206 protein-coding genes, 1 tRNA gene and 6 pseudogenes (2 of these 213 cut by a window edge) are annotated in these 226,850 nt (G+C 59.8%); 99 read left to right on the top strand and 114 right to left on the bottom strand.

Translation table 11 applies throughout. The annotated features are described in order from the left end of the window. The 6 genes from ACK83U_RS15645 to ACK83U_RS15620 all read left to right on the top strand — a co-directional run. A protein-coding gene (locus tag ACK83U_RS15645) for a lysine-2,3-aminomutase-like protein (RefSeq protein WP_112606734.1) crosses the window boundary here: on the top strand, positions 1–988 show its 3' portion. 65 nt of this gene lie to the left of the window's left edge; 988 of the gene's 1,053 nt are visible here — the last part of the coding sequence; the start codon falls outside the window, past its left edge; its stop codon occupies positions 986–988. Positions 989–1,351: 363 nt separating this feature from the next. After that, the gene (locus ACK83U_RS15640) at positions 1,352–1,603 is read left to right on the top strand and encodes an acyl carrier protein (protein WP_112606732.1); all 252 of its coding nucleotides are present in this window, start codon (positions 1,352–1,354) and stop codon (positions 1,601–1,603) included. Next, a complete protein-coding gene (locus ACK83U_RS15635; RefSeq protein WP_112606730.1) occupies positions 1,603–2,796 on the top strand; it encodes an acyl-CoA dehydrogenase family protein in 1,194 nt (397 codons plus the stop codon). The genes ACK83U_RS15640 and ACK83U_RS15635 overlap by 1 nt, the downstream gene beginning before the upstream one ends. A 5-nt stretch (positions 2,797–2,801) precedes the next feature. After that, complete coding sequence (locus ACK83U_RS15630) at positions 2,802–3,710, top strand: amino acid--[acyl-carrier-protein] ligase (protein WP_112606728.1); 909 nt, start codon at positions 2,802–2,804, stop codon at positions 3,708–3,710. Between the two features lie 8 nt (positions 3,711–3,718). Continuing rightward, the gene (locus ACK83U_RS15625; RefSeq protein WP_112607038.1) at positions 3,719–4,678 is read left to right on the top strand and encodes a DUF1839 family protein; all 960 of its coding nucleotides are present in this window, start codon (positions 3,719–3,721) and stop codon (positions 4,676–4,678) included. Between the two features lie 77 nt (positions 4,679–4,755). Then, positions 4,756–7,224: a glycoside hydrolase family 2 protein gene (locus ACK83U_RS15620; protein WP_112606726.1), complete on the top strand. Its 2,469-nt coding sequence runs from the start codon at positions 4,756–4,758 to the stop codon at positions 7,222–7,224. A 54-nt stretch (positions 7,225–7,278) separates the two neighbouring features. On the opposite strand, the gene ACK83U_RS15615 is transcribed toward ACK83U_RS15620, so the two are convergent. The 6 genes from ACK83U_RS15615 to ACK83U_RS15590 form a co-directional block, all read right to left on the bottom strand. Further along, complete coding sequence (locus tag ACK83U_RS15615) at positions 7,279–8,358, bottom strand: ABC transporter ATP-binding protein (protein ID WP_112607036.1); 1,080 nt, start codon at positions 8,356–8,358, stop codon at positions 7,279–7,281. A gap of 44 nt (positions 8,359–8,402) precedes the next feature. Further along, the gene (locus tag ACK83U_RS15610; RefSeq protein WP_112606724.1) at positions 8,403–9,473 is read right to left on the bottom strand and encodes a Gfo/Idh/MocA family protein; all 1,071 of its coding nucleotides are present in this window, start codon (positions 9,471–9,473) and stop codon (positions 8,403–8,405) included. A 7-nt stretch (positions 9,474–9,480) separates the two neighbouring features. Continuing rightward, positions 9,481–10,506 carry a Gfo/Idh/MocA family protein gene (locus ACK83U_RS15605; RefSeq protein ID WP_112606722.1) on the bottom strand — a complete coding sequence of 342 codons (1,026 nt, stop codon included), beginning with the start codon at positions 10,504–10,506 and terminating at the stop codon, positions 9,481–9,483. 73 nt (positions 10,507–10,579) lie between these two features. Further along, positions 10,580–11,464 (bottom strand): carbohydrate ABC transporter permease, encoded by an 885-nt coding sequence (locus tag ACK83U_RS15600; protein ID WP_112606720.1) that lies wholly within the window; start codon positions 11,462–11,464, stop codon positions 10,580–10,582. After that, complete coding sequence (locus ACK83U_RS15595) at positions 11,457–12,392, bottom strand: carbohydrate ABC transporter permease (RefSeq protein WP_412474859.1); 936 nt, start codon at positions 12,390–12,392, stop codon at positions 11,457–11,459. The genes ACK83U_RS15600 and ACK83U_RS15595 overlap by 8 nt, the downstream gene beginning before the upstream one ends. A 37-nt stretch (positions 12,393–12,429) precedes the next feature. Next, complete coding sequence (locus ACK83U_RS15590) at positions 12,430–13,716, bottom strand: ABC transporter substrate-binding protein (RefSeq protein WP_112606716.1); 1,287 nt, start codon at positions 13,714–13,716, stop codon at positions 12,430–12,432. 180 nt (positions 13,717–13,896) lie between these two features. Here ACK83U_RS15590 and ACK83U_RS15585 point away from each other — a divergent pair, with 180 nt between their 5' ends. From ACK83U_RS15585 to ACK83U_RS15575, 3 genes and pseudogenes are all read left to right on the top strand, one after another. After that, on the top strand, positions 13,897–14,592 hold the full coding sequence (locus ACK83U_RS15585) for a TetR/AcrR family transcriptional regulator (RefSeq protein WP_112606714.1): 696 nt from the start codon (positions 13,897–13,899) through the stop codon (positions 14,590–14,592). 431 nt (positions 14,593–15,023) lie between these two features. After that, positions 15,024–16,448, top strand: coding sequence for a mandelate racemase (locus ACK83U_RS15580; RefSeq protein WP_112606712.1), 1,425 nt, complete (start codon positions 15,024–15,026; stop codon positions 16,446–16,448). A gap of 73 nt (positions 16,449–16,521) precedes the next feature. Continuing rightward, positions 16,522–17,783, top strand: a pseudogene (locus ACK83U_RS15575) (Gfo/Idh/MocA family protein). 36 nt (positions 17,784–17,819) lie between these two features. Here the strand turns inward: ACK83U_RS15575 and ACK83U_RS15570 are convergent. From ACK83U_RS15570 to ACK83U_RS15555, 4 genes are all read right to left on the bottom strand, one after another. After that, positions 17,820–18,407, bottom strand: a complete 588-nt coding sequence (locus ACK83U_RS15570) for a transglycosylase SLT domain-containing protein (RefSeq protein WP_112400785.1) — start codon at positions 18,405–18,407, stop codon at positions 17,820–17,822. A gap of 217 nt (positions 18,408–18,624) precedes the next feature. Further along, on the bottom strand, positions 18,625–19,650 hold the full coding sequence (locus ACK83U_RS15565; protein WP_112606709.1) for a hydroxyacid dehydrogenase: 1,026 nt from the start codon (positions 19,648–19,650) through the stop codon (positions 18,625–18,627). Next, a complete protein-coding gene (locus ACK83U_RS15560) occupies positions 19,647–21,503 on the bottom strand; it encodes a DUF2264 domain-containing protein (RefSeq protein ID WP_112606707.1) in 1,857 nt (618 codons plus the stop codon). The genes ACK83U_RS15565 and ACK83U_RS15560 overlap by 4 nt, the downstream gene beginning before the upstream one ends. Positions 21,504–21,543: 40 nt before the next feature. Further along, complete coding sequence (locus tag ACK83U_RS15555) at positions 21,544–22,566, bottom strand: LacI family DNA-binding transcriptional regulator (protein WP_112606704.1); 1,023 nt, start codon at positions 22,564–22,566, stop codon at positions 21,544–21,546. Positions 22,567–22,716: 150 nt separating this feature from the next. Between ACK83U_RS15555 and ACK83U_RS15550 the strand changes: the two genes are divergently transcribed. Continuing rightward, entirely contained in the window at positions 22,717–24,012 is a 1,296-nt protein-coding gene (locus ACK83U_RS15550) for an ABC transporter substrate-binding protein (protein WP_112606702.1), read from the top strand. Positions 24,013–24,283: 271 nt separating this feature from the next. Here the strand turns inward: ACK83U_RS15550 and ACK83U_RS15545 are convergent, their stop codons facing one another. The 12 genes from ACK83U_RS15545 to ACK83U_RS15490 all read right to left on the bottom strand — a co-directional run bounded on the left by ACK83U_RS15545 (position 24,284) and on the right by ACK83U_RS15490 (position 36,505). After that, positions 24,284–25,144 carry an HAD family acid phosphatase gene (locus ACK83U_RS15545; RefSeq protein WP_112606700.1) on the bottom strand — a complete coding sequence of 287 codons (861 nt, stop codon included), beginning with the start codon at positions 25,142–25,144 and terminating at the stop codon, positions 24,284–24,286. A gap of 211 nt (positions 25,145–25,355) precedes the next feature. Further along, positions 25,356–27,086 (bottom strand): ABC transporter substrate-binding protein, encoded by a 1,731-nt coding sequence (locus ACK83U_RS15540; RefSeq protein WP_112336220.1) that lies wholly within the window; start codon positions 27,084–27,086, stop codon positions 25,356–25,358. A gap of 126 nt (positions 27,087–27,212) precedes the next feature. Further along, entirely contained in the window at positions 27,213–27,500 is a 288-nt protein-coding gene (locus ACK83U_RS15535; protein ID WP_112336221.1) for a DUF2160 domain-containing protein, read from the bottom strand. Between the two features lie 12 nt (positions 27,501–27,512). Further along, complete coding sequence (locus ACK83U_RS15530) at positions 27,513–28,385, bottom strand: carbohydrate ABC transporter permease (protein ID WP_412474858.1); 873 nt, start codon at positions 28,383–28,385, stop codon at positions 27,513–27,515. 47 nt (positions 28,386–28,432) lie between these two features. Continuing rightward, on the bottom strand, positions 28,433–29,305 hold the full coding sequence (locus ACK83U_RS15525) for a carbohydrate ABC transporter permease (RefSeq protein WP_112606698.1): 873 nt from the start codon (positions 29,303–29,305) through the stop codon (positions 28,433–28,435). Between the two features lie 2 nt (positions 29,306–29,307). Beyond that, a complete protein-coding gene (locus ACK83U_RS15520) occupies positions 29,308–30,378 on the bottom strand; it encodes an ABC transporter ATP-binding protein (RefSeq protein WP_112336224.1) in 1,071 nt (356 codons plus the stop codon). A gap of 9 nt (positions 30,379–30,387) precedes the next feature. After that, the gene (locus tag ACK83U_RS15515) at positions 30,388–31,470 is read right to left on the bottom strand and encodes an ABC transporter ATP-binding protein (protein WP_112606696.1); all 1,083 of its coding nucleotides are present in this window, start codon (positions 31,468–31,470) and stop codon (positions 30,388–30,390) included. A 92-nt stretch (positions 31,471–31,562) separates the two neighbouring features. Further along, positions 31,563–31,835, bottom strand: a complete 273-nt coding sequence (locus ACK83U_RS15510; protein WP_112606694.1) for a hypothetical protein — start codon at positions 31,833–31,835, stop codon at positions 31,563–31,565. Positions 31,836–32,182: 347 nt separating this feature from the next. Then, entirely contained in the window at positions 32,183–33,229 is a 1,047-nt protein-coding gene (locus ACK83U_RS15505; RefSeq protein ID WP_112336227.1) for a zinc transporter ZntB, read from the bottom strand. Between the two features lie 263 nt (positions 33,230–33,492). After that, a complete protein-coding gene (locus ACK83U_RS15500; protein WP_112606692.1) occupies positions 33,493–34,134 on the bottom strand; it encodes a ThuA domain-containing protein in 642 nt (213 codons plus the stop codon). 24 nt (positions 34,135–34,158) lie between these two features. Beyond that, the gene (locus ACK83U_RS15495) at positions 34,159–35,259 is read right to left on the bottom strand and encodes a Gfo/Idh/MocA family protein (protein ID WP_112606690.1); all 1,101 of its coding nucleotides are present in this window, start codon (positions 35,257–35,259) and stop codon (positions 34,159–34,161) included. Positions 35,260–35,299: 40 nt separating this feature from the next. Then, positions 35,300–36,505: an ROK family transcriptional regulator gene (locus ACK83U_RS15490; RefSeq protein WP_112606688.1), complete on the bottom strand. Its 1,206-nt coding sequence runs from the start codon at positions 36,503–36,505 to the stop codon at positions 35,300–35,302. Positions 36,506–36,725: 220 nt separating this feature from the next. Between ACK83U_RS15490 and ACK83U_RS15485 the strand changes: the two genes are divergently transcribed. From ACK83U_RS15485 to ACK83U_RS15470, 4 genes are all read left to right on the top strand, one after another. Continuing rightward, on the top strand, positions 36,726–38,027 hold the full coding sequence (locus tag ACK83U_RS15485) for an ABC transporter substrate-binding protein (protein WP_112606686.1): 1,302 nt from the start codon (positions 36,726–36,728) through the stop codon (positions 38,025–38,027). A gap of 99 nt (positions 38,028–38,126) precedes the next feature. Continuing rightward, the gene (locus ACK83U_RS15480) at positions 38,127–39,038 is read left to right on the top strand and encodes a carbohydrate ABC transporter permease (protein ID WP_412474857.1); all 912 of its coding nucleotides are present in this window, start codon (positions 38,127–38,129) and stop codon (positions 39,036–39,038) included. Beyond that, positions 39,031–39,879 carry a carbohydrate ABC transporter permease gene (locus tag ACK83U_RS15475; RefSeq protein WP_015341575.1) on the top strand — a complete coding sequence of 283 codons (849 nt, stop codon included), beginning with the start codon at positions 39,031–39,033 and terminating at the stop codon, positions 39,877–39,879. Before ACK83U_RS15480 ends, ACK83U_RS15475 begins: the two co-directional genes overlap by 8 nt. Before the next feature lie 20 nt (positions 39,880–39,899). Further along, positions 39,900–40,970: an ABC transporter ATP-binding protein gene (locus ACK83U_RS15470; RefSeq protein ID WP_112606682.1), complete on the top strand. Its 1,071-nt coding sequence runs from the start codon at positions 39,900–39,902 to the stop codon at positions 40,968–40,970. On the opposite strand, the gene ACK83U_RS15465 is transcribed toward ACK83U_RS15470, so the two are convergent. The 5 genes from ACK83U_RS15465 to ACK83U_RS15445 form a co-directional block, all read right to left on the bottom strand. Continuing rightward, complete coding sequence (locus ACK83U_RS15465; RefSeq protein ID WP_112606680.1) at positions 40,967–41,344, bottom strand: DUF427 domain-containing protein; 378 nt, start codon at positions 41,342–41,344, stop codon at positions 40,967–40,969. The two genes, ACK83U_RS15470 and ACK83U_RS15465, sit on opposite strands and share 4 nt — an antisense overlap. Before the next feature lie 128 nt (positions 41,345–41,472). Next, positions 41,473–42,129 carry a TetR/AcrR family transcriptional regulator gene (locus ACK83U_RS15460; RefSeq protein ID WP_112606678.1) on the bottom strand — a complete coding sequence of 219 codons (657 nt, stop codon included), beginning with the start codon at positions 42,127–42,129 and terminating at the stop codon, positions 41,473–41,475. Positions 42,130–42,280: 151 nt separating this feature from the next. Continuing rightward, a complete protein-coding gene (locus ACK83U_RS15455) occupies positions 42,281–44,134 on the bottom strand; it encodes a M23 family metallopeptidase (protein WP_112606676.1) in 1,854 nt (617 codons plus the stop codon). A gap of 132 nt (positions 44,135–44,266) precedes the next feature. Further along, positions 44,267–45,625: an Nramp family divalent metal transporter gene (locus tag ACK83U_RS15450; protein WP_112606674.1), complete on the bottom strand. Its 1,359-nt coding sequence runs from the start codon at positions 45,623–45,625 to the stop codon at positions 44,267–44,269. A gap of 514 nt (positions 45,626–46,139) precedes the next feature. Further along, positions 46,140–46,754, bottom strand: coding sequence for a hypothetical protein (locus ACK83U_RS15445; RefSeq protein ID WP_112606670.1), 615 nt, complete (start codon positions 46,752–46,754; stop codon positions 46,140–46,142). Between the two features lie 312 nt (positions 46,755–47,066). Here ACK83U_RS15445 and ACK83U_RS15440 point away from each other — a divergent pair, with 312 nt between their 5' ends. Continuing rightward, positions 47,067–47,219, top strand: coding sequence for a hypothetical protein (locus ACK83U_RS15440; RefSeq protein WP_165915281.1), 153 nt, complete (start codon positions 47,067–47,069; stop codon positions 47,217–47,219). Positions 47,220–47,235: 16 nt separating this feature from the next. On the opposite strand, the gene hutC is transcribed toward ACK83U_RS15440, so the two are convergent. Then, on the bottom strand, positions 47,236–47,955 hold the full coding sequence (gene hutC, locus ACK83U_RS15435) for a histidine utilization repressor (protein WP_112336494.1): 720 nt from the start codon (positions 47,953–47,955) through the stop codon (positions 47,236–47,238). Between the two features lie 79 nt (positions 47,956–48,034). Beyond that, positions 48,035–49,378: a formimidoylglutamate deiminase gene (locus tag ACK83U_RS15430; RefSeq protein WP_112606668.1), complete on the bottom strand. Its 1,344-nt coding sequence runs from the start codon at positions 49,376–49,378 to the stop codon at positions 48,035–48,037. 101 nt (positions 49,379–49,479) lie between these two features. Between ACK83U_RS15430 and hutI the strand changes: the two are divergent. The 3 genes and pseudogenes from hutI (at position 49,480) to hutU (ending at position 53,954) form a co-directional block, all read left to right on the top strand. Then, positions 49,480–50,735: pseudogene (gene hutI, locus ACK83U_RS15425) on the top strand (imidazolonepropionase). Next, positions 50,732–52,267: a histidine ammonia-lyase gene (gene hutH, locus ACK83U_RS15420; RefSeq protein ID WP_112606665.1), complete on the top strand. Its 1,536-nt coding sequence runs from the start codon at positions 50,732–50,734 to the stop codon at positions 52,265–52,267. The pseudogene hutI and the gene hutH overlap by 4 nt, the downstream one beginning before the upstream one ends. Position 52,268: 1 nt before the next feature. Continuing rightward, the gene (gene hutU, locus ACK83U_RS15415) at positions 52,269–53,954 is read left to right on the top strand and encodes a urocanate hydratase (RefSeq protein WP_112606663.1); all 1,686 of its coding nucleotides are present in this window, start codon (positions 52,269–52,271) and stop codon (positions 53,952–53,954) included. Positions 53,955–53,971: 17 nt separating this feature from the next. On the opposite strand, the gene ACK83U_RS15410 is transcribed toward hutU, so the two are convergent. Together ACK83U_RS15410 and ACK83U_RS15405 are read right to left on the bottom strand one after the other, a co-directional pair. Continuing rightward, complete coding sequence (locus tag ACK83U_RS15410; protein ID WP_112606661.1) at positions 53,972–54,358, bottom strand: type II toxin-antitoxin system VapC family toxin; 387 nt, start codon at positions 54,356–54,358, stop codon at positions 53,972–53,974. Then, the gene (locus ACK83U_RS15405; protein WP_112606659.1) at positions 54,355–54,618 is read right to left on the bottom strand and encodes a type II toxin-antitoxin system Phd/YefM family antitoxin; all 264 of its coding nucleotides are present in this window, start codon (positions 54,616–54,618) and stop codon (positions 54,355–54,357) included. Before ACK83U_RS15405 ends, ACK83U_RS15410 begins: the two co-directional genes overlap by 4 nt. Positions 54,619–54,693: 75 nt before the next feature. Between ACK83U_RS15405 and ACK83U_RS15400 the strand changes: the two genes are divergently transcribed. The 4 genes from ACK83U_RS15400 (at position 54,694) to ACK83U_RS15385 (ending at position 58,061) form a co-directional block, all read left to right on the top strand. Beyond that, positions 54,694–55,272 (top strand): HutD family protein, encoded by a 579-nt coding sequence (locus tag ACK83U_RS15400; RefSeq protein WP_412474675.1) that lies wholly within the window; start codon positions 54,694–54,696, stop codon positions 55,270–55,272. A gap of 81 nt (positions 55,273–55,353) precedes the next feature. Continuing rightward, positions 55,354–56,016, top strand: coding sequence for a sulfite oxidase-like oxidoreductase (locus tag ACK83U_RS15395; RefSeq protein WP_112606657.1), 663 nt, complete (start codon positions 55,354–55,356; stop codon positions 56,014–56,016). A gap of 196 nt (positions 56,017–56,212) precedes the next feature. Then, positions 56,213–57,652, top strand: a complete 1,440-nt coding sequence (locus ACK83U_RS15390; RefSeq protein ID WP_112606655.1) for an MFS transporter — start codon at positions 56,213–56,215, stop codon at positions 57,650–57,652. A gap of 103 nt (positions 57,653–57,755) precedes the next feature. Further along, positions 57,756–58,061 carry a hypothetical protein gene (locus ACK83U_RS15385; RefSeq protein WP_112606653.1) on the top strand — a complete coding sequence of 102 codons (306 nt, stop codon included), beginning with the start codon at positions 57,756–57,758 and terminating at the stop codon, positions 58,059–58,061. 125 nt (positions 58,062–58,186) lie between these two features. Here the strand turns inward: ACK83U_RS15385 and ACK83U_RS15380 are convergent, their stop codons facing one another. Both ACK83U_RS15380 and ACK83U_RS15375 read right to left on the bottom strand, forming a co-directional pair. Further along, positions 58,187–58,582 (bottom strand): type II toxin-antitoxin system VapC family toxin, encoded by a 396-nt coding sequence (locus ACK83U_RS15380; RefSeq protein ID WP_112606651.1) that lies wholly within the window; start codon positions 58,580–58,582, stop codon positions 58,187–58,189. Then, positions 58,582–58,809: a type II toxin-antitoxin system VapB family antitoxin gene (locus ACK83U_RS15375; RefSeq protein ID WP_112606649.1), complete on the bottom strand. Its 228-nt coding sequence runs from the start codon at positions 58,807–58,809 to the stop codon at positions 58,582–58,584. Before ACK83U_RS15375 ends, ACK83U_RS15380 begins: the two co-directional genes overlap by 1 nt. Positions 58,810–58,974: 165 nt before the next feature. Between ACK83U_RS15375 and ACK83U_RS15370 the strand changes: the two genes are divergently transcribed. Both ACK83U_RS15370 and ACK83U_RS15365 read left to right on the top strand, forming a co-directional pair. Further along, positions 58,975–60,165 (top strand): acetyl-CoA C-acyltransferase, encoded by a 1,191-nt coding sequence (locus tag ACK83U_RS15370; protein WP_112606648.1) that lies wholly within the window; start codon positions 58,975–58,977, stop codon positions 60,163–60,165. Positions 60,166–60,232: 67 nt separating this feature from the next. Then, on the top strand, positions 60,233–60,670 hold the full coding sequence (locus ACK83U_RS15365) for a hypothetical protein (protein ID WP_112606646.1): 438 nt from the start codon (positions 60,233–60,235) through the stop codon (positions 60,668–60,670). A gap of 39 nt (positions 60,671–60,709) precedes the next feature. Here the strand turns inward: ACK83U_RS15365 and ACK83U_RS15360 are convergent, their stop codons facing one another. Further along, positions 60,710–63,208 carry a heavy metal translocating P-type ATPase gene (locus tag ACK83U_RS15360; RefSeq protein WP_112606644.1) on the bottom strand — a complete coding sequence of 833 codons (2,499 nt, stop codon included), beginning with the start codon at positions 63,206–63,208 and terminating at the stop codon, positions 60,710–60,712. A 171-nt stretch (positions 63,209–63,379) separates the two neighbouring features. On the opposite strand from ACK83U_RS15360, the gene ACK83U_RS15355 reads away from it, so the two are divergent. From ACK83U_RS15355 to ACK83U_RS15340, 4 genes are all read left to right on the top strand, one after another. After that, positions 63,380–64,489: an RHE_PE00001 family protein gene (locus ACK83U_RS15355; protein WP_112606642.1), complete on the top strand. Its 1,110-nt coding sequence runs from the start codon at positions 63,380–63,382 to the stop codon at positions 64,487–64,489. Between the two features lie 212 nt (positions 64,490–64,701). Then, on the top strand, positions 64,702–66,213 hold the full coding sequence (locus ACK83U_RS15350; protein ID WP_112606640.1) for an efflux RND transporter periplasmic adaptor subunit: 1,512 nt from the start codon (positions 64,702–64,704) through the stop codon (positions 66,211–66,213). Continuing rightward, complete coding sequence (locus ACK83U_RS15345; RefSeq protein WP_112606638.1) at positions 66,210–69,329, top strand: efflux RND transporter permease subunit; 3,120 nt, start codon at positions 66,210–66,212, stop codon at positions 69,327–69,329. The genes ACK83U_RS15350 and ACK83U_RS15345 overlap by 4 nt, the downstream gene beginning before the upstream one ends. Further along, positions 69,326–72,442, top strand: a complete 3,117-nt coding sequence (locus ACK83U_RS15340) for an efflux RND transporter permease subunit (protein ID WP_112606636.1) — start codon at positions 69,326–69,328, stop codon at positions 72,440–72,442. The genes ACK83U_RS15345 and ACK83U_RS15340 overlap by 4 nt, the downstream gene beginning before the upstream one ends. Before the next feature lie 21 nt (positions 72,443–72,463). Here the strand turns inward: ACK83U_RS15340 and ACK83U_RS15335 are convergent, their stop codons facing one another. The 4 genes from ACK83U_RS15335 to ACK83U_RS15320 form a co-directional block, all read right to left on the bottom strand. Next, entirely contained in the window at positions 72,464–72,889 is a 426-nt protein-coding gene (locus ACK83U_RS15335; RefSeq protein WP_112606634.1) for a type II toxin-antitoxin system VapC family toxin, read from the bottom strand. After that, positions 72,886–73,131 (bottom strand): FitA-like ribbon-helix-helix domain-containing protein, encoded by a 246-nt coding sequence (locus ACK83U_RS15330; protein WP_112606632.1) that lies wholly within the window; start codon positions 73,129–73,131, stop codon positions 72,886–72,888. Before ACK83U_RS15330 ends, ACK83U_RS15335 begins: the two co-directional genes overlap by 4 nt. Positions 73,132–73,262: 131 nt before the next feature. Beyond that, a complete protein-coding gene (locus ACK83U_RS15325; protein WP_112606630.1) occupies positions 73,263–76,406 on the bottom strand; it encodes an efflux RND transporter permease subunit in 3,144 nt (1,047 codons plus the stop codon). Positions 76,407–76,415: 9 nt separating this feature from the next. Further along, a complete protein-coding gene (locus ACK83U_RS15320; protein WP_112606628.1) occupies positions 76,416–77,720 on the bottom strand; it encodes an efflux RND transporter periplasmic adaptor subunit in 1,305 nt (434 codons plus the stop codon). A gap of 101 nt (positions 77,721–77,821) precedes the next feature. Here ACK83U_RS15320 and ACK83U_RS15315 point away from each other — a divergent pair, with 101 nt between their 5' ends. Continuing rightward, complete coding sequence (locus tag ACK83U_RS15315; RefSeq protein WP_112607032.1) at positions 77,822–78,499, top strand: TetR family transcriptional regulator; 678 nt, start codon at positions 77,822–77,824, stop codon at positions 78,497–78,499. Positions 78,500–78,738: 239 nt separating this feature from the next. Here ACK83U_RS15315 and ACK83U_RS15310 read toward each other — a convergent pair whose 3' ends face one another. The 3 genes from ACK83U_RS15310 to ACK83U_RS15300 form a co-directional block, all read right to left on the bottom strand. Then, positions 78,739–78,978, bottom strand: coding sequence for a hypothetical protein (locus tag ACK83U_RS15310; RefSeq protein WP_112336496.1), 240 nt, complete (start codon positions 78,976–78,978; stop codon positions 78,739–78,741). A gap of 321 nt (positions 78,979–79,299) precedes the next feature. After that, positions 79,300–79,758 carry a helix-turn-helix domain-containing protein gene (locus ACK83U_RS15305; protein ID WP_015341544.1) on the bottom strand — a complete coding sequence of 153 codons (459 nt, stop codon included), beginning with the start codon at positions 79,756–79,758 and terminating at the stop codon, positions 79,300–79,302. A 183-nt stretch (positions 79,759–79,941) separates the two neighbouring features. Next, a complete protein-coding gene (locus ACK83U_RS15300) occupies positions 79,942–80,250 on the bottom strand; it encodes a hypothetical protein (RefSeq protein WP_112606626.1) in 309 nt (102 codons plus the stop codon). Between the two features lie 268 nt (positions 80,251–80,518). On the opposite strand from ACK83U_RS15300, the gene ACK83U_RS15295 reads away from it, so the two are divergent. Next, positions 80,519–81,532, top strand: coding sequence for an ABC transporter substrate-binding protein (locus tag ACK83U_RS15295; protein WP_112606624.1), 1,014 nt, complete (start codon positions 80,519–80,521; stop codon positions 81,530–81,532). A 196-nt stretch (positions 81,533–81,728) separates the two neighbouring features. After that, positions 81,729–82,742, top strand: a complete 1,014-nt coding sequence (locus ACK83U_RS15290) for an ABC transporter substrate-binding protein (RefSeq protein ID WP_015341541.1) — start codon at positions 81,729–81,731, stop codon at positions 82,740–82,742. 4 nt (positions 82,743–82,746) lie between these two features. On the opposite strand, the gene ACK83U_RS15285 is transcribed toward ACK83U_RS15290, so the two are convergent. Then, entirely contained in the window at positions 82,747–83,040 is a 294-nt protein-coding gene (locus tag ACK83U_RS15285; RefSeq protein WP_412474881.1) for a hypothetical protein, read from the bottom strand. On the opposite strand from ACK83U_RS15285, the pseudogene ACK83U_RS15280 reads away from it, so the two are divergent. Together ACK83U_RS15280 and ACK83U_RS15275 are read left to right on the top strand one after the other, a co-directional pair. After that, a pseudogene (locus tag ACK83U_RS15280) lies at positions 82,970–83,682 on the top strand (ABC transporter ATP-binding protein). The gene ACK83U_RS15285 and the pseudogene ACK83U_RS15280 sit on opposite strands and share 71 nt — an antisense overlap. A gap of 13 nt (positions 83,683–83,695) precedes the next feature. Beyond that, positions 83,696–84,577: an ABC transporter permease gene (locus ACK83U_RS15275; RefSeq protein WP_112606622.1), complete on the top strand. Its 882-nt coding sequence runs from the start codon at positions 83,696–83,698 to the stop codon at positions 84,575–84,577. A gap of 275 nt (positions 84,578–84,852) precedes the next feature. Here ACK83U_RS15275 and ACK83U_RS15270 read toward each other — a convergent pair whose 3' ends face one another. The 4 genes from ACK83U_RS15270 to ACK83U_RS15255 form a co-directional block, all read right to left on the bottom strand. After that, a complete protein-coding gene (locus tag ACK83U_RS15270; protein ID WP_112606620.1) occupies positions 84,853–86,268 on the bottom strand; it encodes a sensor histidine kinase in 1,416 nt (471 codons plus the stop codon). Beyond that, positions 86,258–86,926: a response regulator gene (locus ACK83U_RS15265; protein WP_015341537.1), complete on the bottom strand. Its 669-nt coding sequence runs from the start codon at positions 86,924–86,926 to the stop codon at positions 86,258–86,260. Before ACK83U_RS15265 ends, ACK83U_RS15270 begins: the two co-directional genes overlap by 11 nt. A gap of 63 nt (positions 86,927–86,989) precedes the next feature. Then, positions 86,990–88,780: an alpha/beta fold hydrolase gene (locus ACK83U_RS15260; protein ID WP_112606618.1), complete on the bottom strand. Its 1,791-nt coding sequence runs from the start codon at positions 88,778–88,780 to the stop codon at positions 86,990–86,992. 10 nt (positions 88,781–88,790) lie between these two features. Beyond that, the gene (locus ACK83U_RS15255; RefSeq protein WP_112606616.1) at positions 88,791–90,305 is read right to left on the bottom strand and encodes a polysaccharide biosynthesis C-terminal domain-containing protein; all 1,515 of its coding nucleotides are present in this window, start codon (positions 90,303–90,305) and stop codon (positions 88,791–88,793) included. A gap of 187 nt (positions 90,306–90,492) precedes the next feature. Here ACK83U_RS15255 and ACK83U_RS15250 point away from each other — a divergent pair, with 187 nt between their 5' ends. Beyond that, the gene (locus ACK83U_RS15250; protein ID WP_112606614.1) at positions 90,493–91,347 is read left to right on the top strand and encodes a glycosyltransferase family A protein; all 855 of its coding nucleotides are present in this window, start codon (positions 90,493–90,495) and stop codon (positions 91,345–91,347) included. Here the strand turns inward: ACK83U_RS15250 and ACK83U_RS15245 are convergent. Both ACK83U_RS15245 and ACK83U_RS15240 read right to left on the bottom strand, forming a co-directional pair. Beyond that, a complete protein-coding gene (locus tag ACK83U_RS15245; protein WP_112606612.1) occupies positions 91,314–92,516 on the bottom strand; it encodes a glycosyltransferase family 4 protein in 1,203 nt (400 codons plus the stop codon). The genes ACK83U_RS15250 and ACK83U_RS15245 overlap by 34 nt on opposite strands. A gap of 408 nt (positions 92,517–92,924) precedes the next feature. Next, positions 92,925–93,161, bottom strand: a complete 237-nt coding sequence (locus ACK83U_RS15240; RefSeq protein ID WP_015341532.1) for an Lrp/AsnC ligand binding domain-containing protein — start codon at positions 93,159–93,161, stop codon at positions 92,925–92,927. Between the two features lie 207 nt (positions 93,162–93,368). Between ACK83U_RS15240 and ACK83U_RS15235 the strand changes: the two genes are divergently transcribed. From ACK83U_RS15235 to ACK83U_RS15225, 3 genes are all read left to right on the top strand, one after another. Next, the gene (locus ACK83U_RS15235) at positions 93,369–94,652 is read left to right on the top strand and encodes an NAD(P)/FAD-dependent oxidoreductase (RefSeq protein ID WP_112606610.1); all 1,284 of its coding nucleotides are present in this window, start codon (positions 93,369–93,371) and stop codon (positions 94,650–94,652) included. 40 nt (positions 94,653–94,692) lie between these two features. Beyond that, positions 94,693–96,228: an aldehyde dehydrogenase family protein gene (locus ACK83U_RS15230; RefSeq protein WP_112606608.1), complete on the top strand. Its 1,536-nt coding sequence runs from the start codon at positions 94,693–94,695 to the stop codon at positions 96,226–96,228. Between the two features lie 80 nt (positions 96,229–96,308). Further along, a complete protein-coding gene (locus ACK83U_RS15225) occupies positions 96,309–97,298 on the top strand; it encodes an Ldh family oxidoreductase (RefSeq protein ID WP_112606606.1) in 990 nt (329 codons plus the stop codon). A 163-nt stretch (positions 97,299–97,461) separates the two neighbouring features. On the opposite strand, the gene ACK83U_RS15220 is transcribed toward ACK83U_RS15225, so the two are convergent. The 4 genes from ACK83U_RS15220 to ACK83U_RS15205 all read right to left on the bottom strand — a co-directional run bounded on the left by ACK83U_RS15220 (position 97,462) and on the right by ACK83U_RS15205 (position 101,043). After that, entirely contained in the window at positions 97,462–98,787 is a 1,326-nt protein-coding gene (locus ACK83U_RS15220) for a glucoamylase family protein (protein ID WP_112606604.1), read from the bottom strand. 279 nt (positions 98,788–99,066) lie between these two features. Then, positions 99,067–99,630, bottom strand: coding sequence for a TetR/AcrR family transcriptional regulator (locus ACK83U_RS15215; RefSeq protein ID WP_112336272.1), 564 nt, complete (start codon positions 99,628–99,630; stop codon positions 99,067–99,069). A 1-nt stretch (position 99,631) separates the two neighbouring features. Further along, complete coding sequence (locus tag ACK83U_RS15210; RefSeq protein ID WP_112606602.1) at positions 99,632–100,096, bottom strand: nuclear transport factor 2 family protein; 465 nt, start codon at positions 100,094–100,096, stop codon at positions 99,632–99,634. An 83-nt stretch (positions 100,097–100,179) separates the two neighbouring features. Further along, positions 100,180–101,043 carry a DMT family transporter gene (locus ACK83U_RS15205; protein ID WP_112606600.1) on the bottom strand — a complete coding sequence of 288 codons (864 nt, stop codon included), beginning with the start codon at positions 101,041–101,043 and terminating at the stop codon, positions 100,180–100,182. Between the two features lie 88 nt (positions 101,044–101,131). Here ACK83U_RS15205 and ACK83U_RS15200 point away from each other — a divergent pair, with 88 nt between their 5' ends. Next, complete coding sequence (locus ACK83U_RS15200) at positions 101,132–102,634, top strand: PLP-dependent aminotransferase family protein (protein WP_412474674.1); 1,503 nt, start codon at positions 101,132–101,134, stop codon at positions 102,632–102,634. A 46-nt stretch (positions 102,635–102,680) separates the two neighbouring features. Here the strand turns inward: ACK83U_RS15200 and ACK83U_RS15195 are convergent, their stop codons facing one another. Then, complete coding sequence (locus ACK83U_RS15195) at positions 102,681–103,109, bottom strand: VOC family protein (protein WP_112606598.1); 429 nt, start codon at positions 103,107–103,109, stop codon at positions 102,681–102,683. 103 nt (positions 103,110–103,212) lie between these two features. Here ACK83U_RS15195 and ACK83U_RS15190 point away from each other — a divergent pair, with 103 nt between their 5' ends. The 12 genes from ACK83U_RS15190 to ACK83U_RS15135 all read left to right on the top strand — a co-directional run bounded on the left by ACK83U_RS15190 (position 103,213) and on the right by ACK83U_RS15135 (position 114,364). After that, positions 103,213–104,070 (top strand): LysR family transcriptional regulator, encoded by an 858-nt coding sequence (locus ACK83U_RS15190; protein ID WP_112606596.1) that lies wholly within the window; start codon positions 103,213–103,215, stop codon positions 104,068–104,070. Positions 104,071–104,232: 162 nt separating this feature from the next. Beyond that, on the top strand, positions 104,233–104,889 hold the full coding sequence (locus ACK83U_RS15185) for a response regulator transcription factor (protein WP_041678005.1): 657 nt from the start codon (positions 104,233–104,235) through the stop codon (positions 104,887–104,889). Then, positions 104,886–106,262: a sensor histidine kinase gene (locus ACK83U_RS15180; RefSeq protein ID WP_112399517.1), complete on the top strand. Its 1,377-nt coding sequence runs from the start codon at positions 104,886–104,888 to the stop codon at positions 106,260–106,262. Before ACK83U_RS15185 ends, ACK83U_RS15180 begins: the two co-directional genes overlap by 4 nt. Before the next feature lie 103 nt (positions 106,263–106,365). Beyond that, positions 106,366–107,049: an MtnX-like HAD-IB family phosphatase gene (locus ACK83U_RS15175; RefSeq protein ID WP_112606594.1), complete on the top strand. Its 684-nt coding sequence runs from the start codon at positions 106,366–106,368 to the stop codon at positions 107,047–107,049. Positions 107,050–107,069: 20 nt separating this feature from the next. Next, positions 107,070–108,488, top strand: a complete 1,419-nt coding sequence (locus ACK83U_RS15170) for an aspartate aminotransferase family protein (protein WP_015341518.1) — start codon at positions 107,070–107,072, stop codon at positions 108,486–108,488. 4 nt (positions 108,489–108,492) lie between these two features. Beyond that, a complete protein-coding gene (locus ACK83U_RS15165) occupies positions 108,493–109,446 on the top strand; it encodes an arginase (protein WP_112399514.1) in 954 nt (317 codons plus the stop codon). After that, positions 109,443–109,796: an EamA family transporter gene (locus tag ACK83U_RS15160; protein ID WP_015341516.1), complete on the top strand. Its 354-nt coding sequence runs from the start codon at positions 109,443–109,445 to the stop codon at positions 109,794–109,796. The genes ACK83U_RS15165 and ACK83U_RS15160 overlap by 4 nt, the downstream gene beginning before the upstream one ends. Beyond that, the gene (locus tag ACK83U_RS15155) at positions 109,793–110,665 is read left to right on the top strand and encodes a fatty acid desaturase family protein (RefSeq protein WP_112606592.1); all 873 of its coding nucleotides are present in this window, start codon (positions 109,793–109,795) and stop codon (positions 110,663–110,665) included. The genes ACK83U_RS15160 and ACK83U_RS15155 overlap by 4 nt, the downstream gene beginning before the upstream one ends. Next, the gene (locus ACK83U_RS15150; protein ID WP_112336280.1) at positions 110,655–111,470 is read left to right on the top strand and encodes an alpha/beta hydrolase; all 816 of its coding nucleotides are present in this window, start codon (positions 110,655–110,657) and stop codon (positions 111,468–111,470) included. Before ACK83U_RS15155 ends, ACK83U_RS15150 begins: the two co-directional genes overlap by 11 nt. Then, complete coding sequence (locus ACK83U_RS15145) at positions 111,451–112,599, top strand: GNAT family N-acetyltransferase (RefSeq protein WP_112606590.1); 1,149 nt, start codon at positions 111,451–111,453, stop codon at positions 112,597–112,599. Before ACK83U_RS15150 ends, ACK83U_RS15145 begins: the two co-directional genes overlap by 20 nt. After that, positions 112,599–113,027 carry an EamA family transporter gene (locus ACK83U_RS15140; protein WP_181476203.1) on the top strand — a complete coding sequence of 143 codons (429 nt, stop codon included), beginning with the start codon at positions 112,599–112,601 and terminating at the stop codon, positions 113,025–113,027. The genes ACK83U_RS15145 and ACK83U_RS15140 overlap by 1 nt, the downstream gene beginning before the upstream one ends. Positions 113,028–113,275: 248 nt before the next feature. Beyond that, the gene (locus ACK83U_RS15135; RefSeq protein WP_412474856.1) at positions 113,276–114,364 is read left to right on the top strand and encodes a class I SAM-dependent methyltransferase; all 1,089 of its coding nucleotides are present in this window, start codon (positions 113,276–113,278) and stop codon (positions 114,362–114,364) included. On the opposite strand, the gene ACK83U_RS15130 is transcribed toward ACK83U_RS15135, so the two are convergent. Continuing rightward, complete coding sequence (locus ACK83U_RS15130) at positions 114,305–115,072, bottom strand: MipA/OmpV family protein (RefSeq protein ID WP_412474673.1); 768 nt, start codon at positions 115,070–115,072, stop codon at positions 114,305–114,307. The two genes, ACK83U_RS15135 and ACK83U_RS15130, sit on opposite strands and share 60 nt — an antisense overlap. A 456-nt stretch (positions 115,073–115,528) precedes the next feature. Between ACK83U_RS15130 and ACK83U_RS15125 the strand changes: the two are divergent. Continuing rightward, positions 115,529–116,274 (top strand): annotated as a pseudogene (locus tag ACK83U_RS15125) (phosphatase PAP2 family protein). Between the two features lie 20 nt (positions 116,275–116,294). Here ACK83U_RS15125 and ACK83U_RS15120 read toward each other — a convergent pair. Further along, complete coding sequence (locus ACK83U_RS15120; protein ID WP_112412987.1) at positions 116,295–116,936, bottom strand: DUF1007 family protein; 642 nt, start codon at positions 116,934–116,936, stop codon at positions 116,295–116,297. Between the two features lie 408 nt (positions 116,937–117,344). Between ACK83U_RS15120 and ACK83U_RS15115 the strand changes: the two genes are divergently transcribed. Further along, the gene (locus ACK83U_RS15115; protein ID WP_112606582.1) at positions 117,345–118,802 is read left to right on the top strand and encodes a tyrosine-type recombinase/integrase; all 1,458 of its coding nucleotides are present in this window, start codon (positions 117,345–117,347) and stop codon (positions 118,800–118,802) included. 141 nt (positions 118,803–118,943) lie between these two features. Here the strand turns inward: ACK83U_RS15115 and adhP are convergent, their stop codons facing one another. Beyond that, positions 118,944–120,026 (bottom strand): alcohol dehydrogenase AdhP, encoded by a 1,083-nt coding sequence (gene adhP / locus ACK83U_RS15110; protein ID WP_112606580.1) that lies wholly within the window; start codon positions 120,024–120,026, stop codon positions 118,944–118,946. A gap of 174 nt (positions 120,027–120,200) precedes the next feature. Between adhP and ACK83U_RS15105 the strand changes: the two are divergent. Further along, positions 120,201–120,377 (top strand): annotated as a pseudogene (locus ACK83U_RS15105) (aldehyde dehydrogenase family protein); the annotation flags it as partial. Between the two features lie 439 nt (positions 120,378–120,816). Here ACK83U_RS15105 and ACK83U_RS15100 read toward each other — a convergent pair. Together ACK83U_RS15100 and ACK83U_RS15095 are read right to left on the bottom strand one after the other, a co-directional pair. Continuing rightward, the gene (locus ACK83U_RS15100) at positions 120,817–123,231 is read right to left on the bottom strand and encodes a phosphoketolase family protein (protein WP_112606574.1); all 2,415 of its coding nucleotides are present in this window, start codon (positions 123,229–123,231) and stop codon (positions 120,817–120,819) included. Positions 123,232–123,301: 70 nt separating this feature from the next. Beyond that, on the bottom strand, positions 123,302–124,486 hold the full coding sequence (locus tag ACK83U_RS15095) for an acetate/propionate family kinase (RefSeq protein ID WP_112606572.1): 1,185 nt from the start codon (positions 124,484–124,486) through the stop codon (positions 123,302–123,304). A 193-nt stretch (positions 124,487–124,679) separates the two neighbouring features. Between ACK83U_RS15095 and ACK83U_RS15090 the strand changes: the two genes are divergently transcribed. Further along, positions 124,680–125,594, top strand: coding sequence for a universal stress protein (locus ACK83U_RS15090; RefSeq protein ID WP_348648143.1), 915 nt, complete (start codon positions 124,680–124,682; stop codon positions 125,592–125,594). A gap of 72 nt (positions 125,595–125,666) precedes the next feature. Continuing rightward, positions 125,667–126,107 (top strand): hypothetical protein, encoded by a 441-nt coding sequence (locus ACK83U_RS15085; protein ID WP_112606568.1) that lies wholly within the window; start codon positions 125,667–125,669, stop codon positions 126,105–126,107. A gap of 27 nt (positions 126,108–126,134) precedes the next feature. Here the strand turns inward: ACK83U_RS15085 and ACK83U_RS15080 are convergent, their stop codons facing one another. Further along, complete coding sequence (locus ACK83U_RS15080) at positions 126,135–126,860, bottom strand: response regulator (protein WP_112606566.1); 726 nt, start codon at positions 126,858–126,860, stop codon at positions 126,135–126,137. Positions 126,861–127,002: 142 nt separating this feature from the next. On the opposite strand from ACK83U_RS15080, the gene ACK83U_RS15075 reads away from it, so the two are divergent. Together ACK83U_RS15075 and ACK83U_RS15070 are read left to right on the top strand one after the other, a co-directional pair. Beyond that, positions 127,003–127,761 carry a helix-turn-helix domain-containing protein gene (locus ACK83U_RS15075; protein ID WP_112606564.1) on the top strand — a complete coding sequence of 253 codons (759 nt, stop codon included), beginning with the start codon at positions 127,003–127,005 and terminating at the stop codon, positions 127,759–127,761. A gap of 21 nt (positions 127,762–127,782) precedes the next feature. Continuing rightward, the gene (locus tag ACK83U_RS15070; RefSeq protein WP_112606562.1) at positions 127,783–129,702 is read left to right on the top strand and encodes a PAS domain-containing sensor histidine kinase; all 1,920 of its coding nucleotides are present in this window, start codon (positions 127,783–127,785) and stop codon (positions 129,700–129,702) included. A gap of 19 nt (positions 129,703–129,721) precedes the next feature. Here ACK83U_RS15070 and hemN read toward each other — a convergent pair whose 3' ends face one another. From hemN to ACK83U_RS15005, 13 genes are all read right to left on the bottom strand, one after another. After that, a complete protein-coding gene (gene hemN / locus ACK83U_RS15065; protein WP_412474672.1) occupies positions 129,722–131,068 on the bottom strand; it encodes an oxygen-independent coproporphyrinogen III oxidase in 1,347 nt (448 codons plus the stop codon). 79 nt (positions 131,069–131,147) lie between these two features. Next, on the bottom strand, positions 131,148–131,261 hold the full coding sequence (cydX, locus tag ACK83U_RS15060; RefSeq protein ID WP_112338802.1) for a cytochrome bd-I oxidase subunit CydX: 114 nt from the start codon (positions 131,259–131,261) through the stop codon (positions 131,148–131,150). A gap of 22 nt (positions 131,262–131,283) precedes the next feature. Then, on the bottom strand, positions 131,284–132,438 hold the full coding sequence (gene cydB, locus ACK83U_RS15055) for a cytochrome d ubiquinol oxidase subunit II (RefSeq protein ID WP_112606558.1): 1,155 nt from the start codon (positions 132,436–132,438) through the stop codon (positions 131,284–131,286). 5 nt (positions 132,439–132,443) lie between these two features. Continuing rightward, positions 132,444–134,039 carry a cytochrome ubiquinol oxidase subunit I gene (locus ACK83U_RS15050; RefSeq protein WP_112606556.1) on the bottom strand — a complete coding sequence of 532 codons (1,596 nt, stop codon included), beginning with the start codon at positions 134,037–134,039 and terminating at the stop codon, positions 132,444–132,446. Between the two features lie 81 nt (positions 134,040–134,120). After that, positions 134,121–135,809 carry a thiol reductant ABC exporter subunit CydC gene (gene cydC / locus ACK83U_RS15045; protein ID WP_112606554.1) on the bottom strand — a complete coding sequence of 563 codons (1,689 nt, stop codon included), beginning with the start codon at positions 135,807–135,809 and terminating at the stop codon, positions 134,121–134,123. Then, on the bottom strand, positions 135,806–137,566 hold the full coding sequence (cydD, locus tag ACK83U_RS15040) for a thiol reductant ABC exporter subunit CydD (RefSeq protein ID WP_112606552.1): 1,761 nt from the start codon (positions 137,564–137,566) through the stop codon (positions 135,806–135,808). The genes cydC and cydD overlap by 4 nt, the downstream gene beginning before the upstream one ends. Positions 137,567–138,051: 485 nt before the next feature. Further along, positions 138,052–138,765: a CBS domain-containing protein gene (locus tag ACK83U_RS15035; RefSeq protein WP_112606550.1), complete on the bottom strand. Its 714-nt coding sequence runs from the start codon at positions 138,763–138,765 to the stop codon at positions 138,052–138,054. Positions 138,766–138,989: 224 nt separating this feature from the next. Further along, positions 138,990–140,303, bottom strand: coding sequence for an NRAMP family divalent metal transporter (locus tag ACK83U_RS15030; protein ID WP_412474671.1), 1,314 nt, complete (start codon positions 140,301–140,303; stop codon positions 138,990–138,992). Then, on the bottom strand, positions 140,300–141,004 hold the full coding sequence (locus ACK83U_RS15025) for a CBS domain-containing protein (RefSeq protein WP_112606548.1): 705 nt from the start codon (positions 141,002–141,004) through the stop codon (positions 140,300–140,302). Before ACK83U_RS15025 ends, ACK83U_RS15030 begins: the two co-directional genes overlap by 4 nt. A gap of 92 nt (positions 141,005–141,096) precedes the next feature. Then, entirely contained in the window at positions 141,097–141,408 is a 312-nt protein-coding gene (locus ACK83U_RS15020) for a hypothetical protein (RefSeq protein WP_112606546.1), read from the bottom strand. A gap of 141 nt (positions 141,409–141,549) precedes the next feature. Further along, on the bottom strand, positions 141,550–143,484 hold the full coding sequence (locus tag ACK83U_RS15015; RefSeq protein WP_112606544.1) for a heavy metal translocating P-type ATPase: 1,935 nt from the start codon (positions 143,482–143,484) through the stop codon (positions 141,550–141,552). A gap of 184 nt (positions 143,485–143,668) precedes the next feature. Then, a complete protein-coding gene (locus ACK83U_RS15010) occupies positions 143,669–144,424 on the bottom strand; it encodes a glycosyltransferase family 25 protein (protein ID WP_112606542.1) in 756 nt (251 codons plus the stop codon). A 3-nt stretch (positions 144,425–144,427) separates the two neighbouring features. Beyond that, on the bottom strand, positions 144,428–145,282 hold the full coding sequence (locus ACK83U_RS15005; RefSeq protein WP_112606540.1) for a glycosyltransferase family 25 protein: 855 nt from the start codon (positions 145,280–145,282) through the stop codon (positions 144,428–144,430). Between the two features lie 362 nt (positions 145,283–145,644). On the opposite strand from ACK83U_RS15005, the gene ACK83U_RS15000 reads away from it, so the two are divergent. The 3 genes from ACK83U_RS15000 (at position 145,645) to ACK83U_RS14990 (ending at position 148,510) form a co-directional block, all read left to right on the top strand. Continuing rightward, entirely contained in the window at positions 145,645–146,322 is a 678-nt protein-coding gene (locus tag ACK83U_RS15000; RefSeq protein WP_112338813.1) for a response regulator transcription factor, read from the top strand. Beyond that, positions 146,319–147,656, top strand: coding sequence for an ATP-binding protein (locus ACK83U_RS14995; RefSeq protein ID WP_112606538.1), 1,338 nt, complete (start codon positions 146,319–146,321; stop codon positions 147,654–147,656). Before ACK83U_RS15000 ends, ACK83U_RS14995 begins: the two co-directional genes overlap by 4 nt. A 206-nt stretch (positions 147,657–147,862) precedes the next feature. After that, positions 147,863–148,510, top strand: coding sequence for a BON domain-containing protein (locus ACK83U_RS14990; protein ID WP_112606536.1), 648 nt, complete (start codon positions 147,863–147,865; stop codon positions 148,508–148,510). On the opposite strand, the gene ACK83U_RS14985 is transcribed toward ACK83U_RS14990, so the two are convergent. After that, positions 148,503–148,916, bottom strand: a complete 414-nt coding sequence (locus tag ACK83U_RS14985; protein ID WP_412474670.1) for a hypothetical protein — start codon at positions 148,914–148,916, stop codon at positions 148,503–148,505. The two genes, ACK83U_RS14990 and ACK83U_RS14985, sit on opposite strands and share 8 nt — an antisense overlap. Here ACK83U_RS14985 and ACK83U_RS14980 point away from each other — a divergent pair. The 3 genes from ACK83U_RS14980 to ACK83U_RS14970 all read left to right on the top strand — a co-directional run bounded on the left by ACK83U_RS14980 (position 148,911) and on the right by ACK83U_RS14970 (position 150,818). After that, positions 148,911–149,279, top strand: coding sequence for a universal stress protein (locus ACK83U_RS14980; RefSeq protein ID WP_412474669.1), 369 nt, complete (start codon positions 148,911–148,913; stop codon positions 149,277–149,279). The two genes, ACK83U_RS14985 and ACK83U_RS14980, sit on opposite strands and share 6 nt — an antisense overlap. Positions 149,280–149,621: 342 nt before the next feature. Further along, on the top strand, positions 149,622–150,017 hold the full coding sequence (locus ACK83U_RS14975; RefSeq protein ID WP_162708036.1) for a cytochrome c: 396 nt from the start codon (positions 149,622–149,624) through the stop codon (positions 150,015–150,017). Between the two features lie 33 nt (positions 150,018–150,050). Next, a complete protein-coding gene (locus ACK83U_RS14970; RefSeq protein ID WP_112606532.1) occupies positions 150,051–150,818 on the top strand; it encodes a cytochrome b/b6 domain-containing protein in 768 nt (255 codons plus the stop codon). Here ACK83U_RS14970 and ACK83U_RS14965 read toward each other — a convergent pair. Further along, positions 150,815–152,158, bottom strand: a complete 1,344-nt coding sequence (locus ACK83U_RS14965) for a sensor histidine kinase (RefSeq protein WP_112606530.1) — start codon at positions 152,156–152,158, stop codon at positions 150,815–150,817. The two genes, ACK83U_RS14970 and ACK83U_RS14965, sit on opposite strands and share 4 nt — an antisense overlap. Continuing rightward, positions 152,151–152,834 (bottom strand): response regulator transcription factor, encoded by a 684-nt coding sequence (locus tag ACK83U_RS14960; protein ID WP_112606528.1) that lies wholly within the window; start codon positions 152,832–152,834, stop codon positions 152,151–152,153. The genes ACK83U_RS14965 and ACK83U_RS14960 overlap by 8 nt, the downstream gene beginning before the upstream one ends. A gap of 815 nt (positions 152,835–153,649) precedes the next feature. Between ACK83U_RS14960 and ACK83U_RS14955 the strand changes: the two genes are divergently transcribed. Together ACK83U_RS14955 and ACK83U_RS14950 are read left to right on the top strand one after the other, a co-directional pair. Then, positions 153,650–153,913, top strand: a complete 264-nt coding sequence (locus tag ACK83U_RS14955; protein WP_112606526.1) for a DUF982 domain-containing protein — start codon at positions 153,650–153,652, stop codon at positions 153,911–153,913. Positions 153,914–154,073: 160 nt separating this feature from the next. Continuing rightward, complete coding sequence (locus ACK83U_RS14950; protein WP_112606524.1) at positions 154,074–154,265, top strand: hypothetical protein; 192 nt, start codon at positions 154,074–154,076, stop codon at positions 154,263–154,265. A 626-nt stretch (positions 154,266–154,891) separates the two neighbouring features. On the opposite strand, the gene ACK83U_RS14945 is transcribed toward ACK83U_RS14950, so the two are convergent. Continuing rightward, on the bottom strand, positions 154,892–155,932 hold the full coding sequence (locus ACK83U_RS14945; protein ID WP_112606520.1) for an ABC transporter transmembrane domain-containing protein: 1,041 nt from the start codon (positions 155,930–155,932) through the stop codon (positions 154,892–154,894). Then, positions 155,929–156,051 carry a hypothetical protein gene (locus ACK83U_RS14940; protein ID WP_281409872.1) on the bottom strand — a complete coding sequence of 41 codons (123 nt, stop codon included), beginning with the start codon at positions 156,049–156,051 and terminating at the stop codon, positions 155,929–155,931. The genes ACK83U_RS14945 and ACK83U_RS14940 overlap by 4 nt, the downstream gene beginning before the upstream one ends. 251 nt (positions 156,052–156,302) lie before the next feature. Here ACK83U_RS14940 and ACK83U_RS14935 point away from each other — a divergent pair, with 251 nt between their 5' ends. Further along, entirely contained in the window at positions 156,303–157,295 is a 993-nt protein-coding gene (locus ACK83U_RS14935) for a zinc-dependent alcohol dehydrogenase family protein (RefSeq protein ID WP_112398048.1), read from the top strand. A gap of 39 nt (positions 157,296–157,334) precedes the next feature. On the opposite strand, the gene mgtA is transcribed toward ACK83U_RS14935, so the two are convergent. Further along, positions 157,335–159,860 (bottom strand): magnesium-translocating P-type ATPase, encoded by a 2,526-nt coding sequence (mgtA, locus tag ACK83U_RS14930; RefSeq protein WP_412474668.1) that lies wholly within the window; start codon positions 159,858–159,860, stop codon positions 157,335–157,337. Positions 159,861–160,182: 322 nt separating this feature from the next. Further along, positions 160,183–161,004, bottom strand: a complete 822-nt coding sequence (locus tag ACK83U_RS14925; RefSeq protein WP_112398093.1) for a universal stress protein — start codon at positions 161,002–161,004, stop codon at positions 160,183–160,185. 286 nt (positions 161,005–161,290) lie between these two features. Between ACK83U_RS14925 and ACK83U_RS14920 the strand changes: the two genes are divergently transcribed. Then, positions 161,291–161,797: an Hsp20/alpha crystallin family protein gene (locus ACK83U_RS14920; RefSeq protein WP_112398046.1), complete on the top strand. Its 507-nt coding sequence runs from the start codon at positions 161,291–161,293 to the stop codon at positions 161,795–161,797. Between the two features lie 97 nt (positions 161,798–161,894). Here the strand turns inward: ACK83U_RS14920 and ACK83U_RS14915 are convergent, their stop codons facing one another. Together ACK83U_RS14915 and ACK83U_RS14910 are read right to left on the bottom strand one after the other, a co-directional pair. Beyond that, positions 161,895–162,542, bottom strand: coding sequence for a BON domain-containing protein (locus ACK83U_RS14915; protein WP_112338829.1), 648 nt, complete (start codon positions 162,540–162,542; stop codon positions 161,895–161,897). A 324-nt stretch (positions 162,543–162,866) separates the two neighbouring features. After that, on the bottom strand, positions 162,867–163,700 hold the full coding sequence (locus ACK83U_RS14910) for a universal stress protein (RefSeq protein ID WP_112606516.1): 834 nt from the start codon (positions 163,698–163,700) through the stop codon (positions 162,867–162,869). A gap of 126 nt (positions 163,701–163,826) precedes the next feature. Between ACK83U_RS14910 and ACK83U_RS14905 the strand changes: the two genes are divergently transcribed. Both ACK83U_RS14905 and ACK83U_RS14900 read left to right on the top strand, forming a co-directional pair. Continuing rightward, positions 163,827–165,428 (top strand): MBL fold metallo-hydrolase, encoded by a 1,602-nt coding sequence (locus ACK83U_RS14905; RefSeq protein WP_112606514.1) that lies wholly within the window; start codon positions 163,827–163,829, stop codon positions 165,426–165,428. Between the two features lie 18 nt (positions 165,429–165,446). After that, positions 165,447–165,614, top strand: coding sequence for a hypothetical protein (locus tag ACK83U_RS14900; RefSeq protein WP_412474667.1), 168 nt, complete (start codon positions 165,447–165,449; stop codon positions 165,612–165,614). Between the two features lie 284 nt (positions 165,615–165,898). On the opposite strand, the gene ACK83U_RS14895 is transcribed toward ACK83U_RS14900, so the two are convergent. Then, positions 165,899–166,348, bottom strand: coding sequence for a DUF2267 domain-containing protein (locus tag ACK83U_RS14895; protein WP_112606512.1), 450 nt, complete (start codon positions 166,346–166,348; stop codon positions 165,899–165,901). Between the two features lie 313 nt (positions 166,349–166,661). Here ACK83U_RS14895 and ACK83U_RS14890 point away from each other — a divergent pair, with 313 nt between their 5' ends. From ACK83U_RS14890 to ACK83U_RS14870, 5 genes are all read left to right on the top strand, one after another. Beyond that, positions 166,662–167,696: an HlyD family secretion protein gene (locus tag ACK83U_RS14890; protein ID WP_246699081.1), complete on the top strand. Its 1,035-nt coding sequence runs from the start codon at positions 166,662–166,664 to the stop codon at positions 167,694–167,696. Continuing rightward, on the top strand, positions 167,693–170,410 hold the full coding sequence (gene rbbA / locus ACK83U_RS14885; RefSeq protein ID WP_112606508.1) for a ribosome-associated ATPase/putative transporter RbbA: 2,718 nt from the start codon (positions 167,693–167,695) through the stop codon (positions 170,408–170,410). The genes ACK83U_RS14890 and rbbA overlap by 4 nt, the downstream gene beginning before the upstream one ends. A gap of 1 nt (position 170,411) precedes the next feature. Continuing rightward, a complete protein-coding gene (locus tag ACK83U_RS14880; protein WP_112606506.1) occupies positions 170,412–171,533 on the top strand; it encodes an ABC transporter permease in 1,122 nt (373 codons plus the stop codon). A gap of 66 nt (positions 171,534–171,599) precedes the next feature. Next, the gene (locus ACK83U_RS14875; protein ID WP_112606504.1) at positions 171,600–172,865 is read left to right on the top strand and encodes an MgtC/SapB family protein; all 1,266 of its coding nucleotides are present in this window, start codon (positions 171,600–171,602) and stop codon (positions 172,863–172,865) included. Positions 172,866–173,063: 198 nt separating this feature from the next. Next, a complete protein-coding gene (locus ACK83U_RS14870) occupies positions 173,064–174,554 on the top strand; it encodes an acetyl-CoA hydrolase/transferase family protein (protein ID WP_112606502.1) in 1,491 nt (496 codons plus the stop codon). Positions 174,555–174,770: 216 nt separating this feature from the next. Here ACK83U_RS14870 and arcC read toward each other — a convergent pair whose 3' ends face one another. The 9 genes from arcC to ACK83U_RS14825 all read right to left on the bottom strand — a co-directional run bounded on the left by arcC (position 174,771) and on the right by ACK83U_RS14825 (position 183,097). Next, positions 174,771–175,709, bottom strand: a complete 939-nt coding sequence (gene arcC / locus ACK83U_RS14865) for a carbamate kinase (RefSeq protein WP_412474666.1) — start codon at positions 175,707–175,709, stop codon at positions 174,771–174,773. A gap of 1 nt (position 175,710) precedes the next feature. Beyond that, the gene (gene argF / locus ACK83U_RS14860; RefSeq protein WP_412474665.1) at positions 175,711–176,712 is read right to left on the bottom strand and encodes an ornithine carbamoyltransferase; all 1,002 of its coding nucleotides are present in this window, start codon (positions 176,710–176,712) and stop codon (positions 175,711–175,713) included. 17 nt (positions 176,713–176,729) lie between these two features. Further along, entirely contained in the window at positions 176,730–177,947 is a 1,218-nt protein-coding gene (locus ACK83U_RS14855) for an arginine deiminase (RefSeq protein ID WP_112607947.1), read from the bottom strand. A gap of 14 nt (positions 177,948–177,961) precedes the next feature. Continuing rightward, positions 177,962–179,428: an arginine-ornithine antiporter gene (arcD, locus tag ACK83U_RS14850; protein ID WP_412474664.1), complete on the bottom strand. Its 1,467-nt coding sequence runs from the start codon at positions 179,426–179,428 to the stop codon at positions 177,962–177,964. 164 nt (positions 179,429–179,592) lie between these two features. After that, positions 179,593–180,087 (bottom strand): NUDIX domain-containing protein, encoded by a 495-nt coding sequence (locus ACK83U_RS14845; RefSeq protein ID WP_112607945.1) that lies wholly within the window; start codon positions 180,085–180,087, stop codon positions 179,593–179,595. Between the two features lie 291 nt (positions 180,088–180,378). After that, a complete protein-coding gene (locus ACK83U_RS14840; protein WP_112338843.1) occupies positions 180,379–180,897 on the bottom strand; it encodes a GNAT family N-acetyltransferase in 519 nt (172 codons plus the stop codon). Positions 180,898–181,598: 701 nt separating this feature from the next. After that, positions 181,599–181,751 (bottom strand): hypothetical protein, encoded by a 153-nt coding sequence (locus ACK83U_RS14835; RefSeq protein ID WP_412474663.1) that lies wholly within the window; start codon positions 181,749–181,751, stop codon positions 181,599–181,601. Then, on the bottom strand, positions 181,735–182,526 hold the full coding sequence (locus ACK83U_RS14830; RefSeq protein WP_412474662.1) for a nucleotidyl transferase AbiEii/AbiGii toxin family protein: 792 nt from the start codon (positions 182,524–182,526) through the stop codon (positions 181,735–181,737). The genes ACK83U_RS14835 and ACK83U_RS14830 overlap by 17 nt, the downstream gene beginning before the upstream one ends. Further along, on the bottom strand, positions 182,513–183,097 hold the full coding sequence (locus tag ACK83U_RS14825) for a type IV toxin-antitoxin system AbiEi family antitoxin domain-containing protein (RefSeq protein ID WP_412474661.1): 585 nt from the start codon (positions 183,095–183,097) through the stop codon (positions 182,513–182,515). Before ACK83U_RS14825 ends, ACK83U_RS14830 begins: the two co-directional genes overlap by 14 nt. A 54-nt stretch (positions 183,098–183,151) precedes the next feature. Between ACK83U_RS14825 and ACK83U_RS14820 the strand changes: the two genes are divergently transcribed. Continuing rightward, positions 183,152–183,442 (top strand): hypothetical protein, encoded by a 291-nt coding sequence (locus ACK83U_RS14820; protein ID WP_162708048.1) that lies wholly within the window; start codon positions 183,152–183,154, stop codon positions 183,440–183,442. Between the two features lie 347 nt (positions 183,443–183,789). On the opposite strand, the gene ACK83U_RS14815 is transcribed toward ACK83U_RS14820, so the two are convergent. Then, positions 183,790–183,864 (bottom strand) — tRNA-Gly (locus ACK83U_RS14815). A 244-nt stretch (positions 183,865–184,108) separates the two neighbouring features. Between ACK83U_RS14815 and ACK83U_RS14810 the strand changes: the two genes are divergently transcribed. From ACK83U_RS14810 to ACK83U_RS14795, 4 genes are all read left to right on the top strand, one after another. After that, the gene (locus tag ACK83U_RS14810; RefSeq protein WP_112607941.1) at positions 184,109–184,618 is read left to right on the top strand and encodes a prolyl-tRNA synthetase associated domain-containing protein; all 510 of its coding nucleotides are present in this window, start codon (positions 184,109–184,111) and stop codon (positions 184,616–184,618) included. Positions 184,619–184,776: 158 nt separating this feature from the next. Beyond that, positions 184,777–185,751, top strand: a complete 975-nt coding sequence (gene trxA / locus ACK83U_RS14805; protein WP_112607939.1) for a thioredoxin — start codon at positions 184,777–184,779, stop codon at positions 185,749–185,751. 227 nt (positions 185,752–185,978) lie between these two features. Beyond that, a complete protein-coding gene (locus ACK83U_RS14800; RefSeq protein ID WP_112607937.1) occupies positions 185,979–186,638 on the top strand; it encodes an LON peptidase substrate-binding domain-containing protein in 660 nt (219 codons plus the stop codon). 10 nt (positions 186,639–186,648) lie between these two features. Next, the gene (locus ACK83U_RS14795; RefSeq protein WP_015341504.1) at positions 186,649–186,837 is read left to right on the top strand and encodes a Trm112 family protein; all 189 of its coding nucleotides are present in this window, start codon (positions 186,649–186,651) and stop codon (positions 186,835–186,837) included. Positions 186,838–186,844: 7 nt separating this feature from the next. Here the strand turns inward: ACK83U_RS14795 and ACK83U_RS14790 are convergent, their stop codons facing one another. Next, positions 186,845–188,095 carry an MFS transporter gene (locus ACK83U_RS14790; RefSeq protein ID WP_412474660.1) on the bottom strand — a complete coding sequence of 417 codons (1,251 nt, stop codon included), beginning with the start codon at positions 188,093–188,095 and terminating at the stop codon, positions 186,845–186,847. Positions 188,096–188,336: 241 nt separating this feature from the next. On the opposite strand from ACK83U_RS14790, the gene ACK83U_RS14785 reads away from it, so the two are divergent. Further along, a complete protein-coding gene (locus ACK83U_RS14785; protein WP_112607933.1) occupies positions 188,337–189,215 on the top strand; it encodes a LysR substrate-binding domain-containing protein in 879 nt (292 codons plus the stop codon). Between the two features lie 41 nt (positions 189,216–189,256). On the opposite strand, the gene ACK83U_RS14780 is transcribed toward ACK83U_RS14785, so the two are convergent. Then, positions 189,257–190,471: a ubiquinone biosynthesis hydroxylase gene (locus tag ACK83U_RS14780; RefSeq protein ID WP_412474659.1), complete on the bottom strand. Its 1,215-nt coding sequence runs from the start codon at positions 190,469–190,471 to the stop codon at positions 189,257–189,259. An 83-nt stretch (positions 190,472–190,554) separates the two neighbouring features. Between ACK83U_RS14780 and tesB the strand changes: the two genes are divergently transcribed. The 6 genes from tesB (at position 190,555) to ACK83U_RS14750 (ending at position 198,154) form a co-directional block, all read left to right on the top strand. Further along, positions 190,555–191,439 carry an acyl-CoA thioesterase II gene (gene tesB, locus ACK83U_RS14775; RefSeq protein ID WP_112607929.1) on the top strand — a complete coding sequence of 295 codons (885 nt, stop codon included), beginning with the start codon at positions 190,555–190,557 and terminating at the stop codon, positions 191,437–191,439. A 225-nt stretch (positions 191,440–191,664) separates the two neighbouring features. Next, positions 191,665–192,003 (top strand): P-II family nitrogen regulator, encoded by a 339-nt coding sequence (locus tag ACK83U_RS14770; protein WP_112607927.1) that lies wholly within the window; start codon positions 191,665–191,667, stop codon positions 192,001–192,003. Between the two features lie 27 nt (positions 192,004–192,030). Then, entirely contained in the window at positions 192,031–193,398 is a 1,368-nt protein-coding gene (locus tag ACK83U_RS14765) for an ammonium transporter (protein WP_112399502.1), read from the top strand. 274 nt (positions 193,399–193,672) lie between these two features. Further along, on the top strand, positions 193,673–196,345 hold the full coding sequence (locus ACK83U_RS14760) for a DNA translocase FtsK (RefSeq protein WP_112607925.1): 2,673 nt from the start codon (positions 193,673–193,675) through the stop codon (positions 196,343–196,345). A gap of 136 nt (positions 196,346–196,481) precedes the next feature. Beyond that, complete coding sequence (locus ACK83U_RS14755) at positions 196,482–197,150, top strand: outer-membrane lipoprotein carrier protein LolA (RefSeq protein WP_112336295.1); 669 nt, start codon at positions 196,482–196,484, stop codon at positions 197,148–197,150. A gap of 200 nt (positions 197,151–197,350) precedes the next feature. Next, positions 197,351–198,154: an exodeoxyribonuclease III gene (locus ACK83U_RS14750; protein WP_112336296.1), complete on the top strand. Its 804-nt coding sequence runs from the start codon at positions 197,351–197,353 to the stop codon at positions 198,152–198,154. 17 nt (positions 198,155–198,171) lie between these two features. Here the strand turns inward: ACK83U_RS14750 and ACK83U_RS14745 are convergent, their stop codons facing one another. Both ACK83U_RS14745 and ACK83U_RS14740 read right to left on the bottom strand, forming a co-directional pair. After that, the gene (locus ACK83U_RS14745) at positions 198,172–198,627 is read right to left on the bottom strand and encodes a cyclic nucleotide-binding domain-containing protein (RefSeq protein WP_015341494.1); all 456 of its coding nucleotides are present in this window, start codon (positions 198,625–198,627) and stop codon (positions 198,172–198,174) included. A gap of 7 nt (positions 198,628–198,634) precedes the next feature. Beyond that, positions 198,635–199,318 (bottom strand): response regulator transcription factor, encoded by a 684-nt coding sequence (locus tag ACK83U_RS14740; RefSeq protein WP_069614787.1) that lies wholly within the window; start codon positions 199,316–199,318, stop codon positions 198,635–198,637. A gap of 148 nt (positions 199,319–199,466) precedes the next feature. On the opposite strand from ACK83U_RS14740, the gene ACK83U_RS14735 reads away from it, so the two are divergent. Both ACK83U_RS14735 and ACK83U_RS14730 read left to right on the top strand, forming a co-directional pair. Beyond that, positions 199,467–200,015, top strand: coding sequence for a L,D-transpeptidase family protein (locus ACK83U_RS14735; RefSeq protein WP_112607923.1), 549 nt, complete (start codon positions 199,467–199,469; stop codon positions 200,013–200,015). 145 nt (positions 200,016–200,160) lie between these two features. Then, positions 200,161–200,991, top strand: coding sequence for an aldo/keto reductase (locus ACK83U_RS14730; protein ID WP_112607921.1), 831 nt, complete (start codon positions 200,161–200,163; stop codon positions 200,989–200,991). A gap of 83 nt (positions 200,992–201,074) precedes the next feature. Here ACK83U_RS14730 and ACK83U_RS14725 read toward each other — a convergent pair whose 3' ends face one another. After that, the gene (locus ACK83U_RS14725; RefSeq protein WP_412474658.1) at positions 201,075–201,701 is read right to left on the bottom strand and encodes an NADPH-dependent F420 reductase; all 627 of its coding nucleotides are present in this window, start codon (positions 201,699–201,701) and stop codon (positions 201,075–201,077) included. Between the two features lie 99 nt (positions 201,702–201,800). Here ACK83U_RS14725 and ACK83U_RS14720 point away from each other — a divergent pair, with 99 nt between their 5' ends. Next, positions 201,801–202,697 (top strand): LysR family transcriptional regulator, encoded by an 897-nt coding sequence (locus ACK83U_RS14720; protein ID WP_112607917.1) that lies wholly within the window; start codon positions 201,801–201,803, stop codon positions 202,695–202,697. Positions 202,698–202,739: 42 nt separating this feature from the next. On the opposite strand, the gene ACK83U_RS14715 is transcribed toward ACK83U_RS14720, so the two are convergent. Beyond that, positions 202,740–204,191: an MFS transporter gene (locus ACK83U_RS14715; protein ID WP_412474657.1), complete on the bottom strand. Its 1,452-nt coding sequence runs from the start codon at positions 204,189–204,191 to the stop codon at positions 202,740–202,742. A gap of 140 nt (positions 204,192–204,331) precedes the next feature. Here ACK83U_RS14715 and ACK83U_RS14710 point away from each other — a divergent pair, with 140 nt between their 5' ends. Next, complete coding sequence (locus ACK83U_RS14710) at positions 204,332–205,258, top strand: LysR family transcriptional regulator (protein WP_412474656.1); 927 nt, start codon at positions 204,332–204,334, stop codon at positions 205,256–205,258. Here ACK83U_RS14710 and ACK83U_RS14705 read toward each other — a convergent pair. Further along, complete coding sequence (locus tag ACK83U_RS14705; RefSeq protein ID WP_412474655.1) at positions 205,235–205,723, bottom strand: MarR family winged helix-turn-helix transcriptional regulator; 489 nt, start codon at positions 205,721–205,723, stop codon at positions 205,235–205,237. The genes ACK83U_RS14710 and ACK83U_RS14705 overlap by 24 nt on opposite strands. Before the next feature lie 82 nt (positions 205,724–205,805). On the opposite strand from ACK83U_RS14705, the gene ACK83U_RS14700 reads away from it, so the two are divergent. After that, positions 205,806–206,708, top strand: coding sequence for an EamA family transporter (locus ACK83U_RS14700; RefSeq protein WP_412474654.1), 903 nt, complete (start codon positions 205,806–205,808; stop codon positions 206,706–206,708). Between the two features lie 79 nt (positions 206,709–206,787). Here the strand turns inward: ACK83U_RS14700 and leuC are convergent, their stop codons facing one another. Both leuC and ACK83U_RS14690 read right to left on the bottom strand, forming a co-directional pair. Beyond that, entirely contained in the window at positions 206,788–208,197 is a 1,410-nt protein-coding gene (leuC, locus tag ACK83U_RS14695) for a 3-isopropylmalate dehydratase large subunit (protein ID WP_112607907.1), read from the bottom strand. A gap of 68 nt (positions 208,198–208,265) precedes the next feature. After that, entirely contained in the window at positions 208,266–208,400 is a 135-nt protein-coding gene (locus tag ACK83U_RS14690) for a hypothetical protein (RefSeq protein ID WP_015341484.1), read from the bottom strand. A 354-nt stretch (positions 208,401–208,754) separates the two neighbouring features. On the opposite strand from ACK83U_RS14690, the gene ACK83U_RS14685 reads away from it, so the two are divergent. Further along, entirely contained in the window at positions 208,755–209,645 is an 891-nt protein-coding gene (locus ACK83U_RS14685) for a tetratricopeptide repeat protein (RefSeq protein WP_412474653.1), read from the top strand. A gap of 34 nt (positions 209,646–209,679) precedes the next feature. On the opposite strand, the gene ACK83U_RS14680 is transcribed toward ACK83U_RS14685, so the two are convergent. The 8 genes and pseudogenes from ACK83U_RS14680 to ffh form a co-directional block, all read right to left on the bottom strand. After that, entirely contained in the window at positions 209,680–210,558 is an 879-nt protein-coding gene (locus ACK83U_RS14680) for an amino acid ABC transporter permease (protein WP_112607903.1), read from the bottom strand. Between the two features lie 34 nt (positions 210,559–210,592). Then, a complete protein-coding gene (locus tag ACK83U_RS14675; RefSeq protein ID WP_015341482.1) occupies positions 210,593–211,390 on the bottom strand; it encodes a basic amino acid ABC transporter substrate-binding protein in 798 nt (265 codons plus the stop codon). Between the two features lie 212 nt (positions 211,391–211,602). Continuing rightward, positions 211,603–212,145 carry a 50S ribosomal protein L19 gene (gene rplS, locus ACK83U_RS14670; protein ID WP_015341481.1) on the bottom strand — a complete coding sequence of 181 codons (543 nt, stop codon included), beginning with the start codon at positions 212,143–212,145 and terminating at the stop codon, positions 211,603–211,605. Positions 212,146–212,414: 269 nt separating this feature from the next. Further along, positions 212,415–213,107: a tRNA (guanosine(37)-N1)-methyltransferase TrmD gene (gene trmD, locus ACK83U_RS14665; protein ID WP_112607901.1), complete on the bottom strand. Its 693-nt coding sequence runs from the start codon at positions 213,105–213,107 to the stop codon at positions 212,415–212,417. A 24-nt stretch (positions 213,108–213,131) separates the two neighbouring features. Continuing rightward, a complete protein-coding gene (rimM, locus tag ACK83U_RS14660) occupies positions 213,132–213,725 on the bottom strand; it encodes a ribosome maturation factor RimM (protein WP_112607899.1) in 594 nt (197 codons plus the stop codon). Between the two features lie 175 nt (positions 213,726–213,900). Continuing rightward, positions 213,901–214,259, bottom strand: a pseudogene (gene rpsP, locus ACK83U_RS14655) (30S ribosomal protein S16). Positions 214,260–214,384: 125 nt separating this feature from the next. Beyond that, positions 214,385–214,687, bottom strand: a complete 303-nt coding sequence (locus ACK83U_RS14650; protein ID WP_069614775.1) for a chorismate mutase — start codon at positions 214,685–214,687, stop codon at positions 214,385–214,387. 18 nt (positions 214,688–214,705) lie between these two features. After that, a complete protein-coding gene (gene ffh, locus ACK83U_RS14645; protein WP_112412904.1) occupies positions 214,706–216,298 on the bottom strand; it encodes a signal recognition particle protein in 1,593 nt (530 codons plus the stop codon). A gap of 375 nt (positions 216,299–216,673) precedes the next feature. On the opposite strand from ffh, the gene ACK83U_RS14640 reads away from it, so the two are divergent. Together ACK83U_RS14640 and ACK83U_RS14635 are read left to right on the top strand one after the other, a co-directional pair. After that, positions 216,674–217,663 carry a hypothetical protein gene (locus tag ACK83U_RS14640; RefSeq protein WP_112607897.1) on the top strand — a complete coding sequence of 330 codons (990 nt, stop codon included), beginning with the start codon at positions 216,674–216,676 and terminating at the stop codon, positions 217,661–217,663. After that, on the top strand, positions 217,660–218,676 hold the full coding sequence (locus ACK83U_RS14635; RefSeq protein WP_112607895.1) for an MBL fold metallo-hydrolase: 1,017 nt from the start codon (positions 217,660–217,662) through the stop codon (positions 218,674–218,676). The genes ACK83U_RS14640 and ACK83U_RS14635 overlap by 4 nt, the downstream gene beginning before the upstream one ends. A gap of 77 nt (positions 218,677–218,753) precedes the next feature. Here ACK83U_RS14635 and ACK83U_RS14630 read toward each other — a convergent pair whose 3' ends face one another. Continuing rightward, the gene (locus ACK83U_RS14630; RefSeq protein WP_162708046.1) at positions 218,754–219,197 is read right to left on the bottom strand and encodes an SRPBCC family protein; all 444 of its coding nucleotides are present in this window, start codon (positions 219,195–219,197) and stop codon (positions 218,754–218,756) included. A gap of 368 nt (positions 219,198–219,565) precedes the next feature. On the opposite strand from ACK83U_RS14630, the gene dapF reads away from it, so the two are divergent. From dapF to ACK83U_RS14605, 5 genes are read left to right on the top strand one after another with little or no spacing between them, the layout of a single operon-like run. After that, positions 219,566–220,471, top strand: coding sequence for a diaminopimelate epimerase (gene dapF / locus ACK83U_RS14625; RefSeq protein WP_112607893.1), 906 nt, complete (start codon positions 219,566–219,568; stop codon positions 220,469–220,471). Further along, on the top strand, positions 220,468–221,742 hold the full coding sequence (gene mtaB / locus ACK83U_RS14620; protein ID WP_112607891.1) for a tRNA (N(6)-L-threonylcarbamoyladenosine(37)-C(2))-methylthiotransferase MtaB: 1,275 nt from the start codon (positions 220,468–220,470) through the stop codon (positions 221,740–221,742). The genes dapF and mtaB overlap by 4 nt, the downstream gene beginning before the upstream one ends. 18 nt (positions 221,743–221,760) lie before the next feature. Next, complete coding sequence (gene ftsY, locus ACK83U_RS14615) at positions 221,761–223,299, top strand: signal recognition particle-docking protein FtsY (protein WP_112607889.1); 1,539 nt, start codon at positions 221,761–221,763, stop codon at positions 223,297–223,299. 50 nt (positions 223,300–223,349) lie between these two features. Beyond that, positions 223,350–224,027, top strand: coding sequence for a septation protein A (locus ACK83U_RS14610; protein ID WP_412474652.1), 678 nt, complete (start codon positions 223,350–223,352; stop codon positions 224,025–224,027). Continuing rightward, on the top strand, positions 224,024–224,614 hold the full coding sequence (locus ACK83U_RS14605) for a DUF2585 domain-containing protein (protein WP_112399477.1): 591 nt from the start codon (positions 224,024–224,026) through the stop codon (positions 224,612–224,614). The genes ACK83U_RS14610 and ACK83U_RS14605 overlap by 4 nt, the downstream gene beginning before the upstream one ends. A gap of 4 nt (positions 224,615–224,618) precedes the next feature. Here the strand turns inward: ACK83U_RS14605 and ACK83U_RS14600 are convergent, their stop codons facing one another. From ACK83U_RS14600 to ccmB, 4 genes are all read right to left on the bottom strand, one after another. Further along, on the bottom strand, positions 224,619–225,224 hold the full coding sequence (locus tag ACK83U_RS14600) for a DsbE family thiol:disulfide interchange protein (protein ID WP_112607885.1): 606 nt from the start codon (positions 225,222–225,224) through the stop codon (positions 224,619–224,621). Next, complete coding sequence (gene ccmD, locus ACK83U_RS14595; protein WP_112607883.1) at positions 225,221–225,394, bottom strand: heme exporter protein CcmD; 174 nt, start codon at positions 225,392–225,394, stop codon at positions 225,221–225,223. Before ccmD ends, ACK83U_RS14600 begins: the two co-directional genes overlap by 4 nt. Before the next feature lies 1 nt (position 225,395). Next, positions 225,396–226,154, bottom strand: a complete 759-nt coding sequence (locus ACK83U_RS14590; RefSeq protein WP_112607881.1) for a heme ABC transporter permease — start codon at positions 226,152–226,154, stop codon at positions 225,396–225,398. A 180-nt stretch (positions 226,155–226,334) separates the two neighbouring features. Next, on the bottom strand, positions 226,335–226,850 hold the 3' portion of the coding sequence (gene ccmB, locus ACK83U_RS14585) for a heme exporter protein CcmB (protein ID WP_112607879.1). It continues 144 nt past the right edge of the window; the window shows 516 of its 660 coding nt (coding positions 145–660); its start codon lies beyond the right edge, outside the window; its stop codon occupies positions 226,335–226,337.

Below are 226,850 nucleotides of genomic sequence, written 5' to 3'. Positions count from 1 at the left end.
CCAGGCAGTGGCGCTCGAAGCCGTGGCGGAGCGCTACGCCGTCGCCTTGACGCCGACCGTGACGCGACTGATCGACGCCGAAAACCCCGCCGATCCTATTGCCCGGCAGTTCGTGCCTGATCTGGCGGAACTCGTTGTCACGCCCGAGGAGCGCACCGATCCGATCGGCGATCACGCGCATAGCCCCGTCGAGGGTATCGTTCATCGCTATCCCGATCGCGTGCTTCTGAAGGCCGTGCATGTCTGCCCGGTCTATTGCCGCTTTTGCTTCCGTCGCGAGATGGTCGGACCGCAGGGGCTCGGCATGCTCGATGGCGAGGCGCTTAACGGCGCCTTTGCCTATATCCGCGAGCACAAGGAGATCTGGGAGGTCATTCTGACCGGCGGCGATCCGCTGGTGCTTTCACCGCGGCGCCTGGAAGAGATTCTCGGGCAGCTTGCCGAGATCGACCATGTGAGGATCGTCCGCTTCCACACCCGCATCCCAGTCGTAGATCCTTTGCGGGTCGATGCGGCGCTGATTGCGGCACTGAAGGCGAGCGGCAAGACCATCTATGTAGCGCTTCATGCCAATCATCCGCGGGAGATGACGGATGAGGCGCGTGCTGCCTGCGCCCGGCTGGTCGATGCGGGAATCGTGCTTATCAGCCAGTCGGTTCTGTTGAAGGGCGTCAATGACGATCCGGAGGTTCTGGCGGCGCTGATGAGGGCTTTCGTCGAAACCCGGGTGAAACCCTATTATCTGCATCATCCGGACCTTGCGCCCGGCACCAGCCACTTCCGCCTTACGATCGCCGAAGGGCAGGCAATCGTAGCAAGCCTGCGCGGCCGTATTTCCGGCCTTTGCCAACCGACCTACATTCTCGATATTCCCGGTGGCTACGGCAAGGCCGACATCGGTCGAAGCGCGGTTCGCAATCTGGGCGAGGGCTGCTATTCGATTTCGGACTATCGCGGCGGCGGCCATATCTATCCGCCGGAAGGCTAGGGGCGGCCTTTGTCCTGCAGGCCTATACTTTTACTGACGCTCTGATTGTTATGACGTTTTTTGAATGAAACGTGGTGGCGAATTTTGGTACGTTAACCTTCTTTCACCTCTCGACATTCCAAAAATCGTCATTCCTTAATATTAGAGATTTTCGATATTTGTGCTTGAGCCGCGTGTTAGATGGCTTACGCTTGGTAAATTTCAATCAGGTAAGTATCGAATATAGCAATTTTACACGAAGCATAAGTTGGTTGTATTTACCACGTCGCTTAGCGGAATGTTCTATTTTGCCTGTTACTTCTCGGCGAAGAATAAGACTGCGTAACTGCGGTTATGCTTGCCATTGCCAGAAGGGACTAGACTATGAACAAGACGATTCGCGATTTGCTGGCCAAGTTCGGCGCGCTTCCCGTTGCTATCGATCAGATCGAAGACGATGCTGATCTTTATGCGGCGGGGCTGTCTTCCTTCGCTTCCGTACAGCTGATGCTCGGCATCGAGGAAGCCTTCGACATCGAATTCCCGGACAACCTGCTGAACCGCAAGTCTTTCGCCAGCATCGCCGCAATCGAAAGAACCGTCGGCATGATCCTGGACAGCAGAAAGGTCGCCTGATGACTGCGGCGGTCGCTCTACTCGAGGTTGGGACGGGCGAGGGAGCGGCGGTGCGCGCCGCCCGCGTCGCAGCGATCGCCAGCCAACACGCCGATGCCGTCGATGCCGAGGGCCGGTTCCCACGCGAAGCAGTCGACGCGATGCGCGCCGAAAAGCTGCTCTCCATCCAGATCCCCGCCGATCTCGGCGGCGAAGGCGCGTCGATGACCGAAATCGCCGAGCTTTGCTCGATCCTCGGTCAGGCTTGCGCCGCCAGCGCCATGGTCTTCGCCATGCATCAGATCAAGCTTTCGAGCCTGGTCGAGCACGGCGTCGACAGCGATTGGCATCGTGATTTCATGCGCCGTATCGCCAGGGAACAGCTGCTGCTTGCCTCTGCGACGACCGAGGGCGGGATCGGCGGCAACCTGCGCAACAGTATCTGCGCCATCAATGTCGAAGGCGATACCTGCACCCTCGAAAAGGATGCGACCGTCATTTCCTATGGCGCTCATGCCGACGCCATTCTGATCACCTCGCGCAGCCATGCCGAGGCGGCGTCCTCCGATCAGGTACTGACCTGCTTCCTGAAAGATCAATACGACATCAAGCGCACCGTCGAGTGGAACACGCTCGGCATGCGTGGCACCTGTTCCGACGGCTTCCTGTTTAAGGGAAAGGCTCCGGCCAAGCAGATCCTGCCGAAGCCCTTTGCCGAGATCGCCGCACAGTCGATGCTCGCAAGCTCGCATCTGCTCTGGAGCGGTGTGTGGTACGGCATTGCCGCCGATGCGGTTTCCCGCGCGCAGGCTTTCGTGCGGGCTGCTGCCCGCAAGTCTCCCGGCGCGCCGCCGCCCGGCGCGCTACGTCTGGCTGAAGCATCCAGCATGCTGCAGATGGTGAAATCCAATGTGGTCGCGGGGCTCAAGGCCTATGAAGAGGCGAAGCTCGACGCGGACCGCCTGTCGTCGATGGCCTTTGCCGTGGCGATGAACAACGTCAAGATCGCATCATCGGAGATGATCCTGCCGATCATCAACCATGCGATGCTGATCTGCGGCATCATGGGCTACAAGAACGGTACGCCCTACAGCCTCGGCCGCCACCTGCGCGACGCGCATTCGGCACAATTGATGATCTCGAACGACCGCATTCTCGGCAATACGTCGACCATGCTGCTCGTCCACAAACAAGATACCAGCCTGTTGGGGTAACCGTCATGGATATGCAAACATCGTTTCTCGACCGTCTTTTCGATTCCGGTCTCCTGATCGACACCGGCGTCGATGGTCTCTACGGCCGCAGCGGCCAGTTCGAAGACGTGATTTCCGCTTTCGAGCGCTTGATCGACACGTTCGGCGGCGCCGATGGCGCCGAAGCCATCCGCTTTCCGCCCGGCATGAACCGCGCCTTCTTTGAGACGAGCGGCTACATGAAGAGCTTCCCGCAGCTTGCCGGCACGGTGCACAGCTTCTGCGGCAACGAGCTCGGCCATATGAGCCTGCTGAAATGCATGGAAGTGGGCGACGACTGGACGAAAGACCAGCAGGCGACCGATATCGTGCTGACGCCGGCTGCCTGCTATCCGCTCTATCCGACGGTCGCCAAGCGCGGCGCCATTCCGGAAGATGGAGCGCTCTATGATCTGCAATCCTATTGCTTCCGCCACGAGCCCTCCAAGGACCCGGCCCGCCAGCAGCTCTTCCGTATGCGCGAATATGTCTGCATGGGCAGCGAAAAGCACGTGACGGATTTCCGCCAGAGCTGGATGGACCGCGGTGTCGAGATGATGAGGGCCGTTGGTCTCGATGTAACCATCGATGTCGCCAACGACCCGTTCTTCGGCCGCGCCGGCAAGATGCTCGCCAACAATCAGCGCGACCAGAACCTGAAGTTCGAGCTGTTGATCCCGATCACCTCAGTCGCCAAGCCGACCGCCTGCATGAGCTTCAACTACCACCAGGATGCCTTTGGCACGAAGTGGGGCCTGAACTTTGCCGATGGCCGCGTCGTGCATACCGCCTGCGTCGGCTTTGGCCTGGAGCGCATCGCGCTGGCGCTGTTCCACACTCATGGTCTCGACACCAAGGAATGGCCCGAGAGCGTGCGCAAGGCGCTGTGGGGCTGATCGCGCCCATGGCTTCCGTGTTTCAGGGGCTGGATCCCGCCGCCTACAAGCCACATGCACTGCACGACAGCGAGCGCATGTGGCCCGAGACCAACTGCTATATCGATCTCTGGATCGAGGTTCTTTCGAGCCTGAAGCTGCCGCCGGAAGCCATGCTCGGCTTTACGCTGACACAGGATTTCGAGGGCGACCAGTTCACCTTCTTCAAGGTGCCGCTCGAGGATCTGGAAGCGCTCTATGGCGTGCGCTGCACCGAGCTTGCGATCTACGACAAGGTGCAGAACCATGTCGCCGAGCAGATCGGCCGCGGCAGGCTCTGCCTGGTGGAGATGGATTCTTTCTTCATGCCGGATACTCAAGGGGTCGGCTATCGCCGCGAACACGGCAAGACGACGGTCGCGATCAACCGGCTCGACATGCAGGGCCGCACGCTCGACTACTTCCACAATGGCGGATTCTTCCAGCTGTCGAGCGAGGACTTCGACGGGCTCTTCCAGCTGCATCTGACGAATGAGGATCTGCCCTTCCTGCCCTATACGGAATTTGCGAAATTTCCGGAGAAGGCACCGGGTGAGGCTGCGATCCGTCAGACGGCGCGGCAGCTTTTGTCTTTCCATTTCCGCCGTCGTCCGCTGGCCAATCCGATCCGCGCCTTCGCGGAGGTCTTCCCGGCGCAGGTGGAAGCGGTCGCCGAACGGCCTTTCGGCTTCTTCCATAAATATGCCTTCAACACGTTGCGTCAGCTCGGCGCCAATTTCGAGCTTGCGGGCAGCCATTTCGACTGGCTTTCGACCGATCTGTCTGAAGCGGTGGCCGAGGCGCGGAAAATTTCCGAGACGGCGAAGTCGGTGCAGTTCCAGCTGGCTCGGGCCATTACGCGCAAGAAATTCGAGCCGCTGCGGACGGCGCTTGATCCGGCTGCCGATGCGTGGGATTCCATGATGAGCGAACTCGAACGGAAGCTTTGACCGACTTCCGTTCGATCGCGATACGGCTGGGTTATTTCTGAACATATTGGGGCGGGGGCAATCCCTCGAAAAATATCATGGGCGGGCGCTTGGCGGATCTCGGCGATGGAATGCGGCTGAGCGAGGGTTGGAATCTGGTATTGACGGAGGCGGGCACCTGCCTCTCGCCCTCCGATGTGCCGCTGACATCTGGCTTTATCCCGGCGCCCGTGCCCGGCACGGTGGCGGAAGCCCTGGAAAGGACCGGACGCTTCGACCGGACGAAGCCGCAGCCTCTTCACGACCACGATGCCTGGTACATCTGCCGTCTGGTGGATGCTGACGCCGGTGAGGCGGTCTTGCGGCTGGAAGGGTTGGCGACGCTTTGCGAAGTCTTCCTCAACGGCCAGCAAATCCTTGTGTCCGAAAGCATGTTCGAGGCTCACGACGTCGATGTCACCTTGCTTGGTGGCGACGAGCTGGCGCTCTGTTTCCGCGCGCTGGAGCCGAAGCTTTTGGAACCCGGCCCACGCGCCCGTTGGCGGCCGCAGATGATCACGCCACAGGGCTTGCGGATGGTGCGCACGACGCTGCTCGGCCATATGCCCGGCTGGTGTCCGGAGGTTCAGGCCGTCGGTCCTTGGCGGCCGATTTCGCTGCTGCGGCCGAATGCGCCTGTTATTCGTGATCTCTCCTTGCGGCCGGACCTGCTCGAGAATGGTGAGGGCAGGCTCTACGCCTCGCTCTCGATCGAGGGCGATGTTGAAGAGCTCCTTTTGCGCTGCGGAGAGACGGAACAGGCGTTCGAGAAGGACGGTCCCGGCCGCTATACGGCAATCCTGAAAATCCGCGATGTGGTGCCATGGTGGCCGCATACGCATGGCGTGCCGCAGCTCCATGATGTCACGCTCGTCGTCGATGGCGTGGAGCATGCGCTCGGACAGACCGGGTTTCGCCGGCTGTCGGTCGATCGCGGCGTCGATGGGCAGGATTTCGCTGTCATCGTCAATGGCAAGCGGATTTTCTGCCGAGGTGCTGTCTGGACTACGGCGGATATCGTGCGCCTCCCCGGCGACCGCGGTGATTACGAGGGCTGGCTGCGGCTGGCGGCGGAAGCCGGCATGAACATGATCCGCATCGGCGGCACCATGGCCTATGAGACGCCGGAATTCTTCCGTCTCTGTGACGAACTCGGCCTGCTCGTCTGGCAGGATTTCATGTTCGCCAATTTCGACTATCCGAAGAACGACAAGGCGTTCAACGCCCATGTCGAAACGGAGGTTTCGCAGTTTTTGGGTCGGACGCGCCTCTCGCCTTGCCTGGCTATCCTTTGCGGTGGCAGCGAAATCCATCAGCAGGCGGCGATGATGGGCCTGCCGGAGCAGTTCTGGAAGAGCCCCGTTGTCGAGGAGATCATCCCACCACTGGTGCAATCGCTGCGGCCGGATGTGCCCTATGTCGTTAATTCGCCGTCCGGCGGGGCAATGCCGTTTTTTTCAAATGTTGGCGTCACGCATTATTACGGCGTCGGCGCCTATATGCGGCCGCTTGCCGATGCCCGCCGCGCCGATGTTCGCTTCGCCGCCGAGAGCCTGGCTTTCGCGCACGTGCCGCAAGCCCGCATGCTCGGCCAGCACCTGCCGGTTCCGGCAGTCCATAGCCCGCTATGGAAAGAGCGCGTGCCGCGCGATCGCGGCGCGTCCTGGGATTTCGAGGATGTGCGTGATCATTATCTTCAGGAGCTTTACGGCTTCGAGCCAAACCGGCTACGGCGGGAAGACCCGGATCTCTATCTCAACCTCTCCCGTGCGGTAACCGGCGAGGTGGCCGAGGAGACCTATGCCGAGTGGCGCCGCCAAGGTTCCGGCTGCAACGGCGCCCTCGTCTGGACGCTGCAGGATCTGCTTCCCGGCGCCGGTTGGGGCGTGATCGATTCGACCGGGGAGCCGAAGCCGGTCTGGTACGCATTGCGTCGTGCCTTCCAGCCGATACAGGTGCTGCTGATGGATGAAGGCACCAATGGTCTCGACGTGCACGTCATCAACGAGAGCGATGTGGCGCTCGATCTGACCGTCGAGGTATCCTGCCTGCGCGACGGCCGTCAGATCGTCGTCGGTGGCGGGCGCGATCTGGTGCTCGATGCCCGAAGCAAGCAAAAGATAGCCTGCACTGATCTTTTCGGCGCCTTCTTCGATACGACCTATGCGTTCCGTTTCGGACCGCCATCGCATGATGTGACAGTGGCGCGGCTGACAGCTCCTGCGACCGGTACTGCGATCGCCCAGGCCTTTTACTTCCCGCTCGGGCGCACAAAGGCGTTCCACGATGCGGAGATCACGGCGTCGGCAGTGCAGGAGGGTGAAGACTGGTTCCTCGAGTTGAGCAGCGATCGGTTGGCGCAATCGGTGCAAATCGACCTGGAAGCTTATCGCGCCGAGGATGACTGGTTCCATCTTGCACCAGGCAGCCGGCGACTTCGGCTGTACCGACGGGAGGGCGTTCCGGCCGATGTCATTCCATCCGGCCAGATCCGCACGGTCGGCAGCCGGCGGATCGTCGAGGTTTGAGCGCCTATCTCGCCAGCCAGGGGCGGGATAACTCCGTGCCCGCCGCCAGCTCCATCACAAAGTCATGCCATCCGGGCCGAACAGATGGCAGCGCTCGGGATCGATATGGATGCTGACCGTTTCGCCGGCGCGGATGCTCTGTTGATCTTCCAGCGCGACCGTCAGTGCCTGGCCGCCATGCAGCGTGACGTAGAGGATGGTCTGGCCGCCGAGGTGCTCGACGAGATCGACGCGTGCGCTACCGAGCCCTACGCCGCGATCGCCGACGTTCAAATGTTCCGGGCGCGCGCCAAGCGTCACGGGCTGTCCGGGCTGGAGACCACCGAGCCGGCGCGGCAGGCGCACGGTTTGGCCGGCGAGATCGATGACGGCGGAGCCGTCGTCAGAGGCGACGATCTTCGCATCGAGGAAGTTCATCTTCGGCGAGCCGATGAAGCCGGCGACGAACTTGTTCTTCGGCCTGTTGTAGAGGTCAAGGGGAGCGCCGACCTGCTCGATCTTGCCGCCATTGAGCACGACGATCTTGTCGGCCATGGTCATGGCTTCCGTCTGGTCGTGGGTGACATAGATCATGGTGTTGCCGAGCCGCTGGTGCAGGCGGGCAATCTCGACGCGCATCTGCACACGCAGTTCGGCATCGAGATTCGAGAGCGGCTCGTCGAAGAGGAAGATGTTGGGCTCGCGCACGATGGCGCGGCCGATGGCGACGCGCTGGCGCTGGCCACCGGAAAGCTGCTTCGGCTTGCGCTGCAGCAGCTGCTTGATCTGCAGGATCTCGGCCGCCTTTTCGACGCGGGGCTGGATTTCCTGCTTCTTCATGCCGGCAGTTTCGAGGCCAAAGGCCAGGTTCTTGTAGACGGTCATATGCGGATAGAGCGCATAGGACTGGAAGACCATGGCGATGCCGCGCTTGGAAGCGGGGACATCGTTCATGCGGCTACCGTCGAGATAGAGGCCGCCGCCCGAAATCGGCTCCAGCCCGGCGATCATGCGCAGGAGCGTGGACTTGCCGCAGCCGGATGGGCCGACGAAAACGGTGAACTCTCCCGGTTCGATTTCCAGATCGATCCCGTGAACCACCTGAAGCTCGCCATAGCGCTTGATAACTTTCTGCAGCGATACGCTTGTCGCCATGGGTGCTTCCTCCTTCTTGGTTCCGATGGCTCGCGGAGCAATGTTCATGCCGGCCTCCAGCTCTTGTATTTCTTGGCTTCCGGCCCGACGGGGAAGCGGACTTCCGTGCGGGTTTCCGACGATTCGTAGAATGCCGTAACCAGCTCCAGCGCCTGGCGGGCATCGGCTGTCGTCACCGGCAACGGGCCGCCAGACACCAGCGCTTCGTGGAACAGCCTCATCTGCGTATTGAAACGGTTCGGGATCGGCGACCAGTTGGCGAGCAGCGCATCGATCTTCGCGCCGATCTCGTCATTGGCCGGAACAATCTTCCATGGATCCTGGCCGGGGCTGTAGGGCTCGTGGTTGCTTTCGATCAGGACGTTTTCGAAGGCGAGCCGCAGGCGGCTGATCTGCTCCTGCGAGCCGAGCGTGGCGCTGATGGTGGCGAGTGCGCCGTTTTCCATCAGCAGGCTGGCGCTGGCGCAATCCTCGACCTCGATATCGTTGACCCGGGTGGCGACGCGGCCGAAGAGGCCTGCGATCGGTCCCATCAGATAGGTCAGCATATCGTGCAGATGGATGGAGTGCGTCATCAGAACGCCGCCGAGTTCGGTATCCCACTTGCCGCGCCAGGGGACCGCATAATAGTCGGCGCCGCGCACCCAATGTGTCTCTGACGTCGCTACATAGGGTTTGCCGGCGATGCCTGAAGCGATGATGCGCTTGGCCTTCTGGATGCCGTCGCCATAGCGATATTGGAAGATCGGCATCAGCCGGCCCTTGGCCGTCTTTTCGGCCGCGATAACCGCGTCGACATCGGCGAGCGAGCCGACGAGCGGCTTTTCGCAGACCACATGCTTGCCGGCCGATAGCGCCTGCATAATCAGTTGGAAATGCGAGCCGGGCGGCGTGCAGATGTCGATGATGTCGATATCGGGCATGTTGAGGACTTCGGAGAAATCCCTGAGGCGTCTCGCGATGCCGAATTCATCGCCGACCGCGTTCAGGCGTTCCTCGTTGAGATCGCAGAGAACGGCGACCTCGAAACGATCCGAATGCGGCAGATAACCTTCGACGATGTGGGAGCGGCCGATGCCGAGGCCGATGATCGCGACTTTCTTGATGTCGGACATATCGCAATTACCTTTGAATGTTCTTGAGCGATGTAGCCTCGGCAAGCGCCTGCGCCTTCAGCGCCAGCTCCATGGCCTTGAAGCAATGTTCCTGGCCCATGGCCGTTTCGGTGCGATCTCTTATGTCGGCGACAAGCTGGCGGCCATAGGGCAACTCCACTCCGCTGCAATCGATATGCTGCATGCCCTTGCGGTCGGTCAGGAAGAGGTGATCGGTGCCGGGCCGGCCGGCAACGTCGATATATTTGCGCAGCTCGATCGTGCCTTCTGTGCCCAGAATGAAGAGGCGACCGTCGCCCCAGGTGGAAAGACCGTCCGGCGTGAACCAGTCGACGCGGACATAGCCGGTGACATCAGGCGTCCTCACATGGAAATCGCCATAGTCCTGCAGGCCCGGCGTTTCTGGATTGGCGCGATTGGACACCGTTGCCGACAGCACTTCGGCTTCAAGGGAATCGGCAAAGAACAAGAACTGCTCGCACTGATGCGAGGCGATGTCGGCGATGATGCCGCCATAGCGCTTGCGGTCGAAGAACCAGTCCGGGCGGGTCGGCTTGCGCAGACGGTGCGGACCGAGGCCCGTGGTGTGGATGACCTTGCCGATGGCGCCCGCCTTCACCAGTTCGCCGGCCTTGACTGTCGAGGCCGTCTCGAAATGCTCGGAGTAGAGGATGGAGACGATGCGCTTGGTCTCGGCCTGTACCTTTTTGACGTCTGCCAGCTGATCCAGCGTCACCATGCCGGGCTTGTCGAGCATCACGTCCTTGCCGTGACGCATGGCCTCGATGGCAAGGCCGGCGCGCTCGCTGGAAATCGCGGCGCTGACGATCAGCGCGATGGAGCTATCCTCGAGGATTTCCCTTTTGTCGACAACGCGTCGTGCCTGCGGAAAGCGCTCGGCGAAGGTGGCGGCGAGATCGTCCTCCACCGCATGGAAGGCGACGAGTTCGGCGCCGGCCCGCAGCATGACGTTGACCTGGCCGTAGATGTGATCGTGATTGAGGCCGATGGCGGCGAAGCGCAGCGCGCTCATGCGACATTTCCTTTCGTGGGTTTGTGGGTTCGCGGCCCCAAATCTTGGGTATTCGGGACCACGGGCTTCGTAATCAGCGTTTGAGACCGGCGGTCGCGATGCCGTCGATCAGCAGCCTCTGGAAGAAGAGGAAGATCAGGAAGACCGGGATCAGCGACAGGCTCGACATGGCAAACAGGCTGCTCCAGTCGGAACTTCCGGTGGAGTCGACGAAGGAGCGCAGGCCGAGCTGCACCGTGTAGGTGTTGATATCCGATAGATAAATCAGCGGCCCGAAGAAATCGTCCCAGGTCCAGATGAACGAGAAGATGGCGGCCGTTGCCAGAACGGGAAGCGACAGGGGCAGCATGATGCGCCAGTAGATGCGCCAAGGGCTGCAGCCGTCCATCATCGCGGCCTCATCCAGCTCGCGCGGAATGCCGCGGAAGAACTGCACCATCAGGAAGATGAAGAAGGCGTCGACCGCCAGGAATTTCGGCACGACGAGCGGCAGCATGGTCTTCACCCAGCCGAGCTTCAGGAAGAGGATATATTGCGGGATCAGCGTGACGTGATAGGGCAGCATCAGCGTGCCCAGCATCAGGGCGAACCAGAAATTCTTGCCCCAGAAATTCAGCCGCGCGAAGGCGTAGGCCGCCAGCGAGCAGGAAATGACATTGCCGATGACCGACAGCACGGCGATGACAGCCGAATTCCAGACGAATTTGCCGAAGGTGACCTGGCCGCCGAACCAGCCGCGGGCGTAGGAGCTGAAATCGAAATGTGACGGGATCAGCGATGCTGTGCCGAAGATCTCGTTCTGGTCCTTGATCGAGCCTGAGAGCATCCACAGCAGCGGATAGAGCATCACGATCGACGCGGCGACGAGGGCGACGTGGATGAGGACGGAGAGGAACCACGGGCGCTCGCGCGGCGGCTTCATGTCCTCGGCAAAATGGGTGAGCTTCGCGTCAGTCATCGTAGTGGACCCAATAACGAGCGGAGAGGAAGGAGAAGGTGGTGAAGATCGCGATGATGATCACCAGGATCCAGGCCAGCGCCGAGGCATAGCCCATGCGGAAATAGCCGAAGGCTTCCTGGTAGAGATAGAGCGTATAGAACAGCGTCGAATCGATCGGCCCGCCGGTGCCGGAGGAAATGACGTAGGCCGGCGTGAAGGCCTTGAAGGCGTCGATCGTCTGGACCACGGCGTTGAAGAAGATCACGGGCGTCAAAAGCGGCAGGGTGATCTTGAAGAAGATCCGCGCCTTGGAGGCGCCGTCCAGGCTGGCGGCCTCGTAGAGATCCGTCGGGATCTGGCGCAGTCCTGCGAGGAAGATGATCATCGGCGAACCGAACTGCCAGATGGCCAGGATGATGAGCGTATAGAGCGAATAGTCGGGATTGGAGATCCAGCTCGGCCCGTTGATGCCGAAGGCGTACCAAAGCAGGGTATTGACGATGCCGTCGGCATCGAAGATCTGACGCCAGAGCACCGCAATCGCGACGCTGGAGCCGAGCAGCGACGGCAGGTAGAAGATGGCGCGGTAGACCGGCAGGCCCTTGATGCCGCGGTTGAGCAGCAGCGCCACCAGCAGCGCGAAGGCGAGCTTCAGCGGCACCGAACAGACGACATAGAACAGCGTCACCTTCATCGACGACAGGAACTTGTCGTCGGCCGTTGCGATCCGCACGTAGTTCTCGATGCCGACGAGGTTAGGCGACTGCAGCAGATTGTAGTCGGTGAAGGAGAGATAGAGCGAGGCAATCGCCGGGCCGAGGGTCAGTCCGAAGAAGCCAATGAACCACGGCAAAAGGAAGAGATAGCCGGGTGCGTTGCGCGCGAATGCGCTCGGCGCCTTATAGGCGGTTTCCACGCGCAACGGCGCGCGCGCGCCGACGGCCAAGCCGCCGGCAACGCTCTTGCTGTTTGTACCCACGGTGTCAGCCTCGCGTAATGTTTGCTGCTGCCTGTTCGGTGAACTTCGTGCCAGCGTCCTGTGCGCTGGTTTTGCCGAAGGCCACCTCCTCGGCGATCTTCTTCAGCAGGAATGCATTCTCGCCGGCGCCGTTCGGCGGAGATGGTGGCAGCGCTCCGACATGTGGTGTCAGCCGGCCGATATAATCGACCACCTGTTTACTGACGGGATCCAGATCCGGCGTCAGGAGATCGCGGATCTTTTTTGAAGGCGGAACGCCGCGCTCGACTCCGAGTGCCTTGGTGCCTTCCGGGTCTTCGACTAGGTAGTTGACGAAGGCGACGGCGGCATCCTTGTTCTGGGATGTGGCCGAGACCGACATGAGCATGGAGGGCTTCAGATACTGGCCGGGTTTGCTGTCTGCACTCGCGACCGGATAGGAGACGATATCGAGCTTTTCCTTGTTCAGGCCTTGAATGGCCACGAACTGGTTGGAATGGGCGAAGCTCATCGCTGCCTTTTTGGTGACAAGCATATCGGTTTCGAGTGTCTGCTGATCGAGCGCCTGCACGTCGGCCGGAACGCAGGCGCCGATCTTGCGCATATGGCCCCACAGATCGAACCATTCGGTAGCGTCCTTGGCTTCGAAGGCGAGCTTGCCGTCCGTCGTATAGAGCGCCTTGCCGCGCTGGCGTAGCCAGCATTCTAGCGCCGGCTCCCCGCCGCTCGCGTCGGCCGTGCCATAGAAACCGCGACGCTTCTTGGCGGCGGTTACCTTGGCGCAGGCATCGCCGACCTGTTCCCACGTCATGGCGTCATGTGGCGGTTCGACACCAGCTTCGGCCCAGGCGGCCGTGTTGAGGACGACCATGAAGGAATTCACGCCGAGGCTGACGCCGTAGATCTTGTTGTCGACCTTGCCGGAATCGATGTTGGCGGGGCCGAAATCCTCGATCTTCAGGCTCTTGCCTAGATAAGGCGTCATGTCGAGCAGCGCGCCGCGGCGGGCATATTCGAAGATGTAGCGATAGTCCATCTGGATGAGGTCGGGCGCATTGCCGCCCCCGGTCTGCGTGGCGAGGCGCGTCCAATAGCTGTCCCAGCCGAAGGATTCGCCGGCGACGGTGATATCCGGGTTCTTGGCCTGATAGGCCTTTACCGCTGCAAATGTCCGGTCGCTGCGCTCCTTCGATCCCCACCAAAGAAGGCGCATCGCGGTTGCCGCATTGGCGCGGGAAAGTCCGATACTGCTGAAAGCAAGTGTGGCTGCCATGCCGGCAAGCAACTGCCGGCGGTCGATCGTCAACGTCATCCTGGTCTCCTCCCCAGCGAACCGATGATTTACGAACTGCTTTGCATGATATAACTATTTGGTTACAAGTTGGATAGAAACGCGACCGCTGTCAAGCGCCAATCGTGCGGCAATCAAAACGATGCATGGCAGAACCGGCCGCATCCGTCGCTAATGCTACCGTTCGGAAGGAGATCGTCCATGGCGGTCAGGGCGAGACAAGAGACTGAAAATAAAGCACAAGCGGATGCCTGCAAGACCATGGACAAGCGGTCAACGAAGGCCTCACGCAATCCGCAGCGCACCCAGGAAACGATCCTGGACGCGGCGACGGAAGAATTTGCCGCGCATGGTTTCGGCGGCGCCCGGGTGGATGCGATCGCAGCGCGGGCACAGACCAACAAGCGGATGCTCTATCACTATTTCGGCGATAAGGAGGGGCTCTATCTCGCCGTGCTAGAGGCGAGCTATGCGACGATCCGCAATGCCGAAAAGCAGCTGGATCTGGCGCATCGTCATCCGGAGGAGGGGATGCGGGAGCTGGCCTTGTTCACCTGGCGGCATTTCCTAGCGCATCCTGAGTTTTTGAGCCTGCTTGCCACCGAAAACCTGCATCACGCGCATTATCTGCAGCGCTCCGATAGAATCTCGGCCATGCATTCGCATCTGATCGACGAGCTTTCCGATGTGCTGCGTCGCGGGGAGGCACTCGGCATTTTCCGGCCGGCAGTCGATCCGATATCCGTTTATCTCACGATCGCGGCGCTCGGTTTCTTCTATCTGTCGAACCGCCATACGCTGTCGACGATTTTTGCACGGAAGCTGATGGCGCCGGATGCGCTCAATGCCTGGGGTGAGCATATCGTTGCCGTCACGCTTGCTTCGATCCGGGTGTAATGCCGTGCAGCGCAGCGGTTTCGAGAAATTTTCAAAAGGTAATTGACAAGGCCGGAGGTAACGCGCGATCTTGTAACTATATGGTTACATTGCTTGGAGGACCAAGCATTTGCTTTTCCTGATTCTGGAGGGAATCGGCGTGGAGGAAAATCATGAAGTCTGTCGTGCCGACACGATCTATCTCCTGCCATAGGGCGATGCGATTGGCTGACGGTAAACTGCTTCTGCAATGAACTGAATAGCCCGCACCCCAGCCCTCTCCCGTTGAAACGGGGAGAGGGGGCGACAGAGCAAACCAACTCGCTATATCAATTTCGGGCTGGAAGACTCCCTCTCCCCGCAGGCGGGGAGAGGGTTGGGGTGAGGGGCCACGCATATTGGTGCCCTATGAAAATAGACTTGCCTGACCATAACAGGAGCCGACCAGCATCATGACCGATCCATTGAACATCAGGCTTGTCGAGGCCGAGACATTCGAGCGCCCGGTCAAGTTGCGGCTTCCCTTCCGTTTCGGGGCGGCGACTTTGCGGGAGGCGCGACAGATTTTTCTGCGGGTACGCATCGAGGATGCGCAGAGACGGTCGGCGGAGGGCATGGCAGCCGAGCTGATGGTGCCGAAATGGTTCGACAAATCGCCCGACCTTTCCAATGCCGACAATGAAAACCAGCTGCGCCGGTCGCTGGCTCTGGCGCTCGATTCCCTAAGAGATGCGGGTGCGGGAACAGCTTTTGGCCTGCATGCGGCGGTCGAGCCCTCGCATCACGCCCGCGCGGCGGCTGAGAAGCTGAACGGGCTTGTCGCATCCTTCGGTTTGGCGCTTGCAAACCGGGCTATTCTCGACGCGCTCTGCCGGCTGGAAGGGCTGACGGTCGCGAGAGCAATCAAGGCGAACCGCCCCGGCATCGATGCTTCCACCGCGCGCGATCTCTCGGGCTTCGATCTCTCCGGTTTCCTCTCGACCTTGCAGCCATCCACAAGCCTTGCTGCCCGCCATACTGTCGGCCTGGTCGATGCCATCGTATCAGGCGATATTCCGGCAAGCGAGCGGCTGAACGACGGCCTGCCGGAGAGTTTCGAAGAGGCGATCGACGCCTATGGCCTGACCTTTTTCAAGGTCAAGGTTTCCGGCGCCCCGGATGCTGATATCGACCGCCTTTGCCGCGTCGCTGCCGTCATCGATGCCAAGGTGCCCAATTACTCGGTGACGCTCGACGGCAACGAGCAATTTTCATCCGCCGAGGCGGTCGCCGATCTGCTTGGCCGCGTGAAGGAGGAGCCGAGGCTTGCGCGTTTCGCTTCTTCGATCCTGTTTGTCGAGCAGCCGATCGCCCGCGCCCATGCCTTCGAGAAGCCGGTGAAGGCGCTCGCCGCCTTCAAACCGGTGGAGATTGACGAATCCGATGCCGATATCGATGCCTTCGTTACGGCGAGGGCGCTTGGCTATACCGGCATATCCTCGAAATCCTGCAAGGGTTTCTATCGCTCGCTATTGAACCGCGCCCGCGTCGCCAAATGGAGCGCCGAGGGCGGTATTCCCTATTTCATGTCGGCGGAGGATCTGACGACACAGGGCGGCCTTGCCGTGCAGCAGGATCTGGCGCTCGCTTCCCTCATCGGCATGACGCATATCGAGCGCAACGGTCACCACTATGTCGACGGCATGGCCGGTGCGCCGGAGGCGGAGCAGGCCGCTTTCGCCGAGGCCCATTCCGATCTCTACCGCGTCAGCAATGGCCGCACGCGGCTGCGGATCGAGGCGGGGCAGCTTGCGATCCGCTCCGTTATCGGTGCTATCGGTCTCGGTTCGTCGGTCGCGCCGGACTGGACGGCGATGGAGAGGTCGCTGACAGCGTAGATTCTCTGCATGCCGAAGTAAATGAAGGTCGCCGAGGCCTCATCATCGCTGTTTGCAGAGTCTGGAGGAGCAGATGCAGTCATCGAGGAAACGTTACGTTCTGGTCGGCACGGGAAACCGTGGCGCGACCATGTGGGGCAAGGATCTTGTGGAGCGCTGGAGCAATGAGGTCGAGCTCGTCGCAGTGTGTGATCTCAACGCCATGCGGGCAAAGCGGGCGCTCGACTATATCGGCGCATCGGTGCCCATCTATACCGACTTCGACGAATTGCTGCAGGTGGAAAAGCCGGATCTCGTTATCGTCTGCACCCGCGATTCCACCCATGACGATCTCATCGTCAAGGCGATGGAAGCCGGCGCCGATGTTATCAGCGAGAAGCCGATGACGACGACTGTCGATAAGATCAAGCGCATCCTCAATGCCGAGGCGCGCACCGGCAAACGGCTGGATATCTCCTTCAACTACCGTTTCGCACCCACGGCGGCGAAGATCAAGGAGCTGATCAATTCGGGCGTCATCGGCGATGTCACCTCTGTCGACTTCCATTGGTATCTCGACACCAGCCATGGTGCTGATTACTTCCGCCGCTGGCATGCTTACGTCGAAAATTCCGGCAGCCTCTTCGTTCATAAGGCGACTCATCATTTCGACCTTTTGAACTGGTATCTGGATTCCGATCCGGAAACGGTCGCCGCCTTTGCCGATCTCAAGCATTACGGCCGCAAGGGTCCGTTCCGCGGTGAGCGCTGTCGAAGCTGTCGGTACAAGGACGAGTGCGACTATTATCTCGACATCAGCGAGACGCCGCTGCTCGAAAGCCTCTATGAGGATCCGTCGACCGTCGATGGCTATGTGCGCGATGCCTGCGTCTTCCGCGAGGATATCGACATCCCCGATACGATGGTTGCCTCCATCCGCTATCGCAACGGCATCAACGTCTCTTATTCCCTGAATACCTATATGCCGATCGAAGGGCATCACATTGCCTTCAACGGTCACAAGGGGCGTATCGAGCTCCGGCAATATGAGAAGCAGAACTGGACGACACCGCCGGCGGACGAGATCGTCGTCATGAAGAATTTCGGCGATGTCGAGCGGATATGGGTGCCGCATTCATCCGGGGGCACTATGGCGGCGACGACCGGCTGCGTAACATGCTCCTACGCTCCGGTCCGAACGACGAGCTCAAGCAGCGCGCTGGCTCGCGGGCAGGAGCGATGTCGGTCCTCTGTGGCATTGCCGCGCTGCAGAGCAGTCGCACAGGCCAGCAGGTATCGGTTGCCGATATCTGGGGCGAGGATGGCGGTCTCAATCTGCTGGAGCCGCGGCCTTAGGGTTGCGGCTTACAGTTGATGGAAACCACGCTGCGATCAGCTGCAGCTAGGGAGCTGCTGCGCGTAAAGTCTCGTCATGCCGTTGAAGCGCCTGGCTCCGGCGAGGGCTGTCGAATTGCCGCGCCACGATCCCTGCAGGTAGCCCTTGGGACCTGAGTAATAAGCGAGGTAGAGATCGTAGGAATTGTTCAGGGCGATGCCGGTCTGCAGATGCGTCTGGTAGTGATACCAGCCGACAAAGTCGATTGCGTCGGCGAAATTGGTGCGGCTCGCCGTCCAGTTGCCGGTTTCGCGCTTGTATTTATCCCAGGTGCCGTCGAGCGCTTGCGAGTAGCCGTAGGCCGTCGTCGGGCGCTTCCAGGGAATGAAGCCGAGCAAATAGCGCCGCGGCGGACGGGCGCGAGGCCGGAAGCCGGATTCGGTATAGATCGTCGCCATCAGGATCGGCACCGGCACGCCATATTTGCGTTCCGTGCGTTCGGCAGCTCGCTGCCAGTTGTTGAACCAGCCATCGCGCTGGTCGAAGATCGCGCAGATGTTGCGGGTGCGCGACGGTGCGGTGGCACAGCCTGCCAGCACGCTAAGCAGCATTACGGCCAGAATGGAAAGGACGCGGGTACGCATTACTAGAACCTCTTCATTGCTGCGCCGTGCGTCTTTCAGTGGCACGAGATACGCAGCAACAACCTGCCGGCGCATGATCCTTTCCAAAAGTTCGAGACCGAGCTTTTGGCGGACCCATGCTTATGAGATTGCTAGCGCGGAATGATTAAAAACGGGTTGTTTGCCTGTGTCGAAATGGGGCGATTTCAGGGTGTTTTCATGATTTTGCTGCGCCGTGTCAGGCCATGCGCACCATATCCTCGCGGCGGATTTCATAGAGCAGCGGCTTGCCCTCGATAAAGCGGATGGCTTCGTCCACCGCCATCTCACCGAGGCGGGTCCGTTCCAGCCCGACGGCACCGGCAATATGCGGCGTCAGGAAGACGTTCGGCAGTTCATAAAACGCCGACGTCGCCTCCGGAATTTCCGGATCGGTGACGTCGATAATTGCGTCGATCCGCCCGGTTTTCAGCACAACGATCAGGGCGGCTTCGTCGACCAGCGCGCCGCGTGCCGTATTGATGAACGTCGCCCCCTTCTTCATCAGCGACAATCGTCGGGCGTCGATCATATGGCGTGTGGCGGGCAGCGAGGGTGCATGCAGCGAGACGATGTCGGCCGATGCCATCAGCGCGTCCAGCTCGGCCTTTTCGACGCCGAGACGTGCCGCTTCGGCCGTATCGACCATCGGGTCATAGAGCAGGATACGGTAGTCGAAGGGAGCAAGCAGCTCGATCACCCGCCGGCCGATCCGCGAGGCGCCTATAATGCCGATGGTGCGGCCGTAGTTGCCGATGGCCTCGGCATGCATTGGTATCGTTCGATTGCGGTTGCGATCGGCAGTATAGAGATCACGAAACTGAAAGACTTTCTTGCCGGCAAAGATGATGGCGGCCAGCGTGAATTCGGCGACCGGCAGGGCATTGGCCTGGGCGGCGTGGCTGACCAGGATACCGCGATCGAAGAGGCTGTCGCCGAGCAGGCCCTTCACCGTGCCGGCGGCGTGGACCACCAGCTTCAGATGCGGCGCCTGCGCCAGTACCGCAGCATCGATCGTCGGTGAGCCCCAGCCGGTGATGAGGATTTCGGCTTCCGCGAGCAGCTTGGCCGCGCGCTCGTCATCGAAGCGCTGCATCGGGGCTGCATCGAGCACGCGGCCGATGGTATCGAGACGCCGGATGAGTGCTTCCGGCAGAACATGCTGCGTGCGCGACGGCTGCATGGCAAAGGCGATGGCCGGGTGGCTGGAGAGGGATTGCGTCATGGCAGGCGACCCGGTGCCTTGATGGCGCTGACCGTGATCCCCTTGTCTTTGACGAAGGCGCGCAAGGCGTCGATATCGGGCTTCGCTGGCGGCTTCGCCCAGGCATGATCGACGGCAGCGGGGTTCTTCTCCGCAAGCACGGCAGAGACGAGAATGGTCTCGCCCGCGGGGATCGTGCCCCGCAGCTGCGGCACCAGGGTCTTTGCGACGATGAGGTTGGTGTTCGGCGGCGCCTTCTGTGCGATGCCTTCGCGTGGGATCGTCGAGCCGAGGTCGAGAATGCCGCTGAAATCCTCTTCACCTATGGCATAGGCGGCACCGATCACGGAGGCGAGCGTGTCGGCCTCAAAATCCCGCCGTGCGATGGCAAAGCCGCCTTCGGCCGTCTGCAGCGGCCGTGGCGTGGTGATCCTGTGCAGGCGGATGTGCCAGGGCGAGGCCGGCATCAGCCAGGTCTCCACCGTCACATCCGGATAGGGAGACCATTTGGCATAGAGCGTATCGCCGGCAAGTTTCGCCTCTTCATTTGTTTCGCGCACGCGGTAGTGCAGACCGTCATCGCTGAAGGCGAGCATGCTGTCGAAGGCGCCGCCGGCAAAGATGCGCTCGTCGCTTTCGACGCTGAAGCCGTAGCGCGCGGAATAGGCAAATTTCGAGTATTTCTCGGCGCCGAAGCGCATCTGCTGGTTTTCCTGGCCGGAGGAGAGTGCCACGACATCATCCCTACTGCACAGCAAGACCATGCCGGGATGCTTTTGCGGGATGATAGCCGGCTCATTCTCCGGCGGCTTTTCTTCGGCGGTCCAGAATGGATGCGTTTCAGGCAGCGCCAGTGGCAGGAAGGCCTTGAAGGCCCAATAGGGCGAGCCGGCGGAGTTATAGTTCTCCGACATCAGCAGATTGGGATAGGCAAAGCCGATCGGCAGGGTGCCGTCGCGATGGGCGATCGGCTTGTCGGCCCACCAGCGCAGGTGCCGGAGGCACAGGCCCTTGATTTCACCCCATGGCAGCGCCTCGACATCGGCAAAGGCGAGTGCTGACCAGAAGCCGGCGCAGGCGAAGCGATAGGTCAGGCTGCGGCCGAAGGGGATGGTGGCGCCATCGGGCGCGAACCAATGGCGGAAATCCCTGGCGAAGAGCGCTGCACGCTCGCGGTAGCGCTCGGCGCGATCATCATCCACCAGCTTGGAATAGATCAGCCCGTAAAAATGCATGGCGAAGGGAATGTAGTGATCGATACGGCGGACATTGCCGTCGCGATACCAGCCGTCAGCGATATAAAAGCCGTCCAGCTCGTTCAGATAGGTTTCGGTCAGGCTGCGATCGAAGGCGGCGCCGAGCCGGTCGAGTGCGATATCCACGAAGATGCGGAAGAATTTCCAGTTGTTGTCGGCATAATCGAAGGTGCGGGCGTGCTTGAGATAGCTGATCAGATTGTCACGCGCGCGCTGATCGAGCGGCTCCCAGATCTTTTCGGGTACGAGCGCAAGCGCGAAGCCGAGAGCGGCCAACTCGACCATGCGCTGGTCGCGGCCGTTGACCGTGCCCCAATATTCCGGATGTTGCGGATCGACGCCACTGGCGAGGCCCTCAGCATAGCGTTCCCAATGGCGGAAATCGCCGCCGCCGGCCCCGAGCGGCGCGAGGCCCCAGAGCGGGCGGGCGAAACCCTCGAGATCGGCGGCGGCGCGGTCGAAATGGGCGCCTGCGCCATCGATGCGGACGCGGGCATTGCCCTCGGAAAAGTAGGGTAGCAGCGGATCGAACAGATCGGCGAGCGCGCGGCGCATGTCCGGGAGGGTCTTCAGCGGGTTGCCGGCAAGCGGATTGGAGCTGGCGGGGTCATAGATCATCGGTTCGGCTTTCTCGATCGTTTCCGCGGTGGATTGAATTTCAGGTTTCGGGTGGCAACGTGCCGCCGGCGATCGGCTGGACGCCGTGGCAGATGTGGCGGGCCGGCGCATCGCGGTCGCGGAAGCGTGCGATCATCAGGCCGATCGCTTCGCGACCGAGAGCTGCGCGGTCGACGCGCATGGTTGCCAGCCGAGGATTGGTCATCAGGGCGCAGGGAAGGTCGTCGAAGCCGACGATAGCGAAATCCTCTGGCACCCGCAGGCCTGCTTCAATGACGGCGTCGAGCACGCCGACAGCGATGAAATCGTTCATGCAGAAGGCGGCGGTATAGCCTTTGTCTGCCGCAAGGATCTCGGCGGTCTTGTCGTGGGCTTCCTGGCTGGAGCTACCCCTGAAATTCATCGGCACGATGCGGCCTTCAGCGCCTTCCACCGAAGCGATCGCCGCCTCGAAGCCGCGGATGCGCTCGCGGATCGTCTGCCGATGCGAGCCGGTCAGGTGCAGAATGCGGCGGTGGCCGGCGTCAAGCAGACGTCGGGTCGCGTTATAAGCACCGAAGAAATTCGAGGGTGAAACGCCGTCGAAGCGCAGCTTCGGATCGGTGCCGTTGACGAGCACGGTCGGCGTGCCGCTTGCTGCAAGCCAGCGACATAGGTCTTCCGATGGGTCGATGCCGACGAGAAAGAGGCCCTCGGCGCCGGCGGTCTGCAGATATTCCCTCACCAGTTCCGGTTCCGTCCTTGCCTCGCGGATGAGGCGGATATCGAAGCGCATGCCGCGCTCGGCAGCGCCTGCGCGAAGGCCCTCCAGAATGCCTTCATAGAAGACGCTCAAACCGCCGGTGACGCTGTCACTGGCGATCAATGCCAGGCCGCCGGCTGCCGTCTCGGCTGCGGTCTTCAGCGGATAGCCGAGATCACTCGCCACCTTGAAGATGTGCTGGCGGATCGTCTCGCTGATGCCGGGTTCATTGGTGAGGACCCGCGACACCGTCGAGACGGAGACGCCGGCGGCAGCGGCGATGTCGGCCTGCCTGATGCGTTTGGAGCGATTATCGTTCATGTCGCAAACGCTATGCAAAATTATGCAAATTTGCAATAGAAAGATTTTTTATTGCACGGTGCAATGAAGTTGCATATCGTCACGCTACTTGTCCGCTGAAGGCGTCGGGGAGATCGCCGCGGATGGCAACGCAAGAGAAGGAGGAATCTCATGCGCATGAATCGTCGTTCTTTCATGATCGGAGCCACTGGGACCGCGGCCGGCATTGCCTTCGGGGGAGGCGCAATGCCCGCCTTTGCCGATGCGACGCAGCTCCGGGCGATGTGGTGGGGCTCGCCCGATCGCGGCAAGCGTACCGTCGCGGTTGCCGAACTGTTTCACAGCAAGAATCCTGATTTGTCCGTCATCGGCGAGAGCATCAGCGGCGACGGCTACTGGGCCAAGCTCGCCACGGGAATGGCCAGCCAGAACATTGCCGATGTCTTCCAGCTCGAGCCGAGCACGATCTCGGATTATTCGAAACGCGGCGCCTGCATGCCGCTCGACCAGTTTGTGCCCTCGACGCTGAATATCGACAGCTTCGGCAAGGACGTGTTGAAGCTGACCACGGTCGACAACAAGCTTTATGGCGTTGGTCTCGGACTGAATTCTTTCGCAATGTTCTATGACGAGGACATGTTCAAGAAGACCGGCCTGACGCCGCCCGGTCCGACGACGACATGGGCCGAATATGCCGATCTCGCGGTGGAAATGACCAAGGCTGCCGGTAAGCGTGGATATTGGGGTGGGCCGTATGGAGCGCGCTACAATTACGTGCTCGATGTCTGGCTGCGCCAGCGCGGCAAAAGCCTCTTCACCGAAGAGGGTGGACTCGGCTTCGGCGTCGACGACGCCAAGGAATGGTACAACTACTGGGAAGAGCTGCGCAAACGCGGCGGCACGGTCTCAGCCGATGTGCAGACGCTCGACCAGAACGTCATCGAAAGCAACTGCCTGGCGCTCGGCAAATCTGCGATCGGCATGGCCTATTCCAATCAGCTCGTCGGTTACCAACTTGTCGTCAAGAGCAAGCTCGCCGTCACCATGCTGCCGCGCGAGAAGAAGGATGGCCCGTCCGGCCATTATTATCGTCCGGCGCTGATCTGGAGCGTCGGTGCCACCAGCAAGAATGGCGAAGCGGCGGCAAAATTCATCAATTTCTTCGTCAATGATCTCGATGCCGGCAAGATCCTCGGTGTCGAGCGCGGCGTGCCGATGTCGCCTGCCGTTCGGGCCGCCATCCTGCCAACGCTCAATCCGGTGGAACAGCAGACGGTGCACTATATCGAGCTGTTGAAGGATCAGGTGGGCACCTATCCCGTGCCGGCGCCGCTCGGCTCCCAGGAATTCGACGTGAACGTCGCCCGCCCCGTCGCCGACCAACTCGCCTTCGGCAAGATCACGGTCGCCGAGGCGGCGAAGCGGCTGGTGGAGGAAGGTGCCACGAAATTGAAGCGGAAGGGTTGATTGGTGGCTGGCTATGGGGGGACGGTCAGGCCGGTTCAATCTGTCAGGGTCAGCCCGGTCCGTACCGTCCGCGGCCCCTCACCCTAACCCTCTCCCCGCTAGCGGGGAGAGGGGACGACAGAGCAAGCAATTGGCCTTTCCGCTGAATTGAAGCAGCGTTCGGACATGGTTGCTCCCTCTCCCCGCATGGCGGGGAGAGGGTTGGGGTGAGGGGCCAGGCACAGAGTTGCCACAGCCACGAATTCACCTGACAGGTTTCTATCGACGAAGGTCACTTCCCATCCCAGGGCTTCAGTACATCCTGCTTCATCCGGCGCTGTTCTTCCGGCGGCAGCTTGTAATCGCCCTTGTAGGGCGCACTCTCGAACGAGCCGTAGGTCGGATTGGCGATGGCGATCCAGTCGTGGCCGAAATGCGCCTTGTTGGCTTCGAAGACTTTCTGGCGCTCCTCGACGGTCCCCTTGTACTCGTCGGTAAAGTCGCCGAAATTGTCGCCGAACATCAGGAGAATGCGATAGTTCTTGGCGATGAAGGCGCGGCGCGTGCCCTTGGCCGAACCCCAGTCCGGCTGCTCTTTGGCGCTCAGGAACGTGTCGACATTGTCGCCCATTGGAAAACCGAAGCGTTTCATTTCTTCAACGGTCGGACCTTCCTCATCGGCGGTGCGGTTGGTGACGTAGAAGACCTTCACGCCCTTCGAAGCCGCGTATTGGGTAAATTCCACTGCGCCGGGAATAGGCTTGTCCTGCTGAGCATTCACATATTGCGTCCAGGTATCCGGCTTGAAGCTGGTGCCTGCTGTGATGTTACGCGCCTGATAGGGCGAGGTGTTAAGAATGGTGTCATCGACATCGAGGATGATGGCGGGTGGAAAGTCCTGGAAATTGCCTGTTTGCTCGACCGGAGCTGCGGTCCAGTTCTTGTCGGTCAGCGCTTCGTCGAGCCTGATACGGCCGAGCGCATAGGCACCAAGCGCGTTGGCCTGCGCCTCGACCGATGTCTGGTCCCAAAGAACGGCATTGAGATTGTCGTCTGGCGATGGTGCCGGCAGATCGGCACTGAGAGCCGGCAGGGCGGCGGCAAGGCCAATGGCGGTGATGAGCGTCCTGCGCCCAGAATATCCGTTTCTCACGCTGTTCTCCTTATGCAGAAATCCATGAAATATATCAATGGGTTCTGATGTGCGTCGACATCATGATCCGGATAAGGATAGTTCGTGCTCGCGGGAAATGTGTCAAGTCTGTGACAGTCATCGCAGCATTATTTTTGCGAAACTTTCGTCCCGACGAAAAATGCCGGAGCTCTTTCGAGCCCCGGCACCCATTTCGCGTCATGTACCCGACTTATTTCTTCGCGTCGGCCCAACTCTTGACCAGCTCGTCGTAATTGACGGTGACCGGCTTTTCCTTTTCGCTGGCGACCTTCAGCTGTGGAGCGAGATGACCGTTCTTCACGGCATCGGCGTTCCAATAGGCAAGATCGTGTTCTTCGGCGAGCTTCGGGCCGATATCGCCCTGAACGCCTGCGCGTTCGATGCGCTGCATCACCTTTTCCTGATCGGCGCAGAGCGCATCCATAGCTCCTTGAGCATCCTTGGCACCCGATGCGGCATCGCCGATCGCCTGCCACCAGAGCTGTGCGAGCTTCGGATAGTCAGGGACGTTGGTGCCGGTCGGCGACCACTGCACGCGGGCGGGCGAGCGATAGAACTCGATCAGGCCGCCGAGTTCCGGCGCACGCTTGGTGAAGCTCTTGTCGCGGATGGTGGATTCGCGGATGAAGGTAAGGCCGACATGGCTCTTCTTCACGTCCACCGTCTTCGAGGTGACGAACTGCGCATAGAGCCATGCGGCCTTGGCGCGATCGACAGGAGTCGATTTCATCAGCGTCCAGGAGCCGACGTCCTGGTAGCCGAGCTTCATGCCGTCCTTCCAGTAGACGCCATGCGGAGACGGTGCCATGCGCCACTTCGGCGTGCCATCCGAATTCATGACCGGCAGGCCGGGCTTGACCATATCGGCGGTGAAGGCCGTGTACCAGAAGATCTGCTGGGCGATATTGCCCTGCGACGGAACCGGGCCGGATTCCGAGAAGGTCATGCCCTGCGCTTCCGCCGGAGCATAGGCCTTCAACCAATCGAGATATTTCTGGATCGAATAGACGGCGGCCGGTCCGTTGGTGTCGCCGCCACGCGCGACGCAGGAGCCGACAGGACGGGAGTTGGCATCGACCTTGATGCCCCATTCATCGACCGGCAGGCCGTTCGGCAGGCCCTTGTCGCCGTTGCCGGCCATGGAAAGCCAGGCGTCGGTGAAGCGCCAGCCGAGCGACGGGTCCTTCTTGCCATAGTCCATATGGCCGAAGACCTTCTTGCCATCGACATCGCGACCGGTGAAGAACTGGGCGATATCTTCATAGGCCGACCAGTTGACCGGCACGCCGAGCTCGTAGCCGTACTTGGCCTTGAAATCGGCCTTGTTTTTCGGGTCGTTGAACCAGTCGTAACGGAACCAGTAGAGGTTGGCGAACTGCTGGTCGGGAAGCTGATAAAGCTTCTTGTCCGGAGCAGTCGTAAAGCTGGTGCCGATGAAATCGGCGATATCGAGGCCCGGATTGGTGACGTCCTTGCCCTCGCCAGCCATCCAGTCCGTCAGGTTGCGCACCTGCTTGTAGCGCCAATGCGTGCCGATCAGGTCGGAATCGTTGACCCAGCCGTCATAGAGGTTCTGGCCGGTCTGCATCTGCGTCTGGATCTTCTCGACAACGTCGCCTTCCTGGATGACGTCGTGGGTGACCTTGATGCCTGTTATGGCAGTGAAGGCCGGCGCGAGAACCTGCGATTCATACTGGTGGGTCGTCAGTGTTTCGGACACGACCTTGATTTCCATGCCCTGGAAAGGCTTTGCCGCATCGATGAACCATTGCATTTCCTTTTCCTGGTCGGCGCGCGAGAGCGTCGAGAGATCGCCGATCTCCTTGTCCAGGAATGTCTTGGCTTCGTTCATGCCGGCGTTGGCTGTGCCGGCCAGGGCCAGCAAGGCAACTGCCGTTGTCGTCAAGAGATGCCGTCGCATATATTCCTCCCTACAGGTTGCGAGTGCATTGTCAGCCAGCCGGATTTCCGGCCATCTGTATCGATTTGCCTTACTGCTCCGTATGACCGGATGGGCAACGGGGCGGTAACGGGTTGAATTTCCGCGTCAGACCAGACGGAAGACACCGACGGCGTAGACGACGGAAAGAGCAAGAGCCCACCACAGGCTGGGGCCTCCCAGGCCCAGCCAGGCGAGATGGATGAAGGCGGCGCCGAGCAGCGAAATGAACAGCCGGTCGCCGCGCGTCGTTTCGAAGCGCAGAATGCCGAGGCGCGGATTGCCGCCGGGCGAAAAATATTCCCAGACCGCCATGCCGATCAGCAGAAGCAGGATCGTCGCGAAGAACAGCGCCGTCGGCAGGGTCCAGGCCATCCAGGAAAAGTCTGTGTTCATGGTGGTTTTCCTTTAGACGCGGCCGAGCGCGAAGCCCTTGGCGATGTAGTTGCGGACGAAATAGATGACGAGCGCGCCGGGGATCAGCGTCAGCACGCCGGCGGCGGCAAGCAGGCCCCAATCCATGCCGGCGGCGGAGACCGTGCGCGTCATGATAGCGGCGATCGGCTTGGCGTCGGTTGTCGTCAACGTGCGGGCGATCAGCAGTTCCACCCAAGAGAACATGAAGCAGAAGAAGGCGGCGACGCCGATGCCACTTGCGATCAGGGGAATGAAGATCTTGATGAAGAAGCGCGGGAATGAATAGCCGTCGATATAAGCGGTTTCGTCGATTTCCTTCGGCACGCCGGACATGAAGCCTTCAAGAATCCAGACCGCCAGCGGCACGTTGAACAGGCAATGCGCCAGAGCCACGGCAATGTGGGTATCGATCAGGCCGAAGGCCGAATAAAGCTGAAAGAAGGGCAGGGCGAAAACCGCTGGCGGCGCCATTCGATTGGTCAGCAGCCAGAAGAACACGTGCTTGTCGCCGAGGAAGCGGTAGCGCGAGAAGGCGTAAGCGGCGGGAAGGGCGCAGGCAACCGAGATCACCATGTTCATGACGACATAGGTGATGGAGTTGATATAGCCCTTGTACCAGGACGGATCCGTGAAGATGATCGCATAATTGCGCAGCGTCGGCTGATGCGGATAGAGGGTCAGGCCGCCAATGATTTCCTCATTGGTCTTGAAGCTCATATTGACGAGCCAATAGATCGGCAGCAGCAGGAAGACGATGTAGAGCGTCGGCACAAGCCAGGACCACCGGCCTTTTTCGCCGGGACGGCGGACAACCTGCGCGCCCGTCGCGGTGACGGTATTTGCGGCGGCATCCGACGCTGCCATCTTGTGCATCGCGGCGTCATCGGCCGTGGTGGAGAAGGGTTTGCCGCTCATCGGCTTTCTCCCGCATCGTAATTGGTCATGACGGTGTAGAAGACCCAAGACAGCAGCAGCACGATCAGGAAGTAGATCAGCGACATGGCTGCTGCCGGGCCGAGGTCGAACTGGCCGAGCGCCACCTTCACGAGATCGATCGACAGGAAGGTCGTGGAGTTGCCGGGCCCGCCGCCTGTCACGACGAAGGGTTCGGTATAGATCATGAAACTATCCATGAAGCGCAGCAGCACGGCGATCAGCAGGACGCGGTTCATCTTCGGCAGCTGGATGTAGCGGAAGACGGACCAGCGCGAGGCGCCGTCGATCTTGGCGGCCTGGTAGAAGGCGTCGGGAATGGAGGCGAGGCCGGCATAGCAGAGCAGCACGACGAGGCTCGTCCAATGCCAGACGTCCATGATGACGATCGTCGCCCAGGCGTCTGCCGGATCGGAGACATAGTTGTAGTCGATACCGAGATTGACCAGCACATAGCCCATCAAGCCAATATCGCTGCGGCCGAAGACCTGCCAGATCGTGCCGACGACGTTCCAGGGGATCAGCAGCGGCAAGGCCATCAGCACGAGGCAGACGGGAACGCCGATGCCCTTCTTCGGCATGTTAAGCGCGATGAAGATGCCGAGCGGCACCTCGATCGCCAGGATGACGAAGGAGAAGATCAGGTTGCGGATCATCGAATCCCAGAAACGCCCGGAATGGAGGATCTCTTCAAACCATTGCGTGCCCGCCCAGAAGAAGACGTTGTTGCCGAACGTGTCCTGCACCGAATAGTTCACCACCGTCATCAGCGGGATGACGGCGGAAAAGCCGACCAGCAGCAGAACCGGAATGAGCATGAACCAGGCTTTGTTGTTCCAGGTCTTGTCCATCGTCAGGCTCCCATCTCGACGCGCCAGGAGTCGGCGTAAATATTGATGCCGGCCGGATCGAAGGCGATATGCGGCTCGGCCGGCACCGTCTGGTCCTCGCCGATGACGGCGACGATATCCTGGCCGTCGAGCTTGGCGCGGACCACCTTGCGGCGGCCGAGATCCTCGACCTTGGTGACGGTGGCGGGCATGCCGTCGCGGCCGATGCGGACGAATTCGGGGCGGATGCCGAGCTCGGAACGGCCGAACCGCTTCTCTTTAGGCGCGCCGGGCAGTGTGATCGTGCGGTTGCCGATGCGCGCGCTGCTGCCTTCGATTTCGACGGGCATGACATTCATGCCGGGCGAGCCGATGAAATAGCCGACGAAGGTGTGGCGCGGACGCTCGAAAAGGTCGTTCGGCGTGCCGATCTGCACCACTTCGCCATTGTACATGACCACGACCTTGTCGGCGAAGGTCAGCGCTTCCGTCTGGTCGTGGGTGACATAGACCATGGTGAAGCCAAAGCGGCGGTGCAGCTGCTTCAGCTGCGAACGCAGCACCCATTTCATGTGCGGGTCGATGACGGTCAACGGTTCGTCGAACAGGATGGCGTTGACGTCGGAGCGCACGAGACCGCGGCCGAGCGAGATCTTCTGCTTGGCGTCGGCGGTCAGACCCCGCGCCTTGCGGTGGGCGCTGTCGGAAAGGCCGATCATCTCGATGATCTCATCGACCTTGCGCTTCACTTCGGCCTCCGGAATATGCCGGTTGCGCAGTGGGAAGGCGAGATTGTCGTAGACGGTCATTGTGTCGTAGACGACCGGGAACTGGAAAACCTGCGCTATGTTGCGCTCCTGGGTCGACAGCCGGGTCACGTCCTTGCCGTCGAAGAGGATGCGGCCTTCGGAAGCCTGCACCAGACCGGAAACGATGTTGAGAAGCGTGGTCTTGCCGCAGCCCGAGGGGCCCAGCAGAGCGTAGGCGCTGCCGTCTTCCCAGCTGTGATTGACTTCCTTCAGCGCATAGTCGGCGTCGGATTTGGGGTGGTCGTTATAGGCGTGCCGGATGTGGTCGAGATCGATGCGGGCCATAGTCCCTCCTCAGGCGGCTTGTTGCAGGGCGGGAGTGACGGCGGCGCCATCGGTGTCGAAGACCATGATGTGGCGCGGGTCGATATAGACGTCGATCGCATCGTCGACATCTATATCCTGCACGCCCTGGGTCAGCATCACCCAGCGATGCCCGGCAAAGTCGATATGAATGAAGCTCTCGGAGCCGGTAATCTCCGTCACCATGACCCTTGCCGGAGCGGCAACGGCCTCCGGCGTCTGAGGCGATAGAGCGAGGTGGTGCGGCTGAAATGCGATCGTGTAGCGGCCATCCGGCCGGTCTTCCAAACCCCTCGGTACAGGCAGGCGGATGTTGCTGTCGAGTACGAATTCCCGACCGCGCTTGTCGAGCGTCATCGTGTTCAGCGGTGGATCGGCAAAAGTGGTCGCGGTAATCAAGTCATGAGGATTGCGGAAGACATCGATCGTCGATCCGAATTGCGTGATGCGGCCTTCTGCCAGGGTCGCGGTGTTACCTCCCAGAAGCAGCGCTTCGGAAGGTTCGGTGGTCGCATAGACGAAAATCGCGCCGGATTCAGCGAAGATCTTCGGCAATTCGGCGCGCAGTTCCTCGCGCAGCTTGTAGTCGAGATTGGCGAGCGGCTCGTCGAGCAGCACGAGGCCAGCATTCTTGACGATGGCGCGGGCAAGGGCCGTACGCTGTTGCTGGCCGCCGGAAAGGCTCAAGGGGAGGCGATCAAGGAAGGGACCAAGCCGCAAAAGATCGGCTGCCTTTTTTACTTCCTTGTCGATGGACGCCGCGCTCTTGCCGCTCAGCCGCATCGGCGAGGCGATATTGTCGTAGACGGTCATCGCGGGATAGTTGATGAATTGCTGGTAGACCATGGCAACGTTGCGCCGCTGCACCGGCAGCCCGGTGACATCCTTCCCATCGACGTGGATTGTGCCCGTGGTCGGCTTGTCGAGCCCGGCCATCAGCCGCATCAGCGAGGTCTTGCCCGAAAGCGTCGGTCCGAGCAGCACATTCAGCGTGCCGCGCTGCAGCGTCAGGTTCGTTTCCGCGATATGCGTTTCGCCACTGACCGACTTCGACACGTTTCTGAGTTCAAGCACGATAGGCTCCTTCTACACGTCGCATGCCGGAGCCGCGACGGACTGCTGGCCGCAAGGCCTGTTTTTTGCCCACTGAATAGCGATCGGCAGCATCACGGAGCGATGCCTTCGGCCAAGATCGGCATAGGGGCAGAATGCCATGCGTTTTCAACAAATTGATAAGAATTAAATAGCCGCACAGACGCGAATTGCCGCGAGCTGTATGCGAGCGATTCACGCCGCAGGCGATCATCGTCGATAGGCTTCGCACCATGCGAAACGGAAGGCCCGATTCGTCCTGTAAGGACACGGCAAGCCTGCTTGACAGGATTGCGGCCTGCGGCGCAATCGATGCCGTCTATCCTGTCGTTTTGAGCTTTGGACAATGATATCTCCCCCTGTTTCGGTTTCTACTCCTCAAGCTAAAACCGAAACTATAATGACGATAAATGAAGCTAAAGGAATGTCAAACGAAAATTCGGCGAATCCCGATTGCCCGCTGAAAGCCGGGTCTGAGGACGATTTTCCCGCCAACGGGGGTAAAATCGGTAAGCGATTGATCGGGATTGGAAATGCCCGAAATCCTTGCGTCGATCGCGAAAAATAAACCGATGGTTCCGGGCCTTTTTCGCCGCCTTACCCGCATGACGGTCAGGCGAATTGCCGGCGGGAGCGGCGTTTCCACCATTCGAAAGGGTCGTCTTTACGCCGCGCGTGGCCGAAATTACTGGCTCTAAAGCCAGTTGATACGTTTGAGCACCCAGAGCGTCGCAATCGAGGTAATCGTGACGAAGGCGACGATGATGATGAAAGCCCAGGTGTCATTGACGCCGGGAATGCCGCCGACATTCATGCCGAAGAGCCCGGCCACCACGCTCGGCGGCAGGAGCAGGGCGGCAAGGGCGGCGAGGCGGTTGGAGTTGCGGGCGATGCGCTCGCTGATGACGGTCGAGAGGTCGTCATGCAGGATGCTGGTGCGGTCGCGGATGGCGTCGAGATATTCGATGTAACGCATCAGCTTGTCGATGACCTCGCGCATGCGCAGCTTATCGCGTTCGGCAAGCCAGGGCGCATCGTCATGCTCGATACGGTTCAGCGCGTCGCGCTGCGGGGCGAGGTAGCGGCGAAGCTGCACGGCGCGCCGGCGCAGCAGCTTCAGCCGTTCGCGCACCTGGCCGGCTTCGCCGTGAAAGATGAGCTCGTCGAGCTCGTCCACCTCTTCGTCCATGGCGTCGAGCACCGGTTCGAGATCGCGCACCAGCTTGTCGCCGATCAGGGCGAGCAGGTCGCCGGAGCGCTGCGGCCCTTTCTTCTTCTCCAACGACAGGCGGATATCGCGTAGTGCCGTGATGTAGTGGCCGCTGTCGCGCAGCGATATGATGCGGTTCGCGTCGATCCAAAGATGCAGGGGCACGAGGTCTATATCCGCGGGTTTCTGCGTCGCGCCGTCAGGCGAGGTCGCGCAGACGCCGCGCAGGATGATCAGCAGTCCGTCGCCCACCGGCTCGACGCGCGGGCGGGATTCTTCCTCCAGCAGAGCTTCGATGACAAAAGGATCGAGACCGCTCTTGTGGGCGATCCAGTCGGCGGTTGCCGGATGGTCGCGTTCGAGGTGCAGCCAGATGACGCCCTCCGCCGGCTTCCAGGCGCAGACCTGATCCATATTGAGCTGCTGCCTGCAGCCGCCATGGCCGTCGAGCAGGGAAGCGAAGCGCAACCCTGGTTCGATGCCGTAGCTGACGGTCGAGGTGTTCGTTGCTTCCATGGCGCCTTGATCCATCCATCCTCCATGGCAGCAAAAAAGCGCAAGCAGCACAAGAGCTTGTGGCGTGCCGGCAATATTCTACCAGTTCGGTTCAGAGTGGCAAGGTGGGGATGGATAGTGCGTCGAAATCCTCATCCGACCCGCCGGGCCACCTTCTCCCGAGAGGAGAAGGTGCTTACGGCGCTGGCGGGCCTCATATGCAATTGCCCTGCCGCTTGCGGGGAGAGAGTTAGGGTTAGGGGCAATCCTTGCTCATAAATCAGAAAAAGGCAGGTGCCTTAGCGTGCCGCCCAGTTGGCGCCGCGGCGGAAGATAGTTTTCATCTGCGGCACCGCGAATTCCTTGGCCTGGTGGCCCAGCGAGGAATAGAAGACGCGGCCCTTGCCGTATTTGCGCTTCCAGGCGACCGGCATGACGACGCCGTCGATCCAGTAGGCATGGTCGCCGGTGAAGGTCGTGGTCGCCAGCACCTCGTTCGATGGGTCGACATGCATGTAATATTGCTCCGACGTGTAGGGGAAATCGTTAATCCCCTCCATGATCGGATCATCGGGCCGCGTGATATTGACCGTGTAATCGATGATATTGCCGGGATGGGCAACCCATTGGCCGCCGATGATGAACTGATATTCGACGCTTTCGCGGAAACTATCGCCGGCGCCGCCGTGATAGCCGGCTATGCCGACGCCGCTTTCGATTGCGGCGGCAAGGTTCTTCACCTCCTCCTTCTCGATCTTCGACATGGTGACGATCGGCACGATCAGGCTGAGATCGTGGATCGAGGGATCGGCGAATGCCTCGGTGCTGTTTTCGAGATAGACCTTGAAGCCGTCCTCCTCCAGCATGTCGCGGATGATATGGGCGCATTCGTGCGGTTCGTGGCCGCTCCAGCCGCCCCAGACGATAAGTGCTTCACGCATGATAATCCTCCTGAAATTACTTGGTTAGCGGCCGATCTGCCCATCCACCAGGGATTCGGACAGAGGGGCCGGACGCTCCGTTTGCGTCGTGATGGTGACCGTGCGACCCGTATCGGAGGCCGTCTGGAAGGCTTCCATGACTTCGAGCACATGCAGCGCGAGGCTGCCATTGGCGCGGTGCGGACGGTTCCAGCGGATGGCGTGCGCCATGTCTGCGACGCCGAGCGAGCGGTAATTGCCGTCCGCATAGGGCGCGGTGATCTCGCGCTCGGCAAATTCACCGCCCTTCTTCAGGAACTCCACCGGTCCGCCGAAACGGTTGGGGTCGGGCACGATCAGCGTGCCTTCGGTGCCATAGACTTCGAGCGGCACATGCTTGTGGCCGGCGACATCGAAGCTCATGCCGATCTGGACGACCGCGCCGCTGGCAAAGGCCATGACGCCGGCAACATGTGTCGGCACATGCACGGGGATGTGCTCGCCATTGCGCGGTTCGCTGGTGATGATGCGTTCCTTGCGCGGCGTGACGGCAAAGCCGGCAACCTGCGAGACAGGGCCGAGCAGGTTGACGAGATCGGTGATGTAATAGGGTCCCATATCAAGCATCGGGCCGCCGCCGACTTCGTAATAGAAAGCCGGATTCGGATGCCAGCGCTCATGACCGGGGCACATGAAGGTAGCGGTGCCGCCGACCGGGATACCGATCGCGCCCTCGTCGATGATGGCACGCGCCGTCTGGTGACCGCCGCCGAGGAAGGTATCGGGGGCTGCGCCGATGCGTAGGCCCTTGGCGGCCGCGGCATCCGCAAGCGTCTTGCCCTCGGCGAAATTGATGCCGAGCGGCTTTTCCGAATAGGTATGCTTGCCGGCGTTCAGCGCCTGCAGACCGACGGCGACATGCGCCTTCGGAATGGTCAGGTTGACGATGATCTCGATCGAAGGGTCGGCCAGAAGGGTGGCGATATCGACCGCCTTCAGGCCGAATTCGGCAGCCTTTGCCTCCGCGAGCTCGCGATTGAGGTCGGCCACACCTTTGATGTCGAGAATGGGAAAGGATTTCATGGCAGTGAGATAGGCGCCGGAAATGTTCCCGCAGCCGATGATGCCGATGCCGACCTTGTTCATAAAATTCCTCCAGATGAATTGTCTTTGCTGTCCCGCGAAATCAGAGAGCCGGTGCCGGCCCTGTCGTTCCCCAGGGCGATTCGTAGAGTTCGCGCAGTGCGACGACCGCGGCGCCCTGCGCCCAGGTCTCGTCGGTCGACTGGTCGAAAACGAGTTCGGTCACGCCCTTGATCGATGGCGGAATGGCCAGCGAATAGGTCTCCTGCAGGCTGTCGAGGAAGGGCTGGCCGAGCGCCAGGCTTGATCCCACAAGAATGACGCGCGGCGGAGCAAACAGCGTGACGATGTTGGCGAGCGCCATGCCGCAGGCTTCGCCGGCGCGGATGGCAGCATTGATCAGCGAGACGTCTTCAGCATCGATCAGCGTCTTGGCGTGCGCCATTCCACGGCCGAGGCGGATGGCTTCGGCGAAGCGGCCGCCGCCTGGCTGATCACCGAGAATGGCGCTTTCGCCGGCAAGGCTCGCCAATCTGACGGTGCCTTGTGAGCCTATGCCAAGCACGAGGTCGCCAAGATTATGGCTGAGGCCGCCTGCGCCGCGAAACAGCTGACCGCCATGCAGCACGCCAAGCCCCAGCGTTTGTTCCAAGGACACCAGCACCATGTCGTCCAGGTCTCTGGCCTTGCCGAACCAGTGATGGGCAAGCGTGATGGCATGCGCATCGCTTTCGACGATGGTGGTCACGCCCAGCCGCTCCGACATTTCCTTGGCGAAATCGACGCCCGTCTCGCGGAAGATCGGGCTGGTGCGGATATGGCCGGTGCGGTGCTCGACGACGCCGGGTAGGCCGAGGCAGACGGAATCGATTTCGTCGAGCGCCAGATTGGCATCGACGACGCAGCGGCGCACCCCATCCTCAATGAGATCGGCGATGACGCCGATCGGCTGCCGGTCGACGCGCAGCGCAAGCGTCAATGTCGAAAGAACCTCGCCGCAAAAGTCCGTCACGACGAAGACCATGCGATTGGCGGCAATTTTCGCGCCGACGACGCGCGCGGCATCGGGATTGAGCTCCAGCATGACGCGGGGTCGGCCGCGGCTGGCCGCCTCGCGCAAGTCGCCTTCCGTGCGGGCCAGAATCAACCCGTCATCCAGCAGCGAGGCCGTGATCGCCGAGACTGTCGTAGTCGAAAGCTGGGTGCGATCGCTGATTTCGATACGCGCGATGGAGCCCGCCCGCCGGATCGTATCCAGCACATTGAAGCGGTTTATCGCCCGCATAAGCTCGGGGTCTGCTGTTTTCATGAGATTGACGCCGAATGACGGACCCGCTCGGCTGCGGCCTGGTATTTTTAACGGAATGCGAATTAAATAACCTATGGCCATTGCCCAATGTCAAGCCATTTCGCGGCTAATCTGCCGAAAATTTAACGAAGGCGGTTGACATTTTAGCAAAGCTCCGTTGAATTATTCCGCATAAGGGAAAAAATAGTGAGGCTCTTGGTTCCCTTGGGAGGAGAAAATCATGATCCATCTACGTGGGGCCAAAGCCCTTCGCATTGCCGCTGTTGCCGCTACGACCGGACTGGCGATTCTCGCCGGCGCGACGGGCGCTGCCGCCGACACCGTCGTCAAATGGCTGCATCTGGAAACCGATCCGAACTATGTCGCGGTCTGGCGCAAGATCGCGGATCAATATGAGGCCAAGCATCCCGGCACGAAGATCGAGATGCAGTTCCTGGCCAATGAAGCCTTCAAGGCGAAGCTGCCGACGCTCCTGCAATCGAAGGATGCTCCCGATTTCTTCTTCAGCTGGGGCGGCGGGGTGCTCAAGCAGCAACAGGCGACGGGCACGCTGCTGGACCTGACCGCGGCGATGAACGCCAAGGATGGCGCCTGGCTGAAGAGCTACAATCAGGCAGCCATCAAGGGCCTGACCTTCGATAACAAGATCAGCGCCGTACCCTACAAGCTCGGCACGGTTTCCTTCTTCTATAACAAGGCCTTGTTCGCCAAGGCGGGCGTCGATGCCGGCGCTATCAAGACTTGGGACGATTATCTGGCCGCGGTCAAGAAGATCAAGGCTGCTGGCATTGCGCCGATCGCCGGCGGTGGCGGCGAGAAATGGCCGATCCATTTCTACTGGAGCTATCTGGTGATGCGCGACGGTGGTCAGCAGGTCTTCAACGACGCCAAGAATGGCAAGGGCAACGGTTTCAACGATCCGGCGATCATCAAGGCCGGCGAGCAGCTTGCCGAGCTTGGCAAGCTCGAACCCTTCCAGCCCGGCTATCTCGGCACCACCTGGCCGCAGGCGCTCGGTGTCTTCGGCGATGGCAAGGCTGCGATGATCCTCGGCTTCGAAAATACGGTCGCCAACCAGCGCACCAATTCCGGCGACGGCAAGGGACTGGCGGCTGACAATATCGGCCGCTTCGCCTTCCCGGCCGTGACCGGCGGGGCAGGTCTTGCCACGGATACACTCGGGGGCCTGAATGGCTGGGCCGTCACCAAGAAGGCTCCGCCCGAAGCGCTTGATTTCCTCGCTTATCTCACCAATGCCGAAAACGAGCGCGCCATGGCGCAGGCCGGCATGATCATCCCGGTCGCCGTCGGCGCTGAGGACGGCGTCAAGGGTCCGTTGATGCACGAGGCCGCCGACCAGCTGGCGCATTCGACGTGGCATCAGAACTTCTTCGACCAGGATCTCGGCCCCTCCGTCGGACGCGTCGTCAACGATGTGGCCGTCGGCATCGTCTCCGGCCAGATCACGCCGAAGGACGGCGCGCAGCAGGTCCAGGATGCTTTCGAGCAGGACCAGCTCTAGCGCCATCCGGCGCCGGCCTCTCCCTTGTGCCGGCGCCGGTTCTTCTTTGAACTGCAACTGTCGAGACTGTTCATGATCGATGTCAGCGCCACGACCGCCATGCCCTCCGTCGCAAGAGCGAGACCCGCAACGAAGCGAAAATCGCCGGCTGCGCGTGGCCGCCTCCCCGTCATTCTGCTGTTTCTGCCGCCGGCGCTGCTGCTTTTCACCATCTTCGTCATCCTGCCGATGGGGGAAGCGGCTTGGTACAGCCTCTATCGCTGGAATGGCTATGGTCCGCCGACCGAGTTTGTGGGACTGCGCAATTTCCAGGTGCTGTTCAAGAACGGCGCCTTCCTGACGTCGCTCAAGAACAATGCACTTATCATTGTCGTATCGATCGCGGTCCAGGTGCCGCTTGCCATCTGGCTGGCGACGATGCTGGCGCATCGCATTCGCGGCGTCGTGCTCTTCCGGCTGATCTTCTTCCTGCCCTATGTGCTGGCCGAAGTGGCCGCCGGCCTGATCTGGCGCTTCGTCTATGACGGCGATTACGGCCTGTTTGCCGCGATCGCGCATTTCCTCGGCACGCCCACACCCTATGTGCTCGCTGACAAGGATCTGGCGATGTACGCCGTGCTCGGCGTCATCGTGTGGAAATATTTCGGCTTTCACATGATGCTGTTCATCGCCGGCATGCAATCCCTGGACAAGAGCGTGCTGGAGGCGGCCGAAATCGATGGTGCCACCGGCTGGCAGAAGTTCCGCTACGTGACGCTGCCGCTGCTCGGCTCGACGCTGCGTCTCTCCGTCTTCTTCGCCGTGGTGGGATCGCTGCAGCTCTTCGACATGATCATGCCGCTCACCGGCGGCGGCCCGTTCAACTCGACCCAGACGATGGTGACCTTCCTCTACAATTTCGGCGTCACCCGCATGCAGGTCGGCCTCGGCAGCGCCGTCGGCGTCGTGCTGTTTGTGATCTGCGTCACCCTCGCCTTCGGCTACAAACGGATATTTATGCGCAATGACTGATCTGGCCTCATCCGTTCGACTGACCACCGGCACGAAGATCTATCTCTATGTATCGCTGACCATCATTGCCGCGATCGTGCTGATCCCGCTGCTGACGACCGCGCTCGGCGGCTTCAAGACCCTCGGCGATCTCCGCACCAATCCCTTCGGCCTGCCGGCCGAGTGGCATTTCGAGAACTACACTGGCATCCTCTTCGGCGACCGCTACTGGCGGCAAATGATGAATTCCTTGATCATCGCCGTGCTGACAGTGTTCCTGACGCTGTCCGTCTCGGCGATGGCTGCCTTCGCCTTCGCCCATGTGAAATTCTTCGGCTCGAACTTCCTGCTGAACTATTTCCTGATAGGCCTGATGTTCCCGGCGGCGACCGCCATCCTGCCGCTCTTCATCCGAATCCGCGATCTCGGCCTGCTTAATACCTATTGGGGCGTCGTGCTGCCGCAGGTGGCTTTCGGCCTCGGCATGAGCATCCTGCTCTTCCGGAATTATTTTCGAAACCTCCCGGAAGAATTGTTCCAGGCGGCCTTTGTCGATGGCTGCGGCTATATCCGCTTCTTCTGGCATATCTCGCTGCCGCTTTCGCGGCCGATCATCGCGACCGTCAGCATCATCTCCTTCGTCGGCAGCTGGAACAGCTACATTCTGCCGCTGATCATGCTGAACTCGGATTCGATCTATCCCTGGCCGCTCGGCATGATGGTCTATAGCGGCGAATTCGGCACGGAATGGGAGCTGGTGCTCGCCTTCATCACGTTGACCATCCTGCCGACCGTCATCGTCTTCTTCCTGGCGCAGAAGCACATCATTGCCGGCCTCACCGCCGGCGCGGTGAAATCCTGAGCCTTACTGGAGCAAACAACATGGCATCCGTCGAACTGCACAACATCCATAAGGCCTATGGGGCGCTCACCGTCATCCACGACATCTCGCTTTCGATCGAGGATGGCGAGTTCATCGCGCTCGTCGGCCCCTCCGGCTGCGGCAAGTCCACGCTGCTGCGGATGATCGCCGGGTTGGAAGAAATTACCGACGGCGACGTGTCGATCGGTGGGCAGGTGGTCAACTCGATGACGCCGCGCGAGCGCAACATCGCCATGGTCTTCCAGTCCTACGCGCTCTATCCGCACATGACGGTTGCCGAGAACATGGGCTTCAACCTCAAACTCTCGGGTGAGACCAAGCAGGTGATAGAGCAGCGTGTCAATGAAGCGGCTCGCATGCTCGATCTCACCAAGCTGCTCGATCGCAAGCCGGCGCAGCTTTCCGGCGGCCAGCGCCAGCGCGTCGCCATGGGCCGGGCCATTGTGCGCAACCCGGCCGTCTTCCTGTTCGACGAGCCGCTCTCCAACCTCGATGCGAAGTTGCGCGTGCAAATGCGTTCGGAAATCAAGGCGCTGCATCAGAAGGTGCAGACCACCTCGATCTATGTCACACACGATCAGATCGAAGCGATGACGCTGGCCGACCGCATCGTCGTGTTGAACCAGGGCCGCATCGAGCAGCAGGGCACGCCGATCGAGCTTTACCGCAAGCCGGCCAATCTCTTCGTCGCCGGCTTCATCGGCTCGCCGGCCATGAATTTCCTCGACGGCGTGGTCGAGGGCGTCGAGGGCTCGCCAGCCGTGCGGCTGAAGGACAGCACGCCGATCCGCATTGCCGGGGAACGCAAGGTGAAGGCGGGCCAGAGCGTGAAGATTGGTCTGAGGCCCGAGCATCTGAGCCTTGCGAGCGGCGGTTCGCCGCTCACGGGGCAGACGCTACTCGTCGAGCCCACCGGCGCGCAGACGCATGTGCTCTTCGACCTCGCCGGTGAGCAGGTGACGGCCGTCGTCGATGGCGAGGCGCCGGTGCGCTATGGGCAACCGCTGAATGTTTCGGTGAGCCCGGAGCAGGTCTATGTCTTCGATGCCGCGAGCGGTCTTGCTCTTTAAGTCCTCACATCGATCGAATCGACGCGATCCGGATAGAAGGCCATGTAGTTCTTGATCCGGCTGACGGATGCATAGGGATTTTCGTAAGTCCAGATGGCATTCGCCGAGCGCTCGCCGCCGGCCGGGATGCTGTAATAGGAGCATTCCCCCTTGTAGGGGCAATAGGTTTCGTGGCTGGTCCTTTCCAGCAACGACATATCGACATCCTTGCGCGGGATATAGATCACGGCCGGATAGGATGCTTCCTTGAGCGACAACGCCTCATGCGTGTCGGCGATAACCTTGCCGGCGACGGAGACGATGACATGGGCCTGCTTGTCTTCAATCGTGATCGGATGATCCGGACCGGGGATCTTGACTGGTCTTTCGGACATTCCTGCTCTCCTCAGCTTTGATGACAGTCAGCAGAGTTTAATTCTGCCGCGGCTTATGTGGCTGCGGCAGAACCAGATTCACCTGACGCTCTCAGTTCAAATGCATATAGGAAGCATCCTGCCGATTGTCAGGTCTTTTGTGACACTCGTATTTTCGGGGCACCCCAGCGCAGGCCATCCATCAGCAGACGCACGAGGCGGCGGGACCGGTCGTACCATTCCGGTGAATTGGGCATGGAATAGGTGCCGGACAATGCCTGCAGCACATCGGTGCTGTCGACATCGGTACGGATCGTACCGGCGGCGACCGCGCGATCAATCAGGCCCGAGAGCACGACCGGCACCTGACCGTAGCTGTCGGCAAAGAGCTTGGAATTGCTGCTGAGAAGGATGCGCAGGCTATCGGCCATCCCCCTTTTCGTGGCGATATAATCGACGAAGCGGTTCATCCACTCTTCCAGAGCTTCATCCGGTGCGCGCTCGCGCGAGAGCTCTTCCGCGGCATCGCACAGCGCTTCGACCTCGTGACGATAAACCGCTTCGACCAGATGTTCCCGGCTCGGAAAATGGCGATAGAGCGTACCGATCCCGACATCCGCGCGGCGAGCTATGTCTTCCAGGGAGGCGGCGGTGCCGTGGCTGGCGAAGGCTTGTGCTGCTACTTCGATCAGCTTGTCATAGTTGCGTCGCGCATCGGCGCGCAGACGCCTGCTTTCGCTTGGCGCGATATTCTTCGGTTCCGGCAATGGCTTGCGCGCCAATGTCTGCTCCCTACGGATTGCCATGTGACGATATCCTGCCCTGGGGTAAGAATAGTGCGCGGCAGCGTCTTCTCCATGGCGAAGTACCGGACGATTGTTACCGTATTCGGCATCAAGGCGCTATTGCCGAGCGACGGAATCGGAAGGAGTCGTCTGCGCCGGCTTTTTAGCCTATTTAAGGAGAGGGTGCGCCGAAATGGTTCGGTCCGAAGCTTGGCCCCAGGTTTGGCCCTGAATTCGGCCCGAAGCTCGGGCCTTGCTCGAAGTTGGCGAAGGCGGTGGGCGCATTGCCGTGGGCGGGCGGAACGTCGAGATAGCTCATGATGTTCTCGACATGATTGACCTGAGAGCGCAGGCTGTCGAGCGACTTGCCCGTCAGATTGGTGCCAGCAGGCAATTGCGCAGTCAGCGGGTTTTCGTAACGGCCGTTGACGCGTAGCTCGTAATAGAGATGCGGGCCGGTGGAGTAGCCCGTCGAGCCGACATAGGCGATGGTCTGGCCTTGGGTGACGCGCTGGCCGACGCGCAGATCCGGCGGCGTTGCCGAAATATGGGCATAGGTGGTTTCGTAACCGCCATCGTGGCGGATGCGGACATATTTGCCGTAGCCGGTTTCCCAGGAAATCTTCTCGACGACACCGTCGCCGCCGGCCTGGATGGGGCTGCCCATCGGTGCGCGGAAATCGACTCCATTGTGGAATTTCTTCACACCCAGGATCGGGTGGATTCGCCAGGCAAAGCCATCGCCGAGCGTACCGTTCGGCACGGGCCGATGCACGAGCACTTTGGCAATCGAACGGCCGCGCTCGTCGTAGAATTCCGAAGGGCCTTCGCCGCCGTTTTTGTGCAGATAGAAGCGATGCGTGTCGCCATCGGCGTGGAATTCGATGAACATCAGCTCGCTGCGGCCGTCGTCCGCCTTGCGGAAGAGTAGATCGATGCTGTCGGGAGCGTTGTCGATGCTGGTGAGAGAAATGCCCTTGGCCTTGGCAAGCTTGATGAGCTGCGAGGCATATTCCTTGGTGAGGCCGGCTCTTTCGAGCTTGTCGCTGACTGCCCGCTCATCGCTTTCGTCGACACCTTTCAGATCGACCGCGGCAACCTCCGTCGAAGACGGAGCGTCGGCCTGGCTTTCGCTGTAGAGGGTGGAAAAGAGCCTGTCATTGGCCATCGGAACGAAGCCGTTGGCATCGTCACGGGCAACGACGCGCTCCGGCGTCTTGTCGCCGCTGAGGCGCGCCATGATCAGCTTCGGGCGGGCATTAGGTCCTTTTTTCTCAAGCAGCAGTTCCAGGCTGTCGCCAGGGGAGACCGTATCGGTTTCCAGCGCACGCTGCAGCTCGTCGCCGGCGTCGCTGCCGAGGCCCGCAGACGCCAGGATATCCTGAAGATCCTGCTTGTCCTTCGGCATGGAGACGAGCCTGTGGAACTCGCGCCCGGTTTCGCCGGTCGTCGCGCGCGATACGCTGACGTTCAGCGGCACGCCGCGAACCGGAAAACGAGAGCGGCGCACGGCATCATAACGTGTTGTCTGCGGATAGATGCCATGGCGGATATCCGAAAGCGACGGGGGCGAAAATAGCTCGCTGTCGGCACGCTCTGCGCCATAGGAGGCATTGATGGCGCTTGCGCGCGCCAGGGCAGCTTCGTCGGATTTGAAGACCAGCGTCGTGCGATGATAGGTGAAGATGCGGGTTTCGCCGCTGGATAGTTTTTCCGCCACCTGCGCAAAACGGGCGCCATCGAAACGCTGTTTTGCGGCCAGCCGGCCGGCTTTGCGCATGGCTGGTTGAGAACGCGCGAGCTGAGCATTGCGCACCGGCGTTGCGCGCTCGATCGTGCTACGGGCCAGCAAGGGATAGAGCACAGTTGCGAGCAGGCCGAAGGATGCGGTGCCGGCGAGGCCGATGACGATCAGATGGCGAAGATGCGCGGAGCGCGGCAGGAATGGAATGTGGAAATCATGATGCGGCCGCGCCTGGATGGCGGCTTCTGCAGGAAATTGAACGCGCAATGGACTTTCGGCCATGAAGTGAGGAACCCTGCAGATTGCGGTGGGCCCAAACTAGGGCAAATCATGGCGAAATCTAGGCAAATATTACGAGGCAGTTAATTGCCGTGATCGTCCACAGGGCGAGATTTGCGCGTTCAAGATGATTCGTCAACCGAAGATGGTGTCGTAGAGCAGTTTGAAGTTCAGCGCCAGGATGATCGCCGCGACCGTCCAAGATAGAATGGCGATGCTTCTGGAGATGACGAAACTGCCCATTTTCTCGCGATTCGTCACGAATTGGACCAAAGGAATGACGGCAAAGGGCAGTTGCATGGAGAGAACGACCTGGCTGAGCACAAGCAGGTTCGCTGTGCCTTTTTCACCATAGATAGCGGTCACGAATACAACCGGAATAATTGCGAGGCCGCGCGTCAAAAGCCGTCTTGCCCAATGCGGAATCCTCAGCCTGAGAAAGCCTTCCATCACGATCTGGCCGGCAAGCGTCGCGGTGACGGTGGAGTTGAGACCGGAGGCGAGCAGCGCCACGGCAAATAACGTGGAAGCGATGCCGAGGCCGAGTAGCGGCGACAGCAGCTCGTAGGCCTGGCCGATTTCGGCCACATCGGAATGGCCGCTGGTGTGGAAGGCAGCGGCTGCGACGATCAGGATCGCGGCATTGACGAAGAGCGCCAGCATGAGGGCGACCGTGCTATCGATCGTCGCCCATTTGATCGCATCGCGGCGGCCCCCTTCGGTGCGCTTGTAGGCGCGGGTCTGCACGATGGAGGAGTGCAGATAGAGATTGTGCGGCATGACCGTCGCCCCGATAATGCCCATGGCGATATAGAGCATCTCGTGATTGGTGACGATTTCCGGCGAGGGAATGAAACCCTGGAGGATCGCTGCGACCGGCGGTGCGGCCGCGACGATCTGAATGGCGAAACAGGTGGCAATGACGATCAGCAGCGCGATGACGAAAGCTTCGAGATAGCGGAAACCCTTGCTCATCAGCAGCAGCAATAGAAAGGCATCTAGCGCGGTGATGAGCGCGCCGCCGATCAGCGGAATTCCGAAGAGCAGCTGCAATGCAATCGCCGTGCCGATAACCTCGGCCAGGTCGCAAGCAATGATGGCGAGCTCGCAGGCAAACCAAAGCGCCAGATTGACCGGCCGCGGATAGTGATCGCGACAGGCCTGTGCGAGATCGCGGCCGGTGACGATGCCGAGCCTTGCTGAAAGCGCCTGTAAAAGGATCGCCATCAGGTTCGACAACATAATGACCGTCAGAAGCGTATAGCCGAACTGTGCGCCGCCGGCGAGATCGGTCGCCCAGTTTCCGGGGTCCATATAGCCGACCGAAATCATATAACCTGGACCGACGAAAGCGATCAGGCGCCGCACCCAACTGCCGCCATGGGGAACCCTGACGGTGGCATTGACTTCGGGAAGGCTCGGACGATCGTCTTCGTCGCGGCTGGCAAACTGCCACGCGCGCCGTTGGGCATCAGCTTCTTGAACTTGCGTCATGCGGGGCTCCGGGAGGGTCGTGCTAAGATTTCACCAAACAAATACGACTGATGTAAGAATTATGCAATAGGCTATATTTCAGTGACTATTGCATTTTCTTGCCGCGCGTTGCCCGCTCTTCGGCCATTGCCCTTGCACCCAAGGAGCGAAAAACCCTGGGCGGCAGGCGTTCATCGATGTTAAAGAAGGGAAAGGATTCGCCTTGTCATAGCGATATTGGCTCGCCGGCCGTCCATCGAACACTCAATGGAGTGGGCGGCGTCAGCCGTCCACAATGCCAGTGAGCATGCTGCTTATCCGCCGTTCCAGGCAGTTTCCATCAATGCCGAACGTTTCGGAGTTGGTGGCGATGATCTGTTGGCCGTGCCGGACGTGCGCCTGGTTAATTCGCTGCCAAGACGCATGATCGCCAGGACGCGCTACCGATGTTCTTCCTCAGTCAGGATCTGCGGAATTCGGATCGTGCCTTGCTCGATCGGCTGAGAGGGTCGTTATCTACCCCGCCGCCAATCCATCACATCGGCGGCACGGTGCCGTTGAGGCCTACGGCAACCCTGTCGGCGGAGACTGCGGTCTCGCCGGTTTGCTCGCCTGTGATGAAGACGCCGGCGCCGGGCTTCACATCGGCTTTCGTTGCTGACGTCAGCGTCACGACGGGCGTGCCATCCGGGATATTGATCTTGCGTTCGCCGCCCTTGTAGGTGAGCGTCAATGTCGGGCCGTTGACCGAGGTCACGGCATTGGCGACCGTGGCGTTGGTCATCGAGCTGTTCGGCGCTGAATCCCAAGGGCGGTCGCCTTCGCCCGTTCCCTTCATCGAGGCCGGGAAGATGACGACTTCGATCGCGCCATTGATGCCACTGTCAGTCGGCTGCGAGGCGATGCCGACGAAATCGCCGGGCTTGATGTCGCTGACTGCAGCCTTGATGACGCCACCGACGTTCCAGCCGGATTTCAGTGTAACAGTAATGTCCTTGCCGTCGCGGGACTTAACCTTGAGCGTGTCGCCATCGAGGCTTTCCACGGTGCCGCGCACCCTTACCCGCTCGGCGGCCCCGGCGCTTTGAAACGCGGCAAGGGCGGCGACGGAGAGCGTCAGCGCAGCCGCGATCAGACGTTTGCGATTCATAAGTGGAATCTCCCTTGAGATATCGGCCGAGCGATGCGCCGGTCGTGCTTGATAAGAAGGTCGGAATTGATCGACGGAAGCCGCGGAACGGCTTCGAAGCCATCTACATCGCGATCCTATGCGCCGCTTCCATCACTCACCATTCAAACAAGCGTGAGATTGGGGTCTCGTCCGGCGTGGGCAGAAATTCCGGGAAAAGGCCCATTTTTTCGCAGAACATCAAGCATTGCTTAACGTTTACCGTTAGACTGCGTTGGTTATCTCGAATTCCCTATCGCGCTTGGCGCTGGGCTGGGGAGATTGGAGAACGAAATGACCGCGATTCGCCCGCTTCTGATCGGAATCCTCCTGATTCTGGCACTCGTTCTGATTGCGCTCAGTATCCTGCTGGTCGATCCCGCTCCGCCTGTCCGTCAATCCGACAGCCTCATTCCGCCGCCGACAGAGTCGCCGCAGCGTCCTTAATCGGGGCGGGCAACTGTCAGCTTGCCGGTGTAAAGCGCGCCACAAGGCTATGGCGATCACCGGGATAGGTGAGGCGAACGTGGGTGATCGGGCCGGCGGCGCTCCAGGTGCGCCGTTCGACGACGAGGCATGCCGTCCCTTTTTGGATATCGAGGTTGGCGGCCGCGTCGCCTTCGGCCGATATGGCGCGGATCTGATGTTCGGCGGTACTCCACGGCACCTGGTTGAGCAGCCAGGGGCCTGGCGGCAATGTCTCGAAGTCTGCCTTCGCCGCTTCCGGCACCGCGTCGAGATTGATGACGCGATTTTCCAGGCAGAAGGGGCGCGGACCGGCATAGTGGATGCAGGTGATCTCCATCACCGGTATGGAGCCGACGAACTGCAGCCTGCGCGCGTCCTCCGGCCGTCCGCGTCGTTCGGCAAGCTTTATCAGCCGGTGCGAATAGGGCAGATTGAGTGATAGGACCTCGGACTTGATGTCGTGAATCTCAAGCACGGCGGATTGCGCCTGTGGATGGGTGACGAAGCTGCCCGAGCGCTTTCGCCGCTCTATCAGGCCGGCGCGAGCAAGTTGGGTCAGCACCTTGTTTACCGTCATGCGCGAGCAGTCATAGTGCTCTGCGAGGTCCATCTCGAATGGTATGCGATGCCCCGGAGGCCAGGCGCCGGAGACGATCCGGCCCTCGATATCGCTGAGAATGCGCTGATGGAGGGTCGCCTCTTTGCCTGTGGTCATACCGTCCGTCTGTTCCGTGTGAGACATGGGATCTTCCGCAGGTTATTTAGGGGCCAATCTAGGGGAGGAAAAGCGGTTTTTAAGCGATCAGTTCGGCCATAGCCTGGCGGAATTGCGCCGAAATTTCCTCTCTCTTTCGATGGCGGCCGCCTTCGACCTGCTTGCGGCCCAGCGCCCAGACGCCATCGACCTTGACGCCGCCGGCAAAAGTCCAGTGATCGAGAATACGGTCGCCGGAGAGATAAGGCACGGCACTCACATCGAGCGAAACGATATCGGCATGGTTACCAACGGCAAGGCCTGCCGGTGCCTTAAGAGCTGCGCCGCCGCCCGCCAGCGCGCCATCGAACAGCATGCGGGCGGTCGAGCCGCCGGTCGTGGCGATGACGTTGCGGGCGCGCAGCGCCAGACGCTGCGAATATTCGAGCTGCCGCAACTCCTCGGGCACCGAAATCAGGATGTTGGAATCCGAGCCGACGCCGTAGCGGCCGCCTTCTTCGAGGAAGAGCGGTGCAGCGAAAACGCCGTCGCCGAGATTGGCCTCGGTGATGGGGCAAAGGCCGGCGACCGCGCCGCTTCTAGCCATGCGCCGGGTCTCATCCTCGGTCATATGCGTGGCGTGGATCAGGCACCAGCGCTCATTCATAGGAGTGTTGTCGAGCAGCCATTGCACCGGGCGGGCACCCGACCAGGCGATGCAGTCTTCGACTTCTTTCACCTGCTCGGCGACGTGGATATGGATCGGTCCGTCGCCGGCGATCGGCACGAGTTTGGCCAGCTCTTCCGGTGTCACGGCGCGCAGGCTATGTGGCGCAATACCGAGTTCGGCGCCGGGCAGGCGGCCGGTGACCGCGCGGCAGCCGGCCATCAGCGCTTCGAAGCTCTCGATCGAATTGATGAAGCGGCGCTGGCCCTCGATGGGAGCGGCGCCGCCGAAGCCGGAATGGGCATAGAAGACGGGTAGAAGAGTCAGCGCGATGCCGGTCTCGGTGCTGGCGGCGCCGATGCGCTCGGCCAGTTCGGCGATATTGGCATAATGGCTGCCGTCCTTGTCGTGATGCAGGTAGTGGAATTCGCCGACGCGAGAGAAGCCGGCTTCCAGCATTTCCATATAGAGCTGCGCGGCAACGGCCTCGACATGATCCGGGGTCATCGACAGAGCGAATTTGTACATGACGGTGCGCCAGCTCCAGAAGCTGTCGTTGGCCGGGCCGCGGACTTCGGCAAGGCCGGCCATGGCGCGCTGGAAGGCGTGGCTGTGCAGGTTCGGCATCGCCGGAACCAGAACATTCTGCCTGTCATCACCGTCTTCGGGAGCGACATCGGTCGCGATCTCGGCGATGCGGCCGTCTTCGAGGGTCAATCGCACATTCTCGTGCCATCCGTCAGCAAGCAAAGCCGTGCGTGCATGAAGTCTCGTCATGATCTCACCCTTTCCTTTTGGACGCCGAGTCCAAAATCCCTCTTGTCAGCCTTTCGATTATGTATATACATTATGAGCCAACGTGGAAAGGCGTAAAGCTGATGGGTGGGAACAATTTTTCCGAAGATGGCGAGAAAAACGACGCCGCAGGCTGCGTCTGGCGTAATGCTCGCCTTGCGACCTTGAAAGAGGGCGAAGCCCGGCTCGGCACGATCGAGAAGGGCGCGATCCTGACCAAGGGCGGCCGTATCGTCTTTGCCGGTCATGAAGCCGATCTGCCCGATACGTCAGGCGCTGAAATCATCGATCTCGAGCGACGCTGGGTGACCCCCGGCCTTGTGGATTGCCATACACATATCGTCTATGGCGGCAATCGCGCCCGCGAATTCGAGATGCGGCTCGAAGGTGCGAGCTACGAAGAAATCGCCCGTGCCGGCGGCGGCATCGTTTCCTCCGTCAACGCGACGCGCGCGCTATCGGTGGACGAGCTAGTTGCTGCTGCCTTGCCGCGCCTCGACACGCTGCTGTCCGAAGGCGTGACGACGATCGAGGTGAAATCGGGCTACGGCCTCAACATTGAATCCGAATTGAAGATGCTGCGAGCCGCACGCAAGCTGGAGACAGTCCGCCCGGTTCGCGTCGTCACCTCCTATCTCGGCGCGCACGCGACCCCGGTGGAGTACAAGGGCCGCAACGGCGACTATATTACTGATGTCGTGCTGCCCGGCTTGAAACAGGCGCATGCCGAAGGTCTTGTCGACGCTGTTGATGGCTTCTGCGAAGGTATAGCCTTTTCGACGGCGGAAATCGCCCGCGTCTTCGATCTTGCCAAGTCGCTCGGTATTCCGGTGAAGCTGCATGCGGAGCAGCTTTCCAATTTGGGCGGCGCCAAGCTTGCTGCCTCCTATGGTGCTTTGTCAGCCGATCATGTCGAATATCTCGATGAGGATACGTCAAGGCGATGGCTGCGGCTGGCACGGTTGCGGTGCTGCTGCCAGGTGCCTTCTATGCCATCAACGAGAAGCAGAAGCCGCCGGTTCAAGCCCTGCGTGATGCGGGCGTCTCGATCGCCATCGCTACGGACTCCAATCCCGGCACTTCGCCGCTCACCTCGCTGCTGCTGACCATGAATATGGCGGCCACCCTTTTCCGCCTGACGGTCGAGGAATGCATCGCCGGCGCCACCCGCGAAGGGGCGCGTGCCCTTGGGGTGCTCCCCGAAACGGGTACGCTCGAAACCGGCAAGTCGGCCGATTTTGCCATCTGGGATGTCGAAAGCCTCGCGGAGCTTGTCTACCGCATCGGCTTCAATCCCCTCCATGCACATGTTTTCAAGGGAAAGAGGTTCAACCGATGACTGTCGTTCTCCATCCGGGTTCCGTCTCGCTGCAACAGCTGGCGACGATCTATTGGAGCGGTGAGCCGGCTAAACTCGATGCGTCCTTCGATGCCGGCGTCGCCAAGGCCGCGGCCCGCATCGCGGAGATCGCCGCCGGCAACGCGCCGGTCTATGGTATCAATACCGGCTTCGGCAAACTGGCGTCGATCAAGATCGACAGCGCCGATGTCGCGACTCTTCAGCGCAATCTCATCCTCTCGCATTGCTGCGGCGTCGGCCAACCGCTCCCCGAGAATGTCGTTCGCCTCATCATGTCGCTGAAGCTCATTTCGCTCGGCCGCGGCGCCTCCGGCGTGCGGCTGGAGCTGGTACGGCTGATCGAAGGCATGCTCGAAAAGGGCGTCGTGCCCGTCATCCCCGAAAAGGGCTCGGTTGGCGCTTCCGGCGATCTGGCGCCGCTCGCGCATATGACCGCTGTCATGATGGGTCATGGCGAGGCCTTCTATGCCGGTGAGCAGCTCTCCGGCGCGGCAGCGCTCGAAAAGGCTGGCCTTAAGCCGGTCGTACTCGCCGCCAAGGAAGGACTTGCGCTGATCAACGGCACGCAGGTGTCGACCGCGCTTGCGCTTGCCGGCCTCTTCCGCGCCCATCGTGCCGCCCAGGCTGCCCTCATCACCGGCGCCATGTCGACGGATGCGGCCATGGGTTCTTCCGCCCCGTTCCATCCCGATATCCATACGCTGCGCGGCCATAAGGGCCAGATCGATACCGCTGCTGCCCTTCGCGGCCTGCTGGCAGGCTCAGTGATCCGCGAAAGCCATATCGAGGGCGACGAGCGTGTGCAGGACCCTTATTGCATCCGCTGCCAGCCGCAGGTGGATGGCGCCTGCCTCGATCTTCTGCGTTCGGTCGGCCGCACGCTCGAAGTCGAAGCCAATGCCGTGACAGACAATCCGCTGGTGCTTTCGGACAATTCCGTTGTTTCCGGCGGCAATTTCCACGCCGAGCCTGTCGCTTTTGCGGCCGACCAGATCGCCATTGCCGTCTGTGAAATCGGCGCGATTGCACAGCGCCGCATCGCGCTGCTCGTCGACCCCGCGCTCAGCTACGGTCTGCCGGCATTCCTCGCCAAAAAGCCGGGCCTGAACTCCGGCCTGATGATTGCCGAAGTGACCTCGGCGGCGCTGATGTCGGAAAACAAGCAGATGTCGCATCCGGCGTCGGTCGACTCGACGCCAACCTCGGCCAACCAGGAAGACCATGTGTCCATGGCCTGCCATGGTGCCCGTCGCCTGCTCCAGATGACCGAAAACCTCTTTGCCATCATCGGTATCGAAGCGCTGACCGCTGCCCAGGGCGTCGAGCTGCGCGCGCCGCTGACGACCAGCCCGGAACTGACTCTTGCCATTGCTTCGATCCGCGCCGCTGTGCCCTCGCTGGAAGAGGACCGCTATATGGCGAACGACCTGAAGGCTGCCAGCGACCTTATTGCCTCCGGCGCACTCAATGCCTCGATTTCAACCGACATCCTGCCCTCCTTGGAGATGTGACATGACCAACCCACGCCATAATATCCGCGAAGTCCGCGCGCCCCGTGGTCCGGAGCTCAATGCCAAGAGCTGGCTGACCGAAGCGCCGCTGCGCATGCTGATGAACAATCTCGATCCCGACGTTGCGGAGAACCCGAACGAGCTGGTCGTCTATGGCGGCATCGGCCGTGCCGCCCGCACGTGGGACGATTTCGACCGTATCGCCGCGACGCTGAAGACGCTCAACGAAGACGAGACGCTGCTGGTGCAGTCCGGCAAGCCGGTCGCCGTGTTCCGCACCCACAAGGATGCGCCGCGCGTGCTCATCGCAAACTCCAACCTCGTGCCGCATTGGGCGACCTGGGATCACTTCAACGAGCTGGATAAGAAGGGCCTTGCCATGTACGGCCAGATGACGGCCGGCTCGTGGATCTACATCGGCACGCAGGGCATCGTGCAGGGCACCTATGAGACCTTCGTTGAGGCCGGCCGCCAGCACTATAACGGCAACCTCAAGGGCAAGTGGATCCTGACCGGCGGTCTCGGCGGCATGGGCGGCGCACAGCCGCTGGCGGCCGTCATGGCTGGCGCCTGCTGCCTTGCCGTCGAGTCGGACGAAACTCGCATCGATTTCCGCCTGCGTACCCGTTATGTCGACGAGAAGGCAAAGACGCTGGATGAAGCACTTGCCCTGATCGACAAGTGGACGAAGGCCGGCGAAGCCAAGTCCGTCGGCCTGCTCGGTAATGCCGCCGAAATCTTCCCGGAACTCGTAAAGCGCATGAAGGCCGGCGGTCCGCGCCCGGATATCGTCACCGACCAGACTTCTGCGCACGACCCGCTGAACGGCTACCTGCCGGCAGGCTGGACGGTCGCTGAACACCGGGCCAAGCGTGAGAGCGATCCGAAGGCCGTTGAAGCTGCCGCCCGCGCCTCGATGAAGGTGCATGTCGAAGCCATGGTCGATTTCTGGAACGCCAGCGTGCCGACGCTCGACTACGGCAACAATATCCGTCAGGTCGCCAAGGACGAAGGTTTTGAAAACGCCTTCGCCTTCCCGGGCTTCGTACCGGCCTATATCCGTCCGCTGTTCTGCCGCGGCATCGGTCCGTTCCGTTGGGCTGCTCTCTCGGGCGATCCGGAAGATATCTACAAGACCGACGCCAAGGTGAAGGAGTTGCTGCCCGACAACAAGCACCTGCACAACTGGCTCGACATGGCGCGCGAGCGCATCGCCTTCCAGGGCCTGCCGGCGCGCATTTGCTGGGTCGGCCTCGGCGATCGCCACCGCCTCGGTCTCGCCTTCAACGAAATGGTCAGGAATGGCGAGTTGAAGGCGCCTGTCGTCATCGGTCGCGACCATCTCGATAGCGGCTCCGTCGCTTCGCCGAACCGCGAGACGGAAGCCATGAAGGACGGCTCGGATGCCGTTTCCGACTGGCCGCTCCTGAACGCTCTGCTCAACACCGCATCGGGTGCCACCTGGGTATCGCTGCATCATGGCGGCGGCGTCGGCATGGGCTTTTCCCAGCACTCCGGCATGGTCATCTGCGCCGACGGCACGGATGACGCGGCCAAGCGCCTGGAGCGGGTTCTCTGGAACGACCCGGCAACCGGCGTCATGCGCCACGCCGATGCCGGCTACGACATCGCACTCGACTGGGCTAAACAGCAGGGCCTGCGCCTGCCGGCCATCCTGGGGAATTGATGAGACGCTTCCCGGCCTCAATATTTTCGATTGAGGCCGGGATAACGCAAGATGATTTCGTCGACGGTGATCAATGGAATGCCTTCGACAATGGCCTGAGCGATCAAAATGCGATCGAATGGATCTTTGTGAAGAGGTGGAAGCCCGGCAATTGCGATCGTGTGTTCGCTGATGATCGGCAGCTCTTTGTAGCCAGCCTCCATTAGCTTATATCGCAACCGAAATGGGTCGGTATGAAAATCGCTTCGCCCCGAACCATGTTTGATCGCGACTTCCCAAATACTCGCAGGGCTAAAGAGGAGCTCGTTTTCGTCGTTATCGATGAGCGCTCTCACCTCCTGCGAGAGTAGTGCGATATCACCCGCCGCCCATATGAGGATATGCGTATCAAGGAGAAATCTCATTTGTTGGCGATGTCGTCTCGATTGCCGTAGAACATCTCCTCGATTTCATCAGCCATCATGGTGTCGAAATCGTCTGGAACCACGATTTCGCCTTTCATGAAACCGATGCGCCGCTTCTTTGGCGCCTCCTTCTCTTCGATCGGGACGACCTTCACCATCGGCTTGCCCGCCTTGGCGATGATGAAAGCTTCGCCCTTGGCGGCTTTTTCGATCAGCCGCGATAAATGCGTTTTCGCCTCATGAATGTTGACGGTTTCCATAGCAGACTCCGAATGGACTTAGTCCACTAAACTTAGTTTACTCTGAATCGAATTGCAATGATGGGACAGGAACAGATGGCAATGCCGAAAATCACGCTTCTCCGCAGCGATAGTCATCGTCGCATGCCCTGGAAAAACGGTGGCGGCGAAACGGTGGAGATCGCCGTTTCGCCCGAGGGCGTCGGGCTTGCCGACTTCGACTGGCGCGTCAGCATGGCAACCGTTGCGACGGACGGGCCGTTTTCGGTTTTTCCGGGTATCGATCGTACGCTATCTATCCTTGATGGCGAGGGCATGACCCTCTTCATCGAGGGGCGTGCGCCCGAGCGCTTGACGCTCGCGAGCGAACCGCTGCCCTTTGCCGCCGACGCGCCGACTTCGGCGACGCTGATCGATGGCACGATTACGGATCTCAATGTGATGACGCGGCGGGGGCGTTTCACGCATTCGGTGAGGCGCGTTTCGGTCGACGGAAATAGCAAAGTCGCCCTCGAGGCTGGGACGACCCTTGTCCTTTGCCATCGCGGCAATGCTGAAATCGATGGCACGGCGCTTAACGCAGGCGATTGCCTGCTTGTCTCGGAGAGTGACGTCGCAGAGCGGTCCATTTCGGGCAAGGCGCAGCTGTTCTGGATTACCATTAGGGCAATATAGCCGGCTATGAGATGTTCTTCGGCTTGACATGAACCCGTACCGATTATCCTATTTCTACTCAGCAGAGAGAGGATAGCCGGCATGAGCGACGACCAGATCCCCGCCGATAGCAAGCTCACGACTTCTAAGCGCCGCTGGGCGGCGGAGGGCAAGTTTCTGACGGGGCGTATCAGCCGGCCGGAGACCGAGCGGCTGCCGCCGGGGCAGCATCTCGTCAAGAACTGGCCGGTGCTGGATCTCGGCGTACAGCCGCAGATTTCGCTATCCAGCTGGCGGCTCGATGTGATTGGCTTCGTGGAAACGCGGCTCAGCTTGGATTGGGCGGCTTTTCAGGCGATCGAGCAGAGCGCCCGCGTCAGCGATATCCATTGCGTCACAACTTGGTCGCGCTACGACAATCGCTGGGAAGGGGTTTCGACGCGCGATCTGCTTGATCTCGCCATGCCGACGGCGGAGGCGCAGCATGTGTTGCTGACGAGCTATGACGGCTATACCACCAACCTGCCGCTTGCGGATTTCGCGGCCGAAGATGCCATTCTCGCTACTGCCTGGGAGGGGCAGCCGCTGACCGGCGAACATGGCGGGCCGATGCGCCTCGTCGTGCCGCATCTCTATTTCTGGAAGAGTGCCAAGTGGTTGAACCGCATCGAACTCATCGGCGCCGACCGGGCCGGCTTCTGGGAGAAGAACGGCTATCACATGTATGGCGATCCCTGGCGGGAGCAGCGCTACGCGGACGATTGACGCTCCCGGAGCGCTGCGGGTGAGGGGGCTTTGGATTGGCTGTCTCGAACCGTAGTTCTTATGTCACCGTGTCAATTTTTCGCGGCGCCAGCCGGGTTGGTGGCTTTGCAAGCCGCCATCATGGGCGTATTCAATGATCATATGATTGCTGCCGAAGCACCGGCTCCCTTGAACGCCATTCAGTGAAATTCATCTCATGACCGTTGCCCGGACTATAGAAGAGCCTTCCGAAGCAAGTTTCGGCCGGCAGTCCCGCATCATCGCCTTTGTCGTCGCCGTTTCCTTTTTCATGCAGTTTCTGGACGGGACGATCATCACCACCTCGTTGCCGCAGATGGCGGTAAGTTTCGGCGTCGATCCGGTCTCGATGAGCATCGGCATCACGGTCTATCTGCTCACCATGGCGGCTTTCGTGCCGCTCGCAGGCTGGGCTGGCGATCGCTATGGCGCCCGGCGGGTGTTTTTGGCATCCATTGCCATCTTCACTATGGCGTCGCTGTTCTGCGGCCTCTCGGGCAATTTGACCGAGTTCATCATTGCCCGCGCCGTTCAGGGTATCGGCAGCGCGCTGATGACGCCCGTGGGACGCATCATCGTGCTGAAGAATGCTCGCAAATCCGATCTGGTGCATGCGATGTCGATGATCACCTGGCCGGCGCTGACCGCTCCGGTCATCGGCCCGGTGCTCGGCAGCTTCATCACCACCTATCTCAGCTGGCATTGGAACTTCCTGATCAATATCCCGATCGGCATCATCGGGCTCGGCCTCGTTCTGCGCTTCGTGCCGGATCAGCGGGAGGAAAAGGTCGCGCGGCTCGATTTCATCGGCTTTCTGCAATCGGCGGCGGGGCTGACCTTCCTGCTTGCCGGCCTCGAATTCGTGGTGCAGGGGACGACGGGGCTGGCGGCCAGCATTGCGTTGATCGCCGCAGGTGCGGGTTTTTCCATCATTGCCACCCGGCATTTCATGAAGGTCGATGCGCCCTTGCTCGATCTCTCCGCCTTCAAGGTGCAGACCTTCGCCATGTCGACACTTTCGGCGGGTACGGCGAGCCGTGTGGCGATCAACGCTACGCCTTTCCTGATCCCGCTGCTTTTCCAAGTTGGCTTCGGCCGCTCGGCGATCGACGCGGGCTCCTATCTGCTGTTCTATTTCGCGGGCAATCTCGGCATGAAGGCGATCACGACGCAGATGTTGAGAATCTTTGGTTTCCGCAACGTGCTCGTCGTCAACGGGCTGATCTCGTCCGCCAGCATTGCCGGATGCGCGCTTCTGTCTCCCTCGACACCAGACCCGTTGATATATTGCCTGCTATTCATCGCCGGCCTGTCGCGTTCGATGAACTTCACGGCGCTGAATACGCTGGGGTTTGCCGATATCCATGCCGCGCAGCGCAGCTCCGCTTCCACATTGTCGAGCATGCTGCAGCAGGTTTCGCTGCTACTGGGCGTCGCCGTCGCTGCCGCCGTTCTCAATCTCTCGCGCACGATTCATGGTGGGGAAATGCTCTCGCTCATCGATTTTCGCTGGGCTTTCCTCATCATTGGCCTTATCGGTGGCATCTCCGCATTGCGTTTTATCAGCCTGCCGCACGATGCCGGCGCAGAGGTATCCCGCCACAAAGTGAAGACCTGATCAAAACCTTCAAATTCTTAATGATATTGACAGGCAAGCCGCTGTAAAATGGCCTGCCGGTTCCCATATGAAACTTGCGTCAACTCCTACAGGAGGCAGTCCCATGCTGCTCAGAACCCTCGCTATCTCCGCTCTCGTCGTCGGCGTATCCAGTGCCGCCATGGCCGAGCAGATGCTCAAGCATCACCCCAAGCGCGTCAATGTCGAGGCGTTCCAGGCCGATGTCGGCAGCGTCGACCATTCGAAGGATGCAATCCTTCCGGACGGCACGATCAACACCGATCCGTCGGTGACCGGTCCGATTCGTGCCGGCGACTCCATTTCCCGCCTGCAATGCGCCGCTGCCCCTAACTCCGTCGGTGCTCGTTCGAGCACCTATAGTGCAGGCTCCGCTTCGCTTTGCCCGTAACGCTTGATGGCTCAAGCTGGCCTAAAGCGCGTCGCGATCTTTCAGATTCGCTTCTCACGCTTTAGGTCTTTGATTTTGCGCATGTCGTCGTCGCAAAACCGCTGCACACTTTTACGCGACATGCTCTAAGCCAGCTCGATATCCGTCTGCTTGAGGCGGTCGCTATTCGACAATAGCGGCTGGCGATAATAGCGAGCGCAGGCATAGGTCATGCAATCGTCAAGGCTGAGGCGCGCCGGATGGCCGCCTAGGCCATAGCGTTCGTAAGCTTCGGTCGCGAGAACTGCGGCACGAGGCGGCACGGCGAGCAGCTGAATATTCATGAGCTGCAGAAACGTGCGGACAGCTTCGCCTGCCTCCGTCGGCGACAATCCCAAAGCATCAGAGACCAGGATCGCGGCATTCGCTGCGACAAGCGGCGAGGTCATGCGTGCCGTTGCTGGCTGAATGCGGATAGCGAAGGCGCGTGCCGCCTCCTCGTCGGTCATCATTGCCACCAAAACCGAAGTGTCGATGAACATTAGGCTTCTCCGGTCGCGCCAGTGCCGGCGCCCTTGGCGGCCGCCTTCTGCTTGAGATTGCGGCAGAATGCGACGGCGACATCGGCAAGGGCCGGTTTGGTCAGCTCCTCATCGAGCGCCTTCTGCAGGGCAAGCCGAACGGCTTCCGTCTTGGTAGTGGCCTTGGTCAACGCCTGATAGCGGCGCGCCAATCGGTCTATGGCGTCGTCCTTGATGTAAAGCGGCATGAGATATCCTTTGAATCTTTACGGATATCCTTAGAGCCTGTCTGGTTTGAGGGCAATCGCATCTGTTGCCTGCTTGTGTTCCGTGTGCATCGATATTTAGATGACGAACATCATTTAACATGCTAGCAATGCATCAAGCTGTTTGCTTGACCGTGAGGAGATGTCATGCCCGCTATCGATCCCGTTGTCATCGTTTCCGCCACGCGCACGCCGCTCGGCCGCTTCCAGGGAGATCTTTCGCCCCTGCAGGCGCCCGAGCTCGGTGCGCATGTCATCCGTGCTGCGCTGGAGCGCGCGGGACTTTCTGCCGAGAGAGTGGACGAGGTTCTGTTCGGCTGCGTCCTGCCTGCGGGGCAAGGGCAGGCGCCGGCCCGGCAAGCTGCGCGCGGGGCTGGCCTCCCGGATGCCGTCGGCGCCACCACCATCAACAAGGTCTGCGGTTCGGGCATGAAGGCGACCATGCTGGCACATGACCTGCTTCTCGCCGGCTCGGCCTCCATCGCGGTCGCCGGCGGCATGGAATCCATGTCAAATGCGCCTTATCTGCTCGCCAAGGCGCGCGGCGGCTATCGCATGGGCCATGACCGCATCTTCGATCACATGATGCTGGACGGGCTGGAAGATGCCTATGAGAAGGGTCGCTCCATGGGCGATTTCGGCGAGATGGCGGTCGAGGCCTATCAGTTCAGCCGCGACGATCAGGATGCTTACGCGGTCGAAACCCTGTCGCGCGCCCGCAAGGCGCTCGAGACCGGCGCTTTCGAAGCGGAAATCACGCCGATCTCGGTGAGTGGCAAGGGTGGTCCGGTCACAATCGCCAAGGATGAGCATCCGCAAAAGGTTTCGCCTGAAAAGATCCCGACACTCAAGCCGGCCTTCCGCAAGGATGGCACGATTACGGCTGCCAGTGCCTCGGCCAATGCCGACGGTGCGGCAGCGTTGATCCTGACGCGCCGTTCGCTCGCCGAGCGCGAGGGCTTGCCGATCCTTGCCGAAATCAAGGCGCATGCGACGCATTCTCAGGAGCCTGCCTGGTATACGACCGCGCCGATCCCGGCGATCCGCAAGGTGCTCGACAAGAGCGGCTGGAAGATCGGCGATGTCGAGCTTTTCGAGATCAACGAGGCCTTCGCCGTCGTCGCCATGGCGGCCGCAAAGGAACTCGGCATTGCCCGTGACCGTCTCAATGTCAACGGCGGCGCCTGCGCACTCGGTCACCCCATCGGCGCTACTGGCGCGCGGCTGATCGTGACGCTGCTGCATGCGCTGGAGCGCCAAGGTGCAAGGAAGGGCGTCGCGGCCCTTTGCATCGGGGGCGGCGAGGCTACGGCGATTGCGGTAGAGAGGGTCGGGTGAAGGTATCACTCAATCGATGATTCATAGGGACCTTGACCAAACATGAAGGTAACCCGATGATGGCATTATGAGCGAAGGGTCCATCTGGACGTTTATTCACTGGCTGAGCCTTTTGGCTTTAGCGGTACTAGCTGTTTGCGTCCGGCTTGTTTATCTGGCCAAAACGCACGGTCGGGTTGAGATTGGCGGAACGGTCGTGGACGTACGCTCCGTTCTAGTAGGGGAATTTCCAACTCCGTTCATTGATTTTGAGTATGAGTTCGAGGCCAAACGCCTTACTGCCTTTGACCTTAATACACATGACGGCGATTTCGATAATTACTTGCCGGGCCGGATTGTTACACTGCTTGTTGATCCAGAAGATCCGGCCAACTGTCGCGTGAAAATGCCCGCGACGTTTGTTGACGGGATATTACAAAATTTCGTCACCGGCCGACTTATGAGGCATAACATCCAGAGCCCCTCAGGGAACAATCTGGACATTGTTCCTTCTGATCAGAAATAGTCAAACTTCATTTCTGATGCATATTCATATGAGCTCTCCTCATTTCGCCAATCTCAGCCTCAGTGCATTGCCGATAACCGAGACTGACGACAGGCTCATCGCCGCTGCCGCAATCATCGGCGACAGCAGCAGGCCGAACACCGGATAGAGCACGCCGGCTGCCAGCGGCACGCCGAGCGCATTGTAGCCGAAGGCGAAGGCAAGGTTTTGCTTGATGTTGCTGATCGTCGCTTCCGAGAGATGGCGGGCGCGGACGATGCCGTTGAGATCGCCCTTTACCAGCGTGATCCCGGCGCTTTCCATGGCGACATCGGCGCCCGTGCCCATGGCGATGCCGACATCGGCAGAGGCAAGCGCGGGAGCATCGTTGACGCCGTCGCCCGCCATGGCAACGATGCAGCCCTTGGCCCGCAGCTCGTCGATCAGCGCTTTCTTGCCTTCCGGCAGCATGTCCGCGCGCACTTCGTCGATGCCAAGCTCTCTGGCGACGGCAGCGGCGGTCTTGCCGTTGTCGCCGGTCGCCATGACGATCGTCAGGCCGCTTTCATGCAGCGCCTTGATGGCGGCTGCCGTGGTCGGCTTGATCCGGTCGGCAACAGCGATGAGGCCGGCCAGCTTCTGGTCGATGGCGACGAACATGACGGTCTTGCCCTCGCTGCGCAGGCGTTCCGTCTCTGCTTTCAATGCGTCGGTTGCAACGCCGAGATCGGACATCATCGCGGCATTGCCGAGGGCGATCGCGGTTTCGCCGGCGCGGCCCTCCACCCCCTTGCCGGTCACCGCAGAGAAGCCGGAGATCTCGACGAAGCGCGCACCGCGTTCCTCGGCGCCGGCAACGATGGCTTCGGCCAGTGGGTGTTCTGAACCGCGCTCAAGGCTGGCGGCGAGGGAGAGGAGGTGTGCCTCATCTATGTCCGCCGCAGCGACGATGTCGGTCAGGTTCGGTTTGCCTTCCGTCAGCGTGCCGGTCTTGTCGACGATCAATGTGTCCACCTTGGCGAAGCGTTCCAGCGCCTCGGCATCGCGCACCAGCACGCCCTCCTGCGCGCCGCGGCCGGTGGCGATCATGATGGACATGGGCGTTGCCAGGCCCAGCGCACAGGGGCAGGCGATGATGAGCACCGCGACGGCGGCAAGCAGCGCATGCGCCAGCCTCGGCTCCGGCCCGACGAAGGCCCAGACGGCAAAGGCGATGATGGCGGCTGCGACGACCGCGGGCACAAAGACGGCCGAGACGCGGTCGACCATCGTCTGGATGGGGGCGCGTGAGCGCTGCGCCTTGGCGACAAGCTCGACGATGCGCGAGAGCGTGGTTTCGGCGCCGACTTTCTCGGCCTGCATGATGAGTGCGCCGTTCCTGTTGATCGTGCCGCCGGTCAAGGCGTCACCCTTGGCCTTCTCGACCGGCAAGGGCTCGCCCGTAATCATCGATTCATCGATGGTCGATTGTCCCTCGACAACGGAGCCATCCACAGGGACGCGCTCGCCGGGGCGCACGCGCAGCCGATCGCCGGCCTGGATCTCGTCGACGGGCACATCGGTTTCGCTACCATTGGCGCCGATGCGTCGTGCCGTTTTCGGCGCGAGATCGAGAAGGGCGCGAATGGCCGAGCCGGTGCGTTCGCGGGCTTTCAATTCCAGTACCTGGCCGACGAAGACCAAGGCGACGATCACGGACGCTGCTTCGAAATAGACGGGCACGCTCTCGCCATGCCCTCGGAAGCTCATCGGAAACAGGCCGGGGGCAAGCGTCGCAATCACGCTGTAAAGATAGGCGGTGCCGACGCCGAGACCGATCAGCGTCCACATATTGGGGCTGCGGTTGACGAGCGAGTTCCAGGCGCGGCGGAAGAAGGGAAGAGCCGCCCAAAGCACGACCGGCGTTGCAAGAACAAGCTCGACCCAGGTGGCGATCGGCTCGCCGATCCAGTCGTGAATGGGAAGGCCGATCATCGGCCCCATGCTGATGGCAAGCAGCGGCAGCGACAGGACGGCGCTGATCCAGAGCCGGCGCGTGAAATCAACAAGCTCGGGGTTCGGGCCTTCATCGGCGGCCGGGACACCCGTCGGCTCCAGCGCCATGCCGCATTTCGGGCAGTCGCCAGGATGGTCGCTGATCACCTCGGGATGCATCGGGCAGGTATAGAGCGTGCCCTTCGGCATCGGCTTTGGCGTCGGCCTGTTGCCATCGAGATAAGCTGACGGGTCCGCTTCGAACTTCGCCTTGCAGCCGGCCGAGCAGAAATAGAATTTCTCGCCCTCGTGCTTCGTGAAATGGCGGGCAGTGGCGCGATCGACCGTCATGCCGCAGACGGGATCCTTGGCCGTGAGGTAGTTTTCCGGCGCAGCTTCGAATTTTGTACGGCAGCCATTGCTGCAAAAGTGGAAAGTGCGGCCGCGATATTGCAGCGACGGCTTGCCGGCATCGGGGTCGACGGTCATGCCGCAGACGGGATCGCGGATCACTTCATCCTGCGTGTGGGTGTCATGGTGATCGTGACCATGATGGCTGTGATCGTGCTCGTCATGCGGTGCCATGTCATACTCCTTTGCCCGAAGGGGCTTCGGACAGGTCTATGGACCTTCCCATCGCTGGAAGGTCAAGCCAGAAAATAGTGATTGCCATCCACAGTTCACAGAGCCGCCTTCCTATCTCGCTGCGGATGGCGATGATAAGTTCCGTAAGATCGATGCAATGATGTGATTCCAATGCGATATGATCCGACCACGCTGCCGCTTGCCGCGCTTCTGCCTGCCGTCGTCAAGGCGGAAGATATGCTGGCCCGTCTGGATGAGCGCGTGCTGAGGCATGCGGTAGCGAATGGCTTTCGCGAGCGTGGGCACTTTTTCGATGCTGCCGGTGCGCTCTGGGTGGGAGGCGAACTCGTGCATGTCGAGGATCTCGTCCTGCACGATGCGCGCATGGATACGCGCACCCCGACTCATGAATTGACCATTGCCCATTCGGTGCTGCGCAGCCGTCGCCGTCTATGGGCCGCCGATCCGTCCTGGGGCCTGGAGCCGGCTGGCCTTGCCGTGCTGCGCGGTGAGGTCGGCGAGACCAACGAGGGTAGCACGCCGCGTTCGACCTCTGCCCGGTCCATCGAGCCTGACGAGCCGGAGGAGGGGGAGGATGATTTCGGCGTCGATTTCGCCGAGATCGACGCGATCCTCGCCCGATCCGACAAGATCCTGAATGGCGGCGTTCCGGAACCCAGGCAGCCGATTATCGATGCCCAGGATCCCCTGGCACTCATCCGAGACGAAGATTGGGATGAGGATGAGCGGCTGGACAGCTGGCGCGCCGTCATGCGCGAGGCGGATCTGCTGCCGGCTACCCTGGGTGCCGCGGTGCTTTTCGATGCCTGGGAAAGGATCGAGCCGCTGCGGCGGCAGCATTGGCTCGGCGGCTTGCTGGCCAGCGCTTATCTGCGCAGCCGGGGCAAGGTGACATCGCACCTCTTCTGCCTGAATGTCGGCCTGAAGGCCGTTCGCCATGACCGCCGGCGAGCGCCGGACCGCACCACGCGGCTGACGGCGTTTCTGGAGGCCATGGCACTTTCGGCCGATTCAGGCCTCAAGGAGCTTGATCGGCTTTCGCTTGCCAAGCTGCAGATGGAAGTGCGGCTCAAGGACAGGCGGTCCAACAGCAGTCTGCCTGAGGTCATCGACATCGTGCTATCGCGGCCGATCGTCTCGGCAAAAATGATTGCGCGCCATGTCGGCATTACCTCAAGGGGCGCGCTCAATCTCGTGACCGAACTCGGCCTGCGCGAAATGACCGGGCGCGGGCGCTATCGAGGCTGGGGCGTACTTTGATGTGCTGCAACGGCTGGTGTGGGTAGGGCCGCCGTCCCTCGCAACCACAACCCTGGTTTTCGTCCAATGTTACAGTTTGTTACGCTAAGTGGCGCTAAAATGGACAAAATTTAATGCCCATACCAAATTCCTAAGCGGCACGATGCAAGCTAAGGTCGCGCCATGAATAGCGGGAGATCGTCGATCACCCCGGGATTTGAAGAGGTGGGTGAATGGCTCGGACGTTTCGGGTCGTCGTTTGGTTGGCAGTGATCGGCGCCGTCGGGTATGGCGCCTATGTGACTCGCGATCGTTGGCTTGGGCCCGCGGAGAAGCTGCTTGGCTACCAAAATGCCGCAGCACCGGGAGAGCAAGCCCAGGACGGACGCCGTGGTGGCCAAAGGCAGGGTGGCAGCGGTGGCGGACGGCGCAGCATGTCGCAGTTCAATGGACCGGTTCCGGTGCTCGCCGCGGATGCGACGACGGCCGATGTCCCTGTCTACATCAACGGCGTAGGCTCGGTGAAGGCCCTGAATGCCGTGACGGTGCGCGCGCAGGTCAGCGGACGAATCGTCGAAATCAATTTCGTCGAGGGCCAGGACATCAAGAAGGGCGATATCATCGCCCGCATCGACGATTCCGTCTATAAGGCGCAGCTCGACCAGGCGATCGCCAAGAAGGCGCAGGACGAAGCTTTGCTTGCAGGCGCCCAGCGCGATCTCGCCCGCTATCAGATGATGGTGAAGAGCGCGTCCGGCACGCAGCAGCAGGTCGACACGCAGACCTCGTTGGTGGCGCAATATACCGCGCAGGTCCAGGTGGATGTGGCGGCGATCGAAAGTGCGCAGGCGACGCTCGATTATACGACGATCAGGGCGGCCTTCGATGGGCGCACCGGCATCCGTAACGTCGATATCGGCAATCTCGTCAGCTCCGGCGATACGACCGGTATCGTCACGCTTTCGCAGATCAAGCCGATCTCCGTGCTGTTTTCCATTCCGCAGCAACAGCTTGCCCGCGTTAACGCGGCAAGCGCGGCCGGAACGCTTTCCGTCCAGGCTTTGGGCAACGACGGCGAGACGGTGGTCGACAATGGTTCGCTTGGTGTGGTCGACAATCAGGTTGACCCCACCACTGGCACTGTCAGGCTGAAGGCGAATTTCCCGAACGACAGGCTGGCGCTCTGGCCCGGCGCCTTCGTCAATGCCCGATTGCTCGTGGAGACGCTGAAGGGCGTCACCGTCATCCCGAGCGGCGCCGTCCAGCGCGGGCCGAACGGCACCTTTGTCTACCTCATCAGTCAGGATCAGACCGTCGCGATGAAGCCGGTGAAGGTGCGCCAGCAGGACGATACGCTCGCCGTCATCGCCGATGGCGTGGCGCCCGGCGACAAGGTGGTGACGACAGGTTTCGCCCGGCTGCAGAATGGGTCGAAAGTGCAGATTTCGGCCAATCCGGCTCAGGCGTCCCCGGATACTCCGACGTCCGACAATAGCGGGCAGCCGGTCGCGGAGAACGATTCGCAGAACGGCGGTGCCGGCACAGCGAATGCGAGCGAGCGCCCGCATCGTCGGCACAACGGCCAAGGTGGAACCGGTGGCCAGGGCGGGCAGGGCAGTGCCGGCGGGCATAATGGCCATCGCGGCCAGGATGGTCAGCCTGGCGCCGGCGGCGAGCAGGGTGCGGATGCGGGCAGCGGCTCGGCTTCCAACAATTCCTCCGCTACGCCGACGCAGCAACAATGAACGTCTCGTCGCTCTTCATCTCCCGGCCGATCGCCACCTCGCTTCTCGGGGTGGCGGTGCTGTTGGGCGGCATTCTCGGCTTTCTCTTCCTGCCGGTCGCGCCGCTGCCACAGGTGGATTTTCCGACGATCCAGGTGACGACGCAGCTTCCGGGTGCCGATCCCGATACGATGGCGGCGCTGGTGACGGCACCTCTGGAGCGGCCACTCGGTCAGATTCCGTCGCTGGCGTCGATGACCTCATCGAGCGCCTTCGGCATCAGCCAGATTACCCTCCAGTTCGATCTCGGCCGCGATATCGATGGCGCCGCGCAGGACGTTCAGGCAGCAATCAACGCTGCCGGATCGACCTTGCCGCGCACGCTTCCCTATCCGCCGACCTACTCGAAGGTGAACCCGGCCGATACGCCGATCGTGACGCTGGCGCTGCGCTCCAACAGCTATTCGATCCGCGAACTCAGCGACTTTGCCGATACCATGATGGCGCAGCGCCTGAGCGAAGTCTCCGGTGTTGGCGACGTCAACATCCAGGGCGGCGTCAAACCCGCCATCCGCATCCAGGTGGACCTGCCGCGTCTCGCTTCCTATGGTCTCGCCCTTGAGGACATCCGCACCGCCATCACCAATGCCAGCGTTGCCGGCGCGAAGGGTTCGCTCGACGGCACGCAACAGAGCTTCACGCTTGCCGCCAACGACCAGATCGTCGATCCGAACGTCTATAAATCGGTCATCGTCGCCTACCGCAACAGCGCGCCGGTGCAATTGAAAGACGTCGCAACGGTCGTCGAGGGGCTGGAGAATAATCGTGTCGGCGCCTGGTATCAGGGCCAGCCCGCCGTCATTCTCGATATCATGCGCCAGCCGGGCGCCAACGTCATCCAGACGGTCGAGAACGTCCTGAAGCAGATCCCGAAGCTGAAGCAGGCGATGCCGGCCGGTATTTCGCTTGATATCGTCAATGACCGCACCGAGACGATCCGCGCCTCGATCCATGACGTGCAGTGGACGCTGGTCATCAGCATCGGCCTCGTCATCCTGGTCGTCCTGCTTTTCCTGCGGACGATGACGGCGACCTTTATTGCCGGCGTCGCCCTGCCGCTGTCGCTGATTGCGACCTTCGGGGTGATGTGGTTCGCCGGCTTCAGCCTCGACAATCTCTCGCTCATGGCGCTCACCATAGGCACCGGCTTCGTCGTCGACGACGCCATCGTGATGATCGAGAATATTGCCCGCCATATCGAAGAGGGCGAAAACCCGATGCAGGCGGCGCTGAAGGGCGCCGGCGAAATCGGCTTCACGATCATTTCGCTCACCGTCTCGCTGGTCGCCGTCTTCATTCCGCTGCTGTTCATGACCGGCATTGTCGGCCGTATGTTCCGGGAATTCGCACTGACGCTCACCATTGCCGTCGTCGTGTCGGCCGTCGTCTCGCTGACGCTCACGCCGATGATGTGCGCGCGTATCCTGCGCAAGCCGAAAGAGCATCAGGGCGGCTTTCTGGCCGGGGCCGACCGTTTCACCGACTGGATGGTCGAGGGCTATCGGCGCAGCCTTGTCTGGGCCGTGGATCGCAGCCGTCTCATGCTGCTGGTGACGGTGGTGACGCTGGCTGCGACGATCGCCCTTTATGTCGTCATTCCCAAGGGCTTCCTGCCGGCGCAGGATACGGGTCTCATCACCGCCGTCATCGAGGCCGAGCCGACGACCTCCTTCGAGACCATGAAGCAGATCCAGGCTGATGTGACCGACCGGCTGCGCAAGGACCCGGATGTCGCCGGCGTCGTTGCCGTCATAGGCGCCAGCGCCAGCAACCTGACGCTGAACACCGGCAACCTCAGTCTCGTGCTGAAGCCGCGGAACGGGCGTAATGCCTCCGCCGATCAGATCATCGACAGGATGCGCGGCGAGGTGACGGGCTTACCCGGCATCCACGTCACCTTCCAGAGCGTTCGCGATATTTCGATCAGCACCAGGGCCAGCCGTGCGCCCTATCAATATACGCTAACGGGCACGGACACGAACACGGTGGTCGACTGGTCGCAGAAGCTCGCCCAGCGCCTTCAGGAAAGCCCGAAGCTCATCGATGTCTCTTCCGAGGTCGAGATGGGCGGCGGGCGCATCTTCGTCGATGTCAATCGCGAGACCGCCTCTCGGCTCGGCGTATCGATGCAGGCCGTCAGCGATACTTTGAATGATGCCTTCGGCCAGCGGCAGATCGCGACGATCTATGGCCAGGCCAACCAGTATCGCGTCATCCTGGAGGCTGCGCCGCAATATCAGTCCGACCCGAAATCGCTCGACAGGCTCTATGTCGCCGGTGCAAGCGATACCCAGGTGCCGCTCAATGCCTTCACGACGGCGAGTTTCACCACCGCGCCGCTGGTCATCAGCCATGACGAGCAGTTTCCGGCCGTGACGCTCAGCTTCGACCTAGCCAAGGGCGCGTCGCTCAGCGATGCCGTCGCCGAGATCAAGGCGGCGGAACGGGATATCGAGATGCCCGACAATATCCAGCGCAAATATTCCGGCGATGCCGAGGAATTTGCCTCGTCGCTGGCGGGCGAGCCCTGGCTGATCCTCGCGGCAATCGTGACGATCTACATCGTGCTCGGCCTGCTCTATGAAAGCGCCGTGCATCCGGTGACGATTCTTTCGACGCTGCCTTCGGCTGGCGTCGGCGCGCTGCTGGCGCTGATGCTGTTCGGGCAGGATCTCTCGATCATCGCGTTGATCGGCATCGTGCTCCTGATGGGTATCGTCAAGAAGAATGCGATCATGATGATCGACTTCGCGCTGGAGGCGGAGCGCAAGGAAGGCCTGGAGCCGCGCGAGGCCATTCTGAAAGCCTCTATCCTGCGTTTCCGGCCGATCATGATGACGACGCTCGCGGCACTCTTCGGCGCCTTGCCCCTGGCGCTGGCGCAGGGCACGGGTGCGGAGTTGCGCATTCCGCTCGGTATCACCATTATCGGTGGTCTCGTGCTTTCGCAGCTCCTGACGCTCTATACGACGCCGGTGATCTATCTCGCCTTCGAGCGGCTGCGCGCCAAGGTCGTCGGCCGCACCAGCGGCACGCCGAGCGCCGAGATGAATGAATTGGCAGGTGGCGAGAGATGAACATCTCCGAGCCGTTTATCAAACGCCCTGTCGGGACGACGCTTCTGGCGATCGGGCTGGTGATCCTCGGCATCGTTGCCTATCGCTTCCTGCCGGTTGCAAGCCTGCCGACGGTGGATTTGCCGACCATTGTCGTTTCTTCAAGCCGTCCTGGGGCCGATCCGGCCAGTATGGCGGCGAGCGTGGCCGCTCCGTTGGAGCGTCATCTTGGGACCATTGCCGGCGTCACTCAAATGACGTCCGTCAGCTCGCTCGGATCGAGCACGATCATCATCCAGTTCGACCTGTCGCGCAGCGTCGACGGTGCCGCGCAGGATGTGCAGGCGGCATTGAACGCGGCTGCGACGGACTTGCCCGGCGATCTGCCCACTCTCCCGTCCTTCCGCAAGATCAACCCGGCTGCGGCCCCCGTTCTCATCCTGGCGCTGACCTCGGACAATGTCTCTCCGAGCGCCATCTATGATGCGGCCGATACCGTGGTAGTGCAGCGCATTTCGCAGGTGGACGGCGTCGGCGGTGTGACCGTGAGCGGAGCAGACCAGCCCGCCATCCGCGTCCGGCTGGATCCGGACCGGCTTTCGGCCATGGGCCTCTCGCTCGATGCGGTCCGTACAGCGATTGTCAATGCCAATGTGCTCGGCCCCTTCGGCTCGATCGACGGTGCGGGCGGCGCTTTCTCAGTCGCCGTCAACAGCCAGTTGAAGACGCCGGAAGCGTTCGGGCGGATTGTGGTGCGCAGTGGCGACGGCACGGCGGTTCGCCTTTCGGATATCGCCACTGTCGAGCCGGGTGTGCGCAATAGCCGCTCGGATGCCTGGTACGACGGCAAGCCGGCCGTGCTGCTCAACATCACCAAGCAGGCGGATGCGAACGTCATCGCCACCGTCGATGGCGTCAAGCAGCTGATCCCGGAGCTACAGCGGCTCATTCCTGCCGGGGTGAATGTTTCCATCCTGTCCGACCGCACCACCACGATTCATGCAAGCGTCACCGATATGCAATGGACGCTGCTTGCCACTATCTGCCTGGTCATGGCCGTTGTCTTCGTCTTCCTGCGACGAGCAACGCCGACCTTTGCCGCGGGTGTGACGGTGCCCCTGTCGCTTGCCGGCACTTTTGCCGCGATGTGGCTTTTCGGACTGTCAATCGACAATCTCTCCCTCATGGCGCTTGCCGTTTCCGTCGGCTTTGTCGTCGACGATGCCATCGTCATGATCGAGAACATTTATGCCAATCTGGAAGCCGGCATGAAGCCGATGCGGGCGGCGCTCGAAGGCGCCAAGCAGATCGGCTTTACCGTCATTTCCATCAGCCTGTCGCTGCTTGCCGCCTTCATCCCGCTGTTCTTCATGGGCGGTATCGTCGGCCGGTTCTTTCAGACCTTCTCGCTGACGCTCGGCTTCACTATCGTCGTTTCGACACTGGTATCCCTCACGCTGACGCCGATGATCTGCGGCCATCGACTGCGTCAGCACGATATCGATGCCCGGCCCGGCCCGTTCGGACGTATCGTCGAAGGCACGCTTAGCGCCGTTACGGGCTTTTACGGCCGCACCCTGCGGGCGGTGCTGCATCACCGCCTCCTTTCGGTCGTCGTCATCATCGCCTGCGTGGTCATGACGGGCTATCTCTACGTCAAGGTTCCAAAGGGCTTCATTCCGCAGGACGACACCGGCTTTATCCAGGGCGGGACGCAGGCCGCGACCGATATCTCTTATCCGGCCATGGTAAAGCTCCAGCAGCTGGCGGCGGATATGGTTGCCAAGGACCCGGCGGTGTCGGGTGTCGGCTCTTCCGTCGGCGGGGGCGGCTTTTCAAGCTCCGTCAATCGTGGCCAGCTTTTCATCTCGCTGAAACCGGAATCGGAGCGTGCGCCGACCGCCGATGTCATAGACCGGCTCCGCAAGCAGCTAATGGCGGTTCCCGGCCTCAGCACATTCCTGTTTTCGCCGGGCGATATCCGCGCCGGCGCGCGCCAGTCGCAATCGCAATATCAATTCACGATCTGGGGTGCGAATTACGACGAGCTGGTGGAATGGGCGCCTAAGGTTTTGGAACGTCTGCAGGCTCTTCCAGGATTGACCGATGTTGCCACCGACAGGCAGCCCAACGGCCTGCAGGCGACCGTCAATATCGATCGCACCCTCGCTTCCCAGCTCGGCGTCAACATCCAGTCCATCGATTCCGCGCTCAACAATGCTTTCGCGCAACGGCAGATCTCTACGATCTATACGCAGCGCAACCAATATCGTGTCGTATTGGAGGCGAATCCCGACTATGCGCTCGATCCCCACGATATTTCCAAGCTCTACGTGCCCGCCGCCGGCGGCACGCAGGTGCCGTTGAGCGCGGTGGCGTCGATCGACCGGACGCTCGCGCCGCTGGTGGTCAATCACCAGGGTCAATATCCCGCCGTGACGATTTCCTACAATCTGGCGCTCAACACGCCGCTGCAGGTGGCGAACGATGCCATCCAGAAAGCCGTGCTCGACATGCATCTGCCCGATACGCTGCATGCGGATTTCGCCGGCGATGCCGCAAGCGTTACCCAGTCGTCCGGCAGCCAGCCGCTCCTGCTCCTGGCGGCATTGCTGACGGTCTATATCGTTCTCGGCATTCTCTATGAAAGCCTGGCACATCCGCTGACGATCATCTCGACGCTGCCTTCGGCCGGTCTCGGCGCGCTGCTGGCGCTCGCCATCAGCGGCACGGAGCTGACGATCATCGCCTTCATCGGCATCATTCTCTTGATCGGCATCGTCAAGAAGAACGGCATCATGATGGTGGATTTCGCCCTGCAGGGCGAGCGCACGCTCGGCCTGTCTTCAGAGGAAGCCATCTATCAGGCTTGCCTCAAGCGTTTCCGCCCCATCCTGATGACGACGCTCGCCGCGCTGATGGGCGCCATCCCGTTGATCATTGCAACAGGGCCCGGTGCGGAGTTGCGCCGGCCGCTTGGGATTACCATCGTCGGCGGCCTCGTCGTGTCGCAGGTGCTGACGCTCTATACCACGCCGATCATCTACCTGATGCTTGCCAAGCTGCACGCAAAATGGTCGCCGAAACCGCAGACTGCACCCTCGGAACCGCCAATATCTCCGCTATCAATTTGAGTGCTTAGCGGACGGACCGGATCAGCCCTGATAGTCCCACGGGTTGACGATAGCTATTCCTGTATCCAGGAAATCCGACACGTTGCGTGTTGCAAGCACTGCTCCTCGCGACGCTACAATTGCGGCGATCTGAGCATCGAACTGGGTGATTGGTTTGCCGGCCCGACGCCGCGATGTTGCAATGAAAGAATATGCGCCCGCGGCTTCACTATCGAAGGGAAGAACTCTTCCGGCGAAATCCTCTTCGAAGATCGGGAGAATGGCAGCCTCCAATTCGCTTCGGCGTCGGCTCGCGGGCAGCAGCCGGAGGCTGTAAAGGATTTCCGCCTCTGTCGTTGCCGTCGTAAAGATGGCGAGAGGAGGCTGGGCAGCGAGCCAAGCTTCAACTACCTGCGATGGCGATGGCGCCAATAGTTCCGAAATGACATTCGTGTCGAGAATGATCATGGATCGAGATCGATCGGGCGGATTGGTTCACGTGGGGCAATATCCAGTACGACCCCACCGCTTGCAGCCATACGACGACGAATTGTCTCGGCTAAATTGGGCTGACGCTTTTCTTCCGTCGATAAGGCCGCTCGCAGAATGTCTCGCGCCTCATCCTCCATCGATCGCCCATGCGCGGCAGCGCGAATGCGCAGCCGGGTCTTTAGATGATCATCGATGTTGCGGATCGTCATACTGGCCATAGAAATGTCCTGTCATCAATGATTGCATATTAATCATTGATGACAGGTTTGGCAAATCAAGACGAAACAGCCGATCCGTGATCGAGATCTCAACCGCCCGCTCTCTTTTTCGCGAGGCGAGTGGGGAGGTCCTAATGCGCCACGTCAGGGTTGGCGGATTCCGGCGCTGCCGTCGACTTAACCGTACCCTTGAAGACACGGCGCACCGAGACGAAGAGCAGCGGGATGAAGAAGACGCCGAGCACGGTAGCCGAGATCATGCCGCCCATGACGCCGATACCGATCGAGTTCTGGCTACCGGAACCGGCCCCGTTGGCGATCGCCAGCGGCATGACGCCAAGGATAAAGGCGAGCGAGGTCATCAGGATCGGCCGTAGGCGCTGGCGCGATGCTTCCAGCGTCGCGTCGATCAGGTTCTTGCCCTGGTTCTGCTGCTCGATGGCGAATTCGACGATCAGGATGGCGTTCTTCGCCGCCAGACCTATGGTCGTCAAGAGGCCGACCTTGAAGTAGACGTCGTTCGATTGTCCGAACAGGGTTGCAGCCAGGAGCGCACCGAAGATGCCGATCGGCACCGACAGCATGACGGCGAGGGGGATCGACCAGCTCTCATAGAGGGCGGCGAGTGCCAGGAACACCACCAGGATGGAGATGGCGTAGAGCTGGGTCGCCTGGTTGCCCGAGAGCTTTTCCTGGGCCGAGAGGCTCGTCCATTCGTGGCTGAAACCCGGCGGCAGGGTCGCCATGATCTTGTCGATCTCGTTCATGGCGTCGCCCGAGGAGACGCCCGGCGCGGCCGCACCCTGGATTTCGACGGCGGAGGAGCCGTTATAGCGCTCCAGGCGCGGCGAACCGTAATTCCATTCGCCGTTCGAGAAGGCTGAGAAGGGCACCATGTCGCCGCTGGAGTTGCGCACGTACCAGCGACCGAAATCCTCGGGCTGCATGCGGAAATCCTTATTGGCCTGAACATAGACGGGCTTCACACGACCGCGGTCGATGAAGTCGTTGACATAGGTGCCGCCCCAGGCGGTCGACAGGGTCGAGTCGATATCGGCCAGACTGATATTCAGAGCGCTCGCCTTTTCCTCGTCGATGTTCAAGGAGAATTGCGGCGTATCTTCCTGGCCGTTCGGACGGGTGCCGGCGAGCTTCGGATTTTTGGCGGCGGCCCCGAGCAACTGGTTGCGGGCAGCGATCAGTGCCGCGTGACCGGCACCATTGATATCCTTGATGAAGAAGTCGAAGCCGCTCGAGCTGCCGAAGCCGGGGATGGCCGGCGGCGCCAGCGCAAAGACGTTGCCGTCCTTGATCTTCGAGAAAGCGCCCATTGCGCGGCGTGCGATCGCTTGCGCCTTGGATTGCGGCGTCTTGCGTAGGTCGAAGTCCTTCAGCCTCACGAAGACGAGGCCGACGTTCTGGCCCTGACCGCTGAAGCCGAAGCCGGCGACGGCGAATGCGCCTTCGACATAGTCCTTCTCGGTGTTGAGATAATAGTTCCTCACCTGGTCGAGCACGGCCTTGGTGCGTGAATCCGTGGCGCCCGGCGGCAGCTGAATAGCGGTCAGCAGGATGCCCTGGTCTTCGTCCGGCAGGAAGGAACTCGGCAGGCGGTTGAACAGAGCAGCAACGGCACCGCCGATGAGGACGAATACCAGCAGGAAGACGATACTGAGGCGGATCATGCCGTGAACGCCGCGCTGGTAGCGATGCGTTGCCCGCTCGAAGTTGCGATTGAACCAGCCAAACAGACCGCGCTCTTTGGCCCCATGCTTGGGTTTCCTCAAAATGGTCGCGCAAAGCGCCGGCGTCAGGATGAGAGCAACGATGACGGACAGCACCATCGCGGAGACGATCGTCACCGAGAACTGCCGGTAGATGACGCCAACCGAACCCGAGAAGAAGGCCATCGGGATGAACACGGCCGAAAGCACGGTTGCGATGCCGATCAGCGCGCCGGTGATTTCCTGCATCGACTTGATCGTGGCCTCGCGCGGCGACAGTCCCTCCTCCTCCATCACGCGCTCGACATTCTCGACCACCACGATGGCATCGTCGACCAATAGACCGATGGCGAGCACCATGCCGAACATCGTCAACGTATTGATCGAATAGCCGAACAGCGCCAGCACGCCGAAGGTGCCGAGGAGCACAACCGGGACGGCGAGCGTCGGGATCAGCGTGGCGCGGATGTTCTGCAGGAAGACGAACATGACGATGAAGACGAGCACGATGGCTTCGAACAGGGTCTTGACCACGTCCTCGATCGACAGCTTCACGAAGGGCGTCGTATCGTAGGGATAGACGATCTCCACGTTCGGCGGCAGCGTCTGGCTGAGATTGTTGATGGTCGTGCGGACCGCTTCCGCCGTATTGATGGCGTTGGCGCCCGAGGCCAGCATCACCGCCAGGCCGGCGGAGGGATGACCGTTATAGGTACTCGACGTCGTGTAGCTCTTGGCGCCGAGTTCGACGGAGGCGACGTCATTCAGGCGAACCAGCGAACCGTTCGGCTGGCTCTTGAGGATGATGTTGTTGAACTGCTCGGGCGTCTGCAGACGGCTCTTGGCCGTGACGGTCGCATTGAGCTCCTGGCCCTTGCGCTGCGGCAATGCACCGAGCTGGCCGGCCGAGACCTGCGAGTTCTGGGCCTGGATGGCAGAGACGACATCCGACGTCATCAGCTGGTATTTGGCGAGCTTGTCCGGATCGACCCAGATGCGCATGGCGTAACCGGAACCGAAGATCTGCGTGTTGCCCACGCCTTCGATGCGCTTCAGCGTGTCGTTGAGGGTGCTGTCGACGTAGTCGGCAAGGTCGTTCGAGTTAAGCTTGCCGTCGGTCGATACGAAGCCCACGACCATCAGAAAGTTCGACGTCGACTTGGAAACCACGATACCCGTGGATTGCACGGTCTGCGGCAGCTGCGCGGTGACGAGTTGCAGCTTGTTCTGCACCTGCATCTGCGCAACGTCGGGATCGGCCTTGTTGGTGAAGGTCAATGAAATCGAGGCCTGACCCGTCGAGGTCGAGGTCGAGGTCATGTAGTCGAGATTGTCGATGCCCGTCATGCCCTGCTCGATGACCTTGGTCACCGAGTTTTCGACGGTTGCCGCGTCAGCCCCGGAATAGGTGGCGCTGATGCTGACCGTCGTCGGCGCGATTTGCGGATATTGCGAAATCGACAGGGTGAAGATCGAAAGTGCGCCCGCCAGCATGATGACGATGGCGATCACCCAGGCAAAGATCGGCCTGTCGATGAAAAAACGAGACATCGTCTAACCTCACTTCTGGACGCCGGAGGCGGCTTTGATATCGGTCTTCTCCAGCCCGGCCTGCTCGGCAGACGGCTTGCCATCGGCGGCTGCCTGCTTCACTTCGCCGGTCGCATCGTCGATCGTTACCGGAGACACCGTAACTTCCTGACCGTCGCGGACGCGCTGAACGCCTTCGACGATTACGCGATCGCCGTCGGCGACGCCCTGGTTGACAAGCCAGCTATTGCCGATGCTGCGTTCCACCTTCAACACCCGCTGCTGTACCTTGCCCTCCGCAGTCACGAACATGGCGATCGGTTCGCCCTTCGTGTTGCGGGTCACGGCGCGCTGCGGCACCACGAAGCTGTTTTCGGCAATGCCTTCCTGAATGGTGGCGCGAACATACATGCCCGGCAGCAGGATGCGATCCGGATTGGGGAAGACAGCGCGCACGGTGATTGTGCCGACCGTTTCCGCAACGGAGGATTCGGCAAACTGCAGCGTGCCGGTTTCCTTGTATTGGCTGCCGTCTTCGAGCGTCAGGTGAACCGAAACATTGTTGCCGCTGGTCTTCAGCCGACCTTCCGCGACAGCGCGGCGAAATTCGAGCAGGTTGGTGCTCGACTGCGTGACATCGACATTGATCGGATCGAGCTTACGGATGGTTGTCAGCGCCGTCGTCTGATCGGCGGTGACGAGAGCGCCGACCGTGACCGTGGAGGCATCGACGCGGCCGGCGATCGGCGCGCGCATCTTGGTGTAGTCGAGATTGATGCGCGCCGTTTCCAGCGCGGCCTTTGCGGATGCCACGTCCGCGTTGGCCTGCGCCAATGTGGAAACCGCGTCGTCGAGGTTCTGCTTGCTGACCGCATCCTGCTGGGTGAGGCTCTTGTAGCGATCGACCTTCGACTGGGCACTCGGCAAGGCGCCTTGGGCCTTTTGCAAGGCCGCGGCGGCGCTGTCATAGGATGCCTGGTAAGAGGACGGATCGATCTCGTAGAGGACGTCGCCTTCCTTGACTTCGCTGCCTTCCTTGAAATTGCGGCTGCGGATGATGCCGCCGACTTGCGGGCGCACTTCGGCGACAAGATAGGCGCTGGTGCGGCCAGGCAGTTCGGCGGTGATGGCGACGGATTGCGGATGCAGCGACATCGCGCTGACTTCTGTCTTTACGACCGGCGCATTGTTCTGCGCGGAATTCTGCTGGTTGCAGCCGGCCAGTAACATCGCAGCGATCAATCCTGCGGCGGTCAGCGATGAGCGGCCGGCTGAAAGGCGGTTGGATGTCGGCGGATATACGAGTGCAGAAGTGGGAGGAGCGAGCTTTCGCACGTTGCTATTTCCTGTTGCCTTATTTATAGTACCAAGTCGTACCGAAAATATTTATACAGCGTCAAATGTCAATCGTATTCGGTTGTTGGGGTCAATTCGGTGTGCTGACAAAGGAACGAACAGCCAAGGCCGACCAGGCTGCCACGCGCCGCCCGCGCGGTCGTCCGAAAACCGTGAGCGACGACGCGCGTCGTGCTGAGATCGTCAGAGAGGCGCGAGCGATCTTCTACGAACTCGGATATGCCGGTACAACCATGGATTTGGTTGCCACGCGATGCCGGATTTCGAAGCAGACCCTCTATAGGCTGTTTCCGAGCAAGACCGATCTGTTTGTGGCCATCATCGCCGAGCATCGCGCATCCATGCTGGCCCTGCCGCGGCCAGACGATGAGAACCTGCCGTTCGACAAGGCGCTCGAGCAGATATTCATGATCGATATCGATGAAGATCAGGAGCGTGAACGGGACGCTTTTATTCATCTCGTCATCAGTGAATCGCAACAATCTCCGGAGATCGCGATGTTGCTGCATACTTACGGCGGCAAGCAATCGCAGCTGATGTTGGCGGATTGGCTTCTTGAGCAGCAGCGGCGCGGAGTGATCGAGATTGCCGATGCGGCAAGCGGCGCGCGCATGCTGATGAGCATGATCTTCGATGCGATGATCTCGAGACCGGGCCGTCCCAAGGATTGGACGGACCGCGAAATGCGGTTGCGCCATCTGCGTCATTGCATCGCAATCTTTACTGCCGGCGTCCGGCCGCGCAAGGACGGCTGCTAAACCGCGCCGCTAGAGCGTTTCCACTTTTCTTTGCATCGCGAAAACGCTCTATGCTCTTATTTCCCAACGCATTCCTGACGGAAAACCGCTGCGCACTTTTCCTGGAAGTGCTTTAGCTTCCACCCGGCATGCGATAACCTCGTCGTTCTGACGGTCGCCTCATAAGAAAAATGCCGATATGGCCTGGGGAGCCATACCGGCATCATTTCGTATCCGGCAAAGGCCGGAATTATTTAAATTCAGTGTGCCACCACTTTTGCTGTGTCCGTTCCCGTTTCGAACAAGGGATTGGGCAAGCCATTTTCATACATTTCCTGCAACACGGCCCCGAGTGCCAAGTCCAGGCACCAGACCGGGAATTCAGCGTTCAGGTTTTTGGCGCTTTGCCGTGCATAGGTGATGAGCCGAGCGATTGATGCCAGTTCCTTGAGCGAATCAGGATCCTGGTATGCTGCGTCGATCGGAAGTGCTGATGTCATTTCGTACCCTCTATTGCCCCCGTTCCCGGCAGACGAATCGTGTCTGGCCGGGAACATGAGCAAACCGTAACGAAAGTTTTACAGCTTGGCGCGTGACATGCAGCGTGACACGATGCTTGGTTGCGGCAAATTCCGCTCTTACCGCCTCCAAAGGTCAGGCAAGGAGAAAATCGCAACGAGGCGCAATCTTGGCGCCGATCGCTTGACTGGCCAGACCGGCCCGCACCGCAGTTGTCGGCAATAATTCTGCGCCGGCCCAAAGCAGCAACTTTCGGCCTGCCTCGGATTGACGGCATCGTTATTCTCGCGGGAGCGGCAGCCTTAGTTGCGCAGGCCGACCGACGCGTCCGCTGCATGCGGAATATGATTTGGCAGAACGTCGGAAGCGTTTGCCAAGGACTTGATCAACGTCAGCACGGACTGGCGAATGCTGGGATCATTGATCTTCATGAACGCCTTGTTGAGGCTGAGGCCTTCTTTCGATGTCAGGAAGTCCGACAGATCTTCCAGACCATTGATCGCGCCGAGGCCATCGGTGTTCAGCGGCTGCGAATTATCCTGCTGGAAGAAGAAGGCAACCGGTACCGCCAGCACGCCGGCAATCGCCTGCAGCCGGCTGGCGCCGATGCGATTGGTGCCCTTTTCGTATTTCTGCACCTGCTGAAACGTCACGCCGATCTGTTCGGCAAGCCGCTCCTGACTCATGCCAAGCATGAGACGGCGCGTGCGCACGCGAGAGCCAACATAGGCATCGATCGGATTCGGTACTTTTGCACTCACGGCGCAATCTCCTTATCACTTAGGGGCTGGTGGAAACACCATGCTCGTACCCTTCTCGGGAAGGGACGCGTCCTTCATCTGCCCGCAAAATGTGCGTTAAATATGAGTGTAACTCAACTAAAAGTCTTTTGCTGCAAAGTTCATAATCCGCCCCCGCATAAACCTCAGAAAAGCTGATTCGCGTCAATGCGGATTGAAAATGGAGGATGGCTTGCAATTGTAGACGGGGCAGAGCGGGTTATCCCTGGTGGGAACATAAGCGCGGCTGGCATAGTCGGAGATGCCGCATTGCCCGCGGCCGGCCACATAGCGGTCGTACAGAACGGGGCCGCCTCGGGACGAAGGATAGCGCAATATTACCGCCCGTTCGGCTGCGACAAGCTGCTGCACCGATGCGCAGGTCTTGCCGAGCGACTCGTAGCGGGAAATCGCCCATGCCGGCCCGGCTACCGTGATCGTCATCAGGACAAGGGCTGCGGCAATGGTCCTCATCGGTGATCCCTCCCAGCGAAAGCGTTCCATCTTAGATAGTCGCGATGCGGGAAATGCCAAGGTGGAGGAATGCTCCCCGTTGTGTGGAAATCGGGCGTTCCGTCGCCGCTGCGGAAAACCGCAGACATTCGAAGCCAACAGGCGATAGCCAAGAACTTGCTTTCAGTTCAATGAAAGGTTGGGCGTGCATGTCTCTCCTGCTTCAGGAGGAAGCGCGTGCCGTGCCGTTGTCAATCGGCGCCGGTACACAATTGGAGAGGAGAACTTCATGCGTGCATCCAGCATTCTTAGATATTCGACGGCTTTTTCCATTGCGATAGCCGCAGCCGGATTTGCTGCCACTGCCGCCAACGCCGCTGACAAGATTTCCATCATGGTGGGCGGTTACGAAAAGCAGATCTATCTGCCGGCAAAGCTTACCGAAGGGCTCGGCTATTTCAAGGAGCAGGGGCTTAACGTCGAACTTCTCAACGAGCCGGCCGGCGTCGATGCGGAAAACGAAATGCTCGCAGGCGCCGTCCAGGGCGTCGTCGGCTTCTACGACCATTGCATCGACCTTCAGGGCAAGGGCAAGTTCGTCGAATCCGTCGTGCAGTTCAGCCAGGCGCCTGGCGAAGTCGAGCTGGTGTCGGCCAAGCATCCGGAAATCAAATCTCCCGCTGACTTCAAGGGCAAGAGCCTCGGCGTCACCGGCCTTGGTTCCTCGACCAACTTCCTGACGCAGTATCTGGCCATCAAGGCCGGCCTGAAGCTGGGGGAATTCACCTCCGTTCCGGTTGGTGCCGGCCAGACCTTTATCGCCGCCATGCAACAGGATGCCATTCAGGCCGGCATGACGACGGAGCCGACAGTCTCGCGTCTCCTGAAGACCGGCGAAGCCAAGGTTCTCATCGATATGCGCACGATGGCCGGGACGAGGGCCGCCCTGGGTGGAACCTATCCCGCTGCGTCTCTTTATATGCAGGAGTCGTGGGTCAAGGATCACAAGGATGAGGTGCAGAAGCTTGCGAATGCTTTCGTCAAGACGCTGCATTTCATCAACACGCATTCAGCCGCCGAGATCGCCGACAAGATGCCGAAAGACTTCTATGTCGGCGACAAGGAAGGCTATGTGAAGGCGCTTGAAAACGGCAAGGCGATGTTCACGCCCGATGGCGTGATGCCGGAAGACGGTCCGAAAACCGTTCTTGCCGTGCTTTCCGAGTTCTCCAAGAACGTGCAGGGCAAGGCGATCGATCTGTCGAAGACCTACACGACGGAATTCGTCAAAAACGCCAAATAGTGCGCCGTAGCATTTCCGGCGCCGGCGGCATATCGAGCCGCCGGCGTCCGCGTTAATAAAATCGCAATGTTCCCTCGCAGGGTTGCGCACTGAAAGCTGACTGAAAGGTTGCCCGCGCTAGTCTCGTTGAGCTTCGTGGAGGAAGCGCCTTTCCAGAGCGTCGTGTGGCGCAAGAATAAAACAGGAGGAGACATTGATGCGTCCATCGCGCACGTTTTTTCATACCGTAGCCCTTTCCCTCGTCATGACAGCTGCTTCCCTTGCAGCCACGGCCGCCAATGCTGCCGACAAGATTTCCATCATGGTGGGCGGCTACGAAAAGCAGATCTATCTGCCGGCCAAGCTTGCCGAAGGGCTTGGTTACTTCAAGGATGAAGGTCTCGAGGTCGAGCTTCTCAACGAATCCGCCGGCGTCGACGCCGAAAACCAGCTGCTGGCAGGCGCCGTTCAGGGCGTCGTCGGTTTCTACGACCACTGCGTCGACCTGCAAGCCAAGGGCAAGTTCATCAAATCGGTCGTGCAGTTCAGTCAGGCACCCGGCGAAGTCGAGCTGGTTTCGGCCAAATATCCCGATATCAAGTCCTTCGCCGACCTGAAGGGCAAGCGCGCCGGCGTCACCGGCCTCGGCTCGTCGACGAACTTCCTGACGCTTTACATGGCGTCGAAGGCAGGCCTCTCGCCGGCTGACATCACGCCTGTTCCGGTCGGCGCCGGTCAGACTTTCATCGCCGCCATGCAGCAGGACGCCATCCAGGTGGGCATGACCACCGAGCCGACGATTTCGCGACTGCTCAAGACCGGCGAAGCGAAGATCCTCGTCGATCTGCGCACGCTGAAGGGCACCGAAGAGGCGCTTGGCGGTACCTATCCGGCGGCCTCGCTCTATATGGATGCCGCATGGGTCGACGCTCATAAGGAAGAAGTGCAGAAGCTCGCGAACGCTTTCGTCAAGACGCTGCGCTTCATCCATACGCATTCCGCCGCTGAAATTGCCGAGAAGATGCCGAAGGACTTCTACGTCGGTGACAAGGACGGCTACATCAAGGCTCTCGACGCCGGCAAGGAAATGTTCACCGCCGACGGCGTGATGCCGGAAGATGGTCCGAAGACCGTTCTCGCCGTGCTCTCGCAGTTCTCCAAGAACGTCAAGGGCAAGACGATCGACCTGTCGAAGACCTACACGACGGAATTCGTGAAGAACGTCAAGTAAACAGTCAGAACGCCGCTTCCGGCCAGTTTTCAGGCAGGTTCCGGAAGCGGCAGTTCAAGAGACTTTGCAGTTCCACTGGGCTTTGCGTGCACGCCCTGAAGGCACGCGTCAGGATCAGCACCATGCAACAGGATGAAAGCCGCACCCCGGCGATAGAGCTCATCAATGTCAGCCGCCGTTTCGTATCGCCGACCGGCAAGTCGCTGACCGCACTGCGCGATTTCAACATGACCGTCGAGCGCGGCGAATTCGTCGCCGTTGTCGGGCCGACGGGCTGCGGCAAGTCGACGACGCTCAACCTCGTCACCGGCCTTGCCAAGCCGAGCGCCGGCGAAGTCCGCCTGATGGTGGCCCGGTCAACGGCATCGACCGGCGCGTCGGCTTCGCCTTCCAGACGGATGCGCTCTTCCCCTGGCAGAATGTTATCGAAAACGTCATGGCCGGCCCGCTGTTCCGCGGCAAGTCGAAGGCCGAGGCCGAGAAGATGGCCAAGGACTGGCTTGCCCGTGTCGGTCTTTCCAAGTTTCTGCATCACTATCCGCATCAGCTCTCGGGCGGCATGCGCAAGCGCGTCTCGCTGGCGCAGACCTTCATCAACGAGCCGGAAATCCTGCTGATGGACGAGCCCTTCTCGGCGCTCGACGTGCAGACCCGCACGGTCATGCATGAAGAACTGCTGAAGCTCTGGGCCGAACGCCAGGCTTCCGTCGTCTTCGTGACGCACGATCTCGAAGAAGCCGTTGCGCTCGCCGACAAGGTCTATGTGCTGACGGCCGGCCCGGCGACGGTCAAATCGGTCTACACGATCGACCTGCCGCGCCCGCGCGTCGTCTCGGAGATCCGCTACGAGCAGAACTTCATCGATTATTGCAAGACGATCTGGGACGACCTGCGTGAAGAGGTCGAAACCAGCTATCGCCGTGCCGCGGAAGCGGCATAAGGGAGGATTGATCATGGCAAATACAGCTCTCGAAGCAGGCAATGCTCCGATCTTCCGCGCCGGCACCTCGGACGCGGAAATCGAAGCCGCAGCGCTGAAGGCGCTCGCTCATCGCAAGTATGTCGTCAAGGCATGGCAGATCGGCATTTTGCTTGCCATCCTCGGCATCTGGCAGCTCGCCTCCGACCTGCACTGGATCGATCCGTTCTTCTATTCGAGCCCATACGGGATCGCACTGCGCCTCTGGGAGTGGATCACCGAGGGCACCGAGAGCGGCTCGCTCTGGTATCACCTCGGCGTCACCATGGAAGAAGCTCTGATCGGCTTCATCATCGGCTCGGTGACCGGCGTCCTTGTCGGCGTCGCCCTTGGCCGCAACAAGCTGGCTTCCGACATCCTCTCGATCTACATCAAGGCGATCAACTCGATCCCGCGCGTCGTTCTCGCGCCGATTTTCGTAATGATCATGGGTCTCGGCCTGGCGTCGAAGGTGGCGCTGGCCTTTATCATGGTGTTCTTCGTCGTGTTCGCCAATGCCTTCCAGGGCGTTCGCGAAGCCGACCGCAACATGATCGCCAATGCCCGCATTCTCGGCGCTTCCAACTGGCGGGTGACCCGCAACGTCATCCTGCCGTCAGCAATGAGCTGGATTTTTGCAAGCCTGCATATCTCCTTCTCCTTCGCCATCATCGGCGCGATCGTTGGCGAGTTCGTGGGATCGCTGGCCGGCATCGGCTACCTGATCTCGATCGCCAAGGGCACCTATGATGCCGCCGGCCTCTATGCCGCGATCATCCTGGTGATGGTCGTCACGCTCGGCGCCGAATATGTGATGACGCTCATCGAAAACCGCATCACCCGCTGGCGTCCGCAGCAGAGCCTCGACACGCACTAAACGTTGATTTTCTGGTACCTCCCAAGGCCAGGGGCCGGGCGTTTCGCCCGGCCTTTTTTGTTGTCGGGTACAAGGAGCTCCCTCTCCCCGCTTGCGGGGAGAGGGCTGGGGTGAGGGGCCGCGGACTATCGATTTGAGGATGAGTAGCGATTGGTTTTGCTGCAAGCGTCGCTGGCAAGATATTTCTATAAGTTTCGCGAACAGCCCCTCACCCTAACCCTCTCCCCGCGCGCGGGGAGAGGGGACTATCTCGCAACAGCCGCACTTCACCACGCTCAAACAGCCGGCAGCCGCACGCGGACCAGCAGGCCGCCACCCGTCGCCTCGCCAAGCGTGACAGAGCCGCCGGCGCCGTCGACGACTTCGCGGACGATGGCGAGACCGAGGCCACTTCCCTCTGGCTCCGTGCCTATGATGCGATAGAAGCGCTCGAAGACCTGGGCGCGTTCCGCTTCGGGGATGCCAGGGCCGTTGTCCTCGACCCATAGCAGGGCGGTATCGCCGTCGCGGCCGACGCCGACCGTCACGCGACCGCCCGCCTGCGTGTAGCGCAGTGCATTATCGACGAGATTGACCAGCATTTCACGCAGCATGGTGCCGTCGCCCTCGATATGAACCGCCGTATCATCCGCCTCGAGCCCGAGATCGATATTCCGGCGCAGGGCTTCCTCGGCGAGGGTTTCCAGCACACGCCGGGCGGTTTCCGCCAGATCTATGGTGTCGTTTCGCGGTCGGCGGCTGCCGGGTTCGGCACGCGAGAGTGTCAGAAGCTGGCTCGCAAGCCGCGTTACCTGCCGCGTGCTCGAACGTAATGCGGTCAGCGCCTCGTCACGCCTGTTATTGTCCGTTTCGCGTGCAGCAAAACTTGCCTGGGTCGAGATCAGGGCAAGCGGTGTCCGCAGTTGATGAGCGGCGTTCGAGACGAAGCGGCGCTGCGCCGCCATCTGGTTCTGCACCCGCTCCATGTGATCATTGAGGGCGTGGACGAGCGGCCGAAGCTCGTTCTGCACCATGTGAGGGTCCAGCGGATCGAGACGCTGGCGGCCACGCTCGCGCACGGCGTCGCGCAGGCGCAGCACGGGCGCAAGTCCGCGCTGCAGGCCGATGATGGTGACGAGCCCGGCAAGCAGGACAAGCGCGAGCTGCTTGGTGAAATCGGACAGCCACAGCCTGCGGCGCATGGCATATTGGCTGTTATGAGTAACAGCAACGGCGACGGAAATCGTGCTGTCCTGATCAAGGCCAACAACCGGGTGGCTCAGCGTGAGTACACGCACGCCGTCGGTCCGAAACGTCATGTCCTCGCCGATCAGATCCCGCTTCGGCCGTGGCAGGTCGGGAAAACCGGCGATGAGGCTCCCCCATGCCGTGACCACCTGATAAAAAACGCGGTCGCCATAGCCGGTATCGAACATTTCCAGCGCAGCCGGGGGAATATCGATCTGCACGGTGCCGCTTCCGTCGACATGCGTCGCTTCCGCGATGACGCGGGCGGAGGCGAGCAGCGTACGGTCGGTGACAAGATCGGCCGTCGCATCGGCGGAACGGAAGCTTAGATAAAGGTTGATGCAGATCGCGCCGATCAGGGTCAATACGACCCAGGCAAACAGCTGCGCGCGAAGACTGCTCGCTACCCCGCCGAGGGCGCGGCTTACAAGGCCTTTGGGTGGTGCAGCCTCATCATTGCGCATGGCGAAGGAGATAACCCAGGCCGCGCAGCGTCGCGATCTGCACGGAGCTGCCTTCGAGCTTCTTGCGGACGCGATGCACATAGATCTCGATGGCGCTGGTGTCGGCGAGATCGTCGAAGCCGAAGACGCTTTCCGAGAGCGTCGCCTTTGTAACGGTCGTGCCTGCCTTCATGATCAGGTGTTCGAGCACCGCGTGCTCGCGCGGTGTCAGCGCCAGGGATTCTCCGGCCAGAGAGAATTGCCGAGTGCCGCCATCGAACACCAGATCACCGACGGCGATCTCCGGAGCGGCGCGGTCGTGGCCGCGGCGGACCGCCGCGCGTATGCGCGCTTCGAGCTCGGCAATTTCGAAAGGTTTCGCCAGATAATCGTCGGCGCCGCTGTCGAGGCCGGCAACGCGGCCGTCGAGGCTGGCATTGGCGGTCAGGATGATGACCGGCACTTTGTTGCCGCTCTGGCGCAGTCGCTTCAGCAGAGTCAGCCCGTCCATCTTCGGCAGCGACAGATCGAGGATGACGATGGCGTAAGCTGCGACTTTCAGCATGTGCTCGGCATCTTCGCCGTCATAGGCAATATCGACGACATACTGCGCCTGACGCAGCGCCTTGCCGAGCCAGGACGCCAGTTCGCGGTTGTCTTCGACGATCAGGAGCCTCATGGCGCGACTATACAGCAAGTGTCGGATATGGCGAATATTTCCGGCGGTTTTCCAGCCTGTACGTCATCGGTTGGCGAGCCGCAAACCCATCTCCCGGACCTCTCGCAAATAGACCTTGCGCGCATAGGGCGGGGTCAGATTGTGATCGGCTTCGGGAATGACGGTGAGGCGTATGTCCGGAAAATGCTTTAATCCGACACCGTTCTCGCCGAACTCGTCATGCAGATGATCGAGCCCGATATCGTGGGCGCTGTAGATCAGGGACATATCGACGCCACGCTTGGCAAGCGTGCGGAAACCACCCAGCACTGGTCCTTGAGCCGCAGCGAAGATGGGCAACGCACCGAGCAGGTGGCGTACCGTTCGTATCGCCCGCCGACCGAGCCCGGTCGCCATATTGCATATGGCGCTCCTTGCATCGACTTGGCCGCCGAAGAGCCGCTTCAGCGTTTCCATCTGCAGGAGTTTGCGCCCATAGGTTTCCAGCGATCGGGGAGCAAAGCGCAGGGCTTCATCGACCGATCGGCTCTCGTCCCAATGGAAGCTGTAGGGATTGACGGTGATGAGGCCGCGGCAGCGCGTATCGCGCAATGCTGCCTGAAAGGCGAGATAGCCACCGCTGCAACGCCCGACCACATAGGTTGGTAGTAGAGCCCGTCTCTCCAGCAGGTCCAGTGCCTCTGCGACATCGAGATGCTGTTCGCGGGAATAGAGCACCTGCTCGGGGGCGCCGGAAAGCGGCGGGCTGTCGCCGACATTGGCCGTATCGAAACGCAGCGAGGCAATGCCGTCGCCGGCAAGCGAGCGCGCCATGGTGACCGACATACGACCCCAGCCGGCGTGCCTGTCATAGGCCGTCGTAAGGAGCAGCGCGGTCGCGCCGGTGCGCACACCTTCGGGCTCGCAGAGAATGCCGAACAGGCGGTTGTCCGCGCCGAAACGCAGCGGCGTTTCGCGAAAGCCTTCGCCGATGAGAGGTTCCGCGAGGGGCGGCGTAAGTTCGGTCGATGTGGCCTCACCGGTTTTAGCGGCTACCGACTGCACCCATTCGACTATTTTCCGGCCGGTTTCGGTCGGCATGGTGGCGATGGTCGGGTTCGAGACGAGATCGTCGTAACCTTCGTAGGAAGTTTCAGTGACCTCGGGGCCGAGCGTTTCGAGATGGTGCGCGAAGTCGGAGTCTCCGGGGCGGCCCGGGCGCGTCAGCACCAGGCAATTCGGCGTCGCGAGCCGATCCAGTGCCATGAGGTTCAGCTTCTTCACTGCATCGGCCGCGCTATCGGGCATCCGGAGGCTTGCGACGGTGACGCCCTCCGTCTGGCGCTGCGCTTCGGCAAGCCCCATGCTCTCATCGATCATCTTCGACCAGACGGTCAGTTCGCGAAGATAGGCACGACCTGAGACGACGGGTGCAAGAAAGGCGATGCCGTCGATGCCGGCAAGCCGCTCGGCGAGAGCGGCGGCGATGGTTCCGCCAAGCCCTTGGCTGACGAGGATCAGCCGCTCGCAGCCGGAAAGCGCCTTCAGCTTTGCTGCTGCCGCGAGAGCGGTTTCATGCCACGGCTCCAGACCTTTGCCTTCATCGGTCAGATCTAGCGCATCGCCCGTGCCGGCGTAATCGAAGCGAAGGCTCGATATGCCGATATCGGCGAGATCCTCAGCCAGAATCCGCCAGAACTTGCGGACGCACATCTCCTCGAAACCCCAGGGGCTGAGAAACAAGACAGCGCTACCGCGCGAGGGTGTGACGGCGGAGGTAAACAAGCCGACCGTGCCGGCAAAGGTTACCGGGATGGCTGCGGATCTTGTCTGCCCTTGCTTGCCCTGCTTTTCGGCGGCTCCCCAACCAGCCATGCTAGTCTCCTCACATTCGGCGCGGCGCTAATAGAGCCAGAGCCTGAGTGGCAATCGGATTTATGCGTGCAGGCAATCGCGTCGCGATCTTCTGCATGACATCGATATCTTCGGCTGGAACGGCTTTCAGCAGTCTGAGCGCAATGCCATAGGCCAGCGCGCCGGCGATGATGGCGCCTACGAGGCCTGCGACACCGGTCAGCGCCTGAACGAAACCATAGGCTGCAACCGCGCACACAATGGCAGCAACCGTGACTTTTGCAAGGTTGATGAGCATACCGCGCGTCGATCCTTCGAATTCCATGCGGCGTACCGTCATCAGGCACAGGGCGACAAAGGTGAGCAGGCGAACAAGTGCGGCACCCTCGCCTCCGTAGAAGGGCACGGCGACTGCGCAGCCGACGACCATGACGAAGCTGGCGACGACGCCGATGACGGTGCGTTCGCGCACGCGATCCAGCGAATAGAGATATTGCGTGCAGATCTGCATGAAGACGTAGGGCACGGCAGTCAGGGACAGCAGCGCCACCATGCCGCCGCTCGGCGCAAAGGCTGGGCCGAAGATCGTCACGACAAGTTCCGGCGAGATGGCTGCCAGACCGAAACTCATCGGCAGGGTGATATAGGCAATGCTGCGCGCCACGCCGGCGAAGACCTCGACCGGCAGCTTGTCCGATTCCCTCGCGTGCATCTGCTCGGAATAATAGGGCAAGAGGCTACCGCTCAACTGCACCGGCAGCTGCAGCGCCAGGTTGGCGAGCGACAGGCCGACGGCGTAAAAGCCGACCGCTTCGATGCCCCAGTAACGCTGCAGGAACAAAAGCTCGATGCGGTTGAGGAAGATCGAGCTGTTGATGAGTTCGATCGAGAGAATGAGCGACGAACTGGCGAGAGCGGAAAGGCCGACACCGCAGCTGTTCTTGCGGGCAATCGCGATTCTGAGCGTCGCGATGAACATCGGCAGCTGGCCGATCGCATAGCCGGCAAGTGCGCCGCTGACGCCAAAGAAGATCGCTCCCGCAAGGACGGTAACCAGCTGCAGCGCCGAGCTTATCAAGGTGATACGCAGGAACGCGCTGACCCGCTGTTCGCCGATCAGATAGTTTTTGCTATAGGCGCCAAGAGACTGAAGAACGAAGAAGACGCCTGTTATGGCAATGACTTCAGATGCATCGCCCGCCCAGTGCAAACGCTCCGTATCCCAATAATAGGCGACATAGCCGGCGAGCAGGATGACGGTTGCGAGAATCGTCGGCTGCAGAAGGTAAGCGGCAAAGCCCAGCCGCTCTTCCGTCGAATAGCCGTTTCCCTTCAGCTGCGGCAGGACGCGCAGCAGGGTAACGCCGGCGCCGAGCTCGGCGACGAGCGCGCCTGTTGTCGTCAGCCACAGGGAGAAGGCGATGATGCCGTTGGCCTCCGGGCCAAGCAGACGCGCCGCGATGATCGAACAGGCAAAGCCGGTCGCAAGCAGGGTCAATCCCGCCGCGGCGTTCAAAACCGAATTTGCCATTATGCTCTTCGTCATGAAGATTGACCGTTCCTCAAATTGCCGGAACCTATACACATATCCGGCTCTTCGTGGAGATAGCGTCAGCTCTATTTCATATGCCTTAATATTTAGGGTTTAATGCTGCCATAAGTTCGTTTTTTACTTCGGCTAATATTCTTTCTCTCTGATATTGGCCGCTCCAAGGCTTGTGCGGAGGGTTTCATTGTTCAGCCTCATCGTCTGCACGATCGATCGGTTCGATCAGCTGGAGCGGTTGTTCCATTCGCTGGTGGGGCAGAGTCATAAGGATTTCGAGGTCATCGTCGTCGATCAGAATGCCGACGACCGGCTGCGGGCGCTGATCGACAGCTTCTCCTCTTCCTTCACGATCCGTCACATCCGTTCGCCGAAGGGACTTTCGCGAGCGCGCAACAATGGCGTGGCCGTCGCGGCAGGCGATTACATCTGCTTTCCCGATGATGATTGCTGGTATGAGGCCGATACGCTTTCGATGGCCGCGGCGCTGTTTTCGGTGCATCCCGAGCTTGCGATCGTCACCGGGCGCACGCTCGATGCCGAGGGGCTTGCTTCCGTCAGCCCGACAGGCGAGACGCGGCTGGCGCTGACGCGCTGGAACTATCTGAAGTGCGGCAATTCCAATGGTATCTTCGTGCGCCGCGCCGCATTGGCTGATATCGGCGGCTTCGACGAGAATCTTGGGGTCGGCTCGGAATCGCCGTTCCAGAGCGGCGAGGAGGCGGATTTCCTGCTGCGCGCGCTTGCCGCCGGCAGGCAAGCGATGTTCTTTCCCGAGCTCATCGTCCACCACGATCAAGTCACAAGCGAGTATGGGCCGCGGCAGGTTGAGCGGGCGCGCAAATATGGGCGCGGCTTCGGCGCTCTGATGCGCAAGCAGGCGTTTCCGCTATATTATGTCGGCTACCGGCTGTTTCGTCCCGTCGCCGGCTGGCTGGCGGCGCTGGCGCGTTTCAACGTCGATGCGGCACGCTACAAGCGCGCCTGGCTGATGGGTATTCTGGAAGGTTATGCGGCCTGGCCGCGTTGGCGCAGAGGCTGAGGCGATTTGCCTCTCGGCGTCAGCGCGTCGGCATAGACATCCATGTAGCGTTGGGCGACTTCATTCCAGGCATAGGCGCGGGCGTCCCGCAACAATTCCTGCCGCAGGCTCAGATCGTCGGCCTCTAGGCGCTCGAAGGCTTCGGTCAGCGCATCGGCGGCTGCTTCCGGATTTGCGAAATCTGCGAGCATGAGGGCCGGATGGGTCTCGGCCATCGCCTTGTAGGCCTCATTGGTGTTCAGCACCGGCAGCAATCCGGCGCTCATCGCCTCGATCGCCACCAGGCCGAAGCCTTCATATTCTGAAGCTGAAGCGAAGAGCGAGGCGCGGGCGATGATGTTGCGGATCGAGCCTTCGTCGATCGACACATGCAGAGCAACATTGCGCGCCAGATTGCGGGCGGCAATTTCCTTTTCCATCGTAACACGGTCGAGATCAGACTCGGCGCCGACAATATCGAGGTGCCAGTCGTCATGGCGGGCCGCCAGCACCTTCATGACGTCGAGAAGATGATCGAGCCGTTTGTTGATCGAGAAACGGCCGATGGTGACGACGCGGCGGCGCGCTTCCAGCGCAGCGCAATTTGAAAACTTGCTGACGTCGGCGCCGTTTTCGATCAAGTGCACGCGGCTGTCGGCGATCTGGGAAAAGAGGCGGGCGTCGGACTGGCTGCAACAGATGAGAGAGGCATAGCCGAACGCGGACAGCCGCGTTGCGGTATTGAACCAGACCTTCTTGATGGCTGCATATTTCTGCGTATGGAAGAAGCCGCCATGCGTGGTCGCGACCATGGGGCGTCCATGCAGGAGCTTGCCCCATGCCAGTGCATCGAAGAAGAAGTCGACGGCATGGACATGAATGAGGTCGGCATCGGCCAGATGGCGGAAGACCTTGGGTGCCAACGGATAGCGGCTGGAGCCGGACCAGGGAATGCGGACGATTTCGATGCCGTCGATCGTTTCGCTTTCCGGCAGGTGGCGGCCGGGATCGGAAAACAGGCTGTTGCAGGTGACGACGCGCACGCGATAGCCGCGGGAAACCAGCTGGCGGCAGAGGTTGGCAACGACGTCTTCCAGGCCGCCCTTGTTCGGCAGGAACTGACGCACGACATGCACGATCAGCGGCCCGGCCTGCTTGTTTGCCTGAATATCCGCAACAGCCGATGTCATCGATCCACCCTCGACCCCTATGCCGCGCCATGCACCGGCAATCCGGCGCTGCAGCGCGCCGCCCGTTGATCAGTCGGCAAAGCAGATCATCGGGTCGGTTAAAAAGGGTTTAATCGCAGGCGGAAAGCCGAGCGGTTTCGGGCAAGAGGGTTAATAGCGGGGCGTTAGGTGGCAGAAAGGTCGAGCTTGTCAGGTGAATATGACAATGCTGGACCAGTGTGCCCGGCCCCTCACCCTAACCCTCTCCCCGGATTGCGGGGAGAGGGGACTGCTTCGGCGTTTGCTGCGTCCTTTTTGTTTAGCCCACGAAACTCAATGAACTCCCTCTCCCCGTCAAAACGGGGAGAGGGCTGGGGTGAGGGGCAATTTCCAATGAGACGATGTATTGCGACCCGAAATCCGGATCTCTCAAAACGCTCGGAAGGTTAGCGTCGTCAGCGAGCGGACGATGCCGGGGATATTGGCGATGTGGTCGTTGATGAACTTGCCGATATCCTGCTCTTCGGCAATGTAGACCTTCATCAGGAGGTCGTAGTCGCCGCTGGTGGAATACAGTTCCGAAACCAGCTCCGTCTGGTAGATGGCGTCCGCGACCTCGTAGGTCTTGCCGGGGGCGCATTGGAGCTGAACGAAAATGGGCTTCATGAGAATGTCCTGCTTTTGCCTGCGACCGCAATGGCGGCCGGTTTTTCTCTATCATGGTCGAAAGCGCCCTCGCCATGCAAGTTTTTCTCCAGAGCCGATGATTTTTTGGCATCATGCCATGTCCATCGGATGTCGCTCTTGCCGCTTCCGCAATTTCGAGCATGGCGCTAGATTGGTGCCATTAGCTCTCTCGATTGGACCGATTTCATGCTGAATGACCCGCGCTCCCACGGTCTTTGGGAAAAGACCGCCCCGCTTCCGCCATCAACGAAGCCACTTTCCGGGGAGGTATCCACCGATGTTGTGGTGGTCGGCGGCGGCTATACCGGTCTTTCGACGGCGCTTCACCTGGCGGAAGCCGGCACCAGTGTCGTGCTGCTGGAAGCCAATGAAATCGGCTTTGGCGGGGCGGGGCGCAACGTCGGTCTCATCAATGCCGGCATGTGGGTGATGCCGGACGATCTACCGGGCGAACTCGGCGCCGTCCACGGCGAGCGGCTGCTCGATCTGCTCGGCAATGGGCCGAAGCTGGTGATGGAACTGATCGACAAGCACGGGATCGCCTGCGAGCTTGAGCGCAACGGTACGCTGCATTGCGCCGTCGGGCCGGAGGGGCTGAAGGAAATCGAGGAGCGCGCCCGGCAATGGGAAAAGCGCGGTGCGCCGGTCACCGTGCTGGATGCGCGGGAGACGGAGCGCCGCGTCGGCAGTTCGGCCTATGCGGGGGCACTGCTCGACATGCGCGCCGGCACGCTGCAGCCGCTTGCCTATGCGCGCGGCCTTGCCCATGCCGTGGTCAACGCCGGCGTTACCATTCACACCGGTAGCCGCGTGACATCGACGGAAAGAAGCGGAGCGAAATGGGTGGTTTCGACCGATGGCGGCAAGGTCAGCGCCGACTGGATCGTGGTGGCCACGGACGCTTACAGCACCGGCCCGTGGGAAAAGGTTCGGAACGAACAGGTGCATCTGCCCTATTTCAATTTCGCCACCGTCCCCCTCGGCGACAACTTGCGCAAATCCGTGCTGCCCGGGCGCGAGGGGGCTTGGGATACGAAAGAAGTGCTCTCGTCCTTCCGCATGGATCAGGCCGGCCGGCTCGTTTTCGGCAGCGTCGGTGCGCTGCGCAACACCGGTCTTGCCATTCACAAGAACTGGGCTCGGCGGTCGATCAAAAAGCTGTTTCCGCAGCTCGGCGATATCCCGTTCGAATGCGAATGGTATGGCAAGATCGGCATGACCGACAATGCGCTGCCCCGTTTCCACAAGCTGGATCAGAATGTCGTCGGCTTCTCCGGCTATAATGGCCGCGGCATCGCGCCGGGCACGGTGTTCGGCAAGGTGCTTGCCGGCCATATTCTCGGGCAGATTTCCGAGGCTGATCTGCCGCTGCCGGTGACCGATATCGTCGAGCCGAGCTTCAGGGCGGCAAAGGAAATGTGGTACGAGGCGGGCGCCCAGGCCGCGCATTTCGTCGGCGCCAGAGTCTAAGGCAATTCCGAGAACCAACATTGAGGGAAGAGGAAACAAGATGACCGCGACATCAGATCTTGCTGCCGAAACCAAGGTTATATTGACGGAGCTCGGCGTATCGACCGATCGCTACATCGGCGGAACGCTTGCCGTCACCTCTCCTGTGACCGGCGCCGAAATTGGCCGGCTGAAGGAGCATTCGGCCGGTGAGGCGAAGGCGGCAATCGCGGCGGCGCACGCGGCGTTTCTGTCCTGGCGTAATGTGCCGGCGCCGAAGCGCGGCGAGCTGATCCGCCTCCTCGGCGAAGAGCTGCGCGCCGGCAAAGCCGCCCTTGGCCGGCTCGTCTCGATTGAAGTGGGCAAGATCACTTCTGAAGGTCTTGGCGAGGTGCAGGAGATGATCGATATCTGCGACTTCGCTGTGGGACTCTCGCGTCAGCTTTATGGCCTGACCATCGCCACCGAGCGCTCCGAGCACCGGATGATGGAAAGCTGGCATCCGCTTGGCGCGATCGGCATCATCTCGGCCTTCAATTTCCCCGTCGCCGTCTGGTCATGGAATGCGGCGCTTGCCATCGTCTGCGGCAATTCCACCATCTGGAAACCGTCGGAAAAGACGCCGCTGACGGCGCTTGCCGTACAGGCTCTGTTTGAAAAGGCACTGAAGCGCTATGTCGCCGAGGGCGGCGAGGCGCCGGCCAATCTTTCGACGCTGTTGATCGGCGGTCGCGAGCTCGGTGAGCTTTTGGTCGATCATCCGCAGGTGCCGCTGGTCTCGGCAACCGGATCGACCGCCATGGGCCGCGCGGTCGGTCCACGTCTTGCCGGGCGTTTCGCCCGCGCCATCCTCGAGCTTGGCGGCAACAATGCCGCGATCGTCTGCCCGACGGCCGATCTCGACCTTACCCTGCGCGGCGTTGCCTTTTCCGCGATGGGTACGGCCGGCCAGCGCTGCACGACGCTGCGCCGACTTTTCGTTCATGACAGCGTCTATGATCAGCTCGTTCCGCGCCTACAGAAGGCCTATGGTTCGGTGACGATCGGCAATCCGCTTGAACCCGGCACTTTGGTCGGCCCGCTGATCGACAAACATGCTTTCGACGGCATGCAGGCAGCGCTTGCCGCTGCAAAGGCGGCCCGCGGAAAGGTCACCGGCGGCGAACGCGTCGAAAACGGTTCAGCCGATGCCTTCTATGTTCGCCCGGCTCTCGTCGAAATGCCGGAGCAGACCGGTCCCGTCGAGCAGGAAACCTTCGCGCCGATTCTCTATGTGATGAAATACAGCGATTTCGATAAAGCGCTGGCGCTGCATAATGCCGTGCCGCAGGGTCTGTCCTCCTCCATCTTCACCAATGACATGCGCGAGGCCGAGACGTTTGTGTCCGCGCGCGGCTCGGATTGCGGCATTGCCAACGTCAATCTCGGCCCCTCTGGCGCCGAGATCGGCGGCGCATTCGGCGGTGAGAAGGAAACCGGCGGCGGCCGCGAGTCCGGCTCGGATGCCTGGAAGGCCTATATGCGCCGGGCGACCAACACGATCAATTACGGCCGCACGCTGCCGCTGGCGCAGGGCGTCAAGTTCGAGGTGGCGTAATGGCACTTTGCTGCGTTGCGATGGGGCGGATGAGGGCGTAGAAGGTCCTTACCCCCTCATCTTGTTCAGGAACTTGTCTCATGCACCTGTCGCTTGCCGAAGCCGAAACGCTTGTTGTGGCGGCTCTGCGGCGAAACAAGGTGAGTGATGCGAATGCCCGCTCGGTGGCGGTTGCGCTCGTCGCGGCGGAGGCCGCCGGGCAGAGTGGTCATGGGCTGCGGCGCGTGCCTGCCTATGCCGGACAGGCCAAGGTTGGTAAGGTCGATGGCTTCGCTCAACCGCAGCTCAGCCGGCCTTCTCCTGCCGTGCTGCGCATCGATGCCGGCAACGGCTATGCCTATCCCGCGCTCGACCTTGCCGTTGCCGAGCTTCCGGCTGTCGCCCGCGAGCAGGGTATTGCACTTGCAGCCATCAGCCGTTCGCATCATGCTGGCGTCATGGGCCTGACGGTCGAGCGTTTTGCCGATCAAGGGCTGGTGGCGCTGATGGTCGCCAATGCGCCGGCCTCTATGGCGCCCTGGGGCGGCAAGACGCCTGTTTTCGGTACCAACCCGATCGCTTTCGCCGCACCGCTTCCTGGCGACGAGCCTGTTGTCATCGACCTCGCGCTGTCCAAGGTGGCGCGCGGAAAGGTGATGGCGGCGCGGCAGCAGGGCGCTTCGATCCCCGCGGACTGGGCTTTCGATCGCGAGGGCAGGCCGACCACGGATGCCGAAGAGGCTCTGGCCGGGACGATGGTCCCGGCCGGCGATGTCAAGGGTGCGGCACTTGCCTTCATGGTCGAAATTCTGGCGGCTGGCCTGACCGGCGCCAACTACGCTTTCGAGGCTTCCTCGCTCTTCGACGACAAAGGCGCTCCGCCGGCACTCGGGCACACAATCATTGCCATCAATCCGGAGGCGACGAGTGCGGTGGATACGGCACTACGGCTGGCCTTGCTGGCAGGAGAAATCACCCGCGATCCGAATGTTCGCCTGCCCGGCCGGCGCGGGCAAAGCGCACGGCGTCTTGCGCTAAGCGAGGGTATCGATGTCGAGGACGAAGTGATTGCCGCGATAAAGAGGCTTTGAGGGGCTGAGATGATGGTCGGGTGAGTATGTCTTTGTCGTGCACTCAGACACGGGCCCCTCACCCTAGCCCTCGCCCCGCCTGCGGGGAGAGGGCTAGGGTGAGGGGCCAGACAGGCATTGGCTGTGTTGACAGAGACATTTGATGGCCACCGCGATCGGCAGATCAAGCGATGGCAGGCTTTGCCTTCTTTTCGTCCAGCCAGCCGCCGGTGAAGCCGGCGCGTTCGAGGCCGGTGCGGAGGATCGGAGATTGCCGCATCAGGTCCCAGATCATGCCGGTACGAGCGTTTTCGATCATCATGACCAGCAGCCCCTGGTCGATCGCCACCGAGCGGTCGTCCACCCATCCTTCCGGGCCGGGTCCTTTCACGCTCGGATTGAAGCCGCCAGGGAAGCGGCCGTCGAGCAGCAGGTTGGGATAGGTCGAAAGCAGCGCCCGCGTGCCATCGAGCGCCGCTTCGCGGTCGAACGGCAGGCAGGATAGCGGTCCCCATGGAGCGATGGTGCCGTCATCAGGACCCAGCGGCGCGCCGCGGGCGGCATAGCCGAAGACTTTCGGGGCATAGCGCAGGCTATGTTTGGTGCCAGTCGGATTCGGGCCGTCACAGGCGGAAAGGCCCCAGATGTCCTTCGTATAGCCGACGAAATGGCCGGGATTGCGCTCGGTGTAATCGCGCTGCACCGCAATTGCCGCCTGGGTATTGCGGAAGTAATCCGTGTCCTTGTCGGCGACGTGCTTGTCGCGGATGTCACGGAAATCGATCCAGGCATGCGAGAAGAGGTGGATGAACAGCGGCCCGGCATAGAGAAAGGGCGCGTCCTTGAACATCATCCAAGTATAGGTCGAGGCAAAGGCGTCGTAGCTGGAGGATGGGATCGCATGTGTCGGCGAGGCGAGCGCCAGCAAATAGAGGAAAATCGCCTCGTCATAGCCCTGGTAGCGCCAGCGCAGGAAGCCGCTGGCCGGTTTCCAGCCCATGCTGATGGTCTGGCCCTTGTTCAAGGCCCAATGCCAGTCGCAACGCTCATAGAGAAATTTCGCCTGCTTGCGGAGATCGCGCTCGACCTGGCTGTTTCCGGTGAAATAGGCGGCGGCTGTCAAGACGCCGAGCAGCAGCAGACCGGTATCGATGGTCGAAAGCTCGCTGTTCCAGGCGCGCTTGCCGGTTTCCATGTAAAGGAAGTGATAATAGAAACCGCGATGGCCGGTGGCGCCGCGTTCGGTGCCCTGCTGGCTGTTGGCAAAGAAATCGAGGGCGGCCAACACCCGTTTTGCCGCATCGGCGCGGCTGATCCAGCCGCGCTCGACGGCCACCGGATAACTCGATAGCGCGAAGCCGACGGCGGCAATGCTGCAATGGCTCGTCTTGATCGACGTATCCGCCACCAGTCCGTTTTCCGGATTGGTATAGAGCATGAAATAGTCGAACGCCGAGCGTTGCAATTGGTCGATCAGCGCGTCGTCGGTTTCGTTTACCTGCTGCAGCATCTTCTATCCATCTCCTCGATGCTCCCATTCCCTGCTGAACATGGGAGCTTGGATAGTTGCAAATCAAAGATGATTAACGATGACATACTTTTGTGGAGGATTCTTTAATATCAGTGGGTTGTTGAGGTAGTCATCCCCAACATCGAGAGGCTGGAGATGCCCTTTCCAGGCGATTTTCGCGGAGATCGCTAGCAAAAGTGGAGGAATAGCTAATGGTACGAGCGCAGTCGGCGAGGGCGAAGCATCGATAGTTCAGTGATTCGCGTCAATGAAATGGCTTTAGCCGAGGGCAGTTTCCAGCCTGTGCTTCAGCCGCGCCAAGGTTCTGCCAAATACCGTCTCATCTTCAAGGGCTCTGGCAAGCGTCAACGCGCCCTGAATGCCGATGACAGCTTCTTCAGCGAGCATTTTCGCCTCGGCACCCGGCACGCCGCCCCTGAGCAAAGCGCCACAAAGCGCCTCGATCCAATGATGAAAGTAGCCTCGGATGGCGGTGGAAAAGCGGTCGCGTGTTTCGTCCAGCGCAAAGGCGCCGATCAGGCAGACGCGGTGGCCGGAGCGGAAATAGCTATCCGTTGTCTCCCACATGCGGGCGATGGCGGCACGCGGCTCTTCCTCTTCGAGCGGCCTGAACATTTCCGTGACGAACCATGCGTCGATATTGGCCATGACCTCGGCGGCCATCTGTTCCTTGCCGCCCGGAAAGAAGTGATAGAGGCTGCCCTTGGACAGTTTGGTACGGGCGGTGATTTCGCTCATCGACGCGCCCTCGTAGCCGAGCTCGCGAAAGACTTCGGCAACGAGGGCAATGGCATCGGATTTTTCGAAGACGCTGCGCACCATCTTAAAGGCCGAGGTCGGAGAGGCCCGGATGATCGTCCGGCCGGCGGCCGAGCGGCCAGTGGAATTTCCGGTCCTCTTCCCTGATGGGCATGTCGTTGATGGAGGCGAAACGGCGTTGCATCAGGCCGTCAGCGTCGAATTCCCAGTTCTCGTTGCCGTATGAGCGGAACCAATGGCCGCTGTCGTCATGCCATTCATAGGCAAAGCGCACAGCGATGCGATTGCCCTCGAAGGCCCAGAGTTCCTTGATCAGCCGATAATCCAGTTCGCGTGCCCATTTGCGCGTCAGGAATTCGACGATTTCCCTGCGACCGCGGGGGAATTCGGCACGGTTCCGCCACTGGCTGTCCTCCGTGTAGACTTTGGAGACACGCTCCGGATCGCGGCTGTTCCACCCGTCCTCGGCCATGCGGACCTTGGCGATTGCGGTTTCGGCGGTGAAAGGCGGGGCGAGAGGGGTCGGCATGGTGTACTCCTTTTAAACCGATTTGTCGGTTATAGACCGATCGGTTTAGAAGATCAAGTGCCGTGATATGCCGGGTGATGGACTCAATGGGCGAATTTTCGTGCTCCGGCGACGCAGGCGACGACGGCGAGAGTCACTATGAGCATCGACCAGCTGACACTTTCCTTGAGGAGGGCTGCGGCGAGCCCGAAGCCGAAGAAGGGCTGCAGGAATTGCAGCTGGCCGACGGCTGCGATACCGCCCTGGGCGAGCCCGCGATACCAGAAGATAAAGCCAATCAGCATGCTGAAAAGCGAAACATAGATCAGGCCGAGCCAGGCAGGACCGCCGATGCCGTCAATGCTGTGCGGCATGGTCATGATGCAGAGCGCGATAGTGACGGGCAGGGACAGGACGAGAGCCCAGCAGATGACCTGCCAGCCGCCCAGCCGGCGTGAGAGCACGGCACCTTCGGCATAGCCAAGGCCACAGACGATCACGGCTGCAAGCATCAGGAGATCGCCGACCGGCGAGGCCGATACGCCCTGCGCCAGCGCGTAGCTGCAGACCAGCGCACTGCCGAGGATGGAGAATATCCAGAAGGCCGGGCGCGGCCGCTCGCCGCCACGCAGCACGCCGAATATCGCGGTCGCTAGCGGCAGCAGGCCGATGAAGACGATCGAATGGGCTGATGTGACATGCTTCAGCGCCAATGCCGTCAAGAGCGGAAAGCCGACGACGCAGCCGAGGGCGACGATGACGAGCGAGGTGATGTCGCCGCGGGTCGGACGCTTCTCACGAAAAGTGAGCAGCAGGCCAAGACCCAGAAGGCCGGCGATTACGGCTCGGGCAACGGTCAGGAACAGAGGGTCGAAATCCATCACGGCCACCCGCGTCGCCGGCAGAGAGCCGCTGAAGATCACTACTCCCGTCAAACCGTAGATCCATCCTGTCGTCGTCTTGTCCATGGCGCATGCTCCTTCGTGATATTCGCGGGTATCGGCGTATTTGTCTGGCCGAACCAGAGACGGTGCAGTACAATCTGTGAAAACTGTTATGGTTGAAGGTGCAGTACGGATGGATAATCTCTCGATGACCGGCGCTGCCGGCACGACCCGGATCGAAGGCGTGATGGCGGCGATATCAGAGCGCATCGCTGGGCGCAGCCTTGTACCCGGTGCTCGGCTTCCCTCCGTGCGCAGTTTTGCCAAGACGATGCAGGTGTCGGTTTCGACCGTTGTGGAGGCCTATGAACGGCTTGCGGCCGAGGGTGTGATCCGCTCGCGGCCGGGATCCGGCTTCTATGTCTGCGGGCCGCTGCCGCCCTTGTCGCTCTCCGAAACGGGAGCGAAATCGGGCCGCAATGTCGATCCGCTGTGGATCTCGCGGCAATCGCTCGAAGTCGGCGACGACGCGCTGAAACCGGGCTGCGGCTGGCTGCCGCCTTCATGGCTGCCGCAGGCGGCCCTGCGCAAGGCGATGCGAACGCTGGCACGCGGCGATATCGGAGTGCTTGCGAACTACGGGACACCGCTCGGCCTGCCGCCATTGCGGCAGCTGCTCGCCCGCCGCCTGGGCGAACATGGAATCAACGTGCCCCCGGATCAGATCATGCTGACGGAATCGGGCACGCAGGCGATCGATCTTCTCTGCCGATTCCTGCTGGAACCCGGCGATACCGTCGTGGTCGACGATCCCTGCTACTTCAATTTCCATGCCCTGCTGCGCGCGCATCGCGCCAAAGTCGTTTCCGTGCCTTTCACACCGACTGGGCCGGATGTCGAGCTGTTCGGCCAAGTGCTCGAACGGTACAAGCCGCGGCTCTACATTACCAATTCCGCCATTCACAATCCGACCGGTGCGGCGCTTTCCCCCGTCACGGCGCATCGGCTGCTGAAGCTGGCGGATGCTTCCGGGCTCATCATCATCGAGGATGATATTTTCGCCGATTTCGAGCAGGTGCCGGCGCCGCGTCTGGCCGCCTATGACGGATTGGACCGGGTGATCCATATCGGCAGTTTCTCGAAAACGCTTTCGGCCTCCATCCGCTGCGGCTTCATCGCCGCCAAGCCCGAGTGGATCGACGATCTCGTCGATCTCAAGGTCGCCAGCAGCTTCAGCTGCGGGCAAGTGTCGGCCGAGCTCGTCTATCTCGCGCTGAAGGATGGAAGTTATCGCAAGCATGTCGAGGCGCTGCGCGTCCGGCTTGCAAAGGCGATGGATGAGGTTGCGGCCCGGCTGGAAGCGATCGGTATCGTCCCGTGGCTCAAGCCGCATGCGGGCATGTTTCTCTGGTGCAGGCTTCCGGAAGGGCTTGATGCCGCCGACCTTGCCCGTGCTTGCCTCGCGGAAGGGGTCGTCCTCGCCCCGGGCAATGTTTTCAGCCTGTCGGAGACAGCGGGCCGTTTCATGCGGTTCAACGTTGCACAATCGGCCGATCCCCGGATCTTCGACGTGCTGGAAGCGTCCATGCGAAAGCTGCGGGCGATACGCAAGGATGCCGCTGCGAGCGGCCTTACGGCAGCCCAGAGGTTTACCGGCGACACGAGCATGTCCTGACCGGCGGGTTTCCACCGTGGCGGCCGCTCCTGTCGCCGGCTTGACCCTATTTGGCGAAGAGACTGCTGATGTCGGCGAAAGCCTTCATCTCGATGGCATTGCCGCTCGGGTCCTTGAAGAACATGGTCGCCTGTTCTCCCGGCTCGCCCCGGAAGCGGATATAGGGCTTGATGACGAATTCGATGTTGGCTTTCGTCAGCTTCTCGGCGGCTGCCTCCCATTCCTCCATCGACAGAACGACGCCGAAATGGCGTACCGGAACGCCATGGCCATCGACGGCATTGGCTGCCACGTCGGTCGTTTCACCCGGCGCCAGATGGGCGACAATCTGATGGCCGTAAAAGTTGAAATCGATCCAATCAGGCGAACTGCGACCTTCGGGGCAACCGAGAAGGCCGCCATAGAAGGTTCTCGCCGCGGCGAGATCGTTGACGGGAAATGCGAGGTGGAAGGGATGAAGCGGTGCTGCGCTCATGATCGTCTCCTAGAAGCGAATTGATGCAGCAATGAATAAGATACATTTTTCTCTATGAAAAACGGTATATTGTGATGTTGAGATACAGGAAAATTTATGAATCATGATTGCGGAACTTCAAACTCTTGTGGCTATCGCCCGCTTTGGAACGTTTGCTGCGGCAGGAGATCGGATCGGCCTGACGCAGGCCGCCGTCAGCGGACAGATGAAGCGGCTCGAGGAAAGGCTTGGCGTTAAATTGTTCGAGCGAACGGGCCGCTCCGCGACACTGAATGCTGCCGGGCTTAGAACGCTCGAGCGCGCCAAGAGCATTATCGCGATGTTCGAGCACATCGCCGATCCCGTCGACGAGGCTTCGGGCGGCGAGCTGCGCGTCGGCGCCATTGCTTCCGTTCAATCGGCGTTGCTTGCCCGCGCTCTCGGCCCCTTCCGTCTGCGATTCGCAAATCATCATCTTCGCGTTGTCCCAGGGGTCTCTCTGCATTTGCTCGACCTGCTCGATGCCGGCGAACTCGATCTTGCCGTGCTCATAGAACCACCCTTCGGTTTGCCCAAGAATCTCATCTGGCGGCCCCTGGTGCGCGAGCCCTACGTGCTTGCGGTTCCCGAAAAGCTGCAGGGCGATGATTGGCGGACGCTGCTGCGCGAGCAGCCCTTCATCCGCTATGATCGCAGCTCTTTCGGAGGGCGGCAGGTCGACCGCTTCCTGCGATCGCATTCGATCGTTCCGCGTGAATCGGTGGAGGTCGACGATATCGCCGGGATTGCCGCATTGGTCGGGCATGGGCTCGGGGTGGCGCTTCTGCCTGTTGTCGACGGCAGCCCTCCTCCGGTGGCGCCGATCCGCATGGTGCCCTTATCCGAACCGGGGTTTTATCGCGAGATAGGGATATTGCAGCCGCAGGAGAGCACGCCAGCTGCAATCTGTCTTGCGGAATGCTTGATGGCGACGCAGCAATGAGGCCATATTCGGCGCAAAACCGTTCCTCCGAGCCGTCTGCAGGAGTGCCGTCTTTTCTTGAAACTCTTGCCAGGCGGAAAATATCCGTCATAGCTTTGCCACATGGTCGCTCCAATTGCGGCTCACATCCGCTTTGGAATACACCGCTATGTGAGGTCGGTCGTGCGCGTTCTGCTTGTTGAAGACGACAATATCCTGGGCTCGTCGCTGAAGAAGGCGCTGGAAAAGCACGCTTACGGCGTCGACTGGATGCGCGACGGCGAATCCGGCCTCGAAGCGGCGGCGCATTCGCATTTTGCGGCGATCGTGCTCGATATCAATCTGCCGCAGCTAAGCGGCATGGAGGTGTTGCGGCGTATCCGGCAGCGGGGAAATTCCGTGCCCGTGCTGCTGCTGACGGCGATGGATTCCGTGCGCCAGAAGGTCGAAGGCCTCGACGAGGGCGCCGACGACTATCTGGTCAAGCCGTTCGATCTCGACGAGCTGCTGGCGCGGCTGCGCGCGCTCATCCGCCGGCGTGACGGGCGGACCGAAAGCGTCATCCGCTGCGGCGACGTGGAGGTCGACCCCTCGGCCATGGTGGCTCGCAAAGACAATGTGCAGGTCCATACCACGGCGAAAGAATTTCATCTCCTGAAGCTGCTCATGGAGCGCAGCGGCCGGTACGTGACGAAGAACGATATCGAATATGCGCTCTATGACGCGGAAAACACCGTCGAGAGCAATACGATCGAAGTGACGATCTACAATCTGCGCAAGAAGCTCGGCACCGATTTCATCAAGTCGATCCGCGGCGTCGGCTACATGATCGAGCGATGAACAATTCCACGCTTACCCGCAAGCTGTTTCTGCGCATCGCGCCGGTCGTCGTGGTGACGATCGTCGTGATCGCCGCCTTCGCCTTCAACAGCGCAACGCGGGAAATCAACAATATCTACGATGCCCAGCTCATCGACGATGCCAATGTGATCTGGAGCCTGCTGCGCCGGCCGCTGGAAAAGAATCCGGACCATGGCGCCAAGCAGATCGACGATATCGACTTCAACATGGACAATCAGTTGGCTTTCAACGAAGACGCTGATGACTATGCCGATGCGCATATGTTCCGCGCCTGGGTGGACGGCAATATCCGCTTCTACAGCAGCACCGCCTTCCTCTCCGACGTCCCGCAGCAGAAGGTGGGTTTTACCACGCTGACCTATGGCGGCGACGAATGGCGTGTCTATTCGCTGCCGATCCCGAATACGACCATTGTAATCGAACTCGGCGAAAAGATTGCGCTTCGCGAAACGCTCGTCTCCAACATTCTCCTCAATCTGTTTTTTCCGCTGCTGATGCTGGTGCCGGTCATCGGCTTTCTCATCTGGCTCGGCATCAATAGCGGCCTGCGCACGATTCATGGGCTGGTGCGGCAGATCCGTACAAGATCGCCCGATGATCTCTCGGCTATCCCCGTTGAAGAGCTGCCGCGCGATCTGCTGCCGCTTGGCCGGTCGATCAACCAGCTGCTGGAAAAGCTCGGCCAGTCGCTGACGCTGGAGCGGCGCTTCTCAGATCTTGCTGCGCATCAGCTGCGTACGCCCCAGGCGAGCGTGAAGCTGCTTTTGCGGATGCTCGAAAACAGCGACAGTGATCAGGAGCGGCAGGCGATCGTTTCCGATCTCGTGGCCAGCAACAACCGCACAATTCATCTTATCGAACAGCTGCTGCGGCTCGCCAGGGTCAGTCACCACCCCCTTAATCTCACGTCGATCGAGCTTTATCACTGGATGGCGTCGCTCATTGCCGAGCTCGGCAATATCATCACCAGCCGCGAGCTCGACGTCGTGCTGGAAGGCGATGAGGCGATCCAGGTCAGAACGGATGAGGCGCTGCTGCGCATGCTCGTCACCAATCTGCTCGACAATGCGATCAAATACACGCCTGCGGGAGGGGAAATCAAAGTTTCTATCGCCTCGGAGGATGGCTCTGCCTGCATTTCGATCAGCGACAGCGGCCCCGGCATTCCGCCGCATGAAAGGGAAGCGGTGTTCCAACGCTTCTACCGCCTGCATACGCTGCATACCGAAGGGGCTGGACTTGGGCTTGCCATCGTCGCGGATACTGCAGACCGCCTTTCGGCAACCGTCGATCTCTCTTCGTCCCGTCTGGGTAGCGGTCTCCAGGTCGATTTGAGATTGCCGCTCAGCTAAAACTCACGGCCTCGTCGTTTTTCATTTTCGCATCATTTTCCGCTCATGCCCGGCTCATCTGAGGTTGTTAGACGCAACTTAAGATAAGGCGAAGGGGTGTTTCATGCAGGTGTTTTGCGATTTTGATGGAACCGTATCCATCGAAGACGCGACGGATATGGTGCTAACCCGTTTCGCCGGTTCCGAGTGGGAAGATATCGAGCAGTTGTGGAAGCAGGGGCAGATCGGCTCCGGCGAATGCATGCGCCGGCAGATCGCTCTCATCGAAGCAAATAGAGGCGAGCTCGACCGGTTTCTCGATACGCTGGCGATCGATCCCGGCTTTGAGGCTTTCCTGTCCTTCTGCCGTCGCGGCGAATTGCCTGTCACGATTGTCAGCGATGGTGTGGATTATTTTATCCGGCGCATCCTGGCGCGTCATGGCATCGAGGGCCTGCCGATCGTCGCCAATGTGCTGACCTGCAGTGTTTCCCAGGGCCGCGAATCCTATTCGCTGTTTCCGCCGTTTACGGCAACCGGCTGCGTATCCGGCGCCGGTGTCTGCAAATGCCGCGTCGTCGATAGCAATGACCTTCAGGTCTACATCGGCGACGGGCGAAGCGACTTCTGCGTTTCCGACAAGGTCGACCTCGTTTTCGCCAAGGCCAAGCTTGTCGATTACTGCGAGGAAAACGGCATTCCCTATGTCGGTTTCGCAGATTTTTCCGACCTGCTTCCAAAGATGGAAGCCGTTCTCCCGAGCGTCGAGCGACGCTCCCGTACGCTGCCGCATTTCAAGACAGCGTAAAACAGACCGAGAGGCATTGAATGAAAACGAATGTAGCCGAAGCCTTCAGCGGTGAGACCGAGTCCGTCCGCTCCGAAGAGGAATTGCGCGCGCTTGAGGAGATCTATTGCTCCCATGGCGACACGGTTCACTATATGGACAAGCCGAAATTCTTCGAAGAATGCGAAGGCTCCTATGTCTACGATCGGACCGGGACGCCGTTCCTCGATCTGCAGATGTGGTATTCTGCCGTCAATTTCGGCTATCGCAACGAGCGCCTGAACGAGGCCGCGCACCGCCAGCTCGACCGTCTCCCGCAGGTCGCCTCGCAATATCTGCACCGCGAAAAGGTAGAGCTTGCGGCGATGATCGCCCAGGATGCGGAGCGCAAGTTCGGTCACAAGGGCCGCGTCCATTTCAACGTCGGCGGCTCGCAGGCCGTAGAGGATTCACTGAAGCTTGTGCGCAATTACACCGGCGGCAAGAGCCTGATGTTCGCCTTCGAGGGCGGCTATCACGGCCGCACGCTCGGCGCTTCGGCGATCACCTCGAGCTATCGCTATCGCCGCCGCTACGGCCATTTCGGCGATCGCGCCCAATTCGTTGAATTTCCCTATTACTTCCGCGGCCCGAAGGGCATGTCGAAGGAAGAATACGGACATTACTGCGTCCAGAAGTTCGCCCGCCTGTTCGAGAGCGAATATAACGGCGTCTGGGACCCGAAGGCCGGCAAGTCCGAATATGCGGCCTTCTATATCGAGCCGATCCAGGGCACGGGCGGCTATGTCATTCCGCCGATGAACTTCTTCGTCGAACTGAAGAAGGTGCTCGATGATCACGGCATCCTGCTCGTCGTCGACGAAATCCAGATGGGCGTCTACCGCACCGGCAAGCTCTGGTCGATCGAGCATTTCGGCGTTTCGCCGGATGCGCTGATCTTCGGCAAGGCGATCACCAACGGCCTCAACCCGCTTTCCGGTGTCTGGGCTCGCGAAGAGATGATCAATCCGGAGATCTTCCCGCCCGGCTCCACGCATTCGACCTTCGCCAGCAACCCGATGGGGACTGCCGTTGCGCTCGAAACGATGAAGATGCTGGAAGAGCAGGATTTCGGCGCTGCGATCATGGAAAAGGGCGCGCATTTCCTCGACGGGCTGAAGCAGCTGCAGAAGCGCCACGCCACCGTCGGCGAGGTCGATGGTCTCGGTCTCGCCCTGCGCATGGAAATCTGCAAGGACGACAGCTACACGCCCGACAAGGCGACGTTGGACTGGATGTGCGACGAAGGCATGAAGGGCGACCTTCAAGTCGGCGGCAGGACCTATGGCCTCGTGCTTGACGTCGGCGGCTACCACAAGAACGTCATCACGTTTGCTCCGAACCTGCTCATCACCCGCGAAGAGATCGATCTGGCGCTTGCGCTTCTCGATCAGCTTCTGACGCGCGCGGCCCGGAGATAAGACGGTGCAACTGCTGCTTCTTCATCTCGATGATGCTTTGGAGTTGCAGCCCGACTTCGTACGCGCGTGCAAATTCGCAGGCGCGTACCAGTATTTCGGCAAGAATGCCGGCCAGCAGGTTCGGCTGTGGAGCAAGCAGGGTGCTCTTGACGATCTCAGCCGCGAGATCGTCAAGAACAGGCCTGCGACGGGCAAGACGCCGCAACTGTGCTTCATGGGCTCCGGTGATTTCCATCATATCACCGCCCTGCTGCTCGACGACGCGCTCGAGCGGCAGTCCAGCGCGGCTACGCTGATCCATTTCGACAATCATCCGGATTGGGTCAAGTTCGACGGCGGACTGCACTGCGGCTCCTGGGTCAACAGCGCACTTGCCAATCCCAGCATCCAGAAGGTCATCACGATCGGCGTCTGCAGCCATGATCTTCGCAGCCCGGAGCGCAAGGGGGCCAATCTGCACTGGCTCGGCGACGGCAAGCTGGAACTCTACCCTTACGAACATCCGCCGAGCCGCGTCCTGGCCGATTATGGCAATGGCGCCAGCTACCGCCAGGAAGGGGGGGCGCTGCACTGGAAGTCGATCGCCGAAATCGGCGAGGAAAATTTCATCGATCACATGCTCAGCCGTATTCGCACCGAGGCGGTCTATGTGACGATCGACAAGGACGTGCTGGCCGCCGACGATGCCGTTACCAATTGGGATCAGGGCCGCATGCGGCTGCCCTATCTCCTCTCCCTCATCAGCGAAATCGGCAGCCGTCACCGCATCATCGGCGCCGATGTCATCGGGGATTATTCGACCCCGAGTTATGCTGGCAGTCTTCGGATGCAGTTCATGAAGCGCGCGGAGATCTTCATCGATCAGCCGCGTATGCGCCAGGGCGCCGAAACGATGAGAAACATCAACAGCGCAGCCAATCATGCGCTGCTGGAGGTGCTGGCGGAGTACATGGAATGACTGGCAGCTTGACACTTCCCATGCTGGGACTGATCCTATTCTGCATACTCGCGGAGACGGCCCGCGAAGTTTGCTTTAAGCAAACGGCCGGCGAAGGCGCCCTGCTTTCGGCGCTGGCCAAGCCGATCACCTGGCTCGGCATTCTGTTCTGGGCCGTTGAGCTTTTCGCCTGGACGGCCGTTCTGGAGCGCGTCCCCCTGACCATCGCCTTTCCGCTGATGGCGTTGAGCTATGTGGTCATCGTGCTCGCCGGCGCCGTCATCTTCAAGGAAAACATCAACCTGCGCCACGCGACGGGCGTGTTCCTCGTCACCGCCGGTGTGGCTTGCGTGGGAGTTACAGGACTATGAAAATCTTTGCGCACACTCGATGGGATCTGGCACCGGTTCTGGCCGCTGTCGCCCATCTCGCCTTCGATGTCTATCTGATCGTCGGCTTCGAAAGCCGGCCGCTTTGGCTTTCGGCCATTCTTGGCTGCCTTTATGCCGTTTCCATCTCCTGGAACATCAACAGCATATCGCACAACTTCATCCATACGCCCTATTTCAAGCCGCGCTGGATGAACTACGGCTTTAGCCTGCTGGAATCGGTCGCGATCGGTTTCTCGCAGACCTATTATCATTGGGTGCATATGCGCCACCATTCCGGCAACAGCGACCGGCCGGATGAGAAAGGCGACACTATCGATCTGCTGTCGATCTATCGCCACGGCCGCGACGGCCAGCCGGAAAACGTCTGGTCCTACACGTTTCTGAGCTTCTTCCGCGACAGCCTCGGCGACATCCACAAGGCGATCGCCCGCAACCGCCCCTTCGATGCGGCCTGGGGACGGTTCGAACTCTATTTCTTCCTGGGCCTTGCCGCGCTCGCGCTGATCTACGATTGGAAGGCGGTGCTGTTTTTCGTGCCGTTCTATTATATCGGCAATTGCCTGTCGTCGCTGAACGGCTATTACGAACATCTGAATGGCGATCCGGACGAGCCGATCGCCTGGGGCGTTTCGAGCCACAAATCCTTCTACAACTGGCTCTGGTTCGGCAACGGCTATCATGCGGAGCACCATTATCGCCCGCGGACCCACTGGACGAAACTCCAGGCGCTGCATGAGCAGATCAAGGACGAGCAGGAAAAGAATGGCACGCATGTGATCAGCACCTGCCATGCTCTTGGCTTTATGGCCAAGGAAAATCGGCAGTCGGAGCTGTCTCATGAAAGCTGACGAATTGAGCTTCTTCATGGAGGGCTCAAACGGCAAAGGCGTTCTTCTGATTCACGGTCTGACGGGAGCGCCGGCCGAAATGAAGCTCGTGGCTCGTCACCTCAACCGCAGGGGCTACAGCATCTATGCGCCGTTGCTCGCAGGCCATGGCGTCGATGCGAAGACCCTGCGCGGAACGAGCTGGGAAGACTGGCTAGCCTCTGTCGTCAGCGCATCGGAATTTCTTGCATCCAGAACGCAGGAAGTCTTTGCGGCCGGCATCTGCGTCGGTGGCAAGCTGGCGATGCTGGCCGCCGAACAGCAGAAGAAGACCATCAGCGCGGTGGCGATCTATTCTCCCTGCTTCAGTTATGACGGCTGGGACGTTCCCTTCTACTATCCGCTGCTGGCCTCCCAGATCGGCTGGCTGTCGCGCGTTCCATTCCTCGATCGGCTGAACTTCAGCGAGACGACCTCGCTCGGAATAAAGGACGAGCGCATGCGCCGGTTGATCGAAGGCATGGCGAGCGAAGGCGTTTTGGAAAAATTCCCGGGTAAGGGTCTGGTAGAGATGCACCGGCTGGGCAAGGCTCTTCGCAGCCTGTTGCCGCGGATGCAGACGCCGACGTTGATCCTGCATGCCGAGGATGACGATCTCGCCAGCCCGAAGCATGCCCGTTACATTTCCGAGCATATCGGCGCTCCGCACGAGCTGAAATGGATCACGGACAGCTACCACATGATCCATGTCGACCGACAGCATCGTCAGGTGGCCGATTTCACGGCCGATTTCTTCGAGGCGCGTCATGTCGCAGCCGCTGCTTAAAGTCCCGCCGCAGCCGATGGGCGATCCGGTGGCCGAAGTTCATGTCAGCATCCGCGCCATCGGCCGCGATGTCTGGAATGCGTGTTTCCCGGGTCAGGTCGAGGACTATGATTGCTTGCTGGCGATCGAAGAGGCTGGTCTTGAGGGGTTTGAATGGCGCTACATCACCGTCACGGAAGGCGGACGGGTCAGCGCAGCCATGCCGGCCTTTCTCTGCCTTTATGCCCTCGATACCACGCTGGAGGAAGGCTTCCTGCGCCGGTCCATGCGCAAGGTTCAGCGCCATTTTCCGAAGTTCCTGAAGCTGCGCCTTGCCTGCCTGGGTTCACCCTGCACGGAAACGGGGGCGATCGGCTTTCATCCCGACGTCGATGGCGAGCGACGCGGTGTTTTGTTGGCCGAGATGCTGTCCTTTTTCGAGCAGGTCGCCGCGGCCGAGCATTGCGGGCTGATCGGCCTTAAGGATATTCCGGAGCCGACATCGGCCGAATTCGGCGCGTTGTTTGCCGCGCGCGGCTATGCCACGATCGGCGGCCTTCCGACGGCCTGGCTCGATATCGATTTCAAGACGGTCGACGAATATCTCGCCAGGCTTTCGTCCGGCACGCGCAAGGACATGCGCCGCAAGATGAAATCCTTCGAACAGGTCAGGGTCGAGATTCGGACGGATTTCGGCGAATTCCTGCCTGAGGTCATGGCGCTCTATCACGACACGCGCAATCGCAGCGAATGGCAGTTCGAAGAACTGACGCCGGCCTATTTCCAGGGCATTCTCGATCGGATGAGCGGCCGCTCGTTCTGCGCCTTCTATTTTGTCGAAGACAAGCTCATGGCCGCCAATCTGATCGTCCATGACGAGCGCGTGGCGATCGACAAGTTCTTCTGCATGGATGGCGAAAAGGGCCGGCCCTACAATCTCTATTTCCTGAGCTGGTTCACCAATCTGCGCTATTGCCTCGATAATGGCTTGAGCCGGTACCAGAGCGGTCAGGCCTATTATGAAAACAAGGTGCGGCTCGGCAGCAAGCTGACGGCCAATGCGATGTATTTCCGCCACCGCAATCCTTTCCTTCAGGGACTGTTGCGCCTGGTATCGCCGCTGTTCTCGACAGATGAGGCGGATGTGTAATGCCGATGCGTCTTTCCTGGCTTGCCGTGCCGGTGCTGAATACCCTGTTCCAATTCTTCATCAAGCTCGGAGCCGAGCAGATGAACGCCGGGGACGCGGAAAGCTGGCTGTGGCAAGCGCTCTCCTCCTACTGGATATTGGCAGCCATCGCCGTCGAGATCGTGACCTTCTTCATCTGGATGAACGTGCTTGCCGAACTCGATCTCAGCCGCGCCTTCCCGCTTTCCGGCATTAGCTACGTGCTGATCATCGCGACAGGCTGGTTCGTCTTCGGCGAACGTGTCGTCGCCCTGCAGGTGGTCGGCAGCGGATTGATCCTCCTGGGTGTTTGGTTGATCGCCGGAGCCAACGCGGCGCCGGAAGAGCGTGACGATTGGCATGTCAAGCATGACGGGCTGCGCAGCAGCGCCGGTAAGGATGGAAGATGACCGGTTCTCCAGCTGAAAACCGCTCCAAGGGTAAGAGCAATGTCCTTTTCTCCGGCGTCGTAGACTGGTGCGTGAAGCGCGCGCTGTCTTCGATCGTGACGCGCGGCGCATTGACCGTGACCACGGCAAGCGGCCGTGTGCTGACCTTTGGCGACGGCACCGGCAAGCCGGTCCGTGTCCGTTTCACCGACGACCGCGCCGAATGGGCGCTCCTCATCGATGCCGATAAGCGGCTTGGCGAGCTCTTTATGGATGGCCGCTTTATCGTGGAGCAGGGTACGCTCTACGATTTCGTGGCGATGATGCTGCGCGAAGGGCAGAACAGCACCCACCCGCTCATTGCCCGCATCATCGATCATATTAGGACGAAGCTGCGGATTTTCCGCCATCGCAACCTGCCTGGGCGCTCGAAAGCGAATGTCGCGCATCACTACGATCTCGACGGTAGGCTTTACGAACTCTTCCTCGATCCGGACAGGCAATATTCCTGCGCCTATTTCGAGCATGCGGACCAATCGCTTGACGATGCGCAGATTGCCAAGAAGCGGCATCTCGCCGCCAAGCTTTTGATCGAGCCGAATAACAGCATCCTCGATATCGGCTGCGGCTGGGGCGGCCTCGCGCTGCATATGGCCGAACATGCGCCGGGCGGTTACGTGCTCGGCGTGACCCTGTCGGAAGAACAGCATGAGTATGCCTCGAAACGCGTGGCCGAAAGGGCGGGCGGAACGCCGGCAGAGGTTCAGTTCGCGCTGAGGGACTACCGCAGCCTGACCGGCCGCTTCGACAGGATCGTTTCCGTCGGCATGTTCGAGCATGTTGGGCTGGCGTCGTATCGTACGTTCTTCCGCAAATGCGCTGAACTGCTCGAGGATGACGGCATCATGGTGCTGCACACCATCGGCTGTTCGGCGACGCCCGGCTTCACGACGCCCTGGCTCGACAAATACATCTTTCCCGGCGGCTATATTCCGGCGCTGTCCGAGATCGTACCGGAGATTGAGGCGGCGGGGCTTGCCATCACCGATGTCGAGGTGCTGCGGCTGCATTATGCCAAGACGCTGGAGGCGTGGCGGGAGCGTTTCATGGCGCGTTGGGACGACGCCGCCAAGCTCTATGACGAGCGCTTCTGCCGCATGTGGGAATATTATCTTTCGACGGCCGAGGCCGCCTTCCGCTACGAGGATCTCGTCGTCTTCCAGATCCAGATCGCCAAGCGAAATGACATCATTCCGCTGACGCGCAACTATATCGCCGAGAATGAAGCGAAGAGCGCTTCAAAACTTGACGTTGAAGGTTCTGTTCAGCGTGAAGCCAATGATGTTCTGGTCGGGTGAGCCGAAGCGCGAGGTGATCGGGCTGTCGGCTGCATCGCCAACCAGGCGGTTATATTTCCCGTAGACCTGCACGCTCCATTCCGGCGAGATCGTATAGGTCGCCGCCACGGTGAAGCCGACCGATTTCACGCCGGCACCGGCATCGAAGGCATTGATATGGCCATGTCTCGCAGCTTCACTCTCCGAGATGCCGAAGTTGGTGCGCATATAGACTGAATTTGCCATCGACAGGCGAGGGCCGGCGGACAGGAGCCATTTGTCTCCGAGCGGCTGGAACCAGTCGAGGGCAAAATCGCCCACCAGACCATCGCCGCCCCAAAGCGACTGGCGTATTTCCGTGCGGAACCGGAGCCGATTGTCCATCAGCCAATATTGGGCGAAGCCGCCCGCATCGAAATTCCAGCGGACCCTGCGCTGGCTTTGCAGGTGCAGATCGTTGATGTCGAAGCGGTCGTCCCGCAGCCCCACAACCGGGCCGATTTCGACGCCGCCGAGATCGAAGAGCTGATAATCGAAATTATCGTCAGGCGCGCTGTATTCCTGCGCCTCACCCAAACGATGGATGTCGAATGAGGGCAGGGCGCCGAAGGTATAATGCTTCGATCCCTCATAGCTCGGGCCATATTCAACCGTCGCACCAAGCGTGACGACCCAGGTCTCAGCTGAGGATTTAGGAGTATCGTCCGCTCTGGATGAGGCCGGGAACATACCGACTATGAACGCTGCCAGCAGCCCCGTTCCGGCCAGCACAGACAGCCGGGCGGAAAAAGATGTCCCAACATTTAACACTCTGAAAACACCTGATGCCTGATCGCCCCTGCAGCTCTAGTAGCACAGCTCGCGGCTTGGAAAACAGTAGAAAGTTGGACGGCAGACATGGCGCCCGACCACCAGCCTGAACGCTTCTGCATTGCTAACGCCCCCATGGACCATCCTTCGGCAGAAAGCGAAGCAGGCCACATCCTGTCGTGGCTGCCGCGGTGCCTGCGACAATTCCCGTCAAGATAGAGAGGTTTTATTTCACGAACCTGAAGCGCATGCGCCGCCGAATATATCGTTCCGGCTTTGATCGATTGGAAGCTGCGCGTTTTGTTCCTAGATAGGCTTTGTCCGCTATCGATGGTGGACGAACGATATGAGAGCACTCAAGGCAGGTTTCAGCGCATGAAGGATCGGCCATTCGGCACATCGGGCATTCCTGGATGGTTGAACCGCTACGAGCCCTTGCTGCTCGTGATGTTCGCCGCGCTTTCGGGCGGCATTCTTCTGTTCATCTATCTCACAGGAGAGGTGCTCGAAGGCAGCACGAAGGGGTTCGACGAGGCGATATTGCTGGCGCTTCGTCAGCCCGGGAACCTTGCCATGCCGATCGGGCCGGGATGGCTCACCCATGCCGTCAAGGACATTACCGGCCTCGGCGGGACGACGGTACTCGCGCTGATGACGGCGCTCGTGACGATCTATCTGCTTCTCGACCGGCAACCTCCATCGCCATTTTCATCCTCGCTTCGGTCCTGGGCGGATGGGCATTGAGCACGGCATTGAAGATCGGCGTCGCGCGGGCGCGTCCGGATATCGTGCCGCATCTGGTCGAGGTGCAGGATCTGAGTTTTCCAAGCGGCCATGCGATGGTTTCGGCCGTGACCTATCTGACTCTTGCCGCGCTGATCTCAGGCACGCGGACCTATCGTTCGACGCGCGTCTTCATCGTCGCGGCCGGCATCCTGCTGACATTGATGATCGGCGCGAGCCGGGTCTATCTCGGCGTGCATTATCCGACCGACGTTCTCGGCGGCTGGTGCGCCGGCGCGACCTGGGCGCTCGCCTGCTGGCTCATCGCCCGCCGCTACATATCGCCTGGGCCAAGGGGAAAGAGGTCTGCCGCAGACGACGATCTGTCTTTCAAGTGAGGTAAGATGTCCTTACGGGATCAGCACTGGACTTCGAGCCGTGTGGCCACGAGCAGCGAGTAGTCCGTGCCCTTCGGGTCACTGAAGAACATGCTGGTCAGCGCGGCCTGGTTTTCCGCCATGACTTCCTTCGGGTTGGGCCTGATCACCTTGCGCTTGCAGCGGCCTAAAGCCGGCCCCGACGTGGTCAAATCGTTGTCGGTGGCGAAATCGACGGCCGTATAGAGCGTCTTGTCGTAGATGCCGAAGATGGTGGTTCCCTTGAGGAAAGTCTTCTGCTCCGGCTTCAGCGAAAAGGTCAGCGTCAGCGAACCATCCTTGTAATTGGCCTCAACCGCGTCCGGTTTGGCCATCGGTACCGCTTTGCCGTTGCTGGTGACGTTCGTATAGTAACCATATTGCGCCAGCGAATCCCGGACCGTCTTGCCGACCGCCTTGAGCTCGCTCGCGCTCAACACTTGGTCGCCGCTCTTGCCGTAATCCATGAGTACAGAGGAGGTGAACACCTCGTCGAAGCTCCAGACGTTGCGCAGCTCGCTGATCGAGCCATCGGGCGCCGAGACGACCTCGAACTTGGCATCGATGAAGATATGCGGATGGGCAAATGCGGGAATGGGTAGAAGCGACAGCATCGCAATCAGCAGGGAAATCTTTGTTTTCATGCTTTTCATGCGAGCAGCTACCGCGTTTCGTCCGGTCTATCCGATGCGCAGACCTGAACGTCAAATGAGACTGATTTGAGACCCTTCGCGCGTGGGCAAGGCATAGATGCAAGGAAAGGAAACGGGAATAGGGAAACTCGCCTTTTCGGCAAAATACCAGCCCCGGCCTGAGCCGTGACTTTTTCTCTTCGGAGGAAAATCTGTAAAACTGGAGCGGGCGAAGGGATTCGAACCCTCGACCCCAACCTTGGCAAGGTTGAGTATGTCTTACGCTGCAGTATCTGACACCGCGCTATTGTGATATTATATCAATTAGTTAAGTTAACATTAGCGCCTGCTAAACGCATACAATATGCCGGGCCTTTTCCATCATTGTGGTATCTCAGTGGTATCCGAACGAGCGTCAAAATGGGCAAACGAAGTGATGTATTGCTGACAAAGCGTGTCGTCGATGGCGCCAAGCCGAAGGACAAACGGTATCATGTCTGGGACTGTGATCTTCCTGGATTTGCCCTGCGTGTTGAGCCGACGGGAGTGAAGACCTTTGTCATAAAATATCGTGCCAACGGGGGCTGTCGTTCCGCTACTCAACATTGGTTCATCATAGGGCGCCACGGCCCGCTGACCGCCGAACAAGCCAGGAAACTGGCGAAGGCCAAGCTCAGCAGTGTTATCACCGGCGCAGATCCCATGACCGAACTTCAGGCAAAACGTCGTGAGATGACGATGAGTGCTCTTGTCGATCTCTATGAGAAAGAAGGCTGCGTCATTCAGCGAGGCAAGCGACAGGATGAGGCGATGAAGCCGCGAACAAAAGCCTATACGATGGCGCGCCTTCGTCACCATGTCGTGCCTTTGCTAGGTAATCGGCGGGCACGGGATATCAACGCAGGCGATGGGGAGAGGTTCGTTGCTGACGTAACCACCGGGAAGACGGCGTGTGACGAGGAGATTGGGCCGCGTAAGCGCGTCATAGTTTGCGGTGGGGCGGGGGCCGCACGCAAAGTCGTTCGGGATCTATCCGCCGTGTTCAGCTTTGCTCTTCGGAATGAAGTTGTCGAACGTAATCCGTGCGAGAACGCTGCCATCCGCAAGACCGATAATCAGAAGACACGGTATCTCACCTTCGAAGAGATTACGCGCCTGGGCGCTGCCCTGGACGAGCTTGAGGCGGAAGGTGTGAATTCCAAGGCGATCAACATCGCCCGCCTTTGGGTACTGACAGGTTGCCGTCGCGACGAGATTGCCGGGCTTAAATGGTCTGAAGTCAATCTTGCAGAAGGATTGCTCGAACTGGACGAAAGCAAAACCGGGAGGTCCGTTCGTCCTCTGGGTGCAGCCTCAGTTGCTCTTCTTAACTCTCTGCCGCGAAAAGATGGGAACGACTTCGTATTCCCGGCAGAGCGCGGCGATGGCTATTTCCAAGGCACCAAATCCGTTTGGTCCAAAGCGATCAAGAAAGCCAGTCTTTCCGGCGTCACTCCGCATACGCTCAGGCACACGATTGGCTCAACCGCCATTTCGACCGGCGAAGCGCTTGCCCCGATCGGAGCGATTCTCGATCATTCGAACCCCCGCTCTACCGCAATATATGCGCACGTGCAGAATGATCCGTTCCGCCGTGCCGCAAATCGGGTGACGAGGAAAATTGCCGATGCGCTGTCTGGGAAAGTCGCGAATGAGCGTGCTAGACCGAGAAAAGCAACCGTTCAGGCGTCCTCAACCGAGTCCGATGTTCTTTCCAGAGCCTTAGTGCAGCATCTCGTAGCGGAGGGGATAGATGCTGCACGTGCTCAATCGATTGTTTCCGGATCGATTGCTTGTGCGAGAGTGGGTGGCAGCGTACCGAGGAAAGCCATCATTTAACGCATCGCCTAGAATGGGCCGCTGCTGATCTCTCCAGGAGCGGCTGGGCTACCGTGAATCTTCGTGCGGAACATAATGGCTCTCTTGCTTGGATTTTCTATCGAGGACCGCCACACGATATAGTCCTCAGACGGAGGCGTCTCACACCTGAAACAATTTACCGTCTGCTCCCGGTTTCGCGGTCGTGATCGGCATAGTGAAATCCAGAACCATCCGTCCCTCGATCTTGCCTGCCTTGAGCTTGGCGAAGATCGTGTTGATGTCGCTCAGCGGTGCCTTGGTTATTTCCGCCTTGACATTGCCGTCGACCGCAAAGGCGATGGCCTCGTCGAGATCGCGGCGCGTCCCGACGATCGAGCCTCGCAAAGTGATGCGCTTGAGCACGACGTCGAAGATCGGCGTCGGAAATTCTCCCGGCGGCAGGCCGACGAGGGCGACTGTGCCTTTGCGGCGGACCATATGGAGTGCCTGGGAGAAGGCAGGAGGCGAGACGGCCGTTACCAAAATGCCGTGGGCGCCACCGTTAGTCGCCTTAAGGACGTCGGCGATTGCGTCAGGCGACCGAGCATCAATCGCGACATCAGCGCCAGTCGCGAGTGCCAAAGCGAGCTTCTCCGGTGTGACATCGAGTGCCACGATCTTAAGTCCCATCGCCTTGGCATATTGGATCGCGACATGGCCGAGGCCACCGATGCCGGAAATCGCCACCCATTCGCCCGGACGGGCCTCGGTTTCCTTCAGTCCTTTGTAGGTCGTGACGCCAGCGCACAAGATCGGCGCGATCTGCGCAAAATCAACGTTAACCGGAAGCCGTGCGGTGAAGGCTGCCGAGGCGATGACATATTCTGCAAAGCCGCCGTCGCAGCTGTAGCCGGTGTCATGCTGGTGCTCACACAAGGTTTCCCAGCCTGTTTCACAATATTCGCACCGCATGCAGGCGTCATGCAGCCAGGCGATGCCCACCGGATCGCCCTCCCTAAAATCCGTAACGCCTGGACCAAGCGCCGCTACGACGCCGGCGACTTCATGACCGGGGATGAACGGTGGTGACGGTTTCACCGGCCAATCGCCGTCCGCGGCGTGAAGGTCTGTATGGCAAACACCGCAGGCAATCACCTTGATGAGAAGCTCGCCGGGTCCGGGAACCGGCACAGGCACGCTCTCAATCGCTAGCGGCTCTCCAAACTGGCGCACGACTGCCGCCATCATCGTCTTTGCAATCATGATCCGTCTCTTTCATCCGTTTCGACATTGATGAGGCGAGACTAGGCCCACGGGCAACGCCTGCCATGATATAGATCAAGGCTCGATATTCAGTCCGATGACAGCCTCGTTCGAATAGGCCTAGTAGATCGTATTTGAGTTCCCAGGCCTCGTGCAACGAGTAAGGAAGCCGTCATGTTATACACGACAACAAACCCTTATACCGGCGAAGTGGTGAAGACGTTTCCGAACGTCACCGACGCCGACGTCAAGCTGGCCATCGAGCGTGCCCACGTCACGTTCCTGTTCTGGAAAGAAACCGCATTCGCCGGACGCGCCAAGGTGATGCAAAGCGCAGCGCACATCCTGCGAAAAGATCTCGAAGCTCACCCAAAATTGCTTACGGTCGAGAATTGCTGGATCTGGGCATCAAGGAGTTCGTCAATCACAAGCTGATCGGTGTGGTCGACATCGATGCGGCATTCTGAGAGCCCATGAAATATTCGAGTTGGATCAGGATCGGCGCGAGCACCGTAAGCCACCAGCCGCGCTGAACAGTTGGATCCCTCGCGCTTGATAATTGCGCCAGGACGAGATCATCGACGAGGCGGTCGGACCGGCAAGCAACCCCCAAAAAAAGACCTGCCAACCGCTGAAATCGACCTCCGCTTCGGGTTCTCCGCCGGTCTGTTACGATGACATCGGATCCTTATCACGAGCGTTGCCGCACACAAAAAGTGCAGGCTTTTTTACCGCCCCACACTCCCCAAGGAACCGAGCGCCTCAGCCGGTCCCTTGATAGAGCGTCACGTCAGGACAAACGATCCCAATTGTCGCCATAGGGCCATTTCCAGTTACTGATTTCCGGCATGTCCTCACCGTACTGGCGAATGTAGCGACCGTGTTCTTCGAGCTTGTCGCGGAAAAGCTGGATCACATCCCGTGCCTTTTCCTTGAGACCCGGCACGCGCTCGATCGCCTCGATGGCAAGATGGTAGCGGTCAAGCTCGTTGAGAACGGTCATGTCGAAGGGCGTCGTCGTCGTTCCTTCTTCGATGAAGCCGCGGACATGGAAGTTGCGGTGGTTGGTGCGCCGGTAGGTGAGGCGGTGGATGAGGTAGGGATAGCCATGATAGGCGAAGATCACCGGCCTGTCCGGTGTGAACAAGCTGTCGAAGATTTCGTCGGCGAGACCATGCGGATGTTGCTCCTTCGATTGCAGCGCCATCAGGTCGACAACGTTGACCACGCGGATCGATAGTTCCGGAATATTCTGGCGGAGAAGGTCGACAGCGGCGAGCGTCTCCATGGTAGGGACATCGCCGGCGCAGGCCATGACGACATCCGGTTCAACTGCACTTTGTTCGTTGCAGGCCCAATTCCAAATGCCGATGCCGGCTTCGCAATGCTTAGCTGCTTCATCCATCGACAGCCATTGCAGCTCCGGTTGTTTGCCGGCAACAATCACGTTGATGCGGTCATAGGTTTTCAGGCAATGGTCGCCGGTCCATAACAGCGTGTTGGCATCCGGTGGCAGGTAGATGCGCACGGTGTCGGCTCTTTTGTTGGCAACAACGTCGATGAACCCCGGATCCTGATGGCTGAAGCCATTATGGTCCTGTCGCCAAACGTGCGATGTCAAAAGGTAGTTCAGCGAGGAAATCGGTTTGCGCCATGGCAGTTCGCGCGACACCTTCAGCCATTTGGCGTGCTGATTGAACATGGAATCGACGATGTGGATGAAGGCTTCATAGCAGGAGAACAGACCATGGCGCCCAGTCAACAGATAACCTTCCAGCCATCCTTGGCATAGATGCTCGCTGAGGACTTCCATGACCCGACCGTCTCGGGCAAGGCTGACGTCATAGGGTTTTATCTCCTCCATCCAGACACGGTCGGTCACTTCAAAGACGCTACCAAGACGGTTGGATTCCGTCTCGTCTGGGCCGAAGATGCGGAAATTGGCGCGATCGGCATTGAGGGTCAGGATGTCGCGAAGATAATGGCCAAGGACCTCGGTCGATTGAGCCATTGTTCTACCACGCTTTTCGACGGCAACCTCATAGTTGCGAAGATCGGGTACAACGAGTTCACGGCGCAGCAGCCCGCCATTGGCATGTGGATTGGCGCCCATGCGGCGTTTCCCTTTCGGCGCCAATGCAGATAATTCCTCTTTCAAGCGCCCGTCGACGTCGAAAAGATCCTGCGGATCATAGCTGCGCATCCAGTCTTCTAGGATTTTTCGATGGCCGGCGTCCTCGCGACAATTAGAAACCGGCACCTGATGCGCCCGCCAGAAACCTTCGACTTTCTTGCCGTCGACTTCCTCCGGCCCCGTCCAGCCCTTCGGGCTTCTGAACACGATCATCGGCCAGCGCGGGCAGAAATTGCCGGGTGCGCCGGTGCGGGCCTCAGTCTGGATGGCGCGGATGCGGTCGAAGACTTGATCGAAGGTCGCAGCCATCGCCTGATGCATCTGATGCGGGTCGGAACCTTCGACGAAGAAGGGCTCGTAGCCGTAACCGATGAAGAGATGACGCAGGTCCTCGTCGGTGTCGCGGCCAAGGATGGTCGGATTGGCGATCTTGTAGCCGTTGAGATGCAGGATTGGCAATACCGCGCCGTCGCGGCCCGGATTGAGGAACTTGTTGGAATGCCAGCTGGCGGCCAGCGGACCCGTTTCAGCTTCGCCGTCGCCGACGACACAGGCGGCGATCAGATCGGGATTGTCGAAGACGGCCCCATAGGCATGCACCAATGCATAGCCGAGTTCGCCCCCTTCATGGATCGATCCGGGTGTTTCAGGCGCCGCATGGCTTGGAATGCCGCCGGGAAAGGAAAACTGGCGGAACAGTTTGCGCATGCCGTCCGTGTTCGCGGAGATATCCGGATAAACCTCGCTATAGGTGCCTTCGAGATAGGTGTTGGCGACCATGCCCGGGCCGCCGTGGCCAGGACCGCAGATGTAGATGATATCGAGATCGCGATTGCGAATGATCCGGTTGAGATGGGCATAGATGAAGTTGAGCCCTGGGGTTGTGCCCCAATGGCCGAGAAGGCGCGGCTTGATATGCTCGACCTTCAAGGGTTCGCGCAGTAGCGGATTGTCGAGCAGGTAGATCTGGCCGACCGAGAGGTAATTGGCCGCTCGCCAATAGCGGTCGATGAGGTCGAGTTCGGCGGCGTCGAGTGGATGCGCGAAAGTTGCGGTTGGCTGCTTGTCCATGTGGTTGCTCCAATTCAATATGGTCGTTCGTCAGACTACTGCGAACGAGGCGATGGGCTGTTGATCTGGATCACTCGCTTGCCAGAACCGACAGGGCTTCATTGGCGATGATCTGTTCCTCGTCCGTCGGAATGACGAATGCAGTGACGGAGCTTGCCGATGTGCTGATGATGGGCGCGCTGGTGGTGTTCGCTTCGCCGTCTATAGCGACGCCCAACCATCGTAGGCGGTCGCAAATCGCTGCACGGATTTCCGGCTGATGTTCGCCGATTCCGGCGGTGAAAACAATGCCGTCCAGGCCGCCAAGCGTTGCGGTCATGCGGCCGATTTCCCCGGCAATACGCAAGGTAAACAGGTCGATTGCTTCCCGCGCCTCGGGACGCTCGTCTTTCAGCAGATCGCGCGTATCGCCGCTGATGCCAGACACCCCGAGCAGGCCGGAGCGATAATAGAGCATGTCTTCCAGGTTCCGCAGGGTCCTGCCCTTCGGTCCAAGAAGATGGAGCAACACGCCCGGATCGAGCGTGCCGCAACGCGTCGCCATCGGTATGCCGTCGAGCGTTGAAAACCCCATGCTGCAATCGCGACTTTCGCCGCCATTGAGAGCACAGAGGCTGGCACCGCTGCCAAGATGCGCGACAATCACCTTACCCGCGGCCACCTTCGGTGCGCGCACCCGTAGTTCCGCGGCGATGAAAGCATGGGAGAGACCATGAAAGCCGTAGCGCTTGATCCCCTGATCGTGCAGTGCGCGGGGCAAGGCAAATCGGCGAACTAGATCGCTTTGGGTTGCGTGGAAGGCTGTATCGAAGGAGGCCGTCTGTGCGAGCGTCGGTCGTAGATGTTTGACTGCACGGATCAGGCGGAGCGCCTGAGGCTGGTGCAAGGGCGCGAGCGCGGTCAACTGGTCTATATCGCCGATGCTAGTCTCGTCGAGGCGAATGGGACCGACGAACCGCTCGCCGCCATGTACGACACGATGACCGACGACCCGCACGGCATCCATGTTGAAATGCCTGCCGAGTGTTTCGAATGTTTCGGCGATGACATCGCGCAGATCCTCCCCGCCTTCGGCGTGTAGAAACCTGTCGAAGACTGCCGGTCCCTCCGTCAGATGAAGCGACAGCGGGCGCCTGCTGAAGTCGACCAAACCCTTGCCGACACGATGTGCGCCGTTCACATCACATTGGAATAAACCGATCTTGAGCGTTGACGAGCCCGCATTGAATGTGAGCAGCAATTTGGCGTCAGTCATGATGGTTCCTTCGGTTGGAAATCGGCTGCCCAACGATAAGCCGAGACAGTCGGCTGCGATGGAATGTTGCGCCGAGTTTCCACCCAATCCAGAGAGCTTGAACACTGTCATCGCTTCTAAGGCTGGCTTCCGCCTTTTGCATTGACCCATATCAAGCTGTGTGACGCTCGCGATCGATCTTCGATCCGCGGTGTTGACCAAGATCAAGGCGCAGCGCGCCCTGGTGCTTAAACTCAGCCCCATCGAACAACGAGTTCAAACAGGAGGTGTGACCATGCAAGCCAAGACCATTTTGAGCGTCATCGGTGTCGATCAAGACGATGCTGACCTGCATTCTGCAATCGAATTGTGCCGGGAGGCGAAAGCCCACTTGTCCGTCCTGGTAACGGCACTCGCTGCACCGCCGATTGGCGGATATGGCGAAGTGACGTCCACGGTATGGATCGAGGAGCGCGAGCGTCAGACGGAAGATCTTCGCCGAAAGGTCTCAGCTACCAAGACCATACTGCAGGCTGACGATATTTCGTTCGACGTGACCAGCCTCTTTACCGAATACGGATGGGCGGAGAATGAAATCGGAGACCGGGCGCGCTATGTCGACCTGACGCTGATCGGCGGCGGCTTTCTGGCTCATGAAGACATGCGGCAGGAAATTTTGAACGGAGCCCTGTTTCGGTCGCCGGCCCCGATCCTTCTTGTGCCCAAGGGACATGCCGCCTCTCTTCGCCCGAAAACGGTCTTGGTTGCCTGGGACTCTCGCAACGAAGCAAGCATGGCCGTGCGGGCCGCGATGGAGCAGCTGATTGCTGCCGATAACGTGTGTGTCGCCATGGTCGATCCGTCCGCGACCGTCGGTAGCAACGGCGAGGAGCCGGGAGCGGATGTCGCCGCATTCCTTGCACGGCATGGAATTCGGGTATCGGTCGATGTTCTGCCCAGCGGCGGGCGCGCTGTCGCGGACGTGCTGCGTCAGCATGCGATCGACATCGGCGCCGAACTGATCGTCATGGGCGCCTACGGGCATTCGCGGGTGCGCGAGTGGATCTTCGGGGGGACGACCCGCTCGATGCTCGAGCAGACACCCGTTCCCCTGATGATGACACGCTGACACCAATTGGCCCAGGGCCCCGCCCCGCCAATGGGCGTGGCCTGCTCTTTGCATCCTTGGAGGGGAAAAAGCATGGCTGGCACTTATGTTATTGCCGCGCTGCGGCCGGATCAGATCGTGCAAGCCTATCCTCTTGTCCAGGCAGCAGTTCCAAGCCTTGGTATGGTGGCATGGCGCCGGATGGCATCCGACGCCAACCGCAAGGACGAAATCCTCGCCGCGGTCAACCCACGAGGTTACATACAGGGTCTGAGCATCTATAGGCCCTGCGATCATCCCGCCGTCGGGCGGCTGCTTGACGTCACATTTCTGATTGTCGCAAGTGCAGCTGATGAACGTGGCATTGCGCAAACCCTATTTGCGAGCATTCGATCGCGGGCTAGGGAACTCAAGTGCAACCAAATCAGATTCTGGAATCAAAATCCGGGCAATTGGGAGCAGATGCACAACGAGGAGCGAGTCTATCGATCGGATCATGGGCTCATGATGTTCTCAAGCGACGACGATCCCTGAACCTTGTGTTGCGACGGAACTGGCCGATCACAGTTTGCCGGTGAAGACGTAGCCAACCCCCCGGATCGATTTTATCAGCTGTGGGTGCGTGGGGTCGGCCTCGATCTTCTTACGCAGTCGCGCGATTTGGGCATCGATCGTTCGATCGTACACCTCCAGATTCCGTCCTCGCGTCGCCTCCATCAGGAAGTCGCGGCTGAGCACACGCCCGGCATGGCGCGCGAATACAACCAGCATGTCGAATTCGCCGGTGGTCAATTCGATTTCGTTTTTGTCCGGTGATAGAAGCTGCCGTTTGCCGATATCGAGCTGCCAGCCTTCAAAACGAAGCACGTCACCAGGTTCGTTTTCCCGAGCTTTTGCCGCTGGCTGACGGCGGCGAAGAATGGACTTCAGGCGAGCATGCACTTCTCTCAGATGAAAGGGCTTGGCGATATAGTCGTCTGCACCGACTTCAATTCCGACGATCCTGTCGACCACATCGTCGCGACCAGTCAGCATGATGATCGGAATGTCCGACTGTGCGCGGATTTCGCGGGCAAGGTCCAAACCGTCCTCACCGCCGGGCAGGACCCAGTCCAACAGGATGATATCGAAATTCTCTTGCTGCAGGGACGCCCGCATCTCAGGGCCGTTCGATGCCGTGCTGACGACATACCCTTCGTCCTCGAAGTAGCGTGTCAGCATCTGACGGATTCTGGGGTCGTCATCCACGACCAGAAGATGTTCACGCCGCTGCTGATCGAGGGTCATTGCAAGGGTTCCGGTAAAGACGGGCTGCGACCTGTGACAATCCGTTACAAAATTGCACGATCTCTAACACGCGTGGCATTCGGCTGTCACTCGGAAGGCATCAATCTGCCAGGCATTGGAACAACATTTGAGAGGGATTGTCATGTTGTCGGCAAATAGCGCTGAGCGCGCTCAGAGTTACAATGAGGTTGTTGTTGCCTTCGATGCCGAACCGATCTGTCTTCAGTCACTGTTCTCGAAGCAACCACTGGAGCAATTGAATGCCGGCGCAACGTTGTTCTTCGAAGGCGACCAGGCAAAACATCTCTTTGAGCTGGTGGAGGGGGTTCTACGCATTTTCAAGATCATGGCGGACGGCAGGCGCGTCATCACAGGCTTCCTCTATCCTGGCGATCTTGTCGGCGTTTCGCTCAGAAATCACTATCTCTATAGCGCCGAAGCCGTAACCCCAGCGAGATTGCGCCGTTTCTCCCGGAGAGCCTTTGAGGATACGGTTGGCAGCTCGCCGGAGCTGAGGCCGCTGCTTCTTGCCCGCCTCTGCGACGAAATGGCGGCAGCCCAGGATCAAATGGTGTTGCTGTCCTGCAAAAATGCCGAAGAACGGCTTTGCAGTTTCCTGCTGCAGCAACTCCAGCGGAAACGAGAACAGGATCGCTCGTGCAGTGTCGTCGATCTTCCGATGACTCGTCTCGATATCGCCGACTATCTGGGCCTCACGATCGAAACGGTTTCCCGAACCATGACGAGGTTGACAAACAAGGGTATCGTCGGCCCTGCGGGTCGCCATTCCATCCGCATTTTAAAGGCCAGGATGCTTGCACATCTGGCGGGAGAGGGTGATGAATGCGACGATCGCTATTCGCCCGTCATTTCCTTGGATGATGCCCGGCGGCGCCACTAACCGAATGCAAATGGAAGTTCGATGAACGATCGGTCGTCAGGACAGCAAGCCACAGAAACCAGGTTGGACGAAATCGCCCAGATCCTCGATAGCGCGAATATTGTCGTGCACACGTTTGATGGAATCATCCGGAGGTGGACGTCGGGATGCGAGCGGCTCTACGGCTGGACCCAGCAGGAGGCCATTGGCCGGGTGGTTCATGAATTGCTGTCGACAATTTTCCCCGAGCCTCTCGAGGAAATCCGCAGCAAGGTCGCCCGGCATATTGCTTGGCAGGGGGAGCTTGTGCATATGCACAAGGATGGCAGGCCCGTCGTCGTGACGAGCCGTTGGGTCGCGGCATCCTCTGTCGATCCAGACCAACACGTCATTGTTCAAACGAATAATGATATCAGTCACTTAAAGAAAATACAGGCGGATTTGGCTGAGCGTGAGGCTCATCTGCGGTCAATTCTCGCGACTGTCCCCGAATCGATGATTGTGATCGACGAATTAGGGGTTATCGCGTCCTTCAGCACCGCTGCGGAAAAACTGTTTGGATATTCGGCGGGGGATGTGCATGGAAAAAACGTTTCGATGCTGATGCCCTCGCCAGACCGCGAGGCCCATGATGGATATCTTTCGCATTATCTGACAACCGGCGAGCGCCGCATCATCGGTTATGGCCGCGTGGTCAGTGGGCAACGCAAAGACGGCACCGTCTTTCCGATGGAATTGTCGGTTGGCGAGGCGGTCGCCAACGGCAAACGGATATTCACCGGGTTCGTCCGTGACCTGACAAGCCGCCACAAGATCGAAGAGGAACTTCGACAATCACAGAAGATGGAAGCCATAGGCCAATTGACTGGCGGCCTGGCCCATGACTTCAACAATTTGCTGACCGTCATCAGCGGCAACCTGGAAATGATCGAGGCGCGGCTGCAGGATACGAAGCTGCTGTCACTGGTTTCCGAGGCACAGGCGGCCGCCGAGGACGGAGCGAAGCTGACCGCTCAACTCCTTGCCTTTGGTCGTCGCCAGCCTCTCAATCCCAAGCCTATGGACGTCGGTAGATTCGTATCCGGCTTTTCCGGTCTCTTGCGCCGCACATTGGGCGAGGCGATCGAATTGCGAACCGTCATTACCGGCTCTGCGAACGAAGCGCTTGTCGATGGCTCCCAATTGCAAAATGCTCTCCTTAATCTCGCAATCAACGCACGGGATGCGATGCCTCGCGGCGGCCTTTTGTCGATAGAGATTTCGCGCCTGCGGCTCGATGCCGATTACGCACGCATGTATCCGGAGGTCCGCACCGGTGACTACGTGCTGATCGCCGTGACCGATAACGGAGCTGGCATGTCGAGCGAGACGAAGGAGCGCGCCTTCGAGCCGTTCTTTACGACGAAAGGGATGGGGGCTGGCACTGGGCTCGGCCTCAGCATGGTCTATGGCTTTGCCAAGCAATCAGGTGGCCTTGTCCAGCTCTATAGCGAGATCGGCCAAGGCACGAGCGTTCGCATCTTCCTGCCTGCCCAAAAGGCACGAACGGAAATGGAGCCAGTTCATCCAGACCACAAGAAGCCTGACATTATTCCAAAAGGCTTCGAGCGTATTCTCGTCGTCGAGGACGATGTTCGTGTTCGCCGTGTCACCGTCTCCCGGCTTCTCGATGCCGGATATAGTGTCCTCGAGGCTAGCAATGGAACCGAGGCCCTGGCTCTTTTCCAGGAGAATCACGACATCGCATTGCTGTTTACCGATGTCGTGATGCCGGGCGGCATGACTGGGGATGAACTCGCACATAAAATCCGGGCCATGCGCCCTGAAATCAAGGTGCTGTTTACCTCTGGCTATGCCGAGCCCACGATTGCAGGGCGAGAGTTGGCGGAGACCGGAAGTTGGCTGAAGAAGCCATACACCGCCCGGGAGCTGGCCGTTCGCTTGCGCGAACTTCTCGATTGATCGTTCTCTTTCAAAGGCGTCAAACGGCTGTGCTGTGGCGCGCTTTGTCGGTCGCCAGATAGCGATCGAAGCGGGAAGCAATCGTTCGAACAAAGGGTCGCGCTTCCGACCTCACCAGGAATAGATCGCCGTCAAAGTGGATCAGATCCTTCTCCTCAGCGGCGATCCTTGCAACTTCGATTTGCAAATGGTCGACACCGCTTCCGAAGGTCCGCCTCAGATCTGCGATGGAGAAGGAGAAGTCGCACATCAGGCTCTCAATCAACCTGCCGACGACCCGGTCGGAAGGCAAAAGTGCAAAGCCGCGGGCCGTGGCGAACGCGCCGGCCCTCATCTTGCGAATATAGTCTGCGATGGAGACCGCATTCTGGACATAGCCCTGCTGCAGCTTACCGATCGAAGAGGCCCCGAGCCCGATCAGCGTCTCAGCCTCGTCTGTCGTATAGCCCTGGAAATTGCGTTGCATGCGACCATTGGCGGCGGCGACCGCAAGGCGGTCGGTCTCGTCGGCGAAATGATCGATACCGAGCGCGACATAGCCGGCTGCCGCCAATTGAGCGGCACCATCGCTTGCCATGTCGAACCGCTCGGCCGGACCGGGAAGGGTATCTTGATCGATAAGGCTTTGGTGTTTTTTCACCCAGGGAACATGCGCATAGCCGAAGAGCGCAATACGATTTGGCCGCATCGACACGGCAAGATCGATAGTCCGTCGCAGCGTCTCCGTTGTCTGCAGCGGCAGACCGTAGAGAATATCGAGATTGATTGAGCCGATGCCGGCGTTGCGCAGGGCTCCCACGACGGCTTGTGTCTGCTCGAAACTTTGTCGCCGATTGATTGCCCTTTGAACGTCGGGATCAAAATCCTGGACGCCCAGGCTTGCACGCGTGATGCCAAAGCGGTGCCAAGCTTCGAGTTTATCGTGGTCAACATTGCGCGGGTCGATCTCGACGCTGATCTCACAATCCGGACCCAGGTCGAAAGCATCATCGAGTTTCGCACGAAGACTGTCGATGTCGTCAGGTTCGATCACGGTCGGCGAGCCGCCACCGAAGTGGACGGCGCTCACATGCCGCCGACCCGGAAGGGTCCGCGCTGCAAGTGCGATCTCCGCCCCAAGCGCGTCCAGATAATCGGCAACGGGATCGTAGCGTCGTACCTGCTTGGTATGACAGCCGCAAAACCAGCAGAGCTGATCGCAAAAGGGCACATGCAAGTAAAGCGAGACGGGCTTATGTGGATCCGTCTCGCCAAGCCATCTGGCATAGCACGCGCCGTCAACGCCACCGTGAAAATGCGGCGCCGTGGGATAGCTGGTGTAACGTGGCACAGGTTGAGCGTAACGGGCAAGCGAACTTGTGAACACGGGAGGGTCTTTCAATTGATCGGGCAGAGGGATCGATTGGGTGGGCATGGGCCGGGCGATGTGCCCGGCCGCCGGGGCACTATCCGCGCTTGTTCTTCTCGGTATTGTCGTCAACGAGTTCGTACCACATCGCGTTGAGGACGGCGAAGGCGGCTGCAAGCGGGAAGCCGAGAAGCCAGGCGAAATACCACATGTTCTTTCTCCTTGTATGGGATTTAGTAGGCGTGACCGTTCTTGTCGTTGACCGTCTTCTCGTCGACCTTGCCCCAGAGCACGCGATAGACCCATGCGGTGTAGGCAAGCACGATCGGCAGGAAGATCAGCACTGCGATCAGCATGACGAACAGCGTCATATGGCTTGAGGACGCGTCCCAGACCGTGAGGCTGGAGCGGACGTCGAGCGAAGAAGGCAGGATGAAGGGGAACATCGAGACGCCGACCGTCGAGATGATGCCGAAGATGGCGAGCTTGCTGAAGAGCAGTGGCGCCACTTCACGGCGAGCAGTCATCGATAGCAGCGTGGCGATGGCACCAATGAAGCCGAAGATCGGAGCGGCCATCATCCACGGATGGTTGCCGTAATTTGCAAACCAGGCACCAGTGCCGTGATCGACCGTCTTCAACAGCGGATTGGACGGACCGATGGGATCGATCTGGCTGGTAATGCGATAACCGTCGACGCCGTACCAGAGAGCAAGGCCGCCAAGGGCAAAAAGCACGATCGTCGCAAGTGCCGCCAGACTGCCATAGCTGCGTGCGCGTTCCGCGACAACGCCGCTGGTTTTGAGCTGCAGCCATGCCGCACCATGCATGGCGAGCATGGCGACGGAGAGAAGGCCGCAGAGTAAGGCATAGGGATTGAGCAGGCCGAAGAACGAGCCTTCATAATAGATCCGCATATCATCGTCGAAGCGGAAGGGTACGCCTTGCAGCACGTTGCCGACCGCAACCCCGAAGATCAGCGAGGGAACGAAGCCGCCGATAAACAGCGCCCAATCCCAGCCTGCCTTCCAGCGGGCGCTCTCGCGCTTGGACCGGTATTTGAACGCCACCGGCCTGAGGATGAGCGCGAATAGGATTGCGAACATCGCAAGATAGAAACCGGAGAAGGAGACCGCATAAAGCGGCGGCCAGGCGGCGAAGATCGCGCCGCCGCCAAGCAGTAGCCAGACCTGGTTGCCCTCCCATGTCGGGCCGACGGAATTGATGGCGATGCGCCGCTCCGTGTCGGTCTTTGCGACGAATGGCAGCAGCGCGCCGACGCCGAGGTCGAAACCGTCGGTGACGGCAAAGCCGATCAGAAGCACGCCGAGAAGCAGCCACCAGATGATGCGCAGGGTTTCGTAATCGATCAACTCATGAAGGATCATGATGGTTACTCCGCAGCAGGAATGAGAGTTTTGGAGGTGAGGCCGGCTTCTGGCTCGTCGCCCAGTTGCGGGCCTTTGCGAATGGCTTTCACCATCAGACTCATTTCGATAACGATCAGCGCCGTGTAGATCGCCGCAAAACCAAGCAACGTGATCAGGACGCTAACGGCTCCAAGATTGGAAACGGCAGCGGCGGTTGGCAAAACGCCTTCGATAACCCAGGGTTGGCGGCCGAATTCCGCAACCACCCAGCCAAGCTCGATCGCGACCCAGGGCAGCGGAATGGCGAAGACGGCGATCCTCAACAGCAACGGATATCGATCGAGTTTCCGCCGTGCCGAGAGCCAGAAGAAGACCATCATCAGCAGGATGAAGAACATCCCGAGGCCGACCATGATGCGGAAGGACCAGAAGAGCGTCGGCACATTCGGAATGGTGTCGCGAGCGGCCTGGGCGATTTGCTCCTCCGTTGCCTGGCGTGGATCGTCGACATAGCGCTTGAGCAGCAGAGCATAGCCGAGCTCGTGGCCGATATCCTCGAAGGAGGTGCGGGCAGTGGCCACATCCTGTGAGACTCCTCCGGGCGTTGCCGGCTTGGCAGCGCGGATCTTCATCAGCGCATCATAGGCCTTGATGCCCTCGCGAATATGGTTCTTGGCTTGCTCCTCGAGCTTGTCGATGCCAGGGATTTCCGTCGTCAGCGATCGCGTGCCGATCAGGCCCATGGCCCATGGAATGTGAATGGCATAGTGGGTCTCGCGAGCCTCTTGATCTGGAAAGCCGAAGGCGGTGAAGGCGGCCGGCGCCGGTTCGGTCTTCCACATGGCTTCGATCGCCGCGAGCTTCATCTTCTGATGCTCGGTCGTGAGATAACCGCTCTCGTCACCCAGCACGACGACCGACAAAGCAGAAGCGAGACCGAAAGACGCGGCAACCGTCATCGAGCGCTTTGCAAGCTCGACGCTGCGGCCATTGACAAGATACCAGGCCGAAACACCCAGCACGAAGATCGAGGCACAGACATAGCCGGCCGAGACGGTGTGAACGAATTTCGCCTGCGCCACCGGATTGAAGACGACATCGAAGAAACTGACGATCTCCATGCGCATGGTTTGCGGATTGAGCGCCGAGCCTGCCGGGTTCTGCATCCAGCCATTGGCGATCAGGATCCACAGTGCCGAGAAATTCGATCCCAGCGCAACCGCCCAGGTGGCGACCAAGTGGCCGACCTTGGACAGCTTGTCCCAGCCGAAGAAGAACAGACCGACGAAAGTCGCCTCGAGGAAGAAGGCCATCAGCCCTTCGATCGCCAGCGGCGCGCCAAAAATATCGCCGACATAATAGCTGTAGTAGCTCCAGTTCATGCCGAACTGGAATTCCATCACGATGCCGGTGGCGACGCCGAGCACGAAGTTGATGCCGAAGAGCGTCCCCCAGAATTTCGTCATCTGCCGCCAGATCTGGCGGCCGGTCATGACATAGGTCGTCTCCATGATGGCAAGCAGCACGGAAAGGCCGAGCGTCAATGGTACAAATAAGAAGTGATACAGCGCTGTCATGGCGAACTGCAGGCGTGATAGCGCCACGATATCGAGTTCCATAGTCTTTCTCCCACGCTCCAAAAGGTGGTTGATGCACCGCAGCCTTGAACGGCCTTGGCTATGATTGATCGGTCAGATGTCTCAGTCCTGCCTCAGCCGGGTGAGCTCTGCATCAAATTTGGTTTCTCCCCGCCGCGCGGTCGCGACGATGCGGCCCTCGTCGAGAACGACGATCCGATCGGCGATCTCGGCTTCGCGACGGATATGTGTGGCGATGACCAGCGACCGGCCGCAGCCGCTATCGGCAAGGCGCCGCATGACATCCCGTCCGGTTTCGCGGTCCAGACCTTCGGTCGGCTCGTCGAGCAGCCAGAGTTTGGTACCGCGCAGGAACAGGCGGGCAAGCGCCAGGCGACGGGATTGTCCGCCAGACAGACCAAGACCGCCTTCGCCGAGGCGGGTGTCGAGGCCATTCGGCTGGGACAGTACGTTTTCCAGGAGGCCGGCATCCGAAAGCGCCATATAGAGCATCTCGTCGTCAGCATCCGGCGCGGCAAGACGTAAGTTATCCCGTAGACTGTCTTGGAACAGCTCCGTGCGCTGGGTGAGCATCGTGGCCGGAGCGGTCTCGACCACGCCGCGTTCGATCGCGAGTTCACCGGCGAGGACGGCAAGCAGGGTCGACTTTCCGGCTCCGCTCGGGCCGATCACCGCGAGATGCTCGCCCAGTGCCAGCGAAAGCGTGATGTCTTCAAGCGAAGCCACCGCTGCTCCGTCATATCGGGCGGAGACGCCGGAGACTCGGACGGCCACGCCGTCTGGCGGCGTTAGATGTGCGGAGGGATGAGCAGTCTGTACCAGACGAGGTGAAAGGCGGCGGGCGGCAAGCACGGTACGGCCGAGTTCCAGCGCCCCACGGCGCAGCGCTGCAAAGGGTTCGAGCGCCGCGAGGGCCATCAGCAGGCCGAGAGCGGCCAATGGTGCATCGATAATGCCGCGTTCCGCCAGCGAGGTGACCGTCAGCAAAGTGCCCGACAGAAGCGCTGCGGAGGCAAGGCCAAAACTCACCGTAACTCCGCTTTCGATCCGGTTCAGTCTGTCGTCTGCCTCGGCCAGACGGCGATCAGTGGCAGCGATCGCTGTGCATTGCGCCTGCAGTCTGCCGGCCATGACGAGTTCGGTCTGTCCGGCGACGAGATCGACAGTACGCGAGCGTAGTGCCTCGATCGCATGAGCGCGTTGCCGCGCCGGTTTCAGCGCCAAGCGCCCCGCAATGATTGGAATGCCGAGACCGGCAGCGAGAAGCCATAGGCCGGCGAGCAGACCGAACGGAACCGACAGCAGCATCAGTGCGATGCTGACCGCCAGGCCTGAGACAATAGCGATGGCGGCCGGCACAAGGACGCGCAAATAGAGGGAATCGAGCGCATCGACATCCGCCGTCAGCCGGAAAAGCAACTTGGCTGGCCTGCGCATCAACATCGTTGCCGCACTGGGTGCCGCCCAGCCGCGAAACAGATTTTCGCGCAGCGCAGCGAGCATGCCGAGCGTGGCATCATGGGTGGTCACTCGTTCGCCGTAGCGTGCAGCGGTGCGGAGGATCGCCAGCAGCCTGATGCCCGCCGATGGAGCAAAGACATCGAAGGCGATGGCTGTCGCGGTCAGGCCAGCGAGTGAGGCGGCCGTGATGAACCAGCCCGACAGACCGAGGAGTGCGATGCCGGCGCACACGGTCAAGGCCGACAAGAGGGTGCCGAGCAGTAATGCGCGGCCGCGCGCTGCCAGGAAAAGCCGACAGATGGGGTAAAGAGCGGAGACTATCGACGTCATGCCGCTTCCTCCCGGACCGATGCGTCGATATGGATGATCCGGCCCATCCTTGCAGCCAGAACCGGGTCATGTGTGGCAACAACGAGTGTCCGTCCGCGGGCGATTGCCAACAATGCATCGGTGACTTCACGTGCGGTTTCGGTGTCGAGATGCGCGGTCGGCTCGTCCGCAAGGATAATGTCAACATGCGGGGTTGCGGCGGCACGGGCAATCGCCAATCTGAGCGCCTCGCCGCCGGACAGGCCTGCCCCGCCTTCGCCGATGGACATGGCGCCGTGCTGGGTCACAGTTCGCCGCAGATGGGCAAGGTCAATCGCTTGTTGTACCGCGCGCGGGCTGACTTCGGGTCGGCCGAGCGTGATGTTGCTGGTCATCGTGCCGGCAAAAATATGCGGCCGTTGACCAATCCAGGCCATGCGTCGTCGCAGTGCGGACGCGGAAATATCATTAAGTCGCTGCCCGCCGACATGGATCATGCCGCTCTCTGAACAAACAAGACCAGCAATCAACGACAACATGGTCGTCTTGCCCGCACCGCTTTCTCCCAGGAGAGCTACATGCTCACCGGCTGCGATCGCCAGGCCGAAACCGTCGAAAACAGGCATTTGTCCGGGCCGGTGCCGGAAGCAGAGCCGATCGACATCGATTGACGGCAACGTACGATCACGGCTGGTTTCCGCCACCCTTTCATCGCGCCAGCCCGGCAACGTCATGCCGGTGCTGGATAGTGCATCGAGAGCGTCCAGGGCTGCCTCTCCGGCTGCCCGGTCGTGCCAGACTGCCGATAGTTCTCGCAGAGGCTCGAAGAAGCTCGGAGCCAGCAGCAGAATGAACAGACCTTGCGTCAGGCTCAATCTCCCGGACCACGTGCCAACATCGATTGCGCCGAGCAGATTGAAGCCGACATAGACGGCCATTGCCGCAACGCCCAGTGCGGCAAACAACTCCAGGACTGCCGAGGATAGAAAGGCTATCTTGAGCACAGCCATGGTTCGCATCTTGAGCTGTTCTGCATCAACCCGCAGTCGTAAAGCGGTGCGATCGACGGCGCCGAGCGCGCGAATAGTGGCAAGGCCGCGCAGCCGGTCGAGGAGAAAAGCATTGAGCCCGCCGGTCTCGGCCAGTTGCTTTTCGCTTGCAGCCTTGGCTTGCCAGCCGATCAAGGCCATGAACACGGGGATCAGTGGCGCCGTAAAGAGCAGGATGAGGGCTGCAAGCCAGGAGACCGGTGCAATGCAGATGAGGATGACCAGTGGGACGGCACTTGCTTTCAGCCGTGCCGGTCGAAAGCGAGCGAGATAGGGCACGATGGTTTCAGCCTGCTCGGCGATGAGGCTTGCGGCAAAACCGGACGCTGGACGATCGCTGTCTAGTGGCGATCGGGCGGCGAGTGCTGTAGCGGCAATTTCGCGCTGCCGGCTCAGTTCTGCGCGCGCGGCTTGAAAGGCCAAACGTCCGCCCAAGGAATCCAGTCCGGCACGCAAGGCGCCAAGGAGGAAGACGAACAGCGCCGGTATCGCCGTTGCCGTTATGCCATGTCTGTCAGCGATCACGCCTATTCCACTGGCAAGCAAGGCTGCTTGGGGAATCCACAGGAGTGACGCCAGCGTTTGCACCAGAGCGGCAGGTGACAATTTGGCGCGCATCGTTCTTGGCGACCGGTCTTTTGGGGAAGGCGGTTGGATTGAGCTGTCGGTGACGTCGGTCTCCGCTTCTCGTCTGACTTCCGATCCCGTATCGAAGAATGCGGTGGTCATCGTGCCTGCCTCTTGTCGATGGGGTTGGCGGTCATGGGCTTGCGACCGAGCAAACGACGCGCGTCTTCGCTACCTCGACAAGCCCGAGATGAGTGGGGGAAGATTGGACGACAGGCGCAAGGCTCATGATGATTTCCGTCGCTTCAGTGACTTTAGACAATTCTAAATGCACTTCATTAGGCAATTCTAAATTCACTTCATTCGGTGCCAGATTTTTGGGTTGGTCTGGACTGTCTGCACGGTGAACTCGACGTTTAGTAATCTGCCTGTGACGCTTCAGCTTTGACCTAGGTCAACTTCGAGAAGCTATGAGAGACGGGTCTTGCCAGGCAGGGTCTCCGCCAGTGCGGGAAAAGCTCGGTCGTCGCCAGCAGCTAGTTTTGGGCTGTCTGAGGAATCCAGATGGCGGTCAAAACTGGGCATCGAGCCAGTCGTTCGCCGCCCCGCCATATCGTCTTTTCTTGCGCCTACGGCGATTGCGTTGTTCAGACCGCTTCACTCGGCGCTGGCATGGCAACACCGAGATAGGGATCGATCCATGTGATCTGGTCGGTAACGGACTTGACGCCAGGCACATTCTCCGCTGCAACCTTGGCTGCCAGTCGCTCTCTTTCGTCGAAGATAGTGCCGGACAATTCGACAACGCCGTTCTGAACGCTGACTTTTATGAAGCCATTTTGGCTCCAGCTCTGATGGGCGAGCTCGGCAATGACCGCCTCGGCGATCTGATCGTCGCTGGCCTGAACCTTCTTCTTTGGCAGCATGTTCGCCAGCGCCCGCAACAGGTCTGATCGGCAGACCATCCCGATCACTTTGCCTTGGACGACGACAGGCAAGCGCTTGATCCCATGCTTTTCCATCAGGTCGACGGCAACGGTGAGCGTGGCATTGGGAGCAATAGTGACAACCTCCGACGTCATCACTTCTTCAACGTTGCGGCCATGTGAAAGAACATACTCATCAGCAAGCTTGCCGGGGCTGGTCAGAAACTCGAGCAGCCAGGATCGCTTGCGCTCCGTCTGCAATTCCGAGCGGCGAAGGAAATCGCCTTCGCTGACAATGCCGACAATGTTTCCGCCGGCATCAACGACTGGAAGACCGCTGACGTGACGGTCGAGCATTATTGTCGCCGCATCCACGACAGATGTTTTGGGACTTACGGTGATAGCTGGTGCGTTCATGATTTCTTGAATGAGCATGGTCGTCTCCCGGCGATGGGTTTGGTTTGTGGCGCCGATAGGGGTTTGGGTTGTTCCATGCCGAGAAGGTTACAGACCACACGACTGCCATGCTTTGATCGACATCAAATGAGCGAGGCTGGTTGCGATCATCGACAAGCCGTCTCGTGGGACAATGGACCGCCTGTTTGAAAGATGCCCGGCAACTTCAGTCGGCCAAAGCTAGAAGTTTCAGTAGAAGGCTACTATGGAATGAACATCATCCCGGCTGCGACCGCCATCAACGCGACCGTGGCCCAGCCGATGCATGCGGCCCCTTTCCCGATCGTGTATGGACCCATGATCTTGCGGTTTGACGCCAGCAACAGAATGACGGCAATCAGCGGGACTGCGAGCAAACCATTTATAACAGCGCTCCAGAACAATGCGTTCATCGGGGTGATCGGCGAATACTGAATGATCAGCGCCAGCAACACACTTATGGCGATTACGCTGTAAAAACCCCGAGCGTCATTTGGACTGCGCTCCAGGCCGAATTTCCATCCCATGGCCTCGGCAAGTGCATAGCCGGCGGAGCCGGCGAGAACGGGCACGCCGATGAGACCGACGCCTAGAATTCCGAGCGCGAAGATAAGTGCGGCAAAGGGTCCGGCCAGCGGCCGCAGTGCGCTTGCTGCTTGCGCGGCCGTGTCGATCTGCGTGATGCCGGCGACATTGAGCGTCACGGCGGTCGCCAATATGATGAAGAAAGCCGTGAGATTGGAGTAGAGCATGCCACTCCATGTATCCCAGCCAATACGGCGAAGTTCCTTGGGAGCTCTCGCACTGTCTCTGGACAAAGGCATTGAATCGGGAGCGGCATTCATATCCTCCACCTCTTCCGATGCCTGCCAGAAGAAGAGGTAAGGACTGATCGTAGTCCCAAAGACGCCGACGACGACCGCAGCATAGGTCGGTGTTGGAGTGATCGTCGGCCATATCGTCCTCAAGGCAACTTGCTGCCAGTCGATATGGACGGTGAAGAGGACCGCGGCATAGGCCAGGAGCGAAATCGTCAGCCACTTCAGGAACGCGACATAGCGGTGATACGGGATGAAGACCTGAAGCGCGAGCGTCCCAAAGACGAAGAACATTGTCATCAGGTGCCGGTTGAAGCCTGTCACCAGCTCCGCGACCTCGCCCATCGCGGCAACATCGGCGGCGATATTCAGAATATTGGCGATCAGGAGCGAGAAAACGACGGCGTAGAGGACCACCGGTGGAAATGTGGTCTTTATGTTCGCCGCCAGGCCCTGTCCGGTCACACGTCCGATCCGTGCACAGGTCGCTTGGACGACCGCCATCATTGGAAATGACACCGGCATTGTCCAGAGCATGTTCAGGCCGAATTGCGCTCCCGCCTGGGAGTAAGTGGCGATGCCGCTCGGATCATCGTCGGCGACGCCGGTGATCAGGCCTGGACCCACGCTCGCGAGTGGGTGTTGTCGCAGGCGAGCAAGACGACCCGACAATCGCGATCGCCACGAGGATTGTCCAATTGTGACGAGTTCCTGACTCATTGGCCACGGTCTCGCGTCGTTGAAACGCTGACGGTGTCCGAAGGCAGGAGCGTTGTCCGATCGACATATCCATTGATTCCTCGAATTCCCTCCACAAGCGTTCGGATCGCGTTTTGTTGGATATTGGACTCGAGGAATCCCTGTACTTGTACCTGGCCGTCTTTGACGATGACGTCGACCTTGTTGCTACCAATTCCAAGATCTGCGGCCAGCCGGGTCTTGATGGCGAGCTTTATGGCGTCATCGCCCTTAGCGACGTGTCGACCAGGCGCGTCGATGACCAGATTGATCAAATCGCATCGACTGACAATACCGACAAGACGACGGTTGCTAATGACCGGAACTCGCTTGATTTTGTGGGACAGCATCAGGTTACCAATCCGCCCTACATCCGTTTCGGGAGTTACGCTGATAACCTCGCGGTGCATCGCCTCGCCAACCGACCAGCCGTAGATTTGAATGTAAGTGTTCAAACCATGCCGATCATCTTGCTCGAACACGTCTTTGGCCGACGACGCCCAATTGTCGCCGACGCGTCGCATGAGATCCCCTTCGGTCAGGATGCCGCAGACCGCGCCATCGTCGTCAATCACAGGAAGACCGCTGATATCATTGGCGCGCAAGAGCAGCGCCGCGTTTCGGACGCTCATCGTCGGCGTGGCTGTGATGACATTCCGTGTCATGATGTCTTTGGCTTGCACGACAGCTCTCCATCTTCACTTAACTTTAGGTATTCCCGCTATTGCCGCGCCCATAGAATCGCAGGCAGGCCAAAAGCCGGTCGATGCCATCCTCAGGCGTCGTTTCGGATCGATTCCAGAACGAGCGCCTGTTCTTGGGCCGAGGCCAGCAATTCTTCCGCATATTTCTCAGCGGACTTCGTGTCGGTTCCACACAGTCTGGCGTCGTGACATTCGCGATCGATGGCGTGCCGCATTGCGTTGATGAGATCTACTCTCTCGCCGATGTCGTGAAGACGTATCAGACGGGTGAGCGCCGTCAGCGCGATGAGTTCAAGAACCATCATGCGGCCTTCCACCTCGCCGAGGGAGGGAATGGCTTTAGAGGCCGCACCGCCCAGGCTGTCGCGTCTGGCTCTCAGCATTGGTTTGTTCCTTCATGGGTTTGGTTGCAGAAAGCAGCCTGCGGATATTCGCCGCTGCGGCATTGATCAGAATCAATGAGGGTAAGGATCTTCCCGACCAGACGCAGAGCGACGTGGTGATGTGATCCGGCGATCTGCGCTTCAGGATAATTGCGTCTTGGAGGCAGGTCTGTTCGCTATACTCGCGAACTGGCTATATGGGCCGCCCTCCAATTTGGACGGCCCAAGGGCACGCAATGCATTCAGGATGACTGCGACATCGATGACTTCCTGAAGCAAAGCGCCGTGCAGCGGCGGCAAATAGCCGAATGCTGCGGCGATCATGCCGGCAACTGAAAGGCCAAGTCCCGCAACCACGCTCTGGCGAGCGATCGCAACGGCCCGGCGGGCGACAACCAGGGCGGTTGCCAAAGGATCGAGCCGGTCCACGAGCAGTACGATGTTTGCCGCTTCCGAAGAGGCCGCTGCCCCGCGCGCGCCTAATGCAACACCTACGTCGGCCGCCGCAAGCGCCGGTGCATCGTTGACGCCGTCACCTACCATCATCACCGGACCGAAGCTTTTAGCCGCGATAACAGCCTCCACTTTTGAAGCCGGTGTCTGTTCGCCGAGCACCTGTTCGATGCCGAGGATGTTGCCGACATGCGAGGCAACATCCAGGCGATCGCCGGAGGCAAGAACGATTTTCGTAATTCCGGCACTGCGCAATCGCTGCAGAACGCTGATCGCCTCCGCGCGCACCGGATCGGCCATGATGATATTTCCCGCGACAAGGCCGTCGATTGCGACTGTCACCGCAGCTTCACCAGATCGGTGATGATTTTCGAAGACTTGGGAAGCGTTTCGAAAACTTCGGCTTTTCACAAAGCGGCTACCACCGATCACGACGCGGCGTCCGTCGACCATTCCTTCAAGCCCGCTTCCACCAACTTCCTCGACATTGGTTGGTGGCGAGAGCCGCAGATTGCGTTCCTGCGCTCCCGCGATCAAAGCGGCAGCCATGACGTGGCTCGATGCTTGATCCAACGAAGCGGCAAGACGCAACAACTCGTCCTTATCGATCCAAGCGCTGCAGCCGACTGCCACGATTTCGGGCTTGCCGTGTGTGAGTGTACCGGTCTTATCGAGGACGGCAACCCGTACGCGGCTTAAGGCTTCAAGGGCGCTACCGTCTTTCACCAGGCATCCTATCGAGGCACAGCGCGAGATACCCGACATGAGCGCGACCGGTACGGCCAGGATAAGCGGGCAGGGCGTGGCGATGACGAGAACGGCAAGAGCACGTCGCGGATCGTCGGACAGCAGCCAGGCCGTCAACGCTATCGCTACCGTCATAAGCAAAAATGCCAGGCCATAGCGGTCAGCGAGACGCGCCATCGGCGCCTTGCTCTTCTGTGCCGTCTCGACGAGGCGTACAACCGCAGCATATGTGCTCTCAGAGGCGGGGCGAAGCGCCCTGACAGTAAAGACGGGGCCGATCGATGCGCTGCCGCTTAACACCTCTTCACCAGCCCGATGATCCACAGGGAGTGGTTCTCCCGTTAACGCAGACTCGTCGAGAATAGCGCGGGGAGACAGAAGAACACCATCGACGGGCAGCACTTCGCCATGGCGGATCATGATGTGATCGCCAACAACTATCTTCTCGATAGGAGTTAGTTCCAACCGATCGCCAACATAGCGAAATGCAGTTCGTGCCACTCGTCCCATCAGTAGCGTCATCTCACGGGCAGCGCGGCCGGACGCATATCCCTCCAGCATCTGTCCACCTGCATACATCAGCGCGACGACGTTGGCTGCGAGGCTTTCGCCAAAGGAAAGGGCGAACGCCATTGACAGGGCGGCGACGATATCCAACCCGAAATCGCCGTGACGCAAGGAACGGAAGGTCTGCAGCAACAACGCGCCCAGGATCGGCAAGGTGGCGAGTGCCCAGACAAGGGAGGCAAGCGCGACGTTGTCGATCAATACGAAGGTAATGCCTGCCAAAAGCCCGGATGCTGCAATCAGCACCAAAGATGATCCACTGGTTTTTAACAGGAAAACTACCGTGCTGGTCACGCTGGAGAATGCCATGATTGGCTCCGGTGGCTGAGTTTGTATCCGATATGCTATTGCTTTCGATCAGCTGATTAGAACCGTTTCCATCGAACAGACATTGATCCGCCTCAATGCGGCTCGTCCGAGAGACATGCGAATTTAAAAAAAGCAGCGGATGGATCGCGTCTTCCGCTCCGCAGCGCGGTTCACAGCGTATTCGTCAAATATCGAGCGCATATTTAATCCGTCGCGAATAGTCGAACGCACGTAGAACGTGCGTCGGCAATCGCCGTACCCCCGAGAATTTTATCGCCCTATAGTCGGCTCTGCTTCCGATCTGCGTGTCTTGACTATGCTTGCTGAGTTCGACGATGTTTTCTCTCACCGTAAGAATATTGGCGCCGTGGTCCCACCCACGTTCCAAGGCGACATCAAAGGGGAGGAACATGGTCCGCATCGCCGAGGTAATCGCGCGCGCGCCGTTGCGGGTGACAATGTAGCATGCAGCGGATCCCTGGGGACCGTGCAAACAACGGCCGATCTCATCTCCAGAAATCGTCGTGGTGACCCGCCGGAACCCACGGATTCTGTGGTTGAACAGCTTGACAATGTCTGCAGTCGGCACTGCGGCAAGTATCCGCGAGCTCCGCTCCAGCAAATCGCCGACGATTTCCACGTCGTCCTCGATAACGATGGATGCCTCTAATGTGCTGGATAGGAACATGTCCACGGCGCGCAGGTGGCTTCGGTAGCAGCCGTACTCGCCCGGCAGCAATTGTCTACCGCCATGCCTGAAAAAGCTGACGTGATCGACGTCGACGTAGTCCATGGGAGCGATGTTACGCCCGTCAATGGCGGGAACCCGTGTGATATGAATACCATGGGCGAGCGCCTGCGAGCGGATAGCTTTCCACCTGTCAACACATCTGGCCAGGTTAATGACATAGACACCGAGGCTCTCGAGCAAGACAACCATTGATCAGTCACCTCTGCTCCCGTCCGTCAATGACAAGGGTTTTGTGCGGGTTCGGGAGGAAAGGTTATCCATTCTTCGCAAGAAGGCATGCTTCAGCAAAAGCCGCGTCAATTGTCGAAGACGACAGATAAAACGTGACGCTTCCAGCCATGCGCGATAGGGCTGAACAGTTGCGTAGCGCCATCGCCGCAAATGATAGGTTCGGCGTTTGGCCTGGATCTGGGACGGCAATCCCGTATCCTGGTTGATCGGCACGGGAAAGACAAAAGCGGCCTTCAGACCCGCCAGATATTCAAGATCGAAGGCAAGATCGAACGGCAAACGCATCGGAACGAGCTTTTCGACAAACCACGCGGCGGCTCGCCGGTTGAGCAAATAGGCGCCCGATCCTTTCTCGCGAGTAAGCGCCACCGCAAGGGAACGTTGGGACGTCAAGTCGGCAAACGGGTATTTGCGACCGCGATTGACCGTCGAAAGCCGCAGGATGTCCCAATCGGCGTTCGCCTCGATTGCAGCCCTCAGGAGCTGTTTCAAGTCGGCGGGAAACTCGAGATCATCCTCCAGTATCAGGGCGAATTCTGACTCCGAGGCAAGCAGGCGCTTTGCGCATTCAATATGGCTAAGGTAGCAGCCCACCTCTGCGAGATTGCCCCTTCTTCCATGCAGCAGCCTATAGGCTCCCTCACGGAAGTCCCTGATGGGCAGTTCAAGCGCTTGCCCGTCGACGGCAGCAACTCGTTCGAACGGCAGTCTTATACCATCGAGCTTATCCTGCATGGCGGACAGCCGATCAGCAGCACGATCGAGATTGATGAGGTAAGTCTTCATGGGAAGATCGCTAAGATCTTTGTCATTCATGCTAGGCGCTCGTTCCGACAAGAATGGTGGCGATTGCGTTTGTCGGAGCGGACATTGTTTGGCCCGGCTTACGGGCGGCTTACAGAAACTTGTCAAAAAAGTGAAAATAACCCCCAGGTTAGGTTTCTGGGGCAAGTTTAGCTGGAGCGCCCAACTCATCACCCAAGCGGGAGTGATACGGAGGCTTCTCTCTCGTTCGCCTGCCGCCGGGATATCGAATTGGATATCGACGCGCGATGCCACAGGATCAAGGCGGGTGCAGCAAACGGATGCGAAGAGGCGTGCCTCGAATTCGCCAAGAATAAAGAGGCTTTTGCGCTGCAGTTACCCTATGGATCAACACGAAAGTTTTGGACTGCTTCATGCGCGTGCTGCTCGTTGAAGACAATGCCAAGCTCGCATCGCTGACAAGCGAGGCAATGCGTTCGCATGGTTTTGCCGTCGATTGGGTCAGTTCAGCCAGCGATGCCGAGGAAGCTATGTCCACGATCAGCTATGAGGCGGTCATTCTCGATCTCGGCTTGCCAGATCGTGACGGCCTGTCCTTGCTCGAACCTGTGCGTCGCCGGGCGCCCTCAACGCCTATTCTCATCCTGACGGCACGCGATGCCGCAAGTTCGATTATCGATGCGCTCGACAGCGGTGCCGATGACTATCTCGTCAAGCCCTTCGTTATGGGCGTGCTAATCTCGCGCGTTCGTGCCTTGATGCGTCGCCCAGCCCTACGCCACGATACGATCCTCAGCGAGCGTAACGTCCATCTTGATCTTTCACAGCATGTTGCCAAAGTCGGGGAGACCGAACTGCAGCTCAGTCGCCGCGAGTTCGCTGCGCTGGAATTGTTTCTTCGCAGATTCAACAGGGTCCTCTCCAAGGGCGAGGTCGAGGAGTCGATCTATGGCTTCGGCGAGGAGCTAAGCTCCAACGCCGTCGAGGTTCTCATCCACCGATTGCGTAAAAAGCTCCAGGCTGCGGGTGCTGCGATCGATATCCATAACATGCGAGGCGTCGGCTATATGCTGACGGAGGGACGTTCATGACATTTCGCCGACTGACGCTATTCAGGCGCCTCGTCGTTGCTATGTCTATCGTCGCGCTGGTTGCAGTCTGTGCGAGTGTTCTTTTCTTGTACGTCCGTTTTCAAGCGGCCAACGATGCTTTTCGTGAAGAGACGCTCTCGACTTTCGCGCAAGACATGCAGCGCCAGTTCGCCTCGGATCCGCAACTTACCGGTGGGCCTGCAACTGCCTTGAAAACGCGAATCAAGGAGCTGGGCGGACAATTCGCCGTAGTGACCGATACAGGCAGAGTTCTTGCCAGTTCGGAGACGTTGGATCAGCCGCTGGTTCCTGTCTCAAACCAGAAGGTTCGGTACTTTTTGCTCCCGGGTCACGACAAAGTCAGAGCCCTTTTTGGCATCTCAATGCAGCTTGATGGCACTAATCCCGTGCATTTCGTGCAAATCGCCTTCCCGCGGGAGCACGTCATTTTCGACACCGTATTGGAGGAGTTCGTCACTGACATCGCGTGGATATGGATTCCATTTGTTTGTCTTCTTCTGCTGGTCAACATCCTCGTGCTGAAATTCGCGCTGAAGCCATTGAGCCAGGCGGCGGAAGAGGTGCGGCAAATCGGGCCCTCCAGCATAGCCACGCGGCTGACGGAAACCAGGATGCCGGAGGATGTGCTGGCATTGGTGAGCGCGGTCAACGAGGCGCTTGATCGCTTGCAGGCGGGTTTTCTGTCACTTGAGCAGTTTTCGAGCCATCTTGCCCATGAGCTTCGGACGCCGCTCGCGATTATCAAGGCTCGCCTTGCGCTCTCGCAAGATGCAATCGCACGGAAAGTCGAGGAGGATTTCGAGGGTGTAGAGCGGCTGGTCAGTCAATTGGTCGATCGCGTCAGGATCGGTGGCCTGCATTTTGAAGCAAGCGACCGGGTCGATCTTGGCGATATCGGACAGCGGGTAGCAGCATTCCTTGCGCCGGTCATTCTTTCCAAGGGCCGCGACATCGAATTGCAGCCACCCTTAGAGCCCGTCGTGGTTAGCGGCGCGTTCGATTTCATCTTTCGAGCCCTGCGCAATCTTATTGAGAATGCACTGAACCACACGCCTCCGGGCACGACGATTACGGTGACGATCTTTCGATGCGGCATCACGGTCTCTGATTCCGGCCCAGGATATCCCCCCCGATGGCTCGAGCCGGTGGCGGTCGTCGGCAAACCGGACAGCGGTGCGGGTGGTCTCGGCCTTGGCCTGTCGATCGTGAAGGAGACGATGATTGCTCACGGAGGCGATCTCAAGCTCACCAATTTGCCGGAGGGCGGAGCATCCGCGACAATGGAATTTCCAATCCATCAGAAAGCGATCTGAGAACGGAGCTTTCATGTTCTGCAGAGATCATCTTGGCAGAAAGCTGAGGCTTGGCAGTCGGACCTGCTAATGCAACTCCTGTGCCCGGGCTTACTGAGATTCGGCCTTCCTTGGAATGGCTCCGCCAGTTCCTTGACCTCGATCAATGCTGCAGCCTTTGGCTAGTCCTATCCTTTTTCCGCTAACGGAATTTCAAGGAGACGGTCATGAACGACATTACTCTCAGACAGAATATTCTGGATGAACTCGAATTTGAGCCGAAAGTGGATGCGGCCAAAATTGGTGTGACCGCACGCGACGGCGTCATCACTCTTACCGGACATGTTGGCACATATGCGGAGAAGGACGCCGCCGAGAAAGCCGCGAGACGCGTCAAAGGCGTCCGCGCCATAGCCCAGGAAATAGATGTTCAAATCCTAGGCCCGCGGCGGACAGACGACGACGACATCGCCCGACGGGCAGTCAAAATGCTAGACTGGAATATCTCCATTCCAAAGCAAATGGTGCAGATCCGCGTATGCAAGGGCGTCGTTACGCTTACCGGCAAGGTGGAGTGGCAGTACCAAAAGAATGCCGCCGCCGCCGCTGTCAGGGATCTCGCCGGTGTCATTGGCGTCTCCAATCTCATAGAGGTCGTTCCCAGCATCAGTGCTGATGACATCAAGCGGCGCATCGAGGATGCGCTGGAACGCGATGCGGAATTGGAGGCACACGCAATCCAGGTCGATGTTTCCGGTGGTAAAGTTATCTTGAAGGGCCACGTCAGGACCTTGTTCGAGCGTCGTGCGGCAGAACGTGCCGCGTGGTCGGCGCCGGGCGTCCATGCACTCGATGATCAACTCTCCATCAGCTGATCAACTTTCGATAGAAGGAGGGATGCAAAATCATGAGCACGGATTTCACACGAACGGAAGAAGCGCTGCTTGCGGGTGCCGGATATCCCCTCCCGCCCACCAGGACTGCGATTTTCGCCTCGACAGAGCAGACAGAGACAAATGGGAAATCACAATTGTGTCCCCCCGCGCTCAAGCGTGGGTGCATGATGAATTGTGCAATCCCCTCTGCCAGTGTCTGAGTGATAGCCTCAAGGTAGATATATTGGGTGCGGATCGCTTTCTGAAGCAGGTACATGCCTTGGGGTTTCGAACCGAATTTGTCGGCATCGGCGGCAAGGATCTGTTCTGAGGTGGAGCGATGTATAAGTCGATTGTCTGTGCGGTTGGCCTCGGATCGAAGGAGAAAGCCGAGCATCTGATGCATACGGCTTGCGCGCTTCTCGACACGGATGGAACGCTTCATCTCGCCCATACGGTCGAGCGATTTCCGTCCCTTGTCCGGCAGGGACCGGATGAGTGGGCAGTCTCCGTCATCGGTGAAGCGGAAGAAAAGCTGTCGCTGCTTTGCAGAGAGCTTTCAGTGCCAGCGCTTGTCCATGTTCGCACCGGTCGGGCCGCCGACACGGTGCTCGCCATTGCGATCGAAACAAAGGCGGATCTGATCGTGGTCGCGGCTCATACCAACGATGTTTTCGATCGGGTATTTGGATCGACCGTCGACCACATTGTCCACCATGCGAAATGCTCCGTTCACATCGATCGGATTCCGTCGGCCCCGAAGCAGTAAATATCCAACTCATTCAGAGGCTGGACTGCGTCGTTGCATTGGCGGCCTGGTCGTACAAGCGTAGGCTAGAGGGCGTATGTTGCGGCCGTTCACGGCCATCGATCTCAAGACATATGGTTTGACCCCAGATATTCCAATCAACGGGATCGTGATCGACGAACCTGTCAAAAGCCTGTCATGAGAAGACGAAAGCGGTCTGCCGAAAAGGTGTGGCCGTGCATTTCGCCGCAATTGTTCCTCTAGATGTCACGGCTCTTAAGAGCTGCTGTTTGGTCGTCGCCGTCAATCATGCGGTTGCAGCCAAAAGTAAACCTTTTTGGAAATCAACGAAAATTGAGCGCTATGACAGAACCGCGAAAATCATCCTCCAAGCTCAATCGCTATATCGGAGCCGGCCTTGTCCTTGCCGTGCTGGCGGGGCCAGCCGTCGCTGCCTCACTTAAAAGTATCATGGGCAGCATGGGCGATAACACCACTTCAGCTAAGGCCGTGCTCGCCAACTTCGACAGCAAAGCCGCCGAGCAGGTCCTGCGGCGCTACGCGGCTGACGCCGAGGCCGCCGACGCCATGTTTGCCAGCCAGAGCAGCGCCAAGGAGAAGGATATCCACGCTCGCTTCAGCAAGATGGCCATGATTGCCGGTACAGCGAGCCAGAAGGCGCAAGACAAAGCCTCGTTTCGTAAGGCATTCGTGGCCGTGGCAGCCGAGTGCAAGTCCTGCCACACGACTTACAAATAGCCGCTGCAAATCTTCCCGAACAGGAAACTCCACATGAGCGAACAACGATCCGCCTATGAACCCTATTGCGAACCACCCATCGGAAAAGGCGACAAGATTTCACCTGCCAAGAGCGATCTCGTGCGTGCTTGGGACCTTCCCACGCGTCTATTCAAATGGTCGCTCGTCGCATTGATCCTGACGGCCTGGGTCTCGAGTGGCTTCAACGATCCGGACATGACTGTTCACAAAGCGGCGGGTTACGGCGTTCTCGTCCTCTTGGTTTATCGCCTCCTGTGGGGTGTTTTCGGTAGTTCAACCGCGCGGTTTTCCGGTTTCGTACGCTCGCCCGCCGCCGTATGGGCCTACCTAAAGGCGCTGCGGCGCAACCGCGCGGGACACTATCTCGGCCACAATCCGGCCGGCGGCCTGATGGTTATCGGTCTCATCGTCGTTTGCGGTATGCAGGTTTTGCTTGGATTATTCTCCAGTGACGGGGTGACCGCCGCGGGGCCTTTTGCTGGACTGGTAGGGGATGCCGTTTCGAGCTTGGCCGCTTCCGTCCATGCTGCATGGTTCTACTTCGCCATTCTCGTTCTGGCGGGATTGCATATCGTCGCGAACCTCTACTATCAGTTCGTCAAGCGCGAAGACCTTATCGGCGCCATGATCACTGGCCGCAAACAGCGCGAAGCCTACGTCGACCACAATGAGGCGACGGGTGGGTCGCTGCCTGTCGCCGCTGTCTGTCTTCTGATTGCCTTTGGCCTGGTTTATGGCACCGTAACGCTGCTTGGCGGAAGCTTCTTCGCTTCAATCTAGAATTCGTCTTGGTCAAACAGGAGCGTTACGGTTGTAAGATGGCCAGGCTGTACTTCAATCTCCAGCCGCCCCTTATGCAACGCCATGATCCGGCGCACGATCTCAAGGCCAATACCCATGTGATCGGCTTTGAGATCGCCAAACGGGCCTCCCGCCGGAGCGTCAAAAACACCAGCGTCATCCTTGACCGTCAAGCGCGGACCAGGGCCAGCGACAACTTCGATCGCCGCACCTTCGGGGGTATGTTTGACGGCGTTTTCGATGAGATTGCGCAATGCGTCCTCAAGCAGTGGCGCATGACCTTCAACAGAGCCGGCGCCAAGATTGCTGTAGGCAATGGTGTGATTGAGGTCATAGACCAGGGGCGCGATATCCGTGACAACCCAATCGGCCAGCTTGGCCAGATCGACCGGCCGGAACACCGCGCGGTCAGCGCTTTCGAGCCGCCCCAGCGCCGTGATCTGGGCGATAAAGCCCGCCAATGCGTCGAGATCTGCCTCCATCTTGCGAGCACGAGGATGGTCGATGTTGCCAAGTTCCAGCTTCATCATAGCCAGCGGCGTGCGGATCTCATGCGCAACAGCCGTGGTGAACAGACGCTGCGATTTCATGAGCGTACCTATGCGCGCAAGGCTCCGGTTGATGGCAGCGGCAAGATCAGCAATTTCGCGCGGCATGCTGGTCTGGTTGATTAGATGGCTGGGGTCGAGTGGATCGAGATGGCCGGCCTCTCGCGCTGCTTTTGCGACGGGACGCAGGGCCTGGCGGATTGACAATAACGTGCCACCGAGAACGAAGAGCAGCATGATGGCCATTGGGGTGGCGAGATGATCCGCAAACTCACGCCCGATCACCGCCCACATGATGCCGTCGCTGTCGTGCAGGATCGCGATCTCGATAAAAATCTTGTCCCCATGGATTTCATAGGTCTTGCCGCCGGCAACGGCGAGCGGTTTGCCGGCGCTCAGCATTCGAGACCAGAGGTCCGGCGGATTGACCTCATGCGGCAGAAGGTGATTGTCGCAGCGCGCATCGCAGTTCGTATAGAGAATCTGACCGGTTGGTGTGCGGATGCGGGTGATATAGAAGCCACCCTGGACGCCGTAGCGGTCGAGGTCGTGCGGCAACTTGTAGGGCGCTTCGTCATGGCGGCGTTCGAAACCCTTCGACAGCTTTCCGGTTTCACGTTCGATCATCAACGTCGCCAACTGCTCGTTGTCGAAATAATAATCGGCAAAGACGAGTGCGGCCTGCACCGCCATGGCCAGCGCTGCAAAGAGCGCGATGCGCAGCGTGATGATGCGGATCAGCGTTGGCGGCCTAGCAGATCGATCAACCATTTTGGCGCTTTTCCCGCAGCAAATAGCCAATGCCCCGTATTGTTTCGATGCTGATGGGCAAATCGAACGGGGCGAGGCGACGACGCAGGCGGGAGATCGCCAATTCCACGGCGTTGGTCGAGATATCGTCGCCAAATTCGGAGAGCTTGCTTTCGATCAATTGCTTGGGAGTGACCCGGCCCGCGTTGCGAATAAGCAGTTCAAGGACGGACCGCTCGCGCGGTGCGACTGCGAGCGGTTCACCGCCTGCGGCCACCACGCCGTTTGTGGGATCGAAAGATAGGCGGCCAACGACAATGGCTTCGATATAGTGCGGCGCTCTGCGGCGCAGAAGGGCGCGGCAACGCGCGAGCAATTCGATGTGATTGAACGGTTTGACGAGATAGTCATCGGCACCGCCGTCGAGGGCCGCTACGCGATCTTCAATCGAACCGCGCGCCGTGATCACGAGGATCGGTGCGGTAAAACCTTCACGACGTAGTTCCCGGATAAGATCCAAGCCGTCGCCGTCCGGTAAGCCTAAGTCCACCAAGGCCAAGTCGTAGCTGACAGTTTGTGTTGCCAGCAGCGCGGCGCCTACCGTTGCCGCGCTATCAAGGCGCCAACCCGCCTGATGAACACTTTCGGTCAGCAAATCGCGCAGGCGGGCACTATCTTCGACCAGTAACAAGCGCATACAGACCCCGATTTGCGGTCATAGTGGTTGCGGACCACGACGACAACTTACTAGTGACGCTTCCCGCCGTGCCAGAGCCCACTCTAGACCAATGAACCCCGCGGTTCGACTGGGATCGTGCAGCAACATCGAGATCAGGACCGTACCGCACAGTGGACGTCTAAATCGCTGGCCCGGATACCCTAACGCACGAATTGCCGAAGCTATTTTCCAGGCAACGAAGGCGGATACTCATAAAGTTGTCATGCCCGAGTCTGACTCAGCCATTCAGGCGCTGGTGGATAGTCGCTTTCAGCCCGGGTGTGCGGTGCATGGAATTCATGATGGAGACGGTCCTGGTGAGCGCCTTTCAAGCAGCACCCTGGCCGAGCACCGCGATGTGGCACGGATGGGCCGGGCGGTCGCTGATATCATCGTCAGTGTCAATCAAAGGGCACCTTGCGGCTCCGCGGAAGGCTGTGGTCTTCACACGAGCGAATAAGGCGACCCCTTGCCTGAAGTTTTTCGTGATGGTCGCACGCGCCTCCTCGCGATCAAGCAGCCCATGATTGCTCCGCCTTCCTGAGCATCTATCGTGCCTTCTCAAACCTACCGCGTTGCCTGCCAGATCCAAGGTTCACCGTACTGCTACTCGTTATCGGCCCGGGCCGGCCGGTGTCGGTCCATCTGTAATGCCGCCGCTGGCCCGTAACCTCAATTGAGGCATGTCAAAGTAGCCATCCAAGTGCCTTGATAAACGTAGTATTCGCAACCTCTTCAGTGAAGTTTGCCTGTAGGGATTGCTGATATTCTCGCGCCCCGGGGGGTCACGCTCTATGAAATGGCATGCATCGCATCAGTTTCCCGCGCTGAGGCTCGTCGTGCGCTCCGGCGAGAAGTACAGGGTCATCAAGACCGTCCGGGATGCGGCAGTAACATTGATCTCGGATTGGCCGAGCGACGATGGCGAGGAATATGTTATGGCGATCAGGGCATGCCTTGATGCTCTGAACGACGTCATCCCTCCGGAAGCGGCCAGAGAGGCCCTTATCCGTGCCGCTGCCGAAGAGCGTATCCTTTATATTTCAGTCATCGGATGACGTTGGGTTCGCACAGGGCGTGCGCTCCCACCTCGGCCTATTGATGCAGATCAAGGTCCAAAATCGTCAGAGAACCTACCAATTGATCAGGAATGCAAAGTGGACATTTTCGTTGTTCGCTTTGACTTCGGAACGGCAGATCCGTGACAAGGAGAAGAACATGCGTGCAGCTTTGCTGGTCGCCGCGATAGCCGGCGTTATCTTCGGTGCCTATGCTTACCAATCCAGTGGCTCCGCCAAATCAAAAGAACCAAAGCAACAGTCGTCGACGAATACGGGTAGCACAACCGGCAAACCTAAGCTCGGTTATCCAGATCCCTATATTCCCCCGACGAAGGGCAATGGCTTTTGATTTCTAGCGCCAATCAGAGGATGAAATAATGTCAAAATGTAACCCGACTGTCGTGGTCAAACGTCGGCGCCCGCGTGCGCCGCGATTGGCCTCGAGCCCATCGAAGACTTTAGGCTCTCTTCCACCAGTCGGTTCTCCCTCGAATATGCAAAACCCGCCAACTCGTCGCGTGCTGCATCTCTCCGGAGTTTCCTCCCGCGACGTGACGACTTAATTTTCATGGCCGAATGCCCGCGTCCTGGCTTCCGACGGGGCCTAAACGCCCTGTCGGCCTTAGGATCTCCCACAAAAGGCGCCGCAATCTGCACAGCCGTCGACCGATTTCCAATGTGCACGGATTAAGAACGCCGTCGATGCAGACATCCGCGACCGCCTCAGGCGTCCCGCCGCTGCTCATCATTGAGTTTTCTTTCAATAATTATGCAGAAGATGCTCGCTGCGCAGTTATCTCATCCGTCTCAGCAAAGCTGGCTGGATGGAATATCCCGGATCAACACCGGCGCGAATGCCGTTGGCAGCACGATTGCTATTCGCAGTGACAAATCGAAACATGAGTTTGCCGCTTTCCGCTATAACCCGACGTCGGTGGCCGAGATAGTCAGCGGCGGTTTACACATTTTCAAATCTCAGGAGCGAGTCTCCAGGCATGGGGAGGGGCCTGGTAATTCACCCGCTGACACGGTGCCAACCTGAGCAGAATTGTATATGAGGCCGTACTTAACCTGCGTCACACGTAGATCGCGGTACCAGTTGACGAGATCGCCCCAAGGGTCATTTATCTTTGAAAGACCAGACACGAAGGCGACGACTGTCCCGATCTCGGTCTTGCCGGTAACCACGAAATAACCGCCCAGTGCGAAGATGCCTGCGTAACCCATCTGTGTCATCAGATTCATCATGAAATTCATCGTGAACTTGATTTTGTAGATGCTCATGTTGATCCGGAAGACATCTCCGATACGCGACGCCTGATGGCCATCAGTATCAATTGCGTGCCCCATTTGGACGATGTCCTCGCTGACATTGCGCATGATGCCGATCCTTTTTCCGACGCGGCGGTTGATCGCTGCCTGCATGATCGGGACAAAACCACTTTGCGGAAGAAAGATCGTGATGACGATGATCGTAATGAGTGGCTGCAGATAGACCAGATAGCCGCAAACAGCTGTCAATATGCCGATCTGCAACAGAGGCTCCGAGATACTTGTGCCGACGAAGCCACCGACAGGTTCGGCTTCGGCCAAGATGATCGACAGTTGGACGCCTTCGCTGGTCATCATGGAGTCGCCCGTCACCGATGTTCGTGATGCCTCGAATACCTGCAAACGCAGCCATCGGACCGCCGCTTCTCCGATCCAACTGCTATAGATATTGAGCACAAGTTTCACGGCTCCCTCGGTCAGAGCCAAAAGGACGTATATCAACACCAGGAAGGCGATCGTTCGATAGGAGCCATTCTCCGTTGCCGCATTCACGATCCGTCGCTGTACCTCCAGCGGTATGGTTCCCGCTGTAAAGAGCACGATGGATAGGATTGCGGTGGCCAGCTGATGCCACCCCGATGCCCGAAAAACGAAACCATATAGCGTTCGGGGAAGAATGATTTCCTTCGGGAACGGGTGTGATAGAGCCGCCTTCGCACCGCGAAATGTTTTCAGGATGGTCATTGCGTTGCTGATTTCTCAAGCGCCGGCTGTCGCCCGGTGCCGGCAATCGGTTTCACCCACAAAATGCCAATGATCGTCGCGATCATGACGATCAATATGATCAGCAATAGCTTTTGCACCGATGCCCTCCTGACGTGGCAAACAATTTGCCCAGCCCTCAAACGCTTTCATGTTCTCGCTGTGCGCGCGTTGATTCGGGTCAAAGCCGGGGCATCATTTGTGTGGGAGGAGAAGAGTGGTAAATTAAACTGCTCGCCGGAGTGATCCAGTGGTGGAAAAAGTCGCTTGAAACGCAGATGACACGTCGTTTCCCGGCATTTCTTCCGATATCGAGCTTCGAGACGAGCCCCAACTTCGATGGGCTTCAGCCATGAAAGCGATGGTTCTTCAACAAATCGGGAAGCCGCTCATATTTGTCGAACGTGACGATCCAAAGCCTGGCCCAGGCGAGCTGAGGATCAAGGTAGAGGCTTGCGCCGTCTGTCGGACTGATCTTCATGTTGTAGATGGCGACCTCAACGATCCAAAGCTTCCGCTCGTGCCGGGTCACGAGATCGTGGGTATTGTCGATGCCGTTGGCCCCGGAATCGAAATTGCCAAACTCGGTCGGCGCGTCGGCGTTCCCTGGCTCGGTCATGCATGCGGAACCTGCTCTTTCTGTCAAATGAAGGCCGAGAACCTATGTGACCGGCCGCAATTCACCGGCTACACCCGCGACGGCGGTTTCGCGACGCATGTTGTGGCCGACGCATCCTTTGCATTCGATCTAGATGCGAACGCCGATCCCGTATCGCTCGCGCCTCTTTTGTGTGCCGGATTGATTGGCTGGCGTTCGCTCAGGAAGGCCGGCGACGGCAAGAGCATCGGTCTCTTCGGCTTCGGCGCCGCCGCGCATATCCTCATCCAGATCTGTATCTGGCAGGGCCGAGACGTTTATGCGTTTACACGCAGCGGTGACCAAGCGGCGCAGCAGTTTGCGCTGGAGCTTGGGGCGACATGGGCCGGCTCATCTGAAGAGAACGCCCCAGTTCCGCTCGACGCAGCTATCATCTTCGCTCCCGTCGGCGATCTGGTGCCGATAGCGCTCAAGGCGGTTCGCAAGGGCGGGGTAGTTGTGTGCGGCGGAATTCACATGAGCGACATACCGGCGATGCCCTATGCCGTTCTTTGGGGGGAGCGTGAGCTTGTTTCGGTCGCCAATTTGACACGCGCAGATGCGGTCGAGTTTTTCCCGATTGCCCAGATGGTCGGCGTGCGAACCCACACGACGACCTATCCACTCAAGAGGGCCAACGAGGCGCTCGCCGATCTGCGTGCCGGGCGTCTCGTCGGGGCAGCGGTGTTGGTGCCCGAGGCGGGCTAACCCGAATTGAATACGGGTCTTACCATCCCGCCGAAACTTTCATCCCCGTCGGAAATAGAATCGTTTCACCAACTCGAGCGTGGCAGCGTAGATTGCCGAGATCGCAATCAGCCCTCCTAACAACGGAATGGGCAGCGGCGTGAAATCGAATATGCCCGCAACCGGCGGAAAATAGGGGAGCAGGAGGGCGACGAGCGTGATAAACGCCGTCGACCACAGGAGTAGGGGACCGGGCCTATCCTTCCATGCCGCTATGGTCGTGCGAACGATCAGCATGGTCACGAGCTGTGTAATGAGTGATTCGACAAACCAGGCCGTGCGGAACTGACTGGTTGTCACGTTGACGATAAACAACAGAAATCCGAACGTCACGAAATCGAACAACGAGCTGACCGGGCCAAAAAAGATCATAAATCGTTGGATGCCGCGAATGTCCCATCGCCTTGGACGCTGCACTTGCTCTCGATCGACCCTGTCCGTGGCAATGGCCATAGATGGAATGTCGGCAAGGAGGTTGTTAAGCAGGATCTGCTTGGCGAGCAGCGGCAGGAAGGGGAGGAATAGAGAGGCGACCGCCATGCTGATCATGTTGCCGAAGTTCGCACTCGTCGCGATCGATATGTATTTCATGGTGTTGGCGAAGGTTCGCCGACCGTCGTCTACGCCGCGGATCAGCACGTTGAGGTCTTGTCGCAACAGGACGAGATCCGCAGCTTCCCGGGCGACATCGACTGCGCCGTCGACAGAAATGCCGACGTCGGCCTCATGAAGGGCCGGGGCGTCGTTGATGCCGTCGCCCATATATCCGACGACATGGCCGGAACGCCGAAGCGCCTTGATAATGAGCTCTTTCTGGTTCGGATCAATCTCGACAAACAGATCTGTTTTGGATGCACGGGCGAACAATGCGTCGCTGCTCATCGACGCCAGCTCACCGCCGGTCAAAACATTCTTTGTTCTCAGCCCGATCGTGTCGGCCAGGTGCTTGACGATGTAGCGGTTGTCGCCGGATATGACCTTGATTCCGATGCCGCGATGTTTCAATCCCGTCAGCGCATCCTTGATGCCTGCCTTCGGCGGATCGAGAAACAGGAGAAAGCCCTCGAGGCAGAGCTCGCACTCGTCGCCAACGTTATAGGGCCCCTTGTCTTGAGCGAAGCGCCTACTGGCGATTGCGATCACTCGAATGCCATCCTCGCCCCATTTGCGATAAAGCGCGTCGACGGCCGCGCGCGACGCTTCATCGAGAGGCTCGGCAGCATTGCCTGTCCTAACGGAGGTACAGACCGAAAGGATATTGGCGACGGCGCCCTTGCAGACCATCATTGTATCCTGGCCGGCGTTATTGACGATGACCGATAACCGTTTGCGCATGAAATCGTATGGAATCTCGTCTTTTTTTACGAAGGCTTTCAGATCTGCGCCAATCTCGTCGGACGCCAGTATGGCATCGTCGAGCGGGTTTTTGAGGCCGGCCTGCAACGATGCGTTCAAAACGGCGAGCAAGTGAACCTGCTGCGAGTGCATGCCGCCTGGATCGACGCAACCGTCGAGTTTTATGATGCCTTGCGTCAGCGTGCCGGTCTTGTCGGTGCATAGAAGGTTCATGCTCCCGAGATTTTCAATGGCGTCCAGCCGGCGAACGATGACGCCGCCGGCGGCCATGGCGCGCGCGCCGCGGGCGAGCGTCATGCTGATAATCGCCGGCAGAAGCTCCGGAGTGAGGCCGACCGCCAGTGCCAGAGAAAATAGGAGAGAGTCGATCAATGGCCGATGTAGGAGCAGGTTGGCAACGAAAACGGTAATAACGATCACCAACATGATACGCGTCATCAAATAGCCGAAGCGGCGAATACCTCGTGAAAAATCTGTTTCGGGTATCTGTCTCGCGATCGCTCCGGCGATGGCTGCGTATTCGGTGTGCCCACCTGTCTCGACAGCAATGATAGTTGCCGTGCCGCTGCGAACCGATGTGCCGGTGAAAACGCAATTGGACCTAGCGGCGATCGAAGCCTCGGGTGGACAGACACCGGCCATCTTGCCGACCGGGAAGGTCTCGCCCGTCAGAGCGGCCTCGCTGACGCTCAAGTCGCGCGACGAAAGGATCACGCCATCGGCTGGGACAAGACTGCCGGCTGCAAGCTTGATGATGTCACCCGGGACGATAGTGCTTGCCGGGACGAGGGATTCTATTCCGCCCCTTACAACTGTCGCGGACAACGAAATGCTCTTTTTTAGCGCCTCCAGCGCTTTGGTCGCTCCGTACTCTTGAGAAAAGCCGAGCAGGCAGCTCGCAAGGACGATAAGGCTTATGATGATGGCATCATGCATCTCCCCCACCAGCGATGATACCGTTGCGGCAAAGATAAGAATGAGAACGAGGGGATTGAGAAATTGCCGTAGCAGAATGTGAAGGGCATTCGTGTGCGTCATAGCGAGGACTGTGTTCGGTCCGTAGTTTTTTAACCGGGAAGTTGCCTCTTCAGCCGAAAGACCTGCTATCCGCGAGCCAAGATCATGCACCAGAACGTCTTGCGCCTTCGACCAAAAAGGCGACGGCGACATCGTGGTATCCCGGTTCGTGGAAGTCGGCCTTTTAGGTGGAGCGTTCTTGGTGGTTTCGTCAATTTCAATAGGCATCGGCGGTCACCTCTGATGCCTTGCTAGCCATTGCACGGCGCGCGCGCCTTGACCTTTGTCAACAGGCGATCATCCGCCGGCTAAAGCCGGCATGCCGTCAGTGTCTACCGAGATGCGCCACCACTGCGATGGCATGGGAATGCGCTGGTCGAAATGTAGAGATTGGCCTGAGCCGAAACGATAGATATCCGGCATCCAAAATTCAGTGGCGGGGAGCAAACGTTGATATCAATATTCCGCTGCTGGATCAGTGGGCAACAAGAACGGGCATCTCAAGATCGACCAGCAGTGATCGAGTGACCCCTCCAAGGACAAATTCACGAATTCTGGAGTGCCCGTAGGCTCCGGCGACAATCAGATCGGCGTGCAGGGCTCTCGCGGTTGATTGGATAGCGACGGCTACCTCTTCGCCATTTGCGCCGGCCACGACAACCTCGACATCCAAGCCGCTGTTGCTTAGCACCTCCGCGTATCGGGCCCGGCTTCTCTCATTCATTGAGCCATCATCGGTGATCGATATCAAAATGACCTTCGATGCGCCTTCCAAGAATAATCTGGCGCCTGTCAATGCTGTCGACAGCGGCGCGCTTCCATCCCATGCGATTGCCACCGTGTCGATCCGGCCGCAGACGTGGTTCGCAGGGAACAAGACGAGAGGTCGGCCGCTTTCGAACAGAAGGTTCTCAAGCAATGGCATCATGGTCTCAGACGCCTCGATAATTGACAGGTCATAAGCACGCGAGATTTCCACCAGAGTATCAGGGATTAGCGGCTCCGACGCTTCGAATGTCTGAATGATGGCCCGTATGGCCGCTTTTTGGGCGTAGTCGCACACTGCTTCGCTCAACGCGACACCGCTGTCGCGGCTGAAGCGCTTTGCCTGCGAGCCCAGTCTTTCGACGTCGTCAACCCATGGGGATGATTGACCGACGAGCGGCGTCTTGATCTGCAGGACGCTCGCGGTGAGATCTGCTTTTTGATGTCGCGCCAAGTCGACTGCATTTTGAACCACGGAAAACGAGCTGGCTGTGGGATAGGTGATTAATGGCAGATGGAATTGCGGTTTCATGTCAGTCTTCTCCAGCAAGCTGACCTGATGATCGCGTACCCGCCGGCCCGCCGCTTTGATGAAAGTCAAGATTGGTCGACCGGAGAGGAGCCTTATCGGCGCTCAAAATCGGCAAAAGAGGGCTTCGATCGCCTAACGGCGAGCGATATCGCGCCATTTTGATGCTGATCAATGAACGGTCTGGCAACATCGTCTTTGATGACTCCGCGTCTCACGAAGACGGTTTGGAAAGGGGCCGGGACGAAGTCGTCCTTCGATGGTCCTCGCAACGAAGAGGAGAAATGATATGGCCGATATGGCAAGAAAGCTTCCTGTGAGCACGGAGAAGAAGACGGCGCCGGCTATGGAGCGCTGGGCGCCATTCGAAAGCCTGCGATCGGAAATTGATCGTGTCTTCAATGACTTCACTCCGGGCTTCCTAGACCGCACATTCGCGCGTTTCCCGAATGCCTTCACGCGCGGCATGCCGGCTGCTGACTTCATCGAGTCCGACAAGACCTACGAGCTCACAGTTGAGCTTCCTGGGATTGACGCGAAAGAGCTGGATCTGACACTCGCCAATGGGATCTTGACGGTGAAAGGCGAAAAGCACGAACGCAAGGAGGAAAAGGAGAAGGAATACTATCTCAGCGAACGGCGCTACGGGTCGTTCCAGCGCAGTCTCCAACTTCCCAATGGTGTCGATGCAGACGGTATCAACGCATCCTTCGAAAATGGCGTCTTGAAGGTCGTTTTACCGAAGACAGCCAATGCTCACAAGAATGACCGGAAAATTGCAATCAAGGCAAGCTAGCTCACAAGCGCTCTACACTTGCCCGTCGCGGCTCAGCTGTAGGTTGCCAAGGGGGCCGGCGGCAGAAGAAGGGAGGGGCTCACCCCTCCCTTTGGCATTAGCCGACATGAAGATGATTTTCAACAATGGCGACGCCGGGGACAGACCATGCGGCTTGCTCTGCTGCATGACGCTCGCTCCAGGCATGAACGTCACCTTCAAGAACGACTTTGCTGTCGGAGACACGAACTCTGATTCCATCCGCCTCGATCTCAGCGTTTCGCCGTAGCGCCTGCTCGATCCGTTCCTTGATATCTGATGCGCCGACAAGTTGCCGGATGGTTAGGATATTCGTCACACCAACAACGCCGCCAAGCTTTTTGACGGCGTTTTCCGCAGCCATGCGCTGGAAGTGCCAGCGTACCTCGCCAGAGAGTGTTACCCATCCGCGCTGGACCTTGACGTCAATGGCGCCGTCGGGCAACGCAGTGTCCCAGGTAATGATATCAAGTGCGCGAGCTGCGATTTCATCGTCGGCATGCCTTTTCTGCTCGGGCCAACGCACATCGATCTCATCGGCAATCGCCCGGACGCCTTTCACACGCCAAGTAACTGCCTCCGCCGCCATTTTCTCGGCACAGCTCTTCACATGGCCAGATAGCGTCGCGACGCCATTCTCCACCGAAACGCCGATCGCGGCAGCGTCAATGCTGGGATCAAATTCCAGTTCGTCGAGGATATCCCGACGTATCTTCAGATCACTCATGGTGTCCTCCTTGAAGACGATTGATCGAGGCTCGCGCCTCAAACCAAATCTCGTCAATCCGGCGTGTGGTGTCATTGCGCTGGGTCAAAGACGAAACCGTGTCTTGGCGAACTTCGCCGGGTCGGTCGGACCGGCGGGTAGACCCGGGTAGGCTGGAACGGGATCCTCCGGTGCTCGGATCAGGGGCTGTCAAGTTTCGTCTTCAGTCGATTGCTGACTGGCCGCATTTGCCCTCTTATGCGCTATCTGTCGATCATGCGATGTCTACAAAATGCTGGGCAGGCCTCAAGGAAGCATGCCGGGAAACAGCATTGGCATTTGCCGTCAGTGGGCAAGAAACAGCGGTATGTCCGAGTCTTTCAGCATCGATCGTGTCACTCCGCCGAACAGGCGTTCCTGCAAGCGTGGATGACTATAGGCTCCCATGACGATCATGTCGGCTGCGATGTCGGCGGCGTGTTGTCGCAACGTTTCATCGACCAATCGACCGCCGCTCGCAACGCAGTCGACATCGACCTTGATACCATGTCGCGCGAGGAAGGCGGCGATATCTGCGCCAGGCTCTTCGCCGTTGACGGAGCGCGCAGCAAGAGGATCGACAAGTGTGACATGCACCGTTCCGGCGGCTTGCAAGAAGTCGATCGACTGGCGCGCGGCGCGCGCTGCCTCCTCGCCAGAGTCCCAGGCCAGCAAAATTGTTTTCGGCGGAAGCCGTACCATCTTGCCGCTCGGGGTGATAAGCACCGGTGTGGGCGACTGAAATAATGCCCCGTCGATCACTCTTCGCCGAAGTTCCTCGTTGCGGGCGGCCTCCGGACCGATGAGGACAAGATCGGCATAAAGAGCTCGCTCGGCGATATCATCGTCTGCCCAGGCAAATTCCGTGTAGATTTCCTGCACGTCATAGGAGGACGCGCTCTCGCTGAGCAGCGTTTTGATATCGGCTGCTTTTTCGGTCAATCTATCTATTTCACGTTGCCGCTCATCGAGCCTGATCGTGGAGAGGGCATCATATGTGGTGAGCGGAGGCGTGGCGCACATCGAAACCACCAAGGCGGTAAGATGGGCACCATGCATTTGGCAAAAATCGACGGCGCCCTTCAGGTCATCCTTGAATTGACTGACGTCGAGGATACTCAAGACGGTTTTGATGGACATGGTCGGATCGCTTTTCCTGGTTGGAGGAAAGGACAGCAAACCTCACTTTCAACCTCATTTCCTTGATCTTCCGCAAAGCGAACCCGATCGGCCGCGCATAAGGTTGGACGCATGCGAGGTAACCAGATGACGGATTCAGTTTTACATTTCTACGGTGCGGCCGGATCGGTAACCGGCTCGTGCTTTGTCCTTGAGCACCGCGGTACCCGCACAATGGTCGATTGCGGCATGTTCCAGGGCTCCAAGACCGAGAAAGAACTGAATTATAGGCCGTTCCCGTTCGATGCGTCTCTGGTTGACGCCGTCATTTTGACCCATGCGCATATCGATCATTCGGGACTTATCCCGAAATTGGTGAAAGCCGGTTTCGAAGGGCCTATCCATTGCACGCCGGCGACCTTGGATCTGTGTTCGATCATGCTGCAAGACTCCGGACATATTCAGGAATCAGAAGTCGAGCAGCTGAATCGCCGGCACGGGCATAGATCGCGCGATACGTTGCAACCCATTTACACCGCAGAAGACGCGCGTGCCGCGATGATGCAGTTTCGAGCGGTCGCCTATAAAGAATGGCAGAGATTGGAGGGCGGACTTGGATTTCGGCTTTGGGACGCCGGACATCTGCTCGGTTCGGCTTCGGTCGAAATCGAGCTTGCGACCGAAAATGGCACCATCCGCATATTGTTTTCCGGTGATGTCGGTCCGCAACACAAGCTTTTGGAGGCCCGGCCGGATGCCCCCAAGGACTTCGATTACGTCATCTGCGAAAGCACGTATGGGGATCGTGACCGAGACGAAGTTTCCGACGTCGCTCGTCGCGAGCAACTTCGCGAGATCCTTCTCAAGGCCTATCATCCCAACGGCGCTCTGCTGATCCCATCATTTGCCGTCGAACGCACTCAGGAATTGCTTGCTGATATCAATGTGCTGATGGATGCGGGTGAGATATCCCGCTGTCCCATCGTCATCGACTCTCCATTGGCTTCGCGCGCGACCGCAATCTTCAAGCAGCATGCGCATTCCATCCCCAACGGCGACCTACTGATTAAGGCACTGAGCGCCAAAAATGTACGCTTTACGGAAACGGCCGAGCAATCAAAAGCAATCGACCTCATTCGCGGCTTCCATATCATCATCGCTGCCAGCGGCATGTGTGAGGCCGGCCGTATTCGTCACCGTCTCAAGAACTGGCTTTGGCGCGATGAAGGCACGGTGTTGTTCGTCGGATTCCAGGCAGCCGGCACACTCGGGCGAATTCTTGAGGACGGCGCGCGCACCGTAAAAATCCAGGGGGAAGAAATCATCGTCCGTGCGACTGTGCGATCACTGGATGCCTATAGCGGTCACGCCGACGCCAGCGAATTGAAAGCTTGGATAGACGCCAGAGAGCCGATTCGCTCAGGGCTGTTTCTGGTTCACGGCGAGCCTGCCGCGCGCGACAGTCTGAAATCTCGTCTGTTGGTGGAGAAGCCGGAAGCGACCATCATCGTGCCATCGCTCGATGACAGCTACAGCCTGACGAAAACAGCTGCCGTACCGCTCGCACGCGGTACGCCGCCTCCGCGCCTAGTACCCCAGGATGTCGGCCATTCGGATTGGCACAATGACTATCAATCGATCGTCCTCGATCTGGAGGAGCGGTTGCGTCAAACCGCCGACCGGAAAGCGCGCGCCGTCATTCTTCGGCGCGTGAAAAGAGCTATTGAGGAAGACGGGCGGCCAAGCTAGCCACAAAGGAGTAAGACCATGCTGATGACGGATCGCGATTGCAGAAGGGGAGGGCGGCGATTTGCCATTCCGACACTCGGAGAGGTCGAGGGCAAGCTCATCGCGTCGGAGATTGTCGCCACAAGTTACCTGCATGAGCTTTCGGCTCATTCCGGCAGCAAAGGGAATGCTTTCGATCAAGAATAGGATCAGACAAGCCCTTGATGCGCGCTGCGCAAGCGCAAGCCTTTGTCACGAGGACAGCGATGCGGCGGTAGTATATGCCTTGGAGCTGCTTGATGCGGCAGCCGAAGTCGCAGGCAACCAGGTTGATACCACCGCGAAGTCCGGTGGTTGCGAGACTGTCCGCCGATTGCGGCGCATAGCGAGCATGAAATGACATCGCACGGCAGCAATCGGCCGGAATAAAGGCAGCGCGGCAAGCCCATGCGTTTCTCAAATCGCAGTTTGCCGGTATTCGTCTCGTTAAGCTACGCGGCGCTATCTGATTGCTGTGGGTGCTCGGGCCAGAGCGACCCAAGGGACGGATTCATCGCCAGCTTGACTTTCTTGATCACAGGTGGGCTCAAGCGATGATCCAGCAATTTGAAGACATTCTGTGCTGCCTGCTCGGCGCCTACGTTATTTGGCCTCACTGATCGCGTGCCAATGCTCTCAAAGAAACCCATTCTATTTGAGCACGGTTGGGTGTGTTCAGGTTGCCAGTTTTCGTAGAATAGTCCCCGGATCAATGGCGGCAGATGCGCTGAGAAGTCAGCCATTGCCTTCTGGCCCATTGAATCTCGAAGCGCGTGTAGGACGGAGCGCAGGCAATCATAGGCCTCATTCCGTTCGCAATGGAGATATTCGGACAATTCTACCACCCATGTTTCGGCTTGGTGCGCAGAATCCGAGAAGGTCTGGGAAGGAATAAAGTTCATGCTAAGCCTCCTTGATCGAGACTATCGTCACCGAATTCCCGATGATGCGCATTGTCCTGGATCAACGCCACGGTTCTATTCGCGCGGGATGTTGGGGCGAAGCCTTGCTGTTTCCGGTCAGCCGAAATCTCTTCTTAAAGGTGGAAAATCTTTCTTCACGGATCGGATCGAACAATGAGTGACGGCGACGTTTGCACTCAGCAGATGATCTACGTCAATGATGGGGAGTCCCACCCGTGAATAATGAACGGAGCGCCTGAGTGGTTCGCCACGCCGGCAGCACCCATCCAATTCGTTCTTCGGGAGCCGGTACTTGTACAAATCCCACGTCCCTCTTTTTTTCGCCGTTGTTACGGTCCTGAGCCTAAATGCAGGAAGTCGCGAGGTCGCGGCGCGGGATGCAACAACATTTAGCGATCACATGCAGCAGCTCTGGAGCAAGTTGCATGGTAACCAACAGCCGGCCGGCATTGCGATGTCCAATGGTCGCATCGAGGCACAGCAGGTTCTGGTGTCCGCGAAATTCGCTGGTCGTGTTGCTGATATTCTTGTTGAAGAGGGACAGATAGTCGATGCTGGCGCCGTCATTGCGCGCATGGACACGTCCGAGCTCGACGCGCAGCTTTCTGGTGCGGAGGCGGACGTTCGGCGTTCCGAAACCGGTGTGGCGAGCGCCGAGGCGACTATTGCGCAGCGTCAGAGCGAACTCACGCTCGCGCATCAGGAGCTTGACCGCGCCTTCGATCTCAGCGCCACGGGAAGTGGTACACGGCAACAACTCGACCTGCGTCGCAGCCAGCTTGCCGTTGCCGAGGCCACCTCCCGTTCCGCGCTTGCAAGCCGTGATGAAGCTCAAGCCGCCCTGGATGCCGCCCGCGCCGAGGTGGCGCGCATTCGCTCGCAACTCGACGATGCGATCCTGAAGGCGCCCAGACGAGGGCGTGTGGAATACAAGTTGGTGCAGTCGGGCGAAGTGGTGGCAGCCGGGGCGCCGGTTGCGACGCTGCTCGATCTGGCGGACGTCTACATGACGGTTTTTCTGCCGGCACGAACCGCTGGGCGTCTCGCTTTTGGTGATGAGGCACGCATCATTCTCGATCCAGCTCCCGACTACGTCGTGCCCGCGACCATATCCTTCGTCGCCGCGGAGGCGCAGTTCACGCCGAAAACAGTAGAGACCGAGGATGAACGCGAGAAGCTGATGTTTCGTGTCAAGCTCCGTATCGCGTCCGATTTGCTGAAGCAGTACGAAACGCGGGTGAAGACAGGAGTTCGGGGCGTGGGCTACGTGCGCACCGACCCAGCTGCTCCCTGGCCGTCGCAACTCGCCGTGAAGTTACCCCAATGACGGGCGCAGTTATCAGCTTCGCCGGCGTTACGCATCGCTATGGGAAGAAAGTGGCACTCGACGGGGTTGATCTCGTAGTTCCGGCCGGCTGCATGGCGGGCGTGATTGGCCCGGACGGCGTTGGAAAGTCGACGCTGCTCGCGCTCGCTGCCGGTGTAACGAGGCTGCAACAAGGGAATATCCACGTCCTCGACGGCGATATGGCCGATGCGCATCAGCGCCGTCTCGTCGGCGCCCGCATCGCCTACATGCCCCAGGGTCTGGGGCGTAATCTCTATCCGACGCTGAGCGTTGCCGAAAATCTCGATTTCTTCGGCCGCCTCTTTGCAATGGATCGCAATGAGCGTCGGGAACACACGGACGAGCTGCTGAAGATCACCGGACTTGCTCAGTTTCGAAACCGCCCCGCTGGTAAGCTGTCCGGCGGCATGAAGCAGAAACTGGGCATCTGCGCCGCTCTGATTCATGATCCGGATATTCTTATTCTCGACGAACCGACGACCGGCATCGATCCGCTGTCGCGTCGACAATTCTGGGAGCTGATCGCACGCATGCGGGCGCGCCGGCCGAGAATGAGTGTCATTGTCGCCACGGCCTATATGGAGGAAGCCGAACGTTTCGATTGGCTTGCCGCCATGTATGGAGGTCGGGTGATAGCAACTGGAAGCCCCGCAGAGATTAAGCAGAACACGCGGCAATCCTCACTGGAAAGTGCTTTTGTTGCGCTTTTGCCGGAGGAGATGCGCAGGGCTGATGCGCCGCTTCCCGTTATCTCGCGCCCGGTGGAAGACGGCGCACCCGCCATCGAAGCAGAGGGACTTACCCGACGTTTTGGTGATTTCACAGCCGTCGATCACGTAAGCTTTCGTATCGGTAAGGGTGAGATTTTCGGCTTTCTCGGCTCGAATGGTAGCGGCAAAAGTACGACCATGAAGATGCTGACGGGTCTGCTGCCTGCAAGCGAAGGCGAAGCACGCCTCTTCGGTCAGCCCCTTAAAGCCGGAGATTTGGAAACGCGCCGCCGTGTCGGCTATATGTCTCAGGCCTTTTCTCTTTATGGGGAGCTCACGGTCCTCCAGAACCTGGTACTGCATGCGCAGCTATTTGGCCTTCCCGCTGAACAGGCGGCGGTTCGCGTGAAGGAAATGCTGGTCGACTTCGAACTTGCAGGCGTTGCGGACAGTCGCCCGGAAAGCCTGCCGCTTGGCATGCGGCAGCGCCTGCAACTTGCTGCGGCGGTCATACACCGCCCGGAGATTTTGATTCTGGACGAGCCGACATCCGGGGTCGATCCGGTTGCCCGCAACGGTTTCTGGCGTTCGCTCCTGACACTGTCACGCAAAGATGGCGTAACGATCTTTCTGTCCACGCATTTCATGAACGAGGCCGAACGCTGCGATCGAATTTCCTTGATGCACGAAGGCAAGGTGCTTGCCGTCGGCAATCCAGCAGAGCTTAAGAAGCAGCGCGGTCGAGAGACACTGGAAGATGTCTTCATCGACGTGCTCACGGCGGCGGGAATGGGAAGCGACGACACGGAGGCGGTTGCAACGGTTGACAACGCTGCCGTCGTCCCAAAGCCTGGCATCTTCGACCTTCGCCGATTGTGGGCATACGCATGGCGTGAGACCCTGGAAATACGCCGTGACCCCACCCGTCTGGCCTTCGCATTTCTAGGTCCCGCAATCCTCCTCCTGACCTTCGGCTATGGCATCTCCTTCGATGTGGAGCGCCTGCCATTTGCCGTCTTCGATCAGGATCAATCGGCTCAGAGCAGGCAACTTCTGGAGAGCTTCCAAGGTTCACGCTATTTCGAGGAGCGGCTCGCTGCCTCTTCCGTCGACGAGCTCGAGACTCGTCTTAAGAGCGGCGAATTGAAGCTGGCGATCGAAATTCCGACCGATTTCGGCAAGGATCTCTTGCGTCAGACCCGCGCGGAAGTTTCGGTCTGGCTCGACGGCGCCATGCCTTTCCGTGCGGAGACGGCACGCGGCTATGTTTCAGGACTTGCCACGGCCTACCTGACCGACAGCGCCGCGCGCCGCAGCGGTCGCAACACATCCGTTTACCCGATCGATATTGAAAGCCGCTTTCGTTATAATCAGGCCTTCAAGAGCGCTAATGCCATTGTTCCAAGCGTCATCGTTCTTATGCTCGTGCTCATTCCCGCCATCATGACGGCGCTCGGCGTCGTCAAGGAGAAGGAGACGGGATCCATTGCCAACTTTCAATCGACCCCGGTTACGAAGATCGAGTTTCTTCTTGGCAAGCAGTTGCCCTACGTCGCTATCGCCTTCCTTAGCTTCATTCTCCTTGTCTTGATGACCCGGTTTGTCTTTAGCGTACCGATAAAAGGTTCTCTTCTCGCCTTTACCGTCGGGTCGTTACTCTATGTCTTCGCCACGACCGGTTTTGGCCTGTTTATATCGAGCTTTGTCCGCAGTCAGGTCGCCGCGATTTTTGCGACAGCCATCATTGCGATTATCCCGGCGGTGAATTTTTCCGGACTGCTCGTCCCGGTCTCGTCGCTTTCGGGTGGCGGACGGCTCATGGGACTTGCCTTCCCGTCGGCATGGTATCAGCCGGTCAGCGTCGGTGTCGTAGCAAAGGGGCTGGGTTTTGCCGATCTCTGGCTCGATATGTTGGTGATCGGCCTCTTTGGACTCGGGTTCATCGCGGCCGCGATTATTTCACTGCGAAAGAGGGGGGCGTGACATGGTTGCCCGTCTTTTCCGAATCCTTCGCCTCGGCATCAAGGAGCTCTACAGCCTCAAGGCCGATCCCGTCCTGGTCGTGCTGATCGTCTATACATTTACCTTCGCCATCTATGCCGTGGCGACGGGCGCGAAATTCGAGGTTGAGAATGCCGCGGTGGCAATCGTCGATGAAGACCGTTCGATGCTGTCTGCAAGATTGCATGATGCCTTGCTACAACCCTTTTTCAAGCCCCCGGAACTGATCGATGCCGACGAGATCGATGCTGCGATGGACGCCGGCCGCTTCGTTTTTATCGTCGAGATTCCACCAAAATTCGAGCAGGATGTGATCGCCGGATGCCATCCATCGGTCCAGATCGATATCGACGCGACCGCGATGTCGCAGGCCGGCAATGGGGCTTCCTATATCCAGAATATCATCCTGCAGGAGGTGCTGACGGCAATGCCTGGAGCTGATCAGAAACAACCGATCAATCTGGTCGTACGGGCGAAATTCAACCCCAATCTCAAATCCGAATGGTTCACGGCCGTGATGCAGGTGATCAACAATATCACCATGCTCTCAGTTATCTTGACGGGCGCGGCACTGATCCGCGAGCGCGAACATGGAACGATCGAGCATCTGCTCGTCATGCCCGTCACCCCGATCGAGATCATGCTTGCAAAAATATGGGCCAACGGTCTCGTCATCGTCGCCGCCGCGATCTTCTCACTCATCGTCGTCGTAGAGCGCCTGCTTGGTGTGCCTGTCGCGGGATCTGTAAGCCTCTTTGTAACCGCAGCCGTCCTCTACCAGTTTTCGGTGACGTCACTCGGCATCTTGATTGCCACCGTTTCGACCTCGATGGCACAGTTCGGACTGATTGTGATGCCGGTTCTTATCATAATGAACCTTCTGTCCGGAAGCACCACACCCATGGAGAGCATGCCCGGCTGGTTGCAGAATGTGATGCAGCTTTCGCCATCAACACATTTCGTCGCTCTATCGCAGGCCGTGCTATATCGGGGAGCAGGATTTGCGATCATATGGCCGCAAATGCTGGCGCTCTTCGGTATCGGAGCGGCATTCTTTGCCTTGGCCACCTTGCGCTTTCGCAAGTCGCTTCTCAGCGGTCAGTGAGGTGCCTGACAGTGGAATTTAGTAGTCCAGATTGCTTGCGCATTCGCTCGTCACTATTGTCATGAAATGGATATCATCGAAGCGTTTCAGCGTCTCAGCCTCGCTCTTGCCATCGGCATCCTGGTCGGGGTTGAGCGCGGCTGGCAGGAGCGCGAGACGGCGCCCGGTAAAAGAACGGCCGGTATTCGCACTTTCGGCCTGTCCGGCTTTCTCGGCGGCTTGGCGGGTTTCCTGTATGTTAAGCTCGGACCGATCCTGCCGACTGCCGTGTTCACTGTGTTCGGCATCGCCTTCATCGTCTTCAACAGATACGAAGCCGAGCGGGAACAGGATTACAGCGTCACCAGCGTCATAGCGGCTCTTGCGGTCTTCGTCCTCGGGGTCGTTGCGGCGGTTTCCGACATGACGGTTGCAGCGGCCGGCAGCGTCGCGGTGACCGCCTTGCTGGCTGCTCGCCATAGTCTGCATGGATTCCTGCGAAACCTGACATGGCTGGAATTTAGAGCTGCACTCGTGCTGCTTGCCATGACACTCGTTGCGCTGCCGCTGCTTCCCGACAGAACAATCGATCCCTGGAATACGATCAATCCATTCCAGCTATGGCTGCTGACAATCATGATTGCCGCCATCTCCTATATCGGCTATCTGGCGGTCCGCATTGCCGGACCAAAACATGGAATCCTTTTTAGTGGCGCTGCAGGCGGGTTCATTTCGTCAACCGCCGTCACCTTGTCCTTTGCGCGTCTATCGTCCGGCAGCACTCAGGCGACCCACAGCCTCGTTGCCGGCGCGACTATCGCCGGAGCAATGTCCGTCGGACGGGCGCTGGTCATCAGTGGCATATTGGCGCCTGTGCTCGTTCTCAAGCTGGCTGTCGCGTTCGTTCCCGTCATTCTTGTCTTTCTTTCGGCGACCTTCCTGATGCTCAGGGGAGCGAAGGCCGACGATAAGGCAACCGACATCAATCCAGATAATCCGTTCGAATTGCTCACGGTTCTCCGCTTCGGAGCATTTCTCGGCGTCATAAGCTTCCTATCGAAATTTACGATCGACCAGATCGGGCCATCGATGATCTTTGTCGTCGCGCTGCTTTCGGGACTTGCCGATCTTGATGCAATCACCCTGTCGACGGCACGCATGGCGGGCTCGGCGCTGACGACGGAGGTTGCGACGATCGCGATCTCTCTGGCCGCGGCCGCCAACCTGATAGCGAAGATGGTGCTGGCCATCATGTTCGGAAGTCGCGCTTACGCCACAGCACTGAGTGTGACAACGTTGACGGCGCTCGTCGTCGCCGTTGCCGCCTATTGCGGGCTCGGCACCTTGACCTGAGCGCCGGCAGGGACATCGCGATCCCCATGAAATCATGGCCGGCACCGAGCTCAATTGACGGAAATCAATGTAGCATTGCGTCCTCGGCTTAGAAAATGTCCCGACTTCTCGTCGCATTTACCCCGAAAGACCGAGATGCAGCGCATGTTGCAAACTCGGCTCTTGTTCCTGATATCCATGACCTGAGGAAGGATCGCCATGTTTCGCGGGCGCATAAGAAACAGGGAGTTGCTCGAACGCATTGTCAGCGCGGACGATGCCGCCCGGCTGATCAAGGACGGCATGACCATCGGCATGAGCGGCTTTACGCGCGCGGGCGAGGCAAAGGCCGTGCCCATGGCGCTTGCCAAGCGCGCCAAGGACGATCCGCTGAAGATCACGCTGATGACCGGCGCGTCGCTGGGGAACAATCTCGACAAGGCCCTGGTCGAGGCGCATGTGCTCGCTCGCCGTATGCCTTTTCAGTCCGATCCGGTTCTGCGAAACGCGATCAATGCCGGCGAAGTTATGTTCATCGATCAGCATCTGTCCGAGACGGTGGAACTTCTTCGCAGCCGCCAGATCTCGCCGGTCGATATTGCCGTGATCGAGGCGACGGCCATCACCGAAGACGGCGGGATCATTCCGACGACATCGGTCGGCAACTCGGCAAGCTTCGCGATCCTGGCCGACAAGGTCGTCGTCGAAATCAACCAGTCGCAGCCACAGGAATTGGAAGGGCTGCACGATATCTATATCCCGACGCGCCGGCCAAGCCGCGAGGCAATTCCCGTCATGGCACCAGACAGCCGGATTGGCGTTCCTTTCATTCCGGTTCTCCCGGAGAAGATCGCCGCTGTTGTCGTCACACAAAACAGCGACAGTTCTTCGACCATTCAGCCGCCGGATGCCGAAACGCGAGCGATTGCCGGGCATCTGGCTGAATTCCTGATGCATGAGGTCAAACTCGGACGCTTGAGCCACAGCCTTCTGCCGCTTCAGGCTGGCATCGGCACGATCGCAAATGCCGTACTCCACGGTTTCATCGATACGCCGTTTCACGATCTGACCATGTATTCCGAGGTCCTTCAGGATTCGACCTTCGATCTGATCGACGCCGGAAAGCTCACATTTGCATCCGGTTCCTCAATGACCTTGTCCGCCGACAAGTATCGCAAGATCATTCCAGATATCGCAGCGTATAAGTCGCGGTTGATCCTGCGCCCGCAGGAAATCAGCAATCATCCGGAAGTCATTCGTCGCCTTGGGATCATCGGAATCAACACCGCGCTGGAGTTCGACATCTACGGCAACGTCAATTCGACCCATGTCGGTGGCACGCACATGATGAACGGTATCGGCGGTTCCGGCGATTTTGCCCGCAACGCCTATATGTCCATCTTCGTCACGAAATCGACGGCAAAGAACGGTGCGATTTCAAGGGTCGTGCCCATGGTCAGCCATGTGGACCATACTGAACACGACGTCGATATATTGGTGACCGAAACTGGGCTGGCTGACCTTCGCGGTCTCGCGCCACGGGAACGCGCTACCACCATCATCGCCAATTGTGTACATCCGGCCTACCGCGAAGCCTTGTCCGACTACCACAAAAGAGCCCTTGCGCGGGGCGGACAAACGCCGCACGTCATCGAAGAGGCACTCAAATGGCACAGCTCACTGCGCGAAATCGGTCGGATGCTGGCTTAGCTTGGATATTGAGGATCATTTATTCACGATCGGCCTCCGATGGACGTCCCCTCGACGGCATCTGTATGCCCGAATGGAGACGTTGATCACCATATAGAGGAGGCGTCCAAACATCTCTGCGGAAACAGGGAGTTTTTTGAAATCGGAGCGTCGACGCACGCGATATTGATCGCTGCCACGCGGAAGATCGAAATCTCGCAGCCGGAATGAATCGGCTTACGCCTGCTGCCTATTGCAAGCTTTTGCCGACAGACGTGGGTCGAGCAAGGTTCCTTTCTCGCCGCGGGCGATGGCGCCCGCATCCTCCAACCTGCCGATGCCGGCCGGTCTATCCATTTCTTTTGCGAACTGGATCGCGGCGGCGACCTTCGGCGCCATCGAGCCTGGTGGGAACCTCACGTCAGATAACCTCTCCGGAGCAATTCGACCCAAGCTTTGAGCCTTTGATGTCCCGTAGTCCAGATAGACCGCATCGACATCTGTCAGAAGCAGCAACATGTCGGCATTCAGCTGCCTCGCCAGCAGCGCACTGGCGGCATCCTTGTCGATCACGGCTTCTATCCCGGTAAGTCTGCCATCAGCCTGCTCAATCACGGGGATGCCTCCGCCGCCGGTGCAAATGACGGTGACGCCGTGATCGACCAGCAAGGCGATGGTTTTTGCCTCGACGATTGCCAAGGGTTTTGGCGAGGCGACGACGCGCCGCCAGCTTTCGCCGTCGGGCGCAATTCTCCAACCGCGCTCCCTGGCGAGCCGTCGCGCGGTCACTGCATCGTAAACCGGCCCGATGAACTTGGTCGGATGTGAAAAGGCGGGATCGGCCGCCTCCACCCGTGCCATGGTCAGCAAGGTTGCAATTGGATTGTTCTCCAGGAGATTTCCGAGCTCCTGTTCGATCATGTAGCCGATCATCCCCTCTGTTTCGGCGCCCAGAATATCCAAGGGAAAACCATTGCCGTTGGAGGCTTCTGCCTGCAGAGCAAGGAGCCCGACCTGGGGACCGTTGCCATGAGTGATGACCAAAGAGTGACCGGCATGAAGGAGATCAGCCAAGGCGGCAGCAGCGACCCGGATATTGGCCCGCTGGTGTTCAGCCGTCATCGGCTCGCCCCGGCGTAGAAGTGCGTTCCCGCCGAGCGCAGCGACGATCAGCATGTCAGCCTCCAATCGTCGCGACGAGTAAGGCCTTGATCGTATGCATGCGATTTTCGGCCTGATCGAAGACAATTGAGGCATGAGACTCGAAAACCTCGTCCGTCACCTCCATGCAATCAATGCCATATTCCTTAGCGATGCGGGCGCCGACTTCCGTCTCGGTGTCGTGAAATGCTGGAAGACAATGCATGAACTTCGCATAGGGATTTTCTGTCGCCTCGATCACCTGGGCGGTAACCCGGAAGGGGGAAAGAAGCCCGATGCGCTCCGCCCAAGCCGATTCGCTCTCGCCCATCGAAAGCCAGACGTCCGTGTAGACAAAATCGGCCCCCAGCACCCCCGAGCCGACATGTTCCATCAAAGCGAACTTGCCGCCGCTCTTCCATGCTTCCGATTTCGCATGATCGACAAACGCTTGGTCCGGCCACAGGGCTGTCGGCGAGATGAGGCGAAAATCGATCCCGACCTTGGCGGCGCCGAGCGCCAGCGACATCGCCACATTGTCGCGCCCGTCGCCAAGGAAGGCCACGACCATGTCCGACAGATGCTTGTGGGTGAATTCCCGCATGGTCATGAGATCGGCGAGAATTTGCGTCGGATGAGAAACGTCAGTCAGCCCATTATAGACGGGCACGCCGGAATAGGTTTTCAGCGTCTCGACTGCACTTTGCGCGAACCCGCGATATTCGATGGCGTCATAAATGCGGCCGAGAACGCGCGCAGTATCCTTCATCGATTCCTTGTGGCCGATATGGCTGCCGGTGGGACCCATGTAGGTGACGTGTGCACCCTGGTCATAGGCGGCGACCTCGAACCCGGTTCGGGTGCGTGTCGAATCCTTTTCGAAGATGAGGGCGATATTCTTTCGCGTCAGGCGCGGCACTTCGTAACCGCCCAGTTTTGCGGCCTTGAGATCGGCCGCAAGTCGCAACAGATAACGGATTTCCTCCGCTTCCAGATCATCGAGCGACAGAACGCTGCGACCATGAAGATTGATGGGCATGACAAGTTCCTTTGCAACTAAAGGGAGGCGCGAGCTAGTGGGCACGTCATGCAATGTCCGCCACCGCGGCCACGGCTGAGTTCTGCCCCTTCGATGGTGATCACCTCGACACCTGCGCGGCGCAGCAGCGTATTGGTATAGACGTTGCGGTCGTAGGCGATGACAACGCCGGGCTCGACAGCGATGACATTGTTGCCGTCATCCCACTGCTCGCGTTCCGCTTCGTAGTGGTCACCGCCGGTCGCAACGACACGCAAGCTCTTCAATCCCAGCGCTTGCGCAACCACGTCGGCAAATGGTGATGTCTCCTCCCGGGTATCTATCAAACCTTCGGCATCGCCCGGCCGCAGCGAAAAGCTCCGCAACCGATCGACGACCGGAGGATACATCGTCACCAGATCCCGGTCGCAGAAGGTGAAGACGGTATCGAGATGCATGAAGCTGCGATCGCGCGGCATAAGGGCCGCAATGACGTGTTTTGCAATACCGCTTGCAAAGAGACTTCGAGCAAGCGCGCCGACCGCCTGCGGAGTGGTGCGCTCACCCATGCCGACCAGGACGACACCATCGCCAATCGGCATCACGTCGCCACCTTCAAGACTGGTTCCGGTGACCGGGCTCTCAGGCGAGATGAATGTGAAGTCGGCTGCGTCGAACCGTGGATGAAAACGATAAATCGCTTCGACATTTGCAGCCTCTGGCCGTCGCGCCTGCCAATACATGGCATTGACCGAGACGCCACCATAGATCCAGCAGGAACTGTCACGGGTAAAGAGTTGGTTCGGCAGTGGCGGTAGCACGAAATCCTGCGGCGCCAGTGTCCGTCCAGTGAGCCCAAGCGGTTCAAATGGCAATTCGGCACGCGCAATGCCGCCGACAAGGTAGGTTGCCAGCTGATCGGCTGGCATCTCATTGAGCCAGCCGCGTAGTTCGTCGACCATGTCACGTCCGACAACCGCAGATTCGACCCGGCGATCGAGCAGCCAGCGGCGCGCGCTGGGCAAAGCCATAGTTTCCGTCAGCAATTCGCCCAACGACTGCACGATCACGCCGCGTTCGCGCAAAGCATCGACGAAGATGTCGTGCTCCTGGCGTGCGCGCTTGACCCAAAGCACGTCGTCGAAAAGCAAAGCCTTGCAATTGTCGGGTGTCAGGCGCCGAAGGCTCAGGTCAGGGCGGTGAACCATGACTTCGCCGAGACGACCGACTTCCGAATGAACGCCGAGAACATTCATGGCGCTGCTCCCTGTCAAAACGGGCTGACGATGCCGGCCCACATTTCGTAGGCGGCAAGGAGGGCTACCGCGACAAGCGCGGCGGCAAGCACGGCTTCGAGGAGACGGAAGGGCTTTTGACCCGACTCTCGGCAGGCAAGAACATAGAAGAGAATGCCCGGCGCATAGAGGATTGCACACATGAACAGGTAGGCCGGGCCGGCGGCATAGACGAGCCACAGCCCGTAAAACGTTGCCAGAATCCCGATGAGCATTGGGGCCGTTCGTTGTTCACCCGGTGCATAGCTTTCGCCTGATATGGCCAGCTTTGCAGCATAGGCGCCGGAGAGGATGTAGGGCACGAGGATCGCGGTTGATGCGATGGAAAACAACGCCTGATAGGTGCTGTGAGCAAAGAGCGTAACGCCGAGGAACGCCTGGACAAGAAGATTGGTGATCAGCAGCGAAGCCCACGGGACGCCACGGTCACTTTCCAACGCGAGGAATTTCGGCATGGTTCCGTCCTTGGCCGCCGCAAATGGAATCTCAGCTGCGAGGAGCGTCCAGCTTAGAAAGGCACCGATCACCGAGATGACAAGTGCGATGTTGATGAGAGCCGCACCCCAGGGGCCGACGACTGCCTCAAGCACCCCGGCCATCGATGGATTCTTCAGTGCGGCAAGCTCGGGTTGGCTCAAAATACCAAGCGAAAGCAGGGATACGAGCGCGTAGAACGCGAGACAGGTGAAAAACCCCAGGACCGTTGCCGTGGCAATGTCTTTCCGCCGCTCGGCCCGGGCGGAGAACACGCTGGCCCCTTCTATGCCGATGAATACCCAGAGGGTGACCAGCATGGTGCTCTTGACCTGCGTGGTGATCGAGCCGAGGCTTGCGTTGCCCAGACCGGTAAAGTCGAGCGAGAAGACATTAAGCTTGAAGGCGACGACGCCGACTCCGACGAACAATACAATCGGCGCGATCTTTGCGATGGTGACGATAAGGTTCGCGACCGCTGCTTGGCGGATGCCCGCGAGGACAAGCGCGTGGATCAACCACAGCAGGATCGATGCGCCGAGCACCGCCTGCCAGGTGTTGCCATCGCCGAAGGACGGGAAGAAATAGGATAGTGCGCTGAAGACGATAACTGCATAGGAAACATTACCGATCCATGCACTCAGCCAATAGCCCCACGCACTATTAAAGCCGATAAATGGACCAAATCCAGCTTTCGCATAGGCATAGGGGCCTACATTCAGGTTTGGTTTGCGGGTGGCCAGGGATTGATACACAAAGACCAGCGCCAGCATGCCGATCGCCGTGATCCCCCAGCCAATTGCGATGGCCAACGGACCGGCGCCGGCCGCCATGTTCTGCGGCAGGCTGAAGACGCCGGATCCGATCATCGAGCCGATGACCAATGCCGTTAGCGAACCCAGGCGCAATTTTCTGCTAACCGCCACCGGCTCGGTCGAGGCGACAAGCTTCATGCCGATCGAAGTCATGGTTTTCTCCCAAGGATTAAGGACGTCTATGGGAGACACTGGACACCGGGCGGCGGTGACAAACCTTGATCCTGGTCAAGGCGGTTGTCATTTTTGTAGACTTGCACACCGCACCCAGAATGTTGGTTGACGATCCTGGAGTTTGCCGCAGCTACAATGCGGCATCACCCGCCGTCCGTCTGTTCGGTGTCATATTGCGAGCCTGCGCACAGTAGTCTCTCCAGACTTTTCAGGAAGGGGCGCTGACTACCGACGATCTTTTGGCCTGCCTTGGAAAGAGAGAACCATTCGGCGCGATCGATCTCCGGGAAGGACTGAAAATGCCCGCTTCGTGGCGGCCACTCAATTTCAAACAGATTGCTGCGCAAGCGGGATGTATCAAATACTCCCTCAAGGGCAAAGGCGGTGACGACCTTTCCGCTCTTCTGGCGCAATTCGCCAAGAGGCTGCAGTGCGCCATCAGTTGCACAGCCTGTTTCCTCAGCGAATTCCCGTCGAGCGGCCGATTCAGGTGCCTCATCATCGCCGTATTCGCCCTTGGGAATAGACCATGCGCCGTCATCACGTTTACGCCAGAAGGGGCCTCCCGGGTGGACAAGCAGCACCAAAATGCTGCGTCGCGCCTTTTTATACATTAGGATCCCGGCGCTTTTCTTCATGTCTGATCGTTCCTATCAATGGAACCCGTATGTCTTTGCCTCGACCCCAAGATTTTGGCCATAAAACGACGGATGCGGTTGGATTCAAGGCAAAACGGCACTTAAACCGCCCAACCAGCGACATGCCCTCAGCTCATCGCTTCGGAAGCAACCGTTAAACGACGGACGATCGCATTGTCACCCCTGGTCGGGATCAAAGCAAAGGAGCAAACCCGCAACGGTCCGAGCGGCATTCGGTCTCGAATATCCGATGACGGCGATCAACCATGTATAGATGATGAATACCGACAGTCACCGACCAAAATCGCGCCGTAGCACGACGATCGTAGGATCGTCCTTATCGTCATAGGCGTGGAAGGCCATGTCGCGCTCCAGCTCGATTGCAGCATGGTTTTCGCGGCTTTCTATGGATTCGATGCTTTTGAAATTATGCCGTTCTGCATAGCGGCAGATGTGGGCCAGCATTTCCCAACTTATACCCTGATGCTTGTAGTCTTCACGAATGGTCAGCGCGACCTCTCCGCGCTGAGTGTCCTTGCCGACTGCTAGCATCGCCACGGCTAGTAAAATCTGATCCGATGAAAAGGCAAGGAAATTGACGCGCCTGGGATCACCAACGCTTGTCATTTCAACGAGCCTTTCATGGGAAACGGATTTCATCCCGGATAGGAAACGAAATCTGACGTCGTCTGGTGTCACGTGGGTGAAAAAATCAGCGACAATTGCCTCATCTTTTGGCTCGGCGGCGCGAACGTGAAAGTGAAAGCCGCTACGCGTGGTTAGGTCACCCTTGGTATCTTCGATTTCCATCATGCTTCTCCTTCAGACCCGCGGAACAACGGTCAATCGATGTCTGGACACGAGCGGTCACGCGTTGAGCCTAGCAGATCTGCACATATCGACTTTGATCCAGCGCAAAACGGCCTGCCGATCAGGATCGTTGCGCGTCTCTACAATCCTTGGAAATTCTGTGTTGGTCGATTCGACGCAGAAGCAGACGATGCGCTGCATTTCGCGGATCGGACCATTCGGGCGCTGTGGGAGTATTGCACAAAATAACATTCCCTATTGCGTGGAACGTCGGTCCAGGAATTGCACCTCCGAAATCATCGTCGTGGCGTCGGCGTCATAGAGAGTGAGAGATCGGCTCAGATTTTCATGACGGGTTCAGAGTTGGGAGAGAGTTTTCCGGCGCCCGTCATGGAGAGACGACCCATGACTCAGGTGGAAATTCTGGATATCGATCGTGGTCGGCAGGGCTACAAAGTAGATATCAATGTGGCCAGCGGATCGGCCGCGTGTCCTCGGAATAGTTCTTGCGGCCTGCGGACGAGCGTTACCTGTGACTGTCCGACCTCTACGCCGCTGTGCGCTGCCGGACCGAGCGCAGCCGGACCCGAACTGTAGAGAGCGCGGCGATCAGCGTGGAGGCCATCGCCGGTGCCACTGGAGACAGACAAGCTGTGACAGAAGGAGAACATCGGGTAGCCCCGTGTGCTTGGACCTGCCTGCTACGCGGGAAGCTTGACACCAAGCAGCTTCGCCAGTTCTGTCGTTGCTGTCTTGCGGGCATCCGATCCTAGTTTGTCGAGATTGAGTTGCTTCCATTTTACGGCGGGCAGTTCCGGCGCACCCGGCACACCGAGCTTATCCCAATCTGGCATTCCGACCTTGAAGCTGACAAGAAATTCTCGGTGTGCGGTTGGCATCTCGCCAACGATCCTGTCCACCAACGCCCGACGGGGCTTCCAGTAGCTCTTCCAACGTCAGCGTCTCCGCTGTCATCCCCTGGAAGTTGCGACGGAATTCCTCTGCAATGTCCTTCTGCCCTCGCCCAAGGACGGCGGCGATCGGACTGTCGTGGCTGATGAGATAGACGATGGACGCTTTCCTGAGGTCATCGCTTATGCCTTCGTGAGTCAGAAGATCCCGCACGTCGAACAGGTCGCGGGGATGCTGACGATCAAGTGCTGCCATGATCTTTCCGGCATAGAGGTCGGCGAAAGAGACGAGCCGCATTTTCGCAAAACCAAAATTCTCTTCGAGCTGTTCGGATACGGGCCGCTCCACTGGTGCGAACACGCAACCGCGCAGAACGGGCGTCACCTCGATTTTCACCTGGGTCCGACCGCGCTGGACGATCAATCGGGCAAGCGTGCCGTCGGAGTGGCGGCTCTCGGCGATATGAACACTGTCGATGGTCCGCGAAATGCGATCCTTGATGCGCAGAAGTGCTGCCTCGATCGCCGCCAGCGATTCGCCTCGCGACGCTACCGGTAGATAGGTGAGGTCGATATCGACCGACAGGCGCGGCATATTGCGGACGAAGAGATTGATGGCGGTACCGCCCTTGAGCGCAAAGCAGTCCTCTACTGCCACGGCTGGAATGGTTTGCACGAGCAGTGCCACCTGTTTCCGATAGCGCTCATCGATTGCCATGGAACTCCTCCGGCACGGTTATGAGATAGGTTGGATCGAGACGGCTGCCGGGTACGAGCGAGCGTTTGCCGCGACCAAGGTCGATGACATCCTTGTCCAGATGCTTTCGCCAGGGATGCTGATGACGATCGGCAAAGAAGAACAGCCGCTTGACCTTGATACTCTTGCAGTCAGCAAGCAGCGTTTGCAGACGGCGTGGCCTGAGGGTGATCAGGCTCTCGAAGAATTTGTCGGCCTGCTCGAAGCTTGCCTCATGTGGCAAGCCGTCGAGCATTTCGAGGACCGCGCGCTCCGGCGTAGACAGCGTCAGCGGCCACTCCCATTGTCCCCAAGGCATCACGCTGAGCGACGGCGCATATTGAGGGTCGATTTCGATGGCGCCGCCGTCTCGGATATTCCACGTACGGCTTGTCAAGCCGAAATGAATTGGATCATTTGCGAAGAGCGTTTCGCTGTTGTGGTAGTGGAACGCCACCGTCAAGGGCAGCTTGTTTAGCCATGCCGGAGCGAGATGTGGGCCATAGAGGTGAATGTGGCGATCCTCCCCGTTCGAGATAATGGGAAAATCCATGCAGAGAGAGCAGATCTGGCCGGCGAACAACTCCTGATTCCGACTGGAGAAAATATGGCGCAGTTCGACCCAAATCTTCTGGCGCATATCACGACATCGACGGAGGCGCCGGTCGTTCGGCATTGTGCTGTCAGCCAATCCACTATTTTCATGGAGGTTCAACTCGGCAAGGGCGTCACTCTGGTCAGCGAGAGCCTTGCAAAGATTTTGCGCGTTGATCGCACGGTGTGGCGACCGATCGCTGGGCCTACCAGCTTCAATCAAGTTTCAGCGATTTGGCTTGAGTCCAATCCCAAGCGTGCTGTCTTCCGTCTGGTTGCTCTTGCGAAGCGCATCGAATGCTAGGCACATGCGGAATAAGGGCTGGGATGGTTGGGGCATGCTTGGCAATGAGCCGGTCAAGGACCAAAACAACTATTGGTGCCAGGAGCACTTTCCCGATAAAGATTGGGTTGCAGAAAGACGCGCTTGTCGGAAGGGCTGATATCGGTGGAAAAGCCTCACATGACAGATAAGGTCAAGCCCAAGCTAGTCCGGACAGAGCTCAACTGATCGCCAGCCATTCCTGTGTCCGTCGCACCAATTCTCGACGAACTAAGGCGATTGGTGGTATCTCGGTGGTATCTCAATGGAAAACGCAAATATCAGTTCTCTCAGCAAAACCATTAATCGTCTGATTTTCTTGAGAGAACTGGAGCGGGCGAAGGGATTCGAACCCTCGACCCCAACCTTGGCAAGGTTGTGCTCTACCCCTGAGCTACACCCGCTCATTCCCGTCGCGATCCGGGGTAGTGTGTTGGACCGCTGGGCGTCGTCTTGCGGCGACGGGCGCTATATGGCCTAACCATTTTTCAAATGCAACAGGGAAATGACGAGTTCGCGAAGAAAAAATGCATCTTCTTTCCATAAGCTCTCGGAAAGCCCGGAAACGCCGGGCTTTGCCGTCTCGAAGATTGCAATGAAATTGTGAGCGACGTATCAGGGGCGAACCATTTTTCATTGCGAGACGTCATGACTGAGACCACTCCAAAAACCCGCGACGATCTTTTCCGATTCCTGGACGAGCTCGGCATTAGCCATACGACCAAGGACCATGCTCCAGTCTTCACCGTCGCCGAATCGGTGTCGCTGCGCGACGAGATTCCGGGCGGCCATACGAAGAACCTGTTCGTGAAGGACAAGAAGGACAATTTCTTCCTGTTGACCGTCGAGGAGAATGCGACCGTCGATCTGAAGACCGTTCACACCCAGATCGGTGCGGCGAGCAAGGTGTCCTTCGGCAAGCCGGAAAAGCTGATGGAATATCTCGGCGTCATTCCGGGCTCGGTTACGGCCTTCGGTGCGATCAACGACGTCGCCAACAACGTTACCTTCGTCCTCGATGCCGATTTGATGGCGCATGACATCATCAACTGCCATCCTCTGTCGAACGATGCGACGACGTCGATTGCCAGCGGCGATCTCCTGCGCTTCATGGAGGCGACGGGTCATACGCCGCTAGTCTTGAAAGTGACGAGCTAACGTACGATTTTAGCGCTAAGATATGGCAGGCGGCTTCTCTTCGAGCTGTCCGTGTGCTTTGACCATTCCATTCGGCGTGCTGCCAGACGAACTTTATCGGTTCGTTTGGAAATCATGCTCTCCATAAGATCAAGGATGCCGGCAGGCGGGAGACACTCATGAGCGGTTCGAACAATCCCTACAACGCTTCCTTCGGCGGGCAGATGTCGGCCTCGGCATCCTACGGCGGCGCGCCGGCAGCCGGTGGCGCTTCGCCGATCAAGGACACGACGACTGCCAACTTCGCCAAGGATGTTATCGAAGAATCACGCCGGCAACCGGTGCTGGTTGATTTCTGGGCGCCCTGGTGCGGCCCGTGCAAGCAGCTGACGCCGGTTCTCGAAAAGGTGGTCACTGAAGCCCAGGGGCGCGTCAAGCTGGTCAAGATGAACATCGACGATCATCCCTCGATCGCCGGCCAGCTGGGCATCCAGTCGATCCCGGCCGTCATCGCTTTCGTCGACGGCCGTCCGGCCGATGGTTTCATGGGTGCTGTTCCCGAGAGCCAGGTTCGCCAGTTCATCGATCGTCTCGGCGGCCCAGCGGGCGGTGCGGACGATCAGGCGGCGGAAATAGCCGCTGTTCTGGAAGAGGCGAGCGGCCTGCTTGCCGCCGGTGATGTCAATGGTGCCGCCGAGCTCTTCGGTGCGGTGCTGCAGGCGGATCCCGAAAATGCCAAGGCGCTCGCCGGCATGGCGGAATGCATGATCGCAGCCGGCCAGAGCCAGCGTGCCCGCGAAGCGCTTGCCGATCTGCCGGAGACGCTCGCCAACGATGCCGGCATCCAGGCCGTGGTCAAGAAGCTCGACCAGATCGACGAGGCCCGCAAGCTTGGCGATCCCGTGGCGATCGAGCATGAGCTTGCCCTCAATCCCGACAATCACGAACAGCGCATCAAGCTCGCCAAGATCCGCAATGTCGAGGGCAAGCACGAGGAGGCGGCCGAGCATCTTCTGACCGTCATGCGCAAGGATCGCAGCTACGACGACGACGGCGCACGCCGCCAGCTCCTGGAATTCTTCGAGGTGTGGGGCGCCAAGGACCCGGCCACGATCGCGGCGCGGCGCAAGCTTTCCTCCATTCTGTTTTCGTAAGAGCCTGTTTTCCTATTGTAGATGGCGATCGTGCGAAACATTTCGCGCGATCGTTTGTTTAGATGAACGCGGCGTATCGGCACCTCGGCTAAAATACTCTTGTGTTTTCGGCAGACGGGCTCACATTGTCTGACGACGTGTCGCGGGACGGGAAGCGACCGCGATGTGTGTCGTTCCTGTGCGGCCCACCGTGGCCGGCGGCGCGGTGTTCTAGCGGGATGGAAGAGATGCAAGTCGGCAATGCCAGATATTTGAAGCCAAGCGATCTGCCCGAATCGGTTGCTGTCTTTCCCTTGTCCGGTGCGTTGCTGCTGCCCGGGGCGCAATTGCCGCTTAATGTCTTCGAGCCGCGCTATCTTGCCATGTTCGATGCGGCGATCGCCGGCAACAGGCTCATCGGCATCGTGCAGCCTGCGCTTTCCGAGCCGGCCGACTCGCCGAACCTCTCGCATGTCGGCTGCCTGGGACGCATCACCTCCATCGCCGAAACCGGCGACGGACGCTATATTGCCGCGCTGACCGGCATATGCCGTTTCCGGCTGATGGATGAAATCACCACGCACCAGCCCTATCGCACCTTCCGCATCACGCCTTTCATCTCCGATCTCAAGTCGCACCATGAAGAGGATACGGTCGACCGCGCCGCACTGCTTTCGGCCTTCCGGGCCTATCTTGAAGCCAACAAGCTGGAGGCGGATTGGGAAAGCGTCGAGCGGGCCGACAATATGATGCTGGTCAATTCGCTCTCGATGATGGCGCCTTTCGATCCGGCTGAAAAGCAGGCACTTCTCGAAGCCCCGGATCTCAAAAGCCGTGCCGAAACCTTCATCGCCATCGTCAAGATCGTGCTGGCCGGCTCCGGCGACACTGATTCGCTGATGCAGTAGGAGCTTACCGATGGATGTTACGGTCAGCAAAGTCGACCCGAAACTGCTCGATCTCCTCGTCTGCCCGCTGACCAAGGGGTCGCTGAGCTACGATCGGGAAAAGAACGAGCTGATCTCGGAAAAGGGGCGCCTTGCCTATCCGATCCGCGACGGCATTCCGATCATGCTGATTTCGGAAGCGAGACGTATCGAGGATTGAGGTTGGTTCAGCTCGGTCGAGATGTATCGTTCACCCGGCGGTGCACCAGCAAAAGGCCCAGAAGCGTGCAATATGCAATGCTCGAGATCACCAGGGCCAACCACAGAGCAGCCTGCGGGCCGGCATAGGTTACCACGGTGGTGAATAATGGCGGCGCCGCTGCATAGGAGAGATTGAGGGGCACCGCCAGTCGTGCCGACGCACGGGCGTAAGTACCAGTGGGAAAAATCTGCAGCGGCAGCGTGGCGCGGGTAACGGCGGTGATGCCGCTGGCAATGCCATAAAGCGTGGCGAAAAGCATGGCGCCCGTGAAGCTGTTGCTCAGCAGAAGAACCGCGAAGCTCAAGGGAAATAGAGCAGAGCCCGCGAGGCCGATGGCAAAGCCCGCCCAGCGCCCACCGCCGAGAAAATCGACCAAGCGGCCTGCCCATCGCGCAATGCCGATGAAGGCTGCCGCCGCCAGCGCACCGGCATGATCGAGACCGGCAGCCTCGAAGAGGATGATGATCGTCAGGGCAAATCCCCAGGTAACGAAGCCGTTGGCGGCAAAGCTTGCGGCCAGCAAGGTGAAACTCGGCCCATGGATGAGAGCAGGCTCCGGCGCGGCCTTGGCAGCCGATTTCTCCCTGGGTTGACGGGCAAGCGTGATCCAGTGCAGCGGCGCGCAGACAAACAGCATCAGCGCGGCAAAGAGAAGCGTTGTTGCGCGCCAGCCACATTGATCCTGCAGAAGGCCGGTCAGCGGCCAGACGATCGTCGATGTCAGCCCGCCGGCCAGAATCAAAACGCCGAGCGCACGACGTGCTCTCTCTCCGGCCATTTCGCTGACTGCAATCTGTGCCGGTGTGGTCAACATGCAGGTGCCGGCAAGGCCGAGGGCCACCCATGAAAGGATATAGAAGACCGGACCGTGGGCAAGCCCCAGGGTCAGCAATCCGGCTGCGCCCAGAGCGGACCCCAAGGTCATGATGGGACGCGTGCCGTGGCGCTCGATCATGCTGCCCAGCGGCCAGGATATCGCGGCCATCACGATAAGCATGATCGTTGGTCCCGCCATGACCATGGGCAGAGCCATGCCAAGCTCACCAGCCATGGCAGGACCGGTCACTGCCGGCAGATAGAAGGTCGCGCCCCAGCCGATGAGCTGGGTCAGCGAGAGGGCGACAACGGCACGAACTGTAGGCGAGCAGAGCCGCATGCCAGTAATCGGTGCGGAAAGCGCCATGAAGCCGCGGCAACGATGGAAAAGAGGGGGCATCAAGGACCTTTGGACGCGACTAGCTTTACTTCTTATGGAACGAGGAACGTCGGCATTTCCGTCAGCGATGGCGAAAAGAAATTAATGCTGGCTGAGTGGCTGCACTTGCTGTGGTTCCGAGTCCGTTGTGAGATTGGATGGGGTTTAAAGCGTGAATTTCCGGTGTGATTTCATCTCTGTTTGTGCTCGACTTTTGCATTATCCTCAAACGAGGAATTTGAGGGGAGTTTGAGGAAAATTCATGCAGGATCGGCACCGCATCTCGCTCAATGCCATCAGGGTGTTTGCGATCGTGGCACGCACGGGAAGTCTGACGGCCGCTGGCAATGAGCTTGGCGTAACTTCCGGTGCGATAAGCCACCAGCTCAAAAAGCTTGAAGACGAGCTTGGGGTGAGCTTCTTCCGTCGGGGAAACAACACAGTCTCCCTCACCGAAGTGGGGCAGCGGTTTTATCAGGAGGTGGGGCCGGCGATCGGGCTCATCGAGCGTTCGGCCGAGGCTCTTTATCGCGATGAAAACGAAATCAGCGTCCACGCAACGACATCGCTTGCGCTGCGCTGGCTCATCCCGTCGCTGGATCGCTTTCGCGCCCTCTGCCCGCAGGTGCGCGTTCGGGTAGAAACGAGTTCTGCGCGGAGTTTTTCAATCGTGCCGCATTCAGATGTCAGTATCCGTCATTTCAGGATAGGGGAGGCGGCCGAAGGATGGGAATTCCTTGCGCGCGATCTGCGCCGTCCGGTCGTTTCTCCGGGCTTGCAGGCAAAAGACGCCAATCGTCAGGAGATTGCCGTTCCGCGCCTGCCGGCTTTGCAATGCTGTGTGGGCAACTGGGATTGGCAGCTCTGGTGCGAGGCGTTCCATCTTTCGCCGGCAGACCTTTCCTTCGGTCATGCCTTCGACACGGACGATGCCGCGCTTCATGCCTGCGTCGCCGGTCTTGGGGTGCTACTCGCACCGACCATTCTCACGGGCCGGGAAATGAAATCGGGTGCGCTGGTAAACCTGCCGGGCTATGAACCGGTCGAAACCGGCACGTATCGCTATCAGCGCCGTTCGGAATCGAGAGCGGTCCGGCAATTCTGCAACTGGATGGATATCGAGATGCAAAACCTCGAATAGAGAGTTTCCGCTTTAGAGATTGGCGATTCGATCCCGATCCTTTAAATCGCCTCGCCCGCCAGTAGCCGCGGATTGTGCTTCGCCGTGGTGCCGGCCGCTTGGCCGATGAAGAAGGATTTGAGGCTTGGCAGGCGGTCGACGATTCCCAGTCCGAAGTCGCGAGCGATGCGCAGCGGCGTGTTGTCGTTGGAGAAGAGCCGGTTCAGCACGTCGGTCGTCACGCCCATGCGGAAGGTGTCGAAGCGGCGCCAGGTCTGGTAGCGCTCGAGAGTGTTGAACGAGCCGATATCGAGGCCGAGGCGGTCGGCCTCGACGATGGTTTCCGCAAGGGCCGCCACATCCTTGAAGCCGAGATTGAGGCCCTGGCCGGAAATCGGGTGAATGCCGTGCGCGGCATCGCCGGCCAACGCAAATCGGGGCGCGACGAAAGCGCGGGCAAGCGTCAGGCCGAGCGGGAAGGCGCGGCGCTCGCCGACGGTGGTGAGTGCGCCGAGCTTGTGGCCGAAGCGGCGTTCCAGCTCCTCCTCGAAGAGGAGATCGTCCGAGGCGACCAGCCGTTCTGCGTCGCGGGTGCGCTCCGTCCAGACAAGCGAGGAGCGGTTGTTTTTCAAGGGCAGGATGGCGAAGGGGCCGGAGGGCAGGAAATGCTCCTCGGCGCAGCCGCCATGCGGGCGCTCATGCTCGACGGTGACGACAATGCCGGACTGGCCGTAATCCCAATTGACGGTCTTGATACCGGCCATGTCGCGCAGCTTGGAGCGCACGCCGTCGCAGGCGACCAGAAGCCGCGTTTCGAGCGTGCTGCCATCCGAGAGGGTGAGCGTGGTCTTGTTGTCGTCGGTGACGAAATCCGTCGCGCTGAGGCCATGCTTGATCGGGATGCCCAAGCGCTCACAGGCGCCGCGAAGCGCCCCGACCATGGTCATATTCGAAACCATATGGGCGAAGGGCTGACCCTCGGCGACTTCGCCGTCGAAGGTGAGGAAGACCGGGCGGACGGGATCGCCGGTGCGCGAATCGGTGACGATCATGCGGGTGATCGGCTCGGCCTCAGGCGCGATTTCGTTCCAGACACCGAGAACATCGAGCATCTTCGAGGCGGCGGCGATGATCGCCGATGCCCGCATATCCTTCTTCCAAGCGGTTTCGGGAGCGGCTTCCACGATCATCACGTCGAGGTGAGGTGCGGCCTGCTTGACTGCGACTGCTGCGGCAAGACCCACATATCCGCCACCCACTACCAGCATGTCCAACATAGTGCTTCCCTGTGTCTTACTATCGCGTCCTGCTCTATATAGAGCATCCTGTTGACGGTTCCTACCATGGGAGTTCAAGCAAAATGTCGCGAGAGACCGAGAAGCTCACCCCGATGGAAACCGTGTTGGCGACGCTCGATCTCGAAACGATCGAGATGAACCTATTTCGCGGCAAGAGCCCGCAGGTCGGCTGGCAGCGCGTCTTCGGCGGGCAGGTCATCGGCCAGGCGCTGATGGCGGCGCAGAGAACTCTGGATGGCGATCGCTTCGCGCATTCGCTGCATGCCTATTTCATGCTGCCGGGCGATCCTTCGGTGCCGATCCTTTATCAGGTCGATCGCCTGCGCGATGGCTCGAGCTTCAATACGCGGCGCGTGCTGGCCATCCAGCATGGCAAGGCGATTTTTGCGCTGACCGCATCTTTCCAGGTCGACGAGCCCGGCTTCGAACATCAGAGCGATATGCCTGATGTGCCGATGCCGGAGGAGCTGATGGACGAGGAGCAGGTGAAACAGCGCTATCTCGCCCACGCGCCGGAGAACGTCCGCCGCTACTGGGAGCGCAAGCGGGCGATCGAAATCAGGCCGGTGTCGATCGAGAGCTATTTCTCCCGCGCACAGCCGAGCCAGCGGCAGAATATCTGGGTTCGGGTGACGGGACCGGTGCCGGATGACCGGCTCTACCAGAATGCGGTGCTCGCCTATCTCTCCGACATGACGCTGCTCGATGTTTCCCTGAACGCGCATGGCACATCGGTCTTGGACCCGACCGTCCAGGTGGCGAGCCTCGACCACGCCATGTGGTTCCATCGACCGTTCAAGCTCGATGACTGGCTGCTCTACAGCCAGGAGAGCCCGAGCGCCTCCGGCGCCCGCGGATTTACGCGCGGCAGCCTGTTTACGCGATCCGGTATCCTGATTGCGTCGGTAGCGCAGGAAGGCCTGATTCGTAAAAAGGCAAATGATTAAATAAAGTGCAATTTTATAAAATTGCACTTTATTTGTGCTGCTCTTTTGGCGAGAAATGCCGCTTTATTGGTTCTGCGCAATAAATCTGTTTTATTTCAATACGTTATAAATGTGTCACGAATCTGGCACGCCCTTTGAATGTGTATGGCCAGTCGCTGCAGAAACACTCGTCGGCGGCAAGGAGAGTCGGCTCCGCGCCGAGGCTAACAAAGGATGGGAAACCAGATGAAAATTGTGATGGCCATTATCAAGCCGTTCAAGCTCGATGAGGTCCGTGAGGCCCTCACGACTGTCGGCATCCAAGGCCTGACTGTGACCGAAGTGAAGGGCTACGGGCGCCAGAAGGGGCATACCGAGATCTATCGCGGCACCGAATATGCCGTGAGCTTCCTGCCGAAGCTGAAGATCGAAGTCGCAGTCGCATCCGAAACCGTCGACAAGGCCGTCGAGGCCATCGCGTCGGCCGCCAAGACCGGCCAGATCGGCGACGGCAAGATCTTTGTCTATTCCATTGACCATGCCGTGCGCATCCGTACGGGCGAAACCGATTCAGAAGCGCTGTAAGACACGGCGGACCAGGGAGTTATTTGCATGTCATTTTCCAAGCTTTCCTCTGCCCTGACACGGGTGGGCGCGCTTTCTGCGGCCTTGCTTGCGCCGGCGATCGCCTTTGCGCAGGAGGCCGCCCCGGCTGCTGCGGCTGCGACCGCCGCCGCTCCGGTTCCGGACAAGGGCGACACCGCCTTCATGTTCATCTCCACCATTCTCGTGCTCTTCATGCTCGTTCCGGGCCTTGCGTTGTTCTATGGCGGTCTTGTCCGCGCCAAAAACATGCTCTCGGTCCTGATGCAGTGCACGATGATCGGCGCCGTCGTGATGATCATCTGGGTTCTCTACGGCTACTCCTTCGCCTTCGGCGGCGGCACCAGCCCCTATTGGGGCGGCACGGCCAAGATGTTCCTGTCGGGCGTTTCGACCTCGACGACGGCTGCAACCTTCTCCAAGGGCGTCGTCATTCCTGAGTTCATCTTCATGCTGTTCCAGATGACCTTTGCCGCCATCACGCCGGCCCTGATCATCGGTGCCTTCGCCGAGCGCATCAAGTTCGGCGCGGCCGTGCTCTTCTGCGCGCTGTGGGCGACCTTCGTCTACTTCCCGATCGCTCACATGGTCTGGGATTCCAACGGCATGCTCTTCAAGATGGGCGCGCTCGACTTCGCAGGCGGCACCGTCGTTCACATCAATGCCGGTATCGCGGGCATCGTCGGCGCCATTCTCGTCGGCAAGCGCGTCGGCTTTGGCAAGGACATGATGGCTCCGCATTCCATGACGCTGACCATGGTCGGCGCATCCATGCTCTGGGTCGGCTGGTTCGGCTTCAATGCCGGCTCGAACCTTGAAGCATCCGGCGGCGCAATGCTCGCAACCGTCAACACCTTCATCGCAACCGCAGCCGCCATCATCTCCTGGTCGCTGGTCGAAACCTTCACCCGCGGCAAGGCCTCCATGCTCGGCGGCGCTTCGGGCATGGTTGCCGGCCTCGTCGCCATCACGCCTGCAGCCGGCATCGCCGGTCCGATGGGCGCGATCGTCATGGGCCTTATCGTCTCGCCGCTCTGCTACTTCTTCGTCTCGGTCGTGAAGAACAAGTTCGGCTATGACGACACGGCTGACGTCTTCGGCGTGCACTGCATCGGCGGCATCTTCGGCGCCATCGCAACCGGCATCTTCGCCAGCGCCTCGCTCGGCGGCGTCGGCTATGCCGAAGGCGTCACGATGAGCAGCCAGGTCGTCGTCCAGCTGACCGCCGTCGTCACGACCATCCTGTGGTGCGGCATCGGCTCGGCGATCCTCTACAAGGTCGTCGATGTCATCATCGGTCTGCGCGTCGCTCCGGAAGCCGAGCGCGAAGGTCTCGACCTCGCCTCGCACGGCGAAGCCGCCTACCACAATTCCTGATCGGAGCTTGCGAGACCGGAGCAAAGTTTCCGGTCTCGCTGAACATCCCGTCGCGTCCTGTTTCATCGTAAATAGGCCGCTCTTGGCCCGGACCTCGGTTCGGGCCCTTTTCTTTGGTGCGATTACATCCAGTGGCGAAAGCCCTGTAATCTCCCGGCTCGGCATGCATGGTTAACATGCCATTAACCCTCCTCTGATTAGGTATGGCTAACCTGCCGGCGAGTGGGCATAGACCGATTCGCTTGCGCTTTGGACTGGAACGGGGCTTGATATCATGGGCAGAAGCAATTCGGCGGCGTTGAGCGGTCGCCCCGACCGTTTATCGCTTTCGAGCGTGGTTTGGCGTCAGATCAAGGGGCTTTCGGGCTTTGGAATATTGTTCCTGCTGGCGCTCGCCGTTGCGGCGCTGGCGACCTGGAACGTCATGGACCCCAGCTATTCCTACGCAACTGCCAATGCGCCGACCAACCTGCTCGGCTTTCCCGGCGCCGCCTTTGCCGACGTCATGATGCAGTCGCTCGGCCTCACCTCGCTTTTGGCGATGCTGCCCGTCGTCGCCTGGGCCTTTGCGCTGATCACCAACCGCAAGCTTCATCGGGTACCCTCGCGCCTCGGCGCCTGGTTCGGCGGCTGCATCGTCGCAGCCGGCTCGATCGCCTGCTTTCCCGCTCCGCCGACCTGGCCGATCCCTAACGGCATCGGCGGTGTCGTCGGTGATCTTCTGCTACGCCTCCCGGCCCTTTTCATCGGCACCTATCCGAGCGGTGTCGTCGCCATCATCATCGGTTCGGTTCTCGCCGTCCCGGCCATTTGGCTCATGCTCTTTGCCTCCGGCGCCATCGGCGAAAATCTCGTGGAAGACGAGGAGGATGAGGACGATTACGAGGAAACCCGCAGCCGCGCCCGTCGGGTGGGCGACGTGGACGAGGATGACGACCGCGGCAGCTTCCTTGGCAATTTCATGGCCTTCGGCGCCGTCATGCATGCCTGGTACAACACGCAGGCCCGCTTGCGCCGGCTGTTCGGCATGGGTCCGCGCAAGCGCCGCGACCATGCCTTCGACGCGCCTTACGATTTCAATGATGACGAATTCGGCACGCTGAACGAGCCCGTGCGTGCCAAGGCGCCGATGGTGCGCGGTGACCGTCTCGAGCCGTCCATGGATGGCCCCGCCGCCCGGCGCGTCGTTTCCGCGCCCTCGATCAGCCTCGGCGATGACGAGGATGAGGACGAGGATTCCCTTTATGATCGCGATCCGCGGCGTCCTGCCGATATTCTGCCTGACGATGAGGATGAAGATTGGCCGTTAGCCCCGGCTGCATCGAAGGGAGCTGCCGCCGGCCATCGCGTCACCCCAGCCGCTCCGCGCCCGAAGCCTGGAGCGCGGGCTGAGCGGGAGGCGCAGACTTCCTTCATTCGTCCCTATGGTTTCCAGCTTCCCGCAGTCCATCTGCTTGCCGAGCCGAAGGCCGTCGCCCGCGATGCAACGCTCTCTGCAGATGCGCTGGAGCAGAATGCGCGCATGCTCGAAGGCGTGCTGGAGGATTTCGGCGTCAAAGGCGAGATCATCCACGTCCGCCCCGGTCCGGTCGTCACGCTCTATGAGCTGGAGCCAGCGCCAGGCATCAAGTCGTCCCGCGTCATCGGCCTTGCTGATGATATCGCCCGTTCGATGAGCGCGATCGCTGCCCGCGTCGCTGTCGTTCCCGGCCGCAATGCGATCGGCATCGAGCTGCCAAACTCGACGCGCGAGACGGTCTATCTGCGCGAGCTCATCGCCAGCCGGGATTTCGAGACCTCCAAGGCAAAGCTTGCGATGTCGCTCGGTAAGACGATCGGCGGCGAGCCCGTGATTGCCGACCTCGCCAAGATGCCGCATCTGCTCGTGGCAGGTACGACCGGCTCGGGTAAATCTGTTGCGATCAATACCATGATCCTGTCGCTGCTCTACCGCATGACGCCCGAGCAATGCCGCCTGATCATGATCGATCCGAAGATGCTCGAACTCTCCGTCTATGACGGCATTCCGCACCTCTTGTCGCCTGTCGTCACCGACCCGAAGAAGGCCGTGGTTGCGCTCAAATGGACCGTCCGCGAGATGGAAGAGCGCTACAAGAAGATGTCGAAGATCGGCGTGCGCAACATCGACGGCTTCAACAGCCGCGTCGAGCAGGCCGTCGCCAAGGGCGAGGCGATCAGCCGGACCGTGCAGACCGGCTTCGACCGCCAGACCGGCGAGGCGATCTATGAGACGGAAGAATTCGACCTGAAGCCCATGCCCTATATCGTCGTCATCATCGACGAAATGGCCGACCTGATGATGGTCGCCGGCAAGGATATCGAAGGTGCCGTGCAGCGTCTGGCGCAGATGGCACGTGCGGCTGGCATCCATGTCATCATGGCAACGCAGCGTCCTTCCGTGGATGTCATTACCGGCACGATCAAGGCGAATTTCCCGACCCGCATCTCCTTCCAGGTCACGTCGAAGATCGACAGCCGCACGATCCTCGGCGAGCAGGGGGCCGAACAACTCCTCGGCATGGGCGACATGCTCTACATGGCTGGCGGCGGGCGCATCCAGCGCGTGCATGGCCCCTTCGTCTCCGATGGCGAGGTGGAGGATATCGTCGCCTATCTGAAGACGCAGGGCGCGCCGCAATATCTCGATGCAATCACCGCCGATGATGAAGAGGACGATGACGGCCATGGTCCGGTCGGCACCTCCAATCTTTCCGATTCGGAGGATCCCTACGATCAGGCGGTTGCGATTGTGCTGCGTGACGGCAAGGCCTCGACCTCTTATATCCAGCGCCGTCTCGGCATCGGCTACAATCGTGCGGCGTCGCTGATCGAGCGCATGGAGCAGGAGGGCCTGATCGGCCCGGCCAACCATGCCGGCAAGCGCGAAATTCTCGTCCCGACTGAAGCCGATATTCTGGATCGCTGAGGCAACGCGCCTTTCTGTGTGGCATATCCCGTCTATGTTCAGAGAAATTTGATCGCAGCCCTTACCGGCCCCGGGGCCGTTGCGCCATGAAGACGCCGATTTTGCGCGCCATGGACGAAGCATGAAGGAGAATTCGATGACAAAGTTTGATGCGCAGCCGTCCAGCCGACTTTCCCTGACCCGCCGGCATTTCCTCGGCGCTGCGGTTGCTGTCGGCGCGGCAGGCGCTCTGCCGGTTTCGGCTTTCGCGCAGGCCCAAGCACAGACGCAGCCGGCGGCCGCTACCCTCAATCCCAACATCGCCCAGGCCATCGCCGATCATTTTTCGTCCATCAAGTCGATGAAGGGCGGCTTCCTGCAGATCGGCCCGCGCGGCGATCAGATGAGCGGCGCATTCTTCATCCAGCGGCCCGGCAAGATGCGCTTCAACTACGATCCGCCGTCGCGCATGCGCGTAATTTGCGACGGGAACAACGTGCAGGTCATCAACGACCAGACGCAGACGAGGAACATGTATCAGCTGTCGAAGACGCCGCTGAGCCTGCTGCTGGCCAACAAGATCGACCTCTCAGCCGATATGGTGCGCAACGTCGATTCGCAGCCGGATCTCACCAAGATCACGCTCGGCAACCGAACTGTCTTCGGCGATTCCACCATCACGATGATCTTCGATTCGAAGTCCTATGACCTGCGCCAATGGACCGTCATCGATCCGCAGGGCAAGACGACCGATGTGATCATCAACAACGTAAAGACGAACGTCGCCTTCGACGACAGCGTTTTCCGCATCGATTACACGCGCTGAGCGTCGTCTCCATCCGAGCCATAGTAAGCGGCGAATGGCGCTTTTCTTTCCGCCACAGCCGGTCTAAAGCCTTAGGCTGACCGGAGGGACCAGCGATTCATCGAATCGCAGAGTCGATACGGTTGTCTGTTTTGACGCAATTCCGGACGGAAAACCGCTGCGCACTTTTCCTCGAATTGCTTTAGGGAAAAGGTTCGGGCATGGGATTTTCGATTGCGACCTGGAATATCAATTCGGTGCGGCTGCGCATGCCCATCGTCGAGCAATTCGTCATGCAGGCCCGGCCGGATATTCTCTGCCTGCAGGAAACCAAGGTTCCGAACGAGCTTTTTCCTCATGCGCCGCTCCGCGCGCTTGGCTATGAGCACATCATCATTCATGGCCAGAAGGGTTATCATGGCGTCGCCATCGCTTCGCGTTTCCCGTTGACCGAGGACCACCGCCAGGATTATTGCAATGTCGGCGACAGCAGGCACATCTCGGCCATCTTCGAGCGCGGTGGCCGCCGCATTCGTCTGCATAATTTCTATGTGCCGGCCGGCGGCGACGAACCGGATCGCACGATCAATCCGAAATTCGGCCACAAGCTCGATTTCATCGAGGAGATGAAGAAGCTGCATGCCAATGCCGAGCAGAACACCTCCGCGATCCTCGTCGGCGATCTCAATATCGCTCCGCTGGAGCACGACGTCTGGTCGCACAAGCAGCTCCTGAAGATCGTCAGCCATACGCCTGTGGAGACCGAAGGGCTGCTCGAGGTGATGAAGCGCGGCGCCTGGCTCGACCTGATGCGCCAGCAGGTGCCGGAAAACGAAAAGCTCTATACGTGGTGGAGCTATCGCGCCAAGGATTGGGAGGCCGCCGACCGCGGCCGCCGTCTCGACCATATCTGGTCATCCTCCGATCTCGGCCCGCATCTGCAGAGAATCGAGATTCTGAAAGCGGCGCGCGGCTGGGATCGTCCGTCCGACCACGTGCCGGTCGTGGCGCATTTCAATCTCTGAAGCGGGATTGAGTGTTATCAGGAAAACCGGCCGAGCATTGCGGCCGCTTGCCTGGCAAGTGCGGCGAAGTTTTCGCGGATGCGGTTCTGGATCAGCAGGCCGGCGTCTGGATATTCTTCGATCAACCGGTGAAAGAGGGCGCGCGTGATGCGGATCACGTCGGACTCTTCGGCGGCGACAGCCGTATATTTCCGCTCCACCAAGGTCACCATCGCCAGCTCCGAAAGCATGGTGCCGGCCTGGACTATCGCTTCCACCTGTATCTGGCCGTTAGCATCGATGGTGCTGAGTTCGAAACTGCCGCGCGTGATGACATAGGCGCATTCGGCGGGTGATTTTTCCCGGAACAGCGTCTGGCCTTCGTTCACGTGGCGGCGATCGGCACCGAAGGCGATCAGCCGCAGCGGCTCATCGCCCATGCCATGAAACAGCGGCAGTTGCGACAGCAGTCGGATATCGTCGTTCAGCGCCATCGATTGCCTATGGAATGATCTTGTAGCCGCCGTTTTCCGTGACTAGGATTTCGGCGTTGGAGGGATCGCGCTCGATCTTCTGGCGAAGGCGGTAGACATGGGTCTCGAGCGTATGGGTGGTCACGCCGGAATTATAGCCCCAGACTTCCTCCAGCAGGATATCGCGGGTGACGACCTTCTGGTCGGCGCGATAGAGATAGCGGATGATGGCGGCTTCCTTTTCCGTCAGGCGGATCTTCTGTCCGTCTTCGGTGGTCAAAAGCTTCTGGCTCGGTTTGAAGAGATAGCGTCCGACGGTGAAGGTCGCATCCTCGCTCTGCTCGTGCTGACGCAATTGCGCGCGGATACGGGCGAGGAGGACAGCGAAGCGGAAAGGCTTCGTCACATAATCGTTGGCGCCGGCTTCGAGGCCCAGAATGGTGTCGGAATCCGTGTCGTGACCCGTCAGCATGATGATCGGTGGCTTGAACCCGTTCTTGCGCAGCAGCTTTACGGCTTCGCGGCCGTCCATATCGGGCAGGCCGACATCCATGATGAGGAGATCCACGGGCACGGTGCGCGCGGTCTGCACGCCTTTTCCGGCGGTCGCCTCCTGCAGGACGTTGAATTCCTCGTAAAGCGATAATTGCTCGACCAACATCTCACGCAGGTCGTTGTCATCATCCACCAGGAGAATGGTGCGTGCCGTCATGCCGTTCGGGTCCTTGTTCTCATTCCTCCTAAGTCCTACGCCAAATTGCACTTTTGGCAAGTCGCGAGGCGGCTCAGGCTTGGTCGTTTGGTTGAAACTGCTATGATTTCAAACGAAATCACACGCAAAGCAAAAACATGTGAGGGAAATGCAAAAGATAAGGGCGGAGGCGGGACGGACCGCATCGACGATCGTCGTGCGGCCTGCGCCGGGTAAGAAAATGCGGGCATTGGTGCAAGTGGGGGGCATCACGGTGCCGGCGGCAATCGGCCGGTCCGGGCGCAGCATCTTGAAGCGGGAGGGCGACGGCGCGACGCCGATTGCGGGCATGAAGCTGCTCTATGGCTTCACGCGCGGCGATCGGATCCGCTTCCTGCGGACGGCCCTGCCGATGCGGCACATCCGGAAGGATATGCTCTGGTGCGATCAACCCGACGATGCCAACTACAACAGGCCGGTGAAGGCGCCCTTCAAGCCGAGCCACGAGGAATTGCAGCGGGAGGATGGCCTTTACGATATCTGCCTGGTGCTGGACTGGAACGTGCGCTCGCGCCGGCGCAACCGCGGCTCGGCGATCTTCTTCCACCTGATCAGGCCGGGATATGAGCCGACGGCCGGGTGTGTTGCGGTGAGCCTGCGCGACATGAGGCGCATCCTGCCATTACTGCGAAGAGGTACGACCGTCCGGGTTGTCTGAAAGGTCGCCCGGGGTTAACATCCCGATATTCTCCACTATATGGGATTTCGACCGGTGCGCCTTTGCGGACCAGACCGACCCCTTTTCTTTTAGAATTTAAATCACGCCTTCACTCCACCCGCTTCTCATCCTTTGGAGACTTATCGTGACCACGCAACCGACAATCACGTTCAATGACGGCAATTCGATTCCGCAGGTCGGCCTCGGCGTCTGGCAGACGCCGGAAAACGTCGCGCCGATGGCCGTCAGCACGGCTTTGAAAGCCGGCTATCGCCATATCGATACCGCAGCCATCTATGCCAACGAGGATGGCGTCGGCGAAGGCGTGCGCCAGTCCGGCGTTGCCCGCAAGGACATCTATCTCACAACCAAGCTCTGGAATGAGGCACAGGGCTTCGATTCCACGCTGAAGGCCTTCGACGAAAGCCTGAAACGGCTCGGCACCGACTATATCGACCTCTACCTCATCCACTGGCCGTCGCCGCATCGCAACCGCTATCTCGACACCTGGAAGGCTTTCGTCCGTCTCAAGGAAGAAGGCCGCGCTCGTTCGATCGGCGTCTCCAATTTTGCCGCCGCGCATCTCGAACGTATCATCGGCGAGACCGGCGTGACGCCCGTGCTGAACCAGATCGAGCTGCATCCCACCTTCCAGCAGAAGGAACTGCGTGCCGTTCACGACAAACTCGGCATCAAGACCGAATCCTGGAGCCCGCTCGGCCAGGGCAAGCTTCTGACCAACGCCGTGATCGGCAAGGTCGCCGCCAAGCATGGCCGCACGCCGGCACAGATCATCATCCGGTGGCACATCGACAACGGCCTAATCGTCATCCCGAAATCGGTGACGCCGAGCCGCATCGAGGAAAACCTCAACGTTTTCGATTTCAAGCTCGACGGTGACGACCTGGCTGACATGGCCAAGCTCGATTCGGCGGGCGGTCGCATCGGTCCGGATCCGCTGACGGCGAGCTTTTGATCGCAGGTTGCCATCAGTTTATGCAAGGAGGCCCGGAGTGAAGACTCCGAGCCTCTTTTGTCATCCTGTCGTCCTGAGTGCCGTCAGACCTGAACCCAGGCCGGTGCCATAGTCGGTCCTTTGCCGAGAAAGAAGCCGAAGTGGATGTTCATCTCGCCGATCGGCTCGATGAAACGGGCATTGCTGAGCGGACCAGCGTTGACCGGCTCGAAGCCGATGGATTCGACGAGGTCGGATACGGCATGTTTTGCCTTCTCGTCGTCTCCGGCAATGAAGACCTGCAGCACCTTGCCGTTCCGTCCCTCGGCGGGCAGCAACGGTGCGAAAATCGTGTTGAAAGCCTTCACCACTGTGGCCTCGGGCGCTAGCGCCTGAATTTCTTCGGCCGCCGAGCTCGAGTGCCCGACGACGAGGCCGCTGAAATCTGCGGTGACGGGATTGCTGATATCGATCAGCACCTTGCCCTTCAGATTTCCGGCTTCCTTCAGCGTTTCCGCGATAGCGCCATAAGGCAGCGCGAGTATGACGATATCTGCAAGCTTGACGGCGGCGGCAACCCCGCCCGCTTCGATGCCAGCGCCCAGTTCGGCGGCAAAGGCTACTGCCTTTGCGGGATCGCGATGGCCGATGACGACGTCAGATCCTGCTCCGGTCAGCAGACGCGCCAATCCTGCCCCCATATTTCCGACACCAATGACAGCGATTTTCATATTTATCAGTTCCTTGTTGTGACTGACAAACATATAAAATTATCGCCATATCCGGATAAATGGTCTAGATAACTCGATACTTGAAACGGGTTGTTTCTAATGGATCGCTTCTCCGGCATGAACGTTTTCGTCAAGGCAGTCGAGCTCGGCTCCTTCAGTGCCGCGGCAGAGGCATTGAACATGTCGCCGCAGCTCGTCGGCAAACATGTGCAATTTCTCGAACAGCATCTTGGTGTTCGGCTTTTGAATCGCACCACACGTCGTCAGCACCTGACGGAAGTCGGCAGCCAGTTTTACGAGCGCTCGCGCAATATTCTGGCAGAAGTCGAGGCTGCGGAGGCGCTGGCGGCGGAAACTCGGGCCGTGCCGCGCGGGAAGCTGAGGGTCAACGCCCCCGTCACCTTCGGTATCCATGCGCTCGCGCCGACGCTTCCCAAATATCTGGGTGCACATCCGGAGGTTTCGATCGATCTGTCGCTAACGAACCGCATGGTGGATCTGATCGATGAGGGCTATGACGCAGTCTTTCGCGTCGGTAAGCTTGCTGACAGCGGGTTGATCGCCCGTCGTCTCAGTCCCTATCGTCTGGTGATCTGTGCTGCGCCGAGCTATCTGCGCGCCCGCGGCACCCCCTCCACGCCAGATGATCTTCGAAATCATGAGTGCCTGATCTTCTCGCATACGATGCTCAGGACTCATTGGGATTTTGAAGGATCGGAGGGGAATGTGAGCGTTCCGATCTCCGGCCGGCTGATGATCGACAATGGTGAGGCGCTGCTGAAAGCCGCGCTGGCAGGGCTCGGCATTATCCTGCAGTCGTCCGAACTCATCCAATCGAGCTTGGAAACGGGAGCGCTGGTGCCGCTTTTGCCCGGATATAGCGTGCCGACGCGCCCGCTGCATGTTCTCTACGCGCCGGATCGCCGCATCACGCCGAAGCTCCGTAGCTTTCTCGACTTCGTTTCGGCGGAATTCGGCGGCCACGGACCGGTGTGACCGGATGGCGGGATTATCCTCCGCCATCCTCTCGGCTCATTCTCACGAGACCTCTTGCGCAAGGGCATCACGCCTTGAACGCGCCATGCCGGCGATGGCGATGGCCAGCGTCGCGACGATGAGCAGGGCGCCGACTGCGAAGGTGATCTGCATGCCTGTTGCAATGGCTTCCGGGCGTGCCGTGATAATGTCGCTCGTTCCCGACCCCAGTGTGAAGATCGCACCCATGACGGCTGTGCCTGTGATCAGGCCGAGATTTCGCGACAGGCTCAACATACCGGAAATCACGCCACGTTGCTCCGCCCTTATGTCCTTCATGATGGTGGTGTTGTTGGACGCCTGAAAGAGCGCATAGTTTGCGGTCACGATAACCAGCGGACCGATGTAGCCGGCGGCTCCGAACCTGCCTTGCAACATCACTATCAGGAAGAGGCCGGCAATCATGCCGACAAGACCCGTCATGGTCACGCGCTGGGCGCCGAAGCGATCGGCGATGCGGCCGGCCGGCACGCCCGTCAGGGCCGACACCAGCGGGCCGGCGGACATGATGGCGCCGACATGGGCTGCATCGAAGCCAAGGCTGCGGGAGAGATAGAAGGGGCCGACCACCAGCGTCGCCATGATGACGGTGGAAACGAGGGTGCTCATGGCAAGACTTGCGCTTAGCGATGCATCACGGAACATCGAAGGGCGCAACAACGGCGACACCACTTTCGTTTCAGTGACCGCAAAGAGAACGATGCCGAAAGCTGCCGCTAACAGCAGGCCGATATTCAGCGCACCGAAGCTTCCGTGCCCAAGGGTCATGGCCAGCGCATAGGCAGCGAGTGTCAAGGACAATAGCAGAGTGCCAATCGTATCCAGCCGGTCCTTGCTCGCCTTCCGGTCCCGACGATCCGCCGGCAGGAAGCGGGCTGCGAGCAGGAAATTCGCAATCCCAAGCGGCACGTTGATGAGGAAAATGGTCTCCCAGCCGAAGCTGGCGATCACGATGCCACCGAGCGATGGGCCGAGCGTGGTGCCGATCGCGGACATGGTGCCGAGCAGGCCCATGGCGCTGCCTGTCCGCTCTTTCGGCACGGTTTCGCCGACCATCGCCACGGTCAGCGCCATCATCATGGCGGCACCGAGGCCCTGCAGACCTCTGGCGGCGAGCAATAGCCAGAGGGTCGGTGCGACGCCGCAGAAGAGCGAGGCGAGCGTGAAGAGGCTTATGCCGATCAGCAGCAGGCGCCGCCGGCCGAAAATGTCGCCTAACTTTCCGACGCTGACGATCAGCGTGGTGATGGCGAGCAGATAGGCAAGGACGATCCATTGCACCTGCTGGAAGGAGGCATCGAATGCCTGGGCAAGCGTCGGCAGAGCGATATTGGCAATGCTGGTGCCGAGCGAGGGCATCAACATGGAGAGCGAGAGGCTGGCGAGCGCCCAGCGGGTCGAGGATGCTGATTTTGTGTAGCCGGCTTTGCCCGGATCTTCGATGATTGGCTGCAATACGAGCTCCATTTCTAGCGACGTAATAAAACTTCCGGCAGAAAGGTAGCTCTCGACGCGATATGGCGGAACGCGCAGCATTTGCACTTCATTCGTGCGTTTGACGCTATATATTACACAAACCGTGCTATGCTCGCGCCATGTCCACGCCCGATCTCAACCTGCTCATCACTCTCAATGTCCTGCTTGCCGAAGGCAGTGTCGCGCGCGCCGCCCGGCGATTGCGGCTCAGCCCATCCGCCATGAGCCGACAGCTTGCGCGTCTGCGTGAGACGACAGGGGATCCGCTGCTGGTTCGGGCGGGGCGGGGGCTCGTGCCGACGCCGCGGGCGCTGGAGCTGCGCGACCGTGTCGGTCAGCTTGTGCAGGAGGCGGAAGCGGCCCTGCGGCCCGCCGAAAGCTTGGATCTGAAGCAGCTTGCTCGAATTTTCACGCTGCGCACCCGCGAAGGTTTCGTGGAGAATTTCGGCGCCGAACTGATCGCGCGCATTGCCGAGCAGGCGCCTGGCGTTCGGCTCTACTTCATGCAGAAGCTGGACAAGGACAGCACGCCCTTGCGCGATGGGGCGATCGACTTCGAAACCGGCGTTGTCGGTGACGATACCGGTCCCGAGCTCAGAACGCAGGCACTGTTCCGCGATCATTTCATCGGCCTGGTCCGAAGCGGACATCCGTTGAGTGAAGGAGAGGTGACCCCGGAACGTTACGCGGCCGGGCAACATATTCTGGTATCACGGCGCGGCCTTCAGAAAGGGCAGATCGACGAGGCGTTGGAAGAGTTGGGCCTGAAGCGGCAGATCGCAACGATTGTCGGCAGCTTTTCGGCTGCGCTGGCCTTGGCGCGCGCCTCCGACCTGATCGTCAGCGTACCGGAGCGCTATACGGGCAATCTGCGTGTCGGCATGCATAGTTTTGCGTTGCCGGTGTCGACATCGGATGTGACGATCTCGCTGCTCTGGCATCCGCGCATGGATGCGGATCCGGCGCACCGCTGGCTGAGGGGCTGCATTCGCGAGGTCTGTACCGGATCGCGTTCGGGGCGATCAATCAGATTCGAAGTCGGCTAAGTAATTGCGAAGCAGCCGGTCAAGAGCTTTTTGTTCGCCTTCAGAAAGGGTGGAGATCAGGCGTTTCTGCGTTTCGACATGTGCCGTCACCGCCGCATCGATAAGCTCGAAACCTTTTGGCGTCAGGGATATCAGGAAGCTGCGGCCATCATCCGGGTTCTGGCTGCGAGCGACGAGACCGGCCCTCTCCAGCTGATCGATACGATTGGTCATCGTGCCCGACGAGACCATCATCGTTTCCATCAGGTCGCTGGGCGAGAGCGTATAGGGCTCGCCCGAGCGGCGCAGGGTCGCCAGCATGTCGAAGTTCGCCGCGTTCAGGCCGAAGCGGCCGAAGGTCTTCTCCATCTCGCGCGAGAGATGGAGCGCGAGATTGCGCAGGCGCCCGAAAAGGCCCATCGCCGTGGTGTTGAGGTCCGGCCGTTCACGGCGCCACTGGGCGAGAATTTTATCGATGCGATCCATAACGAGATCTCGCCATGAATTTATCTTGACGTCAAGGTATTTCAGATTATCTTGAGGTCAAGATAAATTTGAGGCCAAGGCCATGAACCGCAATTTCGACCTGTTGCTCACCGCCATCGCGCCGGCGATCTGGGGCAGCACCTATTTGGTAACGACGCAGCTTTTGCCGGCCGGTTATCCATTGACTGTCGCCATGCTGCGCGCACTGCCCGCCGGCCTGCTGCTGCTCCTCATCGTGCGGCGGCTGCCGCATGGGGTCTGGTGGCTGAAGTCGCTGGTGCTCGGGGCGCTGAATTTCTCTGTCTTCTGGTGGCTGCTGTTCATTTCGGCCTATCGACTGCCCGGCGGCGTTGCCGCGACCGTCGGTGCCGTCCAGCCGCTGATCGTTATTGTGCTGGCGCGCTTGCTGCTGGGATCACCGATCCGTAGCCTTTCAATTGTTGCGGCGCTTGCCGGCATCGGTGGTGTCGCGCTCCTGATCCTGACGCCGAATGCGACGCTCGACCCGATCGGCATTATTGCCGGCATCGGCGGTGCTTTTTCCATGGCGGCCGGAACCGTGCTCAGCCGCCGCTGGCGGCCGGATGTCTCGCCGCTGACCTTTACGGCATGGCAGCTGACGGCCGGCGGCGTGCTGTTGCTGCCGGTGGCCCTGCTGCTTGAGCCGCCGCTGCCGCATCTGACCGGCGCTAACGTTCTCGGCTTCGCCTATCTCGGGCTGATCGGCGCAGCACTCACCTATATTCTCTGGTTTCGGGGTTTGTCGCGGCTCGAGCCTTCGATGGTCTCGCCGCTCGGCTTCCTCAGCCCAACCATGGCCGTGATCCTGGGGTGGGCGGTGCTCGGCCAGCAGCTGAGCCCGATGCAAATGTTCGGCATTGCCGTCGTGCTTGGCAGCGTCTGGCTCAGCCAGCGCGCGCAGCAGGCTCCGACGGTAGGAAATCCCATGCTTGGCGGGAGACAAGCCGTCACATCGAAGCAATAGAGCAGCCGGCGAATTTCCCCCCGGCAAACGAAAAGGGCGGCCATCAGGCCGCCCTTCGTCATTCATGCCTTCAGGCCGATCACTTCCACTCGCGGATATCGACGAAGTGGCCGGCGATTGCGGCGGCGGCGGCCATGGCCGGCGAGACCAGATGCGTGCGGCCTTTGAAGCCCTGGCGGCCTTCGAAGTTGCGGTTCGAGGTCGAAGCGCAACGTTCGCCCGGCTTCAGGCGGTCGTCGTTCATGGCGAGGCACATGGAGCAGCCAGGCTCGCGCCAGTCGAAGCCGGCAGCCTTGAAGATCTTGTCGAGACCTTCGGCCTCAGCCTGCTCCTTCACTAGGCCAGAGCCCGGAACGATCATGGCGTTGACCGTGGAAGCCACCGTCTTGCCTTCGACGACCTTGGCGACTGCGCGCAGGTCTTCGATGCGGCCGTTGGTGCAGGAGCCGATGAAGACGCGATCGACGTTGATCTCGGTTATCGGCGTGCCCGGCTTCAGGCCCATATAGTCGAGTGCACGCCACTTGGAGGTACGCTTGGTCTCATCCTGGATTTCGTCCGGGTTCGGAACGATACCCTGAACGGAGATGACGTCTTCCGGCGAGGAGCCCCAGGAGACGATCGGCGGCAGGCTTGCGGCATCGAGCTTGACGATGCGGTCGTAATGCGCGCCTTCGTCGGACTTCAGTGTCTTCCAGTAGGCGATCGCCTGTTCCAGCGCTTCGCCCTTCGGCGCGCGCGGCTTGCCCTTGATATATTCGAAGGTGATCTCATCCGGAGCGATCAGGCCGGCGCGGGCGCCGCCTTCGATCGACATGTTGCAGATGGTCATGCGGCCTTCCATCGACAGCGAGCGAATGGCTTCGCCGGCATATTCGATGACATAGCCGGTGCCGCCGGCAGTGCCGATCTCGCCGATGATGGCGAGGATGATGTCCTTGGCGGTGACGCCCGGCGGCAGCTGACCGTCGACCTGCACCAGCATGTTCTTGGCCTTCTTCTGGATCAGCGTCTGCGTGGCGAGCACATGCTCGACCTCGGAGGTGCCGATACCATGGGCGAGAGAGCCGAAGGCACCGTGGGTCGAGGTGTGGCTGTCACCGCAGACGATGGTCATGCCGGGCAGGGTGAAGCCCTGCTCGGGGCCGATGATGTGAACGATGCCCTGGCGCTTGTCGTTTTCGGAGTAGTATTCCACGCCGAATTCGGCGGCGTTCTTGGCGAGCTGCTCGACCTGAATGCGGCTTTCTTCGTTCTTGATGCCGAGATGACGATCCGGCGAGGTCGGCACGTTGTGGTCGACGACGGCAAGCGTCTTCTGCGGCGCGTGAACCTTGCGGCCGGTCATGCGCAGGCCTTCGAAGGCTTGCGGCGACGTCACTTCGTGAACGAGATGACGGTCGATATAGAGAAGACAGGTGCCGTCTTCTTGGGCGTCAACCAAGTGGTCATCCCAGATTTTGTCGTACAGTGTGCGTGGAGCGCTCATGGCTACAAATCCATATTGGCATTGTCGAAAGGGGATTGACGGATCAGGACCGCCGGCCTCGGGTGTGATCAGCGAAGTCGGCTGTTGAGCGCGCCCGAAATCATCGCAAAGAAGCGTGCCGGCAGGCGCTTGTGGTCCTGCAGCACGAAAGCCGTGACGTAACGTCCGTCTTTGCTCATGATCTTACTCATGGCGTTGCTCATATCAATTTTCCGAAGTCTCGGCAATGGTGAGCATTTCCGGCATCAGCCAATCGTGCCAGGTTAACAGAAAGTCAAAAGTTACCGCAGGTGCAATCCGATAAATCATGCATGTCGTGCGCGCAGCTAGGCAGTCATTGAAGCGGCATGCGCTTTCAGCGCCTCCTTGCGGCTTGGAACGGTGCTTATGGTCCCCGGAAAGCAAATTATCAGCCGCCAATCTGCTCGCCGAATTGCCAAGTTCGAAACTATTCAGTTTAACCTATTACCACACCGCACTTGCTTTTCTCAAAGCTGCGGATCAGATTGCATTTCCGTCTGAAATATAAAAGCAAAGATATATATGCGGACAATGCTATGTACGTCTTAATGAAAGGCTGCGGCATTCTTGTTGGCTTATCTCTGGTTTTCGCGGTTTCGGCCGTTTTTATCCCGTACAGGATTCAGGCGACGGCATATGCCGACGAAGGGCAGGATCTATATAGTACGGGAGATTACCAACGCGCGCTGAAGTACTGGCAGCCTCTGGCTGAACACGGAGACGCTCAAGCTGAGTTTGGTTTGGGGCTTCTTTATGAAACCGGGCATGGTGTTGAGCAAAACTTCGATACGGCTCAGAGTTGGTATCGGAAGGCGGCAGAGCAGGGCCTGGCGAGTGCGCAAAATACCCTAGGGGCAATGTACGCCAATGGTCGGGGTGTTGCGAAAGATGATGTGCAAGCCGAAGAATTGTACCGCAAGGCGGCAGAACAAGGAGATGTCCACGCAGAAGTGAATTTGAGCAATATGTACCGATTTGGGCACGGCGTTCCTCGTGACATAAACCTCGCTATCACTTGGCTTCAAAAGGCATCCGAAGCAGGTAACCCCGTTGCGCAATCTAATTTGGGTGGCCTCTATATTTCCGAGGACGGAGTCAAAGACTATTCGAAAGCGGCAATTCTGTTTCAAAAGTCCGCAGATCAAGGAGACCCGGGAGGACAAAATGGCCTTGGCATTATGTGTGGTCTTGGGTTGAACAGACCAATAGATCCTGCGTGTGCGGCAAATTGGTATCGTAAAGCGGCGGAGCAAGGTAGCCCATCAGCGGAGGTTAATCTTGGTAGCGCCTATTATAATGGCTCCGGAATCGAAAAGGATATCAGCCTGGCGATATTCTGGTATCGAAAAGCCGCGGAACAAGGAAACGTCCGGGCGCAAGAATATCTCCAATACATAGCTGAGCATCAACCTATCCTCAAGGGATAGGTCATAATGGTGAATGGCAATCGGATCGCACCGATCATACCTGCGCGCCCGGCGGCTGGCTCGCGGCCAGGCGGGGGAAGGCGGAGCGGTCGCTGCCGGAGCGGCGGCGCATCCAGGCTTCGAGCTGTCTGAGCAGCAGCGACAGACCGATTGTCAGCAGCAGGTAGATGAAGGCAAGGATCGACAGGGTTTCGAAGTAGCGGAAATTCGCCGAGTAATAGAGCTTGGCGAGCTGGCTGATATCGGCAACCCCGAGTACGGAGACCAGCGAACTGTCCTTCACCATGGCGATGAAATCATTCGACAGCGGCGGCAGGATGACGCGGATCGCCTGGGGAAAGACGACGAGGCGAAAGCGCTGGAAGCGGCTGAGGCCGAGCGCCTTTGCTGCTTCGATCTGGCCCTGGTCTACCGCCTGGATGCCGGCGCGGAAGATTTCGGCGATGAAGGACGAATAGGCGATGGTCAGCGCGATGATCGTACGCCAGACGAAGGGCACGTCGCGGGTGACGAGCGGGCTTGCCCAGCCGGCGGAGATCAATGGCGAGACGACAACGTTATAGACGGCGACGAAGGCCGGCGTGCCGACGAATGCGATGTAGGAAAGCAGCACCAGTATCGGAATGCCACGCACGATCTCGATATAGAAGCGCGCGACCTGTCGCAGCACCAGGAAATCCGACAGGCCGAGTAGCGCCAGCCCGAGGCCGAGCAGCACAGCCAGCGTAAAAGCCACCAGCGTCACGAAGACCGTGACGCCGATGCCATTCAGCAGAAGAGAAAAAATCTGGGCATAGAGGCCGTTCGCCGCAATTGCGAATGAGGCGACGATGCCGAGGATAGCGAGGGCGACCAGCCACCAGGGAAAGTCTTCCTTGCCGCGGTGCCCGCCCGGGCCTGCCAAAGGCGCCATCAGAGCGGGCTTCCAATATATCGATCTTCAGAATTCATTGGCCCATCTTGTAGTCGAGGAACCACTTCTTGTTCAGCGCGTCGAGCGTGCCGTCGGCCTTGAGGCTGGCGATGGCGGCATTGATCGGGGCGACGAGATCGGAACCCTTCTGGAAGATGAAGCCGAAATCCTCGGTGCCGAGCGGGCCGCCGACGAGCTTCAGGCCGCCATTGGAGGCATCGACATAGCCCTTGCCGGCCGTGCCGTCGGTCAGCACCGTATCGACGTCACCGGTTTTCAGTGCCTGTACGGTGGCACCGAAGGTTTCGAAGGTCTTGATGCGCGGGTTCTGCTCGTTGCCGTCAAGTACCGAATAGACGGCGGTGTAGAAGGGTGTCGTGCCCGGCTGCGCGCCGATCAGGCCGTCCTTGAAGGCGGCGAAGCTCTTGGCGTCGGTGAAGCGCTTCTCGTCTCCGCGCACGAGCATGAATTGCTCGGAGCGCATGTAGGGATCGGAGAAATCGACCTTCTGCTTGCGGTCGTCCTTGATGGTGATGCCGGTCATGCCGATGTTGTACTGGCCTTCCGAGACGGCCTGGATCATCGCATCCCAGCTGGTGTTCTGGTACTCGACCTTGAAGTTCAGGCGCTTGGCGATCTCGTTCATCGCGTCATATTCCCAGCCGATCGCCTTGTTCGTCTTCGGATCGATGAACTGCAGCGGCGGATAGGCATTCTCGGTAACGACGACCACCGTCTTGCCGTTCAGGTTCGGCAGGTCGGCGGCGAAGGCAGCGAAAGGTGCAAGCACGAGGGCGCTGAGGCCCAGAAGGAACGAACGACGGAATGCCATGGAAATCTCCCCGATTAGCGTGGCGGAAAACTGTCATATTTGCAAAGCGTATGGCAAGGCCATTGCCAATGGCGCAATAACCAAAATGAAAAAGTAACTCTAATACAGGCGGCAGGCGGAGAAATTTCCTGTTAGCCCGAGCTTGTTTGTGGCCGATAAAAAAGGCGACCCAAGGGCCGCCTTCAAGCTTTGCAATCCATATGGATCGAAACTTATTCTGCTGCCGGCTCGGCTGCTGCGGCTGCAGCAGCTTCTGCAGCTGCCTTTGCTTCTGCGGCTTCGGCTGCAGCCTTTTCAGCTGCGAGCGCCTGAGCGGCTGCAACCTTCTCGGCTTCGATGCGTGCCTTTTCTTCGGCGAGAGCCTGACGCTCGGCGTCGTTGAGCTTGCGGGCGCGGGTGCCGGTGTTTTCGACGATACGGGCAGCCTTGCCGCGTAGGTCGCGCAGGTAGTAGAGCTTGGCGCGACGGACCTTACCGCGGCGAACGACTTCGACGCTTTCGATCATCGGCGAGTAAACCGGGAATACGCGCTCGACGCCTTCGCCGTAGGAGATCTTGCGAACCGTGAAGTTTTCCTGCAGGCCGCCGCCGGAGCGAGCGATGCAAACGCCTTCATAGGCCTGAACGCGGGTACGGTTGCCTTCCGTGACCTTCACGTTGACGCGAACGGTGTCGCCAGCGGAAAATGCGGGAAGGGTGCGCTTGGCTTCGATCTTGGCAGCCTGTTCGGCTTCCAACTGCTGAATGATATTCATAGTATCAACCTCGTTGTTGCTTCAACAGCCAGAGCGCTCATGATTCTATCTTTGGTCGGACCGTTAGATCACGCCTCGGATATATGCCCGTTCAGGCAGGAGCGAATACGTCTGCTCTTCTTTGCTGGTTGATGGGAAATTTCCCATGCCGGGCGCGCACATACCCTATTGTCACGCGTTTGTCACCCCTTGGCGAGGAATTAAGTGGCGCTTGTCGGCAGTTTCGCGGCCATATTTCAAGGATATCGCTCATCCAGCCGGTGCTGTCGCTATTTCTTCTGCAATTCGTCCAACAAATCCGGTCGACGCTCCTTCGTCAGTCGCTCGGCCTGCTCTTTCTGCCATTTGGCAATTGCCGCGTGGTTACCGGAGGTTAGGATTGCCGGAATCTCGCGGCCTTCCCAGATCTGCGGGCGGGTATAATGCGGATGCTCCAGCAGGCCGCCTTCGAAGCTTTCGTGCAGGCCAGAGAGATCGTTGCCCATGACGCCGGGCAGGATGCGGACGATGGCGTCGAGCAGGATCAACGCAGCCGGCTCGCCGCCCGAGAGGATATAGTCGCCGATCGAGATTTCTTCGAGGCCGCGGCCGTCGATGACGCGCTGGTCGACGCCTTCGAAGCGGCCGCAGACGATGATGACGCCTTCGCCGCCTGCAAGCTCGCGCACGCGCTTCTGCGTCAGCGGCTTACCGCGCGGGCTCATCAGCAGGCGCGGACGACTGTCATTTTCGCTGGTATGGTCGATGGCGCGGGCAAGCACATCCGGCTTCAGCACCATGCCGGCGCCGCCGCCGGCCGGCGTGTCGTCGACGGTGCGGTGCTTGTCGGTCGCAAAATCACGGATCTGTACAGTGTCGAGCACCCATTGCCCGCGTTCCATGGCCTTGCCGGCAAGGGACGTGCCGAGATGGCCCGGGAACATCTCGGGATAAAGCGTCAATATGGTCGCCCGGAAACTCATGGCGCGCTCACTTCCCAATAAGGATCACTTCTTCTTCGGCTTGCTCTGCGGCTTCTCGGGTGTTTCCGGCTTTTCTGGTTTGCCGATCAGGTCGTCGGGGCTGTCGATCAGGCCAGCGGCCAGCGGGTCGATCACGATCTTGCCGCCCTCGAGGTCGATCTCAAGCACCGCGGCCTCGGAAAAGGGGATCAGCACGGGGCGCTTGCCCGGCCCCTTCAGCTCCAGCAGATCGCCGGCGCCGAAATCATAGACGCCGCTGACCGTGCCGTAGCCGGTACCCTGGTCGTCGACGGCCTCCAGCCCTTCGAGATCGGCATAGAAGAATTCGTCGTCGTCGAGTTCGTCATCAGGCAGGTTCTCGCGCTCGATATAGAGTTCCAGCCCGTTCAGCGCCTCGGCGGCATTGCGGTCGTTGACGCCGCGAAAGCGCACCACGACCACATTCTTGGCCTCGCGGATTTCCAGCACCTCGAAGCTGCGGCCGTCCATGCTGTGGAGGTGGCCGTAATCGCCGAGCGCGGTCGGATCCGACGTATAGGCGCGCGCGCGCACCTCGCCTCTCAAGCCTTGCGCCGCGCCGATGGTGGCCATCAATACCGGGTTTTGCAGTTTCGTCATGGTCTCTTCGCCGATTACCGGGATTATGCAGCAGATCCGAATTGCTCCAGCGACCTTTGCGCGTGACGCGCGGCGCTGTCGTTGGTTCTCTCATAGGCTGAACATTTGCCGATGGGAAACAAAAAACGGGCGGCATGTCGCCATGCCACCCGCTTTCAATCAATGCCAGGTCCGATTACTCGGAAGCAGCAGCGGCGTCAGCAGCCTTCTGAGCCTTTTCGGCAGCGCGCTCCTGAGCCTTCTTGCCCGGCTTTGCCTTTTCCGGGTTGTTCTTGGCTTCGCGCGTCGCGATGCCGGCTTCGTTGAGGAAGCGCAGAACGCGGTCGGTCGGCTGTGCGCCGTGGTCAAGCCAGTGCTTGATGCGCTCGGCCTTGAGTTCAACGCGCTTGGCGTCGTCCTGGCAAGCATCGGGTTCCAGGAGCCGAGGGTCTCCAGGAAACGGCCGTCGCGCGGCGAGCGAGCGTCGGCTACGACAACGTGGTAGTACGGGCGCTTCTTGGAGCCACCGCGGGCGAGACGAATTTTCAGTGCCATGTTAATTCTCCTTAGGCTTTTCTTGACCGCTTCGTTGTGCGGTATGGTTACGTCGCGCTGCTTTTTTCGTGCCGTGTAATCCCTGTCGAAAACGTCCTGCCTCTTCTGGGTCACGCGGCCAGGGATTACCCTTTGAAATCCGCAGCGATCTGTTCATGATGCCGGATGACTTCCTTGATGACGAAGTTCAGGAACTTCTCGGCGAAATCCGGGTCCAGATTTGCGTCCTTTGCCAGGCGGCGCAGGCGCTCGATCTGAAATTCTTCGCGCGCCGGGTCGGCCGGCGGCAGGTCGTACTTGGCCTTCAACACGCCGACCTCTTTGGTGCAGCGGAAGCGTTCGGCCAGCATATGCACCAGTGCGGCATCGATATTGTCGATCGACTGGCGGTATTTGCCCAATTGGGCCTTAACGTCTGGATCAATCATGGGGGTCAACGATCCTTCTCACTTCTTCTTCGGCAAACCCGGAAGCCCCGGGAAACCACCGCCGAGGCCTGGCAATTTGGCGCCGCCGAGACCGGGCAAACCGCCCCCGCCGCCCAGACCTGGCAAGCCACCCGGCAGACCGCCGGGACGGCCGAGGCCTGCAGCTTCGGCCTGCTTCTGCAGGGCTTCCAACTGCTTGGGGTCCATGTTCGACAGGTCGGGCATGCCGCCGGCCATACCCCCTAGGCCGCCGCCAAGGCCCATCTTGCCGGCGAGGCCGCCCATCAGCTGCTTCATCATGCCGCCTTTACCCTTACCGCCCATCATCTTCATCATGTCCGCCATCTGGCGGTGCATTTTCAGAAGCTTGTTGATGTCGGAGGCGTCGGTGCCGGAGCCGGCGGCGATGCGCTTCTTGCGGGAATGCTTGAGGAGGTCCGGATTGGCGCGCTCGGCCTTGGTCATCGAGGAGATGATGGCGAGCTGGCGCTTGAACAGGCGGTCGTCGAGGCCGGCAGCGGCCATCTTGTCCTTCATGCCTGACATGCCGGGCATCAGGCCCATGATGCCGCCCATGCCGCCCATCTTCTGCATCTGGCCGAGCTGATCGGCGAGATCGTTAAGGTCGAACTTGCCCTTGGCCATCTTGGCGGCCATGGCGGCTGCCTTCTCGGCGTCGATATTCTCGGCCGCCTTCTCGACGAGCGACACGATGTCGCCCATGCCGAGGATGCGGTCGGCGATGCGGCGGGGATGGAATTCCTCCAGCTCGCCCATCTTTTCGCCGACACCGATCAGCTTGATCGGCTTGCCGGTGACTGCGCGCATCGAAAGGGCGGCACCGCCGCGGCCGTCGCCGTCCATACGGGTCAGTACGAGGCCGGTGATCCCTACGCGCTCGTCGAAATTGCGGGCGAGGTTGACGGCGTCCTGACCGGTCAAGCTATCGGCGACCAGCAGGATTTCGTGCGGATTGGACTTCTTCTTGATATCCGCCATCTCGACCATGAGCGGCTCGTCGATATGCGTACGGCCGGCGGTGTCGAGGATGACGACATCATGGCCACCGAGCTTGGCGGCCTGCACGGCGCGAGCGGCAATATCGGTTGGTGACTGGCCGGATATGACCGGAAGCGTGTCGATGCCCGTCTGCACGCCGAGCTGGCGCAGCTGCTCCTGCGCCGCCGGACGGCGCGTGTCGAGCGAGGCCATCAGGACCTTCTTGCGGTCGCGGCTTGTCAGGCGGTTGGCGATCTTGGCCGTGGTCGTGGTCTTACCCGAGCCCTGCAGACCGACCATCATGACGACGACCGGGGCAGGCGCATTAAGATCGATGCCCACGCCTTCGCCGCCGAGCATTTCGATCAGCTCGTCGTGGACGATCTTGACGACCATCTGGCCGGGCTTGATCGACTTCAGGATTTCGGCGCCAACGGCCTTTTCGCGGACGCGATCGGTAAAGGAGCGAACGACATCCAGCGCCACGTCGGCTTCGAGCAGCGCGCGGCGAACCTCGCGCAGTGCCGCGGAAACATCGGCTTCCGAAAGCGCGCCGCGGCCAGTCAGTCCATTCAGAATGGAACCAAGACGGTCCTGGAGGTTTTCAAACATCGGTTCTTCCTTATCGATCGCTTGGGATTGGACTTGGCGCAATTTGCGCGGTTCCTCGCCCGAAAACGTCGTGCTTTTCCATGACGAAAACAAGACGCAAAGCCAAAAAGCACCCGAGGGCGCATCGCGCTGTCGGGTGTTGACCTCCGGGATCTCTTTATACCTAAATGGGTCCCGGTCGGTGGCTCGGAGGCTTGTGCTCGTCGCAGATTGCGGGCGATAAACAGGAAAAGGCCGGCAAAGTCAACCCAATGCGACCGAAATGCCTGAAATGCACGGATGACATCCCCATATCGATGTCGATTTGACGGTATCACCGTCTTCGAATTGTTGTATCGATCCCAGCCGTCAAGTGATTCCCCGAGACCGTTCCGAATGAATGATGCAGCCCTGACCGATCTTCTTGCTGCCTGTCGCGCTTACGCCGGCGGCAGGGTGGACACCCGTTTCAACGTCGCGGCGCAAGCCTTCTATGCGAGTGCCAAGGCCCAGCCGAAGATCGCGGCGCGGGCGGCGCGCGAGCTCAGCCGCCTGCCGCCACCTGGAGCCGCCGTTCTTGCCAATATGCTCGGCACCATCGTCGAAAAGGGCGGTGCGGTGGAGCGCAGCGGTCCAGCCGTCTGGGAGCTCTATCTGGCGTGGCTGCCGCAGATTCACCGCGGCTTTGCCGGCCGCAAGGAGCTTAGCCCACGGCAAAGGCAGCTGCTCGACGCTTTTCAGCTGCTCGGCCAATCGGTAGTTTCGCATCTTTCCGGCATGCCGCAGGAGCGTGCACTCGCTGCCGGCAACAAGGCGCTGATGGCGATGCTTGCGGAATTGCAGGATTATACGCCGGGTGCAGCCTGGGTCCGCCAAGTGCTCTTGAGCCGCAGCGACGATCTGCTGCTGCTGCATCTGCCGAGCCGTCAGGGTTTTCGCCTGCGGTATGGGAATATCGTCAATTGCTTTCATCTGTTCACGCTCATCCAGGCGGCCTTCGGCGAGAGATTGCCCGGCGGTCGGGCGCCCAACCGGTTCATTGTCGATATGGCGCGCTGCGTGACCGTGGTCGAAGAGGGCAATGACGAGCCCTGGTGGCGCTACCAGACGGTGCGGCCGGATGAGCCAGGCCTTGCCGATATTTCCGGCGAGGAATCCGTCGAGACGATTTTCCGCATCGATGGTCGGCAGATCATTGTGCTCTCACCTCCGGTCGAAGGCGCGGCGTTGTGGGATACCAGCTTCTTCACGCCGCAGCTCTTTGCCATGCCGGCGAATGTCGTGCTTGAGGAGACGCTGACGCCTTCCGAGGCCGAAGAATGGTTTGCCAAAGCCGGCTTTCCCACCGCCGAGGCGGCAGGTACCCAAGGAGCGGACAAGCCATGACAAGCTCCTCCCGCTCTGCCAGGAAGAATCCCTATTATCAAGGTCCGGTTTCCGATCATTTCGACGGCCGGCGTTTCTTCAACCCGGGCGGCGTAGCGCCGGGCAATGCGCTCGATCTTTTGCGCTGGCAGCTCGGCGGCGGGCGGGTGCGCTGGCCCAATCCCGTCATCAGCGCCTTTCCGCCGGCCAAGCCGGACCGGCATGTTTTCGGCGAGCAGATGCGGGTCACCATGATCGGCCATGCGTCGATGCTGGTGCAGGTCGCCGGGTTGAATATCCTGACCGATCCTGTCTGGTCGGAGCGGGTCAGCCCCTTCCGCACCGTCGGGCCGAAGCGCGTGGTGCCGCCCGGCATCCGCTTCGAGGATCTGCCCCATATCGACCTCGTGTTGGTGACGCATAATCACTACGACCACCTCGATCTCGCCACCCTTGCCCGCCTGCAGCAGGCGCATCGGCCAAAGATCGTCACGCCGCTCGGCAACGATACGATTATCCGCCGTACCGTTCCGGATGCCGACATCACCGTTGTCGACTGGGGCGATCGCGTTGAGGTCAGAGGCGGAGTGACGATCGATACCGAGCCCTGCCATCATTGGTCGGCGCGCGGCATGGGCGACCGGCGCATGGCGCTATGGGCGGCATTCGTGCTGACCACGCCGGCAGGCAAGATCTATCATGTCGGTGATACCGGCTTTCACGACGGCATCAACTATGACGCCGTCCGGCAAAAACATGGCGGCTTCCGCCTCGCGATCCTGCCGTTTGGTGCCTATGAGCCGCGCTGGTTCATGAAGGGCCAGCACCAGAATCCGGAAGAGGCGGTCAGGGGCATGAAGCTCTGCAACGCCGCATATGCCGCCGGGCATCACTTCGCGACCTTCCAGCTGACGGACGAGGGCATCGATGCGCCCGTTCATGCGTTGGATGCCGCGCTGAAGGCAGAAAGCGTCGAGTCGGAGCGGTTTCGGCCGCTAAGGGCTGGCGAGGTTTTTGACGTTCCGGTTGTGTGAGCGTTGGCGCTTGGGCCGAAAGTTCCTTCTCCCCCTGGGGAGAAGGGGTTTTCAGAAAGCCCTATGCCTATCTCGACTTACTGCGTAATCTCAGGCTCGACGAGTTTCGCCAAATTGATCAGCGATTCCTGCCAGCCGAGATAGCAGGCCTCCGGGGGAATGACGTCCGGAATGCCGGCCTGGGTGATGTTGACCTCGGTTCCCACCAGCACCTTTTTCAACGTCACCGTCACTTCCATTTGGCCGGGCAGGTTGGGGTCGTCGAACCTGTCTGTGTAACGCACCAGTTCGCCGGGAACGAGCTCGATATATTCACCGCCGAAAGCGTGGACTTCACTGGTGGTAAAATTGCGGAACGACATCTTGAACGCGCCGCCGACTTTTCCTTCGAAGTGGTGCACGCTGCAGGCAAAGCCATTCGGCGGCAGCCACTTGGCAAGTGCGTCGGCTTCGATGAATGCGCGATAGACTTTCTCCGGGCTTGTGGCGAGGACGCGATGCAGGCTTATGGTATTCGGCATGGTCATAATCCCTATGGTTTGACGGAGTGGACAAGCCTAGGACGTGGCAATGTTTGACAATCCGACATGGCGAATGATTTTTTCTGGAAATAAATAACGTCAAGGCTGCTTGGCGGGATTTTCGTTGCGGTCAAAGCACGAGCCACCCGTACTCGTGGTTCGAGACGGCCTTGCAGGCCGCCCCACCATGACGACTATGTCCTTTATTTGGATTGCAACTCGCTCCGCCCTCATCCGGAGCCCGTCGAAGGATCGGGGTGGCCCGGAGACCGCGGCCAAATCTGAAAATTGTCGTCCTTCACGTCCCACTGGTAATTCCCCCGCATTTCCGCCATATACAGCTCGAAAACACTGACGGACATGACATCATGAGCAATACGGTCGAATTCGCGAGGATGAACGGGCTTGGCAACAAGATCCTGGTCGTCGACATGCGCGGCCGCAAGGATGTGGTGACGGCCGAGGCGGCGATCGCGCTCAATGCCGATCCAGCAACCCAGTTCGACCAGATCATGGCGATCCATGACCCGAAGGTTGATGGCACCGATGCCTGGATCGATATTCTGAACTGCGATGGCACGAAGGCGCAGGCCTGCGGCAACGGCACGCGCTGCGTCGTGCAGGCGCTGGCGGCCGAAACCGGCAAAAAGGTGTTCACCTTCCAGACCGTCGCCGGCATCCTCAATGCCAGAGAGCATGAGGACGGCACGATCTCGGTCGATATGGGCACGCCGGTCTTTGACTGGGACAAGATCCCGCTTGCCGAGGAATTTGCCGATACCAGCCGCATCGAGCTGCAGATCGGGCCGATCGACAATCCCGTCCTGCATTCGCCTTCCGTGATGTCGATGGGCAATCCGCACGCAATCTTCTGGGTGGACAGGGACCCGATGTCCTTCGATCTCGATCGCTTCGGCCCGCTGCTCGAAAACCACCCGATGTTTCCCGAGCGCGCCAATATCACGCTGGCACAGGTGCTTTCGCCAACGCTTCTACGCACCCGCACCTGGGAGCGTGGCGCCGGCCTGACGCTTGCCTGCGGTTCGGCCGCCTGTGCAGCTGCCGTCAGCGCCGCGCGTACCGGCCGCACCGGCCGCAAGGTGACGATCGAGGTTGCCTCTGCGCCTGCGCCAGGCAAGCTCACCATCGAATGGCTAGACAGTAACGACCATGTCGTCATGACTGGGCCTGCCGAATGGGAATGGTCCGGCACGGTCGATCCGGTCACGGGCAGCTTCTCGCGCGATCCGGAGCAGGGGGCTCAGGCGCGGTGAGCGGGGTCGAGGTCATTACCTTCGGCTGTCGTCTCAATACCTATGAATCCGAAGTGATGAGGGCCGAGGCGGAGAAAGCCGGGCTCAACAATGCCATTCTGGTCAATACCTGCGCCGTAACAGGCGAAGCCGTGCGCCAGGCGCGGCAGGCGATCCGCCGCGCGCGGCGTGACAATCCGCATGCCCGCATCATCGTGACAGGTTGCGCGGCGCAGACCGAGAAACAGACCTTTGCAGAAATGGCAGAAGTCGATGCCGTGCTGGGCAATGAGGAGAAGCTGAAGAGCACCTCCTACCGCTCCCTGCCGGATTTCGGCGTTTCGGCGGAAGAGAAGCTGCGCGTCAACGACATCATGAGCGTGCGGGCCACCGCGCCGCAGATGATCCGCCACATCGACGGTCACGTGCGAGCCTTCATCCAGGTGCAGAATGGCTGCGATCACCGCTGCACCTTCTGCATCATCCCCTATGGCCGCGGCAATTCGCGCTCCGTGCCCATGGGTGCCGTTGTCGACCAAGCCCGCAATCTGGTCGAAAGCGGCTATCGCGAGATCGTGCTGACCGGCGTCGATGCCACGAGCTATGGTGCTGATCTGCCGGGAACGCCAACGCTCGGCCTGCTTGCCAAGACGCTGCTGAAGCAGATCCCGGAAATCCGCCGGCTGCGGCTGTCTTCAATCGACAGCATCGAGGCCGATCAGCATCTGATGGACCTTATCGCCGACGAGCCGCGCTTCATGCCGCATCTTCATCTCTCGCTGCAGCATGGCGACGATATGATTCTCAAGCGCATGAAGCGACGGCACTCGCGCGCTGACGCCGTGCGTTTCATCGAGGATGTGCGCCGCCTGCGCCCCGAGACGAGCTTCGGCGCCGATATGATCGCCGGTTTCCCGACGGAAACGGAAGAAATGTTCGCCAATGCCGTCGGCCTGGCTGAAGAGGCCGGCATCGCGCATCTGCATGTTTTCCCTTACAGCCCGCGTCCCGGCACACCCGCCGCCCGCATGCCGCAGCTCGATCGCGGCCTGATCAAGGAACGCGCCGCCCGCCTGCGCGAGGCCGGACAGAGATTGCACCAGGCGCATCTCGACAAGATGGTCGGCACGCGGCAATGGCTGCTTGTGGAGAATGGCGGGCTGGCGCATACGGAAAACTTCACGCTTGTCGCCGCCCCCGGCCTTCGGCCGCGCGACCTTGTGCAGGTCGCAATCACCGGCCACAATGGCAAGCACCTCGACATGCAACTTCTGGCCGCCGACGCGGCCTAATGCTTCAACGGACACTTCATGGCGCTCGGTTTCATCAAAAAAGTCTTCACCTTCGGCCGTGAAAAGCCGGCCGAGGAGCTGGCGCCTGCGGAGGATTTGACTGGGGTTGACGCGCCTGTCGTGGATGTTTCGCCGGCGTCAGAACCTGCCGAGCCTGCATCACCCCCCTCTGTCCCTTCGGGACATCTCCCCCACGAGGGGGGAGATCGGTTGGAGGGTGAAGCGCCGGTTGAGCAAGAGGGTCAAAGCGAGGCAGATGCTTCCGGCGCGAAAGAGATCGAGGCCGCCGAGGCTTCCGGTTCCCTTGAGGTCGAGTCGCAAGAGCAGCCCGAAGATCGTCAGGCAATCGAACCGGAGCAAGCTGCAGATACCGAAGCTAATCTAGTTTCGGAAGAGCACCCCATCGAACCGATTTCCCCCCTTGTGGGGGAGATGTCCGATAGGACAGAGGGGGGTGAAGAAGCTTCGGCAAACTCTGACCTTTCGTCGAAGAACGCAGAAACGCCGACAGCCCCGGAGCCCTCATCCGAAATCAGCGAACCCTCGGCCGAAGCCCCAATCCTCCCCAAGGGCTTCTCCACAGTCGCGTCGGCTCCCGCACCCGTTCCGGAATCCCCGAAGCAAAAGCTCTCCTGGTTCCAGCGCCTGCGAGCCGGGCTGGCGCGCACCTCGTCGCAGCTGAGCGGCCAGATCGCGGCGCTTTTCACCAAGCGCAAGCTTGACGATCAGACGCTGCAGGATCTGGAGGATCTGCTGATCCAAGCCGATCTCGGTGTCGAGACGGCGATGCGGGTCACCGATACGCTCGCCTCGGAGCGCTATGGCAAGGATGTGACGGGCGAAGATGTCAGCCGCATCATGGCGCAGGAGATTGCCAAGGTGCTGAAGCCGGTCGCCAAGCCCCTGCAGCTCGATCTCAGTCACAAGCCGCATGTGATCCTTGTTGTCGGCGTCAACGGCACCGGCAAGACGACGACGATCGGCAAGCTGGCGGCGAAGCTCTCCAGCGCCGGGTTGAAGGTTACGCTGGCCGCCGGCGATACGTTCCGTGCGGCTGCCATCGAGCAGCTGAAGATCTGGGCCGAGCGCACTAAGTCGGATTTCATCGGTACCAAGATCGGGGCGGATGCCGCCGGCCTTGCCTTCGATGCCTTCCAGCAGGCCAAGGCCAACAAGAGCGACGTTTTGATCATCGATACCGCCGGGCGTCTGCAGAACAAGGCGGAGCTGATGGCCGAGCTGGAAAAGATCGTGCGCGTGCTCGGCAAGCTCGATCCGGATGCGCCGCATACCGTGCTGCAGACGCTTGATGCGACGACCGGCCAGAACGCCTTGAACCAGGTGGAAATCTTCCGCAATGTTGCCGGCGTCAACGGGCTAATCATGACGAAGCTCGACGGCACGGCCCGCGGCGGCATCCTCGTCGCCATTTCGGCCAAGCACAAGCTGCCGGTCTATTTCATCGGCGTCGGCGAGGGTGTAGACGATCTCGAGCCGTTCGAAGCCGAGGATTTTGCCCATGCCATTGCCGGTACGGGGGCTGTAAACAGCCAATGAATGACAAGAACAAATTCGATGACAAGTTTGATGACAGGGAAAGTGCCGCAATGACGACCAGCGACAGCGATCTCACCCCAAGTGCTGCCGACAAACACCACCCCATGCTGAAGCTGGTGCTGGAACTCGGGCCTTTGCTGGTGTTCTTCTTCGGCAATCTGCGTGGCGACTGGCTGGTGCAGCATTTCCCACAGCTCGCAGCGCTCGGCGGCCCGCTTTTCGTCGCCACCGGCCTGTTCATGGCGGCAACGTTGATCTCGCTCATCGTTTCGAAGGTCATGCTCGGCCATCTGCCGCTCATGCCCTTCGTCTCCGGCATCGTGGTGCTGATCTTCGGCGCGCTCGGCATTTACCTGCAGAACGAAACCTTCATCAAAATGAAGCCGACCATCGTCAATGCGCTGTTCGGCGTCGCGCTGCTCGGCGGTCTTGCCTTCGGCAAGTCGCTGCTCGGCTATGTCTTCAATGCCGCCTTTCAGCTGGATGCCGAGGGCTGGCGCAAGTTGACGCTGCGCTGGGGCATTTTCTTCTTCGTTCTCGCCGTGCTTAACGAAGTCGTCTGGCGTGGTTCGAACTGGCTCTACCTGCCCGACACCAAGGCGGCGGATAATCTCTGGGTGAACTTCAAGGTCTGGGGAACGATGCCGCTCACCATCCTCTTCACTCTGTCGCAGATGCCGCTGATCATGAAGCACACGATCGAACAACCGGCGGAAAACGGTAAATGAGCGAAGCCATCGACGCCCAAAGCCGCTATCGGCAACAGAGCTTCTGGTTCATCGCGTGCGCCGTCGTTCTGCTCGTGCAGATCGTCACCGAATATATGATGGGCCGCGTGCCGATCTGCACCTGCGGCTACGTCAAGCTTTTCGAGCCGGTGGTGAAATCCAGCGGCAATTCACAGCACATCGCCGACTGGTATACGCCGTCGCACATCATCCACGGCTTCCTTTTCTTCGGGCTCACGCATCTGATCATGCGCGGCAAACCGCTGTCGATGCGGCTCTTCGTTGCCATGCTGATCGAATCCGGCTGGGAAATCCTGGAGAATTCCCCGATCATCATCAACCGATATCGCGCCGCGACGATCTCGCTCGATTATGTCGGCGACAGCATTCTCAATTCGTCGATGGATGCCGTGTTCATGGTCGTCGGCTTCCTGTTTGCCTGGCGTGCGCCGGTCTTGGTAACAGTCGTCATTGCCATCTTCTTTGAACTGCTTACGGGCTATCTGATCCGCGATAATCTCACGCTGAACGTGTTGATGCTGGTGTGGCCGGTCGAGGCGATCAAGACGTGGCAGAGTGCGCTTTAAGCAATCAGGATTTGCCAGTTGCCTTCGCTATCGCCGGATCGAGCCCTTCCTTCAGGCTGGTTGGCGTGAAGGGGCCGACCTGTTTGTAGAGGATCGTGCCGTCGGGCGAGACGAGATAGGATTCGGGGATGCCGTAGACGCCCCAGTCGATGGCGGCCGAGCCGCTCGGGTCGATGCCGATGGCGTTGTAGGGATTGCCGAGCTCGCCGAGGAAGCGCAGCGCATTCTCGCTCGTATCCTTATAATTGATCGCGACGATATTGAGCCGGCCGTCCTTGGCGAGTTCCTTCAGCACAGGATGCTCGTCACGACAGGGAATGCACCATGAGGCGAAGACGTTGACGAGGGTCAGCTTGCCCTTGATGGCGTCATCGGTCAGTGCCGGCAGGTTGGAGCCGTCGAGCGGCGCCAGCGCTAATTTCGGCGCCTTGGTGCCGATCAGGGCCGAGGGAATGGCCGATATATCGGTGCCGTGCACTTCCTGGTCATACATGACCTTGCCGACGGCAAATGCGATGCAGGCAAAGACGATCAGTGGAATGAGCGCCAGCACATAGCGCGCGGTGCCGCTGGATTTCGGCTGATCCTTGTTATCGGCATCCGTGGTCATTTCGTCTCGTTTTCCGATGGGCGCTGCGAGCGGCGGCGGATGCCGGAGGCTTCCAATGCGGCAAGTTCGCGGCGGCGCAGGCGTCCGTCGATCCAGATCCAGGCGATGATGGCGAGGATCATGAAGGCGGCAAAGCCATAGGAGCCGAAGACGTAGAAGGGATGCGACATTCTAGTCCTCCCGGCTTGCCATACGCGCGGCCATACGGCGCTGCGTCGCGATGCGGCGGCGCCAGATCTCGTTGCGAATCGCCATCAGGTGCAGCGTGAAGAACAGCAGCGTGAAGGCGAGCGCCATCGTGAAGAGCGGCCAGAGGAATTCCGCATCGATGGCCGGGCCATCCATGCGCATGATGCTTTCCGACTGATGCAGCGTGTTCCACCAGTCCACGGAGAACTTGATGATCGGGATATTGATGAAGCCGACCAGCGTCAGGATCGAGGCGACGCGAGCGGCCTTCGACGGATCGTCCATGGCGCGGTTGAGCGCAATCAAGCCGAGATACATCAGGAAAAGGATGAAGACCGAGGTCAGACGCGCATCCCAGACCCAATAGGTGCCCCACATCGGCTTGCCCCAGAGCGAGCCGGTGACCAGCGCGATCAGGGTGAAGGCGGCGCCGAGCGGGGCGGCCGTCTTGCCGGCGACATCGGCCAGCGGATGGCGCCAGACCAGCGTGCCGATCGCCGACATGCTCATGATCGTGTAGCACATCATCGACAGCCAGGCGGACGGAACGTGGATGTACATGATGCGGACGGTGTCGCCTTGCTGGTAGTCCCCCTCAGTGGAGAAGGACAGGTAGAGTCCGATCGCTAGGAGTATGGCTGTAATCGTCGCCAGCCAGGGAATGAGACGCGCCGACAACGCCAGAAACCGCGTGGGGTTGGCGAGGTCGGAAAAACGGCTGATCGCAGTGATATCGCTCATGCGGCTTGTTTAACCCGATATGGCTTTTCCGGCAATCGACCGCATCGCCTCAGATGGGCGAAACAATATCTCCATCAGAGCCTTTCCGCTTTTCTTCGAAACGCGAAAACGCTCTATCCTTTTGTATTTACACAATTCCGGACGGAAAACCGCTTCACACTTTTCCTGGAATTGCTCTGATCAATCCGTCGTGTTCCGCAAGGCAAGGGCGGCGGCCACCGGCCCGAGGACTGCGAAGAACAGGGTCAGCGCGATCAGGATCAGAAACGGCGGCAGGAAGGGCTGTGGTCCTTCGACGGCGGCATAGGTGGCGCTGACGCCGAAGATCAGCACGGGAATGGTGAGCGGCAGCACCAGAATGGAGACCAGCAACCCGCCGCGCGGCAGCGCCACGGCGACGGCGGCACCGACCGCGCCGATGAAGGTGAGCGCCGGCGAGCCAACGAGCAACGTCAAGGCCGTCGTCGCGATCGCGGTCTCGTTCATATTCATAAAGAGGCCGAGCAGCGGCGAGGCGATGACAAGCGGCAGGCCGGTCGCCACCCAATGGGCCGCGCATTTGATGAAGACCGTCAGCACCAGCGGCGTTTCCTGCATGACGAGCAGATCGAGCGAGCCATCGTCGCGTTCGGCCTGGAACAGTCGGTCGAGGCCGAGGAGGCTTGCGAGCAACGCGCCGATCCAGACGATGGCAGG

Source organism: Rhizobium sp. WW22, assembly GCF_047041135.1.
Classification (GTDB): domain Bacteria; phylum Pseudomonadota; class Alphaproteobacteria; order Rhizobiales; family Rhizobiaceae; genus Rhizobium.
This window is presented reverse-complemented; position numbering and strand designations above follow the sequence as displayed.

What these genes read in the sequence shown, in the direction of transcription:
- ACK83U_RS15640 (WP_112606732.1), top strand. Translation starts at nt 1,352, where the DNA reads ATGAACAAGACGATTCGCGATTTGCTGGCCAAGTTCGGCGCGCTTCCC.
- ACK83U_RS15635 (WP_112606730.1), top strand. Translation starts at nt 1,603, where the DNA reads ATGACTGCGGCGGTCGCTCTACTCGAGGTTGGGACGGGCGAGGGAGCG.
- ACK83U_RS15630 (WP_112606728.1), top strand. Translation starts at nt 2,802, where the DNA reads ATGGATATGCAAACATCGTTTCTCGACCGTCTTTTCGATTCCGGTCTC.
- ACK83U_RS15625 (WP_112607038.1), top strand. Translation starts at nt 3,719, where the DNA reads ATGGCTTCCGTGTTTCAGGGGCTGGATCCCGCCGCCTACAAGCCACAT.
- ACK83U_RS15620 (WP_112606726.1), top strand. Translation starts at nt 4,756, where the DNA reads ATGGGCGGGCGCTTGGCGGATCTCGGCGATGGAATGCGGCTGAGCGAG.
- ACK83U_RS15615 (WP_112607036.1), bottom strand. Translation starts at nt 8,358, where the DNA reads ATGGCGACAAGCGTATCGCTGCAGAAAGTTATCAAGCGCTATGGCGAG.
- ACK83U_RS15610 (WP_112606724.1), bottom strand. Translation starts at nt 9,473, where the DNA reads ATGTCCGACATCAAGAAAGTCGCGATCATCGGCCTCGGCATCGGCCGC.
- ACK83U_RS15605 (WP_112606722.1), bottom strand. Translation starts at nt 10,506, where the DNA reads ATGAGCGCGCTGCGCTTCGCCGCCATCGGCCTCAATCACGATCACATC.
- ACK83U_RS15600 (WP_112606720.1), bottom strand. Translation starts at nt 11,464, where the DNA reads ATGACTGACGCGAAGCTCACCCATTTTGCCGAGGACATGAAGCCGCCG.
- ACK83U_RS15590 (WP_112606716.1), bottom strand. Translation starts at nt 13,716, where the DNA reads ATGACGTTGACGATCGACCGCCGGCAGTTGCTTGCCGGCATGGCAGCC.
- ACK83U_RS15585 (WP_112606714.1), top strand. Translation starts at nt 13,897, where the DNA reads ATGGCGGTCAGGGCGAGACAAGAGACTGAAAATAAAGCACAAGCGGAT.
- ACK83U_RS15580 (WP_112606712.1), top strand. Translation starts at nt 15,024, where the DNA reads ATGACCGATCCATTGAACATCAGGCTTGTCGAGGCCGAGACATTCGAG.
- ACK83U_RS15570 (WP_112400785.1), bottom strand. Translation starts at nt 18,407, where the DNA reads ATGCGTACCCGCGTCCTTTCCATTCTGGCCGTAATGCTGCTTAGCGTG.
- ACK83U_RS15565 (WP_112606709.1), bottom strand. Translation starts at nt 19,650, where the DNA reads ATGACGCAATCCCTCTCCAGCCACCCGGCCATCGCCTTTGCCATGCAG.
- ACK83U_RS15560 (WP_112606707.1), bottom strand. Translation starts at nt 21,503, where the DNA reads ATGATCTATGACCCCGCCAGCTCCAATCCGCTTGCCGGCAACCCGCTG.
- ACK83U_RS15555 (WP_112606704.1), bottom strand. Translation starts at nt 22,566, where the DNA reads ATGAACGATAATCGCTCCAAACGCATCAGGCAGGCCGACATCGCCGCT.
- ACK83U_RS15550 (WP_112606702.1), top strand. Translation starts at nt 22,717, where the DNA reads ATGCGCATGAATCGTCGTTCTTTCATGATCGGAGCCACTGGGACCGCG.
- ACK83U_RS15540 (WP_112336220.1), bottom strand. Translation starts at nt 27,086, where the DNA reads ATGCGACGGCATCTCTTGACGACAACGGCAGTTGCCTTGCTGGCCCTG.
- ACK83U_RS15535 (WP_112336221.1), bottom strand. Translation starts at nt 27,500, where the DNA reads ATGAACACAGACTTTTCCTGGATGGCCTGGACCCTGCCGACGGCGCTG.
- ACK83U_RS15530 (WP_412474858.1), bottom strand. Translation starts at nt 28,385, where the DNA reads ATGGCAGCGTCGGATGCCGCCGCAAATACCGTCACCGCGACGGGCGCG.
- ACK83U_RS15525 (WP_112606698.1), bottom strand. Translation starts at nt 29,305, where the DNA reads ATGGACAAGACCTGGAACAACAAAGCCTGGTTCATGCTCATTCCGGTT.
- ACK83U_RS15520 (WP_112336224.1), bottom strand. Translation starts at nt 30,378, where the DNA reads ATGGCCCGCATCGATCTCGACCACATCCGGCACGCCTATAACGACCAC.
- ACK83U_RS15505 (WP_112336227.1), bottom strand. Translation starts at nt 33,229, where the DNA reads ATGGATCAAGGCGCCATGGAAGCAACGAACACCTCGACCGTCAGCTAC.
- ACK83U_RS15500 (WP_112606692.1), bottom strand. Translation starts at nt 34,134, where the DNA reads ATGCGTGAAGCACTTATCGTCTGGGGCGGCTGGAGCGGCCACGAACCG.
- ACK83U_RS15495 (WP_112606690.1), bottom strand. Translation starts at nt 35,259, where the DNA reads ATGAACAAGGTCGGCATCGGCATCATCGGCTGCGGGAACATTTCCGGC.
- ACK83U_RS15490 (WP_112606688.1), bottom strand. Translation starts at nt 36,505, where the DNA reads ATGAAAACAGCAGACCCCGAGCTTATGCGGGCGATAAACCGCTTCAAT.
- ACK83U_RS15485 (WP_112606686.1), top strand. Translation starts at nt 36,726, where the DNA reads ATGATCCATCTACGTGGGGCCAAAGCCCTTCGCATTGCCGCTGTTGCC.
- ACK83U_RS15480 (WP_412474857.1), top strand. Translation starts at nt 38,127, where the DNA reads ATGCCCTCCGTCGCAAGAGCGAGACCCGCAACGAAGCGAAAATCGCCG.
- ACK83U_RS15475 (WP_015341575.1), top strand. Translation starts at nt 39,031, where the DNA reads ATGACTGATCTGGCCTCATCCGTTCGACTGACCACCGGCACGAAGATC.
- ACK83U_RS15470 (WP_112606682.1), top strand. Translation starts at nt 39,900, where the DNA reads ATGGCATCCGTCGAACTGCACAACATCCATAAGGCCTATGGGGCGCTC.
- ACK83U_RS15465 (WP_112606680.1), bottom strand. Translation starts at nt 41,344, where the DNA reads ATGTCCGAAAGACCAGTCAAGATCCCCGGTCCGGATCATCCGATCACG.
- ACK83U_RS15460 (WP_112606678.1), bottom strand. Translation starts at nt 42,129, where the DNA reads ATGGCAATCCGTAGGGAGCAGACATTGGCGCGCAAGCCATTGCCGGAA.
- ACK83U_RS15455 (WP_112606676.1), bottom strand. Translation starts at nt 44,134, where the DNA reads ATGGCCGAAAGTCCATTGCGCGTTCAATTTCCTGCAGAAGCCGCCATC.
- ACK83U_RS15450 (WP_112606674.1), bottom strand. Translation starts at nt 45,625, where the DNA reads ATGACGCAAGTTCAAGAAGCTGATGCCCAACGGCGCGCGTGGCAGTTT.
- ACK83U_RS15445 (WP_112606670.1), bottom strand. Translation starts at nt 46,754, where the DNA reads ATGAATCGCAAACGTCTGATCGCGGCTGCGCTGACGCTCTCCGTCGCC.
- ACK83U_RS15440 (WP_165915281.1), top strand. Translation starts at nt 47,067, where the DNA reads ATGACCGCGATTCGCCCGCTTCTGATCGGAATCCTCCTGATTCTGGCA.
- hutC (WP_112336494.1), bottom strand. Translation starts at nt 47,955, where the DNA reads ATGACCACAGGCAAAGAGGCGACCCTCCATCAGCGCATTCTCAGCGAT.
- ACK83U_RS15430 (WP_112606668.1), bottom strand. Translation starts at nt 49,378, where the DNA reads ATGACGAGACTTCATGCACGCACGGCTTTGCTTGCTGACGGATGGCAC.
- hutH (WP_112606665.1), top strand. Translation starts at nt 50,732, where the DNA reads ATGACTGTCGTTCTCCATCCGGGTTCCGTCTCGCTGCAACAGCTGGCG.
- hutU (WP_112606663.1), top strand. Translation starts at nt 52,269, where the DNA reads ATGACCAACCCACGCCATAATATCCGCGAAGTCCGCGCGCCCCGTGGT.
- ACK83U_RS15410 (WP_112606661.1), bottom strand. Translation starts at nt 54,358, where the DNA reads ATGAGATTTCTCCTTGATACGCATATCCTCATATGGGCGGCGGGTGAT.
- ACK83U_RS15405 (WP_112606659.1), bottom strand. Translation starts at nt 54,618, where the DNA reads ATGGAAACCGTCAACATTCATGAGGCGAAAACGCATTTATCGCGGCTG.
- ACK83U_RS15400 (WP_412474675.1), top strand. Translation starts at nt 54,694, where the DNA reads ATGGCAATGCCGAAAATCACGCTTCTCCGCAGCGATAGTCATCGTCGC.
- ACK83U_RS15395 (WP_112606657.1), top strand. Translation starts at nt 55,354, where the DNA reads ATGAGCGACGACCAGATCCCCGCCGATAGCAAGCTCACGACTTCTAAG.
- ACK83U_RS15390 (WP_112606655.1), top strand. Translation starts at nt 56,213, where the DNA reads ATGACCGTTGCCCGGACTATAGAAGAGCCTTCCGAAGCAAGTTTCGGC.
- ACK83U_RS15385 (WP_112606653.1), top strand. Translation starts at nt 57,756, where the DNA reads ATGCTGCTCAGAACCCTCGCTATCTCCGCTCTCGTCGTCGGCGTATCC.
- ACK83U_RS15380 (WP_112606651.1), bottom strand. Translation starts at nt 58,582, where the DNA reads ATGTTCATCGACACTTCGGTTTTGGTGGCAATGATGACCGACGAGGAG.
- ACK83U_RS15375 (WP_112606649.1), bottom strand. Translation starts at nt 58,809, where the DNA reads ATGCCGCTTTACATCAAGGACGACGCCATAGACCGATTGGCGCGCCGC.
- ACK83U_RS15370 (WP_112606648.1), top strand. Translation starts at nt 58,975, where the DNA reads ATGCCCGCTATCGATCCCGTTGTCATCGTTTCCGCCACGCGCACGCCG.
- ACK83U_RS15365 (WP_112606646.1), top strand. Translation starts at nt 60,233, where the DNA reads ATGAGCGAAGGGTCCATCTGGACGTTTATTCACTGGCTGAGCCTTTTG.
- ACK83U_RS15360 (WP_112606644.1), bottom strand. Translation starts at nt 63,208, where the DNA reads ATGGCACCGCATGACGAGCACGATCACAGCCATCATGGTCACGATCAC.
- ACK83U_RS15355 (WP_112606642.1), top strand. Translation starts at nt 63,380, where the DNA reads ATGCGATATGATCCGACCACGCTGCCGCTTGCCGCGCTTCTGCCTGCC.
- ACK83U_RS15350 (WP_112606640.1), top strand. Translation starts at nt 64,702, where the DNA reads ATGGCTCGGACGTTTCGGGTCGTCGTTTGGTTGGCAGTGATCGGCGCC.
- ACK83U_RS15345 (WP_112606638.1), top strand. Translation starts at nt 66,210, where the DNA reads ATGAACGTCTCGTCGCTCTTCATCTCCCGGCCGATCGCCACCTCGCTT.
- ACK83U_RS15340 (WP_112606636.1), top strand. Translation starts at nt 69,326, where the DNA reads ATGAACATCTCCGAGCCGTTTATCAAACGCCCTGTCGGGACGACGCTT.
- ACK83U_RS15335 (WP_112606634.1), bottom strand. Translation starts at nt 72,889, where the DNA reads ATGATCATTCTCGACACGAATGTCATTTCGGAACTATTGGCGCCATCG.
- ACK83U_RS15330 (WP_112606632.1), bottom strand. Translation starts at nt 73,131, where the DNA reads ATGGCCAGTATGACGATCCGCAACATCGATGATCATCTAAAGACCCGG.
- ACK83U_RS15325 (WP_112606630.1), bottom strand. Translation starts at nt 76,406, where the DNA reads ATGTCTCGTTTTTTCATCGACAGGCCGATCTTTGCCTGGGTGATCGCC.
- ACK83U_RS15310 (WP_112336496.1), bottom strand. Translation starts at nt 78,978, where the DNA reads ATGACATCAGCACTTCCGATCGACGCAGCATACCAGGATCCTGATTCG.
- ACK83U_RS15300 (WP_112606626.1), bottom strand. Translation starts at nt 80,250, where the DNA reads ATGAGGACCATTGCCGCAGCCCTTGTCCTGATGACGATCACGGTAGCC.
- ACK83U_RS15295 (WP_112606624.1), top strand. Translation starts at nt 80,519, where the DNA reads ATGCGTGCATCCAGCATTCTTAGATATTCGACGGCTTTTTCCATTGCG.
- ACK83U_RS15290 (WP_015341541.1), top strand. Translation starts at nt 81,729, where the DNA reads ATGCGTCCATCGCGCACGTTTTTTCATACCGTAGCCCTTTCCCTCGTC.
- ACK83U_RS15275 (WP_112606622.1), top strand. Translation starts at nt 83,696, where the DNA reads ATGGCAAATACAGCTCTCGAAGCAGGCAATGCTCCGATCTTCCGCGCC.
- ACK83U_RS15270 (WP_112606620.1), bottom strand. Translation starts at nt 86,268, where the DNA reads ATGCGCAATGATGAGGCTGCACCACCCAAAGGCCTTGTAAGCCGCGCC.
- ACK83U_RS15265 (WP_015341537.1), bottom strand. Translation starts at nt 86,926, where the DNA reads ATGAGGCTCCTGATCGTCGAAGACAACCGCGAACTGGCGTCCTGGCTC.
- ACK83U_RS15260 (WP_112606618.1), bottom strand. Translation starts at nt 88,780, where the DNA reads ATGGCTGGTTGGGGAGCCGCCGAAAAGCAGGGCAAGCAAGGGCAGACA.
- ACK83U_RS15255 (WP_112606616.1), bottom strand. Translation starts at nt 90,305, where the DNA reads ATGACGAAGAGCATAATGGCAAATTCGGTTTTGAACGCCGCGGCGGGA.
- ACK83U_RS15245 (WP_112606612.1), bottom strand. Translation starts at nt 92,516, where the DNA reads ATGACATCGGCTGTTGCGGATATTCAGGCAAACAAGCAGGCCGGGCCG.
- ACK83U_RS15240 (WP_015341532.1), bottom strand. Translation starts at nt 93,161, where the DNA reads ATGAAGCCCATTTTCGTTCAGCTCCAATGCGCCCCCGGCAAGACCTAC.
- ACK83U_RS15235 (WP_112606610.1), top strand. Translation starts at nt 93,369, where the DNA reads ATGCTGAATGACCCGCGCTCCCACGGTCTTTGGGAAAAGACCGCCCCG.
- ACK83U_RS15230 (WP_112606608.1), top strand. Translation starts at nt 94,693, where the DNA reads ATGACCGCGACATCAGATCTTGCTGCCGAAACCAAGGTTATATTGACG.
- ACK83U_RS15225 (WP_112606606.1), top strand. Translation starts at nt 96,309, where the DNA reads ATGCACCTGTCGCTTGCCGAAGCCGAAACGCTTGTTGTGGCGGCTCTG.
- ACK83U_RS15220 (WP_112606604.1), bottom strand. Translation starts at nt 98,787, where the DNA reads ATGCTGCAGCAGGTAAACGAAACCGACGACGCGCTGATCGACCAATTG.
- ACK83U_RS15215 (WP_112336272.1), bottom strand. Translation starts at nt 99,630, where the DNA reads ATGGTGCGCAGCGTCTTCGAAAAATCCGATGCCATTGCCCTCGTTGCC.
- ACK83U_RS15210 (WP_112606602.1), bottom strand. Translation starts at nt 100,096, where the DNA reads ATGCCGACCCCTCTCGCCCCGCCTTTCACCGCCGAAACCGCAATCGCC.
- ACK83U_RS15205 (WP_112606600.1), bottom strand. Translation starts at nt 101,043, where the DNA reads ATGGACAAGACGACGACAGGATGGATCTACGGTTTGACGGGAGTAGTG.
- ACK83U_RS15200 (WP_412474674.1), top strand. Translation starts at nt 101,132, where the DNA reads ATGGTTGAAGGTGCAGTACGGATGGATAATCTCTCGATGACCGGCGCT.
- ACK83U_RS15195 (WP_112606598.1), bottom strand. Translation starts at nt 103,109, where the DNA reads ATGAGCGCAGCACCGCTTCATCCCTTCCACCTCGCATTTCCCGTCAAC.
- ACK83U_RS15190 (WP_112606596.1), top strand. Translation starts at nt 103,213, where the DNA reads ATGATTGCGGAACTTCAAACTCTTGTGGCTATCGCCCGCTTTGGAACG.
- ACK83U_RS15180 (WP_112399517.1), top strand. Translation starts at nt 104,886, where the DNA reads ATGAACAATTCCACGCTTACCCGCAAGCTGTTTCTGCGCATCGCGCCG.
- ACK83U_RS15175 (WP_112606594.1), top strand. Translation starts at nt 106,366, where the DNA reads ATGCAGGTGTTTTGCGATTTTGATGGAACCGTATCCATCGAAGACGCG.
- ACK83U_RS15170 (WP_015341518.1), top strand. Translation starts at nt 107,070, where the DNA reads ATGAAAACGAATGTAGCCGAAGCCTTCAGCGGTGAGACCGAGTCCGTC.
- ACK83U_RS15160 (WP_015341516.1), top strand. Translation starts at nt 109,443, where the DNA reads ATGACTGGCAGCTTGACACTTCCCATGCTGGGACTGATCCTATTCTGC.
- ACK83U_RS15155 (WP_112606592.1), top strand. Translation starts at nt 109,793, where the DNA reads ATGAAAATCTTTGCGCACACTCGATGGGATCTGGCACCGGTTCTGGCC.
- ACK83U_RS15150 (WP_112336280.1), top strand. Translation starts at nt 110,655, where the DNA reads ATGAAAGCTGACGAATTGAGCTTCTTCATGGAGGGCTCAAACGGCAAA.
- ACK83U_RS15145 (WP_112606590.1), top strand. Translation starts at nt 111,451, where the DNA reads ATGTCGCAGCCGCTGCTTAAAGTCCCGCCGCAGCCGATGGGCGATCCG.
- ACK83U_RS15140 (WP_181476203.1), top strand. Translation starts at nt 112,599, where the DNA reads ATGCCGATGCGTCTTTCCTGGCTTGCCGTGCCGGTGCTGAATACCCTG.
- ACK83U_RS15135 (WP_412474856.1), top strand. Translation starts at nt 113,276, where the DNA reads ATGGATGGCCGCTTTATCGTGGAGCAGGGTACGCTCTACGATTTCGTG.
- ACK83U_RS15130 (WP_412474673.1), bottom strand. Translation starts at nt 115,072, where the DNA reads ATGTTCCCGGCCTCATCCAGAGCGGACGATACTCCTAAATCCTCAGCT.
- ACK83U_RS15120 (WP_112412987.1), bottom strand. Translation starts at nt 116,936, where the DNA reads ATGAAAACAAAGATTTCCCTGCTGATTGCGATGCTGTCGCTTCTACCC.
- ACK83U_RS15115 (WP_112606582.1), top strand. Translation starts at nt 117,345, where the DNA reads ATGGGCAAACGAAGTGATGTATTGCTGACAAAGCGTGTCGTCGATGGC.
- adhP (WP_112606580.1), bottom strand. Translation starts at nt 120,026, where the DNA reads ATGATTGCAAAGACGATGATGGCGGCAGTCGTGCGCCAGTTTGGAGAG.
- ACK83U_RS15100 (WP_112606574.1), bottom strand. Translation starts at nt 123,231, where the DNA reads ATGGACAAGCAGCCAACCGCAACTTTCGCGCATCCACTCGACGCCGCC.
- ACK83U_RS15095 (WP_112606572.1), bottom strand. Translation starts at nt 124,486, where the DNA reads ATGACTGACGCCAAATTGCTGCTCACATTCAATGCGGGCTCGTCAACG.
- ACK83U_RS15085 (WP_112606568.1), top strand. Translation starts at nt 125,667, where the DNA reads ATGGCTGGCACTTATGTTATTGCCGCGCTGCGGCCGGATCAGATCGTG.
- ACK83U_RS15080 (WP_112606566.1), bottom strand. Translation starts at nt 126,860, where the DNA reads ATGACCCTCGATCAGCAGCGGCGTGAACATCTTCTGGTCGTGGATGAC.
- ACK83U_RS15075 (WP_112606564.1), top strand. Translation starts at nt 127,003, where the DNA reads ATGTTGTCGGCAAATAGCGCTGAGCGCGCTCAGAGTTACAATGAGGTT.
- ACK83U_RS15070 (WP_112606562.1), top strand. Translation starts at nt 127,783, where the DNA reads ATGAACGATCGGTCGTCAGGACAGCAAGCCACAGAAACCAGGTTGGAC.
- cydX (WP_112338802.1), bottom strand. Translation starts at nt 131,261, where the DNA reads ATGTGGTATTTCGCCTGGCTTCTCGGCTTCCCGCTTGCAGCCGCCTTC.
- cydB (WP_112606558.1), bottom strand. Translation starts at nt 132,438, where the DNA reads ATGATCCTTCATGAGTTGATCGATTACGAAACCCTGCGCATCATCTGG.
- ACK83U_RS15050 (WP_112606556.1), bottom strand. Translation starts at nt 134,039, where the DNA reads ATGGAACTCGATATCGTGGCGCTATCACGCCTGCAGTTCGCCATGACA.
- cydC (WP_112606554.1), bottom strand. Translation starts at nt 135,809, where the DNA reads ATGACGTCGATAGTCTCCGCTCTTTACCCCATCTGTCGGCTTTTCCTG.
- cydD (WP_112606552.1), bottom strand. Translation starts at nt 137,566, where the DNA reads ATGACCACCGCATTCTTCGATACGGGATCGGAAGTCAGACGAGAAGCG.
- ACK83U_RS15035 (WP_112606550.1), bottom strand. Translation starts at nt 138,765, where the DNA reads ATGCTCATTCAAGAAATCATGAACGCACCAGCTATCACCGTAAGTCCC.
- ACK83U_RS15030 (WP_412474671.1), bottom strand. Translation starts at nt 140,303, where the DNA reads ATGAGTCAGGAACTCGTCACAATTGGACAATCCTCGTGGCGATCGCGA.
- ACK83U_RS15020 (WP_112606546.1), bottom strand. Translation starts at nt 141,408, where the DNA reads ATGCTGAGAGCCAGACGCGACAGCCTGGGCGGTGCGGCCTCTAAAGCC.
- ACK83U_RS15015 (WP_112606544.1), bottom strand. Translation starts at nt 143,484, where the DNA reads ATGGCATTCTCCAGCGTGACCAGCACGGTAGTTTTCCTGTTAAAAACC.
- ACK83U_RS15010 (WP_112606542.1), bottom strand. Translation starts at nt 144,424, where the DNA reads ATGGTTGTCTTGCTCGAGAGCCTCGGTGTCTATGTCATTAACCTGGCC.
- ACK83U_RS15005 (WP_112606540.1), bottom strand. Translation starts at nt 145,282, where the DNA reads ATGAATGACAAAGATCTTAGCGATCTTCCCATGAAGACTTACCTCATC.
- ACK83U_RS15000 (WP_112338813.1), top strand. Translation starts at nt 145,645, where the DNA reads ATGCGCGTGCTGCTCGTTGAAGACAATGCCAAGCTCGCATCGCTGACA.
- ACK83U_RS14995 (WP_112606538.1), top strand. Translation starts at nt 146,319, where the DNA reads ATGACATTTCGCCGACTGACGCTATTCAGGCGCCTCGTCGTTGCTATG.
- ACK83U_RS14990 (WP_112606536.1), top strand. Translation starts at nt 147,863, where the DNA reads ATGAACGACATTACTCTCAGACAGAATATTCTGGATGAACTCGAATTT.
- ACK83U_RS14980 (WP_412474669.1), top strand. Translation starts at nt 148,911, where the DNA reads ATGCATACGGCTTGCGCGCTTCTCGACACGGATGGAACGCTTCATCTC.
- ACK83U_RS14985 (WP_412474670.1), bottom strand. Translation starts at nt 148,916, where the DNA reads ATGCATCAGATGCTCGGCTTTCTCCTTCGATCCGAGGCCAACCGCACA.
- ACK83U_RS14975 (WP_162708036.1), top strand. Translation starts at nt 149,622, where the DNA reads ATGACAGAACCGCGAAAATCATCCTCCAAGCTCAATCGCTATATCGGA.
- ACK83U_RS14970 (WP_112606532.1), top strand. Translation starts at nt 150,051, where the DNA reads ATGAGCGAACAACGATCCGCCTATGAACCCTATTGCGAACCACCCATC.
- ACK83U_RS14965 (WP_112606530.1), bottom strand. Translation starts at nt 152,158, where the DNA reads ATGGTTGATCGATCTGCTAGGCCGCCAACGCTGATCCGCATCATCACG.
- ACK83U_RS14960 (WP_112606528.1), bottom strand. Translation starts at nt 152,834, where the DNA reads ATGCGCTTGTTACTGGTCGAAGATAGTGCCCGCCTGCGCGATTTGCTG.
- ACK83U_RS14955 (WP_112606526.1), top strand. Translation starts at nt 153,650, where the DNA reads ATGAAATGGCATGCATCGCATCAGTTTCCCGCGCTGAGGCTCGTCGTG.
- ACK83U_RS14950 (WP_112606524.1), top strand. Translation starts at nt 154,074, where the DNA reads ATGCGTGCAGCTTTGCTGGTCGCCGCGATAGCCGGCGTTATCTTCGGT.
- ACK83U_RS14945 (WP_112606520.1), bottom strand. Translation starts at nt 155,932, where the DNA reads ATGACCATCCTGAAAACATTTCGCGGTGCGAAGGCGGCTCTATCACAC.
- ACK83U_RS14935 (WP_112398048.1), top strand. Translation starts at nt 156,303, where the DNA reads ATGAAAGCGATGGTTCTTCAACAAATCGGGAAGCCGCTCATATTTGTC.
- mgtA (WP_412474668.1), bottom strand. Translation starts at nt 159,860, where the DNA reads ATGTCGCCGTCGCCTTTTTGGTCGAAGGCGCAAGACGTTCTGGTGCAT.
- ACK83U_RS14925 (WP_112398093.1), bottom strand. Translation starts at nt 161,004, where the DNA reads ATGAAACCGCAATTCCATCTGCCATTAATCACCTATCCCACAGCCAGC.
- ACK83U_RS14920 (WP_112398046.1), top strand. Translation starts at nt 161,291, where the DNA reads ATGGCCGATATGGCAAGAAAGCTTCCTGTGAGCACGGAGAAGAAGACG.
- ACK83U_RS14915 (WP_112338829.1), bottom strand. Translation starts at nt 162,542, where the DNA reads ATGAGTGATCTGAAGATACGTCGGGATATCCTCGACGAACTGGAATTT.
- ACK83U_RS14910 (WP_112606516.1), bottom strand. Translation starts at nt 163,700, where the DNA reads ATGTCCATCAAAACCGTCTTGAGTATCCTCGACGTCAGTCAATTCAAG.
- ACK83U_RS14905 (WP_112606514.1), top strand. Translation starts at nt 163,827, where the DNA reads ATGACGGATTCAGTTTTACATTTCTACGGTGCGGCCGGATCGGTAACC.
- ACK83U_RS14900 (WP_412474667.1), top strand. Translation starts at nt 165,447, where the DNA reads ATGCTGATGACGGATCGCGATTGCAGAAGGGGAGGGCGGCGATTTGCC.
- ACK83U_RS14895 (WP_112606512.1), bottom strand. Translation starts at nt 166,348, where the DNA reads ATGAACTTTATTCCTTCCCAGACCTTCTCGGATTCTGCGCACCAAGCC.
- rbbA (WP_112606508.1), top strand. Translation starts at nt 167,693, where the DNA reads ATGACGGGCGCAGTTATCAGCTTCGCCGGCGTTACGCATCGCTATGGG.
- ACK83U_RS14880 (WP_112606506.1), top strand. Translation starts at nt 170,412, where the DNA reads ATGGTTGCCCGTCTTTTCCGAATCCTTCGCCTCGGCATCAAGGAGCTC.
- ACK83U_RS14875 (WP_112606504.1), top strand. Translation starts at nt 171,600, where the DNA reads ATGGATATCATCGAAGCGTTTCAGCGTCTCAGCCTCGCTCTTGCCATC.
- ACK83U_RS14870 (WP_112606502.1), top strand. Translation starts at nt 173,064, where the DNA reads ATGTTTCGCGGGCGCATAAGAAACAGGGAGTTGCTCGAACGCATTGTC.
- arcC (WP_412474666.1), bottom strand. Translation starts at nt 175,709, where the DNA reads ATGCTGATCGTCGCTGCGCTCGGCGGGAACGCACTTCTACGCCGGGGC.
- argF (WP_412474665.1), bottom strand. Translation starts at nt 176,712, where the DNA reads ATGCCCATCAATCTTCATGGTCGCAGCGTTCTGTCGCTCGATGATCTG.
- ACK83U_RS14855 (WP_112607947.1), bottom strand. Translation starts at nt 177,947, where the DNA reads ATGAATGTTCTCGGCGTTCATTCGGAAGTCGGTCGTCTCGGCGAAGTC.
- arcD (WP_412474664.1), bottom strand. Translation starts at nt 179,428, where the DNA reads ATGACTTCGATCGGCATGAAGCTTGTCGCCTCGACCGAGCCGGTGGCG.
- ACK83U_RS14845 (WP_112607945.1), bottom strand. Translation starts at nt 180,087, where the DNA reads ATGAAGAAAAGCGCCGGGATCCTAATGTATAAAAAGGCGCGACGCAGC.
- ACK83U_RS14840 (WP_112338843.1), bottom strand. Translation starts at nt 180,897, where the DNA reads ATGGAAATCGAAGATACCAAGGGTGACCTAACCACGCGTAGCGGCTTT.
- ACK83U_RS14835 (WP_412474663.1), bottom strand. Translation starts at nt 181,751, where the DNA reads ATGCCAGATTGGGATAAGCTCGGTGTGCCGGGTGCGCCGGAACTGCCC.
- ACK83U_RS14830 (WP_412474662.1), bottom strand. Translation starts at nt 182,526, where the DNA reads ATGGCAATCGATGAGCGCTATCGGAAACAGGTGGCACTGCTCGTGCAA.
- ACK83U_RS14825 (WP_412474661.1), bottom strand. Translation starts at nt 183,097, where the DNA reads ATGGATTTTCCCATTATCTCGAACGGGGAGGATCGCCACATTCACCTC.
- ACK83U_RS14820 (WP_162708048.1), top strand. Translation starts at nt 183,152, where the DNA reads ATGGCGCAGTTCGACCCAAATCTTCTGGCGCATATCACGACATCGACG.
- ACK83U_RS14810 (WP_112607941.1), top strand. Translation starts at nt 184,109, where the DNA reads ATGACTGAGACCACTCCAAAAACCCGCGACGATCTTTTCCGATTCCTG.
- trxA (WP_112607939.1), top strand. Translation starts at nt 184,777, where the DNA reads ATGAGCGGTTCGAACAATCCCTACAACGCTTCCTTCGGCGGGCAGATG.
- ACK83U_RS14800 (WP_112607937.1), top strand. Translation starts at nt 185,979, where the DNA reads ATGCAAGTCGGCAATGCCAGATATTTGAAGCCAAGCGATCTGCCCGAA.
- ACK83U_RS14795 (WP_015341504.1), top strand. Translation starts at nt 186,649, where the DNA reads ATGGATGTTACGGTCAGCAAAGTCGACCCGAAACTGCTCGATCTCCTC.
- ACK83U_RS14790 (WP_412474660.1), bottom strand. Translation starts at nt 188,095, where the DNA reads ATGCCCCCTCTTTTCCATCGTTGCCGCGGCTTCATGGCGCTTTCCGCA.
- ACK83U_RS14785 (WP_112607933.1), top strand. Translation starts at nt 188,337, where the DNA reads ATGCAGGATCGGCACCGCATCTCGCTCAATGCCATCAGGGTGTTTGCG.
- ACK83U_RS14780 (WP_412474659.1), bottom strand. Translation starts at nt 190,471, where the DNA reads ATGTTGGACATGCTGGTAGTGGGTGGCGGATATGTGGGTCTTGCCGCA.
- tesB (WP_112607929.1), top strand. Translation starts at nt 190,555, where the DNA reads ATGTCGCGAGAGACCGAGAAGCTCACCCCGATGGAAACCGTGTTGGCG.
- ACK83U_RS14770 (WP_112607927.1), top strand. Translation starts at nt 191,665, where the DNA reads ATGAAAATTGTGATGGCCATTATCAAGCCGTTCAAGCTCGATGAGGTC.
- ACK83U_RS14765 (WP_112399502.1), top strand. Translation starts at nt 192,031, where the DNA reads ATGTCATTTTCCAAGCTTTCCTCTGCCCTGACACGGGTGGGCGCGCTT.
- ACK83U_RS14760 (WP_112607925.1), top strand. Translation starts at nt 193,673, where the DNA reads ATGGGCAGAAGCAATTCGGCGGCGTTGAGCGGTCGCCCCGACCGTTTA.
- ACK83U_RS14755 (WP_112336295.1), top strand. Translation starts at nt 196,482, where the DNA reads ATGACAAAGTTTGATGCGCAGCCGTCCAGCCGACTTTCCCTGACCCGC.
- ACK83U_RS14750 (WP_112336296.1), top strand. Translation starts at nt 197,351, where the DNA reads ATGGGATTTTCGATTGCGACCTGGAATATCAATTCGGTGCGGCTGCGC.
- ACK83U_RS14745 (WP_015341494.1), bottom strand. Translation starts at nt 198,627, where the DNA reads ATGGCGCTGAACGACGATATCCGACTGCTGTCGCAACTGCCGCTGTTT.
- ACK83U_RS14740 (WP_069614787.1), bottom strand. Translation starts at nt 199,318, where the DNA reads ATGACGGCACGCACCATTCTCCTGGTGGATGATGACAACGACCTGCGT.
- ACK83U_RS14735 (WP_112607923.1), top strand. Translation starts at nt 199,467, where the DNA reads ATGCAAAAGATAAGGGCGGAGGCGGGACGGACCGCATCGACGATCGTC.
- ACK83U_RS14725 (WP_412474658.1), bottom strand. Translation starts at nt 201,701, where the DNA reads ATGAAAATCGCTGTCATTGGTGTCGGAAATATGGGGGCAGGATTGGCG.
- ACK83U_RS14720 (WP_112607917.1), top strand. Translation starts at nt 201,801, where the DNA reads ATGGATCGCTTCTCCGGCATGAACGTTTTCGTCAAGGCAGTCGAGCTC.
- ACK83U_RS14710 (WP_412474656.1), top strand. Translation starts at nt 204,332, where the DNA reads ATGTCCACGCCCGATCTCAACCTGCTCATCACTCTCAATGTCCTGCTT.
- ACK83U_RS14705 (WP_412474655.1), bottom strand. Translation starts at nt 205,723, where the DNA reads ATGGATCGCATCGATAAAATTCTCGCCCAGTGGCGCCGTGAACGGCCG.
- ACK83U_RS14700 (WP_412474654.1), top strand. Translation starts at nt 205,806, where the DNA reads ATGAACCGCAATTTCGACCTGTTGCTCACCGCCATCGCGCCGGCGATC.
- leuC (WP_112607907.1), bottom strand. Translation starts at nt 208,197, where the DNA reads ATGAGCGCTCCACGCACACTGTACGACAAAATCTGGGATGACCACTTG.
- ACK83U_RS14690 (WP_015341484.1), bottom strand. Translation starts at nt 208,400, where the DNA reads ATGAGCAACGCCATGAGTAAGATCATGAGCAAAGACGGACGTTACGTC.
- ACK83U_RS14685 (WP_412474653.1), top strand. Translation starts at nt 208,755, where the DNA reads ATGTACGTCTTAATGAAAGGCTGCGGCATTCTTGTTGGCTTATCTCTG.
- ACK83U_RS14680 (WP_112607903.1), bottom strand. Translation starts at nt 210,558, where the DNA reads ATGGCGCCTTTGGCAGGCCCGGGCGGGCACCGCGGCAAGGAAGACTTT.
- ACK83U_RS14675 (WP_015341482.1), bottom strand. Translation starts at nt 211,390, where the DNA reads ATGGCATTCCGTCGTTCGTTCCTTCTGGGCCTCAGCGCCCTCGTGCTT.
- rplS (WP_015341481.1), bottom strand. Translation starts at nt 212,145, where the DNA reads ATGAATATCATTCAGCAGTTGGAAGCCGAACAGGCTGCCAAGATCGAA.
- trmD (WP_112607901.1), bottom strand. Translation starts at nt 213,107, where the DNA reads ATGAGTTTCCGGGCGACCATATTGACGCTTTATCCCGAGATGTTCCCG.
- rimM (WP_112607899.1), bottom strand. Translation starts at nt 213,725, where the DNA reads ATGACGAAACTGCAAAACCCGGTATTGATGGCCACCATCGGCGCGGCG.
- ACK83U_RS14650 (WP_069614775.1), bottom strand. Translation starts at nt 214,687, where the DNA reads ATGATTGATCCAGACGTTAAGGCCCAATTGGGCAAATACCGCCAGTCG.
- ffh (WP_112412904.1), bottom strand. Translation starts at nt 216,298, where the DNA reads ATGTTTGAAAACCTCCAGGACCGTCTTGGTTCCATTCTGAATGGACTG.
- ACK83U_RS14640 (WP_112607897.1), top strand. Translation starts at nt 216,674, where the DNA reads ATGAATGATGCAGCCCTGACCGATCTTCTTGCTGCCTGTCGCGCTTAC.
- ACK83U_RS14635 (WP_112607895.1), top strand. Translation starts at nt 217,660, where the DNA reads ATGACAAGCTCCTCCCGCTCTGCCAGGAAGAATCCCTATTATCAAGGT.
- ACK83U_RS14630 (WP_162708046.1), bottom strand. Translation starts at nt 219,197, where the DNA reads ATGCCGAATACCATAAGCCTGCATCGCGTCCTCGCCACAAGCCCGGAG.
- dapF (WP_112607893.1), top strand. Translation starts at nt 219,566, where the DNA reads ATGAGCAATACGGTCGAATTCGCGAGGATGAACGGGCTTGGCAACAAG.
- ftsY (WP_112607889.1), top strand. Translation starts at nt 221,761, where the DNA reads ATGGCGCTCGGTTTCATCAAAAAAGTCTTCACCTTCGGCCGTGAAAAG.
- ACK83U_RS14610 (WP_412474652.1), top strand. Translation starts at nt 223,350, where the DNA reads ATGACGACCAGCGACAGCGATCTCACCCCAAGTGCTGCCGACAAACAC.
- ACK83U_RS14605 (WP_112399477.1), top strand. Translation starts at nt 224,024, where the DNA reads ATGAGCGAAGCCATCGACGCCCAAAGCCGCTATCGGCAACAGAGCTTC.
- ACK83U_RS14600 (WP_112607885.1), bottom strand. Translation starts at nt 225,224, where the DNA reads ATGACCACGGATGCCGATAACAAGGATCAGCCGAAATCCAGCGGCACC.
- ccmD (WP_112607883.1), bottom strand. Translation starts at nt 225,394, where the DNA reads ATGTCGCATCCCTTCTACGTCTTCGGCTCCTATGGCTTTGCCGCCTTC.
- ACK83U_RS14590 (WP_112607881.1), bottom strand. Translation starts at nt 226,154, where the DNA reads ATGAGCGATATCACTGCGATCAGCCGTTTTTCCGACCTCGCCAACCCC.